At 58.2% G+C, this 230686-nt stretch carries 195 protein-coding genes and 5 pseudogenes (2 of these 200 cut by a window edge); 140 read left to right on the forward strand and 60 right to left on the reverse strand.

Going from position 1 to position 230686, the window contains the following annotated elements; all coding sequences use genetic code 11:
• The 4 genes from T3A99_RS23720 to T3A99_RS23735 all read left to right on the forward strand — a co-directional run.
• Positions 1 to 611, forward strand: the 3' portion of a protein-coding gene (locus T3A99_RS23720; protein ID WP_305378985.1) for an HAD family hydrolase. 25 nt of this gene lie to the left of the window's left edge; the window shows 611 of its 636 coding nt (coding positions 26-636); its start codon lies off the left edge, out of view; it ends in the stop codon at positions 609 to 611.
• 176 nt (positions 612 to 787) lie between these two features.
• Positions 788 to 1582, forward strand: a complete 795-nt coding sequence (locus T3A99_RS23725; protein WP_305378984.1) for a Hachiman antiphage defense system protein HamA — start codon at positions 788 to 790, stop codon at positions 1580 to 1582.
• A gap of 1 nt (position 1583) precedes the next feature.
• Entirely contained in the window at positions 1584 to 4568 is a 2985-nt protein-coding gene (locus T3A99_RS23730; protein ID WP_322834851.1) for a DEAD/DEAH box helicase, read from the forward strand.
• 201 nt (positions 4569 to 4769) lie between these two features.
• Positions 4770 to 4949, forward strand: coding sequence for a hypothetical protein (locus T3A99_RS23735; RefSeq protein WP_305378982.1), 180 nt, complete (start codon positions 4770 to 4772; stop codon positions 4947 to 4949).
• A gap of 163 nt (positions 4950 to 5112) precedes the next feature.
• On the opposite strand, the gene T3A99_RS23740 is transcribed toward T3A99_RS23735, so the two are convergent.
• Entirely contained in the window at positions 5113 to 5802 is a 690-nt protein-coding gene (locus tag T3A99_RS23740) for a hypothetical protein (protein WP_305378981.1), read from the reverse strand.
• 135 nt (positions 5803 to 5937) lie between these two features.
• Positions 5938 to 6486, reverse strand: a complete 549-nt coding sequence (locus T3A99_RS23745) for a hypothetical protein (protein WP_305378980.1) — start codon at positions 6484 to 6486, stop codon at positions 5938 to 5940.
• Between the two features lie 696 nt (positions 6487 to 7182).
• Here T3A99_RS23745 and T3A99_RS23750 point away from each other — a divergent pair.
• The 3 genes and pseudogenes from T3A99_RS23750 to T3A99_RS23760 all read left to right on the forward strand — a co-directional run.
• Positions 7183 to 7579, forward strand: a pseudogene (locus T3A99_RS23750) (transposase); the annotation flags it as partial.
• 393 nt (positions 7580 to 7972) lie between these two features.
• Entirely contained in the window at positions 7973 to 8698 is a 726-nt protein-coding gene (locus tag T3A99_RS23755) for a DUF4365 domain-containing protein (RefSeq protein WP_305378979.1), read from the forward strand.
• Positions 8699 to 9058: 360 nt separating this feature from the next.
• Complete coding sequence (locus T3A99_RS23760; protein ID WP_322834852.1) at positions 9059 to 9238, forward strand: hypothetical protein; 180 nt, start codon at positions 9059 to 9061, stop codon at positions 9236 to 9238.
• 285 nt (positions 9239 to 9523) lie between these two features.
• Here the strand turns inward: T3A99_RS23760 and T3A99_RS23765 are convergent, their stop codons facing one another.
• From T3A99_RS23765 to T3A99_RS23785, 5 genes and pseudogenes are all read right to left on the reverse strand, one after another.
• Positions 9524 to 9931, reverse strand: a complete 408-nt coding sequence (locus T3A99_RS23765) for a hypothetical protein (protein WP_305378977.1) — start codon at positions 9929 to 9931, stop codon at positions 9524 to 9526.
• A 27-nt stretch (positions 9932 to 9958) separates the two neighbouring features.
• Positions 9959 to 11926: an integrase gene (locus tag T3A99_RS23770; RefSeq protein WP_322834853.1), complete on the reverse strand. Its 1968-nt coding sequence runs from the start codon at positions 11924 to 11926 to the stop codon at positions 9959 to 9961.
• Positions 11923 to 13812, reverse strand: coding sequence for a hypothetical protein (locus T3A99_RS23775; RefSeq protein WP_322834854.1), 1890 nt, complete (start codon positions 13810 to 13812; stop codon positions 11923 to 11925). Before T3A99_RS23775 ends, T3A99_RS23770 begins: the two co-directional genes overlap by 4 nt.
• A complete protein-coding gene (locus T3A99_RS23780; RefSeq protein WP_322834855.1) occupies positions 13784 to 15235 on the reverse strand; it encodes a site-specific integrase in 1452 nt (483 codons plus the stop codon). Before T3A99_RS23780 ends, T3A99_RS23775 begins: the two co-directional genes overlap by 29 nt.
• Positions 15236 to 15314: 79 nt before the next feature.
• Positions 15315 to 16016: pseudogene (locus T3A99_RS23785) on the reverse strand (mechanosensitive ion channel domain-containing protein); the annotation flags it as partial.
• Positions 16017 to 16209: 193 nt separating this feature from the next.
• Here T3A99_RS23785 and T3A99_RS23790 point away from each other — a divergent pair.
• On the forward strand, positions 16210 to 17556 hold the full coding sequence (locus T3A99_RS23790; RefSeq protein WP_047227912.1) for a DEAD/DEAH box helicase: 1347 nt from the start codon (positions 16210 to 16212) through the stop codon (positions 17554 to 17556).
• A 234-nt stretch (positions 17557 to 17790) separates the two neighbouring features.
• Here the strand turns inward: T3A99_RS23790 and T3A99_RS23795 are convergent, their stop codons facing one another.
• Entirely contained in the window at positions 17791 to 18066 is a 276-nt protein-coding gene (locus T3A99_RS23795; RefSeq protein ID WP_160891860.1) for a hypothetical protein, read from the reverse strand.
• A 288-nt stretch (positions 18067 to 18354) separates the two neighbouring features.
• Between T3A99_RS23795 and T3A99_RS23800 the strand changes: the two genes are divergently transcribed.
• The 4 genes from T3A99_RS23800 to T3A99_RS23815 all read left to right on the forward strand — a co-directional run bounded on the left by T3A99_RS23800 (position 18355) and on the right by T3A99_RS23815 (position 21322).
• Complete coding sequence (locus T3A99_RS23800; protein ID WP_322834856.1) at positions 18355 to 20061, forward strand: ShlB/FhaC/HecB family hemolysin secretion/activation protein; 1707 nt, start codon at positions 18355 to 18357, stop codon at positions 20059 to 20061.
• A gap of 24 nt (positions 20062 to 20085) precedes the next feature.
• Entirely contained in the window at positions 20086 to 20250 is a 165-nt protein-coding gene (locus T3A99_RS23805) for a hypothetical protein (protein ID WP_155417175.1), read from the forward strand.
• A gap of 206 nt (positions 20251 to 20456) precedes the next feature.
• Positions 20457 to 20933 carry a hypothetical protein gene (locus T3A99_RS23810; RefSeq protein WP_322834857.1) on the forward strand — a complete coding sequence of 159 codons (477 nt, stop codon included), beginning with the start codon at positions 20457 to 20459 and terminating at the stop codon, positions 20931 to 20933.
• Positions 20930 to 21322: a hypothetical protein gene (locus T3A99_RS23815; protein WP_322834858.1), complete on the forward strand. Its 393-nt coding sequence runs from the start codon at positions 20930 to 20932 to the stop codon at positions 21320 to 21322. The genes T3A99_RS23810 and T3A99_RS23815 overlap by 4 nt, the downstream gene beginning before the upstream one ends.
• 466 nt (positions 21323 to 21788) lie before the next feature.
• Here T3A99_RS23815 and T3A99_RS23820 read toward each other — a convergent pair whose 3' ends face one another.
• On the reverse strand, positions 21789 to 22061 hold the full coding sequence (locus T3A99_RS23820) for a hypothetical protein (RefSeq protein ID WP_322834859.1): 273 nt from the start codon (positions 22059 to 22061) through the stop codon (positions 21789 to 21791).
• 254 nt (positions 22062 to 22315) lie between these two features.
• Positions 22316 to 23047: a thioredoxin family protein gene (locus T3A99_RS23825; protein WP_322834860.1), complete on the reverse strand. Its 732-nt coding sequence runs from the start codon at positions 23045 to 23047 to the stop codon at positions 22316 to 22318.
• Between the two features lie 187 nt (positions 23048 to 23234).
• Between T3A99_RS23825 and T3A99_RS23830 the strand changes: the two genes are divergently transcribed.
• Positions 23235 to 23627, forward strand: coding sequence for a hypothetical protein (locus T3A99_RS23830; RefSeq protein WP_047227908.1), 393 nt, complete (start codon positions 23235 to 23237; stop codon positions 23625 to 23627).
• Positions 23628 to 23763: 136 nt separating this feature from the next.
• On the opposite strand, the gene T3A99_RS23835 is transcribed toward T3A99_RS23830, so the two are convergent.
• The 3 genes from T3A99_RS23835 to T3A99_RS23845 form a co-directional block, all read right to left on the reverse strand.
• Positions 23764 to 24630: a DUF6279 family lipoprotein gene (locus T3A99_RS23835; protein WP_076385902.1), complete on the reverse strand. Its 867-nt coding sequence runs from the start codon at positions 24628 to 24630 to the stop codon at positions 23764 to 23766.
• 96 nt (positions 24631 to 24726) lie between these two features.
• Positions 24727 to 25443, reverse strand: a complete 717-nt coding sequence (locus tag T3A99_RS23840) for a TorF family putative porin (RefSeq protein ID WP_107322105.1) — start codon at positions 25441 to 25443, stop codon at positions 24727 to 24729.
• Between the two features lie 194 nt (positions 25444 to 25637).
• Positions 25638 to 25826 carry a hypothetical protein gene (locus T3A99_RS23845; RefSeq protein ID WP_018607615.1) on the reverse strand — a complete coding sequence of 63 codons (189 nt, stop codon included), beginning with the start codon at positions 25824 to 25826 and terminating at the stop codon, positions 25638 to 25640.
• A 352-nt stretch (positions 25827 to 26178) separates the two neighbouring features.
• Here T3A99_RS23845 and T3A99_RS23850 point away from each other — a divergent pair, with 352 nt between their 5' ends.
• Positions 26179 to 27015 carry a S1 RNA-binding domain-containing protein gene (locus tag T3A99_RS23850; RefSeq protein WP_047227905.1) on the forward strand — a complete coding sequence of 279 codons (837 nt, stop codon included), beginning with the start codon at positions 26179 to 26181 and terminating at the stop codon, positions 27013 to 27015.
• 440 nt (positions 27016 to 27455) lie between these two features.
• Complete coding sequence (locus tag T3A99_RS23855) at positions 27456 to 28901, forward strand: NCS1 family nucleobase:cation symporter-1 (RefSeq protein ID WP_322834861.1); 1446 nt, start codon at positions 27456 to 27458, stop codon at positions 28899 to 28901.
• On the opposite strand, the gene T3A99_RS23860 is transcribed toward T3A99_RS23855, so the two are convergent.
• On the reverse strand, positions 28902 to 30074 hold the full coding sequence (locus T3A99_RS23860) for an MFS transporter (RefSeq protein ID WP_047227903.1): 1173 nt from the start codon (positions 30072 to 30074) through the stop codon (positions 28902 to 28904).
• A gap of 103 nt (positions 30075 to 30177) precedes the next feature.
• On the opposite strand from T3A99_RS23860, the gene ptrR reads away from it, so the two are divergent.
• Entirely contained in the window at positions 30178 to 31071 is an 894-nt protein-coding gene (gene ptrR / locus T3A99_RS23865; protein ID WP_322834862.1) for a putrescine utilization regulator PtrR, read from the forward strand.
• Positions 31072 to 31211: 140 nt separating this feature from the next.
• Positions 31212 to 31340 (forward strand): PA1414 family protein, encoded by a 129-nt coding sequence (locus tag T3A99_RS23870; RefSeq protein ID WP_256222727.1) that lies wholly within the window; start codon positions 31212 to 31214, stop codon positions 31338 to 31340.
• 270 nt (positions 31341 to 31610) lie between these two features.
• Here the strand turns inward: T3A99_RS23870 and T3A99_RS23875 are convergent, their stop codons facing one another.
• From T3A99_RS23875 to speB, 4 genes are all read right to left on the reverse strand, one after another.
• On the reverse strand, positions 31611 to 32999 hold the full coding sequence (locus tag T3A99_RS23875) for a sodium:solute symporter (RefSeq protein WP_076385892.1): 1389 nt from the start codon (positions 32997 to 32999) through the stop codon (positions 31611 to 31613).
• A gap of 157 nt (positions 33000 to 33156) precedes the next feature.
• Positions 33157 to 34701: a purine-cytosine permease family protein gene (locus tag T3A99_RS23880; RefSeq protein WP_240539602.1), complete on the reverse strand. Its 1545-nt coding sequence runs from the start codon at positions 34699 to 34701 to the stop codon at positions 33157 to 33159.
• A gap of 51 nt (positions 34702 to 34752) precedes the next feature.
• Positions 34753 to 35178: a YybH family protein gene (locus tag T3A99_RS23885; protein WP_322834863.1), complete on the reverse strand. Its 426-nt coding sequence runs from the start codon at positions 35176 to 35178 to the stop codon at positions 34753 to 34755.
• A 9-nt stretch (positions 35179 to 35187) separates the two neighbouring features.
• Complete coding sequence (gene speB / locus T3A99_RS23890) at positions 35188 to 36138, reverse strand: agmatinase (RefSeq protein ID WP_003198979.1); 951 nt, start codon at positions 36136 to 36138, stop codon at positions 35188 to 35190.
• Positions 36139 to 36463: 325 nt separating this feature from the next.
• On the opposite strand from speB, the gene T3A99_RS23895 reads away from it, so the two are divergent.
• Positions 36464 to 37357 carry a LysR family transcriptional regulator gene (locus T3A99_RS23895; RefSeq protein ID WP_047227898.1) on the forward strand — a complete coding sequence of 298 codons (894 nt, stop codon included), beginning with the start codon at positions 36464 to 36466 and terminating at the stop codon, positions 37355 to 37357.
• Between the two features lie 9 nt (positions 37358 to 37366).
• A complete protein-coding gene (locus T3A99_RS23900; protein ID WP_322834864.1) occupies positions 37367 to 37963 on the forward strand; it encodes a tRNA-uridine aminocarboxypropyltransferase in 597 nt (198 codons plus the stop codon).
• A 151-nt stretch (positions 37964 to 38114) separates the two neighbouring features.
• Here the strand turns inward: T3A99_RS23900 and T3A99_RS23905 are convergent, their stop codons facing one another.
• The 3 genes from T3A99_RS23905 to T3A99_RS23915 form a co-directional block, all read right to left on the reverse strand.
• Positions 38115 to 39479 carry an HlyD family type I secretion periplasmic adaptor subunit gene (locus T3A99_RS23905; RefSeq protein WP_047227896.1) on the reverse strand — a complete coding sequence of 455 codons (1365 nt, stop codon included), beginning with the start codon at positions 39477 to 39479 and terminating at the stop codon, positions 38115 to 38117.
• Positions 39480 to 39671: 192 nt separating this feature from the next.
• The gene (locus tag T3A99_RS23910; RefSeq protein WP_139050856.1) at positions 39672 to 41831 is read right to left on the reverse strand and encodes a type I secretion system permease/ATPase; all 2160 of its coding nucleotides are present in this window, start codon (positions 41829 to 41831) and stop codon (positions 39672 to 39674) included.
• 27 nt (positions 41832 to 41858) lie between these two features.
• Positions 41859 to 43217 (reverse strand): TolC family outer membrane protein, encoded by a 1359-nt coding sequence (locus T3A99_RS23915; RefSeq protein WP_047227895.1) that lies wholly within the window; start codon positions 43215 to 43217, stop codon positions 41859 to 41861.
• A 452-nt stretch (positions 43218 to 43669) separates the two neighbouring features.
• Here T3A99_RS23915 and T3A99_RS23920 point away from each other — a divergent pair, with 452 nt between their 5' ends.
• Positions 43670 to 50785 carry a retention module-containing protein gene (locus T3A99_RS23920; protein WP_322834865.1) on the forward strand — a complete coding sequence of 2372 codons (7116 nt, stop codon included), beginning with the start codon at positions 43670 to 43672 and terminating at the stop codon, positions 50783 to 50785.
• A gap of 127 nt (positions 50786 to 50912) precedes the next feature.
• Here the strand turns inward: T3A99_RS23920 and T3A99_RS23925 are convergent, their stop codons facing one another.
• Together T3A99_RS23925 and T3A99_RS23930 are read right to left on the reverse strand one after the other, a co-directional pair.
• The gene (locus T3A99_RS23925; protein WP_047226199.1) at positions 50913 to 51308 is read right to left on the reverse strand and encodes a YbaN family protein; all 396 of its coding nucleotides are present in this window, start codon (positions 51306 to 51308) and stop codon (positions 50913 to 50915) included.
• Positions 51309 to 51316: 8 nt separating this feature from the next.
• Positions 51317 to 51904, reverse strand: a complete 588-nt coding sequence (locus T3A99_RS23930; protein ID WP_047226200.1) for a YecA family protein — start codon at positions 51902 to 51904, stop codon at positions 51317 to 51319.
• 420 nt (positions 51905 to 52324) lie between these two features.
• Here T3A99_RS23930 and recQ point away from each other — a divergent pair, with 420 nt between their 5' ends.
• The 3 genes from recQ (at position 52325) to T3A99_RS23945 (ending at position 57023) form a co-directional block, all read left to right on the forward strand.
• Positions 52325 to 54451, forward strand: a complete 2127-nt coding sequence (gene recQ, locus T3A99_RS23935; protein ID WP_107322112.1) for a DNA helicase RecQ — start codon at positions 52325 to 52327, stop codon at positions 54449 to 54451.
• A gap of 118 nt (positions 54452 to 54569) precedes the next feature.
• Complete coding sequence (locus T3A99_RS23940; protein ID WP_047226202.1) at positions 54570 to 55004, forward strand: MarR family transcriptional regulator; 435 nt, start codon at positions 54570 to 54572, stop codon at positions 55002 to 55004.
• A gap of 93 nt (positions 55005 to 55097) precedes the next feature.
• A complete protein-coding gene (locus T3A99_RS23945) occupies positions 55098 to 57023 on the forward strand; it encodes a FimV/HubP family polar landmark protein (protein ID WP_322834866.1) in 1926 nt (641 codons plus the stop codon).
• A gap of 126 nt (positions 57024 to 57149) precedes the next feature.
• On the opposite strand, the gene T3A99_RS23950 is transcribed toward T3A99_RS23945, so the two are convergent.
• Positions 57150 to 59351 carry a patatin-like phospholipase family protein gene (locus tag T3A99_RS23950; RefSeq protein ID WP_322834867.1) on the reverse strand — a complete coding sequence of 734 codons (2202 nt, stop codon included), beginning with the start codon at positions 59349 to 59351 and terminating at the stop codon, positions 57150 to 57152.
• Between the two features lie 71 nt (positions 59352 to 59422).
• On the opposite strand from T3A99_RS23950, the gene T3A99_RS23955 reads away from it, so the two are divergent.
• Positions 59423 to 59710 carry a SelT/SelW/SelH family protein gene (locus T3A99_RS23955; RefSeq protein WP_047226205.1) on the forward strand — a complete coding sequence of 96 codons (288 nt, stop codon included), beginning with the start codon at positions 59423 to 59425 and terminating at the stop codon, positions 59708 to 59710.
• On the opposite strand, the gene T3A99_RS23960 is transcribed toward T3A99_RS23955, so the two are convergent.
• Positions 59704 to 60597: a DMT family transporter gene (locus tag T3A99_RS23960; RefSeq protein WP_076385870.1), complete on the reverse strand. Its 894-nt coding sequence runs from the start codon at positions 60595 to 60597 to the stop codon at positions 59704 to 59706. The genes T3A99_RS23955 and T3A99_RS23960 overlap by 7 nt on opposite strands.
• Before the next feature lie 92 nt (positions 60598 to 60689).
• Positions 60690 to 61439 (reverse strand): helix-turn-helix transcriptional regulator, encoded by a 750-nt coding sequence (locus tag T3A99_RS23965; protein WP_076385868.1) that lies wholly within the window; start codon positions 61437 to 61439, stop codon positions 60690 to 60692.
• A gap of 134 nt (positions 61440 to 61573) precedes the next feature.
• Between T3A99_RS23965 and T3A99_RS23970 the strand changes: the two genes are divergently transcribed.
• Positions 61574 to 62392 carry a UDP-2,3-diacylglucosamine diphosphatase gene (locus T3A99_RS23970; RefSeq protein WP_047226208.1) on the forward strand — a complete coding sequence of 273 codons (819 nt, stop codon included), beginning with the start codon at positions 61574 to 61576 and terminating at the stop codon, positions 62390 to 62392.
• Between the two features lie 123 nt (positions 62393 to 62515).
• Here the strand turns inward: T3A99_RS23970 and T3A99_RS23975 are convergent, their stop codons facing one another.
• A complete protein-coding gene (locus T3A99_RS23975) occupies positions 62516 to 63106 on the reverse strand; it encodes an HD domain-containing protein (protein WP_322834868.1) in 591 nt (196 codons plus the stop codon).
• 20 nt (positions 63107 to 63126) lie between these two features.
• Entirely contained in the window at positions 63127 to 63438 is a 312-nt protein-coding gene (locus T3A99_RS23980; RefSeq protein WP_047226210.1) for a DUF962 domain-containing protein, read from the reverse strand.
• A 161-nt stretch (positions 63439 to 63599) separates the two neighbouring features.
• Here T3A99_RS23980 and T3A99_RS23985 point away from each other — a divergent pair.
• Positions 63600 to 64656, forward strand: a pseudogene (locus T3A99_RS23985) (AraC family transcriptional regulator).
• On the opposite strand, the gene T3A99_RS23990 reads toward T3A99_RS23985, so the two are convergent.
• The gene (locus T3A99_RS23990; RefSeq protein ID WP_076385864.1) at positions 64613 to 66067 is read right to left on the reverse strand and encodes a TrkH family potassium uptake protein; all 1455 of its coding nucleotides are present in this window, start codon (positions 66065 to 66067) and stop codon (positions 64613 to 64615) included. The pseudogene T3A99_RS23985 and the gene T3A99_RS23990 sit on opposite strands and share 44 nt — an antisense overlap.
• A gap of 183 nt (positions 66068 to 66250) precedes the next feature.
• Here T3A99_RS23990 and T3A99_RS23995 point away from each other — a divergent pair, with 183 nt between their 5' ends.
• Complete coding sequence (locus T3A99_RS23995) at positions 66251 to 66820, forward strand: NAD(P)H nitroreductase (protein WP_076385862.1); 570 nt, start codon at positions 66251 to 66253, stop codon at positions 66818 to 66820.
• Positions 66821 to 67019: 199 nt separating this feature from the next.
• Here T3A99_RS23995 and T3A99_RS24000 read toward each other — a convergent pair whose 3' ends face one another.
• From T3A99_RS24000 to T3A99_RS24015, 4 genes are all read right to left on the reverse strand, one after another.
• Complete coding sequence (locus tag T3A99_RS24000; RefSeq protein ID WP_076385860.1) at positions 67020 to 68213, reverse strand: amino acid aminotransferase; 1194 nt, start codon at positions 68211 to 68213, stop codon at positions 67020 to 67022.
• On the reverse strand, positions 68213 to 68569 hold the full coding sequence (locus T3A99_RS24005) for a 4a-hydroxytetrahydrobiopterin dehydratase (protein ID WP_003184087.1): 357 nt from the start codon (positions 68567 to 68569) through the stop codon (positions 68213 to 68215). The genes T3A99_RS24000 and T3A99_RS24005 overlap by 1 nt, the downstream gene beginning before the upstream one ends.
• A gap of 99 nt (positions 68570 to 68668) precedes the next feature.
• On the reverse strand, positions 68669 to 69454 hold the full coding sequence (gene phhA / locus T3A99_RS24010) for a phenylalanine 4-monooxygenase (RefSeq protein ID WP_047226214.1): 786 nt from the start codon (positions 69452 to 69454) through the stop codon (positions 68669 to 68671).
• 147 nt (positions 69455 to 69601) lie between these two features.
• On the reverse strand, positions 69602 to 69772 hold the full coding sequence (locus T3A99_RS24015) for a hypothetical protein (RefSeq protein ID WP_322834869.1): 171 nt from the start codon (positions 69770 to 69772) through the stop codon (positions 69602 to 69604).
• Between T3A99_RS24015 and T3A99_RS24020 the strand changes: the two genes are divergently transcribed.
• The 64 genes from T3A99_RS24020 (at position 69771) to T3A99_RS24335 (ending at position 138798) form a co-directional block, all read left to right on the forward strand.
• A complete protein-coding gene (locus T3A99_RS24020) occupies positions 69771 to 71330 on the forward strand; it encodes a sigma-54-dependent transcriptional regulator (RefSeq protein WP_076385858.1) in 1560 nt (519 codons plus the stop codon). The two genes, T3A99_RS24015 and T3A99_RS24020, sit on opposite strands and share 2 nt — an antisense overlap.
• 344 nt (positions 71331 to 71674) lie before the next feature.
• Complete coding sequence (locus tag T3A99_RS24025; protein ID WP_047226216.1) at positions 71675 to 72412, forward strand: flagellar basal body rod protein FlgF; 738 nt, start codon at positions 71675 to 71677, stop codon at positions 72410 to 72412.
• A gap of 49 nt (positions 72413 to 72461) precedes the next feature.
• Positions 72462 to 73247: a flagellar basal-body rod protein FlgG gene (flgG, locus tag T3A99_RS24030; RefSeq protein ID WP_322834870.1), complete on the forward strand. Its 786-nt coding sequence runs from the start codon at positions 72462 to 72464 to the stop codon at positions 73245 to 73247.
• Between the two features lie 51 nt (positions 73248 to 73298).
• On the forward strand, positions 73299 to 73994 hold the full coding sequence (gene flgH, locus T3A99_RS24035) for a flagellar basal body L-ring protein FlgH (protein ID WP_322834871.1): 696 nt from the start codon (positions 73299 to 73301) through the stop codon (positions 73992 to 73994).
• A gap of 45 nt (positions 73995 to 74039) precedes the next feature.
• Positions 74040 to 75125, forward strand: coding sequence for a flagellar basal body P-ring protein FlgI (locus tag T3A99_RS24040; protein WP_160892017.1), 1086 nt, complete (start codon positions 74040 to 74042; stop codon positions 75123 to 75125).
• A gap of 10 nt (positions 75126 to 75135) precedes the next feature.
• On the forward strand, positions 75136 to 76440 hold the full coding sequence (gene flgJ, locus T3A99_RS24045) for a flagellar assembly peptidoglycan hydrolase FlgJ (RefSeq protein ID WP_047226219.1): 1305 nt from the start codon (positions 75136 to 75138) through the stop codon (positions 76438 to 76440).
• Between the two features lie 10 nt (positions 76441 to 76450).
• A complete protein-coding gene (flgK, locus tag T3A99_RS24050; protein WP_047226220.1) occupies positions 76451 to 78517 on the forward strand; it encodes a flagellar hook-associated protein FlgK in 2067 nt (688 codons plus the stop codon).
• Between the two features lie 13 nt (positions 78518 to 78530).
• Complete coding sequence (locus T3A99_RS24055) at positions 78531 to 80096, forward strand: flagellar hook-associated protein 3 (RefSeq protein WP_047226221.1); 1566 nt, start codon at positions 78531 to 78533, stop codon at positions 80094 to 80096.
• A gap of 93 nt (positions 80097 to 80189) precedes the next feature.
• Positions 80190 to 83756, forward strand: a complete 3567-nt coding sequence (locus tag T3A99_RS24060) for a glycosyltransferase (RefSeq protein WP_288913530.1) — start codon at positions 80190 to 80192, stop codon at positions 83754 to 83756.
• Positions 83757 to 84012: 256 nt separating this feature from the next.
• On the forward strand, positions 84013 to 84786 hold the full coding sequence (gene rfbF / locus T3A99_RS24065; RefSeq protein ID WP_047226223.1) for a glucose-1-phosphate cytidylyltransferase: 774 nt from the start codon (positions 84013 to 84015) through the stop codon (positions 84784 to 84786).
• A complete protein-coding gene (gene rfbG / locus T3A99_RS24070; RefSeq protein ID WP_288913533.1) occupies positions 84768 to 85850 on the forward strand; it encodes a CDP-glucose 4,6-dehydratase in 1083 nt (360 codons plus the stop codon). Before rfbF ends, rfbG begins: the two co-directional genes overlap by 19 nt.
• Complete coding sequence (gene rfbC / locus T3A99_RS24075; RefSeq protein ID WP_047226225.1) at positions 85847 to 86407, forward strand: dTDP-4-dehydrorhamnose 3,5-epimerase; 561 nt, start codon at positions 85847 to 85849, stop codon at positions 86405 to 86407. Before rfbG ends, rfbC begins: the two co-directional genes overlap by 4 nt.
• A complete protein-coding gene (locus T3A99_RS24080; RefSeq protein WP_047226226.1) occupies positions 86407 to 87276 on the forward strand; it encodes an NAD-dependent epimerase/dehydratase family protein in 870 nt (289 codons plus the stop codon). The genes rfbC and T3A99_RS24080 overlap by 1 nt, the downstream gene beginning before the upstream one ends.
• The gene (locus T3A99_RS24085) at positions 87266 to 88336 is read left to right on the forward strand and encodes a class I SAM-dependent methyltransferase (RefSeq protein ID WP_047226227.1); all 1071 of its coding nucleotides are present in this window, start codon (positions 87266 to 87268) and stop codon (positions 88334 to 88336) included. Before T3A99_RS24080 ends, T3A99_RS24085 begins: the two co-directional genes overlap by 11 nt.
• 15 nt (positions 88337 to 88351) lie before the next feature.
• Positions 88352 to 89089: a cephalosporin hydroxylase family protein gene (locus tag T3A99_RS24090; protein ID WP_047226228.1), complete on the forward strand. Its 738-nt coding sequence runs from the start codon at positions 88352 to 88354 to the stop codon at positions 89087 to 89089.
• 50 nt (positions 89090 to 89139) lie between these two features.
• On the forward strand, positions 89140 to 92073 hold the full coding sequence (locus tag T3A99_RS24095) for a TIGR00180 family glycosyltransferase (protein WP_322834872.1): 2934 nt from the start codon (positions 89140 to 89142) through the stop codon (positions 92071 to 92073).
• A 25-nt stretch (positions 92074 to 92098) separates the two neighbouring features.
• Entirely contained in the window at positions 92099 to 93100 is a 1002-nt protein-coding gene (gene pseB / locus T3A99_RS24100) for a UDP-N-acetylglucosamine 4,6-dehydratase (inverting) (RefSeq protein ID WP_047226230.1), read from the forward strand.
• Positions 93097 to 94257, forward strand: a complete 1161-nt coding sequence (pseC, locus tag T3A99_RS24105; protein WP_274090316.1) for a UDP-4-amino-4,6-dideoxy-N-acetyl-beta-L-altrosamine transaminase — start codon at positions 93097 to 93099, stop codon at positions 94255 to 94257. Before pseB ends, pseC begins: the two co-directional genes overlap by 4 nt.
• 4 nt (positions 94258 to 94261) lie before the next feature.
• Entirely contained in the window at positions 94262 to 94963 is a 702-nt protein-coding gene (gene pseF, locus T3A99_RS24110; protein WP_274090315.1) for a pseudaminic acid cytidylyltransferase, read from the forward strand.
• On the forward strand, positions 94960 to 96465 hold the full coding sequence (gene pseG / locus T3A99_RS24115; protein WP_322834873.1) for a UDP-2,4-diacetamido-2,4,6-trideoxy-beta-L-altropyranose hydrolase: 1506 nt from the start codon (positions 94960 to 94962) through the stop codon (positions 96463 to 96465). Before pseF ends, pseG begins: the two co-directional genes overlap by 4 nt.
• Positions 96458 to 97510: a pseudaminic acid synthase gene (pseI, locus tag T3A99_RS24120; RefSeq protein ID WP_322834874.1), complete on the forward strand. Its 1053-nt coding sequence runs from the start codon at positions 96458 to 96460 to the stop codon at positions 97508 to 97510. Before pseG ends, pseI begins: the two co-directional genes overlap by 8 nt.
• 196 nt (positions 97511 to 97706) lie before the next feature.
• A complete protein-coding gene (locus T3A99_RS24125) occupies positions 97707 to 98633 on the forward strand; it encodes a ketoacyl-ACP synthase III (RefSeq protein ID WP_160891902.1) in 927 nt (308 codons plus the stop codon).
• A gap of 84 nt (positions 98634 to 98717) precedes the next feature.
• Positions 98718 to 100010 (forward strand): motility associated factor glycosyltransferase family protein, encoded by a 1293-nt coding sequence (locus T3A99_RS24130; RefSeq protein ID WP_322834875.1) that lies wholly within the window; start codon positions 98718 to 98720, stop codon positions 100008 to 100010.
• Positions 100007 to 100297, forward strand: coding sequence for a hypothetical protein (locus T3A99_RS24135; protein ID WP_288913550.1), 291 nt, complete (start codon positions 100007 to 100009; stop codon positions 100295 to 100297). Before T3A99_RS24130 ends, T3A99_RS24135 begins: the two co-directional genes overlap by 4 nt.
• A gap of 233 nt (positions 100298 to 100530) precedes the next feature.
• The gene (locus tag T3A99_RS24140) at positions 100531 to 101382 is read left to right on the forward strand and encodes a flagellin domain-containing protein (RefSeq protein ID WP_322834876.1); all 852 of its coding nucleotides are present in this window, start codon (positions 100531 to 100533) and stop codon (positions 101380 to 101382) included.
• Positions 101383 to 101454: 72 nt separating this feature from the next.
• Positions 101455 to 101820: a flagellar protein FlaG gene (locus tag T3A99_RS24145; protein WP_047226239.1), complete on the forward strand. Its 366-nt coding sequence runs from the start codon at positions 101455 to 101457 to the stop codon at positions 101818 to 101820.
• 81 nt (positions 101821 to 101901) lie between these two features.
• Complete coding sequence (gene fliD / locus T3A99_RS24150) at positions 101902 to 103338, forward strand: flagellar filament capping protein FliD (protein WP_107322129.1); 1437 nt, start codon at positions 101902 to 101904, stop codon at positions 103336 to 103338.
• A 134-nt stretch (positions 103339 to 103472) separates the two neighbouring features.
• Positions 103473 to 103868: a flagellar export chaperone FliS gene (gene fliS / locus T3A99_RS24155; RefSeq protein WP_107322130.1), complete on the forward strand. Its 396-nt coding sequence runs from the start codon at positions 103473 to 103475 to the stop codon at positions 103866 to 103868.
• A gap of 11 nt (positions 103869 to 103879) precedes the next feature.
• On the forward strand, positions 103880 to 104176 hold the full coding sequence (locus T3A99_RS24160; protein ID WP_047226242.1) for a hypothetical protein: 297 nt from the start codon (positions 103880 to 103882) through the stop codon (positions 104174 to 104176).
• Between the two features lie 169 nt (positions 104177 to 104345).
• Positions 104346 to 105821 carry a sigma-54 dependent transcriptional regulator gene (locus T3A99_RS24165; protein ID WP_322834877.1) on the forward strand — a complete coding sequence of 492 codons (1476 nt, stop codon included), beginning with the start codon at positions 104346 to 104348 and terminating at the stop codon, positions 105819 to 105821.
• 111 nt (positions 105822 to 105932) lie between these two features.
• On the forward strand, positions 105933 to 107141 hold the full coding sequence (locus T3A99_RS24170) for a sensor histidine kinase (protein WP_173407214.1): 1209 nt from the start codon (positions 105933 to 105935) through the stop codon (positions 107139 to 107141).
• Positions 107142 to 107146: 5 nt separating this feature from the next.
• The gene (locus tag T3A99_RS24175; RefSeq protein WP_047226245.1) at positions 107147 to 108535 is read left to right on the forward strand and encodes a sigma-54-dependent transcriptional regulator; all 1389 of its coding nucleotides are present in this window, start codon (positions 107147 to 107149) and stop codon (positions 108533 to 108535) included.
• 215 nt (positions 108536 to 108750) lie between these two features.
• Complete coding sequence (gene fliE, locus T3A99_RS24180; RefSeq protein ID WP_047226246.1) at positions 108751 to 109077, forward strand: flagellar hook-basal body complex protein FliE; 327 nt, start codon at positions 108751 to 108753, stop codon at positions 109075 to 109077.
• Between the two features lie 15 nt (positions 109078 to 109092).
• Positions 109093 to 110877: a flagellar basal-body MS-ring/collar protein FliF gene (gene fliF, locus T3A99_RS24185; RefSeq protein ID WP_047226247.1), complete on the forward strand. Its 1785-nt coding sequence runs from the start codon at positions 109093 to 109095 to the stop codon at positions 110875 to 110877.
• Entirely contained in the window at positions 110870 to 111889 is a 1020-nt protein-coding gene (fliG, locus tag T3A99_RS24190; protein ID WP_003199086.1) for a flagellar motor switch protein FliG, read from the forward strand. Before fliF ends, fliG begins: the two co-directional genes overlap by 8 nt.
• A 7-nt stretch (positions 111890 to 111896) precedes the next feature.
• Positions 111897 to 112742 carry a flagellar assembly protein FliH gene (gene fliH / locus T3A99_RS24195; protein ID WP_047226248.1) on the forward strand — a complete coding sequence of 282 codons (846 nt, stop codon included), beginning with the start codon at positions 111897 to 111899 and terminating at the stop codon, positions 112740 to 112742.
• Positions 112732 to 114090, forward strand: coding sequence for a flagellar protein export ATPase FliI (gene fliI / locus T3A99_RS24200; protein WP_047226249.1), 1359 nt, complete (start codon positions 112732 to 112734; stop codon positions 114088 to 114090). The genes fliH and fliI overlap by 11 nt, the downstream gene beginning before the upstream one ends.
• A gap of 6 nt (positions 114091 to 114096) precedes the next feature.
• Complete coding sequence (gene fliJ / locus T3A99_RS24205; RefSeq protein WP_047226250.1) at positions 114097 to 114546, forward strand: flagellar export protein FliJ; 450 nt, start codon at positions 114097 to 114099, stop codon at positions 114544 to 114546.
• 102 nt (positions 114547 to 114648) lie between these two features.
• Positions 114649 to 115044: an STAS domain-containing protein gene (locus T3A99_RS24210; RefSeq protein ID WP_331717220.1), complete on the forward strand. Its 396-nt coding sequence runs from the start codon at positions 114649 to 114651 to the stop codon at positions 115042 to 115044.
• Positions 115045 to 115053: 9 nt separating this feature from the next.
• Complete coding sequence (locus tag T3A99_RS24215; RefSeq protein ID WP_047226251.1) at positions 115054 to 116760, forward strand: ATP-binding SpoIIE family protein phosphatase; 1707 nt, start codon at positions 115054 to 115056, stop codon at positions 116758 to 116760.
• A gap of 31 nt (positions 116761 to 116791) precedes the next feature.
• A complete protein-coding gene (locus tag T3A99_RS24220; protein WP_047226252.1) occupies positions 116792 to 117136 on the forward strand; it encodes an Hpt domain-containing protein in 345 nt (114 codons plus the stop codon).
• Between the two features lie 88 nt (positions 117137 to 117224).
• A complete protein-coding gene (locus tag T3A99_RS24225) occupies positions 117225 to 118595 on the forward strand; it encodes a flagellar hook-length control protein FliK (RefSeq protein ID WP_322834878.1) in 1371 nt (456 codons plus the stop codon).
• A gap of 234 nt (positions 118596 to 118829) precedes the next feature.
• Positions 118830 to 119333 carry a flagellar basal body-associated protein FliL gene (gene fliL / locus T3A99_RS24230; protein ID WP_047226254.1) on the forward strand — a complete coding sequence of 168 codons (504 nt, stop codon included), beginning with the start codon at positions 118830 to 118832 and terminating at the stop codon, positions 119331 to 119333.
• Between the two features lie 9 nt (positions 119334 to 119342).
• Complete coding sequence (gene fliM, locus T3A99_RS24235) at positions 119343 to 120311, forward strand: flagellar motor switch protein FliM (protein WP_003184019.1); 969 nt, start codon at positions 119343 to 119345, stop codon at positions 120309 to 120311.
• Between the two features lie 54 nt (positions 120312 to 120365).
• Positions 120366 to 120824, forward strand: coding sequence for a flagellar motor switch protein FliN (gene fliN / locus T3A99_RS24240; RefSeq protein ID WP_047226255.1), 459 nt, complete (start codon positions 120366 to 120368; stop codon positions 120822 to 120824).
• Positions 120825 to 121262 carry a flagellar biosynthetic protein FliO gene (gene fliO / locus T3A99_RS24245; RefSeq protein ID WP_092397555.1) on the forward strand — a complete coding sequence of 146 codons (438 nt, stop codon included), beginning with the start codon at positions 120825 to 120827 and terminating at the stop codon, positions 121260 to 121262. It begins immediately after the preceding gene.
• Entirely contained in the window at positions 121262 to 122011 is a 750-nt protein-coding gene (fliP, locus tag T3A99_RS24250) for a flagellar type III secretion system pore protein FliP (RefSeq protein WP_047226257.1), read from the forward strand. Before fliO ends, fliP begins: the two co-directional genes overlap by 1 nt.
• Positions 122012 to 122035: 24 nt before the next feature.
• The gene (gene fliQ / locus T3A99_RS24255) at positions 122036 to 122305 is read left to right on the forward strand and encodes a flagellar biosynthesis protein FliQ (protein ID WP_047226258.1); all 270 of its coding nucleotides are present in this window, start codon (positions 122036 to 122038) and stop codon (positions 122303 to 122305) included.
• Positions 122306 to 122309: 4 nt separating this feature from the next.
• Positions 122310 to 123092 carry a flagellar biosynthetic protein FliR gene (fliR, locus tag T3A99_RS24260; RefSeq protein WP_047226259.1) on the forward strand — a complete coding sequence of 261 codons (783 nt, stop codon included), beginning with the start codon at positions 122310 to 122312 and terminating at the stop codon, positions 123090 to 123092.
• Positions 123093 to 123095: 3 nt separating this feature from the next.
• The gene (gene flhB / locus T3A99_RS24265; protein WP_047226260.1) at positions 123096 to 124232 is read left to right on the forward strand and encodes a flagellar biosynthesis protein FlhB; all 1137 of its coding nucleotides are present in this window, start codon (positions 123096 to 123098) and stop codon (positions 124230 to 124232) included.
• 181 nt (positions 124233 to 124413) lie between these two features.
• On the forward strand, positions 124414 to 126543 hold the full coding sequence (gene flhA, locus T3A99_RS24270) for a flagellar biosynthesis protein FlhA (protein WP_047226414.1): 2130 nt from the start codon (positions 124414 to 124416) through the stop codon (positions 126541 to 126543).
• A gap of 11 nt (positions 126544 to 126554) precedes the next feature.
• Positions 126555 to 127904, forward strand: coding sequence for a flagellar biosynthesis protein FlhF (gene flhF, locus T3A99_RS24275; protein ID WP_047226261.1), 1350 nt, complete (start codon positions 126555 to 126557; stop codon positions 127902 to 127904).
• 117 nt (positions 127905 to 128021) lie between these two features.
• Positions 128022 to 128852, forward strand: a complete 831-nt coding sequence (gene fleN, locus T3A99_RS24280; RefSeq protein WP_003184001.1) for a flagellar synthesis regulator FleN — start codon at positions 128022 to 128024, stop codon at positions 128850 to 128852.
• Positions 128849 to 129592, forward strand: a complete 744-nt coding sequence (gene fliA / locus T3A99_RS24285; protein ID WP_003184000.1) for an RNA polymerase sigma factor FliA — start codon at positions 128849 to 128851, stop codon at positions 129590 to 129592. The genes fleN and fliA overlap by 4 nt, the downstream gene beginning before the upstream one ends.
• A 166-nt stretch (positions 129593 to 129758) precedes the next feature.
• Positions 129759 to 130130 carry a chemotaxis response regulator CheY gene (locus tag T3A99_RS24290; RefSeq protein ID WP_003183998.1) on the forward strand — a complete coding sequence of 124 codons (372 nt, stop codon included), beginning with the start codon at positions 129759 to 129761 and terminating at the stop codon, positions 130128 to 130130.
• An 18-nt stretch (positions 130131 to 130148) separates the two neighbouring features.
• Positions 130149 to 130934 (forward strand): protein phosphatase CheZ, encoded by a 786-nt coding sequence (locus tag T3A99_RS24295; protein ID WP_047226262.1) that lies wholly within the window; start codon positions 130149 to 130151, stop codon positions 130932 to 130934.
• A gap of 27 nt (positions 130935 to 130961) precedes the next feature.
• On the forward strand, positions 130962 to 133226 hold the full coding sequence (locus T3A99_RS24300; protein ID WP_107322136.1) for a chemotaxis protein CheA: 2265 nt from the start codon (positions 130962 to 130964) through the stop codon (positions 133224 to 133226).
• 48 nt (positions 133227 to 133274) lie between these two features.
• Complete coding sequence (locus T3A99_RS24305; protein WP_047226264.1) at positions 133275 to 134393, forward strand: protein-glutamate methylesterase/protein-glutamine glutaminase; 1119 nt, start codon at positions 133275 to 133277, stop codon at positions 134391 to 134393.
• A complete protein-coding gene (locus tag T3A99_RS24310) occupies positions 134393 to 135133 on the forward strand; it encodes a flagellar motor protein (protein WP_018606553.1) in 741 nt (246 codons plus the stop codon). The genes T3A99_RS24305 and T3A99_RS24310 overlap by 1 nt, the downstream gene beginning before the upstream one ends.
• Before the next feature lie 15 nt (positions 135134 to 135148).
• On the forward strand, positions 135149 to 136033 hold the full coding sequence (motD, locus tag T3A99_RS24315; protein ID WP_047226265.1) for a flagellar motor protein MotD: 885 nt from the start codon (positions 135149 to 135151) through the stop codon (positions 136031 to 136033).
• Between the two features lie 49 nt (positions 136034 to 136082).
• On the forward strand, positions 136083 to 136874 hold the full coding sequence (locus T3A99_RS24320) for a ParA family protein (protein WP_047226266.1): 792 nt from the start codon (positions 136083 to 136085) through the stop codon (positions 136872 to 136874).
• Between the two features lie 96 nt (positions 136875 to 136970).
• Positions 136971 to 137843: a CheW domain-containing protein gene (locus T3A99_RS24325; protein ID WP_160891916.1), complete on the forward strand. Its 873-nt coding sequence runs from the start codon at positions 136971 to 136973 to the stop codon at positions 137841 to 137843.
• Between the two features lie 72 nt (positions 137844 to 137915).
• A complete protein-coding gene (locus T3A99_RS24330) occupies positions 137916 to 138401 on the forward strand; it encodes a chemotaxis protein CheW (RefSeq protein WP_024778681.1) in 486 nt (161 codons plus the stop codon).
• Between the two features lies 1 nt (position 138402).
• Positions 138403 to 138798: a DUF2802 domain-containing protein gene (locus tag T3A99_RS24335; protein WP_047226268.1), complete on the forward strand. Its 396-nt coding sequence runs from the start codon at positions 138403 to 138405 to the stop codon at positions 138796 to 138798.
• A 270-nt stretch (positions 138799 to 139068) separates the two neighbouring features.
• Here the strand turns inward: T3A99_RS24335 and T3A99_RS24340 are convergent, their stop codons facing one another.
• Together T3A99_RS24340 and T3A99_RS24345 are read right to left on the reverse strand one after the other, a co-directional pair.
• Positions 139069 to 139398, reverse strand: a complete 330-nt coding sequence (locus T3A99_RS24340; protein WP_047226269.1) for an EscU/YscU/HrcU family type III secretion system export apparatus switch protein — start codon at positions 139396 to 139398, stop codon at positions 139069 to 139071.
• Positions 139395 to 140981, reverse strand: a complete 1587-nt coding sequence (locus tag T3A99_RS24345; RefSeq protein WP_047226270.1) for a flagellar hook-length control protein FliK — start codon at positions 140979 to 140981, stop codon at positions 139395 to 139397. Before T3A99_RS24345 ends, T3A99_RS24340 begins: the two co-directional genes overlap by 4 nt.
• Positions 140982 to 141180: 199 nt before the next feature.
• On the opposite strand from T3A99_RS24345, the gene ccmA reads away from it, so the two are divergent.
• The 12 genes from ccmA (at position 141181) to T3A99_RS24405 (ending at position 151992) form a co-directional block, all read left to right on the forward strand.
• Complete coding sequence (gene ccmA / locus T3A99_RS24350; protein ID WP_047226271.1) at positions 141181 to 141816, forward strand: cytochrome c biogenesis heme-transporting ATPase CcmA; 636 nt, start codon at positions 141181 to 141183, stop codon at positions 141814 to 141816.
• Complete coding sequence (gene ccmB / locus T3A99_RS24355) at positions 141813 to 142481, forward strand: heme exporter protein CcmB (RefSeq protein ID WP_047226272.1); 669 nt, start codon at positions 141813 to 141815, stop codon at positions 142479 to 142481. The genes ccmA and ccmB overlap by 4 nt, the downstream gene beginning before the upstream one ends.
• Before the next feature lie 94 nt (positions 142482 to 142575).
• Positions 142576 to 143331 carry a heme ABC transporter permease gene (locus T3A99_RS24360; protein WP_047226273.1) on the forward strand — a complete coding sequence of 252 codons (756 nt, stop codon included), beginning with the start codon at positions 142576 to 142578 and terminating at the stop codon, positions 143329 to 143331.
• A complete protein-coding gene (ccmD, locus tag T3A99_RS24365) occupies positions 143328 to 143504 on the forward strand; it encodes a heme exporter protein CcmD (protein ID WP_007939192.1) in 177 nt (58 codons plus the stop codon). Before T3A99_RS24360 ends, ccmD begins: the two co-directional genes overlap by 4 nt.
• A complete protein-coding gene (gene ccmE / locus T3A99_RS24370) occupies positions 143501 to 143956 on the forward strand; it encodes a cytochrome c maturation protein CcmE (RefSeq protein ID WP_076385818.1) in 456 nt (151 codons plus the stop codon). The genes ccmD and ccmE overlap by 4 nt, the downstream gene beginning before the upstream one ends.
• A gap of 3 nt (positions 143957 to 143959) precedes the next feature.
• Positions 143960 to 145945, forward strand: coding sequence for a heme lyase CcmF/NrfE family subunit (locus tag T3A99_RS24375; protein ID WP_047226275.1), 1986 nt, complete (start codon positions 143960 to 143962; stop codon positions 145943 to 145945).
• Positions 145942 to 146478 (forward strand): DsbE family thiol:disulfide interchange protein, encoded by a 537-nt coding sequence (locus tag T3A99_RS24380; RefSeq protein ID WP_047226276.1) that lies wholly within the window; start codon positions 145942 to 145944, stop codon positions 146476 to 146478. The genes T3A99_RS24375 and T3A99_RS24380 overlap by 4 nt, the downstream gene beginning before the upstream one ends.
• Positions 146475 to 146948 (forward strand): cytochrome c-type biogenesis protein, encoded by a 474-nt coding sequence (locus T3A99_RS24385; RefSeq protein ID WP_047226277.1) that lies wholly within the window; start codon positions 146475 to 146477, stop codon positions 146946 to 146948. Before T3A99_RS24380 ends, T3A99_RS24385 begins: the two co-directional genes overlap by 4 nt.
• Positions 146941 to 148143, forward strand: a complete 1203-nt coding sequence (gene ccmI / locus T3A99_RS24390) for a c-type cytochrome biogenesis protein CcmI (protein WP_047226278.1) — start codon at positions 146941 to 146943, stop codon at positions 148141 to 148143. Before T3A99_RS24385 ends, ccmI begins: the two co-directional genes overlap by 8 nt.
• Positions 148144 to 148157: 14 nt before the next feature.
• Positions 148158 to 148565 carry a lipoprotein gene (locus tag T3A99_RS24395; RefSeq protein WP_047226279.1) on the forward strand — a complete coding sequence of 136 codons (408 nt, stop codon included), beginning with the start codon at positions 148158 to 148160 and terminating at the stop codon, positions 148563 to 148565.
• Positions 148566 to 148732: 167 nt separating this feature from the next.
• Complete coding sequence (speE, locus tag T3A99_RS24400; RefSeq protein ID WP_047226280.1) at positions 148733 to 149608, forward strand: polyamine aminopropyltransferase; 876 nt, start codon at positions 148733 to 148735, stop codon at positions 149606 to 149608.
• Between the two features lie 290 nt (positions 149609 to 149898).
• Positions 149899 to 151992 carry an LTA synthase family protein gene (locus T3A99_RS24405; RefSeq protein WP_322834879.1) on the forward strand — a complete coding sequence of 698 codons (2094 nt, stop codon included), beginning with the start codon at positions 149899 to 149901 and terminating at the stop codon, positions 151990 to 151992.
• A gap of 59 nt (positions 151993 to 152051) precedes the next feature.
• Here the strand turns inward: T3A99_RS24405 and T3A99_RS24410 are convergent, their stop codons facing one another.
• Entirely contained in the window at positions 152052 to 152204 is a 153-nt protein-coding gene (locus tag T3A99_RS24410; RefSeq protein WP_018606531.1) for a DUF3309 family protein, read from the reverse strand.
• Positions 152205 to 152571: 367 nt separating this feature from the next.
• On the opposite strand from T3A99_RS24410, the gene T3A99_RS24415 reads away from it, so the two are divergent.
• The 3 genes from T3A99_RS24415 to csrA all read left to right on the forward strand — a co-directional run bounded on the left by T3A99_RS24415 (position 152572) and on the right by csrA (position 154129).
• Positions 152572 to 153387 (forward strand): SDR family oxidoreductase, encoded by an 816-nt coding sequence (locus T3A99_RS24415; RefSeq protein WP_047226282.1) that lies wholly within the window; start codon positions 152572 to 152574, stop codon positions 153385 to 153387.
• 57 nt (positions 153388 to 153444) lie between these two features.
• Positions 153445 to 153777, forward strand: coding sequence for a YnfA family protein (locus tag T3A99_RS24420; RefSeq protein WP_047226283.1), 333 nt, complete (start codon positions 153445 to 153447; stop codon positions 153775 to 153777).
• Positions 153778 to 153928: 151 nt separating this feature from the next.
• Positions 153929 to 154129, forward strand: a complete 201-nt coding sequence (csrA, locus tag T3A99_RS24425) for a carbon storage regulator CsrA (protein ID WP_047226284.1) — start codon at positions 153929 to 153931, stop codon at positions 154127 to 154129.
• Here csrA and T3A99_RS24430 read toward each other — a convergent pair.
• The 5 genes from T3A99_RS24430 to mnmC form a co-directional block, all read right to left on the reverse strand.
• Entirely contained in the window at positions 154118 to 154345 is a 228-nt protein-coding gene (locus tag T3A99_RS24430; RefSeq protein ID WP_047226285.1) for a YheU family protein, read from the reverse strand. The genes csrA and T3A99_RS24430 overlap by 12 nt on opposite strands.
• Before the next feature lie 222 nt (positions 154346 to 154567).
• A complete protein-coding gene (locus T3A99_RS24435) occupies positions 154568 to 155758 on the reverse strand; it encodes an osmoprotectant NAGGN system M42 family peptidase (protein ID WP_076385802.1) in 1191 nt (396 codons plus the stop codon).
• Positions 155759 to 155947: 189 nt separating this feature from the next.
• Positions 155948 to 157684 carry an N-acetylglutaminylglutamine synthetase gene (ngg, locus tag T3A99_RS24440; protein ID WP_047226287.1) on the reverse strand — a complete coding sequence of 579 codons (1737 nt, stop codon included), beginning with the start codon at positions 157682 to 157684 and terminating at the stop codon, positions 155948 to 155950.
• Positions 157685 to 157687: 3 nt separating this feature from the next.
• A complete protein-coding gene (locus T3A99_RS24445) occupies positions 157688 to 159460 on the reverse strand; it encodes an N-acetylglutaminylglutamine amidotransferase (RefSeq protein ID WP_047226288.1) in 1773 nt (590 codons plus the stop codon).
• Between the two features lie 283 nt (positions 159461 to 159743).
• Positions 159744 to 161726, reverse strand: coding sequence for a bifunctional tRNA (5-methylaminomethyl-2-thiouridine)(34)-methyltransferase MnmD/FAD-dependent 5-carboxymethylaminomethyl-2-thiouridine(34) oxidoreductase MnmC (mnmC, locus tag T3A99_RS24450; RefSeq protein ID WP_322834880.1), 1983 nt, complete (start codon positions 161724 to 161726; stop codon positions 159744 to 159746).
• A 151-nt stretch (positions 161727 to 161877) separates the two neighbouring features.
• On the opposite strand from mnmC, the gene pap reads away from it, so the two are divergent.
• Together pap and T3A99_RS24460 are read left to right on the forward strand one after the other, a co-directional pair.
• Positions 161878 to 163398 (forward strand): polyphosphate:AMP phosphotransferase, encoded by a 1521-nt coding sequence (gene pap / locus T3A99_RS24455; protein ID WP_047226290.1) that lies wholly within the window; start codon positions 161878 to 161880, stop codon positions 163396 to 163398.
• A gap of 106 nt (positions 163399 to 163504) precedes the next feature.
• Positions 163505 to 164689, forward strand: coding sequence for a thiolase family protein (locus tag T3A99_RS24460; protein ID WP_139050802.1), 1185 nt, complete (start codon positions 163505 to 163507; stop codon positions 164687 to 164689).
• A gap of 185 nt (positions 164690 to 164874) precedes the next feature.
• Here T3A99_RS24460 and T3A99_RS24465 read toward each other — a convergent pair whose 3' ends face one another.
• Entirely contained in the window at positions 164875 to 165072 is a 198-nt protein-coding gene (locus T3A99_RS24465; protein ID WP_047226415.1) for a DUF6316 family protein, read from the reverse strand.
• Positions 165073 to 165260: 188 nt separating this feature from the next.
• Between T3A99_RS24465 and T3A99_RS24470 the strand changes: the two genes are divergently transcribed.
• Positions 165261 to 166223, forward strand: coding sequence for a DMT family transporter (locus T3A99_RS24470; protein ID WP_047226292.1), 963 nt, complete (start codon positions 165261 to 165263; stop codon positions 166221 to 166223).
• A gap of 165 nt (positions 166224 to 166388) precedes the next feature.
• Here the strand turns inward: T3A99_RS24470 and T3A99_RS24475 are convergent, their stop codons facing one another.
• Positions 166389 to 167783, reverse strand: a complete 1395-nt coding sequence (locus T3A99_RS24475) for a class II fumarate hydratase (RefSeq protein WP_047226293.1) — start codon at positions 167781 to 167783, stop codon at positions 166389 to 166391.
• A 190-nt stretch (positions 167784 to 167973) separates the two neighbouring features.
• Here T3A99_RS24475 and T3A99_RS24480 point away from each other — a divergent pair, with 190 nt between their 5' ends.
• The 5 genes from T3A99_RS24480 to T3A99_RS24500 all read left to right on the forward strand — a co-directional run bounded on the left by T3A99_RS24480 (position 167974) and on the right by T3A99_RS24500 (position 172346).
• A complete protein-coding gene (locus tag T3A99_RS24480; protein WP_047226294.1) occupies positions 167974 to 168492 on the forward strand; it encodes a DUF2059 domain-containing protein in 519 nt (172 codons plus the stop codon).
• 12 nt (positions 168493 to 168504) lie between these two features.
• Positions 168505 to 168804 (forward strand): BolA family protein, encoded by a 300-nt coding sequence (locus tag T3A99_RS24485; RefSeq protein WP_047226295.1) that lies wholly within the window; start codon positions 168505 to 168507, stop codon positions 168802 to 168804.
• 151 nt (positions 168805 to 168955) lie between these two features.
• Positions 168956 to 169897 (forward strand): rhodanese-related sulfurtransferase, encoded by a 942-nt coding sequence (locus T3A99_RS24490; RefSeq protein WP_092397619.1) that lies wholly within the window; start codon positions 168956 to 168958, stop codon positions 169895 to 169897.
• A 36-nt stretch (positions 169898 to 169933) separates the two neighbouring features.
• On the forward strand, positions 169934 to 170536 hold the full coding sequence (locus tag T3A99_RS24495; RefSeq protein ID WP_171061403.1) for a DsbA family protein: 603 nt from the start codon (positions 169934 to 169936) through the stop codon (positions 170534 to 170536).
• Positions 170529 to 172346 carry an ABC transporter ATP-binding protein gene (locus T3A99_RS24500; protein ID WP_047226298.1) on the forward strand — a complete coding sequence of 606 codons (1818 nt, stop codon included), beginning with the start codon at positions 170529 to 170531 and terminating at the stop codon, positions 172344 to 172346. Before T3A99_RS24495 ends, T3A99_RS24500 begins: the two co-directional genes overlap by 8 nt.
• 10 nt (positions 172347 to 172356) lie before the next feature.
• Here the strand turns inward: T3A99_RS24500 and T3A99_RS24505 are convergent, their stop codons facing one another.
• On the reverse strand, positions 172357 to 177021 hold the full coding sequence (locus tag T3A99_RS24505) for a deaminase domain-containing protein (protein WP_322834881.1): 4665 nt from the start codon (positions 177019 to 177021) through the stop codon (positions 172357 to 172359).
• Positions 177022 to 177322: 301 nt separating this feature from the next.
• Between T3A99_RS24505 and T3A99_RS24510 the strand changes: the two genes are divergently transcribed.
• Positions 177323 to 179782, forward strand: a complete 2460-nt coding sequence (locus T3A99_RS24510; RefSeq protein WP_047226416.1) for an EAL domain-containing protein — start codon at positions 177323 to 177325, stop codon at positions 179780 to 179782.
• A gap of 79 nt (positions 179783 to 179861) precedes the next feature.
• The gene (locus T3A99_RS24515) at positions 179862 to 180632 is read left to right on the forward strand and encodes a TenA family transcriptional regulator (protein ID WP_370695177.1); all 771 of its coding nucleotides are present in this window, start codon (positions 179862 to 179864) and stop codon (positions 180630 to 180632) included.
• Positions 180633 to 180779: 147 nt separating this feature from the next.
• On the opposite strand, the gene T3A99_RS24520 is transcribed toward T3A99_RS24515, so the two are convergent.
• From T3A99_RS24520 to T3A99_RS24540, 5 genes are all read right to left on the reverse strand, one after another.
• Positions 180780 to 181706: a GGDEF domain-containing protein gene (locus T3A99_RS24520; RefSeq protein WP_047226301.1), complete on the reverse strand. Its 927-nt coding sequence runs from the start codon at positions 181704 to 181706 to the stop codon at positions 180780 to 180782.
• A gap of 362 nt (positions 181707 to 182068) precedes the next feature.
• Positions 182069 to 182809 carry a YciK family oxidoreductase gene (locus tag T3A99_RS24525; RefSeq protein WP_322834882.1) on the reverse strand — a complete coding sequence of 247 codons (741 nt, stop codon included), beginning with the start codon at positions 182807 to 182809 and terminating at the stop codon, positions 182069 to 182071.
• A gap of 210 nt (positions 182810 to 183019) precedes the next feature.
• Positions 183020 to 183691: an N-acetylmuramic acid 6-phosphate phosphatase MupP gene (gene mupP, locus T3A99_RS24530; RefSeq protein ID WP_047226303.1), complete on the reverse strand. Its 672-nt coding sequence runs from the start codon at positions 183689 to 183691 to the stop codon at positions 183020 to 183022.
• 4 nt (positions 183692 to 183695) lie between these two features.
• On the reverse strand, positions 183696 to 184394 hold the full coding sequence (ubiG, locus tag T3A99_RS24535; RefSeq protein WP_047226304.1) for a bifunctional 2-polyprenyl-6-hydroxyphenol methylase/3-demethylubiquinol 3-O-methyltransferase UbiG: 699 nt from the start codon (positions 184392 to 184394) through the stop codon (positions 183696 to 183698).
• A gap of 61 nt (positions 184395 to 184455) precedes the next feature.
• Positions 184456 to 185787, reverse strand: a complete 1332-nt coding sequence (locus T3A99_RS24540; protein ID WP_322834883.1) for a TRZ/ATZ family hydrolase — start codon at positions 185785 to 185787, stop codon at positions 184456 to 184458.
• 106 nt (positions 185788 to 185893) lie between these two features.
• On the opposite strand from T3A99_RS24540, the gene mtnA reads away from it, so the two are divergent.
• The 9 genes and pseudogenes from mtnA to T3A99_RS24585 form a co-directional block, all read left to right on the forward strand.
• The gene (mtnA, locus tag T3A99_RS24545) at positions 185894 to 186970 is read left to right on the forward strand and encodes an S-methyl-5-thioribose-1-phosphate isomerase (RefSeq protein WP_076385788.1); all 1077 of its coding nucleotides are present in this window, start codon (positions 185894 to 185896) and stop codon (positions 186968 to 186970) included.
• A 447-nt stretch (positions 186971 to 187417) separates the two neighbouring features.
• On the forward strand, positions 187418 to 190081 hold the full coding sequence (gene gyrA, locus T3A99_RS24550; protein ID WP_047226307.1) for a DNA gyrase subunit A: 2664 nt from the start codon (positions 187418 to 187420) through the stop codon (positions 190079 to 190081).
• Between the two features lie 233 nt (positions 190082 to 190314).
• Positions 190315 to 191400 (forward strand): 3-phosphoserine/phosphohydroxythreonine transaminase, encoded by a 1086-nt coding sequence (serC, locus tag T3A99_RS24555; protein WP_076385786.1) that lies wholly within the window; start codon positions 190315 to 190317, stop codon positions 191398 to 191400.
• Positions 191400 to 192494, forward strand: coding sequence for a prephenate dehydratase (pheA, locus tag T3A99_RS24560; RefSeq protein WP_003199233.1), 1095 nt, complete (start codon positions 191400 to 191402; stop codon positions 192492 to 192494). Before serC ends, pheA begins: the two co-directional genes overlap by 1 nt.
• A gap of 13 nt (positions 192495 to 192507) precedes the next feature.
• Positions 192508 to 193620, forward strand: a complete 1113-nt coding sequence (gene hisC / locus T3A99_RS24565) for a histidinol-phosphate transaminase (RefSeq protein WP_107322147.1) — start codon at positions 192508 to 192510, stop codon at positions 193618 to 193620.
• Positions 193621 to 193648: 28 nt separating this feature from the next.
• Positions 193649 to 195856: a bifunctional prephenate dehydrogenase/3-phosphoshikimate 1-carboxyvinyltransferase gene (locus tag T3A99_RS24570; RefSeq protein WP_274090366.1), complete on the forward strand. Its 2208-nt coding sequence runs from the start codon at positions 193649 to 193651 to the stop codon at positions 195854 to 195856.
• The gene (cmk, locus tag T3A99_RS24575) at positions 195853 to 196542 is read left to right on the forward strand and encodes a (d)CMP kinase (RefSeq protein WP_047226311.1); all 690 of its coding nucleotides are present in this window, start codon (positions 195853 to 195855) and stop codon (positions 196540 to 196542) included. Before T3A99_RS24570 ends, cmk begins: the two co-directional genes overlap by 4 nt.
• 120 nt (positions 196543 to 196662) lie before the next feature.
• Positions 196663 to 198357 (forward strand): 30S ribosomal protein S1, encoded by a 1695-nt coding sequence (rpsA, locus tag T3A99_RS24580; RefSeq protein WP_014337228.1) that lies wholly within the window; start codon positions 196663 to 196665, stop codon positions 198355 to 198357.
• 77 nt (positions 198358 to 198434) lie between these two features.
• Positions 198435 to 199320: pseudogene (locus T3A99_RS24585) on the forward strand (IS66 family transposase); the annotation flags it as partial.
• Between the two features lie 93 nt (positions 199321 to 199413).
• Here the strand turns inward: T3A99_RS24585 and T3A99_RS24590 are convergent.
• The 4 genes from T3A99_RS24590 to T3A99_RS24605 are packed head-to-tail and all read right to left on the reverse strand — an operon-like array spanning position 199414 to position 203462.
• On the reverse strand, positions 199414 to 200988 hold the full coding sequence (locus T3A99_RS24590) for an FAD-dependent monooxygenase (RefSeq protein WP_322834884.1): 1575 nt from the start codon (positions 200986 to 200988) through the stop codon (positions 199414 to 199416).
• Entirely contained in the window at positions 200978 to 202261 is a 1284-nt protein-coding gene (locus T3A99_RS24595; RefSeq protein ID WP_322834885.1) for an NAD-dependent epimerase/dehydratase family protein, read from the reverse strand. The genes T3A99_RS24590 and T3A99_RS24595 overlap by 11 nt, the downstream gene beginning before the upstream one ends.
• 2 nt (positions 202262 to 202263) lie before the next feature.
• Positions 202264 to 202671: a GtrA family protein gene (locus T3A99_RS24600; RefSeq protein ID WP_322834886.1), complete on the reverse strand. Its 408-nt coding sequence runs from the start codon at positions 202669 to 202671 to the stop codon at positions 202264 to 202266.
• A complete protein-coding gene (locus T3A99_RS24605) occupies positions 202668 to 203462 on the reverse strand; it encodes a methyltransferase domain-containing protein (RefSeq protein ID WP_322834887.1) in 795 nt (264 codons plus the stop codon). The genes T3A99_RS24600 and T3A99_RS24605 overlap by 4 nt, the downstream gene beginning before the upstream one ends.
• A 405-nt stretch (positions 203463 to 203867) precedes the next feature.
• Between T3A99_RS24605 and T3A99_RS24610 the strand changes: the two genes are divergently transcribed.
• From T3A99_RS24610 to T3A99_RS24680, 15 genes are all read left to right on the forward strand, one after another.
• A complete protein-coding gene (locus tag T3A99_RS24610) occupies positions 203868 to 204146 on the forward strand; it encodes a hypothetical protein (protein WP_322834888.1) in 279 nt (92 codons plus the stop codon).
• A 137-nt stretch (positions 204147 to 204283) separates the two neighbouring features.
• The gene (ihfB, locus tag T3A99_RS24615; RefSeq protein WP_077047287.1) at positions 204284 to 204577 is read left to right on the forward strand and encodes an integration host factor subunit beta; all 294 of its coding nucleotides are present in this window, start codon (positions 204284 to 204286) and stop codon (positions 204575 to 204577) included.
• 27 nt (positions 204578 to 204604) lie between these two features.
• A complete protein-coding gene (locus T3A99_RS24620) occupies positions 204605 to 204844 on the forward strand; it encodes a LapA family protein (RefSeq protein WP_322834889.1) in 240 nt (79 codons plus the stop codon).
• A gap of 228 nt (positions 204845 to 205072) precedes the next feature.
• On the forward strand, positions 205073 to 206149 hold the full coding sequence (rfbB, locus tag T3A99_RS24625; protein WP_322834890.1) for a dTDP-glucose 4,6-dehydratase: 1077 nt from the start codon (positions 205073 to 205075) through the stop codon (positions 206147 to 206149).
• Positions 206146 to 207039, forward strand: coding sequence for a dTDP-4-dehydrorhamnose reductase (gene rfbD / locus T3A99_RS24630; protein WP_322834935.1), 894 nt, complete (start codon positions 206146 to 206148; stop codon positions 207037 to 207039). The genes rfbB and rfbD overlap by 4 nt, the downstream gene beginning before the upstream one ends.
• Entirely contained in the window at positions 207036 to 207926 is an 891-nt protein-coding gene (gene rfbA / locus T3A99_RS24635; RefSeq protein WP_322834891.1) for a glucose-1-phosphate thymidylyltransferase RfbA, read from the forward strand. Before rfbD ends, rfbA begins: the two co-directional genes overlap by 4 nt.
• A gap of 57 nt (positions 207927 to 207983) precedes the next feature.
• Entirely contained in the window at positions 207984 to 208907 is a 924-nt protein-coding gene (locus T3A99_RS24640) for a glycosyltransferase (protein WP_322834892.1), read from the forward strand.
• Complete coding sequence (locus T3A99_RS24645) at positions 208904 to 209866, forward strand: SDR family oxidoreductase (RefSeq protein ID WP_322834893.1); 963 nt, start codon at positions 208904 to 208906, stop codon at positions 209864 to 209866. The genes T3A99_RS24640 and T3A99_RS24645 overlap by 4 nt, the downstream gene beginning before the upstream one ends.
• Positions 209863 to 210870, forward strand: a complete 1008-nt coding sequence (locus T3A99_RS24650; RefSeq protein ID WP_322834894.1) for a glycosyltransferase family 4 protein — start codon at positions 209863 to 209865, stop codon at positions 210868 to 210870. Before T3A99_RS24645 ends, T3A99_RS24650 begins: the two co-directional genes overlap by 4 nt.
• 297 nt (positions 210871 to 211167) lie before the next feature.
• The gene (locus T3A99_RS24655; protein ID WP_322834936.1) at positions 211168 to 211986 is read left to right on the forward strand and encodes an ABC transporter permease; all 819 of its coding nucleotides are present in this window, start codon (positions 211168 to 211170) and stop codon (positions 211984 to 211986) included.
• On the forward strand, positions 211976 to 213319 hold the full coding sequence (locus tag T3A99_RS24660; RefSeq protein WP_322834895.1) for an ABC transporter ATP-binding protein: 1344 nt from the start codon (positions 211976 to 211978) through the stop codon (positions 213317 to 213319). The genes T3A99_RS24655 and T3A99_RS24660 overlap by 11 nt, the downstream gene beginning before the upstream one ends.
• On the forward strand, positions 213316 to 216693 hold the full coding sequence (locus T3A99_RS24665; protein ID WP_322834896.1) for a glycoside hydrolase family 99-like domain-containing protein: 3378 nt from the start codon (positions 213316 to 213318) through the stop codon (positions 216691 to 216693). The genes T3A99_RS24660 and T3A99_RS24665 overlap by 4 nt, the downstream gene beginning before the upstream one ends.
• Before the next feature lie 18 nt (positions 216694 to 216711).
• Positions 216712 to 217848, forward strand: coding sequence for a glycosyltransferase family 4 protein (locus tag T3A99_RS24670; protein WP_322834897.1), 1137 nt, complete (start codon positions 216712 to 216714; stop codon positions 217846 to 217848).
• An 81-nt stretch (positions 217849 to 217929) separates the two neighbouring features.
• The gene (locus tag T3A99_RS24675; protein ID WP_322834898.1) at positions 217930 to 220065 is read left to right on the forward strand and encodes a glycosyltransferase family 39 protein; all 2136 of its coding nucleotides are present in this window, start codon (positions 217930 to 217932) and stop codon (positions 220063 to 220065) included.
• A 32-nt stretch (positions 220066 to 220097) separates the two neighbouring features.
• A complete protein-coding gene (locus T3A99_RS24680) occupies positions 220098 to 221099 on the forward strand; it encodes a glycosyltransferase family 2 protein (RefSeq protein WP_322834899.1) in 1002 nt (333 codons plus the stop codon).
• A 120-nt stretch (positions 221100 to 221219) separates the two neighbouring features.
• On the opposite strand, the gene T3A99_RS24685 is transcribed toward T3A99_RS24680, so the two are convergent.
• From T3A99_RS24685 to T3A99_RS24715, 7 genes and pseudogenes are all read right to left on the reverse strand, one after another.
• Positions 221220 to 222638, reverse strand: coding sequence for a mannose-1-phosphate guanylyltransferase/mannose-6-phosphate isomerase (locus tag T3A99_RS24685; protein ID WP_322834900.1), 1419 nt, complete (start codon positions 222636 to 222638; stop codon positions 221220 to 221222).
• Between the two features lie 79 nt (positions 222639 to 222717).
• On the reverse strand, positions 222718 to 223689 hold the full coding sequence (locus T3A99_RS24690; protein WP_322834901.1) for a GDP-mannose 4,6-dehydratase: 972 nt from the start codon (positions 223687 to 223689) through the stop codon (positions 222718 to 222720).
• An 86-nt stretch (positions 223690 to 223775) separates the two neighbouring features.
• Positions 223776 to 224807 carry a GDP-mannose 4,6-dehydratase gene (gene gmd / locus T3A99_RS24695; RefSeq protein ID WP_322834902.1) on the reverse strand — a complete coding sequence of 344 codons (1032 nt, stop codon included), beginning with the start codon at positions 224805 to 224807 and terminating at the stop codon, positions 223776 to 223778.
• A gap of 171 nt (positions 224808 to 224978) precedes the next feature.
• Positions 224979 to 225747: pseudogene (locus tag T3A99_RS24700) on the reverse strand (IS5 family transposase); the annotation flags it as partial.
• 295 nt (positions 225748 to 226042) lie between these two features.
• Positions 226043 to 227116, reverse strand: coding sequence for a glycosyltransferase family 2 protein (locus tag T3A99_RS24705; RefSeq protein ID WP_322834937.1), 1074 nt, complete (start codon positions 227114 to 227116; stop codon positions 226043 to 226045).
• Between the two features lie 461 nt (positions 227117 to 227577).
• Positions 227578 to 229512, reverse strand: a complete 1935-nt coding sequence (locus tag T3A99_RS24710; protein WP_322834903.1) for an acyltransferase family protein — start codon at positions 229510 to 229512, stop codon at positions 227578 to 227580.
• Positions 229513 to 229938: 426 nt separating this feature from the next.
• A protein-coding gene (locus T3A99_RS24715) for an FAD/NAD(P)-binding protein (RefSeq protein ID WP_322834904.1) crosses the window boundary here: on the reverse strand, positions 229939 to 230686 show its 3' portion. 659 nt of this gene lie beyond the right edge of the window; only the last 748 of its 1407 coding nucleotides appear in the window; the start codon falls outside the window, past its right edge; its stop codon occupies positions 229939 to 229941.

The raw sequence follows: 230686 nt of genomic DNA on the forward strand, positions 1-230686 counted from the left end.
ATGCTTTTGGAACGGTCGTTCAAATTGGACGGAAGCGCCATCCGTATAGACAGCTCCTTCGCCTCGGCGCTCTTCAAGGCCGTAGGCCAAGTGCTGCTGACCTTCATCGTTTGATGACTGCCAACCTCAGCCTGGACGCTGCTGCCGAAACGTTTGGTATTGGCTTGAGCCCCGAGCAGATGAAGTCCTTGCAGCATGACCTTGAGGATGAGCTGGACTCCATCACTGTGTATCCCGACGCAATCGAAGCGCTTCTGTTGCTCAAGGCCGAGGGGATGGCCACGGGTATCTGCTCAAACTTGGCCGCTCCCTACGGCCCGGTTCTGCGCGAACGTCTCAGCCATGTCGATGGGTTTGCCTTGAGTTATGACGTCGGAGTGATGAAGCCACATCCAGGTATTTATCGCGAGATCTGTCACCAGCTTGGAGTTACTCCAGGCCTGGACACGCCGCATTCAGGTGAGCGTGTCGCGATGATTGGGGATTCCGTGCAGTGCGATCGGGATGGCCCAAGAGCTGTCGGGATCTCCGGCTTCCACCTCGACAGGAAGGGGAATGGTTCTATCTCCAGCTTGATGCAGTTCGCAGAGCTCGCATTGGAGACAGCCTGACAGGCATCTTGGTAAGTACGACTGAGGCTGAAAGGGGGACGTACCACCAGGCTATCGGTTGACATCTGCCCCGTTATTTGGCGTACCGTAGTGGCCATTAACCACCAATCGGTAACTGGGCGCTGAGTTGACTGCTAAGCCTGCTGCCGAGCTTTGATCTAGGACGACCATCAGCCATGGATGATCTCGGTTTTGACTTTGCCAACGCGGTGCCGTGGTTTGCTCATGAGCAGGATCTGCCCTATGTGCTGGTGAGGATGACTGCCCAGAACGTGGCACTCCTGGAGGCAGCCATGGCCGAACCGCTGCGCCGTTGCTACATCACTGACGGCGCTCTTGCGGCAGCGGTAGCACGCCATGGAGTAACGCCTGCTGATGTTCTAGCAGCCAAGCTTCCCGATGCCGGTGCAACCATGGCGGGGGATTTTGGAGAAGTGCTCGGCTACTTCTACCAGTCCACCAAGGAGCATCCTGATCCGGCCATTGGCCCCAAGAAATGGCGGCTCAAGCAGGATAGAACGAAGCCTGCGCCCAAGTCCGATGTCGTTCACTTCATCATGCCCAATCGACCTGCTGCGAGTGCGGATGATCAGGTTCTTTGCTCTGAGGTGAAGGTCAAATCTACTAGCGCTGCCTCAAATCCAATCGGCTCGGCTATCGCTGACTGCGCAAAAGATCGCACCAGTAGGCTTGCGAGCACATTGGTGTGGTTGCGCGAGCGTGCGCTGTTTGAGGATCTGGGAGATGTCGATATCCCGCTCCTAAACCGCTTCATCAATGCCGTTGATCATCCACCAACGACTCAGCGCTTCCGGGCAGTCGCTGTCATCTGTGAAAGCCTGCTCACTGCAGAGCTCCCCAATGCCCCAGTGACGGCCAGCAGTGAGTACACCCTTGTGGTGATCTCCGTGCCGAATCTTTATACCACTTACAACGCGGCCTTCGAGGCTGCGCGGGCGACGGTGCGTTGATATGAGAGCTTCCCTGCAGACTTGGATCAACGATGCAGATAAGGCCCGGCATTTGGGCCAGTTTTCCGTAGCTGCGTTGCCCATTGAGCTGGCTCAAATCAGCAATCGATCCACGGATTATTACATTTCGCTTGTCGGAGAGCTGTTCGACGGCCTTCACTCCACGACGGTCTCAGGCGATGACTGGGCGCAGTTGGGAAACGCTTTCCTCCAGTTCTCGAAAGACATGCCGACTGAGCAAATTGAAGCGATGGGCATCTCAAAGAATGAGGCGGCATTGTTTGCTGCTGCCGCGTTCTATTTTGGGGATTTCCCAGCGTCCGCCTGCTTGGCCATGAGGCAGTCGTCGCCGCCCGCCGATCCGTTGAGTCCATGGGCTGCCTGCTATGACTTCCTGGCGCGGCCAGAAACGCTGGTATCTCAAACGGCACACCAGGTGCAGGAGCACCTGCGAACAGGTGATCTCCCTGGTCTGCGACGCATTGTGGAGGCGAGCACTGGCGAGGCGGCCAACGCCTTGCAGGTTGGGCCAGATCAGTGGGTGGCGGCGGCTTTACTCAGCCGCCTTCTGGCCCGCTTCGATGCATCGAATACCCGCGCTGTGCTGCCGGATGGCGCAGATGCATTCTGGACGCCACTGATCAACGCCTTTATAGATCGCAAGCCATCAACGTGGGAGTTCTTCCCCTCTCAGATTCAGGCCATCGATGAAGGGCTACTGAGCACCTCAGAGAGCTATGCGCTGCAGATGCCAACTGGGGCTGGCAAAACCACGCTCTGCGAGACACTGCTGTACTGGCATCTGAAGCGAAACCCTGCGCACGTCGCGATCATGATCGTGCCGTACCGCTCGCTGGCTTCGGAGCTTCGACACTCACTGGTTCGTCAGATGAATGGTCTCGGCATCGCAGCGCGTTGCGCGTATGGCGGCACGATTCCGTCGGGAGACGAAGTACATGGGCTTGATCACATCAACGCGCTGATCGCGACACCTGAGTCGCTGTCCGGAATCCTAAGTGCCGATCCAGCCTTCGCTCAGCGAATATCGCTGGTCATCTGCGATGAAGGGCATCTGCTCGACAGCTCCGGCAGGGGAATTGGCCTTGAGCTGCTGTTGGCTCGGATGAAGGCCCGCCTGGTCAACCCGATCCGCTTCGTGTTCATGTCGGCGATCATCCCTAATATCGAGGAAATCAACGCCTGGCTCGGAGGGGACGATGACACGGTCATCAGAAGCACCTATCGGCCAGCAATCGCGGAATTCTCCGTGCTGCGATCATCCGGCGCCGGGGCCAACAAATCTGTACGTCTGGACATGCACCCGCACGCACTGCAGCGGCAGTACTCGATCCATGGCTTTCTGGATCGAAGCAACTTCCAGTACCGGAATCCCCAAACCCGCCGAACCAACACCTATACCTTCACGTCCACCAAGACCCTGGCCGTCAGTACAGCCCGCAAGGTGTTGTCGATGGGGACGACTGCGATTTTTGCCGCCAATAAACGAGGACATCAGGGTGCGATTGGCTTGGCAGAAGAGCTCATCAAACAGCTAGAGTGCCCACTGCCATTACCGAAGCCTATGGATTTCGCCGATCTCGATGTTCTCAGGTCGCGCATCGAGTATCTCGAAACCGAGTTCGGTGACAGCTGGATCGGCGCGAAGGCGCTGCGAAATGGCGCGGTGTTGCACCACGGAGACATCCCTCAGGAGACGCGGGAGGTCTTGGAAGAGTTATTGCGGGATCGGAAGATCCAGTTGGTGATCTGTACCAGCACGCTCGCGGAGGGGGTCAACCTGCCGATCCGCTCACTTGTTCTGTATTCGGTGCAGCGTCGCGTTGGCAGCGGGCAGCCAGAGAACATGCTTGCCCGCGACATCAAGAACCTGGTGGGTCGAGCCGGTCGTGCCGGTGCCAATACCAAGGGCCTGGTGATATGCGCTAATCCTGATCAATGGTGGATCGTTCAACCTGTAGCCACCGCAGGTGCAGGAGAGTTAGTCAGGGGTTCTCTGCGGAAGTTGATTGTCTTGCTTGAAGCGCATCTGAGAACCACCGGCATCGTGCTTAGCAATCAGTTCTTGGAAGCCCAGTCAGCCAGTCATTCGCTCATCGACGGGGTGGATGCGACGCTTATTGAGTTAATGGCAGAGGAGATTGGAGACGCCGATTTTGTGAGACTGGCTGCCGACCTGTCCGACCATACCTTTGCTGCCCAGCAATTACCTGCCGCTGCCGTCGTCACGCTCCGGACTGTTTTTGAACTGAGAGCGCAGCGTCTGATCGGGCTGAGGGCTGATGGCAAGATCGCCTGGCTGCAAGATACGGGTGCCAAGGTGCGCCTGCTGGATTTCGTCGAACAGACCCTGCTACCCAGCAGAGTTGATTGGACTGCTGCAGTCGATCCCGTAGCTGACGAGCTGCTGACTGCCATCTTGGAGTGGGCATGGCAGGACAGGGAACTGAAGTCGGACGTACGTGTGGCATTCCGACTGGAAGATAGCCAAAACACTGAGCACGCGAAGCCTAGGTTCTTCGAGATCGTTCGCCAATGGGTACAGGGCGCAACGTTCGCAGAAATTGCCGAATCCACCCGTATGGAGGTGGACGATGTCCTGGGAATTTACACGCGCGCCGTTACCTACTCGTTGCAAACATTGGTCGAGCAGGGCATCTCGCTGCTTGCCCGGCTGTTGCTCGAACGCGGTATCGAAGTGAACGATGGCGTGACGGCTTTCGTCGAGCATCTCAAATTCGGCGCACCTTCACGCATTGGGGTATTGCTGGCGAATGGCGGGGTGAGGCATCGCAAGGCGTTTGTCGAATTGGGGAACGCGATGCAGGCGCTCACCATTCCGATTACTGCAGCAAACGCCAGGACATTCGCACGACGTTCGCTTGAGGCCCATTCAGGAGCATGGCGTGACGCCCTGGGTGAGTTTGTGTTCTCTAACACGCTGACGGATGTGGGCAGAGCAGGGTAGGTCAGCTACAGACCTCTTGCTGGCTCGACGAGACATGCATCTGCTCTCCCAGTAGCACCAACATTCGATCCGAGGGATCCGAGATAAGCTTGTCACGCGGGTATGGGAGATCACTGCGGTGGGACAAGCTAAGAAGGTGTGGGCCGCCTGCCTGACCTGAGGTTCTTTGCGAAGGTGATCCTCGCAACGCTGGAGGGTACCTTGGCGAACCACACCCTGGCCTCAGCCCAACTCATCGAGTCGATCCCGCTTTTGCAGGTGATGGTGATTCTATTTGCTTCTGCCGAGCGGAAGCACTATGCCGGTCGTGTCGTGCGGCTATTGGGAAGTATCCAGGCCAGTGTCAATTTGACTGGTCTAAGCGGGGCAGCAGGGATCTGAGGGCCGCCGCTGCCTTCGGATACCCATACCAGGCGCTTCTAAGCCATCGTGATGGCATCCCTGATTGACCTTGATCTTGATCTTCCCGCGTCGAGGCGCAGTACAAGAAGGGCACTCAAACACTCATTCAAGGCGCCCAGGCAGCAGGTAGGGTGCGGGCTCATCACCAGCCCGCGTAATGAGCCAGGAGGTGTGCCCAGATCTTCAACGCCTGACCGTTATTGCGAAGAGTTGCGAGCGCCTTTGCCGCAGGGATTTGGGTCGGGCAACCCCCCGTCAGGAAAAACTTATCCGGCCCTGGGCAATAAAGATGTATCAATGTCAGTACCATAATTTGTTGAACGGGCGCCATAGATCTGTAGGCCTTGCGCATCGTTTTCAACGAGGCTGGTATCGGTGTTGATTGCTGATAGTCGTATCCCTGGGGGCGCATTGTGAAGTGACTACCTTGCGAGCCATAAGGCTCGACTTCGATAAAGCAACTCTCCAGTTGGTAGTTACGCACAATTTGCCAGGCCGTATTCCCAAAAATTTCGCCTCGCAGCGCTGCCGAAGGTAAGGTGGGAGGCTCCGCATCACAGATCAATGCTAAGGCAGTAGACTCCGTTCCGTCCATGCAAGGAATTTTATCTACCAGGGCAACGAGTGTGTAGTTTGGAATACGACCTGCTGCAAAGATGGGGTCAACCGCTGCATAAGCGGCTAGGGCCACTGGGGTGCGAGAGTGGTGGATATAGCATCCGCTTGCCACCGCTACATCAGTGAATGCCCAAGTGCCTATGGACGTCCTGTACACGCCCAACTCACTGAGTAAAGCAACTGCGTCATTCATATACTGGTTCTGGCTTTTCATCTGAATGCTCCGCTTTGCGGATCTTAGAAGAATTTCTCGAATTAAGTATCGAAATGGAGTTTGCAGCCTCAGAGGGCATGTCTGTCCATTTGGTACGAATGCCTATATTTTGCTTCCGATATATGTGTGATGGACTTACGGAAAGGGATCGTCTGATATGGTGTCGTCGAAGGCGAACATTATAAGGTCGTAATGGAATACGCCGAATCTCTCTGCGTCTAAAATTTGAAGGCCATAAAGGAGGATTGGGTTGTTGGCTTCCAAGGTGTTTAGGGTTGTTGGGTCTACCCGTACCACATCCCAGCTTTGCCATTGAGTGGTCGCGGCTTCTTGCCAACGCTCGTCGTAGATTTTTTCCAGGGCGGCGGAGTTAGCGACTGCGGGAAATGTACCGACAATTGTGATCTTATTTTCGCCAAGATGTAGCATTGAGATTGGTGAGAGTAACTCGGCAACAAGTGCCCGCTCAATCACTTCGAAAATTCTGTAATCATAGTCTCCGTCCCATATGACAGCGAACCTCTGCAGCCCGAGGGACTGGGCTTCAAGCCTCTCGTTATACCGCTGTGGTACTGCGTAAATGGTGTAGATGGGTGCGCCAGAGACCTCATCAATAGCGTCGTATTCGGGCTGGAAGAAGCGAGAGCATATGCGGAATACCGGTTCTTTCTGCTTGAAGTTCATTGGATGCTCTTGGGTGTTGAGGCTGGCGATGCCAGTATTTGCTTGTGGGTATTCAGTTCAGGGCGTTACGCAGCCACCTGTATAAGTTTATGCAGTCTGTAGCGTTCATTGATAGAGCTATCTTTTCCTATTTGCCGGATTCTTTGATGGATATTGGATGTTCTGTGGCTTGGCTGAGTGCTCACTCAATAAAGTACATGGTTGTGGTTGTGTCAAGAGGTGAAGGTGCACGGTTGAAGTTTGTCTTATGGTGGGTTAAGTGGATTATTTCAAGTATTGTATTATTTGCAGTTGCGGCATGTCCGGCTGTTTTTTAGTGCGCAGGATGGATATCGAATATATTGATTTGTCTAGGTGGTGCGGTCAGGCAGAAGCGGTGCGAGCAGAGGGTTTTGCAAATCAGGGAGTTACCTGCTGGCTCTTTCAATTAATGGATAAATGCGTTGATCAGTACTCCGGCCCGAATGCCAGGCCTAGGAGTTATCCGAAACTCTCGGGTATGCGAAAATCGGCTGGCCACCTGATCCGTGCCGGCTATGGGTCATATGAGTTTTTCCGACTTCTAGCACGCCGGTAGGCGCAAGCTAACCGCCCCGAGCGTTTCCTTGCCGAGATGGATCAGGTCGTACACTGAGCAGGCCTGCTGGGGCTGATCGAACCTTTTCCACCCCAAGGCCGGTTGTGGTAGAAGGCCATACCCAAGTCGCCGAACTGCTCAGTCGGGAAGAAAAGGCGATGTATGCGGACGCTGGATACACTGGTGTTGAGAAGCGACAAGAGCATGAGGATCATGACGTTATCTGGCAAATCGTGGCTCGGCGCAGCACATATTCCAAGCTGAACAAACGCAGCCTGTCGTACAAAGCCAAGCGCAAGATCGAGTACTGCAGAGCGCAGACACGCGCTAAGGTTGAGTATCCGTTTGGGTCATCAAGCGCCAGTTTGATTACGTGAGAGTACGCCTTCATAGGCTGATAAAAACACGGCCCATTTGACCACGCTAGCCGGAGCTACCTCAGTCCAAAGACGCGCATGTTCATCGATGCCTTGGTTGAAGAGTGGACTCCGCAACCGCCTTGGGAGTAGGGCCTAGCATCGGGCCTGTGAGCCATTTCAGCTGGCGACTTTACCTGTTGATAGCACGAGCACCCCAAGCCGTAACACGTTGCCATTGTCCATACCCATATGAATCGCCCCTGGTTTCCTAGGGACTCTCCGAGCAAGTCTCGGGTATGCGAAAATCGCATGACCACCTGATCCGAGCCGCCCGTGAACCGATGAGCTTTTCCGACTTCGAGTAGGCCGGTAAGCGCAAGCAAACCCGTCGCGGGCGCTTCCTTGCCGAGATGGATCAGGTCTGGTGCTAGACAGGCCTGCAGGGGCTGTTAGAGGTCAGCTCGAATGGGTGGTAGGGAGCATCCATGACGAGGCGAGTTGGAGTGGTATTTGACCGCTCAGGGCATATGGAAATTAAGGTGAAAAAAGTATGATGGAATATCCAAAGCGGACGACTAACGGTGATGCAGGGGAGTATCTAGTTGCGCATCGGTTTACCAGGGTGCTGGGATGGCCCTACCGGATGCTTGATGTGGATCTCGGTGTGGATGGAGAAGTCGAAATACTCGATGCGAGCGGTATTTCGACGTCGGACATCATAAAGGTGCAGGTTAAGACCTTTGAGTCAATATCCAGTGAGCAGTCGAAGGGTATTTATGTAACTGAGAAACATATTGAGTACTGGAAAAGGTTCTGCTTGCCGATCATCATGGTGTGCGTTGATCTGAGTAAGGGGAAGGTTTACTGGAAAGCTGTGACGGCAACAGAGTGCTATAAAAGTGGTGGAGCCTCGCAAGTTGTTTCAATTGACCTGCGGACTGATGAGTTGACGGCAGGATGTGCGGCCAGGCTTAAAGAGTTGGTTTCTCCCGCCGAGTCAAAGAATATCGAATTGGTGCTGGACTCTATGCGCCGCCTGTGTGGCATAATAAAAAATCAGAATGATGAATGTGTAGATGTTGATCAACTTGGCCGTGTTCAAAATCTGGTGGAGAAATTTGAGTCTCAGGCTCGGCTATTTGATGAGTTGGCTCACCATTTTCCTTGGCGTTGCGGAGTTCTTACTCGTCGGGAAGTCGAAGTTATGCGCCGCATTGTTACCCAGGTCGATAACAAAGTAGGGGTGAGCTACAACAACACTGTCGAGGGAATGTGATCTTTCTGCGTGTCTTTGTGGCTTGATGAGTGGAACTACGTCTTGGCAGCGTCTTAGGGTGTGGTACCAGTCCGGACATCAAGGTGGCTGGTAGGCTTGTACCACCTCAAGCCATGTCCTTTTGGAGGTTTTCTTCTTGGGTCTCTTTGTCCGGCAAGAAGCGGCTTTGAGGGGGGGCGGGATTTTGGTGCCAGGTTGGTGATGGTAGCCTGGAGCCTTGCCCCGGTAGAAACACATGCTGCCTCGAAGAGTGCCCACGGCAGAACCATTCCATGGCCACAACACGCTGCGATAGACATCGTAATGGCAAGTGGCTATGTTGATGGCTTGTCCATAGGATCTCGTTTCAAGGAAGACCGCATGAAGCTGAAAATACTCTCCGTAAAGGAGCAGGGCGAGGCGAGCGCTGAGCGCCTGATGCTGCAAGCACTAGAAGACTGCAACCTAAGCAACTACGCAATCGTTGACAACACGTACGACTCTAATGGTGCGCCGAGCAATAGCTTAGACATACGTATTTCTTTCCTTCGACGCAAGTGAAGAAAGGTGATTACATTTCGCTGCATACCAAAGCAGGTAGGAATGCGAAAGCAGAAACCACCAATGGCAATCCGTTGTATCGGTTCTACTGGGGGCTTGCGACCTCTGTTTGGAACGATACCGGGGATACTGTGCATCTACTGGAGATCAGCGGTATTAGCAAGCTGAGAATCCCTGCCAAAGCCTGATGACGACATGCTTGGAATACAGCTCTATTGCTTGGCATAAAAGGGCGCTTTTGCGCGCCCTTGTTTGGTTTCCCTCCCGCTCAACCTCAATGCTGGTTCATTGGCCAGGACGGTTTGCAGGGTGTATGGAAACCACATTGTCAATTTGACGTAAGCGCCGATCCGCCTTATCCCATGCTCTTAGTAGCATGAGTTCTCTTCCAAGTGCAGCTTTATACTTCTGTTCAAAGCTATCAGCCTTTTGCTTGGCGTCAGACATCTTGCGCTTGGCCTGGTCTACCTTGAAAGCTCCGGGGCTGGCGTTTTCTAACTGGGCTTTTGCCTTGAGCTCCACTTCTCTAATAAGGGGGGCGAATACAGAGCGGTTTCTCTTAATGCTGCCTGCGCTTTTCCCAGCTCCGAGAGCTACTGCTTTCAGTGTGATCTTAGCGCCAGATGCTTCAAGGCGGTTTAACGAGTCGTAGTAGGGGCGTAGCGTTAGTGGCTCTGAGGTGGACTCATTCATATGGGATACTCTAGTCGTAGATTAGAATTAACCTTTCGCGATAATTTGATCGCGCAGATCTCTAAAGTCCTCTAGGTTTTGCTGCTCGGCACGGTGCTCGATGCTGCCCGGTTTAAGTTCGGCCAGGTCAAATTCCATCACCGCAATTGTGTCCTCCATTATGGATTCGATCCCAATGAGCCAACGGCACCCTGGGCAAGTAAAAAAATTCCCATGGGCTCGTTTATCACAAGGATACGGCGAACCGCAACCGCCGAGAGGACTATCTGCCCAAGCCTGGAGGCCAAGCGCAGATTTTCTTTCGGTCTCCTCACGAGAGCTCATGATCCATACGTCTGAATCCTCAGTGGCCATGATCTCTCTACCGCGCTGGCCGTATAGTCGCTCAGAGGATTTTAACGCCATGCGGACAAACATCGCGCCATCGGCCTCTTGCTTGGCGCGTTGCATCTCGTTGGCTAATTCAGGGTTGATCAAGGCGAAATAGTAGTTTTTGGCCGAGCAGCCTTGCGTGTAGTAACGTGACATCACGATAGTTAGGTGCCCAAGCAACCGTTTAAGTGATGTGAGGGTAATCAACCCGCTCTGCGCTGCAAATACGGACATGGTGCGACGGAATTGATGCGTTGTGATTACCCAAGGTTTTCCTACCTGAAATTTTGGGTCGTCTCGCCAATTCCTTAGTGGATCTATCGACTCAAGTTCTAAGATGTCGCGCTCCGTGATAATAACGGGGTTTAGCCTCTCCTCAGCTGAGGTGTTTTTCATCAACTCGTCTACCGAATTTTTTCCAGTGCTACGAGGATGCAAGGCAGGTGAAAGGAAAAGATTCTGACTACGATTTTTGGAGTAAGGTGAGAAAATTGTATTGATGAACTTTAATGTCGTAATCGGTTTTAAAATTGCCTTGGTTGTAATCCATTTGCTTGGTTTGGGGCGTTTGTGAAGTTTGGTTGAAATGCCGAGAATATACAAGGCTTCGTTGTTCCAGCCGTTAGCCTTTTCAAGGCATTCCGTGGTGAGGGAGCGAACCTCGTGATCACGCATGAGGGTAAAAAGATGAACCAGGTTTTTGGCGCAATGGCTAGCAGTGGAGACGTAACTAAGTAAGTTTGCAAATGAGTTCCAGTCATGTTTTGTGCAAAGGTATTGAAGCCCATGTTCTTTGATCGCTGTTGCGAATGGAGTATTGCCCGCAGTTTCTCCTGATGATGCGGCTGGTTGATGGGTGTGCAGTTTGCGAGGCGTGTACAAGGAGCTGGATTTTCCATAGTTATAGTCTGCTGCGCCAGCGTCCAATATAGATTTGATGTTGTCTTTGTTTTCTAAGAATTCATCCAGGACTGCGGTATACTGAGAGTATTTCAGCAATAAAATCCGACTTGGGATGATTGGGTGCTGCTGTGACTTTCTTTTCTTGCCTGCTTTGTTTTTTGCGATGTGAAGAAGTGAGCCGTCGATCGGAAAGCCGCGCTCGCTTTCTTTGATGGACAAGAGTGTGCGTAGGATTGAGATAATGTTTCGCTTCGAGTTGCGGGGCATTATTTCGATAAGGTTCTCAAAGATTTCCGGGCGAACAAGTAAGTCCTTGAAAGATATGTTTTTGTCTCGGCAAAATTTAGTGGCTATTAGCATGGCGTAGCGATGGCTGTGAACAGTGGCAAGCCGAAGAGGCTGGTCGCTATGCGATTTGCCAAACATCTTCATTAGTAGTATTTTTTTTACTACATTGAGATCTTCGCTTCGACTCTCGCGAGAACGATAGAATGGTAAGAAATCAAATTTCGGGTTATCCGAAACGCTGTAAGCGAATGCAGGTAGGTGCCAAGTGTCATGGGACAAGATGCTGAGGATCTCTCCCTGCTCCGTTCGGGATATGACGGTGCTTTCAGAAAGGCGAGAAAAATCCATTCCCAATGCTACATCTGTGGAGAAGTATTCCGGTTTGATTGGCGCTGAGCCTGAACTCGCCGAGCTGGCTGACTTCTTTTTCATTTCAATACCCTGATGTTGATAAGGCGCTCGTACAGACGCTCCCAATAAGGATGGAGTTTGAATTCTTCTTGGATCTCATTAGTGATGGTGTTGATAGTCTCTAAGAGATCTGGGCGGAGCTCGGTGAGTCGTGAGGTGATAGCGTCCAAGCGAGTTAGGGCTGCGCCGTGGACTTTCGCAAAGTGATCGGTGTTCTCGCAGGCATCAAGGTATTCAACGATGATGTATCTCATGCTCAGCAGCTTTCGGACTCCATCTGCGTCCGCGTGTACGCGAAACTCAGAGCAAAACAGGCACCCCAGAAAGCTTTTGCAATTAGGTTTGTAGGCATCTGGTGCTGGGACTAACTCTGAGGGGGCACCTGTATTGCATTGGCCAGCTGGGCTGTTTTCGGCGTGATGCGTTTCAAAGATCTCAGACGCCAGGTTCAAGACAGCAGTGATTTCATCGATTGCGACTTTTTCCTGAGCATCCGCATAGTAAGTAAGGGTGGTTGTACCACTGTGTTGCATGACCGCAGCTACAACGGGTACTGAGAACCCGCTGTTGAGCAGATAGACCGGCTTATATTTTCGCAGCTCTCGGGCTGTTAGGCCTTCGAATTGCTCATCAAGGAATCGCGTGATTCGTTCATTCAGGCCAAATATAAGATTGCCAGTTATACGTAGCTTGTGTGGAGTGTAGTGCTTAAAGCCGATAAACAAATAGGGGCTATGAATGCCTTGGTTTATGTATGACCTGAGTTTGAGGAATTTTTTGAATTGTTTGACAAATGTAACGTGGATGTCAAACCTTTGCTGCATACCGTTCGCCCTGCATTTTACAGTTCGGAAACCTTGGTTTTCACTTTTGGTGTACTCAAAACTCTCTGAGTAAAGAAGGGCTCTGGCAGGATAAGTGTTCATTCCAGTGTTGGCAATGAACAAAGAGAAGAAGGCATCTTGGCACATTTTGGCTAGCCATAGCCTTTTAGGATGTCTCGAGTCGTGATTGGCATTCTCCAAGTTTGCTACAGCTTCACTCCATCGAATTTTCACGGAGCTTCTGGAGGTCTGAGAGTTTTTTATGCACTTTGCCAAGGAATTGATTTCCCCGGTCGTGTAGTTCCAGAATACTGAAGCTTCAATCTTATCCTTCGCGCTTGCTAAACCTGGCGTGATAATAGGATATTCTACTGGCGAAATTAGTGCGTGCGTCTCCATGTATGGGATGCGATGTGGAAAGTTTCGGTGTTCAATTAGAAAATCAGTTAAGCCATCGAATATGTATTGGCAAGGGGTTAGATGTGCCGCCATTTCTTCCTTTGATGGTGTTCGGGTGCTGTTTTTCCTGCCCCGAGAATTAGAGATGATCGGTAAGTTCGCGCGAAAGTTTAGAGGTGTGCCAGGGAAGAATATATTCCCGCACATGATCGCTTGTGCTTGCAACCTATTTGCGGCATGTGCGCCAATGGAGTTGGATTTTTGGCGGTTCTGCAGATGGGCAGTGTAGTTATCCAGCGCTGACTTGTAAGCCACCGGATCGGCTAAGAAGTTTTCATGACCATTCTCATCGCACCAAACGCACAGTCGTGCAAGCTCGGTGCCTGACTGGTAAAGGCTATACCCAGAACCCTCCTCGTGAAAGACTGCGCCGTTATAGGAGCACCATGCGCGCAGCGGCTCCATACGCTCATTTCGTAACGTGGTGAGATCTACGGGCTTGGGTGAGAACCTGCTATGATATTTCTTCTTCTCGTAGCACAGCGCCCCGATATCAAGCTTCCGATCAGACTCACAGTGAAGCATGAGACTCTGGATAGGCGCGCTATCAAGTCGGGTTTGGAATTCGTCCTGAGAGAGTTGATAGGCATGGAGGTCATGGCAAATCCGGCCTGAGTTTTTCATGGCTTAGCATTTCCGTTCGAACCAGACCTTCGAGATGGACTTCGAAGTCTGACTGAGCCTGTTGGAGTTCAGGGTTCTCGTCATAGAACCGTAGATAATTCATCGTCACGTTGATGTCCTCGTGGTTTAATCTATTTTTTAAATGATCTAAAATTTCCAGCTGGTTCATTTTGCCTTCGTCCCTTTTCTTCATGTCGTCGTTAAGTAGGTTCATCCCAAACGTAGCTCTCAGGTCATGCAGATGGTAGGTGAAGTCTTTATTCTTCATCTGCATTTGAGCTATCACTTTTCTGCAGAACTGACGTAAAGCAGAGGCCTTTTCAGTGCTGTAGTTGAAAAGCTTTTGATCTGCCTTCGCGATATAGTAGGGTTTTCCTGTTCGAGTCAGAAATACATACTGGTCATCCGGATCTTGGATGGGGGAAAGCTTTGCTCTTGTTTGATGGCGTGGAGAGTTTATGTAAATATCAAGAATGTTATGCATCCATGCAGGTAGCAATACAGTTTGCTCTTTTCCATTCTTCGCCTCGACTAAGTGGCCTTCGCCCATCTCTATTCCATATAGCGCGAACTTATATTCGTCACTTGCATGGCCCACCCCCCTTTTCACAGAGCGGTGTCTTAGGGTTGAAATCGACTGGATTCTCATTCCTGAGGTAATGCCCACCAGATGGATTAAAAGCATTTCTGGATTTTCAAGGGCTATTAACGTATCCAGCAAAAGCTGTTGATTTTCCCTAGGGATAGGTTTTAAATTCCCGCCATCTTTAATGAAGCGACCGGTCAATACGCTTTTTGAGTTCCTGAACGTGAGGTCGGTGCTGATGACTTCTTTTGTTTGAAGGAGTCCGTGTCGGTCAGTGTAATTGACGAAGCGAGATTTGCTCTCCCACATGTCTTGCTTTGGCCTGAATCCGCGCGTGTTAACAAACCAGCGGTACATGCCTTGAACTGACCCAATCTCTCGGTTGCAGTAACTTCTGCTGCGTTCGCCGGCGATGATATGTTTTTTTAGTTCCGACTTGTAGAAGTATGTGGGGCGCTTGAACTTAGGGCCCTCGAAGTCAAGGAGGTCTTTGCCGTGTGAATAAAGCTTGTTCATGAAGTCGCAGATATCGGTCGCCGCACCGGAGACGGTTTGTTCCTTGTCCCCCATTACGGTGATTCGTTCAAATAGGTAAAGACTTCCTTCTCGCCACAAAGCGCCGTCGGGCTGAAGGATTACATGGAGGTGGGGGCAGCTAGCTTCCATTAGGGGGATGGGACGTATGGGGTACGGTTCATCCAAGCTGGGTGCGTCAGGATAGGTGTCTGGGGATAACCACTCGGTGGCGTCAGCTGGGGCGCACGGCTCCCAAAGGGGCACGTTTTTCAGCGTGACCTTGCGGTACTGACCCTTTGGATTTTCATCTTGCGTCTGCATGACTGCTACCTGAATGGTTGGTACGTGTCCATTCAAGTTCAGCTCACAGGTTATGTCAAACGGGCGGAGCTCACGGGTGGTTCTGCACCTTGACCGTGTGCAGCGTGATGTCCACCACATCACCGTCGGCCCCCACCTGAGGCATCTCGATCCAGTCACCGACCCGCAGCATGTCGTTGCTGGTCAACTGCACGCTGGCGACGAACGACAGCAAGGTGTCCTTGTAGACCAACAGAATCACCGCCGACATGGCCCCCAAACCCGACAATAGCAATAGCGGCGAGCGGTCGATCAGGGTGGCAACAATGATGATCGCGCCAAACACATACAGCACCATCTTGGTCAGTTGCACGTAGCCTTTGATCGAGCGGGTGCGGGCGTGTTCGGTGCGGGCGTAGACATCCAGAAGGGCGCTGAGCAGGGCGCTGATGGCCAGCACCATGAACAGGATGGTGAAAGCCAGGGCAACATTGCCCAGGAAAATCATGCTGGTCTTGCTCAGTTCCGGCACCAGGTGCAGGCCGAACTGGATGACCAGCGAGGGCGTCATCTGCGCCAGGCGATGGAAAACCTTGTTCTGGCGCAGGTCGTTGACCCAGTGCAGGGCCGGCTGGCGACCCAGCAACTTGGCACCGTGCAGGATCAGGTAACGCGCCACGCGCCCCAGCACCAGGGCAATCACCAGCAGCAGTATCAGTGCAAGGCTGGAATGCAGGAGGGGATGCTTATCGAGAGCACCCCAAAGGTCTTGAATGTTGACCCAGAGCTGTTTGATGTCCATGGACGAAACGGTTCTTCTATAAAGACGCGACGGTGCGATTAGAGCATTTAAGCCAGGTTAAGTGACCCTTGATGACGAGTCGGCTCACAAAAAAGCCACTGATTAGCGCCGTTCGTATAAAGAAACTCGGCCTTCGCGCTCGAAACCGTTACCCTATGCAGCTGTTTTTTTGCATTTCTTCGAGGTAGCACCCGTGTTTTCCCAATTCGCCCTGCACGAACGCCTGCTCAAAGCCGTGGCCGAGCTTAAATTTGTCGAGCCAACGCCGGTGCAGGCAGCGGCTATTCCGCTCGCGCTCCAGGGGCGTGATCTGCGGGTGACGGCGCAGACCGGCAGCGGCAAGACCGCGGCGTTCGTGTTGCCGATCCTCAACCGCCTGATCGGCCCGGCCAAGGTTCGTGTCAGCATCAAGACCCTGATCCTGCTGCCGACCCGTGAACTGGCCCAGCAAACGCTCAAGGAAGTGGAACGCTTCTCGCAGTTCACCTTCATCAAGTCTGGCCTGATCACCGGTGGCGAAGACTTCAAGGTCCAGGCCGCCATGTTGCGCAAAGTACCGGACATCCTGATCGGCACGCCAGGGCGGATGATCGAGCAACTGAACGCCGGCAACCTCGACCTCAAGGAAGTCGAAGTGCTGGTGCTGGACGAAGCCGACCGCATGCTCGACATGGGTTTTGCCGAAGACGTGCAGCGCCTGGTGGACGAATGCACCAACCGCCAGCAGACCATGCTGTTCTCCGCCACCACCGGCGGTTCGGGCCTGCGGGAAATGATCGCCAAGGTGCTGAACAACCCTGAGCACTTGCAGCTCAACGCGGTCAGCCAGCTGAACTCCACGACCCGTCAGCAGATCATCACCGCTGACCACAACCAGCACAAAGAACAGATCGTGAACTGGCTGCTGGCCAACGAAACCTACGAAAAAGCCATCGTGTTCACTAACACCCGCGCCATGGCCGACCGCATCTACGGTCGCCTGGTGGCCCAGGAATACAAGGCGTTCGTGCTGCACGGCGAGAAGGACCAGAAAGACCGCAAGCTGGCCATCGACCGCCTCAAGCAGGGCGGCGTGAAAATCCTCGTCGCCACCGACGTTGCCGCCCGCGGCCTGGACGTGGAAGGCCTGGACATGGTCATCAACTTCGACATGCCCCGCAGCGGCGACGAATACGTGCACCGTATCGGTCGTACCGGACGCGCCGGCAACGATGGCCTGGCGATTTCGCTGATCTGCCATGGCGACTGGAACCTGATGTCGAGCGTCGAGCGCTACCTCAAGCAGAGCTTCGAGCGCCGCACCATCAAGGAAGTCAAAGGCACCTACGGCGGACCGAAAAAGGTCAAGGCCTCGGGCAAGGCTGTTGGCGTGAAGAAGAAAAAGGTCGACGCCAAGGGCGACAAGAAGAAAACCGGCGCCAAGGCCCCGACCAAGCGCAAGATCGCCAACCGTCCGAAGACCGACGCTTTGTCGCTGGTCAGCAAGGACGGCATGGCCCCACTCAAGCGCCGCAAGCCTGAAGCGCCAGCGGCTGAGTGAAACGGCGGTAGTGCTGCACAAAAAACCGGACCTTGGGTCCGGTTTTTTATGGATAACTGAATCTGACGCAAAACCCGTGGCGAGGGAGCTTGCTCCCGCTGGGCTGCGCAGCAGCCCCAACAAAGTGGAATTTACAATCATCTAACGAGTTGACGCTTCGATTTCAGGGGGCGCTTCGCACCCAGCGGGAGCAAGCTCCCTCGCCACAAAAGCAAGCTGTATCCGCTCCGGGCGTCACCCCGCTTTCTTCTCCGCATTCTTGAGCTCTTGAAGACGCTCATCAATCAACTGGCACTTATCCGGCACGTCCTTGCTGGCGGTCTCCAGGTCCATGGCCTGCAGTTCCTTATTCATTTCCTTAGCCTTGTCCGGGTTCTGTTCGGTGAGCCTGGTCACTTCCTTGGCCAATTGTTCACGCTTGGCGGTGGCTTGCTCGGGCGTGCAAGTGGCCCAGGCGGGCAGGGCGCAGGTGAGGGTGGCGGCGAGGGTGAGTTTGAGGAGGGTGTTCATGGCAGGGCCTCGTATTCCTTGTTGGGCTGATAAGGGGTTGAGGCCACGCGAGGGTGGAAAGTTCATTGGCTGGATGTTGCGAGGTACGCCCGCGATTGTTTCTGTCCGTCTCGCAGGAAGTCTCCGGTTCCGCATCGGACCTTTCGTACTTCCGTGGGGAAGGCGTCTTATTTCAGATGAATGGTTTCGGTAATAGTCCCGCGGATCAAACAAATAGTTGACGTCAAAATGATGGCTAATTAGTATCGCGCCACTATTTTGATATCGTTTTTGCTAGAGGGATCTAACATGTCCTCCCCCTTACTTTGGGCGAGGTTGTGCGTAGCTTTGCTGTGCCTTTCTCCGCTTCCCCTTGCTCACGCTGCCCCCACCCCCGGCGAAACCGACCTTATCCGCGAGCGTCAGAACCGCTTGCTCGAAGAGCAGCGTCAACGTCTGGAAGAGCTCAAGGACTTACCCGGCAAGGCGGAGAAACCGGCCCAGCCAACAGCGCCTGCCGATGCCCGATGTTTCCCCATCAAGACCATTGAACTCAAAGGTGCCGACAGTCTTTCGGCCAGTGAGCGTGAGCGGTTGCTCAAACCTTACATCGGCCAATGCCTGGGCGTGACGCAGCTCAATGAGCTGCTCAAAGTCATCACCGATCACTACATCGAAAAAGGCCTGGTCACCAGCCGGGCCTATTTACCGCAGCAGGATTTGTCCGGTGGGCATTTAAGCGTGCTGGTGGTGGAAGGACGGCTTGAAGGCTTGAAGGGTGCCGAGAACAGCAAGCTCTCGGACCGTGAATTGGCCATGGCCTTTCCTGGCAAGACCGGCGAGTTGGTCAACCTGCGAGAGATCGAGCAGATGGTCGATCAGCTCAATCGCCTGCCATCGAATCAGGCGAAGATGGAGCTGACCCCCGGCCAGAACGTCGGTGGCAGTGAAGTGCGCGTCACCAACGAAGTACAAAAGCCCTGGCGTGCCGGGCTGTCGCGTAGCAACGACGGCCAGCGCAGCACCGGCGAGCAGCAGTGGGGCACCAGTTTTGAGTGGGACAGCCCGCTGGGCTTGGCCGATCAGTTGATGTTGCGCGGTGGTCACGATGCGATGACCGACCACCAACACACCTCCAACAACGCCATGCTCTATTACAACTTGCCTTTTGGCTGGTGGAACGTCAGTTACACCTACAGTCGGAGCGAGTACCGCTCGCAGATCCCGGCCAACGGTTTCAACTTCAAGCAGACCGGCGACAGCCAGAACCATCAGTTGCGAGTCGAACGGGTGATTCACCGCGACGCCCTGAGCAAGACGTCTCTCAACACCGGCCTGGCCTACCTGCGCACCAATAACTTCATTGAAGACAGCAAACTGGACGTCAGCAGCAATCGCCTGAGTGAAGGGCAGTTTGGCATCAACCATGGCCGACGGGTCGGCAGTGCTTTCGTCAACCTGGACCTGGGTGTGCAGCAAGGCATCGGCGCTTTCGATGCCCAGGGCGATCACGATCCGGGTCCCGGCCAGGCCGACGCCCGTTATCGCAAATACACCGCCACCGTCAGTTACCTGCAACCGTTCAAGTTGTGGGGCGAATCGTTCAGTTTCAGCAGCCTGATGACCGGCCAGCGCAGCGAGGACGTGCTGTTCAGCCCCCAGCGCATGAGCCTGGGCGGACAATCGTCGATTCGTGGCTACAAGGACCAGTCGCTGTCCGGCGACAGCGGTGGTTATTGGCGCAACGACCTGCGCTGGAGCCGCCCGGTGACGCTGGAGTGGTTGCGCCCGGTGTTCGCTGAATACGGCACCAGCCTCGGTTACGACCAAGGCGTGATTCGTGGCGGCCGCTACAACGACGACCAGCACGGGCGCATGTCGAGCAATTCGCTGGAGTTGTTCGCCCGCGGCCAGCACCTGAGCGCCAGCGTCACCTTCGCCCATTCCCTGGAACGCCCGGATGCCCTGACCGAGCGCGAAGCGCCGATCTACTTCCGCGTGGATGTATTCCTCTAATTCCTGCTGCAACGAGACCCGATCATGGACGACCGCCAACACGCCTTTCTGGCCCGCCAGCCTTCTGCTGCCTTGCAAACCCGCGAGCATTTCTGGGGCATGCCCAAGCGCGGCCTGGCGTTCCTGTTGGCCAACGTTATGTTCTGGCAACCGCTGATGACGAACGGGGACAGACCACGTTTTCTATGATGTAGAAACGTGGTCTGTCCCGGTTTTATTTTGAGTGGATGGCCTCATCCTCCTGAAAAATGGATTGGAAGGTGTAAACCTTATTCAGTACGGGTTAAAAAGGGGACGAATTTGGGGTAATGGGGACAGCCCACGTTATCTGTGCAGTTTCTTAAATAGAAATGTGGTCTGTCCCTGAAAGAAACAACAACCTCAACCACCACGACATGAGCGACTTTGTCGGGGACATGAATGCCTGTGGTAGCAGCGAGACTTGTCAGAAGAGTGGGTTGCCTAAAGTCGGCTCCTTGAGGGGGGACGCAGAAATCCCGTCCAAAAATGCTTCTCCGGATATGGTTCGATCTATTGAACGTCAGAATGAGGCGGCCAAAAAGCTTGCTCAAGCAGGGTATGATGTTGAACAGTTAGCAAATACAGGGCGAAAGGGCCCAAATCCAGATTTGCGAATTAATGGTGACTTGGCGGATGTGTTTTCGCCGATAGCAAATACTCCTATTTCAGTATTGATGACAGTGACTGAAAAGGTCCAAAAACAGGCCAGTAGTATTGTTGTGAATTTAGCTGATACACCACTGACTTTTGGTCAGATAGAGACGGCGCTCACCTCACGACCCGTTGAAGGTTTGAAGAGATTGTATTTGATGAGGAACAATGAATTTAGAGTGGTTGAGGTGCTGAAATGACCATTATGATGAGCCTTGAAATAGAAGAGGGAGTTTCGTTTGATGAGCTTTCCTTGGTTCTCTGTAGTATGGGGGATTGCTCAGTCGATGCTAAGCATTTGGTTGGTAATTTTCGTTATTCAAATTGTTATTTTGTTTTTCGGTATGTTTTTCCGAATGATGATGTTGCTACAGATGGTGTGTTAGTGGATTGGAAGGTAGGAGTGCGAGGAGCATTTCACTGTTCCATTGAGATGCTGGCGGAGTGCTCGGAAGATATCAAAATGTTTCTTGAGAATTTTTCGAAAGAGTTTGACTTTAAGTTTGTGCTCTCATTTCAATATGAAAGTGTATATGCCTGGCGTGATGAGTTTGGTCTGAGCTTTCTGAAAAGTATGATTGAGTGCTGAGATAAAAAGAGAAAAAAGGGGGTGGATTTAAATGGCACTTACTTAACGGATAACTAGCTGATATATCTGAAAGAAATTAAAAAAGGCTAACCTTGGTCTACGGTTCTTCAGGGGTAGACCACATATCTGTGTAGATTTTAGATGTAAAATTTTGTTTGTACCCAAGAGATCCCGATCTGCGGGGTTATTCGCCAGCATGTTGATTTGTTGCAGATAGGAAAGCCCGCTTTCGTGTGATTCATCCCCTGGACAGTTCGGTCATTCCCTTGGCGCGTGCGTGGAAAAGGGGACACCCATTAGCCGGTCTCAAGTCAAGGCTAAAAGCCAACTCCGGGCATCTCTCATGAACTCCGCAATGGCCTCTGGTGTGCTGAGATATTCTGCGGGGTCAAATTCTGTAGAGGTCTCGATCATTTTGCTCTCCGCGTATGTGAAAAACGGGCGACCCAAAGGTCGCCCGTTTTCGTTATTCAGCAGCCTGCGCCCGCAACCGCCTCCCAATCACGTCCATCACATCACACCCATCACGCAACGCTATCGTCAACATCTTGCAAAAGTCTGAAAGGACCACCGTATCGGAGCTGATATCCGAACGGAACGCGATATTTTCCAGCAGTTGGGTCACGGTGCGGATGCGGTAGTCGGCGGTTTCGAAGAGGACATCGAGCGGGGCTTCGGTGTCGATGAGCAGGGTGGCCGGGGTGCAGTCAATTCCGGTGATGGACATGTATCTGGTCATAGTCAGAGCCTCGAAAGTTGATTGAGTCTCTCTGTAGGTCGGGTCGCCAAACCCGGTCGCCTTTTTTGGGTGACGAAGGACTATAGAGCGATCCACTCTTGAGCCACAAGACACCGCTTTCCGAGCTTCATGTAGGACCTTTGGCCTGGCAGTTGTCGGCTTTGGCTGAGGCAACGCAGGCGACTGCTGCGCAGTCGAGCGGGAGCAAGCTCCCTCGCCACAGGGTTCGCGCTCGACTTGCGCGGGTTGGCGCATCAGCCATGGCAGCAGCTATGGGGCTTGGCCTCTTCGTATTTATCGTGATGCCGCACCCAGTCCATGATTTCGTCTTCGTTGCGGCCCTTGGGCGTGAGATCGAGGTAGTTGTAGGTGCCGACCAGGATGTCGAGGCCGCGGGCGTAGGTGGAGTAGGTGTGGAAGATGTCGCCGGCTTCGTTGCGATAGAAGACGCTCAGGCCTGGGAGTTCGCCTTCGGTGGTGTCGGATTTTTCGTAGTTGTAGGTGGCTTTTCCGGCGGCGGTGTCTTCGGGTTTGAAGCTGACGCCGAAGTCGTAGTTGAAGTCGCAGCCTTCTGACGAGACCCAGTCGAAGGCCCAGCCCATGCGACGTTTGAACGGCTGGAACTCGGCGAACGGCGCGCGGGAGACGGCGACCACGGCGACGTCATGGTGGGCCAGGTGTTGGTTGGCGCCGTCGATGTGGTCGGACAGAAATGAGCAGCCATCACAGCCTTCTGTCCAGCCGGGGCCGAACATGAAGTGGTAGATGATCAGTTGGCTGCGGCCGCCGAACAGGTCGGCCAGGGTCAGTTCGCCGTTGGGGCCCTGGAAACGGTAGGGTTTGTCGATTTTTACCCAGGGCAGGGCGCGGCGTTCTGCGCTGAGTTTGTCGCGTTCGCGGGTGAAGGCTTTTTCGTGGATCAGGTGCTGGCGACGGGCGGCGAGCCATTCTTCCCGCGAGACGACGGCATGATTTTCTACGTTCATGGTGAATTCTCCTGCGTGGCAGAGCCGCTGATTCGGCACTTCTGTCAGTGGTCGTTTGGCCCGGGGGGAATTCGACAGGCCGTTGGTCGGCTTGGGCCATAGCCCACCGGTAAGCCCGGCTGAACGGCAGCGCAGCGCCTGGGTCACACTTTAAGTAGGCATCTCACTCTTTGGAGGATGGACCAGGATGACGACTTATAACTGGGACTTGATCGAACGGTTGTTGCACGAAGTGCAAAACGGCGCCGGCCACAGCTTTACCCCTCGGCCTTATGCGGAGCAGTACGCGGCAGAGAAGGCAGCCGCAGGCGAGCCGATCGAGAACCTCGATCATCTGAAAGCGGTCGCCGGGGAGTACGAAAAGCTGCTGTTGGAGCGTAACTATATCGAGCCTCGGCCGGAGGAAGAGGGCGGTAACGGCGAGAACTTTGTGCTGACGCCCCGTGGCTCGCGGTTGTTGAGCCTGATCGACAGCAGCATCCCGGGCAATGATCATCCGCGCCAGGTGCTGGATGAGCAGGATGATGCGCTGGATGAGTTTACTTTTGATGAGGTGGCTTCGAAGGCGCAGATTGCCTGACAGGCCTGCACTGAGCCCTGTGGGAGCGAGCTTGCTCGCGATAGCGGTCTGACATCAACAGGTGTGTTGCCTGTTCTGCCGCTATCGCGAGCAAGCTCGCTCCCACATTCGATCTCCCACATGCATCTCAGTGGTTTTATGAGCGTGCTGCCTTCAGGCACTTCAAATCACTGAAATCCTTTTTCACCCGGTCGATTTTCCTCAGCAAATGTTCGCGCTGCGTCGGGGTGCTGTCGGCCATCACGTCCACCAGCAGGCTGCGGGCCTGGGCTTCGGTTTTGTCGAAGGCCTGGCGGTAGGCGGGGGTCCAGAGGCTTTCGCGGTCGACCAGCAGTTGCTCGATGCGCTTGGGGAAATCGGGGCTGTGGCGTTGGGCCACAGCTTCGCTGAACTGGTTTTGCCAGTGCGCGCGGTTGGCGATCCATTGCTGGTTTTGATCGCCCAAGGCTCGGGACCAGGCCTGCACGCGTTGGCGCTGGGTTTCGCTTAGCGGGCCGAGCCAGTCGTTCAGGCGTTTCTCCATGCGTTCGCTGCGCTCCTGGATTTGCTGCTGCAACGTCGGCTTGAGGTATTGCTGCTGGCGTTTGCGTTGGTCTTTGACGAACGCGGCGTCCATGTCCGCGACCTGATCGTCGTTCAACCCCTGCAATAACTCGATGGCCGACGGGGTGATTTCCCGGGCGGTTTCGGCGATGGCGGCCTTGGCTTCCCGGGTACGCTGTTGCAGGGCCTGGTCGGTCACCTGGTTGGTTTGCACCATGTTCTTCAAGCGGTCCAGCCAGTCAAGGTAGCCGGGCAGTTGTGTGGTGCAATGCCAGTTCAAGTGTTCATTGAGACGGTCGTTGAACCAGTCCTTTTGCTCGCCATTGATGTCCAGATAGTCGTTGAGCGTCCAGGGGATGATCAGGTCGAGGTTGCGGTAGGCCAGGCCCACGCGGCTGCAGGCGGTGACGGTGAGCAGCAGGGCCATGAGCAGGGCGATGCGGGTGAACCAGCGCGACATGAGCGAGTCCTTGCGAAGGCATGGGTTGCGAAGGCGTAACTGTCTTGTTTGAGCATGGCAGGTGCGCGGCAGTTCAGCCGATCGAATAAGTAACGCTTAGTAAAAAGGGTGGGCCATCTTGAGGGTCAGCAGGCCGTCGCATTCGCTGTTGTGGCCGGAGTACGCCGAGCAACGGCTGCCGCTCAGGCTGGAGTCGCTGTAGATCAGGTCCAGGTCGATGCCTCTCCAGGGGCGGGAAATTTTCAACGACCAGTCACTGAAACTGCCTACATAACCGTCCTCCACCGACACCGGTGAGTTGTACTGGTGGGTGGTGTATTTGGCGCTGACGCCAATGCCAAACGGCACGTTGCCGCCCAGGTCGGCAAACAAGGTGCTGTTCTGTTTATCCGGGTCGTTGCTGAAGGCCGCGCCGAAACGGCTGCCCAGTACGGTCAGGCCACCGAAGAATTCCTGGCTGTCGAGCGTGTCGAGGGTGGGGTAGCTGTAGTGGATCAGGCCGATTTCGTAACCCAGGGTCTGGTCGAAGGGCTGTTTGAAGCCCATGTAGGAATCGACTTCAAGATTGCTCGATGGGCTCAGGCCAACGCTGGGCGACCACTGGCCCACGTACCAGCCGCTGTCGTGGCTCAGGTCCAGGCCGCCATGAAACGAGCCGGTGCTTGACGGCGTGACCAGGCCCTGGGCCATGCTGCGGCTGGGCGTGGTGCCGAGTTTGAGGTCGAAGTCGCCGAGCTCGCCCTGAAACACCTGCCCATGGGCGAGAGGGCAGGCCAGCAGGCTGAGCGTCAGGGAGACAATGGGAATGCGCATGCTTCACTCCATGGATAGCGAGGAGCAGGATCGGTCATCAAGCTGAAACACTTGAGCTAGAGAGGTGCAAGCATACCGGCGAAAGCTCGGCAGCGAAGGCCGTTCGTCGATTCTTGCAGGATGAGGGTAAGCGGGGAGGTTCCAGTCCAAGCGCTTCGAAGCTCAAAGCGCTTTGGGACCAGGTGACGCGCGGGTTACTTTTTGCCCAGGCTGATCTGCTTGGACGGGCCGAATGTCTGGCCGCTGACGCCCTTGGCAATTTGCTGGATTTCACCGCCGGACTTGAGGAATGCAGCGATCTGGTCGTTGATAGACTCGCTGGTTTCCACGGCTGGAGCGGGCTTTGCTTTGCTGTTGGATGCTTTTACGCGCATGACGGCCATTAACCTGTAAATAATTAATTGGGCCAGGTATCGTACAGGAAATACTTGACAATTGCTTGGCAAATATACTCCCTCAATTATCACGCCGGGTGCTGGAATAAGGCGTGGTGTATGCCGTCATTATTGCCCTAAGCCACTGTTTTAAATAGCAACCCTCTGGACTGTATAACTTAAAAACGGCTGGCCGAAACGGCCTGGAGGGCCGTTGTCCGCCTGACGAATGGCCGCATACGCGAGGAAAACCCAGGGAAATCAACGGCTGCACAAGGCCCTTCCGGCCGCCCGCGCCAGAGGCCACGAATCACGCCGCAAAACCGGGTAGAATGCCGCCCACGCAATGAGGGTATTGGAAATGGCTTTAGTCGGGCGCTACAACAGTTTGCAAGTGGTTAAACACACTCACTTCGGTTTATATCTGGACGGCGGTGCGGACGGCGAAATTCTGCTGCCCAATCGTTATATCCCCAAGGATATTCCCAGCGAAGATGAAGACTGGCTCAATGTTTTTATTTATCTGGACAGCGACGACAAACTGATCGCTACCACGGAAAAACCCAAGGTTCAGGTCGGAGAGTTTGCCAGCCTGAAAGTGGTTGAAGTCAACAGCATCGGTGTATTCCTGGACTGGGGCCTGCCCAAGGACTTGCTGCTGCCGTATTCCGAAGAAAAGCGCCAGATGACCGCCGGCGAATATTGCGTGGTGCACGTCTACCTCGACAAGCACACCCGCCGCATCACCGCCACGGCGCGCCTGGACCGTTATCTGGACAAGACCCCGGCCAACTACACGCCGGGGCAGGAAGTCGATTTGCTGGTCGCCGAAGCCACCGACATGGGCTTCAAGGCGATCATCAATAACAAGCACTGGGGCCTGATTCACAAGAACGAAATCTTCAAGTTCATGCGCGCCGGCAAGCAGGAAAAAGGTTTCATCAAGGAAATCCGCCCGGACGGCAAGATCAGCTTGAGTTTGCAACCGGTGGGTCAGGAAGCGGCGACCAGCCTCAATGCCAAGATCCTCGCCAAGTTGCGCGAAAACAACGGCACGCTGCCGGTCAGCGACAAGAGCGACCCGGTGCTGATCAGCAGCCTGTTTGGTGTCAGCAAGGGCAACTTCAAGAAAGCCATTGGTGCGCTCTACAAGAATGGGCAAATTGTCATTCATGCTGATCGGATTGAGTTGAGCTGACGGCCCGCTTCGAACATGCCACCTCGGTGTGTTTGATCATTCCCACGCTCTGCGTGGGAATGCATCCCGTGACGCTCTGCGTCACCTTCCAGACGCGGAACGCGGAGCGTCCCTGGCGACATTCCCACGCAGGAGCGTGGGAACGATCAAGACTCTGAAAGACCGCATTGCCTTCATCGCGGGCAAGCCTTGCTCCCACGGATTGATCTTCGCTGTATACAAAACCCTGCACCTTTAGCATGCGCCCGCGCCCTGTTCGTGGGCGCGTGCCTGCTCCTGCCCGGCTTTAGTCCCCGCCACACACCGCAGTTTGTCTCATACTCCCCACATCTGGCACGCATTCTGCGTAGCAACCCGTATACAAACCATGCCGGCTCCCGTGCGCAGTATGGTGAGCAGGTTGATACGGGGGCACGGCGGTCCTCAAAAGGAGCCTCGCAATGTCCGAGCAACTGCCCAACGGCTACAGCCCTCGTCTCTATAACGAAGACCTGGGCCCGCTGCCGCAGAAATGGAACTGGTACAACATTTTCGCGTTTTGGATGAGTGATGTGCACAGCGTCGGCGGTTATGTGTTCGCTGCCAGCCTGTTCGCGTTGGGGCTGGCGAGTTGGCAGGTGTTGATTGCGTTGCTCTGCGGCATCTGCCTCGTGCAGTTGATCGCCAATCTGGTTGCCAAACCGAGCCAGCAAGCGGCGGTGCCGTATCCGGTGATCTGTCGCCTGGCGTTTGGGGTCTTCGGCGCGAATATTCCTGCGGTGATCCGCGGCTTGATCGCAGTGGCGTGGTACGGCATTCAGACGTACCTGGCTTCCAGCGCGCTGATCATTGTGGTGCTGCGGTTTTTTCCTTCCATGGAAGTCTATGCCTCGCCGCAATTTGCCGGATTGTCCTACTTGGGCTGGTTCGGTTTCCTCAGCTTGTGGTTCGTCCAGGCGCTGGTGTTCTGGGCCGGTATGGAGTCGATCCGTCGCTTTATCGACTGGGCCGGACCGGTGGTGTACGCCGTAATGTTCCTGTTGGCGGGTTGGATCGTATGGAAAGCCGGCTGGAGCAACATCAATTTCACTCTGGCGGAGAAGTCCTTGTCCGGCTGGCAAGCGTTCGGTCAGGTGATCGTCGCGACGGCGTTGGTGGTGTCGTACTTCTCCGGCCCGACCCTCAATTTTGGTGATTTCAGTCGCTACTGCCGGAGCATGTCTGACGTGCGCCGTGGCAATTTCTGGGGGCTGCCGGTGAATTTCCTGGCGTTCTCCCTGGTGACCGTGGTGATTGTTTCCGGGACGTTGCCGGTGTTCGGCGAAATGCTCCATGACCCGATCGCCACCGTGGCGCGTATCGACAACGACGTGGCGGTGTTGCTGGGCGCCTTTGCCTTTGTGACTGCCACCATCGGCATCAATATTGTCGCCAATTTTGTATCCCCGGCGTTCGACTTCGCCAACGTCGCCCCCAGCAAGATCAGCTGGCGTGCCGGCGGCATGATTGCCGCGATTGCATCGATATTCATCACGCCGTGGAACCTGTTCAACAACCCCGAAGTGATTCACTACACCCTGGACGTGCTGGCAGCGTTCATCGGTCCGCTGTTCGGGATTCTGTTGGTGGATTACTACCTGATCAAAAAGCAGCAGATCGACGTCGATGCGCTGTTCAATGACGGGCCCAGCGGGCGCTATTACTACAGCGGCGGCATCAACTGGACGGCGGTCAAGGCGCTGGTGCCGGCGACGTTGATGGGCGTGGCGATTACCTTCACGCCGATGTTGCAACCGATGGCCAATTTCGCCTGGTTCACCGGTTGCTTCCTGGGCGGGGTGTTGTATTTCGCCTTGGCACGGCGTGACTCGACCGTGCACCTGAGCCCATCGCTCGGCCAGGCCTGATTAACGCAGGGCGGTCTGGGCGCAAGGGCTCACCGTACCCCCGCTGGCGGGCCGCAGTAACAGCCCGCCGGCCAGCAGCAGGCCACTGCCGGCAATGATCAGCGCCGGTTGCAAGCCACCGCTGAAGTGGCTGCTCGACGCCGCCAGCAATGGCCCGCTGAGCTGGCCCAAGGCAAAGCAGGCGGTCAACAGGCCCGCGTTGCGCTGGGTGGCGTGGGGTGCCAGTTCCCGGGAACGCAGCATTACCAGTTGCATGCAGGCCAGGAATGGTGCTCCACACAGGATTACGCCCAGCGCCAGCCCCGGCCCGCTGCCCAGCAGGCAGGCGAATACTCCGGCGGCTTGCAGCCAGAGTGTACCGATCAGCCAGCGACCGGTGGTGTTCGGGTTGGGACGACGCAAGCTGACCAGCAACACGCCAGTGGCGGCGGCCAGACCGAAGCAGGGCCAGAACAGGTCTGCTTGCCATTGCCCGTGGAACTGCGCCGAGGCCATCTGCGACAGGAAGGTGGCGGGAATGATGTAGCCCAAGCCGTACAGGGCATACACCACGCCAAGTCGAGCGATGCCACGGTTCGGCGAGGCGCTGACGGGCGCTGTAGCGGTCGCGGCTGCGGCGGGTTGCGGCAGAATCGGCAGAATCACCAGCAGCATCGCCAATGCCACGCCGGCATACACAAGCCACAGGGTCGCGGAGGTCTGGCCGAGCAGGTTCGAGCCCAAGGCGAGCAAACCGGTCAGAAAAATCCCCAACCCTGGGCCGGCAAACACCAGGGCGCCGAGCCGTGGCCGTCCCGCCGCCGCAGCCAAGGGTTGGCTCAGGGCGGTGATCATCACCAACACCCAGGCGCTTGCCACTCCGGTACCAAAGCGCAGTGCCAAGTGTGGCCAGAAGCCCCAGGCCCAGAACGAAGCCAGGGTCAGCAGCACGCACAGCCACAGGCCCCCGATCAAACGCCGCCGCAACTGTTCCGGACGGCGGGCGAACATGGCGTCCAGCGCGCCGAGGAAGTAACCCAGGTAGTTGGCCGCGGCAATCAGACCGGCGGCGGTCAAGTCGATCTGACCTTCGCCGATTAAATGAGGTAACTGCGGCGTTAAGGCGAAGCGACCAATGCCCATGGCCATCATCAGGGCGATGAAACTGCCGAGCAGGCGAATCAGAGGTGACATGGCGGGTCTCCAGCGTTGAGGCGAATGACCGTCAGGCTAGGACTGATTGACTTTCATTAAAAATGAATAATAGTGAGTAACTTGTTCATTTTTGGAGAATGTCGTGAAGTTCAGCCAATTGCGGATTTTCCAGGCCGTGGCCGAGGAAGGCTCCATTACCCGCGCTGCCGAGCGGTTGCATCGGGTGCCGTCGAACCTCTCGACCCGGCTCAAGCAGCTTGAGGAGCAACTGGGCGTGGATCTTTTCCTGCGCGAGCGTCAGCGTTTGCAGCTATCGCCGGCGGGAAAAGTCCTGCTGGACTATGCGATCAAGCTTTTTGCTCTGCACGACGAAGCCCATGCTGCCGTGCAGGGCGGGCAACCGGCCGGGGATTTTGTGTTGGGTACGATGTACAGCACGGCGGCGATTCATTTGCCGGACCTGCTGGCCGGTTATCACCGCACGTACCCGGCGGTGAATTTGCAGGTGCAGTCGGCGCCCAGCGGTGAACTGCTCGAAGGCTTGCTCACCGGGCGCCTTGACGCGGCGCTGGTGGACGGCCCGCTGGAGCTGGCGGGGTTGGACGGGGTGCCGTTGTGCGACGAGCGGCTGGTGCTGATCACCGAGGCCGATCACCCGCCAGTGCGCAGTGCGTTGGATGTGCAGGGCCGCTCGGTATTCACCTTTCGCCAGGGCTGTTCCTACCGCATGCGTCTGGAAGCCTGGTTTGCCCATGACCATGCGGCCATGGGCCGGGCGATGGAGATTGAGTCTTATCAGGGGATGCTGGCCTGTGTGATTGCCGGCTCCGGGGTGGCGCTGATGTCCGAGTCGATGCTCGCCAGCCTGCCGGGCCGCGAGCGTGTGAGGATGCATCCGTTGGCCGAGCCGTTTGCCAATGCCACGACTTGGCTGATGTGGCGCAAAGGGATGGTGGGGGCCAATCTCACCGCCTGGATTGAACTGCAGCAACAGGCCTGGCCGCGGGCGCCGCTGATGGTGGAACGATCAGCTTGAGCGCCTAGCGTTGGATTTTGATGGATTCAGTAACAGATCATTGCAATGTGTGACGAGCATTGCGTAGGACTTCGGACTATTATCAGTGCGAAGGGGCCACAGAATTTTGCCGCTCGTACCACCCTGAAGGGGGCACCACGATGAAAGAGAAAATCCAGAACTGGCTTCACGACTTGGGTGTCGCGCTCGGCCTGATCGAGCCGCCCATGCAACCGATCCCTATCCGCACCGATGACGAGCAGCGCCGCCGCCAGCCGCGCCGTCGGTAAAGACACCGCGAATATCGGAGAGATCGCAGTCTCAGGCTGTTTCAGTTGAAACAGCCTGAGACTGCGATCTTTTTTGTTTTTGAAGGAAAATCTCTGTGGGAGCGAGCCTGCTCGCGATAGCGGCGGATCAGCCACCATTGATATTGGCTGATACACCGCTATCGCGAGCAGGCTCGCTCCCACAGGGTTTTCATCGTCTGGAACTGAGCGATACAAGGGCAAAAAAAAGGGTGTGGCCACCGACGCCACACCGTCGAAGAAAAACTGCTTTCAGACCGCCTTGGCCATCATTTTCGACCGTGGTGACAACAGACTCACCACCACGAAACTCACCAGCGCCACGCTCAGGCTGTAGTAGATCGGCGTATTGGCGTCCAGGCCGTCCTTGATCATGAAGAACAGCGCGGTCAAAAAGCCCAGCGACATGCTGGTGATCGCGCCGGCCGTGGTTGCGCGTTTCCAGTAGATGGCGCCGATCAGCGGAATCAGCATGCCGCCCACCAACAGGTTGTAGGCCAGGGTCAGGGCACTGATCACATCGCTCACCACCAGGGCGATGCCCAACACCACCACGCCCAGCAGCAGGGTCGCGATGCGGTTTTCATGAACGTCGCCATTGCCGCTTTCACGACCCTGGCGCAGACGCGGCAGCAGGTCCTGGACCACAGTGGTGGAGGCTGCCAGCAGGCCGGCCGCGGCGGTGGACATCAAGGCCGCCAGGGCGGCGGCGATCACCAACCCGCGAATGCCGTTGGGCAGGCTGGTCTGGACGACGCTGGCAAAGGCGTTGTTGACGTTTTCCAGGTCCGGCAGCAATACCTTGGCCGCCATGCCGATCAAGGCCCCGGCCAGGCCATACAGCACGCAGTACAGGCCTGCGGCGGTACCGGCCACTTTCGCCACGCCTTCGCTACGGGCGGTGAACACCCGCTGCCAGATGTCCTGGCCAATGAAGATGCCGAAGAAGTAGATCAGGAAGTAGGTGAGGATGGTGTCCCAGCCAATCGCGGTGAAATCGAAGTAGCTGGCCGGCAAGGCCGCCACCATCGCGTCCCAGCCGCCCGCATCGCTGATGGACATCGGCATCAGCAGGAACACCAGGCCGACGGTCATGATCAAGAATTGCACGATGTCGGTGAGGGTCAGCGACCACATGCCGCCGATGGTGGAATACAGCACGACGACACCGCCGCCCACCAGGATCGACACCCAGAACGGCAGGCCGAACAACACCTGCATCACCGTGCCGATGGCGATGGTCGAGGTGGCGCCGATCATCAACGCATAAACCAGCATGATCAGTGCACTGGCGTGGCGCGCGGCGGGGTTGTAGCGGCGCTCCAGCACTTGGGTCACGGTGTAGATCTTGAGTTTGAGCAACGGTTTGGCGAGGAACAGACTCAGGCCGACGATACCCAGGCCGATGGCGCCGCACAGCCAGAACCCGGAAATCCCATGGACGTAGCCCAGCCGCACGGTGCCGATGGTGGAGGCGCCGCCCAGAACGGTGGCGGCCATGGTGCCCAGGTAAAAGCCCGGGCCGAGGTTGCGCCCGGCGACCAGGTAGTCGTCACGAGTCTTGGCGCGGCGCATGCCGTACCAACCCAGGGCAATCATGCCGGTGGCATAGATGAGAACGACGATTAAATCCAAAGCCATGATGGCGTGTCTCCGATTGTCTTTTTTATAGTTAGGTCGAGATGGCGCCATGGACAGATGGAGTCGAGCGTTGCCGTTGTGGCGAGGGGATTTATCCCCGTTGGGCTGCGCAGCCGCCCCATGGCAGTCAACTCAATCTGTCAGGCACACTGATATGTCAGGGTTTGGGAGCGCTGCGCGCTCCAGCGGGGATAAATCCCCTCGCCACAGGTTCAGCGCTCGGTGAGACCGAACCCTTGCTACGCGGATCATCCGGCCCATACACCGCCGCCGGCTCGGGAAACAACCCAAGCAGCACCAGGTAAATCACCGAGGCCAGGCCCAGGGTCACCGGCAGGCCGATGTCGATGCCACCGGCCAGTTCGCCCAGCGGTCCGACGAACTGCCCAGGCAGGTTGACGAAGCACAGCCCCACCAGCGCGCTGGGAATCCAGGCCCCCAGGCCGCGCCAGTTCCAGCCGTGGCTGAACCAGTAGCGCCCGCCGGTTTCGCCACGGGTGAACACTTGCAGATCATCCGGGCAGTAGAAGCCGCGGCGCACCAGCAGGCCGATGATCATGATCACCATCCATGGCGTAGTGCAGGTGATGATCAGCACGGCGAAGGTCGATACGCTCTGCACCAGGTTCGCGGCGAAGCGCCCGATGAAGATGAAGGCAATCGACAGCACGCCGATCAGCAGTGTTGCCTTGACCCGCGACAGAACTCGTGGGAACACGCTGGACATGTCCAGTCCGGTGCCATACAGCGACGTGGTGCCGGTGGACATGCCGCCGATCACCGCGATCAGGCACACCGGCAGGAAGAACCAGCCCGGCGAAACCGCCAGCAGGCCGCCCACATAGTTATTGGCTGCGATGTAGTCCGGTGCCTTGATCGCCACGATGGTGGCCGTGGCGAGGCCGAACAGGAACGGGATCAGCGTCGCCAGTTGAGCGGCGATCACCGCCAGCATGATGCGTCGCTTGGGCGTGTTGCGCGGGATGTAACGCGACCAGTCACCCAGGAACGCGCCGAAGGAAATCGGGTTGCTCATGGCGACCAGTGCCGCGCCGATGAACGCCGCCCAGAAGCCCGGCTGGCCTAGGCCGACGGTGCCGGCGAACTGGCTGTCGAAGGCCGGCGCGAAGGCGGCGATGCCCAGCAGAAACAGCAGGCTGGCGGCCCACACGGCGATGCGGTTGACCCACAACATGAAACGAAAGCCGTAGATGCACACCGTCAATACCAGCAAGGCGAACAGGCCGTAGGCCAGGCCCAGGCTCAAGTCGGTTTCCGGTACGCCGATCAAGCGCTTGGCGCCACCGATCAACGCATCTCCCGAACTCCACACCGACAGGGAGAAGAACGCGATGGCCGTCAGCAGCGACAGGAACGAGCCGACGATCCGCCCGTGTACGCCGAAATGCGCCCCGGAGGACACTGCGTTGTTGGTGCCGTTGAGCGGGCCGAACAGGCCCATGGGCGCGAGGATGATCGAACCGAGCACCACCCCCAGCACAATCGCCCAGACCCCGGCCTGGAACGAGAGGCCGAACAGCACCGGGAAACTGCCGAGCACGGCGGTGGCGAAGGTGTTGGCACCGCCGAAGATCAGTCGAAACAGATCCGTCGGGCCAGCGGTTCGTTCATGGTCCGGGATCTGCTCGACCCCGTTGGTTTCGATTTGCGTAAGGCTTTTGTCGTTATTGTTATGCATGATCTGCTCCGATCATAAAGGCGCGCCCATCGTGTGCGAGCGTCGTCTGTTTGGCTAAGGGGGTGGCAGCCCTTCCGGCATAGCGGACAAATGTTCATGGCAGGCCAGCCATAGGCCCTGTTGTTCTTGTGTGCGTCCTTCCTGCTTGCGGAACAGAATGGTTTCGCGCTCCTGGCTAAAGTGTCGCTCCCCTTGCATGCGCAACTCGGTGGCCACGTCATGGATGAAAATCGCCACGTCCCCTTGCAGGCTGACGAAGGCGTTGCTCGAGGTACACGACAGCACCTCGAAGCCACCCTCGGACCGCCAGCGGTCCCACAACGTCTGGTAGGCATTGCGAGACAGCAGAGGTTGTTCGAGGGTGTAGAACACGAAACTCGCGTCGGGTGTGAAGGCGCCGAAGTAGGCGTCACGGTCATTGCGGGCGAAGGCCGACACCAGTTCAGCGGCGGCCTTGAACACTTGAGCCTGATCGTTCATGACCGCGCCTCAGCGATGGACCACACCGGGCAGTACGCAGAGCATCTCGTACAGCAGGTTGGCGCCCAGCAGCGAGGTGTTGCCGGTGGTGTCGTAAGGCGGCGAGACTTCTACCAGATCGCAACCGACCAGGTCCAGGCCCTGGCAGCCACGCACGATTTCGATGGCCTGGATGGTGGTCAGGCCACCGATTTCCGGGGTGCCGGTGCCAGGGGCCCAGGCCGGGTCGATGCCGTCGATATCGAAGCTCAGGTACACCGGGCCGCCGCCGACCTTCTCGCGGACTTCGGCCATCAGTGGGGCGAGGGATTTGTGCCAGCACTCTTCGGCCTGGACTACGCGGAAACCCTGGTTGCGGCTCCAGTTGAAGTCATCGGCGGTGTAGCCCTGGGCCCGCAGGCCGATCTGCACCACGCGGTCGCAATCGAGCAAGCCTTCTTCCACCGCGCGGCGGAAGGTGGTGCCGTGGGCGATTTTCTCGCCGAACATGTGATCGTTCACATCGGCATGGGCGTCGATGTGCACCAGGCCGACCTTGCCGTGTTTCTTGTGGATCGCCCGCAGGATCGGCAGGGTGATGGTGTGATCGCCGCCCAGGGTCAGGGGAATGACGTTGTGTTCCAGAATCTTGTGGTACGACTCTTCGATGATCCGCACGGCGTCCAGCAGGTTGAAGGTGTTGATCGGCACATCACCGATATCGGCCACCGACAACGAGTCGAACGGCGCGGCACCGGTGGCCATGTTGTAGGGACGGATCATTACCGATTCAGCGCGGATCTCGCGGGGCCCGAAACGGGTGCCGGCGCGCAGGGAGGTGCCGATGTCCAGCGGCACGCCGACGAAAGCAGCGTCCAGGCCGGCAGCGGTTTGTAAATGGGGGAGTCGCATCATGGTGGCGATGCCGCCGAAGCGCGGCATTTCGTTGCCGCCCAGTGGTTGGTGAAGAATCTTGTCCACGGGTAGGGCCTCATCGTTGTTTTATTTATCAGGGGCCGATTCTGCGAAAAGCCTGGGAGTGGAAGAATCGCTGGGGGCAAATACTTAGTTCAGATTTTTCTAAACTAATTCGGGATGGGGCGATAGACTCGCGATTGATCTCTGGGGGCAACACCATGCTTGCAAGCTGTGCAAGCAAAGCTGTGGGAGCAAAGCTTGCTCGCGACATAGGCGCCTCGGTTCCAAGGGGGAAACCGCGTTGACTTCATCGCGGGCAAGCCTTGCTCCCACAGATAAACCCCCTTGCCACAAAGTGTGCAGTGACCCGCCTGTATGGAGAGACCCCATGGCCAACGCTCTACCCGACCTGAAACTGTTGCGCATTTTCGTCAGCGTCGTGCGGCACCAGGGGTTCGCCAATGCCCAGCATGAGCTCAACCTTTCCACGTCGGCCATCAGCACCTACATGAGCCAGCTCGAATCGGCCCTGGGCCTGGTGTTGTGTCATCGTGGGCGGGGTGGGTTCAGCCTGACCAGCAAGGGCGAGTTGTTCCACCAGGAGACCCTGCGTCTGTTGGGCGAGCTTGAAGGGTTCGAGCAATACGCCGCCGCGCTGAAAGGCGAGTTGCGCGGCACGCTGAACCTGGGGGTGATCGATTCCACCGTCAGCGACAAAGCCCTGCCGTTCGCCGAAGCCATCGGCGCCTACAGCCAGGAGCATCCGGCAGTCCACCTGCACCTGTCGGTCATGAGCCCGTACGAACTGCAACTGGGCGTGCAGGACAACCGCCTGGACCTGGCCATCGGCGCGTTTTCCACGCGCATGAGCGGCCTGGTCTACATGCCGCTGTACCGTGAGCAGCACTGGTTGTATTGCAGCAACCGTCACCCGCTGTTCAACGAGCGGCGTATCCCCGAGCAACTCATCACCCAGCAGCGCATGGTCGGGCGCGGTTACTGGAGCCAGGCCGAACTGGCACGCCACGGCTTCAAGCACAGCGCGGCGACGGTGGAGAGCATGGAAGCGCAGTTGATCCTGGTATTGTCCGGCGCCTACGTCGGCTATTTGCCCGAACACTATGCCCAGGCCTGGGTGGACAAGGGCGATTTGCGCGTGTTGTTGCCGGCCACTTTTGGTTATCAGGCACCGTTTTCGATGATCGTACGCCGTGGCCGCAGCCGTGAGCCGCTGATCCAGACTTTTCGCGATCTGCTCAAGGCGCAGCTCAATCAGGCCTGAGGTGCCGTCATGTCCAGAATTCATTGTCCGCGCTGCCACAGGCCGCAAAGTCATTGCCTGTGCCCGCTGATCCCCAGCCTCGACAGTCGCACCCGGGTGCTGTTGTTGCAGCATCCCAGCGAGGTGAACCATGCCCTGAACACCGCGCGGCTGGCGGCGTTGGGGCTCAATAATGCCGAGTTGATCGTGGGCGAGGTGTTCGAGGATTTGCCTGGGTTGCTCAATCAACCGGGTTATCAGGCGCGGCTTTTGTTTCCCGGCGAAGAGGCGCAGCCCATGCATGCTTATGCTCCGTCTGAGGATCCGCTGCTACTGGTCGTCCCGGACGGCACCTGGCGCAAGGCGCGCAAGCTGCTGCACCTCAACCCTCTGTTAGCGGCGCTGCCGAGGGTGACGCTGGCCGCGGGCAGTGTGTCTCGATACCGCTTGCGCAAGGCGCCAGGGCCAGGGGCATTGTCGACGGTGGAGGCGGTTGTCCAGGCGCTGCAAACCCTTGAGGCACCGGCCCGTTTTGAGCCGTTGCTGAGGCCGTTCGAAGCGTTGATCGAGGGGCAGATTGCGGCGATGGGGGAGGAGGTTTTTCGGCGTAATCATGCCGAGAAATGAGTGGTGCCTTTGCTGGCCTCATCGCGAGCAGGCTCGCTCCCACAGTTGATCTCCAGTGCATGCAAAAATCTGCTAACACCACAGATCCAATGTGGGAGCGAGCCTGCTCGCGATCGCGGCAGCACAATCAACCAAAGTCTCAGCTCAAGGCCTACCGCTCACGCATCGCCTCAGTCCGCGCCTTCAACACCGGCTTGAGCAGGTAATCCAGGACACTTTTCTCCCCGGTAATGATGTCCACCGTCGCCACCATCCCAGGAATGATCAACAACGGTTTGGCATCGCCGCCCAAGTGATTTTTATCTGTGCGCACCTGGATCAGGTAGAAGCTGTTGCCCTTGTCATCGGTGATGGTGTCGGCGCCGATCAGTTCGAGCCTGGCGCTCATCCCGCCGTAGATCGTGTAGTCATAGGCACTGAACTTGACCATGGCTTTCTGGCCCGGATGCAGGAAGGCCACGTCCTGGGGGCGGACCTTGGCTTCGATCAGTAGGTTGTCTTCCAGCGGCACGATTTCTGCCATGTCGCTGCCCGGCTGCACTACGCCGCCGATGGTGTTGACCTTTAGCTGCTTGATCACCCCATGTACCGGCGAGACCACGGTGGTGCGGGTCACGCGGTCGTCGATGGCAATGCTCGAAGCGGTGATTTTTGACAACTCCGTGCGTTTCTCATTGAGTTCCTTGGCCGCTTCGGAGCGAAAGGACTGTTCCGATTCGTCGATCTTGCTCTTGATCTCGTTGATCGCCGATTCGGCCCGAGGAATCGCCAGGGTGGTGGCGTTGAGTGAGCCACGGATTTCCACTGCGCTGCGTTTGAGCCGCAGGATTTCCACCGGCGACACCGCCCCGGTGCGCACCAGTGGTGCCGACATGTTCATCTCTTCTTGCAGCAAGGCCAGGCTGGAACTGAACTGGCCCTGCTTGGAGCGAAACTCCGCCAGCTCCTGGGTTTTCTGGCGCAGTTGTTCGGACAGCGTCCGCTGTTCGCTGGCCAGGCGCCGCTGTCGTTGTTCATACAGCGAGCGTTCGTCCTCGGCCACTTGCGGGGCCTTGCTGATGACTTCAGCGGACAGTTCGAAAGGTCGGCCTTCGGCTTCGGCCGACAAGCGTTCGACCTGGGCGGTCAGAGCATAACGGTCGGCCTCGCTTTCGCCCTTGTTCGACAGAAACCGTGTGTCGTCCAGGCGTAGCAGGGTGTCGCCCTTGTTCACCATCTGCCCTTCGCGCACGAAAATCTCGGTGACGATGCCGCCCTCCAGGTTCTGGATTACCTGAATCTTGCTCGAAGGAATGGCCTTGCCTTCACCGGTGGTGACTTCCTGCAAGACTGCCAGTTTGGCCCACACCAACGCGGTGATGATCAGTCCGGCCGCCAGCCATACCGTCACCCGCGAGCGACGGGGCGAATCCTGCAGCGCGGCACCGGCGGTTTCCGGCATGAACTCGCTTTCGGCGCTTTTGCTGAAACTGCCGAAGTAGCTTCGGGCCGCTGAATCGGGTGTTTGAGCAGACATGGGGATACCCGTCAGTTAAAAGAGCTAAGGTCGGTGCGGCTTTTGTGGCGAGGGGATTTATCCCCGCTGGGCTGCGAAGCAACCCTAAAACCAGACACCTCGGTGTGCCAGCCTGATTGAGTTGATTGCTCTTGGGGCTGCTTGGCAGCCCAGCGGGGATAAATCCCCTCACCACAGGGACTGTGTGGGCTGTTACACCGCCGCAGACCCCACCCGTCCTTTACGCAGTGCATCGATCACCGCTTCCTTCGGCCCATCGGCCACAATCCGGCCGTTGTCCAGCACCACCAGCCGATCCACCAGGCTGAGCATCGACGTGCGGTGGGTCACCAGCAGCACCGTCTTGCCCTGCACATGGGTATGGAGCTTTTGCCGCAACACGTCTTCGCTGCTGTTGTCCATGGCGCTGGTGGGTTCGTCCAGCAGCAGGATCGGCGGGTCGAGCAACAGGGCTCGGGCCAGTAGCACGGCCTGGCGTTGCCCACCGGAGAGCAACTGCCCGCGCTCGCCCACCGGGCGGTCGAAGCCCTGGGGGTGCTGGCGGGCCAGTTCGGTAACGCCGGTCAGTTCCGCCACTTCCAGCATGCGTGCATCGCTGATGTAGCGGGCGCCGAGGGTGAGGTTGTCCCGCAGGCTGCCGGCCAGCAGCGGCAGGTCATGGGCGACATAGCCGATCTGCTGGCGCAGGTCCGCCACGTCCAGTTGCCGAAGGTCGAGCCCATCAAGCAGCAACTGGCCTTCCTGGGGCTCATAAAATCCCATCACCAGGCGCGCCAGGGTGCTCTTGCCCGAGCCACTGCGACCGATGATCCCGACCCGTTCGCCGGGCTTGAGGCTGAAACTCACATTCGCCAGCGCCGGGGCGTTCTGGCCGTTGTAATGGAAGGTCACGCCGCTGACGTCCAGCGCGCCCTGCAATTGGGTGCGATCCAGCGGCCGTTGTTTGGCATCGCGCTCCTGGGGCAGCGCCATCAGCGCATCGGTGCTGCGCATGGTCAGTTGTGCCTGCTGGTAGCGGGTGATCAGCCCGGCGATCTGCCCCAGCGGCGCCAGCACCCGGCTGCCGAGCATGTAGGTCGCCACCAGCGCGCCGACGCTGAGGTTACCGGCGATGATGCTGTAGACCCCGGCGACGATGGTCGCCATGCCGGCCAGTTGTTGCAAAAACAGCGTGCCGTTGGTGGCCAGCGCCGAGAGGCTGCGGGCGTGGCTGTCCAGGCGGGTGAGGGCGCCGTGGGTGCTTTCCCATTGATGCTGGCGCTCGCTTTCGGCGCTGCAAGCCTTGAGGGTTTCCAGGCCGCCGAGGGTTTCAATCAGCAATGCCTGGCGCTGGGCGCCCAGGGCCAGGCTTTTTTGCACGGTGTCACGCAGGCGTGCCTGGATGATCATGGCGAAAATAATGGTGAGCGGAAAAGCCACCACCGGAATCACCACCAGCCAGCCACCCAGCAACCCGATCACCACCAGCATCAGCACGGCGAAGGGCAGGTCGATCAGGCTGGTGAGGGTGACAGCGGTCAGGAATTCGCGCAGACCCTGGAAGTCATGGATGCTTTGGGCGAACCCGCCGATGGTCACCGGTTTGGCCTTCATCGCCATGCCGGTGATGCGTTCGAACAGGGTCGCGGAGAGGATCACGTCGGTTTTCTTGCCGGCGGTGTCCAGCAGATGGGCGCGCACCACGCGCAAAACCAGTTCGAATCCCGTGCCGATCAACAGCCCCACGGCCAGCACCCACAACGTCGACGTGGCCTGGTTCGGCACCACGCGGTCATAGGTCTGCATGACGAACAGCGGCACCATCAGCCCCAGCAGGTTGATCAGCAAACTTGCCAGGATCGCGTCGCTGTACAGCCAGCGCGACAGTTTCAAGGTGTCACGAAACCAGGCCTCGACCCGTGGAACCAAGGGCGCGCGCAGGTCTTCGAGTTCATGGCGCGGCCGGGCGAACAAAGCCTGGCCGCTGTAGACGGCGCTCAGTTCGTCGCGGCTGACCCACTGCTCGCCGCCATCGGCTTCGCTGGGCAGGATCAGCGCCTGGCCGTCCTCACTCCAGCGCCGCAACACGGCGCAACGACCACCGGCCAGAATCAGCATCACCGGCAGGTTGAGTGGCGAAATATCGGCCAGCTCTCGGCGCAGCAAGCGCGCCTGCAGATTGGCCCGGGCCGCTGCGCGCGGCAGCAGGTCCAGGCTCAGACGTTGGTGCGCCATTGGAAGCCCGGCGCCAAGGCTGGCGCGGCTGACTGTCGCGCCATGGAGTTTGCAGAGGATCAACAGACCGTCAAGCAAGGGATCATCGACATTCAGCCGCGGATCGGTGCTGAGGGTTGCGGGTTCCATGCTGGTCACATTGATCGCTCCCATTTTTTTGGGGGGCTACTTCAGTTCTGGCAGCCGCGCTTCGTTTTTGACTTCTGTTTGAGCGACCGCGTCGGCCGGCAGCACCACGCGCTGTTTGCTCAACAGCTGGCCCATGTTCGCCAATACCCGATACATCGAGTATTCCTCGGTGTAGCGCACTTCGGTGTAGCGACGGTTGGCGTTGTACAGCTCGTTTTCGCTGTCGAGCACATCAAGCAGGGTCCGCTGGCCGAGACCGAACTGATCCTGATAGGCGGCGCGTACACGGGAAGTGGTTTCGGCATATTCCCGGGCGGTGGGGGTCTGCTTGCGGGCGTTGAGCATCGCGTTCCAGGCCAGGCGGGTGTCTTCGTTGAGCTGGCGCAGGGCGTTGTTGCGGATGTCCATGGCCTGGTTGATCTGGTGGGCATTGGACGCCAACCGCGCCTTGTCGCTGCCGCCGCGGAACAGGTTGTAGTTCATCACCACGCCGACCCGCCAGTTGTTGTCGTGGCCTTCTTCGCCGCCGAGGTTGTTATTGGCGCCCACCGCCGCCTCGGCGTCGAACCGCGGATAGAACGGCGACTTGGCCACTTCATACTGGCTTTCGGCGGACTGTACGTCGGCCTGGGCCGATTTCAGGTACGGGTTGTTGTCCACCATGCTTTGCTGGGCTTCGCGCAGGTCAGCGGGCATCTCGCCTTTGGTCGAGGGCGGTGTTTCCAGCTCATCGGGCATGCGTCCGACCACGCTGTAGAAGTTAGCCTCGGCGTCGGCCAGGTCGACCTGGGCGGTGTCGTAGTTGTTTTCCGCCAGGGCCCGGCGAGCATTGGACTGATCGGAGTCGGCCGTACTGCCCACGCCACGCTCGGTGCGCAGGCCGATCTGGTCGTTGACGCGCAGGTGAGCTTGCAGGTTGTTCTTGGCCAGGGTCACCAGCTCGCGACGCTTGAGCACTTCCAGGTAAACCTCGATGGTGCGCAGCGCCAGGTCCTGGGCGGTGCCTTGGGCGTAGTAGGCCCGGGAATTGACCACGCCTTTGGTGCGTTCCACTTCATTGGCAGTGTTGAACCCGTCAAACAGCATCTGCCGCAGGCGCAGCTCCGACTGGGTGTAAGTCAGGATATTGGTGTGGTGATTGCCCAGCGCCCGGGTGTTGGTGTTGTCGCTGTAGCCGCGCCCGTAGCCGGCATTCAAGTCCACCGACGGGAAGAACCCCCCTCTGGCGACCTTGACGTCTTCATTGGCCGACAGACGGCTATCGACCCGTTGCGCCAGTTCCGGGTGAGTAGCAATGGTGCTCTGGATCGCTTCGGTCAACGACATGGCCTGCGCTGAAGAAGAGCAGGCCATGGCCAGCAAAACCGCGCTGCAGAGGGGGGAAAGAACGCGCATGGGGTGCATCTCCTAAGGTCTGTTGTGCTTCGCTGTCGCCAAAATATTGACGTATTTAAGATCAAAACCGTTTCAAGCTTGTAACAACACAGCTAAGAACATCCTGCGCAAAACCTAAGAAGAATTTCTCATAAGACTTATGCCAAAAAAAACTTATGTGCTTGGAAAAAAGCGGCACATTGTTCAAAGCGAAAGCCTTTGAATCTGCGGGTCCTGACGGATTTTGGGCGTCAATAAAGTTCCATAATCATTTTGAAGCGATGTGAAGAGGTGCCGAAAAGGACGACCTGAAAGGCGATTTTAAGTGACGGTTTTTTGTCATTGTGGCGAATAGCTAGCGCCTTTTACGTCCCCGAAAGCTGGCAGATTTTCCAGATTCCCTGGCTGCCAATCCGAGCACCAATTCTTCACCCAGACAGGTGCCGACTGCGGTTGGCAACGGAGGAATGCACATGGCAGCGCTCATCGGTACCGTCAGCAAGGTGGTAGGACAGGTTTTCGCAGAAGCCGTCGGCGGTCTGCGGCGACCTCTGGTTGAGGGTGATCGGCTCTATGCCGGCGAGCACCTGATCACCGGGGCCGAAGGGGCGGTGGCTGTGCAGTTGCAAAACGGCAAGGAGTTGACCCTGGGCCGCGGAAGTGACCTGACGCTCAGCCCGCAATTGCTCGCCAACCAGGCCTCTGCTAGCGATACGCCTGAGGCCACCACCCCCAGTGATGCGCAACTGACCGATGTGCAAAAACTGCAACAAGCCATCGCCGCCGGCGCTGACCCGACCCAGACCGGCGAGGCGACGGCTGCAGGCGCCGAGGGCGGTAATCCGGGGGGCGTGGGTGGCGGCCACAGTTTTGTGTTGCTGGAAGAGGTCGGCGGGGAGGTCGATCCGCAGATCGGTTTTCCCACCGCCGGGTTCAACGGGATACCCGAGTTTCCAGACCTGCGTCTGGCCGGTGATCCGGATGACGGCGGCGACGATGCAATCGTGCCACCGGTAGACCCTGAAACCCCGGACAACCCCGTTACCCTTGATGGCTTGACCGTGGATGGCGGTGAATTGACCGCCAATGAGGCGAACCTGTCTGACGGTTCCGCCAGCAATCCTGGCGCGCTGGTGCAAAGCGGCAGTTTCACCATTTCCGCGCCCGATGGGCTGAGCAGCCTGAGTATCGGTGGAATCGCCGTGATCACCGGTGGCGTGCCCGCAGGTTTTCCCCAATCCATCACCTCGGCGCTGGGCAACACGTTGACCATCACCGGTTACAACCCCGCGACCGGTGTGGTCAGCTACAGCTATACCCTGACGGACAATGAAAGCCATCCCGCCGGGGGCGGGGCCAACAGCATCAGCGAGCAGTTCCCCGTCGTGGCCGTCGACAGCGATGGCGATACAGCTACGGGGACCCTGGACGTCAACATCACCGACGACGTACCCCAGGCGATTGACGACAGCCACGCCAGCACCGCATCGGAAAGTCTTGTCACGCTCACCGGCAACGTCTTGCCCAACGATCATCAAGGCGCCGACCGCATCCCCACCGGTCCTGACAGCGGGCCGATCATTGGCGGCACGTTCACCGGCACCTACGGCACCCTGGTGCTGAAGCCCAACGGCACGTACACCTACACCCTCAACACCAGCGACCCGCAATTCGTGGCGTTGCACGGCGGCGGAAGTGGCACTGAAACCTTCACCTACACCCTGACCGACGCCGATGGCGACACCAGCACCGCCAACCTGGTGCTACAGGTACACAACAACGACGACCCAGTGATCATCGAAGGTTTGGACACCGAAGGCGGTGAGCTGAACCTTCAGGAGAAAAACCTCAGCGACGGCACCAGCCCGGACGCTCCAGCGCTGACCCAAAGCGGCACCTTCACCATCACCGCGCTGGACGGTGTGCAGACCCTGAGCGTGGGCGGCATCAATGTCGTCACGGGCGGTGTTGCGGCCGGTTTCCCACAATCCATCACCACGGCCCTGGGCAACACACTGACCATCACCGGCTTCAACGCCGCCACGGGCGTGGTGAGTTACAGCTACACCTTGCTGGACAACGAAGCCCACGCAAACGCCAATGGCGCCAACAGCCTCAGCGAGCAATTTGCCGTCGTGGTCACCGACGACAACGGCACCACGGCCACCGGCAATCTGGACGTGAATATCGTTGATGATGTGCCTCAAGCCGTGGACGACAGCAACGCCGGCACCGCCTCGGAAACCAACCTGACCCTGACGGGCAGCGTGCTGACCAATGACACCGAAGGCGCGGATCGTGTGGCGTCCGGCCCGGTCACGCCCGGTACTTTCACTGGCACTTACGGCACGCTGGTCCTCAATGCTGACGGTTCCTACACCTACACGCTCAACACCGCCGACGCCGACTTCAAAGGCCTGCACGGCGGCGGCAGCGGTAGCGAAACCTTCACCTACACCCTGACCGACGCCGACGGCGACACCAGCACCGCCAATCTGGTGTTGCAGGTGCACAACAACGACGACCCGGTGATCATCGAAGGCCTGGACACCGAAGGCGGTGAGCTGAACCTTCAGGAAAAAAACCTCAGCGACGGCACCAGCCCGGACGCTCCAGCGCTGACCCAAAGCGGCACCTTCACCATCACCGCGCTGGACGGTGTGCAGACCCTGAGCGTGGGCGGCATCAATGTCGTCACGGGCGGTGTTGCGGCCGGTTTTCCCCAATCCATCACCACGGCATTGGGCAACACGCTGACCATCACCGGCTTCAACGCCGCCACGGGCGTGGTGAGTTACAGCTACACCTTGCTGGACAACGAAGCCCACGCAAACGCCAACGGCGCCAACAGCCTCAGCGAGCAATTTGCCGTCGTGGTGACCGACGACAACGGCACCACGGCCACCGGCAATCTGGACGTGAATATCGTTGATGATGTGCCTCAAGCCGTAGACGACAGCAACGCTGGCACCGCCTCGGAAACCAACTTGACCCTGACGGGCAGCGTGCTGACCAATGACACCGAAGGTGCGGATCGCGTGGCGTCCGGCCCGGTCACGCCCGGCACTTTTATCGGGACATACGGCACGCTGGTCCTCAACGCCGACGGTTCCTACACCTACACGCTCAACACCGCCGACGCCGACTTCAAAGGCCTGCACGGCGGCGGCAGCGGTAGCGAAACCTTCACCTACACCCTGACCGACGCCGACGGCGACACCAGCACCGCCAACCTGGTGTTGCAGGTACACAACAACGACGACCCGGTAATCATCGAAGGCCTGGACACCGAAGGCGGTGAGCTGAACCTTCATGAAAAAAACCTCAGCGACGGCACCAGCCCGGATGCTCTCGCGCTGACCCAAAGCGGCACCTTCACCATCACCGCGCTGGACGGTGTACAGACCCTGAGCGTGGGCGGCATCAATGTCGTCACGGGCGGTGTTGCGGCCGGTTTTCCCCAATCCATCACCACGGCATTGGGCAACACGCTGACCATCACCGGCTTCAACGCCGCCACGGGCGTGGTGAGTTACAGCTACACCTTGCTGGACAACGAAGCCCACGCAAACGCCAACGGCGCCAACAGCCTCAGCGAGCAATTTGCCGTCGTGGTGACCGACGACAACGGCACCACAGCCACCGGCAACCTGGACGTGAATATCGTTGATGATGTGCCCACCGCTCATGCTGACTCTGCCTCGGTGGACGAAGGCGGGACGGTCAGCGGCAACGTTCTGAACAACGATGTGGGCGGTGCCGACGGACCCGCCACAGGGGGCGCGGTGATCGGTGTGCGTGCCGGCAGCGACACATCGACCTCGGCGGTGGGCGGCCTCAACACCCAAATCAACGGCACCTACGGCTATCTCACGCTGGACGCCAATGGCAACGCGGTTTACCACAGCAACCCGAACACCGTCAGTGCACCCGGTGCCACTGACGTATTCACCTACACCGTGCGCGATGCCGACGGCGATGAAAGCACCACCACCATCACCATCGATGTCTACAACAGTTGCCTCGTCGCTGAAACCGATCAGGACATTACCGTCTACGAAAAAGCCCTGGACCTGAATCAGGACGGCCAGGACCTGGCCCCCGGTACCGTCACCGGCAGCGAGCCGAACGCTACCAGCGAAACCGCCAGCGGTAGTCTTGTCGGCTCGGTCACAGGTGCAATCGGCGCCGTCACCTTCGCCCTGGTAGGCAACGCCACCGGTGCCTATGGGCAACTGCTGCTCAACCCCGACGGTTCGTACACCTACACCCTGACCTCGCCAGCCACCACCGCACCTTCGGCCAACGATGGTCCGAATGTCCTGAGCGAAAGCTTTACCTATCAAGCCACCGATTCGCTGGGCAATACCGTCACCAGCACCATCGTTATCAACATCGTTGACGACGTACCCAACGCCCATGCCGATTTGGCTTCGGTAGTGGAGGGCGGCACGGTCAGCGGCAATGTGCTGGACAACGACGTACTCGGCGCCGACGGGGGTGCAGTGATTGGCGTACGTGCCGGCAACGACACCTCAAACCCTGCAATAGGCGGCCTCAATACCCAGATCAACGGCACCTACGGCTATCTCACGCTCGACGCCAATGGCAACGCGGTCTACCACAGCAACCCGGACGCCGTCGGCGCGCCGGGGGCCACCGACGTATTCACTTACACCGTGCGCGATGCCGACGGCGATGAAAGCACCACCACCATCACCATTGATGTCTACAACAGCTGCCTAGTCGCTGAAACCGATCAGGACATCACCGTCTACGAAAAAGCCCTGGACCTGAATCAGGACGGCCAGGACCTGGCCCCCGGTACCGTCACCGGCAGCGAGCCGAGCGCCACCAGCGAAACCGCCAGCGGTAGCCTGGTCGGTTCGGTGACTGGTGCCAGTGGTGCGCTGACGTTCAGTCTGGTGGGCAACGCCACCGGCGCCTACGGCCAGTTGTTGCTCAACCCCGATGGCTCGTACACCTACACGCTGACTTCGCCCGCCACGACGGCGCCCAACGCCAACGACGGCCCGAATGTATTGAGCGAAAGCTTCACCTACCAGGCCACGGACGCCTTGGGCAACAGTGTCACCGGCAACCTGGTGGTGAGCATCGTCGACGACGTGCCCACGGCCGTCGCGTCCGAGCGTTCGGTGACGGCGGTGGAGATCGACTCGAACCTGTTGATCGTGCTCGATGTGTCCGGGAGCATGGCCGACCCCTCGGGTGTACCGGGGCTCTCGCGGCTGGACCTGGCGAAACAGGCCATCAGTGCCTTGCTCGATAAATACGACGATCTGGGGGATGTGAAAGTCCAGCTCGTGACCTTCAGCAGCAGCGCCACCGACCAGACTTCCGTGTGGGTGGACGTGGCGACCGCCAAGTCGCTCCTCTCCGGCCTGTCAGCGGGCGGTGGGACCAACTACGATGCGGCGGTAGCGACGGCCAAGACCGCGTTTGTCACCTCGGGGCAACTGACCGGAGCACAGAACATTGGCTACTTCTTCTCCGACGGCAAGCCCACGACGGGCCAGGGGATTGATGCGGCGGACGAAGCGGCGTGGAAAGCATTCCTCGACGCCAACGGCATCAAGAACTACGCCATCGGCCTGGGCGGCGGGGTCAGTGACACTCACCTCGACCCGCTGGCCTACGACGGCAGCACCCACACCGACACCGACGCGGTGCTGGTCACCGACCTGAACCAGCTCAACTCGGTGCTCTCCGGCACCGTGCAGGGTGTGCCCGTCACTGGCAGCCTGCTGGGCGAGGGTGGCTCGTTCGGCGCTGACGGCGGGTTTGTCAAAAGCCTGGTGGTCGATGGCACCACCTACAGCTACGATCCGGCCGCCAACGCCGGACAGGGTGCGCTGACCGCCAGCGGCGGGGCCAACCATGGCACCTTCAACACCGCCAACAACACGCTGAGTATCGCCACCGACCACGACGGCACGCTGGTGGTGAATCTCGACACCGGCGAGTACAGCTACACCTCCCAGACCGCCACCAACACATTGATCACCGAGGCCATCGGCTACACCATCAGCGACAACGACGGCGACCTAGCCAGTTCCAGCCTGGTGGTCAAGGTTCTCCCCAACAGCCCGCCCGTGGCAGTCGACGACAACATCATCACCAACGTCCTGTCGGGCAACATCGTGATCCCGGGAGAAATGCTGCTGGGCAACGACAGCGACGCCAACGGCGACCCGCTCACGGCGTCGCCCACCGGCTTCAACACCGGCTGGGTTGCCAGGGGCGCAGACTTCACCGGCAGTACCGGCACGGTCAGCTTCACCGGTAACAACGTGCAGTCGATCAACCTCAACCGCGGCGCTTTTGTCGCCAATGCCGCGACCATGACCGCGGTGCTGGTGGTCAGCGGTGCGCTGGGGATGGTGTCCAACAACAATGCCAATGACGAAGACCGGCTTAATATCAGCCTCAAACAGGGGGAAACCCTCACCCTGGACCACAATCTGGCGGCCGGACGCATCGCCCTGGAGTACTCCCTCAACGGCGGGCCTTTCATCACGATCACCGACGGTGCCTCGTTCACCGCGGCGGCCGATGGCAACTACCAGATCCACGTCACCAACATCGCCAATGGCAGTGGTGGCAACCCCAACGGCGCGGAAAACTACCAACTGACCTTGACCGTCAACTACGCCGGCGCCCAGGACAGTACGCCGGATTACCACGGCAGCTACACCGCCAGCGACAATCACGGTGGCAGCGACAGCGCAGCGGTCGGCATCAGCTATCAGGCAGGCCACACCCTGACGGGCACGACCGGAGACGACGTGCTGATCGCCGGCGAGGGGGACAACATCCTCAACGCGGGTGACGGCAACGACATACTCAGCGCCGGTTCGGGCAACAACGTCTTGCATGGCGAGGCGGGCAACGACTTGCTCTACAGCGGCGCCGGCAACGACCTGCTCGACGGTGGCACCGGCAACGACACCGCCAGCTACGCCCACGCCAGTGCCGGGGTTACGGTGAACCTGGGTCTGTTAGCCGCGCAAAACACCGTGGGCGCCGGTATCGACACCCTGGCGGGCATCGAAAACCTGGTCGGCTCGAACTTCAACGACACCCTCACCGGCGATAGTGCCAGCAACCGCATCAACGGCGGCCTGGGCGACGACGTGCTCAATGGCGGTGGTGGCGATGACGTGTTGATCGGCGGCCTGGGCAACAACACCCTGACCGGAGGCAGCGGCGCTGATACCTTCCAATGGCAGGTGGGCAACAGCGGCCATGACCTGGTCACGGACTTCACCCCAGGCCTCGACAAACTCGACCTGTCGCAACTGTTGCTGGGGGAAAACGGCAGCAGCGCGTCCCTGGACGATTACCTGCACTTCAGCGTCACCGGCAGTGGTGCGTCGGTCATGACCAGCATCGACGTCAGCTCCACGGCCGGCGCCGCGCCGAACCAGACCATCGACCTGGCCGGCGTCAACCTCGCCAGCTACTACGGCGTCACACCGGGCGTGGACGGCATGATCGCCGGCGCGGATACGGCGACCATCATCAATGGAATGTTGAATGATCACTCGTTGAAGGTGGACACCGTGTGAGGTGAACTGAAACAACAAAACCCGTCATGTTCAAATAGGACATGGCGGGTTTGTGTTTTTGAGGGGATGCACGCTTTTCGGGTGAAGGACATCCATACTCCTGTGGCGAGGGAGCTTCGCGCCGACTTCAGGGCTTATGCAGGGTTTTTTGCTTGAGGATATAAACCGTCACCAGTACCGCACTGGTCAGCATGAATGCGCGCGCCCACGGCAGGGGCACCAGGTAGCAGGACAGGAGGATGCTCACCCACATCAGGCCGATGGCGTAGACCTTGCCCTTGAGCGGGATGCCGTTGCCGCTGAGGTAGTCAGCGATCCAGGGCCCGAGCCGCGGATGGCCCACCAGCCAGCGATAGAAGCGTGGCGAGCTGCGGGCGAAGCAGGCCGCGGCCAGTAGCAGGAAAGGGGTAGTGGGCAATACGGGAATGAAGATCCCGATGACCCCCAGCACCACGCTCAACCAGCCAATGGCCAGCAGAACGTAGCGCAGGATCAGCGAGCGGTTACCGATGGGCGCGGGCACCCGGTGGCTCAGTGGTGGCGCGGCTTGAGGATCGCCGGTTTCTCGTCCGGGGCGTTGCACAGCAGGTACAGGGCGGTGAGGGCTTCAGGGATCTGCACGATCATGTCGTCCATCAGGTTCGCGTCGGCGGCGATGTCGGAAAACTCCGGTTGCTCGTCGAACAGACCGGAACCGACCATGATCGGCAGCAGCATTTCGCTGACTTCTTCCTCGGCGGTTTCGAACCAGGCGGCTTCGCGCAGGAACACCCCTTCCATGAAACCGATGCACCAGCCACGCAGTTCCGAATCGTCCGGGTCATCGCCCAGGTCCAGCTCGCATGGCAGTTCGAATTCTTCGTCGGAAGCCAACTGACGGGCGATGTGGGCCTTGAGCAACACCAGCGTGGTTTCGATGACCTCACGCTCGGCATCGTCGGCGTAATGCGGCTCTTCGGCGAACAGCGCGTCGATCCACTCACGCTCCGGCACCTGTTCGGAACAGATGGACAGGGCGGTCAGGTAGCCGTGAGCGGCCACGTAATCCAGCGCCTCTTCGTGCAGCTCATCGGCGTCGAGGAAGACTTGCAGGCGGGTCAGTTGCTCAGCGAAGGACATTACAGGCTACCTTGGGGAATAAACAATGCGGGAATTCTAGGCCTTCTTGAGCGCCCAGGCCAGCCGCGTGGTGTATTTGCCTCTCCAATGCCCGGGGTGGACACAAATTTGCGCTCGCCCACAGATCAAATGTGGGAGCGAGCCTGCTCGCGATAGCGGTGGAGCAGCTTGCATTGATGTTGAATGGGCCGATGTCATCGCGAGCAGGCTCGCTCCCACAGGGACTGATGGCAACCGGAAGACCCCCGACACCTCTTGTCAGCATCACCCTTTACAACGAAACCCTCGGGTATACTGCCGCGTTTTGTGATGCCCTGCGGCGTCCCGGCGTTTCGAAACGCGCACTTACGATTTGCCGGTGCAGCGTTTTTGATTCTGAACCAGCCTTGCAGGGATGTTTCGGTGATTTTTGGAGTTTTTATGCTCGAACAGGCTCAACGCGTCCTCAAGGACATCTTCGGCTACGACAGTTTTCGTGGCCGCCAGGGTGCCATTATTGAGCGCGTGGCCAGCGGTGGCGATGCCCTGGTGCTGATGCCCACCGGCGGCGGCAAATCGTTGTGCTTCCAGGTGCCGGCGCTGTTGCGCAACGGCCTGGCGGTAGTGGTCTCGCCGCTGATTGCGTTGATGGACGACCAGGTCGCGACCCTTGAAGAGCTGGGGGTTGCAGCCGCTTCGCTGAACTCGACCCTCAGCGCCGAGCAGCAACGGGACCTGGCGGCGCGAATCAAGCGCGGTGAAATAAAAATGCTCTACCTGGCCCCGGAACGCCTGGTGCAGCCGCGCATGCTGGCCTTCCTGCAGAGCCTGGAAATCGCTCTGTTTGCCATCGACGAAGCCCACTGTGTGTCCCAATGGGGCCACGACTTCCGCCGTGAATACCTGCAACTGGGGCAACTGGCCGAACTGTTTCCCGACGTGCCACGCATCGCCCTGACCGCCACCGCCGACAAACGCACCCGCGAAGAAATCGTCGAACGCCTGCATTTGCAGAACGCCGAGCGCTTCCTTTCGAGCTTCGACCGACCCAACATTTTCTACCGCATCGTGCCCAAGGAGCAGCCGCGCAAGCAGTTGCTGGCGTTTATTGCCGAGCGGCGCAGCGATGCCGGCATCGTTTATTGCCTGTCGCGCAAAAAGGTCGATGAAGTGGCGGCGTTTCTCTGCGAGCAAGGCTTTCCGGCATTGCCGTATCACGCCGGCCTGCCCAATGACCTGCGGGCCTATCATCAGAAGCGCTTCCTCAATGAGGAAGGCCTGATCATGGTGGCCACCGTGGCGTTTGGCATGGGCATCGACAAGCCCAACGTGCGTTTCGTCGCGCACCTGGACCTGCCCAAATCCCTCGAGGCGTATTACCAGGAAACCGGGCGCGCCGGCCGTGATGGTTTGCCGGCGGACGCGTGGATGGCCTACGGCCTGCAAGACGTGGTGATGCTCAAGCAGATGCTGCAGAACTCCGAGGGCGACGAGCGCCACAAGCGTCTTGAGCAGCATAAGCTCGACGCCATGCTTTCGCTGTGCGAAGAGACCCGCTGCCGGCGCCAGACCTTGCTGGCTTATTTCGATGAAGACATGCCCCAGCCTTGCGGACATTGCGATAACTGCGTCGACGGCGTGGAAACCTGGGACGCCACCGAGCCGGCCCGCCAGGCGTTGTCGGCGATTTATCGCACCGGCCAGCGCTATGGCGTGGGGCATCTGGTGGACGTGCTGCTGGGCAAGGACAACGAAAAGGTGCGCAGCTTTGGCCACCAGCATCTTTCGGTGTTCGGTGTGGGCAAGGCACGCACGGAAAGTGAGTGGCGTTCATTGTTCCGCCAGCTCGTGGCCCGCGGGCTGGCCGATATCGACCTGGAAGGCTACGGCGGCCTGCGCCTGAGTGCGAGTTGCCGGCCGTTGCTCAAAGGCGAGGTCTCCCTTGAACTGCGCCGTGATCTCAAGCCGGCAACGGCGATCAAGAACAGCAAGAGCCAGGCCAGCCAACTGGTGCGCGGCGAAGAGCGCGACCAGTGGGAAGCCTTGCGCGCCTTGCGTCGCAAGCTGGCCGAAGAGCATGGCGTGCCGCCGTATGTGATCTTCCCCGACTCGACGCTGCTGGAAATGCTCCGCAGCCAACCCACCTCCCTGGCGGAAATGGCCCGGGTCAGTGGCGTGGGCGCGCGCAAGCTGGAGCGTTACGGCGAAGCCTTCCTCCAAGTGCTGGGCGGCGAGGTCGAGGCGCCGAAAGCGGTGGCCGATGTTCGTCACGAATTGATCACCCTGGCCCGCGCCGGCATGACCCCGTTGCAGATTGCCGGACAACTGCAATGCTCGGAAAAGAACGTTTATACGATGCTGGCCGAGGCCATCGGCAAGCAGCAGTTGTCTTTGGAGCAGGCGTTGGATTTACCCGAGGAGTTGATGGGCGAGGTGCAGGATGCGTTTCTGGACGGCGAAGGCGAGTTGCCAGCGGTGTCGGAAGTTGCAGCACTGTTTGTCGGTCGGGTTCCGGAAGGAGTCCTGTATTGTGTCAGGGCTGCGTTGCAGTCGGAATTTGAAGTCTGATCAGTGAGTTACCTTCCTTTAACGATTCACTACAGGGTAAACCTTGCCTGAATCCGAAGCTCATGCTTAGCTGACTAATAATTAGTTTTTCTCTATTTCAGATCTGATGAGTTTTTTTATGCCGTTAACCGATCAACACCGTTTTGGCATGCAGTTGGCGCAGATGTCTCGAGGCTGGCGCGCCGAGCTGGATCGTCGCCTGGCCGGGTTGGGTCTGTCTCAGGCCCGCTGGCTGGTGCTGTTGCACCTGGCCCGTTTCGAACAGGCGCCGACCCAGCGCGAACTGGCCCAGAGTGTCGCTGTCGAAGGCCCGACCCTGGCCCGGTTGCTCGACAGCCTGGAAGCTCAGGGCCTGGTGCAGCGTCAGGCCGTGGCCGAGGATCGTCGCGCCAAGAAAATCGTGCTTTGTGCACCGGCGCTGCCGCTGATCGAACAGATCGAAACCATTGCCACGCAACTGCGCCGCGAGTTGTTCGAGGGGGTCGATGAAGCCGACATGCGCGTGTGCATGCGGGTCCATGGCACGATTCTGGCCAATCTGGAAAAATCCTGAGGCATATCCCAGGCATCAGACTTTTGAGATTCGGCGGTTCGCGAACTATAACCAGTACTTAGGCGCTCAGTCTGGTAATCAAAAGGGATGCCCATGCTTGTAAGTTTGCAGTGCACGTTGCGCAGTTGGCTCAACGTGTTGGTAGTCGTGGCAGCCATGGGGTATTCGGCGTTGGCATCGGCGCTGGGGCTTGGGGAGATCACCCTCCATTCCGCCCTGAATCAGCCGTTGCGTGCCGATATCGCCCTGGTCGATGTGACCGGGGTAAGTGAAAGCGATTTGTCGGCCAGCCTGGCGAGCGCGGACGATTTCAGCCGTGCCGGCGTGGAGCGGGTGTTCTATCTCAATAGCTTGCGCTTCACGCCAGTGCTGCGCGGCGAGCGCGGCTACATTCGGGTGACCTCCAGCAAACCGGTGGAGGAACCCTTCCTCAATTTCCTGGTGCAGCTCAATCAACCCAACGGGCGTCTGCTGCGCGAATACACCGTGCTGATCGACCCACCGGGCACGCCGGGTATCGTACCGGCGCGGGACGAGCCAGCCGCCGCGGCCCAGGCAACGCCTGCGATCAAGCCGCCTGCGGCTACTCAAGGCAAGCGCTATACCGTCGTGCAGGGAGACAACCCCTGGTCCATCGCCAAACGCCTGCATGACGCCGGCAGCAATGCTTCGGTCAATGAGCTGATGCAGGGCATCCAGGCCCTGAACCCCGGCAGTGACCGGCTTTCCGTGGGCCAGCGTTTATTGCTGCCCGATTCTGCGGTGCTGCCATCAGCGACAGAAACGGCTGCCGCCCCGGCCTCCGCCGTGTCCGACGAGCAACTGGCCGCCAGCGTGCTGCAAAACGAGCAGCAACAAAAAACCATCGAGCAACTGCAGGCGCTGCTCCAATCCCAGGACGAAGAAATCGCGAGTCAGCGCAAGCAGATCAGCGAGTTGCAGACACAACTGGCCGAGCTCACGCCAGCCCCTGCTGAATCTGCGCAGCCGGAGTCTGTGCCTGCCGCAACCCCCGCGCCGCCAGATCAAGCACCACCCGTCACAGAACCGGTCCCGGAACCAGAGGAGGGCATTAACTGGCTGTGGATAACAGCGCTGGTGGGGCTGTTGGGGTTGCTCGGGTTATTGCTGTTCCTTCGTCGGCGGCAGCAAGAACAGGCGGAAATGGAGCCCCTGCCCGAGCGTCCTGAACCGATGCTGGAAGACGACACCCAAACCTACGCTTCGACCGCCGACACGGAACAGCCTGAGGCCGCCACGTCGTTCAGCAACGGTGATGCACCTTTGGGGGACGTGCTGGAAGGGGTCGGGATTTACCTGACCTACGGTCGTTTCACCGAAGCGGCGGGATTACTGCGCGCCGCGCTGCTGACAGAGCCCGCGCGCACCGACCTGGGCCTCAAGTTGCTGGAAGTGCTGGGCAAGCAGGGCGATACCATCGGTTTCCAGGCCCAGGAGCATCATTTGTTGGCGCAGGGCATTGACGTCAGCACACTCGAAGAAATCCGCGGGCGTTATCCGAAGGTCGCCGCGGTGGCCGCGCCCATGGTTACAGAACCTCAGCCGCCGCTGACTGACGTCGCTCCTGCGTCCAGTGACGAGTTCGAACTCGATCTGGATGCGCTGTCCATGGAAACCAGTTGGGACCTTGCCGAGCCGCAGCACAGCACCACTGAAAAAACACCTGTTGCGCCCGAAGGCTTTGGGGACTTGTCGCTTTCGAGTTTCGACGCGCCGGACCTGCAGTGGAGCGCACCTTCGGAAACCGAATCGCTGGACGATGCATTTCTCGACGGGTTTGCCGATGAAGAGCAGTCGCTGGAACTGGAGCCGATGGTCCTCGAGCCTGTCCACCAAGAGCCTCAGGTACCGGAACACTCCGACAAGCTGGAGCAGGCGCAGAACTGCATTGACGATGGCGATCTGAAAACCGCCGTCGCACTGCTGGAAGAGTTGCTCGAAGAGGGCAACGAACCTCTCAGGCAAACCGCGCGCGTGCTCCTGGCGGGGATTCGCTGAAGTCCTTTATTAGTGAGCCTGCCGGCCCCTTCGCGAGCAGGCTCGCTCCCACAGGGGATTTGCGGTGAACGCCAAGCCCGCGAACGACACGAAACCAATGTGGGGGCTGCTGCGGATACAGGGCCATCAAAACGTCTGCCCCAGATTCAGATACACCGCCCGCTCATCATCATCGTTAAACCCATAGCTGAAATTCAGTGGCCCCAACGGCGTATCAAACCCCAGGAAAATACTGGCGGCATTGATGTAGCCGCTGTCGAACTCATTGTCGTTGTTCCACGCCCGGCCGCGTTCCAGGGAGCCGCCGATGTACAGCGGGAAATCCAGCGGCAGGTAGGCTCGCGGTGTGAGCCTTCGGTAATACACAGCGCGCATCAGGCTTATGTTCTGCCCGGAGATGCCGTCTTGGCGAAAGCCCGACAGTTGCCGCGCACCACCGAGTACAAAGCTTGAAGTCACCACTTCAGCGGTGTCCAGGGTACGCCCGTAACGCCCACCGAGGATGAAGGTGTCCGGGCCGTGGCTCAGCGCCTTGTCCAGATTGAGTTCCCATTGGCGGTAACGCTGGTCGGAACCCAATCCCGGCTCATACTGGCGCCAGGTCAGGCCGATGTCTTCGCCTTCATGGGGGAAGTACACATTGTCGAAGGAGTCGAATGAATACTTCAGGTCGTAGAAGCCTTCATTGAAACTTTCGCTGGGCTGGTCGTGATCGCCAATGCGTACATCTGCCTCGCCCCAGGCTTGGCCGACACCGAAACGGATTTCGCCGCTGTTGCCAATCTGCCGGCCCAGGTTCAGGCCAAAGCCATAACGTTCGACGCGGTACTGGGCCACCGGGTCGTTGTCCAGGATGGACTCGACGTTGCGGGATTCGAATTGCCCGTAGGGTGCGATGAAGTAGCGCGAGCCGACATCCAGCGGCTGGTAGAACTCGCTGTACAGCTCCTGCTTGTCGCCAATCTGTGCCCGGGTCAGCCACTCGGCGCCGAGGCGATTGATGCCATTGACCCGATAGCTGGCGCCGAGGTTGAAAGCGCTGTCGCCGCGCATGTCGTCCGACAGGCTCAACCCCAGCCGCAGGTAATCGGTGCCGGTGCGTTTGCCCCGGGCACTGATGACCAGCGTATGGTCCGGGGCCTTGTGCACTACGCGGTATTGCACCTGCTCGAAGTAATCCAGCCCGTACAACGTGCCCATGTCGGTCTGCAAACGACCCAGGTCCAGCGGCTCGCCGACTTGCTGGCGAACGTAATAGCGAATCACGTCGTCACCGACTTTGGAGTCGTTCTCCACGCGAATGGCGGTGATGATCGGCGTGCGCTCGCTTGGGGTACGCGCCGCCATGAGCTCGGGGTCGGCCGGCTCCGTGGGGCGCAGGTGCGCCAGGCGGGCCTCGAGTATTTGGGTGGCACGGTAACCGGCGTCGATCATTTCCTGGGCGCGGCCGAAGTCTGTGGCGCCGAAGCTCGCCAGCGCCGGCTGGATCAGCACATCGTCTTCTCTGAGCGTTGCCAATTGTTCTTCTGAGTTGCGCCGGGTCATCAGGGTGGTCGACTGGTTCAGGACGTCGATCACGGTGACCAATTGCTTGCGGGTGCTCAGCGGGGTGCCGATGTCCACCACGATGGCCCTGTCCACGCCCATTTCCCGGGCCACATCCAGCGGGATGTTGTCGGTCATGCCGCCATCCACCAGCAACCGGCCGTCCAGTTCCACCGGCGCGAATACCGCCGGGATCGACATGCTGGCGCGGATGACCTTGGGCAGGTGGCCCTTGCGAAACACCACCTTCTCGCCACTGGCGATGTCGGTCGCCACGGCGCGGAAAGGGATGGGCAGTTTGTCGAAGTCCCGGGTGTCGCTGGCGTGGGCCAGCAGGCTTTCAAGCAGCAGGGCCAGGTTCTGCCCCTGGATAACGCCCAAGGGCAGGCCGAGGCTGCCGTCATCACGAAAGCTCAGTTTCTGTTTCACCAGAAAGTCCCGATCGTCCTGCTTGCGCCGGAACGGTACGTCCTTGCGCGGCGGAGCGTCGGACAGGGCCTGTTGCCAGTCGATGCCCAGGGCGAGTTTTTCCAACTCGTCGATTTTGTAACCTGAGGCATACAGTCCACCGATCACTGCGCCCATGCTGGTGCCCGCGATGGCGTCGATCTGGATGCCTTGCTCCTCCAGGGCCTTGAGCACCCCGATGTGGGCCAGGCCCCGGGCGGCGCCGCCGGACAGTACCAGGCCGATTTTCGGACGCGGCGCCTCGACGGCGGGCTCGTTGGCATGGCCGAGCAGGGGCAGCAGTAGCAGAAGCAGGCAAGGCAGCAGGCGGCGCATCGTCAATCTCGGGGCGGGCAATCAAAGGCAGGTATTATAGCGATGCCTTTGCCCCCAGGAGTTCACCCGCAATGACCGAGCACAAGCCGGAAGTCGTCATCACCTATTGCACCCAATGTCAGTGGCTGCTGCGCGCCGCCTGGCTGGCTCAGGAACTGCTCAGCACGTTTAGCGACGACTTGGGCAAGGTGTCGTTGGTGCCGGGCACCGGTGGGGTGTTTCATATCAGTTGCGACGGCACGCAGATCTGGGAACGCAAGGCCGATGGTGGTTTTCCCGAGGCCAAGGTTCTCAAGCAGCGGGTCCGCGACCGGATCGACCCGGAACGGGACCTGGGCCACAACGACCGGGTTCAGTGAGACGCGGCTTGGGCGCTTACACCCGGTTTCTTTGTGCCGCCACTGAGTTGGCTCGACATCACGATCGCGACGATGATCAGCGCGCCACCCAGCAGCATGCGCAACGTCGGGTTTTCATCGAATAGCAACCAGGCGATGGTGATGCCGTAGACCGGTTCCATGGCAAACACCACCGCCGCCGTGCGGGCCTTGATCACCGCCAGGCTGGCGACAAACAGGCTATGGGCCAGGCCGGTGCAGAACACCCCCAGCAGGGCGATCCACAGCCAGTCGACAGGGCGCACGTCAATCAGTTGCGGCGCTGCCATTGGCAACAGGCAAAAGCCGACCACCAGGTTTTGGCACAAAGCGGCCTGTACCGGCGGCACCCGTGTGGAACCGGCGCGGTTGACCAGCGAAAGCAGCGAGAACAGCAAACCCGAAAGCACGGCCCACAGCAGGCCGGTGGTGGCGCCGCTGGCCAGGTCGAAGTGCGGTGTGACCAGCACTAGGCCGATGCTTACCATTGCCACCAACAGGATTTCATTGGCACGGATCCGCTCGCGGAAAATCAACCCTTCGAGCAACACCGTGAAGGCCGGGAAGCTGGTAAAGCCCAACGTGGCGATTGCCACACCGGCGACTTTGACCGATATGAAGAAGCTCACCCAGTGTCCGGCGAGCAATAGGCCGCCCAGCAGCAGGCGTCGAAGGTCCTGTGCGTGGAGCTTGTGCCAGCGGGCGCTGCTGGCGAAACGGGCAAAAAACGCCAGGGCCAGCACGGCGAATACGGCGCGGCCGAACACAATGACCGCTGGCGAGGCGGCGGCGAGCTTGCCGAATACACCGGTCAGGCCAAACATGAGTGCGCCAATGTGCAGGGCGCCGAGGGCGGTACGGGGAGTCATTGCGATCCTTGTCCAACGGTTGAGCGTCTGGGTATTGAACCCGCTACCGGCCGTTCATGTCTGTCGCGATCCTCGCGTTTTTTAGCGCGAAGCTAGCGCTGGCGCCGCAGCTTGCCCGGTGAGGCGCCGAATTCGCGCAGCACTGCGGCGGCAAAGGCGCTTTGCGAGCTATAACCGACCCGGTGGGCGATTTCACCGATGGGCAGTTGCGAATCACGCAGCAGGTCCACCGCCTTGTGTAAACGGCGACTGCGGATGTAGTCCATCGGGGTTTGCCCGCATTCAGCGACGAACCGTGCATGCAAGCGGGCACTGGAGAGCCCGGCGACCTGGGCCAGGTCCGCCACTTGCAGCGGATAGGCGGCGTACTGGTCAATGTGGGCGTTGAGCGCCGCATAGGGCAGGCGCCGGCCGCCGACGATGTCCTGGCCAGTGCCATTGAGGCTGGCCAGGAGCAGCACGGCCCCTTGTTGGGCGATCACCGGGTCGTCCACCGGGCTGCCCGCCAGCCAACTGACCAACTGGCTTTGCCCCGCATCCAGGGGCCTGCGCGCGGCATTGTCGAGCAATCGGCGGCTGGCGTCGGCGTGATCACCCAAGGCTTGCCCGATCCAGTCATCGCTCGGCACATCCAGCACCAGGCAACGGCTGCCACGGGGGCTGCCGCAGGCGTGATGGGCACCGGCGGGTATCACCACGAAACTCTGCTGCACGACCTGACTGCCACAACCTTCGACCTCGAAATCCAACAGCCCGGACAACCCGAACACCAGTTGGGCGTGGTCGTGGCTGTGGACAATCAGGTCGTGGCTGTAATGGCGTAGCGTCAGGGTCGGTCTCATCGCGGTCTCCCGGGGCAGGCCGTCAGCATACACCGAGGCCACGCTGCTTCGCGCTGTCATGTAACGGACTTGTATTTGTCATGGGGTATTAACCGCAGGGAGGCACAGTGGCTAAAACGATCAGAGGGTTGCCCATGACCAGCGCCGAGCTCGCCAGACCCAGCCGCAAACAGCGTGTTCGCACCTTATGGATTTCCGATGTGCACCTGGGCACCCGGGACTGCCAGGCCGAGCATTTGTCGCAGTTTCTCAAGGGCTACCATACCGACAAGATCTACCTGGTGGGTGACATCATCGACGGTTGGAAGCTGCGCGGCGGCATGTACTGGCCACAGGCTCACACCAACGTCATTCGCCGCTTGCTGACCATGAGCAAGCGCGGCACCGAGGTGATCTACGTCACCGGTAACCATGACGAATTTCTGCGGCGATATTCGAAGCTGATCCTGGGCAATATCCAATTGGTGGACGAAGCGGTGCACGTCACCGCGGACGGCCGGCATTTGCTGGTGATCCATGGCGATCAGTTCGATGTCATCACCCGGTACCACCGTTGGCTGGCGTTCCTTGGCGATTCGGCCTACGAGTTCACCCTGACCCTGAACCGCTGGCTCAACCATTGGCGGGCCCGTTATGGCTACGGTTACTGGTCGTTGTCGGCGTACCTCAAGCACAAGGTCAAGACGGCGGTCAGCTTCATCAGCGACTTCGAAGAAGCCATCGCCCATGAATGTGTGAAGCGTGAACTGCACGGTGTGGTGTGCGGACACATCCACCATGCCGAGATGCGCAGGGTGGGCGAGGTGGAGTATCTCAATTGTGGCGATTGGGTCGAGTCGTGCACGGCGCTGATCGAGCATTGGGACGGGTCGATCGAGTTGTATCGGTTGGCCGATGCCCAGGCGCGGGAGGCGTTGATCCGGGCTGAGTTGAAAGTCACCGAACCGGCGTGAGCCGATCTGACGCCATCGCGGGCAAGCCTTGCTCCCACAGGTATTCACAGCCTGCGAGAGCAAGCACCAGCTGTGGGAGCAAGGCTTGCCCGCGATGGACCGCATAGCGATCCCAGCAATCAGTCAGGCTTGAGCCTGTTCAGCCATCGCCGCCTTGTAGATCGACTGCTTCGGTGCGGCAAACAGCCTTTCCAGCATCGGCTCGAAGAAACTCAACGGCAGGGTGTCGTACTCGGCATCGAACGCCGCGGCGTCGTATCGGGCGCAGAAATCAATGGTCGCCTGGTATTGGGGATGCGCTTTGAATTGCTCGCGCAGGTGCCGGTCCATGCCCAGGTGATGGAAGAAGTAATAGCCCTGGAATATCCCGTGTTTCTCCACCATCCACAGGTTTTCGGCGCTGACGAACGGCTTGAGGATGGCGGCGGCAATGTCCGGGTGGTTGTAGCTGCCCAAGGTGTCGCCGATGTCGTGAAGCAAGGCGCAGATCACATATTCCTCGTCCCGTCCGTCACGATAGGCGCGGGTGGCGGTTTGCAGGGAATGGGTCAGGCGATCCACCGGAAAACCGCCGAAGTCGCCGTCCAGCAACTTCAAATGGGTCAGGATTCGACCCGGTAATTGCCGGGCATAGGCGCTGAAGTCGGCAGCGATGATTGCCCAGTCTTCCTCAGTACCGTCCTTCATGTGGGTAAAGCGCGCTTGGGAGTTCATGGGCAGTCCTTTGAGAGTGACTAGAACGCAACCTTGCCCCGCAGCATGTCGCGATACATGACGAAATCGCCGAGCAGGCTGTAGAACGGGTGCTGGAACGTGGCGGGACGGTTCTTTTCAAAGAAGAAATGCCCGACCCAGGCAAAGCCGTAGCCGGCAATGGGCAAGACGATCAGCCACCAGCCGTTGCCGACGATCAGAGCCAGGGCAACAATCAGGATGACCAGAGAGGTGCCGATAAAGTGCAAGCGCCGGCAGGTGCTGTTGCTGTGTTCGCTGAGGTAATAGGGATAGAACTCAGCGAACGTATTGAAGCGTCTGGTGTTTTCCACGACTGCGGGCTCTGTGGTTATTGTTCTGTTGGTTCTGGGCGACCAACGGTTTGATTGAAGTCTAGAGCGATCACTTGCAACGACCAGTGACAATGGGCGCCACTTTAGTATCCTTCGCAAATCCAGCCGTACCCTGCGGCTCGTCATGCAAGTAAAACGTCATGAGCGAACGAACGACTTCTTCAAGCTGGGCGATGGGGATTGTCAAGGCACTGGAAATGGACGGCCTGGATTGTCGGATGCTGTTCAAACAGCTGGGGCTGGACTATGACGCGCTGGAAGATCCAGATGCACGTTTCCCCCAGGATTCGATGACCCGACTCTGGCAACGCGCCGTGGAGTTGTCGGGCAACCCGGCCATCGCCTTGAACATGGGTAAAGTGGTGCGCCCGGCGTCGTTTCACGTGGTCGGGTATGCCTTGATGTCCAGCCGCACGCTGGTCGAGGGTTTCCAGCGGCTCGTGCGTTATCAGCGGATCATCGCTGAAAGCGCCGACCTGAGCTTTCGTCAGATGGAGGGGGGCTACGGGTTGGTTCTGACAGTGCATGGCGACCATCTCCCGCCCACCCGCCAGAGTGCCGAGGCTTCCCTGGCCTGTGCGCTGGCCATGTGCAACTGGTTGACCGGACGCACCCTGCACCCGATGAAGGTGCTGTTCCAGGGCGCCGAACCGGTTGATCTGGCGCCTTATCAACAGGCGTTTCCCGCGCCACTGATGTTCGGCGCACCTTACGACGCGTTGATCTTCGAACGTAGTGACATGGAAGCACCGTTACCCACCGCCAACGAGGCCATGGCGCAGCTCCACGACCGGTTTGCCGGTGAATACCTGGCGCGTTTTTCCGAAAGCCGCGTGACCCACCAGACCCGGCAAGTGTTGTGCCGGCTGCTGCCACGGGGCGAGCCTAAGCGTGACGTGGTGGCGCAGACGCTGCACCTGTCCCAGCGCACCTTGCAGCGACGCTTGCAGGAAGAGGGCACCACTTTCCAGAGCCTGCTCGATGACACCCGCCGCGAACTGGCCGAACAGTATCTGGCGCAGCCGGCCCTGACCCTGCTGGAAATCGCCTATCTGCTGGGCTTCGCCGACCCGAGCAATTTTTTCCGGGCCTTTCGACGCTGGTTCGACACGACGCCCGGCGAATACCGGGCGCGGTCAAACGGCCAGGCCGGTCAGTGACGCCAGAACGCCGGGATACACAGCACGAACACGGTGATGATCTCCAGTCGGCCCAGCAGCATGCCAGCCGACAGAATCCACTTGGCCGCATCCGGCAGCGGCGCAAAGTTGCCGGCCGGGCCGATGGTCTCTCCCAGTCCCGGGCCGACGCCGGACACGGTGCTGGCCGCGCCGGTCAGGGCGGTCATCCATTCCACGCCCAATAGCGAGAGCAGCAGGGCGATCACGCAGATGGTGATGGCGAAGAAGAACGAGAAGGTGAGAATCGAGCGTACGATTTCTTCGTCGAGGCGGTGGCCGTTGTATTTCTGCTTGATCACCGCGCGCGGGTGGATCAGTTGCTTGAGGTTGGCCCTGAGCAGGATGTAGGCAACCTGGAAGCGGAAGATCTTGATCCCGCCGGCCGTCGAACCGGAACAGCCGCCGACGAAACCCAGGTAGAAGAACAACATCAGCGAGAAATTGCCCCACAGGCTGTAGTCTCCCAGCGCGAAGCCTGTGGTGGTGACGATCGACGTCACGTTCAACGCCACGTGCCGCAGGGCCTCCAGCCAGTGCAGGTCGGTTGTCGCCCAATACCAGGTGCCCAGTACCACCCAGGTCACCAGCAGCACCGCCAGCAGGCCTTGGACCTGTTGGTCCTTGATCAGCGCCCGGCGATTGCCCCGCAGTGTCGAGACGTATAAGGCAAACGGCAGGCTGCCGAGAATCATGATGACGATAGTGACCCAATGCACCGCCGGTTCGGTCCATTTGGCCAGGGATTTGTCCGACGTCGAGAACCCGCCGGTGGAGATCGCCGACATCGCATGGTTGATGGCATCGAACAGGTTCATCCCCGCCCACCACAGTGCGAGGGTGCCGAGAATGGTGATGCCTACATAGGACGCCACGATCAGCCGCGCCACCATGTGGGAGCGGGGCATGACTTTCTCCGAGCGGTCGGAGGATTCGGTCTGGAACAGACGCATGCCACCGATGCGCAACAGCGGCAGGATCGCCACCGCCATCGCAATGAAGCCGATCCCGCCGAGCCAGTGCAACAACGACCGCCACATCAGGATGCCGGGGGACATGTTATCCAGGCCGCTCAGGACCGTGGCGCCGGTGGCGGTGATCCCGGACATGCTTTCGAAGAACGAGTCGGTGTAGCTGATGTGCTGGGTCAGCAGGAAGGGCAACGCGGCAAAGATACACACCACCAGCCAACTGCTGACGGTCAGCAGGTACATGTCCCTGGGCCGCAGATGCACGTGTTCCGGGCGTCCGGGAAGGATCAGGGCCAGGCCGGCGACAAAGGTGATCATGCTCGACCAGAGGAACGATGGCAGGTCGTTGGTGCGCTCGAAGATCAGCAAGGTGGCCATGGGCACGACCATGAAGATCGCCAGGGTGATCAGGAAGATGCCGATGATGAAACCAATGATCCGTAGGGTCGGCAACGCCATGAAGTCCGCTCGGGCTGAAAGGGAAGGGCGTCATTCTACCCGCGACAAGCGGCATGTAAACCGGCACCCGGTGGCGCGTGAGGCCAGTGGCCTGCGCAATGGACTTCTGGTTGCGGAATTTGAGCTAACGAACTCGCCGTACAAGCCACTAGAATAGCTGGACATTTTTTCAGGAGGTGGCCGATGCAGGCTCTCGACGCTTTGCTCAACCGTGTTTCCGTCCCGCGCCTGGTGGACCCGGCGCCTACCGCCGAACAGCGCGAGGTCATGTTCGCCGCGGCGATGCGGGCTCCGGATCATGGCCAGTTGCGGCCATGGCGATTTCTGACGGTCGAAGGGCAGGCGCGTCATCGCATGGGCGAGCTGCTGGCCGAAGCGGCGCGGTTCAATGATCCGCTGGTAGCCGAAGCCGTCGTGGAGAAGGCGCTCAACGGCCCGCTGCGCGCACCGCTGGTCGTGGTGGTGATTGCACGGTTGCAGGACCATTTCAAGATTCCCAAGTCCGAACAAATGCTGGCGGCCGCCTGCGCAGCCCACGCAATCCTGTTGGCGGCTTACGCCCAAGGGGTGGGCGGAGTCTGGCGTACGGGTGAGCTGGCGTATTCACCTCATGTGGCCAAGGGGCTTGGTCTTGAGGACGGTGAAGAGGTGATCGGTTTTCTCTACCTGGGCACACCGCAGAAAGAAGCACGCACGGCGCCGAAGGAAGACGTCGGGCAGTTTGTCCGGGAGTGGACGGGCCCGCAGGTCTAGCGTCTGGCGCAGCTTCTGTGGTGAAAAGGACTTATCTGTGGCGAGGGGATTTATCCCCGTTGGGCTGCGTAGCAGCCCCAAAACCTTCGATATAAGGCAACCTGACTCTCCGAGGTGACGGATTTAAGGGCTGCTGCGCAGCCCCGCGGGGATGAATCCCCTCGCCACAAGGGGATGTGTTCAGCTATTCAAAGGCTGGTTACTTGCACACGTCAGCAATAGCCTCAGCCAGCAAATCCAGGCGCGTGGCGTCGATGCCTGCCACGTTGGCCCGGCCTGTGCCGACCATGTACACGCTGTGGCGTTCGCGCAGGAGCCTGACCTGTTCCGGCGTCAGGCCGGTGTAGGAAAACATTCCCCGTTGCACGCCGATATGGGCGAAGCGCTCACGCAAACCGTGGGGTTCGAGCGCTTCCAGCAGGCCGCTGCGCAACTGCGCAATGCGCAGGCGCATGGTCTGCACTTCGTCGGCCCACAGGCTTTTGAGGTCCGGGTTGCCCAGGATCGTCGCCACTACCGCCGCGCCATGATCCGGCGGCGTCGACCACAGGTTGCGAGCGATGTTCGCCAGTTGGCTGCGGATATCCACCAGTTTGTCGGCATCGCCGGCGCAGACGATCAGCGCACCGGTGCGGTCGCGGTACAGGCCGAAGTTCTTCGAACAGGAACTGGTGATCAGAACTTCAGGCAGTGCCTGGGCAAACAGCCGGACGGCCCAGGCGTCCTGCTCCAGCCCATCGCCGAAACCTTGGTAAGCGAAGTCGATCAACGGCAGCAGGTTGCGGCTGCGCATCACTTCCAGCACCTGGCGCCATTGTTCCTGGGTCAAGTCGAAGCCGGTGGGGTTATGGCAGCAGGCATGCAGCAACACCACATCGCCCTTGGGTGCCTGGCTCAGGGTCGCCAGCATCGCTTCGAAATCCAGGCGGTTGTCGGTGCCTACATAGGGGTAATGGCTGGCCTTGACCCCAGCGGCGGCGAAGATGGTTTCGTGAATCGGCCAGGTCGGGTTGCTCAACCATACGCCGCGGCCCGGCAGGCACTGGGCAATGAAGTCGGCACTCAGGCGCAGGGCGCCGGTGCCGCCCGGCGTCTGGGTCGCACCGGCGCGTTTGTCCTTGATCAGCGTCGAGTCGGCGCCCAGCACCAGTTCATTTATCAACTGGCCGAACGCGGCGTCGCCATGACCGCCGATGTAGGTCTTGGTGCTCTGGCGGTCCACCAGGCGCTGCTCGGCCTGTTTGACTGCCGCAAGAATCGGCGTCAGGCCTTGGGCGTCTTTATAGACGCCCACGCCCAGGTCGAACTTGCCCGGATTGCTGTCCGCCGCGTAAGCCTCCATCAGGCCGAGGATCGGATCGCCGGGCACCCGGCCGATGGCATCGAAATGCATTACTTGCGGCCCTCGGCGGTCTTGGCCACGTCATCGGTGCGGGCGGCCATGATGAAGTCGTTGCGGTGCAAGCCCTTGATGGAGTGGCTCCACCAGGTCACGGTGACTTTGCCCCATTCGGTGAGCAGACCCGGGTGATGACCTTCGGCCTCGGAGATTTCCCCAACGGCGTTGGTGAAGGCCAGGGCGTGCTTGAAATTCTTGAACAGGAAGACTTTTTCCAGCTGCATCACGCCGTCGCGCACTTCGATGTTCCAGTCCGGGATCTGCTTGATCAGTACCGGCAGTTCTTCGTCGCTGACTTGTGGCGCGTCGGCGCGGCAGGCTTCGCAATGGGCTTGGTTCAGAGTGTTCATGGTGTGTTCCCGGATCGAATATTTGAAAAACGTCGATGCACTCACGCTAAAGCAAAGCCGCGTTGTGCAACAGACTCAATTGAGATTAAAAGACGCGGTTCACGCAGCTTTTGGCGGAAATTTCGGAGCGTGCAGGCCCAGTTCGCGACCGCGCTTGACCATGCCCATGATGTCTTCGTGGGCCAGGTCGAACAGGCGCTTGAGCTCGGGGAGCACGAAATACACCGGCTGCAGGATGTCGATGCGATACGGCGTGCGCATGGCTTCCAGCGGATCGAAGGCTTGATGCTCCGGCTCGTCCGACAGGCAGTAAACAGTTTCCTTGGGCGAAGACAGGATGCCGCCACCGTAGATGCGTCGGCCTTGCGGGGTTTGCACCAGGCCGAACTCAATGGTCATCCAGTACAAGCGCGCCAGGTAGACGCGTTCTTCCTTGGAAGCCTGTAGGCCGAGTTTGCCGTAGGTGTGGGTAAATTCTGCAAACCAGGGGTTGGTCAGCAGCGGGCAGTGGCCAAATATCTCGTGGAAAATGTCCGGCTCTTGCAGGTAATCCAGTTCTTCGCGGGTACGAATAAACGTCGCGACGGGAAACTGCTTGCTGGCGAGCAATTCAAAAAAGGTCTGGAAGGGGATCAGTGCTGGTACTCGCGCCACTTGCCAACCGGTGGTTTCGCCCAACACCTTGTTGATTTCACCCAATTGCGGAATACGGTCGTGGGGCAGGCCCAGCTTGTCGATACCGTCCAGGTACTCCTGGCACGCACGGCCTTCGATGACTTTGAGCTGGCGGGTGATCAGCGTGTTCCACACCGCGTGTTCTTCGGCGGTGTAGTGAATAAAACCTTGCGCATCGGGCTCGCGGGCCACGTATTGCGTCTGCTTCATGCTGCTCTCCTGCTGATTTCCCTCGGGGGGACGGCTTGTTTGTTGTTATGTCCAGCGATGCATTAGAGATAACCCGAAGCAGGGATGTGTGCAGCAGGCAGGCAAGAGTTGGGATCGCGATAAAGGTTTGGTTTCGTAAAGTTTTCGTTACGGCTCCAGCTGTTCTTCGCTATTGTCGGGTTTTTCGACTGGGAAATGGCCTACAACTGTCACATAATCTTGACGTTTATTTGCGCTGCCAAGCAGAAAAACTTGTAGCGAGGGAGCTTGCTCCCGCTCTCCCATGCTTGCATACACATCGATATCGGGCCTTTTCATGCGCATCAAAGTCCATTGCCAGAACCGCATCGGCATCCTGCGGGACATCCTCAACCTGCTGGTGGAGTACGGCATCAACGTCGCCCGCGGGGAAGTGGGCGGTGAGCACGGCAATGCGATTTATCTGCACTGCCCGAATCTGATCAACATCCAGTTTCAGGCGCTTCGCCCGAAGTTCGAAGGCATTGCCGGGGTCTTCGGCGTCAAGCGGGTGGGGTTGATGCCCAGTGAACGTCGGCACATGGAGCTCAACGCGCTGCTCGGCGCCCTGGAGTTTCCGGTGCTGTCCATCGACATGGGGGGTTCCATCGTCGCCGCCAACCGGGCTGCGGCGCAGTTGCTCGGGGTGCGAGTGGACGAAGTGCCGGGGATTCCACTGTCCCGGTACGCCGAGGATTTTGACCTGCCGGAGCTGGTGCGCGCCAATCAGTCACGCATCAACGGTTTGCGGGTCAAGGTCAGGGGCGATGTGTTTCTGGCGGACATCGCGCCACTGCAATCGGAGCACGACGACAGCGAGGCCATGGCCGGTGCGGTGCTGACGTTGCATCGGGCGGACCGGGTTGGCGAGCGCATTTATAACGTGCGCAAGCAGGAACTGCGCGGCTTCGACAGCATTTTCCAGAGTTCGAAGGTGATGGCCGCTGTGGTCCGGGAAGCCCGGCGCATGGCGCCACTGGATGCGCCGCTGTTGATAGAAGGCGAAACCGGCACTGGCAAAGAGTTGCTGGCTCGCGCCTGTCACCTGGCGAGTCCGCGCGGGCAGTCACCGTTGATGGCACTCAACTGTGCGGGGTTGCCCGAGTCCATGGCCGAGACCGAACTGTTCGGCTACGGCCCCGGTGCTTTCGAGGGGGCCCGGGCCGAAGGCAAGCTCGGATTGCTCGAACTGACCGCCGGAGGCACGTTGTTCCTCGACGGGGTAGGGGAAATGAGCCCGCGCCTGCAAGTGAAATTGCTGCGCTTTTTGCAGGACGGTTGCTTCCGTCGTGTAGGCAGCGATGAAGAGGTGTACCTGGATGTCAGGGTGATCTGTGCGACCCAGGTGGATTTGTCCGAGCTCTGCGCCCGAGGGGAATTTCGTCAGGATCTGTACCACCGTTTGAACGTCCTTTCGCTGCACATCCCGCCTCTGCGCGAATGCCTCGATGGCTTGATGCCGCTGGTGGAGCATTTTCTTGACCAGGCCAGTCGGCAGATTGGCTGTGCGCTACCGAAACTGGCCCCGGCGGCGATGGACCGTCTCAGCCACTACCACTGGCCAGGCAACGTTCGGCAGCTGGAAAACGTGCTGTTCCAGGCTGTCTCCCTGTGTGATGGCGCAACGGTGAAAGCCGAGCATATCCGTCTGCCGGACTACGGCGTGCGTCAGCCCCTGGGGGACTTTTCCCTGGAGGGCGGGCTGGACGACATCGTCGGGCGATTCGAGAAAGCCGTGTTGGAGCGGCTGTATTCCGAACACCCCAGCAGCCGGCAACTGGGCAAGCGGCTGGGGGTTTCCCATACGACCATTGCCAATAAGTTGCGTGAGTATGAGGTGGGTAAGGCCGGCTCATAATAGTTGCTTACCTGTTGTGTTTGGTGGGAACTTCTATCGCGAGCAGGCTCGCTCCCACAGGGGTATCGAGTGTTCAAAATCCTGCGAGCACCCAAGATCCATGGTGGGAGCGAGCCTGCTCGCGATGACGGCAGTAGCCGTTGCCAGAAGGTCAAGCGTTGCCACCAAACGGCATGACACCGCCGGTTTTTCGTCTTCGATACATTTCCCCAAATCCCTTCAATAACCCTGAAGCCCTTTGTTTGTGCGGCTCGACGGCGCCAGAAAAAAGTTGGTCTGCAAATTGCTTAGTGCTCAGCAGTACAGCAGTGGACGGCAAACGTCCGGCATGCAGAGGAACGACAGTGGACAAGTACCTTTATGTGGCAATGACCGGCGCCAGCCAGAACGCACTGGCGCAGCGGGCCCATGCCAACAACCTGGCGAACATCTCCACCAACGGTTTTCAGAAAGACCTGGAGCAGGCTCGTTCGATGCCGGTGTTTGGCGACAGCTTTCCGGCGCGGGCATTTGCCATGTCCGAGCGTCCAGCCACTGACTTCACCCCTGGCGCGCTGGTGGAAACCGGCCGCGACCTCGACGTGGCAGTCAGCGGGCCGGGCTGGATGGCTGTGCAGAACCCTGAAGGCGGTGAAAGCTACGTGCGCACCGGCAGCCTCAACGTTGACGCCCTGGGCGTGCTGCGGGCCGGCAACGGTATGCCGGTGATGGGCAACGGTGGTCCGATCGCCGTGCCGCCAGAGCAGAAAATCGAAATCGGCCAGGACGGCACCATCAGTATCCGCGCCATGGGTGAAGGCCCGCGCGTGATGGCTGAAGTCGACCGCATCAAGCTGGTCAACCCGGATCTTCGCAACATGACCAAGGGCCTGGACGGCACCATCCGCACCAAGGACGGCCAGCCGGCTGTCATTGATGCCAACGTGCAACTGGTGTCGGGTTTCCAGGAAGCGAGCAACGTCAATGCCGTGGACGAGATGACTTCGGTGCTGGCCCTGGCCAAGCAGTTCGAGCTTCACGTCAAGATGATGAACACCGCCAAAGAAGGCGACGAAGCCATGGCTCGGGTCTTGCAGATCTAATCATTAATTACAGCGTCGCGCCGAAAAACAGGCGTACGAGGAGAATCGAATGCTTCCGGCTCTTTGGGTTGCCAAAACAGGTCTGTCCGCCCAGGACACCAACCTTTCTACTATTTCCAACAACCTGGCGAACGTGTCGACCACGGGTTTCAAGCGTGATCGCGCCGAGTTCCAGGACCTGCTGTACCAGGTCAAACGCCAGCCAGGCGCCCAATCGACCCAGGACAGCGAATTGCCGTCGGGCCTGCAAGTTGGTACCGGTGTGCGCATCGTCGGCACCCAGAAAAACTTCACCGCCGGTAGCCTGCAAACCACCGAGCAGCCGCTGGACATGGCCATCGACGGTCGCGGTTTCTTCCAGATCCTGCAGCCCGATGGCACCACGTCCTACACCCGTGACGGTACGTTCCACCTCGATTCCAACGGCCAGATCGTCAATGCCAGCGGTTTCGCCCTGGAGCCGGCCATCGTCATTCCGAACGATGCCCAGACGTTCACCGTGGGCCGCGACGGCACCGTGTCCATCACTGTGGCAGGCAACCCTGCTTCGCAGGTGATCGGCAACCTGCAGACCGCCGACTTCATCAACCCGGCCGGCCTGCAAGCGGTGGGTAACAACCTGTTCCTGGAAACCGCGGCCAGCGGCGCGCCACAAGTTGGCACGCCAGGCCTGAACGGCTTCGGTACCACGCTGCAGAACACCCTGGAAACGTCCAACGTGAGCACCGTGGAGGAGATGGTCAACATGATCACCACCCAGCGCGCCTACGAGATGAACTCCAAGGTGATCTCCACCGCCGACCAGATGCTCTCGTTCGTCACGCAGAATCTGTAATCACGTCTATAGGGCGGCCTGAGGTCGCCTGCAACACCAAGAGGTAGGGTCATGAATCGCTTCGTATCTGTTCTGGCACTGAGTGGGATTACCGCGCTCGCGGGCTGTGTCGCGCCAACGCCCAAGCCCAATGACCCGTACTACGCTCCGGTGTTGCCGCGCACGCCGTTGCCGGCCGCTGCCAACAACGGTTCGATCTACCAGGCTGGCTTCGAGCAGAACCTGTACAGCGACCGCAAGGCCTTCCGGGTCGGTGACATCATTACCATCACCCTGAATGAGCGGACCCAGGCCAGCAAGAACGCCAACTCGCAGATCGACAAGAGCAGCGAGACCAGTGTCGGCCTGACGTCGTTGTTCGGCTCCAGCCTGACCACCAACAATCCCATCGGTGGCGGTGACCTGAGCCTCAATGCCGGCTACGGTTCCGACCGATCGAGCAGCGGCGACAGCCAGTCCGGGCAGAGCAACAGCCTGACCGGTTCGATCACCGTGACCGTCGCCGATGTGTTGCCCAACGGCATCATCGCCGTGCGGGGTGAGAAGTGGCTGACCCTCAACACCGGCGACGAACTGGTGCGCATTGCCGGCATGGTCCGCGCTGATGACATCTCCACCGACAACACTGTTCCGTCGACTCGTGTGGCCGATGCGCGCATTACCTACTCGGGCACTGGCGCCTTTGCCGATGCGAGTCAGCCAGGCTGGTTCGACCGTTTCTTCCTCAGCCCGAAGTTCCCTTTCTAGGTGGCCCAGTTGAATCTTAAGCGGTTGAATCTCAAGCAGCTGTTGATGGGGGCACTGCTGATGTCGGCGGCCTTCACCGCTCAAGCCGAGCGTCTGAAGGACATCGCCAGCATTTCCGGCGTGCGCTCCAACCAGTTGATCGGCTATGGCCTGGTCGTGGGTCTCAATGGCACGGGCGACCAGACCACCCAGACCCCGTTCACCCTGCAAACCTTCAACAACATGTTGTCGCAGTTCGGCATCAAGGTGCCGGCGGGTTCGGGCAACGTGCAGTTGAAGAACGTGGCGGCGGTGTCGGTCAGTGCCGACCTGCCGGCGTTCGCCAAGCCCGGGCAGCAGGTGGATATCACTGTTTCGTCCATCGGTAACTCCAAGAGCCTGCGCGGCGGCACCCTGTTGTTGACGCCGCTCAAGGGTATCGACGGCAACGTCTACGCCGTCGCCCAGGGCAACCTGGTGGTGGGTGGCTTTGACGCCGAAGGCCGTGACGGTTCCAAGATCACCGTCAACGTTCCGTCGGCTGGCCGCATTCCTGGTGGTGCGTCGGTGGAACGTGCGGTGCCGAGCGGTTTCAACCAGGGCAACAGCCTGACTCTGAACCTCAACCGTTATGACTTCACGACCGCCAAGCGCATCGTTGACAAGATCAATGACATGCTCGGCCCTGGCGTGGCACAGGCCATCGACGGCGGCTCGGTGCGCGTCACCGCGCCTCTGGATCCGAGTCAGCGGGTCGACTATTTGTCGATCCTGGAGAACCTCGAAGTCGATCCGGGCCAGGCGGTTGCGAAAGTCATCATCAACTCGCGCACCGGCACCATTGTGATCGGCCAGAACGTCAAGGTTTCACCCGCCGCGGTGACCCACGGCAGCCTGACCGTGACCATTACCGAAGACCCGATCGTCAGCCAGCCTGGACCCTTGTCCAACGGCCAGACCGCCGTGGTGCCCCGTTCGCGGGTCAATGCCGAGCAGGAAGCCAAGCCGATGTTCAAGTTCGGCCCGGGCACTACCCTGGATGAAATTGTCCGGGCGGTGAACCAGGTCGGCGCGGCGCCGGGCGACTTGATGGCGATTCTCGAAGCCTTGAAGCAGGCCGGCGCGTTGCAAGCCGACCTGATCGTGATTTAAGGAACGAGCCATGGATATGCGCAAGGGCGCTTTGATCAGCGGGGATTCGGGTTCCTACTCGGACCTCAATCGCCTGAACCAGCTCAAGGTCGGCGACAAGAACAGTGACGGCAACCTGCGCAAAGTGGCGCAGGAATTCGAGTCGCTGTTCATCGGTGAAATGCTCAAGTCCATGCGTGCGGCGACCGAGTCGATGGGCAAGGACAATCCGCTCAATACCGCTGAAGCCAAGCAGTACCAGGAAATGTACGACCAGCAGTTGGCCGTTTCCATGTCTCGCGAGGGCGGTGGTATTGGCCTGGCTGACGTGCTGCTGCGCCAGATGTCCAAGAACAAACCCCTGGTGTCAGGCGAGGCGGCAACGCTGTCGGCCGGCAAGCAGGAGCAAGCGTTGGACGAGGCCGTCAAGGCCCCGGTGCCGACGCCCATTGCCGCCGGCACGTTGCCCGACGGGCCATTGTCGCGCTCCAACGGCCAGCGTCCGCTGTGGGCTTCGCGGGCCGTGAGTGCGCCGCAAGGGGCAGGCGAGGGCGTTCACCGCAACGACATGGAATTGCTCAACCAGCGCCGCCTGGCCTTGCCGCCCAAACTGGCCGATCGGCTGCTTGCCGGGTTGGTGCCTTCGGCTGCCGCCGCGCCTGACGTCAAGGCGCAGAATATTTTGCCGGATCGTGCCATCACCGCCGTCAAGCCTGCCACCGGCGAACTGGCCAATGGCGACTGGCTGGCCGCGCTCAAGGCGTCAGAGCCGAGCGAGTCCATGCAGGTGTACGGGCGTGCCGTGGCGCAGCCACCCCTGGCGCCAGCCCGCAAGGCCTTCCGCGATGCTGACGAGTTCGTCGATGCCATGCTGCCAATGGCCAAGGAAGCCGCGGACCGTATCGGCGTGGACCCTCGTTACCTGGTGGCCCAGGCGGCCCTGGAAACCGGCTGGGGCAAGTCGGTCATGCGTCAGCCTGATGGCAGCAGCAGCCACAACCTGTTCGGTATCAAGGCCAGCAAGAACTGGACGGGCGATTCGGCGCGGGCGATCACCAGCGAATTCCGCAATGGCGAGATGGTCAAGGAGACGGCCCAGTTCCGTTCCTACGCTTCGTATCGCGACAGCTTCCATGACCTGGTCAATCTGCTGCAAAGCAACAGTCGCTATCAAGATGTGCTGAAGTCGGCCGATAACCCGGAACAGTTTGTGCGTGAGTTGCAGAAGGCCGGTTACGCCACCGACCCGAACTACGCCAGCAAGATTTCGAATATAGCCCGGCAGATGACCAGTTACCAAAACTACGCTTCGGCTGGCGCCACTACGACTTTATAAGGTCTGAACCATGAGTTTGCTCAACATCGGGATGTCGGGTCTGTCCGCAAGTCAGACCTCATTGGTGACCACGGGTAACAACATTGCCAACGTTGATACCGCCGGTTATTCGCGTCAGCAGACCGTGCAGACCACCAAGGCGTCCAATCAATACGGCAACGTCTTCATCGGCTCCGGCACCACCCTGGCCGATGTGCGCCGGGTCTATAACGCCTACCTTGAAGCGCAGTTGAAGACCACGACCTCGCTCAACAGCGATGCGGCCGCGTATCAAGGGCAGATCACCCCGCTCGATGCCTTGCTGTCGGACAGCGGCACGGGCCTCAATGGCGCGCTGACCAAGTTCTTCGCCTCGGTGCAGAACGTCAACGCCAAGCCGGGCGATGATGCGTCCCGTCAGTTGCTGCTCAGCGATGCGCAAGCCTTGAGCAATCGTTTCAATTCGGTCGCCAGCCAATTGACGGAGCAGAATCAGAACATCAACGGCAACCTGTCGAGCATGGTCGATCAGGTCAACAAACTGGCTACCACCGTCGCTCAGTTGAACAAGAAAATCGCCGAAGTCTCCAACTCCGGCGGTGCTCCCAACGACCTGCTCGACGCCCGCAACCAGACCATTCTCCAGCTCTCGGCCTTCACCGGCACTCAGATCGTGGAGAACGGCAGCAGCCTGGACATCTACTTGGGTTCCGGCCAGCCGTTGGTGATGGGCAATACGGTCAACACCCTGGAAACCGTGCCGGACAAGAACGATCCGGGCCGCCTGGGGATCCAGCTCAATAGCGGTTCCAGTGTCATGGACCTCACCCAGGTACTTACCGGCGGCGAGATCGGCGGCCTGATGCGCTATCGCAGCACTGTGCTTGACCCGGCCATGAATGAACTGGGCCGCGTGGCCCTGGTGGTCGCCGACCAGATGAACGCGATCCAGGCCTCGGGCATCGACAAGAACGGCGCCTTCGGTTCCAACCTGTTCACCAACATCAACAGTGCCGCGCAGATGAGTCAGCGCAGTATTGCCGCGTTGAACAATAGCGCCGGTTCCGGCAACTTCAACGTGGCCATCGAAGACACCGGCGCGCTGACCACCAATGATTACAAGGTGAAGTTCACCAGCGCCACCGACTACACGGTCCAGCGCCTGCCTGACGGCACTTCGATGGGTTCGTTCAATACCGCGACGACGCCGCCGCCGGTGATCGACGGCTTTTCGATGACCTTCGCCAATGGCACCGCTGCCGCTGGCGATTCGTTCAAGATCACCCCGACCCGCAACGCGGCGACCAGTATCAAGACCGAGATGACCGACTCCAAGCGGTTGGCGATTGCCGCGCCGCTGGGCGCAGCCATCGTGCCGGGCGGCAGCGGTACGCTGACCATTCCGGCCAGCGGCCAGCCGACCATGACGTCGCAGTTGGACATCTACGACGAAGCCACCACCACCATCATCCAGAACGGCATCAAGACCTCGATGCCAGTCAAGGTGGTCTTCGGCGCGACGTCCGCCGACGGTACCAGCCAGGCTTACCAGTTGCTCGATGCCACGGGTGTCGAGATCAGCAATGGCACGATCAAGCCCGGCCAGAGCAATACCTTGAGCCTGAGCGTTCCACTCAAGGATGCCAGCGGCAACCCGATCATGGACTCCTCGGCACCGCCGGTGCAGCGTACCGTCACCTTCGACATGTCGATTGCTGGCGCACCGTCCAACGGTGCCGCGATCGATGTGAGCGTCAGCCAGGCCGGCAGCCTGGATAACCGTAACGGCACTGTCCTGGCCGGTTTGCAGACTGCCAAGACCGTGGACACCGGTTCCGCCAGCAAGGGCATTTCGTTGAACGATGCCTACGGCAAGCTGGTGGAGGGCGTAGGTTCCAAGGCCGCCCAGGGCAAGCTCGACAGCGCTGCCACCGGCGCGATCCTGGATAACGCCAAGGGCGCTCGCGATTCGCTGTCGGGCGTGGACCTGGACGAAGAAACCGGCAACCTGGTCAAGTATCAGCAGTACTACACCGCGTCTTCGCAGATCATCAAGGCTGCGCAGGAAATCTTCAGCACATTGATCAACAGTCTTTAAGGAGTCGTAGCCCATGCGAATTTCTACCGCCCAGTTTTACGAATCCACGGCTGCGAACTATCAGAAAAACTTCGCCAATGTGGTCAAGACCAGCGAAGAGGCCAGCAGCCTGGTGCGCGTCAATACCGCTGCCGATGACCCGGTAGGGGCTTCACGTCTGCTGCAACTGGGCACACAGGCCTCGATGCTGGCTCAGTACGAAACCAACGCCAACACCATCAAGGCGACGCTGGGCACCACTGAAGCGGTGATGACCAGCATTGGCAACGTGCTGCAGCGCGCCAAGGAATTGGCCGTCGGTGCCGGCAACGCTGGCTACACCGACGCCGACCGCCAGGCCAACGCCTCGGAGCTGGCGCAGATCGAAGAGCAGTTGCTCAGCCTGATGAACAGCAAGGACGAAAACGGCAAGTACATTTTTGCCGGTTCCAAGGGCGACACCATCCCGTTCACCCGCAACAACGATGGCAGCTACAGTTACAACGGTGACCAGGTGACCCTCGACCTGCCGGTCGGCGATACCATGTCGATGGCCACCAACAGCACCGGCTGGGAAGTGTTCCAGCAGGCCGTCAACACCAGCCGCAGCCAGGTCACCATGACCGCGCCGGCGGTGGACGATGGTCGCGTGGTGCTGTCCAACGGTCAGGTCTCGTCCAGTGTCAGCTACAACAGCAAATTCCGCAGCGGCGAACCCTATACCGTTGAATTCACCAGCGGCACGCAGCTGAGAATCACCGACTCCGGCGGCAACGACGTCACCGCCGAAGCCAGCCAGGGCGGCGCTTTTGATCCCAGCAGCAAAAAAGGTCAGGCGGTGCAGTTCCGTGGTCTGGAACTGACCCTGAACATCAATCTGCAAACCGGTGATGATGCCAATACCGTGTTGCCGGGCCATACCTTCACCCTGGCCGCCAAGCCGGACACCTTTGCCGCGACCCGCAGCCCGGGCAACCCGACCACCGTCCAGGTCACGGGCAGCGAGATCACCGACCCGGTGGCGTATCACGCCAGTTTCCCTACCGGTTCGGCCGTATTGAAGTTCACCAGCGCCACCGACTTCGACTTGTACGCCGCGCCGTTGACCGCCAACAGCCAGCCGGTGTCCAGCGGCACCCTGGCCGGCAACGTGGCCACCGCCTCGGGCGTGAGCTTCACCCTGGACGGTACGCCCGGTGCGGACGATCAGTTCAGCATCGCGGTCAATACTCACGAGACCCAGAACATTCTGGACACCGTGAACCAACTGAAAACCGCGTTGAGCACGCCAACCAACAACGATCCGATTGCGCTGCAAAAGCTGCAGGCTTCGCTGGCCTCCGGTATTGGCAACCTGGCCAGCGGCACCGATCAGTTGTCCAGCGCCTTGAGTTCGGTAGGTGGGCGTGGTCAGGCTCTGGAAACCCAAAGCGACACGAACCAGAGCCTGTTGTTGGCCAATAGCCAGACCCAATCGTCGATCCGCGATTCCGATCCGGCCGAAGTGATGACCCGCTTGACGTTGCAACAGACCATGCTGCAAGCCTCGCAACTGGCTTTCAGCAAGATCACCCAACTGGGCCTGTTCAACAAGATCTGAGCCGGTATCGACCGAGCCGCCAACCGTCTTTTTTAAGCGGTTCCGGGGCTCCGGCCTGAAAAGGTCGGGGCCCGCCGCTCGAGAGTTTTCGCCGTGAAACCATTGCCCCTCGTCAGTATTGTCATTCCTGCGTACAACCCCCGGTTCTTCGATCAGGCACTGCTCAGTGCCCTGGCCCAGACTTACGAGCAGATCGAAATCGTTGTTTGCGACGATTCGCCTGGCGATGAGATTCGCCGGATAGTCGATTCCTTCACTGAGCCGTCCCATCCGATCCGCTATCTGCGAAATCCGCAGCGACTGGGGCTTCAGGGCAACCTGTTGCGTTGTGTCGAAGAGGCCAGGGGCGAGTTCATCAAAGTGCTGTGCGACGATGATCGGCTGTTTGCGCCGAGCATTGCGATGCAGGCCCAGGTGCTGATCGATCACGCCGATGCCAGCGTGGTATTTGCCCTTCGCTTGTTGTGTGACGCGGGTAACTTCATCCTGCCGCCTCGCGTCGACAATTGCCGATTCTCGCCGAACGATGCCCTGCTCAAGGGCGATGACATGCTGGCGATTTTCGAGAGCACGCCGACTAATTTCGTTGGTAATTTCAGTTCCGCCCTGATGCGCCGGGCCGATGTGCTCGAGCTGCTGCCAGCGCTGGTCCAGGGCGGAGCCGGTTTCGTTGCCACCCTCGACTTTGCCTTGTTTGTCTGTCTGATGCGCCGCGGTAACCTGGCAGCGCTCAATACGGTTTTGAGTATCGAGCGCTTGTACCCTGAGCGTTTGAGCAAGACTGCTGAAATGCTCAAGGCTGCGAAAGTGGAGTGGCAATGGTTGGCGCAGATGCTCGCCGCACGCAACGGTGAAGCGGCTCCGGCCTCTGGCTGGGTGCGTTGCGTTGATCTGGACAAAGTCACCGATCAGCCTCACGCCTGGCAGGAATTATGTGTGACCCGCGTGCTGGGCAATCGCAATACGGTCGTCAATGGCCGGGTAGGTGCTCAGAGCGAGAGTTATGCCGAGTTCTACCGCGAGTGGCTGTCGATTCGTCGCTTCAGCGAGGTCGAGCAGCGTGTCATGCCTGCGCGCATCGACAGTTGGCCATTGCGTCCGAACATCGTGCCGATTGTCATCGACAGTGCCGGCGACGACGTGGCATTGGCGACCACGCTGCGCAGCATAGAGGGCCAGCTCTATCCGGCCCAGGCTGTCGTGGTGCTTTCCGACGCCCGTTGTGAGGTCAATGATCGGGTGTTGCAGTTGCCTTATCAGTCCGACTGGGCGCGGCAACTCAATGCCATCGTTGCGCAGTTGGAGGGCGCACATTGGTTCTATCTTCTGCGTGCTGGCGATACTCTCCGTGATTCAGCGTTGTTGATCCTGGCCGAACGCGTGGCGGGCAAGAGCGGAATTCTCTGCGCTTACAGCGACGAAGGCGCGCTGGTAAACGGCGAGTCCATCGAGCCGGTGTTCAAGCCTGATTTCAACCTCGACCTGATGCGCGCCTATCCCTACGTCGGTCGGGCCCTGGCCTTCGAGCGTGAACGCTTCATGACCCTGGGCGGGTTCGTCCCGGCTCGCGGTGAGCTGGCGCCTCACGATCTGCTCTGGCGGCTGGTGGAAGAGGCCGGCCCGCAAACCATCGAACACATTGCCGAGATCCAGGTTGAATCCACACTGAGCTTCGCCCAGTGGTTGTCGTGGCCCGAGGTGATCGAGGGCAACGCTCCTATGGTCGGCGCTCACCTGGAGCGTATTGGCGCACCTCACGAGATTCGCCAGGATGTGTTGCCGCTGATCAATCGCATCGACTACCGCTACGGCACCCGTCCGTTGGTGTCGATCATCCTGCGCACGGGTGATTCACTGGCAGCCTTGCAGCGCTGCTGCGAAAGCCTGATCGAGCGCACTGCCTATACGCACTATGAAATCCTGATCGTGGACAGCGGCGTCCGGGATTCGGCCATGCTTAGCTGGCTCGAGGACATGGCGCAGCTGGGCGCGAGCATGCTGCGCGTGCTTCGCTACGCCGGTGACGACAATGACGCCTCGGTGCGTAACTTTGCCGCGAGCCAGGCCCGGGGCGACTACCTGTTGCTGCTGAGCCCGCAGATTGTCATTTGCGAAAGTGACTGGTTGGACGAGATGATCAACCATGCCCTGCGTCCGGAAGTCGCGGTGGTCGGCGCAAGGATACTCAGCCCCCAGGGCACGATTGTCGGTGGTGGGCAGATTCTCGGGTTGGCCGGGCCGGTGGGATCACCATTTTACGGTGAGTCCGCGACCTCGCGTGGCTACATGCAACGTCTGCATACGACCCAGAACTGGAGTTCGGTCAGCAGCGACTGCCTGATAGTGCGCAAGCAGGTGTTCGAGGAGCTGGGTTGTCTCGATGACGCGACGTTCACCCAGGGCCTCAGTGACGTCGATTTGTGCTTGCGTGCAGGTAAAGATGGCTACCTGGTGGTCTGGACACCCTACGCCAGCGTCATGCAAACGACCGGGCAATCGTCAGCCCAGCCGGAAGAAGTGTTGCAGGAGCGCGAACGCGAAGTTTTCTATCGCAAATGGTTGCCGCAGATTGCTCGTGACCCGGCTTACAGTCCTGCCTTGAGTCTTGGGGCTTCCAGTTTCAGTCTGGAACCGTCACTGCGCAATAACTGGAATCCGTTCTGCACCCGTGCATTGCCCTTGGTACTGGGACTGCCGGTCAACTCCACCGCGGTCGGCCACTATCGGGTCACCGCCCCGCTGGCCGAACTCGAAGCCAGCGGGCGGGTGATTGCCCGGGTGGCCTACGAGTCGCCTTCGACCGTGGAAATAGAGCGGCTGTCCCCGGATACCATCGTTTTGCAGGGGCGCTACAGCGAAGGCGCTGCCGGTGACATCCTGCGGATGAAGAAGTACTCCGGCGCCTTGCGGATTTTCGAGCTCGACGACTACGTGGTCAGTGCCCCCAAGAAAAATACCCACGCCCGTAACAAACCGGTCAACACCGAGCAGATGCTGCGCGAGGGAATTGGCTTGTGTGACCGGGTGGTGGTGACGACCCAGGCGCTGGCCGATGCCTTGTCGAGCATGCATAGCGAAATTCGGGTAGTGCCCAACATGCTGCCGCCCGAACCGTGGACCCGGTTGACCAGCCGGCGCGGAACATCTTCCAAGCCGCGGGTTGGCTGGGGCGGCGGGACCAGCCACAGCGGTGACCTGGAAATCATTGCCGACGTCGTCCGCGAACTGGCCAATGAGGTGGAGTGGGTGTTCTTCGGGATGTGCCCGGACGCGTTACGCCCCTACATTCATGAGTTCCACGGCTCCGTCGGGTTGCAGACTTACCCGTTCAAACTGGCCAGCCTGAACCTTGACCTGGCGCTGGCGCCGCTGGAGTTCCACATCTTCAACGACTGCAAGAGCAACCTGCGCTTGCTGGAATACGGCGCCTGCGGCTATCCGGTTATCTGCACCGACACCAAGGCTTACGACGGCTTCCTGCCGTGTACCAAGGTACGCAGCAACAGCACCGAGGAATGGATCGCGGCGATCCGCATGCACCTGACCGACCCTGACGCCAGCTACCGCATGGGCGATGAACTGCGCGAAGCGGTGCTTCGTGATTTCATGCTCAGCGGCGACAACTTGCAGCATTGGTTGTGGGGCTGGTTGCCGGACTGAGCATGAGCTGTTTGGGCCGGAAAGCCTGTGGCGAGGGGATAAAATTCCCTCGCCACTAAGATCAGTATTCAACCCTGTTTTGATTCAAATCCCCTCCGGCGAGCTGGCGCGTTTCCTGCAAGCCCCCCTCATATCGCCATAAAACGAGCGCTTGCGGCATTCCGCGGCGCCCGGATCGGCATCGAAGGTGTAATCCCCGCGCCCGCAAAGCGAAACAACGCTTGGCCGAGCCCGGTGATGGACAAGAGGGGAGACGATGAAGGCAGTTATCTTGGCAGGTGGTCTCGGCACGCGGATCAGCGAGGAGTCGCACCTCAAGCCAAAACCGATGATCGAAATCGGTGGCAAGCCAATTCTTTGGCACATCATGAAGCAGTATTCCGCTCATGGAATCCACGACTTCGTCATTTGCCTGGGTTACAAGGGCTACGCCATCAAGGATTTCTTCGCCAACTACTTCCTGCACACCTCCGATGTCACGTTCGACATGTGCAACAACCGCATGGACGTTCACCAGAACTACAGCGAGCCGTGGCGCGTGACCCTGATCGACACGGGCGAAGAGACCATGACCGGCGGGCGGTTGCGTCGGGCGGCGCGTTATCTGGAAAACGAAGAGGCGTTTTGCTTTACCTATGGCGACGGCGTCTCGGACCTCAACATCGGTGCGCTGGTGGATTTTCACCTGGCGCACGGCAAGCTCGCCACGGTGACGGCGGTCCAACCTCCAGGACGTTACGGTGCGCTGGAGCGCAATGGTGATACGGTCCTTGGCTTTACCGAAAAACCCCGGGGCGACGGTGGCTGGATCAACGGCGGTTTCTTTGTCCTCTCGCCGAAGGTCCTGCCCTATATCGCTGACGACCAGACTTCCTGGGAGGCCGAACCGCTGGCGGCGCTGGCAACGGAACAGCAACTGCAGGCGTTCCAGCACGACGGTTTCTGGCACCCGATGGACACCCTGCGCGATAAAAACCATCTTGAGGCCCTGTGGCAAAGCGGGGAGGCCCCATGGAAACTATGGGGTTGAGCCCGGAGTTCTGGCGCGGCAAGCGGGTGCTGGTCACCGGCCACACCGGTTTCAAGGGCAGTTGGCTGGCGCTGTGGCTGCAAAGCCTGGGCGCTCGGGTCAGCGGTTTTTCCCTGGATCCGGCCACCGAGCCCAACCTGTTCGAGCTGGCAAGGGTGGGCGAGGGCATCGATGATCGGCGCGGTGATTTGCGCGACCTCGGCGCGTTGCTGGAAGTGCTCGCCGACGTGCAGCCGCAGATCGTCCTGCACCTGGCGGCTCAACCATTGGTACGCGAGGGTTATCGCGATCCGCTGGGCACTTATTCCAGTAACGTCATGGGCACCCTGAACCTGCTCGAAGCGGTCCGCCAGATCGGCGGCGTGCGAGCCTGTGTCCTGGTCACTACCGATAAGGTCTACGCCAATCAGGAATGGCTGTGGCCCTACCGAGAAAACGAAGCCCTGGGCGGCCACGATCCTTACAGCAGCAGTAAGGCCTGCTGCGAGTTGCTGGCGCAGTCTTATGCCGCCTCGTTTTTCTCCGCCGATCGTTACGCTGAACACGGCCTGGCCCTGGCCACGGCCCGGGCTGGAAACGTACTGGGTGGCGGTGATTTTGCCCCTGAACGGCTGATTCCAGACGTGCTCAAGGCTTGGTCGGCGGACGAACCGGTGACGCTGCGTTATCCCCAGGCCGTACGCCCCTGGCAGCACGCCCTGGAGCCGCTGGCCGGCTACCTGCAATTGGCCGCGCGCCTCTATGAGCAAGGCCCGGAGTTTGCCGGTGCCTGGAACTTTGGCCCCGGCGAGGCCGACATGTGCAGCGTCGGCGAAGTCGTCCAGTTGCTCGCCGAGCGCTGGCCGCTGGCGCCGGGCCTACGGATCGAACCGAGTGCTTTGCATGAAGCCGGCCTGCTGCGCCTGGACAGCAGCCGTGCCCGTCAGTTGCTGGGTTGGCAACCGCGCTGGTCGTTGCAGCAGTGTCTTGCCCAGACCCTCGATTGGCATTTGGCGTGGCAGAACGGCGATGACATGCGTGCGATAACTCTGAATCAATTGAATCTCTACAGAGGTCGGTTATGACTGATTTCACCCTTCAGGCGTTGGCGCTGGAAGGCTTGTATCTGATCCGGCAAAAAGTCTTCTGCGATGATCGGGGCCGTTTTGCCCGATTGTTCTGTCAGTCCCGCCTCACGCTTCAGGGGCGTCCATTCGCTATTCGCCAGATCAACCATTCACGTACGGTCGAAAAAGGTAGCGTTCGCGGTCTGCACTACCAAAAGCCGGGATATGCAGAGTCCAAGCTGATTACTTGCGTCCGGGGCGCGGTATGGGACGTGGTGGTCGACTTGCGGCCGCAATCCCCAACCTACCTGCAGTGGCATGCCGAGGAGCTGCAAGCCGATGACGGCCGCAGTTTGCTGATTCCTGCCGGTTTCGCTCATGGTTTCCAAGCCCTCACTGATGACGCTGAAGTGCTGTACCTGACTGATGCTGACTACGCTCCGGATCATGAAGCCGGCCTTTCGGTGATTGACCCTGCACTGTCTATACCCTGGCCGTTGCCGGTTAAAAACCTGTCGGTCAAAGACGCGAGTCATCCGTTGCTGGACAAAGACTTCAGTGGAGTTGAGCTGTAATGGGGCATTCCTCGACCGTACTGGTTACGGGAGCCACCGGTTTTGTCGGTCGGCATCTGGTCAGTGCTTTACTCGCTAAAGGCTTCAAGGTTCGAGCTTCTGGCCGAAACGTCGAAATCGCGCGTGCCATGCCATGGTTTGATGATGTGGAGTTTTGCACGGCAGACATCCACGCACCGGACCTGGACGTGGCCGCTCTGACTGACGGGGTCGAGGCCATCGCGCATCTGGCTTGGCCAGGCCTGCCGAACTATCAGGCGCTGTTCCATTTCGAGCGAACCTTGCCTTTGGACTACGCGTTTCTCAAGCGCGTGATCGAGGCTGGTGTCAGCCATGTGCTGGTCACCGGTACCTGTTTTGAATACGGGCTGCAAAGTGGCCCATTGAACGAGACGGTGATCGCACAGCCTTGCACGCCGTATGGCCTGGCGAAACATACATTGCATCAGTTTCTTGAAGCCTTGCAGCGCGAGCGCGCCTTTACGTTGCAGTGGGCACGCCTGTTTTATTTGCACGGCGAGGGACAGAACCCTAACAGTCTGTTGGCCAGTCTCGATCGGGCGATCGACGAAGGTGATGCGCAGTTCAACATGTCTGCGGGCGACCAGTTACGCGATTACCTGGAAATCGGACAAGCCGCTTCTCAATTGGCCTCGCTGATTGCGCGGCGCGATGTCGAGGGGGTGATCAACTGTTGCAGTGGTCATCCGGTGTCGGTGCGGGCTCTGGTTGAACAGCGAGTGCGTGAGCGCCAGTCGGCCATCGCCTTGAACCTGGGGCACTACGGGTACTCGGGTCATGAGCCCATGGCGTTTTGGGGTGATGCTCAGCGGATTTCTCAGCTCAGGAGAGAAGAACATGCAGCATGAACTGTATCGGGCTAGCGGACTGCCGATTCTGCAGAACCGCACATTTGCCACTGCCGAACAGGCTCAGGCGTCGGCCAGCGCGGATATCGTGCTGGTGCAGGACAGCCAGAGCGGTCTGATCTTCAATCAGGCATTCGACGCGAGCAAACTCAGTTATGACGTCGACTATCAAAACGAGCAGGCTCACTCAGTGCAGTTTCAACAGCACCTGAATGACGTCGAAGCGATCCTGGCGCGACATTTCAAAGACAAAAGCCTGATTGAAGTTGGCTGCGGAAAAGGTTATTTCCTCGAGATGCTGCGAGGCATGGGCTACGCCATCACCGGGATCGATCCTTCCTATGAAGGTGATAACCCTGATGTGATCAAGGCTCCCTTCAGTCGGGAGTTGGGGATGGCGGCTGATGCCATTGTGTTGCGCCATGTGCTGGAGCACATCAGCAATCCGGTCGGTTTTCTGACTGAAATCGCCGCTGCCAACCAGAACGGACAGATTTATATCGAAGTGCCGTGTTTCGACTGGATTGTGGAGCACAGAGCCTGGTTCGATGTGTTCTACGAGCACGTGAATTACTTCCGCCTCGCCGATTTGCGCGCAATGTTCGGGACGGTGCACGAGGCGGGTCATTTATTCGGCGGCCAATACCTTTACATCGTTGCGGATCTTTCCACTTTGCGCAGCACACCCGCCGAGGCACCACAGCCGCTGATGCTGCCTGAAAACTTCACCGCCAGCCTCGACCGTGCCGTGCAGATCATCCGGGGCGCGCCTGAGCAAGGTTCGGCGATCTGGGGCGCTTCCTCCAAAGGCGTGATCTATTCATTAGCGCTGCAACGTGCAGGCGTGGCAGTGGATCGCGTGGTGGATATCAATCCAACCAAGCAGGGGCGCTACTTGCCTCTGAGTGGTGTGCGAGTGTCCTCCCCCCAGGAGGCGATGGACACCTTGCCTGAAGGCGCCAATCTGTTTGTGATGAATTCCAATTACTTCGAAGAGATCAAGCGGATGACCGGTGGGCGATACGTCTATCACGCCGTTGACAGCGCTTCGTTCCAATAACCGCGAGATTCGAACATGACCGACAATACTCTTCATAAAACTTTCGAAGCCCAATGCCAGGCTGAAATCTCAGCTCAAGGCCAAGACGAGAAAGTCGTTGCGCTGGCCAAGGAGTTCTTCAACGAATCGGCCCGCCACAAGTACAGCTACCATTTTTCATGGATGGGCCGGCCGATCATCCAGTTGCCGCAGGACATGATGGCCATGCAGGAACTGATCTGGCAGATCAAGCCTGACCTGATCATCGAGTGCGGCATCGCCCACGGCGGTTCGATCATCTACTACGCCTCGTTGCTGGAACTGCAAGGCCACGGTGAAGTGCTGGGCATCGACCTGGATATCCGCCCGCATAACCGTGAAGCCATCGAAAACCACCCGATGAGCAAACGCATCTCGATGATCGAGGGTTCGAGCATCGATGCGGCTATCGCCGAGCAGGTCCATGCAGCGGCCAAAGGCAAGAAAGTCATCCTGGTGCTCGATTCCAACCACACCCACGACCATGTGCTCGAAGAACTGCGTCTGTACGCGCCGCTGGTTTCGGTAGGCAGCTATTGCGTGGTGATGGACACGGTGGTCGAGGACATGCCGGCGGACTTTTTCCCGGATCGTCCATGGGGCCCGGGCGACAACCCGAAAACCGCGGTGTGGAAATACCTCGAGGAAAATGGCGATTTCGAAATTGACCGGCAGTTGCAGAACAAGCTGCTGATCACCGTTGCACCGGATGGCTATCTGCGCCGGGTTCGTTAATTCATCCGTATCAAATCATTGGCGTCTGGCAGGTTGTGGGGACAGGAAATATGCAGGTTCGAAACAATGCTCAAAGCAACGTGGCACCGCTGAACGAGCGGTTCACAGTGGTGGTGATCTCCCACAACCGCAGTGCGTTCCTGCGCCGGACATTGCATTACTACAGCGGCTATCCGTGTTCGGTGCTGGTGCTTGATTCATCGGTCGAGCGCGATGAGCAAATTGCCCGGGACTTTCCCTCGGTCGATTACCGGCACTTGCCTCAGTTCACTTACAAGGGGCTGCAAGACAAGCTGGTGTACGGCGTCAATCAGGTCACGACGCCCTACATGGTGTTCGCCGCCGATGACGATTTCCTGCTGCACGATGCCTTGACCGAATCGGTGGAGTTCCTCGAAGCCAATCCTGACTATGGCCTGTGCCATGGCTACGGGATCATGTATTTGTCCTGCGCCACAGAAGTCTGCTACTTCCGTCGTGATCGCAAGGTGCATGAGGACTACAACAGCGAACTGGCCGAGGACCGTGTGATCCGTTTCATGGATCAGTTCCTTCCGCCGTTCTACGCCGTGACCCGCACCGACCTGCTGCAGCAGTGGTACGGCATGCTGCCGCCAGGCACCAGTTTCGAATGGCAGGAAATCGGTCATACCTTTTACTTGTTGGCGTGCGCCAAGGCGCGGATCTTGCCGATTCCGTTCGCCGTGCGCGAACTCAACTACGGCGGTTCCGAACACAACACCAATGTGTTGACCGTGCTCACCTTCAAGGATGCCAAAAGCGTTGCCGAGCGTGAACAGTTCGCCGAGTTTCTGGCATCCGTGCCTACCCAGCTTACCGAGCAGGCTCCGGAGCGTATCAAACAGATTGCTTTGGACAGTTTTGCGGCCATGGCTGACTGCTTGCAGCAGGGGCGCTCACTCAAAGGTACACAGATCATTCGTTCGGCCTGGCTGGAAGCAGGGGGCGAGCCGATGCGTTCGTTTGGCCCCCAGCAGTTTGTCGAAATGCCATTTTATAATCAGAGGGTTTTCGATCTGCTGACCCAGTTTGAATTCCTGCTGCATGCAATGCCGGCCGGTCGCCTTCAGCTTCAGCAACTGGAAGGCATCCTGCTGCGCCAGCACGAACTGATGCAGGTGCAACCCAACGACAACGAACGCACGATACGCAGCCGCTTGTGGGAAGCCCAAGGTCTTTATGCGTTCAGCCGTACCGTGGTCAAGCGCCTGGCCGAGTCGTTGAAGAACAGCGACGAGCCTGAAGAATCGGTGAAGTTGCAGGCCTGGCTCGAGCGTCTGGACTCGGTGCCGGGGCAGCAGGATCGCCGGTTACTCGAGAACATGCACTCCGGTCGCTTGTTGAGCTGGCTTGAAGCACGTAACCCCGATGAACAGCAACTCAAGTCCATCGCCGCCCACCTGGCCGAGCATCAGGGCGGGCCGCGGTTTGGCATCCTGTTGCTGGATCTGGACGCTGACATGTTCAAGTTGCAGGCTACCTTCGACAGCCTGGTCAACGGCCATTGCAAAGCATTCAACGTCGTGGTGTTCACCACGGGTGACTTGCCGGCGACCACCACCGCGCGTGACACCGTGCACTTCGTCAAAGTCAGCACCACCAATTACGTCGAGCGCATCAATCAGATCGTCGGGCAATCCACCGCCGACTGGCTGTTGCTGGCCGAAGCCGGTGACCAGTTCACCCAAAGCGGCCTGCTGCGCGCCAGTCTCGAACTGATCGGTGCCGAGGGCGTGCGCGCGGTGGCCATGGATGAAATCCAGCGTAAGGCCGATGGCGGCCTCACCGACGTATTCCGCCCGGGGGTCAACCTCGATCTGTTGCAATCGGTGCCTTCGTTGATGGCGCGGCACTGGCTGATTCACCGTGAGGTGCTGACCCAGGCCCGTGGCTTTACCGCGCAATACACCCAGGCCCTGGAACTGGACCTGCTGTTGCGCCTGATCGAGGACGAAGGGCTCAGCGGCCTGGCGCATCTGGCCGAGCCGTTGTTGATCTGCAACGCCCCGACGCAGGAAGAAAACCCTCAAGAGCGTCAGGTGTTGACCCGTCACTTGACTGCCCGGGGCTATCGCGCCCAGGTCACTTCGGCCCAGCCGCTGACCTACCAGATCGATTACCAGCACGCCGAACGGCCACTGGTGTCGATCATCCTTGAGAGCCGCGACAACTTCGAACACATCCAACAGGCGTTGGTCAGCGTGCTGCAGCGTACCCGCTACCATCGTCATGAAATCGTGATTGCCGACAACCACAGCCAATCCGAAGACCTGATCCAGTGGCTGGATAGCCTGGAAGGCAAGGGCGACCGGATTAGCATCCTGCGCAGCGACCGCCGCTTGAGCACTTCGGCGTTGTACAACTGGGCCAGCGGCCAGGCCAAAGGTGACTATCTGGTGCTGCTGTCGGCCCAGGTGCAAGTGGTCAACTCCAACTGGCTCGACAGTCTGCTCAACCAGGCCCAGCGGCCTGAAGTGGGGGTCGTCGGCAGCAAACAGATGGACAACCGCGGTGTCACCACCCAGGCCGGGCTGGTGCTTAAGCCCGACGGCCAGGTGGGCTCGGTGTTTGTTGGCGAACGCAAGGACGCCAAGGGCTACCTCAACGGTCATCAGGTGGAGCAGAGCTACTCGGCGGTGTCGGGCGCTTGCCTGATGATCCGCAAGGAGCTGTTCGAAGCTGTGGACGGCCTGGACGAGGGCCACTTCGCTGAGGCGTTTGCCGATGTCGATCTGTGCCTGAAAGCGTCCGATGCGGGTTATCTCACCGTCTGGACCCCTCAGGCCCAGATGCTGCACCCCGGCACATTCGCCCAAGCGCCACAGGCTGCCGGCGCTCTGCAGGACAAATGGCGGGCGCGCTTTGAACACGACCTGGCCCGTAACCCCAACCTGGCCTTGACCGGCACCGGCTTTGCGCTGGGCACCGCTACGGCTGTCGATTGGTCGCGGTTGCTCGCATAAGCCTGCCAGGCAAAAGGAATCAGGTATGTTCAACGGCAAATCGATTTTCATCTCAGGCGGCACCGGTTCGTTCGGGCGCAATTTCATCCGCCGGTTGCTGGAGCAGTACCAGCCCAAGCGGGTGGTGGTGTTTTCTCGTGACGAACTCAAGCAGTACGAGATGCAACAAACCTTCAATGCCCCGTGCATGCGTTATTTCCTGGGGGACGTGCGTGACGCCGACCGTTTGCGCCAGGCTATGCGTGGGATTGACTACGTGGTGCACGCGGCCGCCCTCAAACAGGTGCCGGCGGCGGAATACAATCCCACCGAATGCATTCGCACCAACGTCAATGGCGCCGAGAACATCATTGCGGCGGCCATCGATAACGGTGTGAAAAAAGTCGTTGCGCTGTCCACCGACAAAGCGGCCAGTCCAATCAACCTGTACGGCGCGACCAAGTTGCTGTCGGACAAACTGTTCGTGGCGGCCAACAATATCGCGGGTGAACAGCAGACCCGGTTCGCCGTGGTGCGCTATGGCAACGTTGCCGGCTCCCGGGGCTCGGTGGTGCCGTTCTTCAGCAAGCTCATTGCCGAGGGTGCGACGCAGCTGCCGATTACCGATGAACGCATGACCCGCTTCTGGATCACCCTCGACCACGGCGTGCAGTTTGTGCTCGACAGCTTTGCCCGCATGCACGGCGGTGAAGTATTCGTGCCAAAGATTCCGTCGATTCGTATCGTCGATCTGGCGTCGGGCATGGCTGGGCATTTGCCTCACAAGAACGTTGGAATTCGTCCTGGCGAAAAACTCCATGAGCTCATGGTGCCGCTCGATGACGCGCGCATGACCATCGAGTTTGCCGATCACTACACCATCCAGCCGTCGATTCGCTTCACCAGCGTGGATGTGGATTTCGCGCTGGACAATTTGGGGGAGTGCGGCAAGCCTGTGGCGGAGGACTTCGAATATCGCTCCGACACCAATCCGCACTTTTTGTCGGTTGATCAGATTGCCGACCTTCATGCCCGGTTACCGACATGATTCCCTACGGGCGGCAAAGCCTCGATCAAGCTGACATCGATGCGGTGGTCGCGGTATTGCGCTCCGATTGGCTGACCCAGGGGCCGGCGCTTGAGCGTTTCGAACAGGCCATGGCCCTTCGTTGCCAGGCCGATCACGCCGTGGCGGTGTGCAATGCGACCGCCGCGCTGCACATTGCCTGCGTGGCGGCGGGGCTGGGGCCAGGTGATTGTTTATGGACCACCCCCAATACGTTCTTGGCCTCGGCCAACTGCGGGCGTTATTGCGGTGCGCAGGTCGACTTTGTCGATATCGATCCGCTGACCTGGAATCTCGATGCCGATGCCCTTACCACAAAGCTTGAAGAGGCCGAGCGCGATGGAACGCTGCCCAAGGTGTTGGTGGCGGTGGCGTTCTCGGGGCAAAGCTGTGACATGCGTAGAATCGGCCAGCTATCGGAGCGATACGGTTTCACAGTGATCGAGGATGCTTCCCATGCAGTGGGGGCGTCTTATGCGGGCCGGCCGGTGGGCTGTGGCGAATTCGCGGACATGACGGTGTTCAGTTTCCACCCGGTGAAAATCATCACCAGCGCCGAAGGCGGCATGGTCCTGACCAATCGCCCGGACCTGGCACAGCGCCTGCAACGCCTGCGCAGCCATGGAATGACCCGCGACGCCGGACAAATGACCGAGCCCAGCCATGGACCGTGGTATTACCAGCAAGTCGAGTTGGGTTTCAATTACCGCATGACAGATCTGCAGGCCGCGCTGGGACTCTCGCAGTTGAACAAGCTGGACGGGTTCATCGCACGGCGCCGTGAGCTGGCAGCGCGATACCATCGTTTGCTGGGCGGTTTGCCATTGACCTTGCCCGGCTTACAGCCCGAGGCGGAGTCGGCCTGGCATTTGTATGTGGTGCGCCTGCAACTCGATGGCATCACCCTGAGCCACCTTCAGGTATTCGAGGGCTTGCGTGCGGCCGGGATTGGCGTAAACCTGCATTACATTCCAGTTCATTTGCAACCGTATTACCGTGACCTGGGATTCGCCACAGGTGATTTTCCCCAGGCCGAACGTTATTACAGCGAAGCCATCAGCTTGCCCATGTTTCCTTCCCTCAGTGATGAACAGCAGGACTATGTGGTCGAGCAACTGCGCCGATTGCTTGAGGAGTAACCAGGTGAACGCCATCGCGATCATTCCCGCCCGGGGCGGCAGCAAGCGGATCGCTCGCAAGAACCTGAAGCTGTTCGCTGACGTGCCCATTATTGTCCACTCGATTCGCACGGCTCTGGCCTCGGGGCTGTTCGCTGAGGTGATTGTCAGCACCGATGACGAAGAAATCGCCGAGCTGGCGCAGGTTCATGGCGCGCGGGTACCGTTCATGCGTCCGGCCGCGCTGGCTGATGATTTCACCGGGACGGCAGCGGTGATTGCCCATGCGGTGGGCGAGTTGCGCGAGCGGTCGTTCGATTTCGCCTGTTGTATTTATGCCACTGCGCCGCTGTTGCAGGCGCGGTTCCTGCGTGAGGGATTTGAGTTGTTGCGCGAGCACCCTGACAAGTCGTTCGCGTTTTCAGTGACCGGTTTTGGTTTTCCCGTCCAACGGGCCTTGACCCTGGATGAGCAGGGCGCGCTGACCCCGCTTTATCCGCAGTTTCGCGACACTCGCTCTCAGGACCTGCCGGAAGCTTTCCAGGATGCCGGCCAGTTTTATTGGGGGCGTCGGGAGGCCTGGTTGCGGGGGGACGTGCTGTTTTCCCCCAACAGCCTGCCGGTGATTCTGCCCCGCCATCTGGTGCAGGACATCGATACCCCTGAAGACTGGAAGCGGGCCGAATACCTCTACGCCGCCTTGAAAGCAGGCGGGGAACTGCAATGAGGGTGCTGATTCGCGCGGACGCCTCGCCAACCATTGGCAGCGGGCACATTGCTCGCTGTCTGACGCTGGCTCGCGTGTTGCGTGGGCAGGGAGCGCACGTCGCGTTTGCCTGTCGCTCGCTGTCAGGGCATCGATTACAGGCACTAGAAACCGAGGGCTTCGAAACATTTGCCTTGCCGGATCTTTATCCCGGCGAGGACCCGCTGCAGGCGATCGAGTCGTTGCTGCCCTGGCAGGCGGATATCACTGCGTTGGAACAGGCCTTGCGCGCTCAGCAGCGTTTCGACTGGATCATCGTCGACCATTATGGCCTGGACCATCATTGGCAAACCGCCGCACGGCGCTTTGCGCCCCGGATCATGGCCCTGGACGACCTGGCAACACGTACCTATAGCGTCGATCTACTGCTCAATCAGAACCTGTCCGGCACCCGGGCCGCGTACGCAGGGCTATTACCCGAGCACTGCCAGACACTGCTCGGGCCGCGGTACGCGTTGTTGCGTGATGAGTTTTGTGGTCGGGCGATTGAGCTAAAACCCAAGGTCAGACGGGTACTGGTTAACTTCGGCGGGTTTGATGCCGCGATGCAAACCCATCACGCCATGCAAGCGCTGGCGGATTTTGATGATCTTGACGTCGATTTTGTCGCCGGTGCCGACAACCCGGCCTGGGCTCAGATGCAGGCGATAGTGGCGACTCGGCCGCGCTGGCGGTTGCACAGTTTCGTGCGCAACTTTCATCAGCTCATGTTCGAGGCGGACCTGTTCGTCGGCGCCGGTGGAGGTACCAGTTGGGAACGCGCCGCGATGGGCCTGCCTACGATTTGCATTGCGGTGTCGAACAATCAGCAGGCCAATGGCGAGGTTATGGCGACGCTCGGCGCACACGTTTATCTCGGACCTCGGGAGACGGTCAGCGTCGAGCAGTTGCGCCAGGCCATCGGGTTCGTTGCGGACAATCACGGCATGCGCTGTAGCTTGTCCCAGCGCTCACGGCAATTGGTCGATGGCTTGGGCGCAAAAAGGGTCGCAGCGACGCTGGCCGGTGCCTTGCTGCGGATTCGCCCGGCCACGCAAGCCGACGCCCGGCTGCTTTTTGACGGACGTAACGCCGAGGCCGTGCGCCGCGTATCGCTGGATACGTCGATCATTGACTGGGACCGTCATTGTCAATGGCTGCAAGCAAGCCTGGTGAACGCACAGCGCCTGTTGCTGATCGGTGAAACCACGGACGGGCCCGTGGGCGCGTTACGTTATGACTTGCAAGGCACCGAGGCGCTGGTGTCGATTTATCTGTTCGAAAGTCGCCTGGGGCTGGGATGGGGCAGGGCGCTGCTGGCCCGAGGCGAAGCCTTTGCCAGCGCCCATTGGCCTCAACTGCGGACTCTCACCGCGCAAATACTGCCTGGTAATCAAGCATCCCTGAACCTGTTTCGGCAGGCCGGTTTTATTCAAAGTACCTGCGTGTTTACGCGTGTATTGAAGGATCACCCCCATGAGTAGTTTCAAGATCGGCCACCGCAGCATCGGGGCGCAGGTGCCACCGTTCATCATTGCCGAAATGAGCGGCAACCATAACCAGTCCCTGGACGTGGCGTTGCAGATCGTCGAGGCCGCCGCCCGGGCCGGTGCCCACGCCTTGAAGCTTCAAACCTACACCGCCGATACCATGACGCTGGATTTGAGCGAGGGTGAGTTCTTCATCAAGGACCCCAACAGCTTGTGGGCCGGGACCTCGCTTTATGACTTGTACGAAAAGGCTCATACACCGTGGGAATGGCATGCGCCGATTTTCGCCCGGGCCAAGGCGCTGGGCATGCTGGCGTTCTCGACGCCGTTTGACGAGACAGCCGTGGATTTCCTCGAGAGTCTGGACGTGCCGGCCTACAAGATCGCCAGTTTCGAAAACACGGATCTGCCGCTGATCCGTCGGGTCGCCGCCACCGGCAAGCCGTTGATCATTTCCACCGGCATGGCCAGCATCGCAGAACTCGACGAAACCGTGCGTGCCGCCCGCCAAGCCGGCTGCAAGGATCTGGTGCTGCTCAAATGCACCAGCACCTATCCGGCCACGCCGGCCAACAGCAACGTGCGCACCATTGCTCATTTGCGAGAATTGTTCGGCTGTGAGGTGGGCTTGTCGGACCATTCCATGGGCGTCGGGGTGTCTGTCGCCGCCGTGGCGTTGGGCGCGACCGTGGTGGAAAAACATTTCACTCTTGACCGCGCCGCTGGCGGAGTGGACGCCAGTTTCTCGCTGGAACCGGCGGAACTCGCGGCGCTGGTGATCGAAACCGAGCGCGCCTGGCAGGCGCTTGGGCAGGTGCACTATGGCGTGACGGAGGCTGAGCGCAAGTCGCTGGTCTATCGCCGGTCGCTGTACGTGACGCAAGACATGAACCCTGGTGATGCGTTTACACCGCAGAACCTGCGGGCCATCCGCCCGGGTCTGGGACTGGCTCCCAAGTATGCAGACGCCGTGATGGGCCGGTGCGCTCGCCAGGCGATCGCGCGGGGTACACCCCTGGCCTGGGCACTGGTTGAATAGCTTTGTGATCGAGCTAATCAGTAAAATCGCGTGACCTGTGAGTCATAACGCGCATCTTCACTGTATTGTATTGACCGGGAAGATGGCGCCTGGCCCTTATCAGGCCCAGTGATAGCCCTTTACACTTCCCGTTTGTCGGCGCCCCTCGAATCCTTGCGAGCGGTGGTATTGGGCTGTTTTTAATTGGGAAGCCGTAATGATTGGCATAAAAGGCATTGCGAGCTACGTTCCTGTAGCCGGCGTGGATAATTACGCACAAGGTGCGAAGTTCGACAAGGATGAAGAGTTCATCCTGGGCAAGATCGGTTCCGCCTTCTTGCCGCGCAAGGATGACGGGCAGGAAACCTCGGACCTGTGTGTAGAAGCGGCCAATGCGCTGTTTGCCAACAATCCCGGCCTGAAACGTGAATCTGTCGATGTACTGATCGTCGTTACCCAGAACGGCGACGAAGAAGGCTTGCCTCACACGGCGGCCATCGTTCAGGACAAGCTGGGTTTGCCGACCACTGTCGCAGCGTTTGATATCTCCCTGGGCTGCTCGGGTTATGTCTATGGCATCTACGCCATCAAGGGCTTCATGGAAGCCGCCGGCCTGAAGAATGGCCTGCTGATAACGGCGGACCCGTACTCGAAAATCGTTGATCCGGAAGATCGCAACACCACGATGTTGTTTGGTGACGCCGCTACCGCTACCTGGATGGGCGAGGATGCATCGTGGCACTTGGGCAAGGCCAAGTTCGGCACCGACGGTTCCGGTGCGCCGCACCTGAAGGTCAGCGACGGGGTGTTCTTCATGAACGGTCGCCAAGTGTTCAATTTCGCCTTGATCAAGGTTCCGGCTCATTTGCATGAGTTGCTCGCCGAGTCCGATCTGCAGGCCAGCGACATCGATGCGTTCTGCATTCACCAGGGCAGTGCGGCGATTGTCGATGCGGTGGCGCGGCGTTTCGAAGGCGAGCCGGAGAAGTTCATCAAGGATATGGTCGAGACCGGGAACACCGTGTCGTCGAGCATTCCATTGCTGCTGGAAAAGCACGTGCTCGATTCCGACTGGAAACGCGTGGCGTTAAGTGGTTTTGGCGTGGGCCTGTCCTGGGGCTCGGCGATCATTTATCGTCCTTGAGCCGTTAAAGCCCGAGCACAAAAAATAGCGTCCAAGGTGTAACCTTGAACGCTATTTTTTTGCCTGATGGAAAAGCGAGACGCCATGAGCGAGTTCTTTGAGCGCAATTTCCAGGTGATCGAGCAACGTTGGCCGGCCGTGGCCCAGCGGCTGCTGCTGGAGAATGCCGGTGAGTTGCAGGCCGATCTGGTGGAGGGCCTGGGTTCGACCCTTAGCATCAACGGCATCCAGCTGACCAGCCGGCATGACCGTCTCGCCGAAGCCGACCTGCAAGCCGGCAGCCTGCCGCCAGACGCCACTGCGGTGCATGTCTATGGCACCGGGCTGGGGGATCTGCAAAACCGGCTGCTGGAGCAGGCAGAGGTTGAACATCTGTACGTGCATATCCTCAATGGCTCAGTGTTCGCCCTTGTGTTGCAGTTGCTGGACCAGTCGTCATGGCTTGCTGACCCGCGTGTCGAAATGCTTTACGCCGGCGATCTGGCGGAACTCCAGTTGCCGTTTTTCGCCCTGCCCGCCGAACTGGTGCTGGCCGACGATTTCAACGCGAAGATACGCGACCGGCTGATCAGTGAAACGCATCTGGCCTTCAACAACCGGGAATTCGACCCACGGGCTCCGGAGATCATCGAGCGTCTGCAATCCACCTTCGGTCTCGTGCAAAGGGATCGCGATGTCGCCGAGCTGTTTGGCACCCTCAATGGACGCGAAGTTTTTGTCATCGCCACCGGGCCAAGTCTCGAACAGCACTTTGAGCGGTTGCGCGGCTTGAATAGCCAAGCCGAGCGGCCGCTATTGATCTGTGTCGATACGGCCTATCGGCCCTTGATCACCCAAGGCATCCGACCGGATATCGTGGTCAGCATTGATCAACGCATTTCGGCGCGCCACCTTCCGCCCGAAGACACCGGCGACATTGCCCTGGTTTACCTGCCAATGGCGGATCCATCGGTGATTGAAGCCTGGCAGGGTCGCCGTTATGCCGGTTATTCCGCCAGCCCTGTCTATCATCAAATGCGCCAGCAACTGCCTCGGGGCGAGCTGTACGTAGGTGGCAGCGTGATTCATCCGGCCGTGGACCTGGCCGTCAGGATGGGCGCAGCGCAGGTCACTTTGTTCGGAGCCGATTTCGCTTTTCCCCATGACAAGACCCATGCGGGTTGGGGCGACGGAGACCTGGGGCCACAGTTGGACGCATCCAGGCACTGGGTGCTTGATGGCCATGGCCAGCGGGTCAAGACTCAGCTCAACTTCCGTAGCTATTTGTGTGAGCTGGAGCGATTTGTCGCCGGGCACCCTCAGGTGCGCTTCTATAACAGCAGTCGAGACGGAGCGATGATCGTGGGCACTGCTTTTCATCCGGAGTTTGTGCGATGAGCGGCCTTGAGGTGGTCATCGAAGACGCGCGCGGGTGTGCTCGGCTGTTTCGTCTTGGCCGCGATGTCGAGGCGGGGCTGGCGATGGTTGCAATGGTCGAGGCGGCCCAGCCTTTTGTCGAGCTTATGCCAGGCGATGTCCAGTCATCGTGGGGCGGTTTGCTTGGCTTGATGTTCAACGATCAGCAGGCTCAGAACTGGCTTTCGCTGGCGGATTATCTTGAGTTCGAGTTGGTTGAGCTATTGACCTCTGGTTCAGGCGGTTTAAGTCTTTTCTCCCTCCGCTAGGGCCGCCGCCTGGACGAGTGGCGGTTCCGGCATTTCCCTGACGTCATTTTTTTACCTTCTGAGCGCTGCCAAGTCCTTGATTTACGAGGGGTGGCACCCTGATGGCAAATTATTTGAAAAAACAGCTAAAGCAAGTTCCGATTACGACGATAACTATTACGAAGGTTCTCTAGGCCACACCCGGCGGTTGCCAGGGCCGGAAGCCGCAGTACCCAACCAACGAGGAATTCGTCATGGCTTTAACAGTAAACACCAACGTCACATCGTTGAACGTTCAGAAGAACCTGAACCGGGCTTCCGATGCTCTCTCCACTTCGATGACCCGTCTGTCTTCCGGCCTGAAAATCAACAGCGCCAAAGATGACGCCGCCGGCCTGCAGATCGCTACCCGTATGACTTCGCAAATCCGCGGTCAGACTGTTGCGATCAAAAACGCCAACGACGGTATCTCCATCGCTCAGACCGCTGAAGGCGCTCTGCAGGAATCCACCAACATCCTGCAGCGTATGCGTGAACTGGCTGTCCAGGCTCGAAACGACTCCAACGGTACTGCTGACCGTGACGCTCTGAACAAAGAATTTGCTCAGATGTCGGACGAACTGACCCGTATCGCCGAGTCGACCAACCTGAACGGCAAGAACCTGATCGACGGTTCCGCTGGCACCATGACTTTCCAGGTCGGCTCCAACACTGGTGCTACCAACCAGATCACTCTGACCCTGGATAGCGGCTTCGACGCTGCAACCTTGAGCGTTGACTCTGCTGCCATCGCCATTACCGGTAACGACAGCGCCACGGCCGAAGCCAGCACCGCTGCTGCAATCGATGCAATCGACGCTGCTCTGGCAACCATCAACGCCAGCCGTGCTGACCTCGGTGCTGCACAAAACCGTCTGACCAGCACCATCTCCAACCTGCAGAACGTCAACGAAAACGCCGCCGCTGCACTGGGTCGTGTACAAGACACCGACTTCGCTGCTGAAACTGCCCAGCTGACCAAGCAGCAGACTCTGCAACAGGCTTCCACTTCGGTTCTGGCCCAGGCCAACCAACTGCCATCCGCTGTACTGAAGCTGCTTCAGTAATAGTCGGATGAGTTTTAGCGGGGGAGTGCGCTTGCGTACTCTCTCGCTTTTTCCGTTCAAGAGGTGATGGACATGGATATGAGCGTGAAGCTGAACTTGTCTTATCCAGCTGCGAAGCCGGCGACGACATTTGCCGACAAGCCAGTGGAGAAGCCTCGAGCCGATGCTGCCACCGTGGTACCGGTCAAGGATGAGCCAAAAGACGCTGAGGCCGAGCAGGAAAAGCTGAAGAGAGCGGTTCAGGAGATCGAAACCTTTGTTCAGTCGGTCAAGCGCAACCTGGAGTTCTCAATCGATGAGCCTTCAGGCAAAGTGGTCGTCAAAGTGATTGCCAGTGGTTCCGGTGAAGTGATTCGCCAGATCCCTAACGAAGAAGTGCTCAAACTGGCGAACAGTTTGAATGATGCAAGCAGCCTGTTGTTTAGCGCACAAGCCTGATAGCTGGCACGAATTTTGTTGTTTGGTTCTTTTGACGTTTTAAAGGTCAAAAGACCGGCGGCACACTGAAGGGAGTCCCACATGGCAAGTCCAATTCTACCTGGCTTGGGTTTAGGCTCTGGCCTTGATACCGGTGCTATCGTCAAGGCATTGGTGGATTCTGACAAAGCAGCCAAGCAAGGTCAGATTGACCGTGCCACCAAGACCAATACCGCCAATATTTCGGGGATCGGCACCCTGAAGTCACTGTTGGCTACCTTCCAGTCCGCGCTTGAAAGCCTGGGCAGCACCACCACGCCTCAATTCACCGGTGTTTCCGCTACTTCGGCCAATACCAGTGCGCTGACGGTGACAGCCGGGAATTCGGCGGTAAGTGGTATCTACTCGGTCAAAGTCACTCAGCTGGCAACCTCCTCAAAAGTTGCCACGGCGGCTTTTGCAGGTGGTGCTTCCAGTGCGGTGGAGACCGGTACGCTGACCATCAGCCAGGGCGGTACGGATTACACCCTTGATATCCCTGCTGATTCGACGCTGCAGTCGGTTCGGGACGCTATCAACAGCAAATACTCCTCCAGCGGTCTGACCGCCAACATCGTGACCGACAGTTTTGGTTCACGTCTTGTGGTGGGCTCGACTAAAACTGGTGCGGGTAACGATATTTCCCTCAGCGGTGTTGCCAGTCTTGCGGCTGACGGCTCTGTAGCGATGGCTACCCCCCCCACCGCGACTTCTTCAGGTTCTCTGGTGTTCGCACAGGATGCCGAGTTCAGCGTCGACGGCCTGGCGATGACCAGTCCGACCAACAAGTTGGATAACGTGGTCTCAGGCTTGAGTATGACGTTAGTCGTTGCCGATACCGGCCCGACGACCGTCACCGTTGCTGCCAATACCGACGGTCTGAAAGCTTCGATCCAGAAATTTGTCGATGCTTATAACGCGATCGCGAAGGCCGTGACTTCCCTGACCAAGCCATCGACAGATGCCGAAGGTAACTCGGTTCCGGCAGCATTGACCGGCGACTCATTGCCTCGTTCGCTTTTGGCGGCTATTCGCGCGCCTTTGTCCGAAACCGGTGCTGGCGATAAGCTGACCGTGTTGTCGCAGCTGGGAATTACCACCAATCAGACGACTGGTGCCCTGGATTTTGACAGTACAAAGTTCGCAACCGCTGTGAACGAAAAGCAATTGGGTGGGGAAATCCAGACCCTCTTCACTGGGGAGAATGGCCTGATCGAGCGCATGCAGAATGCACTCAATCCCTACACGGAGACCAGTAAGAAGGACTCCAACGGGAAGACCGTGGATAACATCCTGACGGCTCGATCCAAGAACCTGGAAGTTCTCAAGGCGAAACTGAGCGAAGATCAGTTGGCCCTTGATCGCCGAATCGAGACCCTCACCGCGGTGCTGACCAAAAAGTACAACGACATGGATACCCTGGTGGGCAGGCTGAAAGCCACTGCCAGTAACATCACCTCGATGTTCGAAGCCATGACGGCACAGCAGAAAAACAGCTGATTCTGGTCGATACACAAAAGCCCGGTAGCGTCTCAGGACGCTCCGGGCTTTCGGCTTTTTCGATCTAAAGTTTTTTGACGCGGCGTCGATACGCTGTTTATACGAACCGAAGTTTTTTTTTGATGAGGTAGAACATGAATCCGATGTTAGCCCTTCGCCAATACCAGAAGATTGGCGCCCAGGCGCAAACCTCCGAAGCAAGTCCCCATCGTCTGGTGCAGATGCTGATGGAGGGCGGGCTGGACCGCATTGCCCAGGCCAAGGGTGCGATGGAGCGCAAGGATATCGCCAATAAAGGCGTACTGATCAGTAAGGCCATCGGCATCATTGGCGGTTTGCGTGAAGGCCTGGACCTGGAAAACCAGGCCGCGTCGGTCACCGAGCTGGATAGCCTCTATACCTACATGATGAAGCGCCTTGCCGAAGCCAACGCCAAGACTGATCCGAAGATCCTCGACGAAGTCGCCGATCTGCTGAGCACGGTCAAGGAAGGTTGGGATGCCATCGCCGTACCGGGTCCGCAATTCTAAGGAGCACGCTCATGAGTCTTGTCTTGCAGCGAATCGAACAAACCCGTGATGCCCTGGTCGGTGCCCTGGCCGAGCGCAACTGGGAGGCAATCGGTCAATTGGACCTGGCTTGCCGTTCCTGCATGGAAGACGTTCTGAGCGAGCCTGAGGTAGACGAGGCGGCGTTGCGGAGCAATCTTGAGGAGTTGCTGGGGGTCTATCGGCAGCTGCTGGAGGCGGCCACTGGCGAGCGTCAGGCGATTGTCGACGAGATGTCGCAGATCCATCAAGCGCAGAACGCGGCAAAGGTTTACCATCTGTTCGGTTAACGCTCAGTTAATCCGAACAAAGTGCGCCATAAATTTGACTGTGCACGGTTTTTTGACTTAACTAGTGGCTGTTTACAGATTTCAGGCGTCTACAGGCATGACAAGTCTGCAAGCGTCTAGCTTGCCCCCAAATTCCGGGCATTGAGTTGACTAGGGAAGTTGCTATTGCATGTGGCGTGAAACCAAAATTCTCCTGATCGATGACGATAGCGTCCGCCGCCGCGATTTGGCGGTGATCCTAAATTTTCTTGGTGAAGAAAATTTACCCTGCGGAAGCCATGACTGGCAGCAGGCCGTCGGCTCTTTGTCGTCCAGTCGTGAGGTCATTTGCGTTCTGATCGGAACCGTAAATGCACCCGCAACGCTTTTGGGCTTGCTAAAGACACTCTCAACCTGGGATGAGTTCCTTCCGGTTTTGTTAATGGGCGAAAATTCTTCCGTTGACTTGCCTGAGGACCAGCGCCGCCGGGTACTTTCCACCTTGGAAATGCCTCCCAGCTACAGCAAGTTGCTCGATTCGCTGCACCGCGCCCAGGTTTATCGCGAGATGTACGACCAGGCGCGCGAGCGCGGCCGGCATCGCGAGCCCAACCTTTTCCGTAGTCTTGTTGGCACCAGTCGGGCGATCCAGCATGTGCGCCAGATGATGCAGCAGGTCGCCGATACCGACGCCAGCGTGTTGATCCTGGGTGAGTCGGGCACCGGCAAGGAAGTGGTTGCGCGTAACCTGCACTACCATTCCAAGCGTCGCGAAGCGCCGTTCGTGCCGGTCAACTGCGGTGCGATCCCGGCCGAGTTGCTCGAGAGCGAACTGTTCGGACACGAGAAGGGCGCCTTCACCGGCGCCATCACCAGCCGGGCCGGGCGGTTCGAGCTGGCCAACGGCGGCACGCTGTTTCTCGATGAAATCGGTGATATGCCGTTGCCGATGCAGGTCAAGTTGCTGCGAGTCTTGCAGGAACGCACCTTCGAGCGCGTGGGCAGCAACAAGACCCAGAGCGTCGATGTGCGAATCATCGCCGCGACCCACAAGAACCTCGAGAGCATGATCGAGGTGGGCAGTTTCCGCGAAGACCTCTATTACCGCCTCAATGTTTTCCCGATTGAAATGGCACCGCTGCGTGAGCGGGTCGAAGACATCCCGCTGCTGATGAACGAACTGATTTCGCGCATGGAGCACGAGAAGCGCGGCTCGATCCGTTTCAACTCGGCGGCAATCATGTCCCTGTGCCGCCACGGTTGGCCGGGTAACGTCCGTGAGCTGGCCAATCTGGTCGAGCGCATGGCGATCATGCATCCCTACGGTGTGATCGGCGTGGTCGAGTTGCCGAAGAAATTCCGTTATGTCGACGATGAAGACGAGCAAATGGTCGATAGCCTGCGCAGCGATCTGGAAGAGCGCGTGGCGATCAACGGCCATACGCCGGACTTCACCGCCAATGCCTTGCTGCCACCAGAAGGCATTGACCTCAAGGATTATCTGGGAGGCCTGGAACAAGGCCTTATCCAGCAGGCCCTGGACGATGCCAACGGTATCGTGGCCCGCGCCGCCGAACGCCTGCGCATCCGTCGTACCACCCTGGTGGAGAAGATGCGCAAGTACGGCATGAGCCGTCGCGAAGGAGATGAACAGGCGGATGATTGACGCCTGTTTTCCAACCGCCTGATTTTTCAGGCGGTTTTTTTTCGGCACGGGTATTGCTACATCCCTCGCAACGTTCCGTTTAACTGACGGTCAGCCAAGCGAGAGAGCACGATGACCCAAGCCGCCCAGATCTCACCTGTCCCCGAGCCGGGGATCATGCCGTCCGCCGAGCAGGCAAGCCGGGTTGGACTTGAGCAGGCCTTTTCGCTGTTCGACCAGATGTCCAGCCGGTTGACCGATTCCTACAGCCTCCTCGAAGCTCGCGTCACTGAGCTCAAGGGCGAGCTGGCAGTGGTCAGTGCCCAGCGCATGCAGGAGCTGGCGGAAAAGGAACGGCTGGCTAATCGGCTGCAAAATCTCCTCGATCTGTTGCCCGGTGGCGTTATCGTCATCGATGCCCATGGTCGCGTGCGCGAAGCCAATCCGGCGGCCTGCGAGCTGCTTGGCCTGCCATTGGAGGGCGAGTTGTGGCGGCACGTCATCGCCCGCTGCTTCGCCCCGCGTGAAGACGACGGCCATGAAGTGTCGCTCAAGGACGGTCGGCGCCTGTCCATCTCCACTCGTTCGCTGGACGCCGAGCCCGGGCAATTGGTGCTGCTCAATGACCTGACTGAAACCCGTCACCTGCAAGATCAACTGGCCCGCCACGAACGCCTGTCTTCCCTGGGGCGGATGGTGGCCTCGCTGGCTCATCAGATTCGTACGCCGCTGTCGGCCGCTTTGCTGTACGCCAGTCATCTGACCGAGCAGCAACTGCCGGTGGAAACCCAGCAACGCTTCGCCGGACGCCTGAAAGAGCGGCTGCACGAGCTGGAGCATCAGGTGCGCGACATGCTGGTGTTCGCTCGTGGCGAGTTGCCATTGACCGATCGCGTCACCCCCAAGGTCTTGCTGCAATCCTTGCAAGCCGCCGCATTGACTCACGTGCAGGACCTGCCAATTCGCTGGCAATGCGACAGCCATGCTGGCGAGGTGTTGTGTAATCGCGACACCCTGGTGGGCGCAGTGTTGAACCTGATCGAAAACGCGGTCCAGGCCAGCGGCGGCGACGTCCGGCTCAAAGTGCACTTGTTCACACGGGGCAACACCTTGCGCTTGTGTGTCAGTGACAGTGGTAGCGGCATCGAGCCAGCGGTGCTGGCGCGTTTGGGCGAACCCTTTTTTACCACCAAGACCACAGGCACGGGCTTGGGCCTGACCGTAGTCAAGGCAGTGGCGCGTGCCCATCAGGGAGAATTGCAACTGCGCTCGCGTCTGGGGCGTGGCACCTGTGCACTGGTGCTTTTGCCATTGTTTTCCAGTACGCCGGGAGTGGAGTGAAGGTCATGGCGATCAAGGTGTTACTGGTTGAGGATGACCGGGCCCTGCGTGAGGCGCTGGCCGATACCCTGGTGCTGGCCGGGCACGATTACACCGCCGTCGGTTCGGCGGAAGATGCTTTGCTGGCCGTGGCTCAAGAGACCTTCGGCCTGGTGGTCAGTGACGTCAACATGCCGGGCATGGATGGGCACCAGCTGCTTGGTTTGTTGCGCGCCCGCCAACCTCAATTGCCGGTCCTGCTGATGACTGCCCACGGTGCCGTCGAGCGTGCCGTGGATGCCATGCGCCAGGGGGCTGCGGATTATCTGGTCAAGCCGTTCGAGCCCAAGGCGCTGTTGGATCTGGTGGCCCGCCATGCCTTGGGCAGCCCTGCCGTCGAGGGTGAAGGCCCGGTCGCGATCGAACCGGCCAGTGCGCAGTTGCTGGCGTTGGCCGCGCGGGTGGCTCGCAGCGACTCCACTGTTTTGATTTCCGGCGAATCCGGCACCGGCAAGGAGGTGCTGGCGCGCTACATTCACCAGCAATCCCGGCGTGCCAGCGAACCGTTCATTGCCATTAACTGTGCGGCGATTCCCGACAATATGTTGGAGGCGACGCTGTTCGGTCACGAGAAGGGCTCGTTTACTGGCGCCATCTCGGCCCAGGCCGGCAAGTTCGAGCAGGCTGACGGTGGCACCATTCTGCTCGATGAAATTTCCGAAATGCCCCTTGGCCTGCAAGCCAAGCTGTTGCGCGTGTTGCAGGAGCGGGAAGTGGAGCGGGTGGGTGCGCGCAAGCCTATCAGCCTGGATATCCGCGTGGTGGCGACCACCAACCGCGACCTGGCTGGCGAAGTGGCGGCAGGGCGTTTTCGCGAAGACCTTTACTACCGTCTGTCAGTATTTCCGCTGGCCTGGCGACCGTTGCGCGAGCGCACCGCCGATATCCTGCCGCTGGCCGAGCGTCTGCTGACCAAACACGTCAATAAAATGAAGCATGCGGCAGCCAGGCTGTCCCCCGAGGCCCAGGCGTTTCTGATCGCCTACCCCTGGCCTGGCAACGTACGGGAGCTGGATAACGCGATTCAGCGGGCATTGATTCTGCAGCAGGGCGGTCTGATCCAGCCGGAAGATTTTTGCCTGAGCGGTCCGGTGGCCTGCGCGCCATTGCCGGCCGTGTCAGCGGTCCCGGCGTTCGCCCCTCCGGCGGAAGTGGAGGGCGAATCGGCCGGTGCTTTGGGAGACGACCTGCGTCGTCGCGAATTCCAGATGATCATCGACACCCTGCGCGCCGAGCGCGGGCGTCGCAAGGAAGCGGCCGAGCGCTTGGGGATCAGCCCGCGCACCCTGCGCTACAAGCTGGCGCAAATGCGTGACGCCGGCATGGACGTCGAGGCCTACCTGTTCGCCAGTTGAGTGATGTGCACCGAATATCCCTTGTGGGAGCGGGCTTGCTCGCGAAAGCGATTTACCAGTCGCCGTTGCATTGACTGAACCACCGCCTTCGCGAGCAAGCCCGCTCCCACATGCATTTGTTTTTTACGGTCACGGAGCTGGCACCCTTGTTGCTAATACCTGTGTACCCGCTGAGTAAGTGTCAAAAAAATGCGGGCCGCCAGAGAGAGTAGACCATGAGCCAAGGTATTGAATTTAATCGGTTGATGCTGGACATGCGGGCCATGCAAATGGACGCCATGGCACAGCCTAAGTCGGTCGCGGTCCCGGAAGTGGGCGCCAGCAGTTTTTCCGACATGCTCGGTCAGGCCGTCAATAAAGTGAACGATACCCAGCAGGCATCGAGTCAGTTGGCCAGTGCTTTCGAGATTGGCAAAAGTGGCGTCGATCTGACGGACGTGATGATCTCTTCGCAGAAAGCCAGTGTCTCGTTTCAGGCGTTGACCCAGGTTCGTAACAAGCTGGTTCAAGCCTACCAAGACATCATGCAGATGCCGGTCTAAGGAAATTATTGAGTCATGGCAGAAGCAGTCGCTGATAACGTTCCGGCCAAGGCCACTCCGCCCGACGGCAAACCGCCGCTGTTCGGTCTGTCCTTCCTGGAAAACCTCTCCGAGATGACCATGCTGCGTCAGGTGGGCCTGTTGGTCGGCCTGGCTGCCAGCGTGGCGATCGGGTTTGCCGTGGTGCTGTGGTCCCAGCAGCCAGACTACCGTCCTTTGTACGGCAGTCTGGAGGGCATGGACGCCAAGCAAGTCATGGAAACCCTGGCTGCCGCCGACATTCCTTATACCGTCGAACCCAATTCCGGCGCCTTGCTGGTCAAGGCCGACGACGTGGCGCGCGCGCGCCTCAAGCTCGCCGCTGCTGGCGTAACGCCCACCGATGGCAATATCGGTTTCGAGATCCTCGACAAGGACCAGGGCCTGGGTACCAGCCAGTTCATGGAGGCGACCCGTTATCGTCGCGGCCTTGAAGGCGAATTGGCGCGCACCATTGCCAGTCTGAACAACGTCAAGGGTGCCCGTGTGCACCTGGCGATTCCAAAAAGCTCGGTGTTTGTGCGCGATGAGCGCAAGCCAAGCGCCTCGGTACTGGTTGAACTGTATTCCGGTCGCTCTTTGGAGCCCAGCCAGGTCGTGGCCATCGTCAATCTGGTGGCTACCAGTGTTCCCGAGTTGAGCAAGTCCCAGATCACCGTGGTCGACCAGAAGGGCAACCTGTTGTCCGATCAGGCGGAGAACTCTGCTCTGACCATGGCCGGCAAACAATTCGACTACAGCCGTCGCATGGAAGGCATGCTGACTCAGCGGGTGCACAACATCCTGCAACCGATCCTGGGTAACGACCGCTACAAGGCCGAGGTGTCGGCCGATGTGGATTTCAGCTCCGTCGAATCGACGTCCGAACAGTTCAACCCTGATCAACCGGCGTTGCGCAGCGAACAGTCAGTGAACGAGCAACGCACCGCCAGCAATGGCCCGCAAGGCGTGCCTGGTGCGCTTAGCAACCAACCGCCGTCGCCGGCCAGCGCGCCCCAGACCACCGGTGGTGCCACTGCGGCCGCTGGCATGGTGCAACCGGGCCAGCCGCTGATCGACGCCAACGGCCAACAGATCATGGACCCGGCCACCGGTCAGCCGATGCTGGCGCCATACCCGGCCGACAAGCGCCAACAATCGACCAAGAACTTCGAGCTCGACCGCTCCATCAGCCACACCAAGCAGCAACAGGGCCGTTTGAATCGCCTGTCGGTCGCGGTGGTGGTGGATGATCAGGTCAAGATCAACCCGGCCAATGGCGAAACCAGCCGTGCGCCGTGGAGTGCCGACGAACTGGCGCGGTTCACTCGCCTGGTGCAGGACGCGGTCGGTTTCGACGCCAGCCGTGGCGACAGCGTGAGCGTGATCAACGTGCCGTTCTCCCAGGAGCGCGGCGAAGAAATCGCCGACATTCCATTTTATTCGCAACCCTGGTTCTGGGATGTGGTCAAGCAAGTATTGGGTGTGCTGTTCATCCTGATCCTGGTGTTCGGCGTGCTGCGTCCGGTGCTCAACAACATTACCGGTGGCGGCAAGAACAAGCAGTTGGCTGGCTTGGGTGATGTAGAGCTGGGAGGCATGGGCGGCCTGGATGGCGAGTTGGCCAATGATCGCGTCAGCCTCGGCGGGCCGCAGAGCATTCTGTTGCCAAGCCCGAGCGAAGGCTATGACGCTCAGTTGAACGCTATCAAGAGTCTGGTGGCAGAAGATCCGGGTCGTGTGGCCCAGGTCGTGAAAGAGTGGATTAACGCAGATGAGTGATAATCGAGCCGCTGTTGCCAAATTGTCCCGGGTCGACAAAGCCGCGATTTTGCTGCTGTCCCTGGGGTCGACCGACGCCGCCCAAGTGTTGCGTCACATGGGGCCCAAGGAGGTCCAGCGCGTGGGCGTGGCCATGGCGCAGATGGGCAACGTGCACCGTGAGCAGGTCGAACAGGTGATGAGCGAGTTCGTCGACATCGTCGGCGACCAGACCAGCCTGGGCGTCGGATCTGACGACTACGTGCGCAAAATGCTCACCCAGGCCCTGGGCGAGGACAAGGCTAATGGCCTGATCGACCGGATTCTGCTGGGCGGCAATACCAGCGGCCTGGACAGCCTCAAGTGGATGGAGCCGCGCGCGGTGGCTGACGTGATTCGTTACGAGCACCCGCAGATCCAGGCGATCGTGGTGGCTTACCTCGACCCGGACCAGGCCGGTGAGGTGCTGGGCAACTTCGATCATAAGGTGCGCCTGGACATCATCCTGCGGGTATCGTCGCTCAATACCGTGCAGCCGGCGGCCCTGAAAGAATTGAACCAGATTCTCGAGAAGCAGTTCTCGGGTAACTCCAATGCCTCGCGCACCACTCTGGGTGGCATCAAGCGCGCGGCGGACATCATGAACTTCCTCGACAGTTCGATCGAAGGCCAGCTCATGGACTCGATCCGCGAGTTCGACGAAGACCTGTCCGGTCAGATCGAAGACCTCATGTTCGTGTTCAACAACCTGTCCGATGTCGACGATCGCGGCATTCAGGCGCTGTTGCGCGAAGTGTCCTCCGACGTCCTGGTACTGGCCCTCAAGGGGTCGGACGAAGGCGTCAAGGAAAAGATCTTCAAGAACATGTCCAAACGGGCGGCCGAACTGTTGCGCGACGATCTCGAGGCCAAGGGCCCGGTACGTGTCAGCGACGTGGAAACCGCACAAAAGGAAATCCTCACCATCGCCCGCCGTATGGCCGAAGCCGGAGAGATCGTGCTCGGTGGCAAGGGCGGCGAAGAGATGATCTAAGGTCGTTATGTCTGCCAAGAGTGATGGTTCACCCAGCGACCTGATCCGCGCTCGGGACGTCGGTGGTTTTGACGTCTGGTCGCTGCCCAGCTTCGATCCCCACGTGCCCGAGCCTGAGCCTGAGCCCGAGGAAGAACTGCCGGAAATGGAGGAGGTGCCGCTGGAAGAAGTCCAGCCACTGACCCTCGAAGAAGTCGAAAGCATTCGTCAGGAGGCCTACAACGAAGGCTTCGCCATTGGTGAAAAAGAAGGTTTCCATAGCACCACGCTCAAGGTTCGCCAGGAAGCCGACGTAGCGCTGACAGCCAAGCTCCGCGCGCTGGAATCGCTGATGCTCAACCTGTTCGAGCCCATCGCCGAGCAGGACACTCAGATCGAGAAGTCCCTGGTCGGGCTGGTGCAGCACATCACTCGACAAGTGATCCAGCGGGAACTGGCCATTGATTCGAGCCAGATCGAACACGTCATGCGCGAAGCCCTCAAGCTTTTGCCGTTGGGCGTGGGCAATGTGCGGCTGTACATCAATCCTCAGGATTTCGAACTGGTCAAGGCACTGCGTGAGCGTCATGAAGAAACCTGGCGCATCGTCGAGGACGAATCCCTGCTGCCGGGCGGTTGCCGTGTGGAAACCGAGCACAGCCGCATTGATGCGACCATCGAAACCCGCATCAGCCAGATCATGGCCAAGCTCTTCGACCAGTTGCACGAACAGGCACTGCACCCGGCTGCTGCCGACCTGAGCCTGGAATTGCCGGACGAGCCCCAGGTTGACACCCCTATTGATCCAGACGCCGCAGAGTCGGATGCTCTTGAACTCAGTACCCCTGAACTGGACGGCCGCGATGCGCCTTGAGCGAACCAGCTTCGGCAAGCGCCTGGGCAGCTACGCCGAGGCCACCGAGCTGGCCGGGCAGCCGATCCTGGAAGGGCGCTTGCTGCGCATGGTTGGCCTGACCCTCGAAGCCGAGGGCCTGCGTGCCGCCATGGGCAGTCGTTGCATGGTGATCAACGACGACAGTTATCACCCGGTCCAGGTCGAAGCCGAAGTCATGGGCTTCTCCGGCAGCAAGGTCTTTCTGATGCCGGTGGGCAGCGTAGCCGGCATCGCACCTGGCGCGCGGGTTGTGCCTTTGGCTGACACCGGTCGGCTGCCCATGGGCATGAGCATGCTCGGACGGGTGCTGGACGGCGCCGGGCGTGCCCTGGACGGCAAGGGCGGCATGAAGGCCGAGGATTGGGTGCCGATGGACGGCCCGACGATCAACCCCCTCAAGCGCGACCCCATCAGCGTGCCGCTGGACGTGGGCATTCGTTGCATCAACGGTTTGTTGACGGTCGGGCGCGGTCAGCGTCTGGGCCTGTTTGCCGGTACGGGGGTGGGCAAGAGTGTGCTGCTGGGCATGATGACCCGATTCACCGAGGCGGACATTATCGTGGTCGGGCTGATCGGCGAACGGGGTCGCGAGGTGAAGGAGTTCATCGAGCACATCCTCGGCGAAGAGGGCCTCAAGCGATCAGTGGTCGTGGCTTCGCCAGCCGATGATGCACCGTTGATGCGCCTGCGGGCCGCCATGTACTGCACGCGGATCGCCGAGTATTTCCGCGACAAGGGCAAGAATGTCCTGCTGCTGATGGACTCGTTGACCCGTTTCGCCCAGGCCCAGCGGGAAATCGCCCTGGCCATCGGCGAACCGCCGGCCACCAAAGGCTATCCACCCTCGGTATTCGCCAAGTTGCCCAAGCTGGTTGAGCGCGCCGGTAATGCGGAAAAGGGCGGCGGTTCGATCACGGCGTTCTATACCGTGCTGTCCGAAGGCGACGATCAGCAGGATCCCATTGCCGACTCGGCCCGTGGCGTGCTCGACGGTCACATCGTGTTGTCCCGGCGTCTGGCCGAAGAAGGGCACTATCCGGCCATCGACATCGAGGCGTCCATTAGTCGGGTCATGCCGTCGGTCATCAGCGCCGAGCACCTCAAGCGTGCCCAACAGTTCAAGCAATACTGGTCGCGCTATCAGCAAAGCCGCGATCTGATCAGCGTCGGTGCCTACGTGCCCGGCGGTGATCGTGAGACCGATACCGCCATCAATCTCTATCCGGCAATGGCGGTCTATCTGCGCCAGAGCCTGAACGACAACATCGGCATGGGCGCCAGCGAGGCGCACCTGCAGAGCATCTTCACTCCGGTCGCCGGCGGATAACCGGCCATGGCCACGAGTCGTGCGGCGCGTCTGGCGCCCGTGGTGGAGATGGCGGAAAAAGCCGAAAAAACCGCCGTCCAGCGTCTGGCATATTTCCAGGGGCAGGTGGCCGTCGCCGAAAGCAAACTGGCGGACCTGGAAAACTTCCGTCTCGAATACCAGGAGCAGTGGATCGCCCGTGGCAGCCATGGGGTTTCCGGCCAATGGTTGCTGGGTTACCAGGGCTTTCTTGCGCAATTGGGCACCGCCATTGACCAGCAGCGCCAGAGTCTGGTCTGGCACCAGAACAACCTGGAAAAGGCTCGCCAGAGTTGGCAGGAGGCTTTCGCCCGTGTCGAAGGGCTGCGCAAACTCGTACAGCGTTATATCGACGAAGCGCGGCGATTGGAGGACAGGCGCGAGCAAAAACTGCTGGATGAATTGTCCCAGCGTCTGCCGCGTCAGGATCCGTATTGATCATCGGGCCGGGATTTTGAGAGGGAAGTGTTCCAAACCTTGCTCAGACTTCTACCAGGTGCTAAACCTTGTACACGTATGTCCATGACAAGGAAGCCGAACATGTCAGTCGTTACCGAAGTATCCCCCGATGGGCAAAAGCTGACGATCTCGATCAAGGGTCGTTTCGATTTTGGGCGGCATCAGGAGTTTCGCGAGTCTTACGAGCGGCTCAACAAAAAGCCCGAATCCATTGTGGTGGACTTGAAAGAAGCCACTTATCTCGACAGTTCCGCCTTGGGCATGCTCCTGCTGCTACGCGATCATGCCGGCGGCGAAGATTCGGATATCCGGATCGTGAACAGCAACAGTGACGTCAAGAAAATCCTCGCGATCTCCAACTTCGACAAGCTGTTCGATATCTATCCGAAAGAAGAAGCAGGGAAAGACAGCTCGGGAGAAAAAGACAAGCCACAGGCAGGCCATCTCCAGGACAAACTTCATCCCGGAAAAGCTTGACCGGCAGCCATGTTGTCCGACCTCGAACCGCTGACGGTCCTGATTGCCGAAGACAGTGCCGCTGACCGACTGCTGCTGTCGACTATTGTCCGTCGTCAGGGCCATCACGTGCTCACTGCGGCTGACGGTGCCGAAGCGGTGGACATCTATATCCAGCAGCGTCCGCACCTGGTGCTGATGGATGCGATGATGCCGGTGATGGATGGTTTCGAGGCGGCGCAAAAGATCAAGCAACTGGCTGGGGAGCAGTTGGTTCCGATCATCTTTCTCACCTCGTTGACCGAAAGCGAAGCCTTGGCCCGATGTCTGGAAGCCGGGGGTGACGATTTTCTGGCCAAGCCGTATAACCAGGTCATCCTGGCCGCCAAGATCAAGGCCATGGACCGCTTGCGTCGGTTGCAGGCCACTGTCGTGGAACAGCGTGACCAGATATCCCGGCACCATGACTACCTGCTCAACGAGCAGCGCGTGGCCAAGGCCGTGTTCGACAAGATCGCCCATTCCGGCTGTCTGAGCGCACCGAACATCCGTTACCTGCAATCCCCTTACGCCCTGTTCAACGGCGATCTGCTGCTGGCCGCATTCAACCCGGCGGGCGATATGCACATCCTGCTGGGGGATTTCACCGGACACGGTTTGCCGGCCGCTGTCGGCGCGATGCCGCTGGCGGAGGTGTTCTACGGCATGACCGCCAAAGGTTATGGCCTGGCGCAGATCCTGCGGGAGATGAATGCCAAGCTCAAGCGCATCCTGCCGGTGGACATGTTCTGTTGCGCGACCCTGTTATGCCTGAGTTTCCAGCGCTGCACGGTGGAAGTCTGGAACGGCGGCATGCCCGATGGTTACCTGCATGACAGCCTCAGCGGTGTGCGCACGCCATTGCCGGCGCGGCACCTGCCGCTGGGCGTGCTCACTCCCCAGTTGTTCGATGACCGCACTGAAGTACACCCCATGTCGCTGGGTGACCGGGTATTCCTGCTGTCCGATGGCGTGATCGACACCGCTGACGACAATGAGCAGCTGTTTGGCGTGGAGCGTTTGCAACAGGTCTTTTCGGCCAATCGTGAGCCCGACTGTCTTTTCGAAGACATCCAGCAAGCCTTGCGGGACTTTCGCGGCGAGCCGCGGGACGACTTCAGCATGGTCGAGGTGCGCTTGGTCGCGCCGACGCAACTCAACCCGCCACCGCCGGTCTATTCCGATAGCGGCCAGTCCAGTCCGCTGGACTGGTCGATGAGTTTCGAGTTTCGCGCGCAGACGCTCAGGCGGTTCAACCCGATGCCGTACCTGTTGCAGCTGTTGCTTGAGGTTCATGGGCTCAGGGCTCAGAGTGGCGCTCTTTACAGCGTGCTGTCGGAGCTCTACTCCAATGCGCTGGACCATGGCGTATTGGGGCTCGATTCGAGTCTCAAGCGCGACGCGTCGGGTTTCGCCCGTTACTACAGCGAGCGCAACCAGCGCCTGGATGAATTGAACAGCGGTCACGTCCGGGTTCATGTGCACGTCACGCCTCACGGTGACGGTGGTCGTCTGGTCATTGAAGTCGAAGACAGTGGCCAGGGCTTCGATGTCGCCCGGGTGTTGGCACGACCTGCGGACAGTAACCGGTTGTCGGGGCGCGGCGTGAGCCTGGTGCGTCAGTTGAGCCATCAGGCCTGCTGGTCCGACGATGGTCGTAGTGCGCGCGTGGAGTTTTTCTGGGAGGCTCTGGCATAATCGGCGCCATTCTTGATCAGGGAGCGAACAAGTGAGTGAGATTCATCTGGACCGCGACGTACTGAGTACGTTGAAGGAAGTCATGGAGGACGGGTATCTGGAGTTGCTGGATACCTTTCTTAACGATTCCGAAGCACGCCTGCGTGTGCTGCATGAGGCGCGGGATGCGGAAAAGCTCAGTGCCACGGCCCACAGTTTCAAGGGCAGCAGCAGCAACATGGGCGCCATCCGCCTGGCAGAACTGTGTGGCGAACTGGAGCAACGTGCCAAACAGCCGTCGTTGAGCGGGATTGAAAAGCTGGTCAGCGAAATCGACAGTGAATTCGCCCATGTCCGCAAGCTTTGCAGGGAAGAGCGTGAAGGGTTCCACTGCTGAGATTCGAGCATTGCCAATAGGTTGGCCCGTCCCTTGCATTGTCCTCTCTCGACTGTACCTATGATTCCAGTGCAGCGGAGACCTTTTTATGCCCGTAACGCCCAATACACTGCTTCAGGCCACCCCGCAGGCCAAGCCTCAGGCCGCCGTCAATTCACCGGCAGCGGCCCCTGAGTTCGGGAATAAAGCCTCCAGCTTCGCCCAGGTCTTCGCCCGCCAGGCCCCCGCGAAGTCGTCGACCGCCCCCGAGCCATCGGTTAAACAGATGCGCGACCAGGCTTCTGATAACACCGTCAAAAAAGACGATGGCAACGAAACGGCTGCCGCCTCCGAGACGACGGTTGCCGATAGCGGCAAATCCTTGCCCGCCGACAAGCCGTCAACGGCCGATGACAAGGTGGCCAGTGATGACGGTGCCGACACGACTGAAACCCCAGTGGCGGAAGTTGCTTCTGGCGATCCGGCTGTGGACCCCGCGCTGCTGCCGGATATGATCGCAACGGTTGTCGCAACCGAGGCAGAACCCGCCCCCGTGGTGGCCACGACGATGCCTCAAGTCGCGGCTGCGGTGGCGGCGCCGGTTGCTCCATTGGCCGCAGCAGCCCAGACTTCGGCTGTGGTCGATCCTGAATTCGATCCGGCGGCCGATCCGCTTGATGCATTGCCTGCCTTGCGCCTGGCGATGGAGCAGAGCGGCCATGTTTCCGCTGCCAGCCACGCGCAGTCCAAGACGCCTGCCCCTGCATCGGTTGACGGTGAGCCGACATCGGCCCAAACCTTTGCCGCCGGCATGGCAAGCATGCTCACCGTCCAGGCTGATCAGAGCAGTACCGGCCCCGGCAGCCAGGGCAGTGAAAAAGCATTTGGCGGTTTGATCAATGAAGGTCTCAAGGATCTGACCGCCGCCTCCAGCGATACTCGCGTGGATGACTTCGCCAACCGTCTGGCAGCGCTAACCCAGGCCGCCACGCCAAAAACCGCCAATGCGATACCGGTCAACCAGCCTATCGCCATGAATCAGAGCGGCTGGACCGAAGAAGTGGTCAACCGGGTGATGTACCTGTCGAGTGTCAACCTCAAGGCGGCCGATATCCAGTTGCAGCCGGCCGAACTCGGTCGTCTGGATATTCGGGTGAACATGGTTCCGGATCAGCAGACCCAGGTGACGTTCATGAGCGCTCATTCCGGCGTTCGCGAAGCGCTCGAAGGTCAGATGCATCGCCTGCGCGACAGTTTTGCCCAGCAGGGCATGGGCCAGGTCGACGTCAGCGTGTCCGACCAATCCCGTGGCTCCCAAGGGCAGGAACAGCAAGCGCAGCAACAGGCCCAGGCTGGGCGCACAACATCGTCCGGCGGTCGGGTGGATTCGGTAGAGGAAGACCTGCCAGCCAGCATTGCTGAAGTAGCAGCCACTGCCACCAGCGTGATCGGCACCAGCGCGGTCGATTTCTACGCCTGACCCCAAGATGTCCCCCCCTGTGGGAGCGAGCCTGCTCGCGATAGAGGTGAATCAGTCCCAAAATGGGTGACTGACACTCCGCTATCGCGAGCAGGCTCGCTCCCACATTGGTTTTATGGCGTTCTGCAGATTGCATCCCAATCGTGATCCTTGTGCCCCGACACTTCTGGCATAACACTTGCTCCTGCCTTGCCGTGCAACAGTGAAAACCCCGATTAGTGACGGATTATTGGCATGGCGAAGAGCGAAGCAGCAGCTGTAAAGGACCCGGCAACCAAGGGCAAAATCAAGCTGATCATCTTGATCGTGGTGGGCTTGCTCCTGGCCATTGGGGTCTCTGTGGGGGCGACCTGGTATTTCATGCACAACGCTCAAAGCAAGCCGGCCGTGGCGGTCGAGGCCGCGCCGGTGGGCAAGCAGCCGGCGATTTTCGAGCCGATGGCGCCCGCTTTCGTGGCCAACTACACCCAGAACGGCCGCCAACGCTACATGCAGGTCAGTATCACCCTGTTGGGCCGCAACCAGGCTGATCTGGAAGCGCTGCGGGTGCACATGCCACTGATCCGCAATAACCTGGTGATGCTCTTTTCCGGACAGAATTTCGACACCCTGGCCACGCCCGTCGGCCAGGAAATGCTGCGTCAGAAAGCCACGGCCAGCGTGCAGGAAGTGGCTCAGAAAGAGCTCGGCAAAGTGGTGATCGAACAGTTGCTCTTCACTAACTTCGTATTGCAGTAGGAACCCGACATGGCCGTGCAGGACCTGTTGTCCCAGGATGAAATCGACGCGCTGTTGCATGGTGTCGACGATGGCCTGGTGCAGACCGAAAACGCTGCTGAGCCGGGCAGCGTCAAAAGCTACGACCTGACCAGCCAGGATCGCATCGTTCGCGGACGGATGCCGACCCTGGAAATGATCAACGAGCGTTTCGCCCGATACACCCGCATCAGCATGTTCAACATGCTGCGCCGTTCGGCCGATGTGGCCGTCGGTGGCGTGCAGGTGATGAAGTTCGGTGAATACGTGCACTCGCTGTATGTACCCACCAGCCTCAACCTGGTGAAGATCAAGCCGTTGCGCGGCACAGCGCTGTTCATCCTTGACGCCAAACTGGTGTTCAAGCTGGTGGACAACTTCTTCGGCGGTGACGGTCGTCACGCCAAGATCGAAGGGCGTGAATTCACCCCGACCGAGCTGCGGGTAGTGCGCATGGTGCTGGAGCAGGCCTTTGTCGATCTGAAGGAGGCCTGGCAGGCGATCATGGAAGTGAACTTCGAGTACATCAACTCGGAAGTGAACCCGGCCATGGCCAACATCGTCGGCCCGAGCGAAGCCATTGTGGTTTCGACCTTCCACATCGAGCTCGATGGCGGTGGTGGCGATCTGCACGTGACCATGCCGTACTCGATGATCGAGCCGGTACGGGAAATGCTCGACGCCGGCTTCCAGTCGGATCTCGACGATCAGGACGAGCGCTGGATCAATGCTTTGCGTCAGGATGTGCTGGATGTCGACGTGCCGATCGGCGCGACGGTTGCCCGGCGTCAGCTGCGCCTGCGGGACATCCTGCATATGCAGCCGGGGGACATTATTCCTGTCGAGATGCCTGAAGACATGATCATGCGCGCCAACGGTGTACCGGCCTTCAAGGTCAAGATGGGCTCTCACAAAGGCAACCTGGCGTTGCAGGTGATCGAGCCGATCGAACGCCGCTGAGCGGTGTCGAATCCTTACGTTTTTAACTGAATTTTTGCCCGCCGAGGACAAATGATGGCTGACGATATGAACACCCAGGATGACCAGGCGCTGGCCGACGAGTGGGCTGCGGCCCTGGAAGAAACCGGCGACGCCGGGCAGGCCGACATTGACGCTTTGCTGGCGGCCGACACTGGCGCTCACGCCTCCAACCGCCTGCCGATGGAAGAGTTTGGCAGCGTGCCCAGAAGCAACGAACAGGTGACGCTGGACGGGCCGAACCTGGACGTGATTCTCGACATCCCGGTGTCGATTTCCATGGAAGTGGGCAGCACCGACATCAACATCCGCAATCTGCTGCAGCTTAACCAGGGCTCGGTGATCGAGCTGGATCGCCTGGCTGGCGAGCCGTTGGATGTACTGGTCAACGGCACGCTGATCGCCCATGGCGAGGTAGTGGTGGTCAACGAGAAGTTCGGCATTCGCCTGACGGACGTGATCAGCCCGAGCGAACGCATCAAGAAGCTGCGCTGAGTGAAAGGTTTTTTCGCCGCAGCCTTGATGCTGCCATTCAGCGTGCTGGCGGCCGAACCGGTAGCCACCGTAGCGGCTGCGCCGGCGGCGAGTAGCGGGATCGCCGGGCAACTGGCGCAATTGGTGCTCGGTCTGCTGCTGGTGCTGGGGTTGATCTTCTTCCTGGCCTGGTTGCTGCGGCGCGTGCAGCAGGCGGGGCCAGCCGGCAAGGGGCAGGTCATCGACATCGTCGGTTCCCGCGCGCTTGGCCCGCGGGACCGGCTGGTGCTGGTTCAGGTTGGCAACGAGCAGATTCTGCTGGGGCTGAGCCCGGGTACCATTACTGCATTGCATGTTCTCAAGGAGCCGGTGCAGGTGCCTGCCACCGACCAGGCCACCCCCGAGTTTGCCCAGCGTCTCATGGAGCTGTTGGGTAAAGATCAGAAGGATAAAAAGTAATGCCATTGCGCATTCTGTTGGCGGTGGTCCTGATGCTGGCCGCGCCGTTGGTGCTTGCCGCCGATCCACTGTCGATCCCGGCAATTACCTTGGGCACCAACGCCGAAGGAGCTCAGGAGTATTCGGTCAGCCTGCAGATCCTGCTGATCATGACCGCGCTGAGTTTCATCCCGGCGTTCGTCATGCTGATGACCAGTTTCACTCGGATCATTATCGTCTTTTCGATCCTGCGCCAGGCCCTGGGCTTGCAGCAGACGCCGTCGAATCAGATTCTTACCGGCATGGCGCTGTTCTTGACGATGTTCATCATGGCACCGGTCTTCGACCGGGTGAACCAGGATGCGCTGCAGCCCTATCTGGCGGAAACCATCACCGCCCAAGACGCGGTGGCCAAGGCTGAAGTGCCGATCAAGGATTTCATGCTGGCCCAGACCCGCACCAGCGACCTGGAACTGTTCATGCGCCTGTCCAAGCGCACTGACATTGCCAGCCCGGATCAAGCGCCGCTGACCATCCTGGTGCCGGCGTTCGTGACGTCCGAGCTCAAGACCGCGTTCCAGATTGGTTTCATGATTTTCATCCCGTTCCTGATCATCGACCTGGTGGTCGCCAGTGTGCTCATGGCCATGGGTATGATGATGCTGTCGCCATTGATCATTTCCCTGCCGTTCAAGATCATGCTGTTCGTGCTCGTGGACGGCTGGGCCCTGATCATCGGCACCCTGGCGGGCAGTTTCGGCGGTGTTTAGGCCATTTGTGCGGGTAGCAAGAATATGACGCCTGAAGTAGCGGTAGACCTGTTCCGCGAAGCGCTCTGGCTGACGACCATGATGGTCGCTGTGCTGGTGATACCCAGCCTGCTGGTGGGCTTGCTGGTGGCGATGTTCCAGGCCGCGACCCAGATCAACGAACAGACCCTCAGCTTCCTGCCGCGTCTGCTGGTAATGCTGGTGACGTTGATCGTCGCCGGTCCCTGGCTGGTGCAAACTTTCATGGAATACATCCTGCAGCTTTACGGCAGTATTCCGCAGTTGATCGGCTGACCTGATGTCGATGCTCGAACTGACGGATACCCAGATCAGTACCTGGGTGGCGTCATTTATCCTGCCGCTGTTTCGTGTCACCGCGGTGCTGATGAGCATGCCGGTGTTTGGCACTACCCTTGTGCCAACCCGCGTACGGCTGTATTTCGCTCTGGCGATTACGGTGGTCATCGCACCAGGGTTGCCACCTATGCCGCCGGTCAACGCTCTGGACCTCAGTGCATTGATGCTGGTGGCCGAGCAGATTCTGATTGGCGTCTTGATGGGCTTTTCGCTGCAGCTGTTTTTCCAGGCGTTTGTGGTGGCCGGGCAAATCATTTCGATCCAGATGGGCATGGCGTTCGCCTCCATGGTCGACCCCACCAACGGCGTGAACAGCGCTGTGATCGGGCAGTTCTTGACGATGCTGGTGACCCTGCTGTTTCTGGCCATGAACGGGCACCTGGTGGTGTTTGAGGTGCTGACCGAGAGCTTCACCACATTGCCGGTGGGCAGCGCGATGCTGGTCAATCATTTCTGGGACATCGCCGGCAAGCTTGGCTGGGTTCTAGGGGCGGCGATGGTGTTGGTATTGCCCGCGATTACCGCGTTGCTGGTGGTCAATATTGCCTTTGGCGTGATGACCCGGGCGGCGCCGCAGTTGAACATTTTCTCCATCGGTTTTCCGTTGACCCTGGTGCTGGGCCTGGTGATTTTCTGGATCAGCCTGGGGGATCTTCTCAATCAGTACCAGCCGCTGGCGACCCAGGCCCTGCAGCTGTTACGCGACATGGCACAGGCGCGCTGAACCATGGCCGAAAGCGAGAGTGGGCAGGACAAGACAGAAGACCCCACGGAGAAGCGCAAGAAGGAGTCTCGGGACAAGGGCGAGATTGCGCGCTCCAAGGAGCTCAATACCCTGGCGGTGATGTTGGCCGGGGCGGGCGGTCTGTTGATTTATGGCGGCGGGCTGGCCCTGGATCTGCTGGAAATCATGCGCCTGAATTTTTCCTTGCCCCGCGAGGTACTGCTCAGTCCCGGTGCCATGGGGCAATACCTGCTGCACTCCGGCAAGATCGCGATCCTGGCCGTGCAACCGGTCCTGATCTTTCTGCTGTTGGCGGCCATTATTGGCCCGATTTCCCTGGGGGGCTGGCTGTTTGCCGGTAAGAGCCTGGCGCCCAAGTTCAGTCGGATGAACCCGGCCAACGGCCTCAAGCGAATGTTTTCCAGCACGGCGCTGATGGAGTTGCTCAAGGCGCTTGGGAAGTTTTTCCTGATCCTGTTTGTCGCGCTGACGGTACTGCAGGCCGATATCGACGACTTGCTGCGCATCGCCCATGAACCCTTGGAGCAGGCCATTATCCACAGCGTGCAGCTGGTGGGCTGGAGTACCTTGTGGATGGCTTGCGGCTTGATTCTGATCGCCGCCATCGACGTGCCGATCCAGCTGTATCAGAGCAAGCAGAAGCTGATGATGACCAAGCAGGAGATCCGCGACGAGCATAAGGACCAGGAGGGCAAGCCGGAGGTCAAGCAACGGATTCGCCAGTTGCAGCGTGAAGTGTCCCAGCGCCGGATGATGGCGGCGATCCCGGATGCCGACGTGGTCATCACCAACCCGACTCACTACGCCGTGGCACTCAAGTACGACCCCGATAAAGGCAATGCTCCGGTGTTGCTGGCCAAGGGCAGTGATTTCCTGGCGCTGAAAATCCGCGAGATTGCCGTAGCCAACGAAGTGATGCTGCTCGAGTCCCCCGCGTTGGCGCGATCGATTTACTACTCCACCGAACTCGACCAGGAAATCCCCGGAGGCCTGTACCTGGCCGTGGCCCAGGTGTTGGCCTACGTCTATCAGATCCGTCAACACCGCGCCGGCAAGGGCAAGCGCCCCGAGCCTCTCAAGGATTTGCCGATTCCACCGGATTTGCGCCGCGACTCCTGATTCGGGCCTGCGCTGATTGCGCTCGGATGCAGAACCAGTGGGAGCGAGCCTCGATTGCATTCAGCGCCTTGGCTAGCGCCTCTATTTCAGCCTCTGACAAAAGTTGGAAGGCTTCTTGCAATACCCCGTCTGCGCCCGTTTCGGGCGTCAAAAGTTTGCTTCACAGGAACGGGGATTATTGGTGGATCGCTCTCAGTTATTCAACACCGCGCGCAACAACGTAGCCGACCTCAGCCGGGGTAATCTGGGCGTGCCGTTGTTGCTGCTGGTCATGCTCGCCATGATGATGCTGCCGGTGCCACCGTTTCTGCTGGACGTGTTCTTCACGTTCAACATCGCTTTGTCCATCGTTGTACTGCTGGTGTGTGTGTACGCATTGCGGCCACTGGATTTCGCGGTGTTCCCGACCATTCTGCTGGTGGCGACGCTGATGCGCCTGGCGCTCAACGTGGCGTCCACCCGGGTGGTGATGATCCACGGGCATGAAGGCCACGCCGCTGCCGGTAAGGTGATCCAGGCCTTCGGTGAAGTGGTGATCGGCGGAAACTACGTGGTGGGTATCGTCGTCTTCGCCATTTTGATGATCATCAACTTTGTCGTGGTGACCAAGGGTGCCGGACGGATTTCCGAGGTGAGTGCGCGTTTCACCCTCGATGCAATGCCCGGCAAGCAAATGGCAATCGACGCCGACCTCAACGCCGGCCTGATCGATCAGGGCCAGGCCAAGGCCCGTCGTCTGGAAGTGGCCCAGGAAGCCGAGTTCTATGGCTCCATGGACGGTGCCAGCAAATTCGTGCGCGGCGATGCCATCGCCGGCCTGCTGATCCTCTTCATCAACCTGATCGGCGGTATGGCTGTCGGTATCTTCCAGCACGGCATGACATTCGGCGATGCCGGCAAGGTTTACGCGCTGTTAACCATTGGTGACGGTTTGGTGGCGCAATTGCCATCACTGTTGTTATCCACAGCTGCCGCGATCATGGTGACCCGTGCGTCCGGCTCCGAAGACATGGGTAAGCAGATCGGCCGGCAGATGTTTGCATCGCCCAAGGCGTTGGCCGTTGCAGCCGGACTGATGGCCGTGATGGGCCTGGTCCCCGGGATGCCCCATTTCTCGTTTCTAAGCATGGCCGCATTGGCGGCGGGTGGCGCCTACCTGTTCTGGAAGAAACAGAACGTACAAAAGGTTCAGGCCCTGCAGGAGGTCAAGCGTCAGCAGGAACTGTTGCCGTCGCCGGCTCGTGCCATGGAAACCAAGGAGCTGGGCTGGGACGACGTGACGCCGATCGACATGATCGGCCTGGAAGTCGGTTACCGTCTGATCCCCTTGGTGGACCGCAATCAGGGTGGTCAATTGCTCGCGCGGATCAAGGGTGTGCGCAAGAAGCTGTCCCAGGACCTGGGCTTTCTGATGCCCACCGTACATATTCGTGACAACCTCGATCTGGCGCCAAGTGCCTATCGCTTGACGCTGATGGGGGTGATCCTGGCCGAAGCCGAGATTTACCCGGACCGTGAACTGGCGATCAACCCGGGACAGGTCTACGGTTCGCTCAACGGCATTACCGCCAAGGATCCGGCTTTTGGCCTGGAAGCGGTATGGATCGAAATCAGCCAGCGGGCCCAGGCCCAGTCCCTTGGCTATACCGTGGTGGACGCCAGTACCGTGGTCGCGACCCACTTGAACCAGATTCTGTACAAGCACTCCAGCGAGCTGATCGGTCACGAAGAAGTCCAGCAATTGCTGCAAGTGCTGGCCAAAGGCTCGCCGAAGCTGGCCGAAGAGCTGGTGCCTGGCGTGGTTTCGTTGTCGCAATTGCTCAAGGTGTTGCAAGCGCTGTTGGCTGAGCAGGTGCCGGTGCGCGACATTCGCAGCATTGCCGAGGCTATCGCCAACAACGCTTCCAAGAGTCAAGATACCGCCGCTCTGGTGGCTGCGGTGCGGGTTGGCGTATCCCGCGCAATCGTCCAAAGCATTGTAGGCACTGAGTCGGAGCTGCCTGTGATCACGTTGGAGCCAAGGTTGGAACAGATATTGCTCAATAGTCTGCAGAAGGCAGGACAAGGCTCGGAAGAGGGCGTTCTGCTGGAGCCAAGCATGGCCGAGAAGCTGCAGCGTTCGCTGATCGATGCAGCCCAGCGGCAGGAGATGCAAGGCCAACCGGTGATCCTGCTGGTGGCCGGTCCGATTCGCGCGATGCTTTCGCGATTCGGGCGCCTCGCGGTCCCGGGGCTGCATGTGCTGGCGTACCAGGAAATACCGGACAACAAGCAAGTGACCATCGTTGCGACAGTAGGGCCCAACGGCTGAGGTAGTGGTTTATGCAAGTGAAGCGTTTTTTCGCCGCCGATATGCGTCAGGCCATGAAGCTGGTTCGTGACGAGCTGGGCGCTGAAGCCGCCATCATCGGCAACCGTCGGATCGCCGGCGGTGTCGAGCTGACGGCGGCTCTGGATTACAAATTGTCGGCGCTGGCCCCACGTGTTCCCAACATGGAACTCGAGGATGAGCTGCGCAAGACCCAGTCGCGCATCGCCAGTGCCCAGGCCGAATTGAGCTTGCGCAGCAGTGACGGCGAAGCCAGCGCGGGCACCAATCGTCAATTGTTCGCCGGCCAGCCTCTGACCGCTGGATTGCCGTTGACCGCTGCCGAGCCACTGGTCGAGCAGGCCAAGGCCGAGCCGCGTCGTCCGGCGCCGGTTCAGGCTGCCTCAGGCGGTGGCGTCGACCCGCGCGCCCTGGACTCGATGCGCTTCGAACTCAACAGCCTGCGTGAACTGATGGAAGTTCAGCTCGGCTCCCTGGCCTGGAACCAGTTGCAAGGCAACCGTCCGGCCCAGGCTAACCTGTGGCGTCGCCTGCAACGCATCGGCCTGTCCGGTCCGTTGTCCCGCGACCTGCTGGCGCTGATCAACGATATCGAAGAACCTCGTCAGGCTTGGCGCATGTTGCTGGCGCACCTGGCGCGGATGATCGCCACACCGGAAGTCGAGCCTCTCGAAGAAGGTGGCGTCATTGCCATGGTCGGCCCGGCCGGCATGGGCAAGACCACCACCCTGGCCAAGCTCGCGGCGCGTTATGTACTCAAGTACGGCGCCCAGAGCATCGCCCTGGTGAGCATGGACAGTTTCCGTATCGGTGCCCAGGAACAACTCAAGACCTTGGGCCGGATCCTCAATGTGTCGGTGACCCATGTGGATCCGGGCCAGTCCCTGGCCCAGGCGCTGGAACCGCTGCTGCGCAAGCGCGTCGTGCTGATCGATACCGCCGGCCTGCAAGCCAGCGATCCGGCCCTGCGCATGCAGCTTGAAAGCCTGGCCGGGCGTGGGATCCGGTCAAAAAATTATCTCGTGTTGGCAACCACCAGCCAGAAACAGGTTCTAACCGCCGCATACCACAGCTACAAACGCTGCGGGCTGGCCGGCTGCATCCTGACTAAGCTGGACGAAACGGCAAGCCTGGGCGAGGTGTTGAGCCTGGCGATCGGTCATGATTTACCGGTGGCCTACCTGACCGACGGGCCGCGGATCCCGGATGATTTGCATCTGCCGCGCCGTCATCAACTGGTCAGTCGTGCCGTGAGTGTGCAAATGCAGGAAGAACCCAGCGAAGAAGCCATGGCTGATATGTTCGCTGATATCTACCACAGCCCGACCAAGCAGGTCGGCTGAGGTAATCATGAATATTTTTTGTACCTACATCGATGGTCTGCCATGCATTGTTCCTTCATGCGAGCGCGCAGCCAGTAATGTGGCCTCCGTCTAAGTAAGACAAGGTAAAGAACGAACATGGGCAGCATGCATCCCGTACAGGTGATCGCGGTGACCGGCGGCAAAGGTGGCGTCGGCAAGACTAACGTGTCAGTGAACTTGTCCCTGGCTCTGGCAGAGCTTGGCCGACGGGTCATGCTGCTGGACGCCGACCTGGGCCTGGCGAACGTCGACGTGCTGCTGGGGCTCACGCCCAAGCGCACGCTGGCGGACGTGATAGAGGGCCGCTGCGAACTGCGCGACGTGCTGCTGCAAGGGCCGGGCGGGATTCGCATCGTGCCGGCTGCCTCGGGCACCCAGAGCATGGTTCACCTGACCCCGGCTCAACACGCCGGCCTGATCCAGGCCTTCAGCGACATCGGTGACAACCTCGATGTGCTGGTGATCGACACCGCTGCCGGTATCGGTGATTCGGTCGTCAGTTTCGTACGCGCTGCCCAGGAAGTCTTGCTGGTGGTCTGCGACGAACCGACGTCCATCACCGACGCCTATGCCCTGATCAAGTTATTGAACCGTGACTACGGCATGAACCGCTTCCGCGTCCTGGCCAACATGGCCCAGAGCCCGCAGGAAGGTCGCAACCTGTTCGCCAAGTTGACAAAGGTCACGGATCGTTTCCTGGACGTCGCCCTACAATACGTCGGCGCTGTGCCCTACGACGAAAGCGTACGCAAGGCCGTCCAGAAGCAACGTGCGGTTTATGAAGCCTTTCCCCGTTCCAAATGCGCACTGGCGTTCAAGGCTATTGCCCAGAAGGTTGATACCTGGCCACTGCCAGCCAACCCTCGCGGGCATCTGGAGTTTTTCGTCGAGCGTCTCGTGCAACAAACAGCAGGGCCCGTGTTATGACAGCCAGCGGTTACAACCATCTCTACAAGAAATCGGCACGGGACGCCCAGTACGAATTGATTGAGCGATACGCGCCTCTGGTCAAGCGTATCGCCTATCACTTGCTGGCGCGGTTGCCGGCCAGTGTCCAGGTTGAAGACCTGATCCAGGCGGGCATGATCGGCCTGCTCGAAGTGTCGAACAAATACGACGCGAGCAAGGGCGCCAGTTTCGAGACCTATGCCGGTATTCGCATTCGCGGGGCGATGCTCGATGAAGTCCGCAAGGGTGATTGGGCGCCGCGTTCGGTGCATCGCAATACCCGCATGGTCAGTGACGCCATTCGCGCCATTGAAGCTAAAACCGGGCGTGACGCTAAAGATCACGAGGTTGCGGCCGAACTCCAATTGAGTCTCGATGATTATTACGGGATTTTGAACGATACCTTGGGCAGTCGCCTGTTCAGTTTCGACGACCTGCTGCAGGACGGCGAACACGAAGGGCTGCACGAGGACGGCGCGAGTGCTCACATGGAGCCATCGCGTGACCTGGAAGATGAGCGTTTCCAGAGCGCGCTGGCGGATGCGATTGCCAATTTGCCGGAGCGTGAGCGACTGGTCTTGGCGCTGTACTACGACGAAGAGCTGAACCTCAAGGAAATCGGTGAGGTCCTGGGTGTCAGCGAATCGCGGGTCAGCCAGTTACACAGCCAGTGCGCGGCCCGTTTGCGGGGGCGTTTGGGGGAGTGGCGAGCGCGCTGACAGCAGTGTGGGGACACTGCGAACGAGGCTGGCCTGGCATGTGCTGAGCCAGTCTTTCTCTGTTGTCCTCCAGACCGTTGTCGAGTGTTGTGCCGGATTGATTGAAATGGCGCGTTCAGGTGCTGGGCGCGTTTAAGACTGCTTGGAGGTCGAATTGGACAAGAACATGAAAATCCTCATCGTTGATGACTTCTCAACGATGCGGCGGATCATAAAAAACCTGTTGCGTGACCTTGGGTTCACCAACACGGTCGAGGCCGACGATGGCACCACTGCCATTCCGGTTCTCAACAGCGGAAGCATCGACTTTCTGGTGACTGACTGGAACATGCCCGGCATGACCGGTATCGACTTGCTGCGCCATGTGCGCGCCGACGAAAAACTCAAGCACCTTCCGGTGCTGATGGTCACTGCCGAAGCCAAGCGCGAGCAGATCATCGAAGCGGCCCAGGCCGGTGTGAACGGCTACGTGGTCAAACCCTTCACGGCCCAGGCGTTGAAAGAGAAGATCGAAAAAATCTTCGAACGCATCGGTTAACGGCGCCACGGGGGAGCTATGGATAACGAATCTTCAATGGGTGATTTCGAATCGACCCTGAAAAAACATGCCCGCGAACTGGTCGACAGCCTTGAGAAAGGCCGCTTTGGCGATGCGGTTCAAATGATCCATGAGCTCAACCAGACCCGTGACCGCGGTCTGTATCAGGAAGTGGGCAAGCTCACGCGTGAACTGCACAGCGCGATTGTCAATTTTCAGATCGATCCGAACATGCCGCAGGCCGAGGAGGTCTCGCAGATCACCGACGCGACCGAGCGTCTGGGTTATGTGGTCAAGCTGACCGAGGCCGCGGCCAACCGCACCATGGACCTGGTGGAGAACGCAACGCCGCTGGTCAATGGCCTGAGCGATGAAGCCCAGGCCTTGAGCACCGACTGGGGTCGCTTCATGCGGCGCGAAGTCGGGGCTGAAGAGTTTCGCGAGCTGGCCCGTCGGGTCGACGGTTTCCTGACGCGCAGTAGCGCCGAGAACCGCGCCGTGGCGAGCAACCTCAACGACATTCTGCTGGCTCAGGACTATCAAGACCTGACCGGCCAGGTGATCAAGCGGGTGACCCAACTGGTCACCGAAGTGGAAAGCAACCTGCTCAAACTGGTGTTGATGGCCAGCCAGGTAGACCGCTTTGCAGGCATCGAACACGACCGTGAAGCGATGCTCGCTGAAAAAGATCCACAAAAACATCTCTCTCAGGGTGAAGGTCCGCAAATTCATGCCGATAAAAGAGAAGACGTTGTGTCCGGTCAGGACGATGTGGACGATTTGCTGTCCAGCCTTGGATTTTAGGTTTTAGACCTCTAGGAGCACCCATTAATGAGCTTCGGCGCCGATGAAGAGATCCTTCAGGATTTCCTGGTTGAGGCCGGCGAGATTCTAGAGCAACTGTCCGAACAGCTGGTCGAGCTGGAAAGCCGACCTGATGATGCGGATCTGCTCAATGCAATTTTTCGCGGTTTCCACACTGTAAAAGGAGGCGCCGGCTTCCTCCAGCTCAATGAGCTGGTGGAGTGCTGTCACATTGCCGAAAACGTGTTCGACATCCTGCGCAAGGGTGAGCGTCGCGTTGACTCGGAATTGATGGACGTGGTGCTCGAAGCGCTGGATGCGGTCAACAGCATGTTCAGTGAAGTGCGCGAGCGCTCGCCGATCACCGCTGCTACGCCTGAGCTGCTCGCCGCGCTGTCGCGCCTGGCCGAGCCGCAGTCGGCTGACGAAGCTGCACCGGTAGCCGCGCCAGTGGTTGAGGAACCGGTCGCCGAGGAATCAGGCGACATCACCGATAACGAATTCGAACAACTGCTGGACTCGCTGAACGCCGTCAAGGCTCAAGCCCAGGCTCCGGCAGCGCCTGCTGCCCCGGCTGCGCCGGCCGCCGATGCCGCCGCCAGCGATGAAATCACCGACGCCGAGTTCGAGTCGCTGCTCGATCAGCTTCACGGCAAGGGCCAGTTCGCCGTGGATGCCGTCGCCCCCCCGAGTGCCCCGGCCGCCCCGAAAGCGGCGGGCGACAACTCCGATATCACCGACGATGAATTCGAGGCTTTGCTCGATCAGTTGCACGGTAAGGGCAACTTCGCCGTGGACGCACTGGATTCGGCTATCGCCTCCGCGCCGACCCCAGCCAAGCCTGCCGCCGCCGCAGCGGGCAGCGACCTGATCAGCGATCACGAATTCGAATCACTGCTCGACGAACTGCACGGCAAGGGCAAGTTCAGCGAAGTCGGCACCGCCTCAACAGCCACTGCGCCTGCCGCCACTGCCACAGCGGCTGCGCCAGCGGAGAAGGCCGCGGCCAAACCCGCCGCCAAGGCACCGGAACCGAAGGCTGAGACACCCAAGCCTGCTGCCGCCGCCCCGGCGCCAGCCCGCGCACCGGCGGCCGCGCCGGCGGAAAAGCCGGCCAGCGAAGCCGAGACCACTGTACGGGTCGACACCGCTCGCCTGGACGAGATCATGAACATGGTCGGCGAACTGGTGCTGGTGCGTAACCGCCTGGTGCGCCTGGGCCTCAACAGCCAGGACGAAGCCATGGCCAAGGCCGTGTCGAACCTGGACGTGGTCACGGCTGACTTGCAGACGGCGGTCATGAAGACCCGGATGCAGCCGATCAAGAAAGTCTTCGGGCGCTTTCCGCGCCTGGTTCGCGACCTGGCGCGCCAGCTCAAGAAAGAAATCAACCTGGAACTAGTGGGCGAAGAGACCGACCTGGACAAGAACCTGGTCGAGGCTCTGGCCGATCCACTGGTCCACTTGGTGCGCAACGCGGTCGACCACGGTATCGAGTCGCCGCAAGAGCGCGAAGAGTCAGGCAAGCCCCGCAGCGGCAAGGTGGTATTGGCCGCCGAGCAGGAAGGCGACCACATCCTGCTGTCGATCTCCGACGACGGCAAAGGCATGGACCCGAACGTACTGCGCTCCATCGCGGTGAAGCGCGGTGTGATGGACAAGGATGCCGCCGACCGCCTGAGCGACACCGAGTGCTACAACCTGATCTTCGCCCCGGGGTTCTCGACCAAGACCGAGATTTCCGACGTGTCGGGCCGTGGCGTGGGCATGGACGTGGTGAAAACCAAGATTTCCCAGCTCAACGGTTCGATCAACATCTACTCGACCAAGGGCCAGGGCTCGAAAATCGTCATCAAGGTCCCGCTGACCCTGGCGATCATGCCGACCCTGATGGTGATGCTGGGCAACCAGGCATTCGCCTTCCCGCTGGTCAATGTCAACGAAATCTTCCACCTCGACCTGTCGCGCACCAACGTGGTGGACGGCCAGGAAGTGGTGATCGTGCGGGACAAGGCACTGCCGCTGTTCTACCTCAAGCGCTGGCTGGTCAGCTCCGCCGCTCATGTCGAGCAGGGTGAAGGCCATGTGGTGATCCTTTCGGTGGGCACCCAGCGGATCGGCTTCGTCGTCGATCAGTTGGTGGGCCAGGAAGAAGTGGTCATCAAGCCGCTAGGCAAGATGCTCCAGGGCACCCCGGGCATGTCCGGCGCCACCATCACCGGCGACGGTCGCATCGCGTTGATTCTCGATGTGCCAAGCATGCTCAAGCGTTACGCCGCACGGCGTATTTGATTCTGGAGGGGCGCGGCCCGCAGCCGCGTCTCGTCTAACGGAGTGTTTATGGTAGTTAAAGTCCTGGTGGTGGACGATTCGGGGTTTTTCCGCCGCCGCGTCTCGGAAATTCTCTCGGCGGACCCGAGTATTCAGGTCGTCGGTACGGCGACCAACGGCAAAGAGGCAATCGATCAGGCGCTGGCGCTCAAGCCGGACGTGATCACCATGGACTACGAGATGCCGATGATGGATGGCATCACGGCGGTGCGGCATATCATGCAGCGCTGCCCGACCCCAGTATTGATGTTCTCCTCCCTGACCCATGAAGGCGCCCGGGTGACCCTCGATGCGCTGGACGCCGGGGCGGTGGATTTCCTGCCGAAAAATTTCGAAGACATTTCGCGCAACCCCGACAAGGTTCGGCAGTTGCTGTGCGAGAAGGTCCACAGTATTTCCCGCAGCAACCGGCGTGTCGGTGCCTATAGCATACCTGCGCCAGCGCCTGCACCAGCCCCGGCTTCATCGGGCAGCTTCAATCCGGCCCCAGCGCGCAGTGCCCCGGCCCCAGCGCCAGCTCGTTCCGCGCCCGCCAGTACGTCATCGTCGCCGGCCCCCAAGCGCAAAGCCTACAAACTGGTCGCTATTGGTACGTCCACCGGCGGCCCGGTGGCGTTGCAGCGGGTCCTGACCCAGTTGCCGGCCAACTTTCCGGCGCCGATCGTGCTGATCCAGCATATGCCCGCGGCCTTCACCAAGGCGTTCGCCGAGCGTCTGGACAAGCTGTGTCGTATCAGCGTCAAGGAGGCCGAGGATGGCGACATCCTGCGTCCGGGCCTGGCGCTGTTGGCGCCAGGCGGCAAGCAGATGATGATCGATGGTCGCGGCGCGGTGAAAATCCTGCCCGGCGATGAGCGCCTCAATTACAAACCGTGCGTGGACATCACTTTCGGCTCCGCCGCTAAATCCTACGGCGACAAAGTTCTGGCGGTGGTGCTCACCGGCATGGGCGCCGACGGTCGCGAAGGCGCGCGCCTGCTCAAGCAGGGCGGCAGCGCCATTTGGGCCCAGGATGAAGCCAGTTGCGTGATCTATGGCATGCCGATGGCGATTGTCAAAGCGGATCTGGCCGACGCGGTGTACGGGCTGGACGACATCGGTAGACACCTGGTCGAGGCGTGCCTGTAATGGATGTGCTCAGCCTGATCGGCATCATCATGGCGTTCGTCGCCATTATTGGTGGCAATTACCTGGAAGGCGGTCACCTGGGGGCCTTGGCCAACGGCCCGGCGGCGTTGATCGTGATCGGCGGCACCGTGGGCGCGGCGCTGTTACAGTCGCCCATGAGCGCCTTCAAGCGCGCCATGCAGGTGCTCATCTGGATTCTGTTCCCGCCGCGCGTCGACCTGGCCGGGGGCATCGACCGCGTGGTGAACTGGAGCCTGACCGCCCGCAAGGAAGGTTTGCTGGGTCTGGAAGGGGTGGCCGACGCCGAGCCCGACAACTACTCGCGCAAAGGCCTGCAACTGTTGGTGGACGGCGCTGAGCCGGAAGCCATCCGCAGCATCCTGGAAGTGGATTTCTACACCCAGGAAAGCCGTGACATCGAAGCGGCCAAAGTCTTTGAAAGCATGGGTGGCTATGCGCCGACCATCGGCATCATCGGTGCGGTGATGGGCCTGATCCACGTGATGGGCAACCTGGCCGATCCGTCGCAACTGGGCAGTGGTATCGCCGTGGCTTTCGTCGCGACCATTTATGGTGTGGCCAGTGCCAACCTGGTGCTGCTGCCGATCGCCGCCAAGCTCAAGTCCATTGCGTTGCGCCAGTCGCGTTATCGCGAAATGTTGCTGGAAGGGATCCTGTCGATCGCCGAAGGTGAAAACCCGCGTTCCATTGAGTTGAAGCTTCAGGGCTTCATGGACTGATGGGAGACATGGAAAATGGCACGTCGCAGGCATCGTGAAGAACACGTCAACCATGAACGCTGGCTCGTCTCTTACGCCGACTTCATCACGCTGCTGTTCGCTTTTTTCGTGGTCATGTATTCGATCTCGTCGGTCAACGAAGGCAAGTACAAGGTTATTTCCGAGGCGCTGATCGGCGTGTTTACCGACTCCGACCGCGCCCTCAAGCCCATCCCCATTGGTGATGAGCGGCCCAAGACCACCACGCCGGCCAAACCGCTGGTCAGGGACTCCGAGCAGGTCGATGCCGGTATCGCTGGCGGCAGCGATCCGTTGAAAAGCATTGCCGATGACATCAGTGCGGCGTTTGGTGATCTGATCAGCTCCAATCAGATGACCGTGCGCGGCAACGAGTTGTGGGTTGAGATCGAACTCAATTCCAGCCTGTTGTTTGGCAGCGGCGATGCCATGCCCAGCGACATGGCGTTCAACATCATCGATAAAGTGGCCGCGATCCTCAGGCCTTTCGACAACCCGATCCACGTAGAAGGCTTCACTGACGACCAGCCGATTCGCACTGCGCAGTACCCGACCAACTGGGAACTGTCCTCGGCGCGTTCGGCGAGCATCGTGCGCATGCTCGCGATGCAGGGCGTAAATCCCGGTCGGCTGGCGTCGGTGGGCTATGGTGAATTCCAGCCGGTGGCCAACAATGCCACCGCCGAGGGGAGGGCGCGCAACCGGCGAGTGGTGTTGGTGGTGTCGCGCAACCTTGAGGTGCGCCGCAGCCTGACCGGGACCGGCACGGCCCATGCAACACCGGATGCGGCATTGAAGCGTGCTGGCACACAAACTGCACCGACCCAGCCCAAGTCGCCGGGAAGACAGAGCGCCGTCAATTCTCCGTCACCCGCTTTATAACCGAGCTATTTCTCGGTCGAGCCTTTATCGACCGGGAGGAACAATCCGAATGAGAGTCTGGGCAGTCGCCAATCAAAAAGGTGGTGTGGGTAAAACCACATCTTCCATCGCTTTAGCCGGATTGCTGGCCGAGGCGGGCAAGCGCGTGGTCATGGTCGATCTGGACCCCCACGGCTCGATGACCAGCTACTTTGGTTACGATCCCGACAGTCTGGAGCACAGCAACTACGACCTGTTCCTGCACAAGGGCGGTGTGCCCGAAGGCCTGCCGGGGCAGTTGCTGCTGTCCACCAGCGATGAGCGGATTTCCCTGTTGCCATCCAGCACCGCCCTGGCGACCCTGGAACGGCAGTCCCCGGGACAAAGCGGTCTGGGCTTGGTGATCGCCAAGAGTCTGGCGCAACTGTGGCAGGATTTCGATTACGCGATCATCGACAGCCCGCCGCTGCTTGGCGTGCTGATGGTCAACGCCTTGGCGGCCAGCCAGCAACTCGTTATCCCGGTGCAGACCGAGCATCTGGCAGTCAAGGGCCTGGAGCGCATGGTCAATACCCTGGCGATGATCAACCGCTCACGTAAGCAATCGTTGGCCTTCAACATCGTGCCGACCCTGTTTGATCGTCGCACCCAGGCGTCCCTGGGCACCCTGCGCGTGCTGCGGGACATGTACCCGGATGACATCTGGCAAGGCTACATTCCGGTCGACACGCGTTTGCGTGACGCCAGCCGTGCCGGTGTGACCCCTTCGCAATTCGATGGCAAGAGCCGCGGCGTGCTGGCCTACCGGGCGCTGCTCAAGCACCTGCTGGCCCAGCAGCTCGTTTCGCAGCAGGTGGCTTAAGGTGACGAGGCTTACCAAAGGCATTGCACTCGCTTGTGAGCGCTCAAGTCCTGGCGCATACATGCCGATAACCTTTTCAAGTGGCGCACTGTTCCCATGAGCCGCCCGATAAAGACAACCTCGCGTCCGCAACTGGCCCTGCAGTCTTATCTGGATGGGCTGCTGCAGGAAGCAACCGAAGAACTGCCACTGCAACCGAGCGTGATCGAGGCGTTGCCCGAGACCGTCGAAGCCGAAGGTGGACTGGATGAATTTCAGGCGGCCGTGCTCGAAGAGCAGGCCCGTGATGCACACAAAACAGTGATTGCCGCGGCAGTCGAGGCTCCGTTCATCAAGCCTCAGGTGGCAGTGATGCAAGCGCCTGCGCCGATCCTGGCGCCGGTCTCGACCGTTGCACCGTTGCTGCAGGGCCTGGTGACGCCGGTGGTGGAAGTCCATCTGCCACCAAGCAGCCCACCGCCGCCGGCGCCGACCGACGACCGTCCGGCCTGGGCCGCCGAGCCGTTCGAGTGTTTGTTGTTCGATGTGGCCGGGTTGACCCTGGCGGTGCCGCTGGTATGCCTGGGATCGATATATTCCCTGGCCGGGCAGGAACTGACGCCGTTGTTCGGTCAGCCGGAATGGTTCCTGGGGATCCTGCCGAGCCAGGCCGGCAACCTGAAGGTGCTGGATACCGCGCGCTGGGTGATGCCGGACCGTTATCGCGATGATTTTCGCCAGGGCCTGCAATACGTGATTTCGGTGCAAGGGTATGAATGGGGTTTGGCGGTGCATCAGGTCAGTCGCTCGCTGCGCCTGGACCCGAACGAGATCAAGTGGCGCAGCCATCGAGGCCAACGGCCATGGCTGGCCGGTACGGTGATCGAGCACATGTGCGCCTTGCTGGACGTTTCCGAGCTGGCCGAATTGATCGCCAGTGGCGGGGCAAAACACCTGGGCGGCGCCAAGCCGGTTCAGAAACCGAAATAAGACAACCCGTGGCGCACCACGTCACGGGGCAGAACACACACCGCCACAGGCGGTTTTTCGAGGGGTCAGGGTATGAATGATAAGGCGTCGTCTCTCAAGGGTTCCGAAGATCCGATTTTGCAATGGGTGACCTTCAAGCTCGATAACGAAACCTACGGCATCAACGTGATGCGCGTTCAGGAAGTGCTGCGCTATACCGAGATCGCCCCGGTACCCGGTGCGCCAAGCTACGTGCTGGGCATCATCAACCTGCGCGGTAACGTGGTCACGGTGATCGACACTCGCCAGCGGTTTGGCCTGAACTCCACCGAGGTCAACGACAACACCCGTATCGTGATCATCGAGGCCGACAAGCAAGTGGTCGGCATCCTCGTCGACAGCGTCGCTGAAGTGGTTTACTTGCGTCAGTCGGAAATCGAAACCGCGCCTAACGTCGGTAACGAAGAGTCGGCCAAGTTCATCCAGGGCGTGTGCAACAAGAACAACGAGTTGCTGATCCTGGTCGAGCTGGAGAAGATGATGAGCGAAGAGGAATGGTCGGAACTGGAGAGTATCTGATTTGATTCTTGAGGTAGCAGTCATTGTCCTGTTCCTTTTCTGGGCAGGCACGCTGGCGATGTTTGTCGCGTACATACGCGGCCAGCGGCAGATCGCCGCTCAGCAGGCCCAGGGCGATGCGTTGCGTGATCAACGCATCCGCGACCTGGCCAAACGCGTCGACGATTACCAGAACGGCACCGTGCGCATGGGCGAAGCCCTGCACGAGCTACGCGCCGTGGTCGCTCCGTTGCCGGACAAACTGGCCCAGTTGGAGCAGCGCGACCCCTCCAGCCTGTCCTTCGCCCAGGCCGCTCGCCTGGTGGGCATGGGCGCCAGCGTCGACGAACTGACCCAAGCCTGCGGCCTGACCCAGGCCGAGGCGGAGTTGATGAGCAAGTTGCATAAGGGCGGCTGATAGTTTCAAGCGGCAAGCTGCAAGAAAGATCAAGAGATCGCAGCCTTTGGCAGCGCCTACAGGGTTCACATTCCCCTGTAGGCGTTGCTGAAGGCTGCGATTTTTTTTGGGGTGCGCTTTTGTGGCGAGGGGATTTATCCCCGCTGGATCGCGAAGCGGTCCTGAATCTGGGCGATCCGGCGAGTCAGAGAAAATGAGTCGCTTTTTTTGGGGTTGCTACGCAACCCAGCGGGGATAAATCCCCTCGCCACAGGAACAGCATCGCAGTGATCAATAATCGTCGCCGCGATCGGTCACATCCTTCTCGACACTTGGCGCGTTCGGGTCATAGCCCTGGGGGAATTTGCCTTTCAAGTTCCAGGCAAAGGCAATGATTTCGGCAATGGTGCGATACAACTCTTCCGGGATGCTGTCGCCCAGTTCCATCCGCGCCAACAGCTTCACCAATTCAGCGTTTTCATAGATCGGCACTTCGCTTTCGCGGGCGATCCGCAGGATTTCCTCGGCCAGGGCTTCGTCGCCCTTGGCGGTGAGGGTCGGGGCGTGGAGGCCGTCGTACTTGAGGGCGATGGCCTGGCGTGGTGCGGTGTCGGTTGTCATGCGGTTTCGTCCACCCAGCGTTGTTCCAGTCGCGTCTTGGGGCCTTGGGGCGGGGTGCCGAGGTGGCAATCCAGGTCGCCAACGTTCAGGCCGCAGGTCACCAGGCGTTCACGCAGCGCGGTCAGATTGTTTTCGATCAGGTTGGCGGTATACGGCCGCTCTGCCCATAGCTGGCTCGACAGGCTGCCGCTGAGCAACTGGGCCTGAATCTGCAGCGGCCCCAGTGGCTCCATGTCGAACGCCAGCTCGACCCGCCAGAGCTGCTGTTTCGGCTCGCGTTCTTCACGGCGTTCCGGTGACTCCTCCCGGGGCGGGGTTTCCTCGCGCTGGAACTTGACCTGCAGCGGCACGATGTCCTGCAGGTTGCGCATGGGGATTTCCAACTGCCAGGTGCTCATCAATCGACCGTCGTCGGTCAGGCCCGTCTGTTCCAGGCTCGACAATTGATGGCTTTGCAGGCGCGACACGGCGGCGGCGGCCAGGCGCAACAAATGTTCCAGGTCGCCTTCATCGTCCTGGCCTTTCAACAGGCGCGAAGGCAGGGGGAAACTGGTGGGTTGCGGCTTGACGCTGACCTGGCCGAGGGTGCCGAGGGCGTTACGCACGAAGCTGGGTAGCGCCTGGGCCAAGGTGTTGGCGGCGATGATGGCGGCGAGGTTGGTTGAGGCGGGCAGGGCCGGGGTCAGTTGGGCGATCAGTTTCAGCAGATCGCCCTTCATGTCTGGCGCCAGGCTCGGTACTTGCCCGGCCAGCAGTTTGCTTTCCAGGAACGCGCCGCTGGCGGCCATGGCCTGGGCCAGGCCCTTGGGTGTGCTCAGTTGCTGGATGTCGGGCAGGCCCGCCAACAGGCGTGTCACCGCAGCGCGCAACTCGGCGCCAGTGTCGTCGCTGGCCGGAAGCTTTTGCAGCGCGGTGTTTTGCAGCGCGGTGACCAGGCTGTCCAACGAGCCCTGGCGGCTCATCTGCGTGACCAGTTGCTGGCTCACCGCCAGTTGTTCCTGGCGGTTGCTCAAGGGGACAAATTTCAAGGTTTGGGCGTCTTGTACCTGAGCGCTCAATAGCGTGCCGATGCGCAGCGGTTGCGGGCTGTCGATGTCCAGGGTACTTCCGGCCTGGGCGGTGTTGAGCAGGCTCACCAGCGACCGGTACACCGCGGGTTGCCCCGGCAACTGCGGCAACGCCTGGCTGGTCAGTACCTTGCCTTGCAGCAGCGTGCCGACCGGCATCTGTGCCGTGTCGATACGGGTCAGGGTGGCGACGCTCGAGGCGATGGCCTGCTGCACGGTAATCGCCAGGTTGCTGGCGGACGGCTGAGTCACGGCCAGGCTGGTGCCTTGGGGCAATGGCTGGGTGCTGGTGGCTTGCACGGTGGTTTGGCGACCGCTCTCCAGGGTGACCTTGAGCAACAGCTGGAAGGTCTGTTCCGCCTGCTTGAGCGACAACACCTCGGCCTTGGCGGTCTGGCCCGCACCGATCAGGCCTTCGACCGGCGTCAGCAATTTGAGCAGCTCGCCCGTGACCGCCGGCATACGGGTTGTTGCCGAGGCCTGAGGCAACGGCGGGATGTTCATGTCGCCTGTCATCTGCGGTCTTACCTTGGGAAACTAATTGAGCACGCCCCCTGGGGCATGACATGTATAATGCCGCCGGTCTTTCAGGGAGTGGCGAAAACCTTGCAATTGTTTGACGCAGCTCTGTGGAACCGGCCGCCAAAGCATCTATGCTGCACCTCTTTAACGGCCGCTGCATTGCCGACTTGAACCGTATAAGGCCCGCTATCCCTTGACCAGTCCTCTCCTGCAAACCGTTGGCCTCGCCTGTGAGCGAGATTTGCGGCTGCTTTTCGAGAATCTCCAATTGAGACTCTCGCCTGGCGATATGGTGCAGATCAGCGGTCCCAACGGCAGTGGCAAGACCAGCCTGTTGCGCCTGTTGGCCGGGTTGATGCAGCCGACTGCCGGCCAAGTGCTGCTCAATGGCCAGCCGTTGCACAGCCAGCGCAGCGAACTGGCCCGCAATCTGCTCTGGATCGGCCATGCCGCTGGCATCAAGGATTTGCTGACGCCTGAAGAAAACCTCAGTTGGCTCTGCGCGCTGCATCGACCGGCCGGGCGCGAGGCGATCTGGCAGGCGCTGGCGACGGTGGGCCTGCGCGGCTTCGAAGACGTGCCGTGCCACACCCTGTCCGCCGGCCAGCAGCGCCGCGTGGCCCTGGCCCGGTTATATCTCGACAGCCCGCCGCTGTGGATTCTCGACGAGCCGTTCACCGCCCTGGACAAGCAGGGCGTGGCGCAGCTCGAGGAGCACCTGGCCGGGCACTGCGAGCGTGGCGGCATGGTGCTGTTGACCACTCACCACACATTGGCGCGGATGCCATCCGGTTATCGCAACATCGATCTTGGGAACTGGGCTGTATGAGTGTGTTTGGCCTGCTGCTTGCCCGCGAGGCGCGCCTGTTGTTCCGCCGTCCGGCCGAACTGGCCAATCCGCTGGTGTTCTTCGCGATTGTCATCGCACTGTTCCCGCTGGCGGTCGGTCCCGGGACTCAATTGTTGCAAACCTTGTCGCCGGGGCTGGTCTGGGTGGCGGCCCTTTTATCGGTCCTGCTCTCGCTGGACGGGCTTTTCCGCAGTGATTTCGAGGACGGATCCCTGGAACAGTGGGTCCTTTCGTCGCACCCCCTGGCCCTTCTGGTTTTGGCCAAGGTACTGGCACACTGGGTTTTTTCCGGCCTGGCACTGGTGCTGCTCTCGCCGCTGCTGGCAATGATGCTGGGCTTGCCCGCTGCCTGCATGCCGGTATTGTTGGTATCGCTGTTGCTGGGCACGCCGGTGTTGAGCCTACTCGGCGCAGTCGGCGCGGCATTGACGGTGGGGTTGAAGCGCGGCGGCCTGTTGCTGGCGCTGCTGATCCTGCCGCTGTATATCCCGGTGTTGATCCTCGGCAGTGGCGCCTTGCAAGCCGCGCTGCAAGGCATGCCGGCAACCGGTTATCTGCTGTGGCTTGGGAGCCTGACCGCCCTGGCGATAACCCTGACACCCTTTGCAATAGCCGCTGGCCTGAAAATCAGCGTCGGCGAATAATAATGAGGCCTGGTCAAGAACTGACCACTTCTTTTGAAGTAAAGGCAGACCTGGCGACTCGTAATGACGAGTCGCAACCGTGATGGAAACAGCAATGAACTGGACCTGGTTTCATAAGCTCGGCTCACCCAAGTGGTTCTACGGCATCAGCGGCAAACTGCTGCCCTGGTTGAGCATCGCCGCACTGCTGCTGATAGGCATCGGCGTGGTCTGGGGCCTGGCCTTCGCACCGCCGGACTACCAGCAGGGCAACAGCTTTCGCATCATCTACATTCACGTTCCCACGGCGCTGTTGGCCCAGTCCATCTACGTGATGCTGGCGGTGTGTGGCGTGGTCGGGCTGGTGTGGAAGATGAAACTGGCGGACGTGGCCCTGCAATGCGCCGCGCCGATCGGTGCCTGGATGACCGCCGTAGCGCTGGTCACCGGGGCGATCTGGGGCAAGCCGACCTGGGGCTCATGGTGGGTCTGGGATGCCCGACTGACGTCGATGCTGATCCTGCTGTTTCTGTACTTCGGTCTTATTGCGCTGGGCAACGCCATCAGCAATCGTGACAGCGCCGCCAAGGCCTGCGCGGTACTGGCGATTGTCGGCGTGATCAACATCCCGATCATCAAGTACTCGGTGGACTGGTGGAACACCCTGCACCAGGGCGCGACCTTCACCCTCACCGAAAAACCGGCGATGCCTGTGCAAATGTGGCTGCCGCTGTTGCTCACCGTGCTGGGTTTCTACTGTTTCTTCGGCGCGGTGCTGCTGCTGCGCATGCGCCTGGAAGTGCTCAAGCGCGAGTCCCGGGCCAGTTGGGTGAAGGCCGAAGTACAGAACAGCCTGGAGGCCGCTCGATGAGTTTTGCATCATTCGGCGATTTTCTCGCCATGGGCCATCACGGCCTGTATGTCTGGTCCGCCTATGGCATCTGCCTGGCGGTGCTGGCCCTCAACGTGGCGGCGCCGATCCTGGCCCGCAAGCGGTATCTGCAACAAGAGGCGCGTCGTCTGCGCCGGGAGAATGGTCAGTGAATCCGCTGCGCAAAAAACGTCTTGTCATCATTCTTGCCATCCTGGTGGGGGTCGGCGCCGCAGTCGGCCTGGCCCTGAGCGCCTTGCAACAGAACATCAACCTGTTTTACACCCCGACCCAGATTGCCAACGGCGAAGCACCCAAGGACACGCGCATTCGTGCCGGCGGCATGGTGGAGGAGGGGTCCCTGGAGCGTTCCGGGGACTCGCTGGACGTGAAATTCAACGTCACTGATTTCAACAAGACCGTGACCATCACCTATCGTGGCATCCTGCCGGACCTGTTTCGCGAAGGGCAGGGCATCGTCGCCCTGGGCAAGCTCAATGCCGAAGGCGTGGTGGTGGCCGATGAAGTCCTGGCCAAGCACGACGAAAAATACATGCCGCCGGAAGTGACCAAGGCTTTGAAAGACAGCGGCCAGTCGGCGCCCGCTCCCGTGAAGGAGGGTTGATCGATGACCGGTCTGTTTATTCCCGAGCTGGGTCACCTGGCGATGATCCTGGCCTTGTGTTTCTCCATCGTTCAGGCGGTGGTGCCTTTACTCGGTGCCTGGCGTGGCGATCGTTTGTGGATGAGCCTGGCCCAGCCGGCGGCTTGGGGGCAGTTCGCCTTCATGTTGTTCGCCTTTGGTTGCCTGACCTACGCGTTCATGGCTGATGATTTCTCCGTGGCCTACGTTGCCGGTAACTCCAACAGTGCCTTGCCTTGGTACTACAAGTTCAGCGCGGTGTGGGGCGCCCATGAAGGGTCTCTGTTGCTCTGGGCGTTGATCCTCGCCGGCTGGACCTTCGCGGTCTCGGTGTTCTCCCGGCAGTTGCCCCAGGTAATGCTGGCCCGGGTGCTGGCGGTGATGGGGATGATCAGCATCGGTTTCCTGTTATTCCTGATCGTTACCTCCAATCCGTTCGAGCGCATCCTGCCCCAGGTGCCGATGGACGGTCGCGACCTCAACCCGTTGCTGCAGGACATCGGCCTGATCGTTCACCCGCCGATGCTCTACATGGGCTACGTTGGATTCTCCGTGGCCTTCGCCTTCGCCATTGCCGCGTTGCTGGGCGGTCGTCTCGATGCCGCCTGGGCGCGCTGGTCGCGTCCCTGGACCATTGTCGCCTGGGCCTTCCTGGGCATTGGCATCACCCTGGGTTCGTGGTGGGCCTACTACGAACTGGGCTGGGGTGGCTGGTGGTTCTGGGACCCGGTGGAAAACGCCTCCTTCATGCCCTGGCTGGTGGGCACCGCGCTGATCCACTCCCTGGCCGTCACGGAAAAACGTGGCGTGTTCAAGAGCTGGACCGTGCTGCTGGCCATCGCCGCATTCTCCCTGAGTCTGCTGGGAACCTTCCTGGTGCGGTCCGGCGTACTGACTTCGGTGCATGCCTTTGCCTCTGACCCTGAGCGTGGCGTGTTCATCCTGATGTTCCTGCTGTTCGTGGTCGGCGGCTCGCTGACGCTGTTCGCTGTGCGCGCGCCGGTGGTGAAAAGCCAGGTCGGCTTCAACCTCTGGTCCCGGGAAACCCTGCTGCTGGGCAACAACCTGGTACTGGTGGTTGCCGCGTCGATGATCCTGCTGGGCACGTTGTACCCGTTGGTGCTCGACGCGCTGACCGGCGCCAAGCTGTCGGTCGGCCCGCCGTACTTCAATGCCTTGTTCATTCCGCTGATGGCGATCCTGATGGTGGTGATGGCTGTCGGCATGCTGGTGCGCTGGAAAGACACACCGGTCAAATGGCTGATGGGCATGCTGACGCCCGTGCTGCTGGGCACTGCTGCCCTGGCCGTCATCGCCGGGATCGCGTATGGCGATTTCAACTGGGCGGTGCTGGCGACCTTCGTGCTGGCGGCCTGGGTATTGCTGGCCGGGGTCAGGGATATCTTCGACAAGACCCGCCACAAGGGCTTGATCAAGGGCCTGCCAACCCTGACCCGCAGCTACTGGGGCATGCAGCTCGCCCACCTGGGTATCGCGGTCTGCGCCTTGGGCGTGGTGCTGTCCAGCCAGAACAGCGCCGAGCGCGACCTGCGCCTGGCGCCCGGAGAGTCCATGGATCTGGGTGGCTATCAGTTTGTCTTCGAGGGTGCCAAACATTACGAAGGCCCGAACTTCACTTCCGACAAAGGCACCGTGCGGGTGCTCCGCGACGGCCAGGAAGTGACCGTGCTGCATCCGGAAAAGCGCCTCTACACCGTGCAGAATTCGGTGATGACCGAAGCCGGGATCGATGCCGGTTTCACCCGCGACCTCTATGTAGCGTTGGGTGAGTCCCTGGGCGATGGCGCGTGGGCTGTGCGGGTCCACGTCAAGCCGTTCGTGCGCTGGATCTGGTTCGGCGGCTTGCTGACCGGCCTGGGTGGCGTGCTGGCGGCCTTGGATCGTCGTTATCGGGTCAAGGTAAAAACCCGGGTGCGTGAAACCCTGGGCATGACGGGAGCCCCTGCATGAAACGTTGGTTGATGCTGTTGCCGCTGGCGCTGTTTTTGTTGATGGCGGTGTTTTTGTACCGGGGGCTCTACCTGAACCCGGCCGAATTGCCCTCGGCGATGATCGGCAAGCCGTTCCCTGAGTTTTCCCTGCCGTCGGTGCAGGGCGACAAGACACTGACGCGGGCGGACCTGCTGGGTAAACCGGCACTGGTCAATGTCTGGGGCACCTGGTGCATTTCCTGCCGGGTTGAACATCCGGTATTGAACAAACTGGCCCAGAACGGCGTGGTGATCTACGGCGTCAATTACAAGGACGTCAACGCCGATGCTTTGAAGTGGCTGGCCGAATTCCATAACCCGTATCAACTGGATATCCGCGATGAAGAGGGCTCCCTGGGCCTGAACCTGGGCGTCTACGGGGCGCCGGAAACCTTCTTCATCGACGCCAAGGGTGTCATCCGCGACAAGTTCGTCGGCGTGATCGACGAACAGGTCTGGCGCGAGAAGCTGGCCGCCAAGTATCAGGCGCTGGTCGACGAGGCCAAGCCATGAAGCGCTGGTTAGCAGCCCTCATCCTCGGGGTGAGCCTGGCTGGCGTGGCCCACGCCGCCATCGATACCTATGAATTCGCCAACGAGGGCGAGCGCGAGCGGTTTCGTGAATTGACCAAGGAGCTGCGCTGCCCCAAGTGTCAGAACCAGGACATCGCCGATTCCAACGCACCGATTGCCGCCGACCTGCGCAAGGAAATTTTCCGCATGCTCGGCGAAGGCAAGGACAACCAGCAGATCATCGATTTCATGGTGGACCGCTATGGGGAGTTCGTGCGCTACAACCCGGCCTTGACCTCCAAGACCGCGCTGCTCTGGTTTGGCCCCGCCGGGCTGTTGTTCGGTGGTTTCGTTGTCATCGCGGTGATTGTGCGCCGCCGCCGGGTCCAGCGCACGGCTGCCCCGGACACGCTTTCTGTCGAAGAGCGCCAGCGCCTCGACCAACTGTTGGATAAAACCAAGCATGATTGATTTCTGGCTCGCCGCAGGTCTGCTTCTCCTGGTTGCCCTGAGTTTTCTGTTGATCCCTGTATTGCGCGGTCGCCGCGCCCAGCGCGAAGAGGACCGCACCGCGCTCAACGTGGCGCTGTACCAGGAGCGCGTCGCCGAGTTGCAGGCCGAGCAGGAAGAGGGCGTGCTGAACGCCGCGCAACTGGACACCGGCCGCGCCGAAGCCGCGCGTGAACTGCTCGCCGACACCGAAGGCGCCGATGCGCCGCGCGAGTCTCGCTTGGGGAAACCGTTGCCGTTACTCGCCGCCGTGCTGGTGCCGGTGTTGGGCCTGGGGCTGTATCTGCATTTCGGCGCCAGCGACAAGGTCGAGCTGACCCGTGAGTTCGCCCAGGCACCGCAGTCGATGGAAGAAATGACCCTGCGCCTGGAGCGCGCGGTGGCCGCGCAACCGGATAACGCCGAGGGCTTGTATTTCCTCGGTCGCACCTACATGGCCCAGGACCGACCGGCGGATGCGGCGAAGATCTTCGAGCGCACCGTGGTGGTGGCCGGCCGGCAACCCGAGCTGCTCGGGCAATGGGCTCAGGCGCAGTATTTCGCCGATGGCAAGAAATGGTCGGACAAGGTCCAGGCCCTGACCGACGAAGCGCTCAAGCTCGATCCCAAGGAAGTCACCAGCCTGGGCCTGCTGGGAATCGCCGCGTTCGAAGGCGAGCGCTATCAGCAAGCCATTGATTATTGGGGCCGCCTGCTCGCGCAACTGCCGGAAGGCGACAAGTCCCGTGAGGCGCTGCAGGGCGGTATCAACCGCGCCACCGAGAAGCTTGAGGCCAGCGGCGGCAAGGTCGCCCAAGCGCCAGTGAGCAAGGCTGCGGCATTGCTCAAGGTGCGCGTCGAGCTGGCGCCAGCGCTCAAGGCCAAGGTGCAGCCGGGCGACAGCGTGTTCATCTTTGCCCGCGCCGCTTCCGGCCCGCCGGCGCCGCTGGCGGCCAAGCGCCTGACCGTCGCTGATCTGCCTGTTACCGTGGAACTGGGCGACGCGGACGCCATGATGCCGCAACTGAAACTGTCGAACTTCCCTGAAGTCCAACTGGTGGCGCGCATTTCCCGGGCCGGTCAACCGACCGCCGGTGAATGGATCGGCCGCAGCAAGCCTCTGGCGAGCAGCACCACGGCGCAGCAACAACTGACTATCGACAGCCCGGATAAATAACAGGAATTCGCACCATGACCGCCATCGCTCGTATCACCCTGCTCACGCTCGTCCTGGGCCTGAGTGCTTGTGCGGTCCAGCGTCCGCCGCAGCCGTCGGCGCCGCTGCCTCCCATCCCGTCTTCAGGCCCGGCCACCAAGCCGGGGCCGTCGACCGCCCCAAGCAAGCCCGTCACGCCGAACACACCGGCCAAGCCGTTGCCTCGTACTTCCGCCAGCTTCGCCCCACCACCCGGCGGCAATAGCCACTGGGACGCCAAACTTGGGGTCTATGTGCTGGACAACCACACCAACACCTTCTATCGCCAGCGCACCTATTACCGCTGGAGCAACGGCTGGAGCCGCTCCATCAGCCCGAACGGGCCGTGGGAAGAAACCACCATCGAAGGCGTTCCGGCGGGGTTGGGGCGTCAATTCCACTAAGAGAGACCAGCCTGTGGCGAACCGGCTCGCCCCGGCTGGGCTCGACAGCTGCTACGCAGTTTGGCCGGTGATGAGTTCAAGGTTCGACCTGTCATGCCCGGCGTCGTAGAATGCGCGCCTTTGCGAGCCTTCACCGGCCAACCGCGTATTTATCGGAGCACCTGACCATGACGACTACCCCGACCGGCGACTACCTGGAAACCCTCTACGAAGGCTACGGCCAGCGTTTTCGGATGGACAAGCTGCTGCACGAAGTGCGCACCGAGCACCAGCACCTGGTGATTTTCGAGAACCCGCGCATGGGCCGGGTGATGGCGCTGGATGGCGTGATCCAGACCACCGAAGCCGATGAATTCATCTACCACGAAATGCTGACCCACGTACCGATCCTCGCCCACGGCGCGGCCAAACGCGTGTTGATCATCGGCGGTGGCGACGGCGGCATGTTGCGTGAAGTGACCAAGCACCTGGGCGTTGAGCACATCACCATGGTGGAAATCGACGGCACGGTGGTGGACATGTGCAAGGCGTTCCTGCCCAACCACTCCAAGGGCGCCTACGACGACCCGCGCCTGAACCTGGTGATCGACGACGGCATGCGTTTCGTCTCCACCACCCAGGAGAAGTTCGACGTCATCATCTCCGACTCCACCGACCCGATCGGCCCGGGTGAAGTGCTGTTTTCGGAAAACTTCTACCAGGCCTGTCATCGCTGCCTGAACGAAGGCGGCATTCTGGTGACCCAGAACGGCACACCGTTCATGCAACTGGGCGAAGTACAAACCACTGCCGGGCGTCTGCGTGGCCTGTTTGCCGACTGGCATTTCTACCAGGCCGCCGTGCCGACCTACATTGGTGGCGCCATGACTTTCGCCTGGGGCTCGACGGATACTGCCTATCGCAAGCTGACCCGCGAGACCCTGCGTGAGCGCTTCATTGGCAGCGGCATTGTTACCCGCTACTACAACCCTGAAGTTCACATCGGCGCGTTCGCCATGCCGCAGTACGTCTTGCGGGCGATCAACAAGCCAAGCAACGACTGATCAGGACTCCCAAGCTGTGGCGGGGGTTATATCCCCTGACCACAGAGAGGTTCGACACAGACTCATCGGGCAATCCGGAGTTTTTTGTGTTTGCTAATAGTTATTGAACAAAATTTTCACAGGACCTTGCGGACAATCCCGGCGCCTGTTGCCGTCGGTGAATGAATTGCGATGCTCAGCCATTCATTCAACGCTCGCGCACTCGCGCAGACCCAGGGACCCGGGTGATGGTCGGCATAGGACGCGCCGTTGTTCTATTCGCCCTCAACCCCATTAGGTCCTTACACGACATGGCAATCCCGGACGCCCTGAGTCAGCAACGCACCACGCATCGCCTGCTGCAACCGACCGTCAAATCTCACCTGGCCTACACGTTGCTCTGTGCCTTGGTGATGATGATCATGTTCAGCCTGTTGCGCGTTGCGCTACTGGTCTACAACCGCGAAATGATCCTCGACACCCCGGCCTCGACCTTCGTCGAGGCGTTCGTCAACGGTCTGCGTTTTGACCTGCGTCTGGTGGTCTATCTGTGTATTCCGCTGCTGCTGGCCTTGTTCAGCGCGCGGGCCATGGCGGCTCGTGGTTTTTTTCGTTTCTGGCTGACCGTGACCGCCAGCATCGCGCTGTTCCTCGGTCTGATGGAGATGGACTTCTACCGCGAGTTTCACCAGCGTCTCAACGGCCTGGTCTTCCAGTATGTGCAGGAAGACCCGAAAACCGTGATGAGCATGCTCTGGTATGGGTTCCCGGTGGTGCGCTACCTGTTGGCGTGGGCCGTGGGCACGCTGATCCTCACGATGGCGTTCAAGGGCGCCGACCGCGCGACTCGACCGCGCGGGCCGTTCAGTGGCGGCACCATTGGCACACGCCAGGTGGCTCCGTGGTACGGGCGTGTCGCGGTGTTCATGGTCTGCTTGGTCGTGGCCGTGGGCGCCGCCCGGGGTACCTTGCGCCAGGGGCCGCCGCTGCGCTGGGGTGACGTCTACACCACCGATTCGAACTTTGCCAATCAGTTGGGCCTTAATGGCACGTTGTCACTGGTGGCCGCGGCCAAGAGCCGGATGTCCGAACACCGCGACAACATCTGGAAAGCCACCCTCGAGCAACCGCTGGCCCAGCAGACGGTGCGGGACATGCTGGTGATGCCCGACGACAAACTGGTCGATGCAGACACCGCCGCCGTACGTCGCGACTACACGCCACCGGCCGACAAGACTTTGCCGATCAAGAACGTGGTAGTGATTCTCATGGAAAGCATGGCGGGGCACTCGGTAGGTGCCTTGGGCGCGCCGGGCAATATCACGCCTTATCTGGACAAACTGTCCAAGGAAGGTCTGCTGTTTGACCGCTTCTTCTCCAATGGTACCCACACCCATCAGGGCATGTTCGCCACCATGGCCTGCTTCCCGAACCTGCCGGGCTTCGAGTACCTGATGCAGACACCTGAAGGCAGCCACAAGTTTTCGGGGCTGCCGCAACTGCTCAGTGCCCGCAACTACGACGACGTGTATGTCTACAACGGTGATTTCGCCTGGGACAACCAGTCGGGTTTCTTCAGCGGCCAGGGTATGACCACGTTCATCGGGCGCAATGATTATGTGAACCCGGTGTTCTCCGACCCCACCTGGGGCGTGTCCGACCAGGATATGTTCGACCGCAGCCTGATCGAACTCAAGGCACGGGAAAACGGCAAACCGTTCTATGCGTTGCTGCAGACCCTGTCCAACCACACGCCGTATGCGCTGCCGACACCGTTGCCGGTGGAACCGGTCACTGACCGTGGCAGCCTGAATGCGCACCTGACTGCCATGCGCTATTCCGATTGGGCCCTGGGTCAGTTCTTCGAAAAGGCCCGCAAGGAGCCTTATTTCAAGGAGACGCTGTTTGTCATCGTCGGAGACCACGGCTTTGGTAACGAGCGCCAGATTACCGAAATGGACTTGGGCCGTTTCAACGTACCGATGCTGTTGATCGGCCCGGGTATCCAGGAAAAGTTCGGCCAGCGCAACCACACCGTGGGCACACAGGTCGATATCGTCCCGACCATCATGGGCCGGATCGGCGGGCAAGTGCGTAACCAGTGCTGGGGCCGCGATCTGTTGAACCTGCCGCCAGGCGACAGCGGATTTGGCGTGATCAAACCGTCGGGCAGTGATCAGACCACGGCGATCATCCGCGACGACAAGATTCTGGTACTGCCAAGGGAAAAGGAAATGGCGCCGAAGCTGTACCGCTACCAACTGGGTGCCCAGCCACGCGCGGATGTCATCTCCGACGCGCCGCAGGCTCTCGAAATGAAACTCAAGCTGGAGGCGTTTCTGCAAACCGCCACCAAGAGCCTGCTGGATAACACCGCCGGCGTGACACGGGGTGTTCCAGACTGAGAAGTTCCGCCCATAAAAAAGAGGCCTTAACGGGCCTCTTTTTTTTGTCACTTAGTGGTTCATATCTTGCCCAGTAATAGCAGGATCAACAGCACTACCAGTACGACACCGATGATTCCGGACGGACCGTAACCCCAACTTCTAGAGTGCGGGAAGACCGGCAGGCCACCGATCAGCAGGAGGATCAGGATAATGATGAGTATTGTGCCCATTGTTGATTTCCTTATTGGTCAGTTCTGGAGTGATGCAACTTTCAACTACCAGCACGCATGCGTTAAATCCGGGCGGCTTAATAAGTACGACCGTAACGTCCTGTAAAAAATTCAAAGTCTTTTTGAGGCGTGAAAGAACCCGTCTTCGGGAGCAAAGCGGGCTCGCGCTGCAAACGACACCATCTTCCAGAACTGCGTCGCGCCGATCGTGAGCAAGCTTTGCTCCCGCAGGCGGTTCCACTGGGTTGTTCCCCTCAAAACCTATTAAGGTTTGCCCTCGCCATTCAGCACTCTGATGGAGCGTGGGTGCGGCGGGGTCCTTCGCTACACTCGGCGCATCTCTCCCGGAACAACAAGGCTGTTTCCTATGCAAAATCGCATGATGATTACCGGTGCCGGTTCTGGCCTGGGTCGCGAAATCGCGCTGCGCTGGGCCCGCGAAGGCTGGCGCCTGGCCTTGTCGGATGTCAGTGAGCCGGGCCTTCAGGAAACCCTCAGGTTGGTGCGTGACGCTGGCGGCGACGGTTTTGTCCAGCGCTGCGACGTGCGCGACTACAGCCAACTGACGGCGTTTGCCCAGGCCTGCGAAGAGAAGCTCGGTGGCATCGACATCATCGTCAACAATGCCGGTGTGGCCTCGGGTGGGTTCTTCAGTGAACTGTCCTTGGAGGATTGGGACTGGCAGATCGCAATCAACCTGATGGGCGTGGTCAAGGGTTGCAAGGCGTTCTTGCCGTTGCTGGAAAAAAGCCACGGCAAGATCATCAACATCGCCTCCATGGCCGCCCTGATGCAAGGCCCGGCCATGAGCAACTACAACGTGGCCAAGGCTGGTGTGGTGGCGCTGTCGGAAAGCCTGTTGATCGAGCTGGCACAGCAGGAAATCGGTGTGCATGTGGTGTGCCCGTCGTTTTTCCAGACCAACCTGCTGGACTCCTTCCGCGGCCCGACGCCGGCAATGAAAGCCCAGGTTGGCAAGCTGCTGGAAAGCTCGCCGATCAGCGCTGCCGAGATTGCCGATTACATCTATGAACAGGTCGCCCAGGGCCAGTTCATGATCCTGCCCCACGAGCAAGGGCGCATGGCCTGGGCCATCAAGCAGAAGAATCCGCAATTGCTGTACGACGAAATGACCGTCATGGCCGACAAGATGCGCGCCAAGGCTCGACAGAACCCGAGTTGACCTGAGTGTCCGGCGTCCTCAGGATGGCCGCATTCGGCCCTCCTGATGGACGCTCACATGCTCAACTATTTTTGGTTCTTTCTCGCCGCGCTGTTTGAAATCGCCGGCTGTTACGCGTTCTGGATGTGGCTACGCCAGGGCAAGAGCGCCTGGTGGATTGTGCCGGCCCTGTTGAGTCTTACGCTGTTCGCCCTGTTGCTGACCCGCATCGAAGCGACCTACGCCGGTCGTGCCTACGCCGCTTATGGCGGTATCTATATCATCGCCTCGATCGGCTGGCTGGCCGTGGTGGAGCGAGCGCGGCCGCTGACTTCCGACTGGGTGGGGGTGGCGCTCTGCGTGTTGGGGGCGAGTGTGATTCTGTTCGGTCCGCGGATTTCCGCCTCTTGAATAAGTCCGCTAGCTGACAGGGTTTTGCAGGACGTTTCCTTCAGTTGCCAGAGTGTTGCTTGTAGGGCGTTACTGAATTCTTGAAGGTGTCTTGAGAACCTCAGGCGGGGCGGGCATGGTCAAGTTCCAGATATTCTTAAGGACAAGAACCATGCTCGTACTTAGCCGCGCTGTGGGTGAACTGATTTCCATCGGTGATGATATTTCCGTCCGAGTGCTCTCGGTCAACGGCACCACTGTTCGTTTTGGCGTGGAAGCGCCACGGCACATCGACGTTCATCGCTCCGAGATATACGAAAAGATTCAGAAAAAAAGGGCCCTGGCCAGTCGCAAGGTCTGCTCAGTCGAATAGATGCTTGGGCACGTCGTGCTTGAGCATCAACTGGCACTGTTCGCTTTCCGGGTCGAAGACGATCATCGCCTGGCCTTTGGTCAAGGCTTGCCGGACCCGCAATACGCGGGTCTCCAGCGGCGTGTCATCGCCATTGTCGGTGCCGTCGCGGGTCACGAAATCTTCGATCAGGCGAGTGAGCGTGTCGACTTCGAGTTGGTCGTAAGGGATCAGCATGGGGTACCTCGGCTAGACAATGTCGCGATGCTACGACCAAAGGGCTTTTGCGGCTAGCCTGGCTTGGGGATTGCGGTGTCTGCTGCGGCGCTATCGCGAGCAGGCTCGCTCCCACAGTGGGCCTGCGTCGGGCACGAACTTTATGCTCAACGAAGGTCTCCTTGTGGGAGCGAGCCTGCTCGCGATGGCGTCATGACGGGCACTGAGATTCTGGAACTGTGCTCAGTTATCCGACCGCTGCCCAATCAAACTATCCACCGACGGCACCCGGGTATCGCTTTCCATCTGCGCATCGTGTTCGAGTTGATGGCTGAAGCGGTCCAGCGAACCCTGGGCCGGTTGGGCGTCGCTGGCGAATACCGGTGGGCTGAGGATGTAGGCGCCCAGCAGACGGCTCAGGGCGGCCAGGCTGTCGATGTGGGTGCGTTCGTAGCCATGGGTGGCGTCGCAGCCGAAGGCCAGCAGGGCGGTGCGGATATCGTGGCCGGCGGTGACGGCGGAATGGGCATCGCTGAAGTAATAACGGAACAGGTCGCGGCGCGCCGGCAGTTCGTTTTCCCTGGCCAGCTTCAGCAAGTGCCGTGACAGGTGATAGTCATAGGGTCCCCCGGAATCCTGCATCGCCACGCTCACTGCGTGTTCGCTCGAGTGCTGGCCCGGTGCGACCGGCGCGATGTCGATGCCGACGAACTCGCTGACATCCCAAGGCAGTGCAGCCGCCGCGCCGCTGCCGGTTTCTTCGGTAATCGTGAACAGCGGGTGGCAGTCGATCAGCAGTTCTTCGCCACTGTCGACAATCGCCTTGAGCGCCGCCAGCAGCGCCGCGACCCCGGCTTTATCGTCCAGGTGCCGAGCACTGATATGGCCACTCTCGGTGAACTCCGGCAAAGGATCGAACGCCACATAGTCGCCAATGCCCACCCCCAGTGTTTCGCAATCGGCGCGGGTGGTGCAGTAGGCGTCCAGGCGCAGTTCGACGTGATCCCAACTGATGGGCATTTCGTCCACGGCGGTGTTGAATGCATGCCCGGACGCCATCAGCGGCAGTACGCTGCCTCGGATCACCCCCGTGTCCGTAAACAGGCTGACGCGACTGCCCTCGGCAAAGCGGCTGGACCAGCAACCCACCGGAGCCAGGGTCAGGCGCCCGTTGTCCTTGATGGCGCGCACCGAGGCGCCGATGGTGTCCAGGTGAGCCGACACGGCCCGATCGGGGCTGCTCTTGCGGCCCTTGAGGGTGGCGCGGATCGTGCCGCGCCGGGTCATTTCAAACTCGATACCCAACTCTTCGAGCCGCTCAGCGACATAGCGCACGATGGTGTCGGTGAAGCCGGTGGGGCTGGGAATGGCGAGCATTTCCAGCAGGACTTTTTGCAGGTATTCGAGATCCGGTTCGGGAATTTTGCTGATCATGGAAACTCCTGATGAGTTGAGCGCATCGATGGTTTCGATGAGGAAGGGAATGTGTCTGACCTATGAAATGTTGGTGTCCTTCAAGCCGCCATCGCGAACAGGTTCGCTCCCACAAGGTTTCTGCGGCGGTGCATACCACCGGGTGGGAGCGAGCCTGCGCGCGATGAGGCCCGCCCAGGCACTACACCTCTATTGGGCCACCGCCTGACTATGGGGAAACAATAAATCCACAAAGCGTTCGGCAGTGGGTTGCGGTTCGTGGTTGGCCAGGCCGGCGCGTTCGTTGGCTTCAATGAACACGTATTCGGGCTGATCGGCCGCCGGCACTAACAGGTCGAGGCCAACCATGGGAATATCCAAGGCCCGCGCGGCGCGTATCGCAGCTTCAGTCAGGGTCGGATGGAGGATGCCCGTGACATCTTCCAGCACGCCGCCCGTATGAAGGTTCGCCGTACGCCGTACGAACAGGTGTTTGCCGGCGGGCAGCACACTGTCGTAGTCATAACCTGCCGCGCTCAATGTGCGTTGGGTCTCGGCGTCCATGGGAATCTTGCTTTCACCTCCCGTGGCCGCTTGTCGGCGGCGGCTTTGGGCTTCGATCAGCGCGCCGATGGTGTGCCGACCGTCGCCGATCACCTCCGCCGGCCGCCGGATCGCCGCTGCCACCACTTCAAAGCCAATCACCAGTACGCGCAGGTCCAGGCCCTCGTGGAAGCTCTCCAGCAGCACCCGGCTGTCAAACTGGCGGGCCGTTTCAATCGCGCTCTGCACCTCTTCAATCGTGCGTAGATCCACCGCGACACCCTGGCCCTGTTCACCGTCCAGTGGCTTGACCACTACCCGTTCATGCTCATCGAGAAAGGCCAGGTTGTCATCGGCGTTGCCAGCCAACTGTTGGGCCGGCAAGTTCAAGCCGGCGTTTTTCAGCACCTTGTGGGTCAGGCTTTTGTTCTGGCACAGGGTCATGCTGATAGCGCTGGTCAGGTCGCTGAGGGATTCACGGCACCTGATCCGGCGGCTGCCGTGGACCAGGGTAAACAATCCACCTTCGGCGTCGTCCACCTGGACTTCGATGCCCCGGCGGTGAGCCTCTTCGACAATGATGCGCGCATAAGGATTGAACTGCGCCTCGGGGCCCGGCCCCAGGAACAACGGCTGATTGATGCAGTTCTTGCGTTTGATGGCGAACGTCGAAAGATTACGGAACCCGAGCTTGGCGTAGAGACTTTTTGCCAGGCGATTGTCGTGCAGCACCGAAAGGTCCAGGTAACTCAGGCCCCGGCTCATGAAGTGCTCGATGAGGTGGCGCACCAGGACCTCACCGACACCGGGCCGCGAACACTGCGGATCCACGGCCAGGCACCAGAGGCTGCTGCCGTTTTCCGGGTCGTTGAAGGCTTTCTGGTGATTCAGGCCCATGACGCTGCCGATCACCGCGCCGGTGTCATCATCTTCGGCCAGCCAGTAGACCGGCCCGCCTTCATGGCGCGGTGTGAGTCGTTGCGGATCGATGGGCAACATGCCCCGGGCCTGATACAGCAGGTTGATCGCCTGCCAGTCGGCGTCGCTCTGGGCCCGGCGTATCCGGAAACCGCGAAATACCCGGGTGGCCTGGCGATAGTCGCTGAACCACAGGCGCAAGGTGTCGGATGGGTCGAGAAACAGCTGCGCCGGCTCCAGCCCGAGTATTTGCTGGGGGGCGGCGACGTACAAGGCAATGTCGCGCTCACCCGATTGCTCATTGAGCAGCTCTTGGGCCAGGCTTGCCGGGTCCGGGAAGGTGTGGCCGATCAGCAATCGGCCCCAGCCGCAGTGCACCGCGATCGGGTCGGCGCCCAGTTCGCTGCCGTCTTCGGCCAGTCGCGCCTGCAGGCGTTCGTAGGAGGGCGCCTGGCCCCGCAGCAGGCGTTGATTGTGGGGTTTCATCGATCAGATTCCTTGCTCGCTGAGCCACAGGTTCAGCGCCGCCAGTTGCCACAGCCTTGAGCCGCGCAACGGAGTGAGCTGGCCGTTGGGGTCGGTCAGCAGTCGATCAAGCATCGCCGGGTTGAACAGGCCGCGATCCTGGCTCGGATCCAGCAGCAGTTCGCGGACCCAGGCCAAAGTGTTGCCTTCCAGATGCTTGAGACCGGGTACAGGGAAATAGCCTTTTTTACGGTCGATGACCTCGCCAGGGATCACCCGTCGAGCGGCTTCCTTCAGGACCTGTTTGCCGCCGTCGGGCAGCTTGAATTTCGCCGGGACCCGTGCCGAGAGTTCCACCAGTCGGTAATCCAGGAATGGCGTGCGCGCTTCCAGGCCCCAGGCCATGGTCATGTTGTCGACGCGCTTGACCGGGTCGTCCACCAACATCACCGTGCTGTCCAGACGCAGGGCCTTGTCCACCGCTGCGTCGGCGCCCGGTTGGGCGAAGTGTTCCTTGACGAAATCACCGGCCGCGTCATTGGCCGTCAGCCATTTGGGCTGCACGGTAGCGGCATATTCTTCGTAGCTGCGATCAAAGAATGCGGCGCGATAGGCCGCGTATGGGTCACTGGCGCCGTCCACTTGTGGATACCAGTGGTAACCGGCGAACAGTTCATCGGCGCCCTGGCCGCTTTGCACCACTTTGCAATGCTTGGACACTTCCCGCGACAGCAGGTAGAAGGCGATGCAGTCGTGACTGACCATCGGCTCGCTCATGGCCCGAAACGCCGCCGGCAGTTGCTCGATGATTTCTTTTTCGTCGATGCGTAACTGGTGGTGATGAGTGCCGTAGTGCTTGGCGATCAGGTCCGAATACTGGAACTCGTCACCGCGCTCGCCACCGGCATCCTGGAAGCCGATGGAGAATGTGGAAAGGTTTTCCACACCGACCTCCCGCAGCAGGCCCACCAGCATGCTGGAGTCCACGCCGCCGGAAAGCAGCACGCCGACATCCACGGCGGCACGCTGACGAATGGCGACCGCTTCACGGGTGCTGTCGAGCACGCGGTCGATCCAGTCTTGCAGATTCAGGTGCTGTTCGTCGGCCCGTGGACCGTAGGGCAGGGTCCACCAGGTTTTCTGCTCGGTGGTGCCGTCGGCTTCGACCCGCATCCAGGTGGCAGGCGGCAGCTTTTCGACGCCGGCCAGCAGGGTGCGGGGCGCCGGGACCACGGCATGGAAGTTCAGGTAATGGTTCAGCGCCACCGGGTCGAGCATCGGGCTGATGTCGCCGCCCTTGAGCAGCGCCGGCAACGCCGAGGCAAAGCGCAGGCGCTGGCCGGTGCGCGACAGGTACAGCGGTTTGACACCGAGGCGGTCGCGGGCGATGAACAGCCGCTTGGCGTCGCGTTCCCAGATGGCGAAGGCGAACATGCCGTTGAGCTTGGGCAACAGTGCTTCGCCCCAGGCGTGGTAGCCCTTGAGCAGTACTTCGGTGTCGCCACCGGAATAGAAGGCGTAGCCCAGGCCTTCCAGCTCGGCGCGCAATTCAGGGTAGTTGTAGATCGCGCCGTTGAAGGCCAGGGACAGGCCCAGTTGATTGTCGATCATCGGCTGGGCCGAACCGTCGGACAAGTCCATGATTTTCAGGCGCCGATGGCCCAGGGCAATGGGGCCCTGACTGTGGAAACCCCACGCGTCGGGGCCGCGAGGAGCCAGGTGATGGGTGATTCGCTCTACGGCCGCAAGGTCCGCAGGTTGTTGATCGAAACGTAACTCTCCAGCTAATCCGCACATAAGTCCTTACCGGTTTTTCCGTTGGGGAGGGTCAAACACCATACGCCAAAATGGCGGGTACTTTGAAACTGACCGGTGGGATTGGTGTGAGTTTTAGATCAATGCGTTATAAGCAGCTGAAGTAGGGACGCTCGGGCGACTGAAAAACCACGGCAAAACATCAGCCTGTGGGAGCGAGCCTGCTCGCGATCGCGGTGTGCCAGTCACTTGGATGCCAGATGATCTGGCGCAATCGCGAGCAGGCTCGCTCCCACAGGTTTTTGTGGCATACCGGCAATCTGCATCAGGCCTTGCCCCGAACCAGCGCCCGCAACGCAAACCGGTTCGGATGGCAGGCCTCGGCCACGCTTCGGGGCAGAGGCAAAGGTTCGTTGTCCAGCCAGGCGGCAATCAACTCGCCCGACAATGGCGCGGTGATCAGGCCCCGGGAGCCGTGGCCGCTGTTGATGTACAAGCCATCGAGCCAGGGGCATGGGCAGTCCGGCACTTGGCGGGCGTCCTTGCTCAGCGCCGAGTATGCCTGGGTGAAGGCCTGACTCTCGGCCAAGGGGCCGACAATCGGCAGATAGTCCGGACTGGTGCAACGGAACGCCGCGCGGCCCTGGAGGTGTGCCGGGTCCAGGGTGCTGGCGTCCAGGCGTTCCACCAGATCAGCGGAGATTTGCTCCAGCATCTGCAGGTTGCCGGCGTGCTCGGCGGCGGTAGGGGTCAGGTCGTCGTTCTTGAAATCGAAACTGGCCCCCAGGGTGTGCTCGCCCAACCGTGCCGGAGCCACGTAGCCTTCGGCGCAGACCACCGTGCGCAGTGCCTGGCTGTGGGCGGTTTGCGACAGGCGGGTGATTTGCCCGCGAATGCGCTTGAGGGGCAAGTCGGCGGCCGCATCGAAGCGTTTGATCTCGGCGGCGCTGGCGAGGACCACTACCGGCGCGCTGGCCAGGCAACGTTCACCGTCCCAGGCCTGCCACTGACCGTCGATGCGGCGCAGCTCGAGGACTTCATGGTGGTTTTGCACCTCAATCTTGGGGGCGGATGCCTGCCAGCGGCACAGCGCGGGCGGATGCACCCAACCGCCTTGCGGGTAAAACAGACCGCCACAGGCCAGGCCGATACCGGACTGCGCCTCGGCCTGGGACTGATCCAGGACGTGCAGCAAATCTTCGGCAAAGGCCTCGGCCAATTGCGTCTGGCGCTCGGCTTCCTTGGCGCTGAACGCCAGTTGCAAGACACCGCAGCCGTCCCAGTCCACACCTCGCTGCAGATGTTCGAGCTGGCGCCGGGTGTAACCGAAACCGCTGAGGATCATCTGCGACAGCGCCGTGCCATGGGCCGAAAGCTTGAGATACAACACGCCCTGCGGGTTACCGGACGCCTCTTCGGCCAACCCGGCATGCCGTTCCAGCAGCGTCACCTGCCAGCCACGGGCCGCGAGGCTGGACGCGCTGGCGCAACCGGCCAGGCCGCCACCGATCACCAGGGCTCGACGCTCGCCGCTGTGCGCCGTGGGGCGGGCGTACCAGGGTTTTACCGGGGGCGGTGCGGGTGCCAGCTGCGGCCAGCCGAGAAACACCCCGCGAAGGATTTCCCATTTATGGCCAATGCCCGGCGTACGCTTCATCTTGAAGCCTGCCGCGTTCAACAACCGTCGCACCCAGCCGGTGCTGGTGAAGGTGCTGAGGGTCGCGCCGGGGGCAGCCAAGCGCGCCAGTTCGGCAAACAGCTCGGCGGTCCACATCTCGGGATTTTTCGCCGGCGCGAAACCGTCCAGGAACCAGGCATCGATTTGCGCATCCAGCTGTGGCAATTGCTCCAGGGCGTCGCCGATCAACAAGGTCAGGGTCACCCGGCCGTCTCCCAGCGTCAGGCGCTGGAAGCCCTGATGGATGGCGACGTACTGCGCAAGCAATTGATCCGCCTGAAGCTTGAGTTGCGGCCACAAATCCAGCGCCCGGCGCAGGTCGGGGGGGCTCAAGGGGAATTTCTCGACACTGACAAAATGCAGCCGCGCCCCGGCCGGTGCGCACTGCTCGAACAACTGCCAGGCGCAGAGAAAATTCAGCCCGGTGCCAAACCCGGTCTCGCCGATCACCAGCCGCCCGTCGTCCGGCAGCGCGGCAAAACGCTCGGTCAGGTTGTTCTGTTCAAGGAACACATAGCGGGTTTCTTCCAGGCCCGACTGATCGGAAAAATACACATCGTCGAACACCCGCGAGCGCGGGCGACCCTGATCGTCCCAGTCGAGTTGGGCGTGGTGCTGTACGGGTGTCATGGCAGGCTCGGTCAAAACTGGGAGGCCATTCTAGCCGATCGGTATGGGCTTGCTTGACCCATCGCAATACAGCGTTCGTCTGGATGGAATCTGCTGCACCGGCCCGCGTCCAATCCGCTAGTCTTGCCCCATTCCCTGGAAGGAGCTGTCCATGTTCGAATCCGCTGAAATCGGTCACGCCGTCGATAAAGACACCTATGACGCCGAAGTCCCGGCACTGCGTGAAGCGTTGCTCGAAGCCCAGTACGAGCTACACCAGCAGAGCCGTTTTCCGGTCATCGTGCTGATCAACGGCATCGAAGGCGCCGGCAAGGGCGAAACGGTGAAATTGCTCAATGAGTGGATGGACCCGCGGCTGATCGAAGTGCGTACCTTCGACCAGCAGACCGACGAGGAGCTGGCGCGGCCACCGGCCTGGCGTTATTGGCGGATGCTGCCGGCCAAGGGACGCATGGGGATTTTTTTTGGCAACTGGTACAGCCAGATGCTGCAGGGGCGCGTTCATGGCCAGATCAAGGATCCACGGCTCGACCAGGCCATCAATGGCGCTGAACGGTTGGAGAAAATGCTCTGCGATGAAGGCGCACTGATCTTCAAGTTCTGGTTTCACCTGTCCAAGAAACAGATGAAAGCCCGGCTCAAGGGGCTCAAGGACGACCCGCTGCACAGCTGGCGCATCAGCCCGCTGGACTGGCAGCAGTCCCAGACCTACGACAAGTTCGTCAAATACGGTGAGCGGGTCCTGCGCCGCACCAGTCGAGACTACGCCCCGTGGCATGTGATCGAAGGCATGGACAGTTATTATCGAAGCCTTACGGTCGGACGGATCCTGCTTGACGGGATGCGCCAAGCCTTGCACCGCTCGAGGATCAAAGCGGAAAAGGTCAATGTGGCGCCACTGCCGCCGCTGGACGACCAGGTCACGCTGCTGGACAGCCTGGACATGACCCTGCGTCTGGACAAGGCCGATTACGAAGAGCAACTGATCGCCGAGCAGGCGCGTTTTTCCGGCCTGTTGCGCGATAAACGCATGCGCCGCCATGCCCTGGTGGCCGTGTTTGAAGGCAACGATGCGGCGGGCAAGGGGGGGGCGATCCGGAGGGTCGCGGCAGCACTCGACCCGCGCCAGTACAGCATCGTACCGATTGCCGCACCCACCGAGGAAGAGCGCGCCCATCCCTACATGTGGCGGTTCTGGCGGCATATCCCGGCGCGGGGCAAGTTCACCGTGTTCGATCGCTCCTGGTACGGCCGGGTGCTGGTGGAGCGGGTCGAAGGTTTTTGCAGCAAGGCCGACTGGCTGCGGGCTTACGGCGAGATCAACGATTTCGAGGAGCAGATTGCCGACGCCGGAGTCGTGGTCGTCAAGTTCTGGCTGGCCATCGACAAGGAGACTCAACTGGAGCGCTTCCAGGAACGCGAGGAAATTCCTTTCAAGCGCTTCAAGATCACCGAGGACGACTGGCGCAACCGTGACAAATGGGATGCCTACCGGGCAGCGGTGTGCGACATGGTCGACCGCACCAGCACCGAGATTTCTCCTTGGACCCTGGTGGAGGCCAACGACAAGCGCTGGGCGCGGGTCAAGGTGTTGCGCACGCTTAATGAAGCGTTGGAGGAGGCCTTCGAGCGCTCAGCAAAGCAGGCTCGCAAGGCGAGCAAGGGCAAATAGTGGGCGATGGGAACGCATACGCGGGGTGAATGATCGTCGCGGTCGGTTATGCAGTGGATCTATGCTCAATTGACTCCTAACCGACAATAACAATTGAGGTACAGCCATGCGTGAAGTGGTGATCGTCGACAGCGTGCGGACCGGCCTGGCCAAGTCTTTTCGCGGCAAGTTCAACATGACCCGTCCGGACGACATGGCGGCCCATTGTGTCGATGCATTGTTGGCGCGCAACGGGATCGATCCGGCCAGCGTCGAGGACTGCATCGTCGGCGCCGGTTCGAACGAGGGCGCCCAGGGCTATAACATCGGTCGGAACGTGGCGGTGCTCTCGCAATTGGGCATCGGCACCGCCGGCATGACCCTCAACCGCTTCTGCTCCTCGGGCCTGCAAGCCATCGCCATCGCCGCCAACCAGATCGCCTCCGGTTGCAGCGAGATCATTGTTGCCGGTGGCGTGGAATCCATCAGCCTGACAATGAAAAGCGTCAATACCGATCACCTGATCAACCCGCTGCTCAAGGAGCAAGTGCCGGGGATTTATTTCCCCATGGGCCAGACCGCCGAGATCGTCGCCCGCCGTTATCAGGTCAGCCGTGAAGAACAGGACCGCTACGCTTTGCAGAGCCAGCAGCGCACTGCCCAGGCCCAGGCGGCCGGGCTGTTCGACGACGAGATCGTGCCGATGGCGGTCAAGTACAAGGTCGAGGACAAGAACACCGGTGCGGTGCAGATTCTCGACGGCGTGGTTGATCGCGACGATTGCAACCGCCCCGACACCACCTATGAAAGTCTGGCGGGCTTGAAGCCGGTGTTCGCCGAAGACGGCTCGGTGACGGCAGGCAACTCGTCACAGTTGTCCGACGGGGCTTCGATGACCCTGGTGATGAGCCTGGAAAAAGCCCTGGCCCTGGGGCTCAAGCCCAAGGCGTTTTTCCGTGGCTTTACCGTGGCCGGTTGCGCGCCGGACGAAATGGGTATCGGTCCGGTGTTTTCGGTGCCCAAACTGCTCAAGGCCAAGGGCTTGCATATCGATGATATCGACTTGTGGGAACTCAACGAAGCCTTCGCATCCCAGTGTCTCTACAGTCGTAACCGGCTGGAAATCGATAACGAGAAGTACAACGTCAACGGCGGTTCGATTTCCATTGGCCACCCGTTCGGCATGACCGGTTCGCGCCAGGTCGGCCATCTGGTGCGCGAGCTGCAACGGCGCAGCCTGCGCTACGGCATCGTGACGATGTGCGTGGGCGGCGGGATGGGGGCGACGGGGTTGTTTGAGGCGGTGAGATAACCGGGCGCTGACAGTTAGCGAGATGATTATTTGTGGCGAGGGGATTTATCCCCGCTGGGTTGCGCAGCAACCCTAAAATCTACAACCGAGGTATATCAGGCTGACAGAGTGGTTTGCTTTGGGGCTGCTTTGCAGCCCAGCGGGGATAAATCCCCTCGCCACAAGGGGGGGCTGCGTCAGCTGCGCTAGCTGGCAACCTGGGTCAGTTGCTGCATCCGCGCGATATACGCTTTTATCTCCCGTTCTGCCGCCTCGCGGCTGGCGAACGGGCCTTCCTGCGTGCCTTCTCGGGTATTGAAATAAAACTCGCCGTTTACCCGGCAGATCCGGTCGCTGCGAAAAATCGTCGTAGGGGCGGGATCCTGGGCGCGTTTGCCAAACATGGCGGTCTCCAAAGGCAGCGGGGGCAATGTCATTTGAGCTTATGCGCAGTCCTTGGTTTGCGCCTGGCCAGGCGATCGACGGCAACGACCCGTACAGTCCCATGGACGTCCACGGCCTAACTGTCCCTGTGTCCTGAAGCGATCCGCGCCTAGAATGGGGACTCTTTGTCTTGAGCTGCGAGGATTGCATGCACATATCGTCCGGTCGCTGGGTCTACGGCCTGTTCCTTGCCCTGCTGACCGCCCTGCTGTGGGGCATCCTGCCGATCAAGCTCAAGCAAGTGCTGCAGGTGATGGATCCGGTCACCGTGACCTGGTTTCGCTTGCTGGTGTCCGGTGGCTTGCTGTTCATCTACCTGACGGCCACTGGCCGTTTGCCCAGTCGCAAGGTGTTGGGCCCCCGGGGTGGCTGGCTGGTGGCGATGGCGGTGTTGGGGCTGGTCGGCAACTACGTGCTGTACCTGATGGGCCTCAATCGCTTGAGCCCCGGCACCGCGCAACTGGTGGTGCAGATGGGGCCGATCATGTTGCTGGTGGCCAGCCTGTTTGTGTTCAAGGAGCGTTTCAGCGTGGGGCAGGGCATCGGCCTGCTGGTGTTGTTGATCGGCTTCACGCTGTTTTTCAACCAGCGCCTCGGCGAGCTGCTGACGTCCCTGAGCGACTACACCGCCGGGGTCTTGATGGTGTTGCTGGCGTCGACGGTCTGGACCTTCTATGCCCTGGGCCAGAAGCAACTGCTGACGGTGTGGAATTCGTTGCAGGTGATGATGGTGATCTACCTGTTCTGCGCGCTGCTGCTCACGCCCTGGGTACATCCGCTGGAGGCGCTGCAACTGAGTCCGCTGCAAGGCTGGCTACTGCTTGCTTGCTGCCTCAATACCCTGATTGCCTACGGCGCCTTTGCCGAGGCCCTGGCTCACTGGGAAGCGTCGCGGGTCAGCGCAACCCTGGCGATCACGCCGTTGGTGACCTTCGCCGCGGTGGCGTTGGCAGCTTGGTGGTGGCCTGACTACGTGCATGCCGAGCAGATCAATCTGTTGGGGTATGGCGGGGCGGTGCTGGTGGTGTTGGGATCGGCATTGGTTGCCCTGGGGCCGTCGCTGATTGCCGGGCTCAGGGCCCGGCGTGAGCGACTGGCTGTCGGGCGATAGACCGCGACTGCAAGAAGAACCGCTTTTTTGTGGGAGCGAGCCTGCGCGCGATAGCGGTCTGGTCGTCGATAATGATGTCGAGCCGACCGGCCTCATCGCGAGCAGGCTCGCTCCCACAGGTGGGTTGTGTTGAGCGCACGCTTTGCGTCCAACCAAGCACACATCTCAGCCCTGGCTTCCGGCCTCCAGCATATTCTCCGGCCGCACCCAGGCATCGAACTCTTCGTCGGTCAGATACCCCAACTGCAAGGCCGCTTCGCGCAGGGTCAGCCCTTCGCCGTAGGCTTTCTTGGCGATTTCGGCGGATTTGTCATAGCCGATGTGTGTGTTCAGGGCGGTGACCAGCATCAAGCCACGTTCCAGATGCGCCGCCATCTGCTCGGCATCCGGTTCGAGCCCGGCGATGCAGTGCTGCTGGAAATTGCTGCAGCCATCGGCCAGCAGACGGATCGACTGCAACAGGTTGTGAATGATCACCGGCTTGAACACGTTCAATTGCAAATGACCCTGGCTGGCGGCGAAACCGATGGTCACGTCGTTGCCCATGACCTGGCAGGCCAGCATCGACAAGGCCTCGCACTGGGTCGGGTTGACCTTGCCGGGCATGATGGAGCTGCCCGGTTCATTGGCTGGCAACTTCACTTCGGCGAACCCGGCCCGTGGCCCGGAGCCCAGCAGGCGCAGGTCATTGGCAATCTTCATCAGGGTCACGGCCAGGGTTTTCAGCGCGCCGGACAACGTGGTCAGGGGCTCATGGCCGGCCAACGCCGCGAACTTGTTTGGCGCGGTGACGAAGGGCAGACCGGACAGCGCCGCCAGTTCAGCGGCGATCGCCTCGCCGAAGCCGTGGGGCGAGTTGAGTCCGGTGCCCACTGCCGTGCCGCCCTGGGCAAGTTCGCAAACCGCCGGCAGTGCCGCACGGATCGCCCGTTCGGCGTAATCGAGTTGAGCGATGAAGGCTGACAGTTCTTGGCCGAAGGTGATCGGCGTGGCGTCCATCATGTGGGTGCGGCCGGTCTTGACCAGTTTCATGTGGCGCGCCGCCAGTTCCGCCAGTGCGCCGGACAACTCGGCGATCGCCGGCAGCAATTGCTGATGGACCGCCTGGATGGCGGCGATGTGCATGGCGGTGGGGAAGCAGTCGTTGGAGCTCTGGGAGCGGTTGACGTGATCGTTCGGGTGCACCGGGCTCTTGCCGCCGCGGGGATTGCCCGCCAGCTCGTTGGCGCGCCCGGCGATCACTTCGTTGACGTTCATGTTGCTTTGGGTTCCGCTGCCGGTCTGCCAGACCACCAGGGGGAATTGGTCGTCATGCTGGCCGGCCAGGACTTCGTCGGCGGCCTGTTCGATCAGGCGCGCGATGTCGGCAGGCAAGTCGCCATTGCGGTCATTGACCCGCGCGGCGGCTTTCTTGATCAGCGCCAGGGCGTGCAGCACCGACAGCGGCATGCGTTCGTTGCCAATGGCAAAGTTGATCATGGAGCGCTGCGTCTGGGCGCCCCAGTAGGCTTCATCCGGGACTTCAACCTGGCCAAGGCTGTCGGTTTCGATACGGCTCATCGGGTCAAACTCCTGTAGGTCTGAATGCGCAGTTTAGGCCCTGAAGGGCGACACGGGTTCCCTCAATCATTTTTCGATCGTTTCGGCCCGTCAATCGGACGCGTAGAGCAATGGGGTTGAGGCTCGGTGTTTATTAGGCGCAGAATGATCGCCCTTGGGGTTTTACCTCGCCTGTAGAAAAGGAAACTCGATGACCCGTCTTCGTGCCATCTGTACCGCAGTTGCTCTGGTGTGTGCCAGCAGTCCTGTTTTTGCCGATACCGCCAGCCACAACGCCAGTGCCGAAGAGTTCCTGACCCTGGCGCACGCCGACAAACTGGGTACCCCGGTGTACATGCAAGTGCAGCAGATGTTTGCCCAGCGCTTTGAACAGACCAAGGCTCCCGAGTCGAAAAAAGCCACCCTCGAAACCTACCAGGCCAAGGCCAACGCCGCGCTGGATCAGGCCATCGGCTGGAAGAAGCTCAAGCCGGACATGGTCAAGCTTTACACCTCCAACTTCAGCGAGCCGGAGCTCAAGGAACTGGTGTCCTTCTACCGTTCGCCTCTGGGCAAGAAAGTCCTGGAAAAAATGCCCCAGCTGACCCAGCAATCGGCCCAGTTGACCCAAGCCAAGCTGGAAAGCGCGGTGCCGGTGGTCAACAAGCTGCTGGCAGACATGACCGCCGAGCTTGAGCCCAAAGCCGCCCCTGCCAAGAAAAAGCCGTAAGCGGAGCCCGGTATGAGCATGCAACAACGCATCGAATCGACGCTCGGGCTGTTGCAGCCCGAGCACCTGCAAGTGCTGGATGAAAGCCACATGCACAGCCGTGGGTTACAGACCCACTTCAAGGCCGTGGTGGTCAGCCACCAGTTCGAGGGGCTCAATCGCGTCAAGCGTCATCAGAAGGTCTACGGCACGCTGGGCGAGCTGATGGGTGAGTTCCATGCGTTGGCGCTGCACACCTATACCCCCGAGGAATGGGCGCAGATCGATACAGCCCCGGCTTCGCCGACTTGTGCCGGTGGCAGCAAGCACTGATCTGCAGAGAATGGCTGCTGTTGTGGCTGTTGTCGCTGCACTCCTGCAACCCCTCTGTTTTTTGTTAGAATCCGCAACGCGCCTCACGGGGCGCGTTTTTTTTTCGCATCCGGTTCACCCTTTGCGAGGGTAGCCACCTGGAGAAATACCCATGACACCATCCATTGTCGTGGCGGCACTGTATAAGTTCGTCACCCTTGAAGATTACGTCGAGCTGCGTGAGCCATTGCTCAAGGCCATGCTCGACAACGGCATCAAAGGCACGCTGCTGATCGCCGAAGAAGGCATCAACGGCACCGTTTCCGGCACTCGCGAAGGCATCGACGGATTGCTGGCCTGGCTCAAGAACGACCCGCGCATGATCGACATCGACCACAAGGAGTCGTACTGCGATGAGCAGCCGTTCTATCGCACCAAGGTCAAGCTCAAGAAGGAAATCGTCACCCTCGGCGTCGAAGGCGTGGATCCCAACAAACAGGTTGGCACTTATGTCGAACCGCAGGACTGGAACGCACTGATCAGCGATCCGGAAGTCTTGCTGATCGACACGCGCAACGACTACGAAGTGTCCATCGGCACCTTTGAAGGCGCGATCGACCCCAAGACCACCAGCTTTCGCGAGTTCCCCGAGTACATCAAAGCCAACTTCGACCCGGCCAGGCACAAGAAAGTCGCGATGTTCTGCACCGGTGGCATTCGCTGCGAAAAAGCTTCCAGCTACATGCTCGGCCAGGGTTTCGACGAGGTCTATCACCTCAAGGGCGGCATCCTGAAGTACCTCGAAGAGGTGCCTCAGGAAGAAACCAAATGGCGCGGCGACTGCTTCGTGTTCGATAACCGCGTGACCGTCCGCCATGACCTTAGCGAAGGCGACTACGATCAATGCCATGCCTGTCGTACACCGGTGAGCGTAGAAGACCGCGCTTCGGAGCACTACGTGCCAGGCATCAGTTGCCCGCATTGCTGGGACAAGCTGAGCGAGAAGACCCGGCGCAGCGCCATCGACCGGCAAAAGCAGATCGAACTGGCCAAGGCCCGCAACATGCCGCATCCGATCGGCTACAACTATAAGCAATCACCTTCCGAGGCTTGAACCATGGCGCCACGCCTGCTCTATGTGATGGACCCGATGTGTTCCTGGTGCTGGGGTTTTGCGCCGGTTGCCGAGGCACTGGTCGAGCAGGCGCAGGCCGCCGGGGTAGAACTGCACCTGGTGGTGGGCGGTTTGCGCACCGGCAGCGGTTCGGCCCTGGAGCCGACCACCCGACGCTACATCCTCGAGCATTGGCAGGCCGTCACCCAGGCCACCGGCCAGACGTTCAAGCTTGAAGGGGCGCTGCCGGACGGTTTTGTCTATGACACCGAACCGGCCTGCCGGGCACTGGTGACGGCCCGTGGCCTGGCGCCGGACCTGGCCTGGAAGCTGTTGAAGCTGATCCAGCAGGCGTTTTATGTCGAGGGTCGTGATGTGACCCACGCCAGCGTCCTGGTGGAACTGGCCGAACAGGCTGGACTGCCACGCATCGAGTTCGCCGCAGCCTTTGACCGCGCCGAGCAACATGCGGCCACTGCTGCGGATTTCACCTGGGTGCAGGATCTTGGCATCGCGGGTTTTCCTACGCTGCTGGCCGAGCGTGACGGTCAATTGGCCTTGCTTACCAACGGCTACCAGCCCCTGAGCCAGTTGTCTCCGCTGTTGGGCCGCTGGCTGGAGCGCGCGGCCTGTGCCTGACCGGGCGGATGACGCATCCCCTGGGCAGCGCGTCGACCGCTTGAGCTGGGCAGAAATCCGCCGTCTGGCCCTTAAACACAAGAAAGCCCTGTGGATCGCCAACGGCGTGGCCGTGCTGGCGACGCTGTGCAGCGTACCGATCCCGCTGCTACTGCCGCTTTTAGTGGACGAAGTGCTGCTGGGCCAGGGCGACGCGGCATTGAAGGTCATGAACCATGCGTTGCCCAGCGGCTGGCAAAGCGCGGCCGGTTATATTGGCCTGATGCTGGTGGTGACCCTGGTCCTGCGATGCGGCGCTTTGCTGTTCAACGTGCTGCAGGCGCGATTGTTCGCCAGGCTGGCCAAGGACATCGTCTATCGCATTCGCGTCCGATTGATCGAACGGCTCAAACGTATTTCCCTGGGCGAGTACGAAAGCCTGGGCAGCGGTACCGTGACCACACACCTGGTCACCGACCTGGACACCCTGGACAAATTCGTCGGCGAAACCCTCAGTCGTTTCCTGGTGGCGATGCTGACACTGGTGGGCACTGCCGGCATTCTGGTGTGGATGCACTGGCAACTGGCGCTGCTGATCCTGTTGTTCAACCCGTTAGTGATCTACGCCACGGTCCAGTTGGGCAAACGGGTCAAGCACCTCAAGAAGCTGGAGAATGACAGCACCTCGCGCTTCACCCAGGCCCTGACCGAAACCCTGGATGCCATCCAGGAGGTGCGTGCCGGTAACCGCCAGGGTTATTTCCTGGGTCGATTGGGGACACGGGCCAGGGAGGTCCGTGATTACGCAGTGAGTTCACAGTGGAAAACCGATGCCTCGAACCGCGCCAGCGGTTTGCTGTTTCAGTTTGGTATCGATATTTTCCGCGCAGCGGCGATGCTCACCGTACTGTTCTCCGACCTCTCCATCGGCCAGATGCTGGCGGTGTTCAGCTACCTGTGGTTCATGATCGGACCGGTGGAGCAACTGCTCAATCTGCAGTACGCGTTTTATGCCGCCGGGGGCGCATTGTCGCGGATCAACGAGTTGTTGGCCCGTGCCGACGAACCGCAATACACCGGCAGTGTTAACCCGTTCCAGGGGCGTGCCACCGTGGGTATCGAAGTTCAGGGGCTGAGTTTCGGCTACGGCGACGAACTGGTGCTGAACCAGATGAACCTGTCGATTGCCCCCGGTGAGAAAGTCGCGATTGTCGGGGCCAGCGGGGGTGGCAAAAGTACCTTGGTCCAGTTGCTGTTGGGGCTGTACACGCCGCTGGCCGGGACTATCCGTTTCGGTGGTTCGACTCAGCAGGAAATCGGCCTGGAAACCGTGCGCGACAATGTTGCCGTGGTCCTGCAGCATCCCGCGCTGTTCAACGACACGGTACGGGCCAACCTGACCATGGGCCGCGAGCGCACGGATGAGGCCTGCTGGCAGGCACTGGAAATCGCCCAACTGCACCAGACGATCATAAGTTTGCCCAACGGTCTGGACAGCATCGTCGGCCGTTCCGGCGTGCGTCTGTCCGGCGGCCAGCGCCAGCGCCTGGCCATTGCCCGGATGGTGCTGGCCGAGCCCAAGGTGGTGATCCTCGACGAGGCGACGTCGGCGCTGGACGCCGCCACCGAGTACAACCTGCATCAGGCGCTGGCGCGGTTCTTGAGCAACCGGACCACCTTGATCATCGCGCACCGGTTGTCGGCCGTGAAGCAGGCCGACCGCGTGCTGGTGTTCGACGGCGGACAAATCGCCGAGGATGGCGACCATCAGCAACTGATTGCTGACGGTGGTTTATACGCCAAGCTCTACGGGCATCTGCAGCAGCATTGATCGCCAGGGATCAATCGGATTCGGTTGAAGAGCTCATTTCAGTTGCCGGACGCTTACGGCGCTGTCCCCAGATGACGTTCAACGCAGCGGCTCCGCGCTCATGACCGAACTCCTTCATGACAATCGCGCAGGATTCGCAAGGAGGCAGGGTGGTGGCAAGCGTGATCGACTTGATGTCTTCAGGGTTTGGATACTTTTCGCTGATGTAGGCAATCAGTTTGCTTTCGCTGTCCGCAGAGGTCACTCGACTGAGCCTGTCCGAGGTGCCCGGAGCATCCATCAGATGGGGGATAGCGAGCAATTTTCCATCGGCGCTCAGAGTGAGGGAGGCAGGGTCAATCGCGTTCCTGATGCCATCAACATTGAAGTAAGTGGCCTCTTTGACGTTGACTTGCGTATAGCCACTGTGGGATTTGAACAGCGGCAGGTGCCGGGTGTAGTCCTCGATTCCGGAAACACTGACATATATTTCGTTGTTTCCGGATGCCGTGATGACGTGGGCAAAAGCTATGTTCTTTTGATTTTTAGTCGGAAGGGTTTTTTGCAGTTCTCGCATGGCGTCATTGATGGTCACCGCTCGGGTGGTGGATTGAGACGGGCCGGCAATGGCCGGCGATGTAAAAAGCGCGTTGAAGATGCTTGCGGTTGATTTTTGTATGGCTTCGGGCGCTTGCGTGGTGGGTTGCCACACGGCTGCTCCGTTAGGCAAATCAGAGACAATCATTCTGGTGCGACGATCGAATAACACCGCCTCGGCGGGGTAGGTACTGACTTTCAACCACTTCATATTGGAGGGTGGATGGCTCGGTGCGCCAATGGGTATCGAAATTTCATCGATCTTGTCCAGTGCCCGTTCGACCTGGTCTCTGCCGTAGATTCGCGCGGCGTTGTTGGCGTTCAACGAACCGATATAAACCCGTTGCAGCTCTTCTCCCAAAGAGCCGGGCGTCAGGTCGCTTGGGCCAAGCCTTTTCAGGCTCAGAGCAGACTCGACACTCTCAGTGGAGAGCAATCTGGTCATGTAATAATCATCCGTGTTCAAGCGGGTGAATATGTACGTGAACTGCTCATCGATCGAGGGAATGATGAGCGCGCCGGTTTGATGGATATCGTCAATTTTTTCTGCCGAACCGGTTACTTTGATGCCACCGTACAGACCGGTTTGAAATTCCAGGGTCGCCGTAATGGTTTCTCTGGGGATGGGGACTCTGCTGGAGAGACCGATCCATTGCGGTTTGCCTTTGTAGGTGTTGAGCTTGCCGTCCTTGAGTTCATAGATTTTCCCTTCGAAGGCGAGCAGGGCGCGATCGTTGGGATGCTTGGGCGTGGAGGGATAGAACGTTGCGTCACCAAACCAGGGCGCCCAGCTTAACTCAGTGCTGAATTCTCCGGCGGGTGGGCGCTCGGCAGGTTTGTCTTGCACTACATACCTGGTTTTGCACACCTCATCCGGCGCACGACGAACACGGCACGCCAGTTTCCTGAAGGGTGGACTGTCATCCGGGTGGCTGATGCGACGCAGGGTTCCGGCCTTCAAACGATAGGGCACGCCATCCACATAGAAGAGGCGGCTGCCATCGGCTTCAAGCACTTCTAGTACCCGGGCATTTTCCGGTAACTCAACGAGGGTCTCGGTGTCGGTTTGCGCCCGTGTGTTGAAGTGGGAGCGGCCCGGTGACACGTCAGCACCCAGCCCAGGGCCGTAAGGCCTGGACGATAAAGGGTCAATCAAACGGTAATCGGCGCTGCCTGTGGCTGTGGTGTTGCGCACAGGAACATCGTCAACTCCGCGCACAGTGCTCAACTGGTCATTCATTGTCAGTGGACGCCAGCGGCCCGGGTCCGTGGCTTGGGCCATGCCTTGGACGAAATCGTATTGGCCGGCGCGCCCGGACAACGTCTTGAGACTCAGATAGCCCTTTTTACTGAACCTGTACACGCTCTGGCTGCCTGCCCGTAGCAAGGACGCAATGCCGTCGAGCGGGTTCAGGGTGGCGTTGAGCAAACTACCTGTCAGCGTTGCAAAGGCGGGCAGTGCTTTGCCAATGCTCAACTTGCCCGCGGCGCTGACCAACTTCAGCGAGCCTGACGCAAACTTGCCCATGGGTCGGGCGAATGCAACAAAATCTGTGAACAGGCCAAAGGCTCCACTCACCAGGCGATCACGGTCCCCCGAAGCCAAGTCTTCGATACTGCCCCAGAAGGGCACAAACATTTTGAGGATTTCCAGGTTTTTTTCACGCCTGGCCTTTTGACGGTCGAATTCGGTTTCGCCATAACAACTGTCGTAGAGCTGTTTTTCGTCAACGAAAAGCAGCTTCTCGCAAATGTACCGGGCCAGGTCCAGGGTGACTTTCGACTCCAATGTCCGCGGTAGAGTGTGGTTGGCGTCGCTATTGTTCGATTCGCCGAACGTGCCGCCAAGTGGGTCCAGGATGGCTTGGCATTCTTTGTGAGCGCCGGGGAGGGTGCCTTTTACGTGGGCATCCCAATCGAACGGAAGGGTTTTATGGCGAAGAACATCCACACTCACTGCCGAGCCGCGGCTGATTCTCCACTTTTCGATTTTGCGCTCTGCGCCAATATGGTGTGGCTGAATATCCGGTCGTGGGCGGATCACCCCAGCCCGCGGGAGCAGTTCGTAGTACGAGGTTTTGCGCTGGCTCGTCGTTTCCAGAATGAAGCCATTACGCGCGCGCAGGGGCAGCGTCTTATCTTCGGATTCATTGTTTGCTTCAATGCCCGTGGTTTCTTTTCTGAGGGTGTAGACCTTTGTCACGCCGTACTCCAGGGCTTGGCGATCAGCCAGGGGTAGGGATGCGAGCAGGTGGGTGATCAACGTGCGATAGGAACTTCTGATGAAGCTGAGGTAGATGTCGAAATGGGTTTTGAACGTTTGCTCGATATCGGGGAGCTTCCTGTCCTGCTGGGCAATAGCGCTAAAGCCGGGCCCGGCAAAGTTAGTCTGTAGGGTCGTATCGTGGTCGATCTTGAACCAGACATCGGTGATGACTTTTCCATCGGGCCGGGTGACGAACCATTTATGCTCAGTGAGTTGGCCGGCTGCATACACATCCACGAATGTGTAGGTTTGGGGGGCGAGTCTTGCGAGGGGGCCGCTGAGCCGAGTCACGGGGGCGGCGTAAGTGCTGGCCTCCTTCACCAGCTTCCTGCCATCCGTCACGAACCGGCCGTCTGCGAAGAGCTTCGCCATTTTAAGCCTGGCGATGTTCAGCCTCTCGGGGGGGCGGCTATCCAGCCAGTTGACCGCCCGGGTCATGCTATCGATGGTGAAGTCGAGCTTTTCTGCAGCAGTCTGTATGTCCTGCAGGGTGTAGTGCCCGTCGGCCTTATGGGCAACCAGGCCGTTTGTCACGGCCCATTCCAGCATGGGTTTCAATCTGGTCAGGGTGACCAGTTTCAGGTCATCAGCCGTGGCTTCACTGGCGTATTGGCCAGGGAAGTCGACCAGTTGCTGGAAACTCAGTCTTTGCAGCAACGTCGGGTCGATCGCGTCAGCAAGACCCACACCATGAGCAAAATTTACCCAGACGGTGGAGCTTCGGTAAGGCAGTTGCGACGGTATATCGTGAATCTGGAAGTGCGGCGGGAACAAGGATTGATAAAGACGCGCGAGCAGAATGGATTCGTTCACTGACGCGGCGCGTTTTGAAGACAGCAGATGCGCCTCGAACTCGGCCCGAATCTGCCCATAGCTTTTCCCCCAGTTGGACGAACGTTGCCACGGGTAACCGGCGATACTGTCCGGGCTCTCGTTTTGCTCGTTTTCAAGCCAAAGACGAATGGCGTGGGCGAGCAGCTTGGTGCATATCCCTGCAGCCGTGTCCTCACCGGGTCTGCCGCCAAACCAGCCCAGCACTTGCAATAACCTGGTTGCCAGTTTCCGGGCGTTCGTCGATTGCAGAATAGCCTCCAGATACGCCGAAGGCTTCGCCCGGATTTGCGTCGTCGTCAATGTGTCGATATCCGAAGCGCCCAGGTAGGCCAGCAATGGGGTGTGCGGCGTAGGCAGGAATTGACGCACTGTGTCAGTGATCAGGTTCTCAGTGTGGGGGCTCAGGGCGTCGATGTTTATTCCATGTCCAAGCCCCAGCGTGTGGTGAGCGCGTTTCTCTTCCAGCGCATTCATCGTGGCGTTGCGTTGCTCGGTGTTTTGCCGATTGCATGGGGTAATACCGTAAAACCAGGTCATTCGTGCAAATGTTACTTGGCCGTCGAAACGAATTTGCCCGCCTAATAGTCGAGCAGTTTTTTCAATCTTTGCACGCAGCCCGTTCCAAGAGGGGGCGTTGTTCAGTGGAATCTGAATGGTGGTTTCTCTGTTCCTTGACAGTGTCTCGTAGAGGGCTTTGCCGTCTTTTAAAGTGACTATCAAGTGGTAATGAGGGGCGCTCAGCGTTTTGCACAGCGCCTGATAGTTTTTATCCTGGATGAGCGTGTGCAGTGCTCGTTGTCCGGTTTCATTTTCCAACGCCATGGGTGAACAAAGCCTGGGCTTGACCAGGCTGTCGGCCAACGTCTGCAGCGGTATCTGATGGTTTCGAACGAGCGATAGCATGGCCTCGTAATCGCCCAGCAAACCCTGATGTTTCTCGGCATAAGAGGGTGTCGGGCTCAGACTCGTTGAAAGGCCGGAGGCGGCGGTAGATTGCATATGGAGGTTTCCTGGTGATTAACGAACGTTTCTCTACGCGCCTCGATAAAGTGCAAGGTCTAGAGAAGTTCCGTATCAAAACAGTCCAGGCAAACCCGGGGTGGTAGATATGTATGGGGTGCAGGAAAGTTGTAACGGCGTTTGGCAATTACCAGGGCTTTATCACCGCTGTTGTCTCAGGCATCCAGGGGCATGGGGTGTCAAATAGTGTCCGGCCTCTTGCGGGGAGCTGCTACGCCTCCTAGTCTTGCGGGAATGAGCGGTCTGAATGCTGATCGCCTACGCCTATGCAAGGGATCTCATGACTCAAGCGCGGACTCTCGGAACCCCCCGGTTGTTGGGCATCGTCTGGCCTTTTATCGCCGTCGTCCTGTTTCAGGCATTGTTGGGGGGTGTCAGTCTTTACGTGTTGTCTGCGGTGCGCGGCTACGTGGCGGGAGAAAGCCTTTGGTCCAAGGGTCAGAAAGACGCCATTTACTACCTCAATCTTTATGCCGACAGTCGCGACGAAACAATCTTTCAAAAGTACCAGCGGGCCATCGCCGTACCTGAGGGCGGGCATGAGCTGCGGGTGGCCTTGGACCGTCAGCCGCCGGATCTGGAGGCTGCACGGGCGGGAATCCTCAAGGGCGGCAACCACCCGGACGACGTGTCCAGTCTGATCTGGCTCTACCTGAATTTTCGACACTTCAGTTACCTGGAAGAGGCTATCGATCTCTGGACGGTGGGCGACGGCTACCTGATTGAACTGGATGACGTCGCCCGCCAGATGCACAGCCGGATTACCGCAGGTCAGGCTTCTGAGGCAGATATTCGCGGCTGGAAGGCGAAAATCTTTGCCATCAACGATTCCGTCACCCCGGCAGCCAAAGCTTTCAGCGATGCGCTGGGGGAGGGGTCGCGCTTCATCCTGCGCCTGTTGCTGGTGACCAACTTCGCCACCGCACTGGGGTTGATCGTGCTGGCGCTGTTGCGCACGCATAAACTGCTGGCCCAGCGGCAGGTCTTCGCCAATGCCCTGCAACTGGAAAAGGAGCGGGCGCAGATCACCTTGCAGTCCATTGGCGATGGCGTGATCACCACCGATGTGGAAGGGGCAATTGCCTACATGAATCCCGCCGCCGAAGCGATGACTCACTGGAAGGCCGAGCACGCCACGGGACTGCCTCTGGCCGCCCTGTTCAATTTGCTCGATGACAACGCCCAGAGTGAAGGCCTGACCCTGATCGAACATATTCTCAGCGGCCGGCTCGGTGGCGGCAGCGAGCATTCCAAACTGATCCAGCGCCTGGATGGCAGCACTGTGTCCGTCACGCTCGTAGGCGCGCCGATCCGCCATGCCGGCAAGGTCAGCGGAGCGGTGCTGGTGTTGCACGACATGACCCAGGAACGCCAATACATCGCCAACCTGTCGTGGCAAGCCACCCATGATGCGCTGACCGGCCTGGCCAATCGCCGGGAATTTGAATATCGCCTTGAGCAAGCCCTGCACAATCTGACGCGCCAGGTGGGGCGCCATGCATTGATGTTCCTCGACCTGGACCAATTCAAGCTGGTCAATGACACCTGTGGTCATGCGGCGGGTGACGAACTGTTGCGGCATATATGCGCACTGTTGCAATCGGGGCTGCGGGAAAACGACACCCTGGCCCGACTGGGGGGCGATGAGTTCGGTATCTTGCTGGAGAACTGCTCGCCGGAGGCCGCGGAAAAGATCGCCGAAGGGCTGCGCCAGACCGTACAGAACCTGCATTTTGTCTGGAAGGGCCGGCCATTCGTGACCACCGTGAGCATCGGTCTGGTGCATATCGCTCAAAGCCCGACGACGCTGGAGGCGTCCCTGCGTGCCGCCGATATGGCCTGTTACATGGCCAAGGAAAAGGGCCGCAACCGCGTCCAGGTCTATCACGCCGACGACTCGGAGCTGTCCCTGCGCTTTGGCGAGATGGCTTGGGTCCAGCGCTTGCACATGGCCCTGGAGGAGAATCGCTTCTGTCTTTATGCCCAGGAAATCGCCGCGCTGGGTCCGGGCGACCATGGCGGCGGGCATATCGAGATCCTGTTGCGCCTGCATGATGAAGCCGGAAGGATGATTCTGCCGGACAGTTTCATTCCCGCAGCAGAACGCTATGGCTTGATGACTTCCCTGGATCGCTGGGTGGTGGAAAACGTCTTCAAGATCATCCGCCAGTGCCTGAACGATTCGCGACAGGGACCGATGGCCATGTGTGCGATTAATCTGTCAGGCACAACTATCGGAGATCAGGCATTCCTTGATTTCCTGCGTAAACAGTTCGCGGCCTACTCGATTCCACCAGAAATGATTTGTTTTGAAATAACCGAGACCAGTGCTATTTCGAATTTGGGCAGCGCCATCCGCTTTATCAATGAACTCAAGAGCTTGGGTTGTTACTTTTCGCTCGATGACTTTTGTGCCGGAATGTCTTCATTCGCTTACCTGAAACATTTACCTGTAGACTTCCTGAAGATCGACGGGAGTTTCGTAAAGGATATGCTGGACGACCCGATTAACCGTGCAATGGTCGAGGTGATCAATCACATCGGCCACGTCATGGGTAAGCGCACGATTGCCGAGTTTGTTGAAACTACCCAGATCGAGCAGGCGTTGCTGGAGATTGGGGTGGACTACGCTCAAGGGTATGTGATTGAACGCCCGCAGTTGTTTACCTGTGATACGTTGCAATGCAGGCCGGCCCGGCCGCAGCCGCTGTTATTCAAGGCCCCCGGCACGTTCCGCTGAACCTCTTGTTGATCCGGAAAAAATCACAATCAAAAGGAGCCCGACAGTGATCGACACATTCAACCGAACAGGCCCGCTCATGGACGCCACAAGCTATCCGAAATGGGCACAACAGCTCATTACCGATTGCAGCGAGAGCAAGCGCCGGGTTGTCGAACACGAGCTGTATCAACGCATGCGCGATAACAAGCTCAGTGCCAAGACCATGCGCCACTACCTTATTGGTGGTTGGCCGGTCGTTGAACAGTTCGCCTTATACATGGCACAGAACCTCACCAAGACACGCTTTGCCCGCCATCCCGGCGAGGACATGGCGCGTCGCTGGCTGATGCGCAACATTCGTGTCGAACTCAACCATGCCGATTACTGGGTCAACTGGAGCGCCGCCCATGGCGTGACCCTGGAAGATCTGCAAGCGCAGCAAGTGCCACCCGAACTCCATGCGCTGAGCCACTGGTGCTGGCATACGAGTTCTTCTGACTCGCTGATCGTGGCCATCGCCGCGACCAACTATGCCATCGAGGGGGCAACCGGGGAGTGGTCGGCACTGGTGTGTTCCAGTGGTATCTACGCGGCGGCTTTCGCCGAGGAAGACCGCAAGCGAGCCATGAAGTGGCTGAAGATGCACGCCCAGTACGATGATGCCCATCCCTGGGAAGCCCTGGAAATCATCTGCACCCTGGCGGGCATGAACCCCAGCAAGGCCTTGCAGATCGAACTGCGCCAGGCTGTCTGCAAGAGCTACGACTACATGTACCTCTTCCTGGAGCGCTGCATGCAACTGGAGCAATCGGAATCGGTGGGGAAAACCTCATCGACCCGTGAGCGCCTGGCGTTGGCCGGGAGCTGATACCCGATAGCCAACCCAGGTGGGAGCGAGCGTGCTCGCGAAGGGGTCAGGACAGTCAACGGGGAGGTTGATTGCCTGATCGCCATCGCGAGCAGGCTCGCTCCCACATTTTTCGACGGTGTTCACAGAATCTGTCATTGCTGGTTTTCAACCCGCCATCGCCAGCCGGTTGCGGCCCTCGCGCTTGGCCACGTACAACGCGTTGTCGGCCCTGCGCAGCAGGCTTTCGACTGACTCACCCGGCAGCAACGTCGCGCAACCCAGGCTCACCGTCAGTTCGATCCGCGTACCTGCGGCAAAATAATCCTGCGCCTGGGCGGCATGACGCAGTCGTTCTCCGACCAAGGCCGCGGCGTCCCGGCTGGTGTTCGAGAGCAGAATCAGGAATTCTTCGCCGCCGAACCTGAACACCATGTCCACATTGCGCAGCTGATTCTTGATGGCCTCGGCTACGCCCTTCAACACCTCATCGCCGATACCGTGCCCATGACTGTCGTTGACGCGCTTGAAATGATCGATGTCCAGCATCAACAGTGACAGCGGTTGCAAATGACGCTTGGCCATATCAATTTCACGGATCAGCGTCTGGTCCATGGCGATGCGGTTGCCGGTGCCGGTCAGTGGGTCACGCAGGGCGCTTTGGGTCGCGGCGCGGTAGAGCAGAGCATTGCGCAACGGAAACAGCAGCGTCGACAACACAGACTCAAGGTCGGCTTGTTCGGTCTCGGTGAAGCGTTGATTGCGGCGAAACACCAGCTCGCCCAAGTACTCGCTTTCATGGCTGAGGTTGTAGGTGAGGGTGTGATGCCCGCGTTGCCCCAGCTCCAGGCGCAGATCGCTGGGGCTGTGGCGGTAGATCAGCGCGTCCAGCGGCACCAGCCGCTGAACCTCACGAAAAAACAGCCCCAGGATCCGTTGCGGCTCCAGGCTGGTCTGCAATTGCTGGCTCAGCTGCTGACGCAACTGCGAAAGATTGACAGAGCGTGCCACCAGCGGTGACGGCTGGCCAAAGCCCAGGCGCTGCAGTTTGGCGCTGTCGAAATCAATCGCGTTGATCTGGGTTGGCGTTTTCATATGGCGTGAGCCCCTAAGCAAATCTGTCCTGACAGGTTGGGTGAGGCGGCTTTGGGCGGCGCGTCGTACTGGTCCTTCAGTCCCGTAGGACATCTGATTTGAGTTTAGTCCGCTTTACCTGGCAGGCATAAGTCTCATCTCAACATCCATTACCCGCCGAACATGGCGTGTTTGAGGATCTTTAGAGCGAAAGTCGTGCCATTCGGTTCAGTAGAATAAAAACCGATTGTAAATCAATGTATTGACTACAAACGGCGAGCGCGTCGTCGGCATGGGGCGACATGGACTTGGCGGTTCGCCTGGCTACGTATCGGGCGCAGGGACGTCGCGACGGTAAACCGACGCGACGCGAAGGTGAACAATTATTGGGCGTTGAACGCCTGACCGTTGACGCCTGTGCTATCCGGCCCCATGAGGTACAGGTAGACCGGCATGATTTCTTCAGGCGTAGGGTTGTTGAGCGGGTTTTCCCCCGGATAGGCCTGGGCGCGCATGCTGGTGCGGGTGGCGCCGGGGTTGATGCTGTTGGCGCGCATGGGTGCGACGGTCTCGACTTCGTCGGCCAGGGTTTGCATCAGCCCCTCGGTGGCAAACTTGGAGACACCATAAGCCCCCCAGTAAGCCCGTCCCTTACGCCCGACGCTGCTGGAGGTGAACACCACGGACGCGTCCTTGGACAGCTTGAGCAGCGGCAGCAAGGTGCTGGTGAGCATGAACATGGCGTTGACGTTCACCTGCATCACCCGCATGAAGTTCTCGCCGGACAACTGCTCCAGCGGCGTACGCGGGCCGATGATCGAGGCGTTGTGCAGCAGGCCGTCCAGATGGCCGAATTCGGTTTCAATCATCGCCGCCAGTTCATCGTACTGATGGGGCAGGGCGGTTTCGAGGTTGAACGGGATTACCACCGGCTGTGGATGCCCGGTCGCTTCGATTTCATCGTAGACCTGGGTCAGGTTGGCTTCGGTCTTGCCCAGCAGCAATACCGTAGCGCCGTGGGCGGCATAGGCCTTGGCGGCTGCGGCGCCGATGCCGCGACCAGCGCCGGTGACCAGGATGACCCGGCCATTGAGCAGGTCGGGGCGGGCGGAATACTCAAACATAAAAAAACCTCACGAAACAGAACAAATGCGTGGTGATGCGCACGTGTGGCGAAGGGATTGATCTGTGGCGAGGGGATTTATCCCCGCTGGGCTGCGAAGCAGCCCCAAGTTTTTGCAGCTTGGCCTGATGCTGTAGGAGAGGCGCTTCGCGCCTCAGCGGGGATAAATCCCCTCGCCACAAAAGCATCGACAACAGTGAGTACGGTCAGCTCAGCAACTGCACAGCGCGTTATCCAGCACTTCACGCAGCGCCGAGGGGTGATCGATCACCACATCCGCGCCCCAATGGTTCGGGTTGTCGTCCGGGTGAATGTAGCCGTAGGTCACCGCGCAGGTCCTGGTGCCGGCGCTGCGGCCAGACTCGATGTCCCGCAGGTCGTCGCCCACGAACAATACGCTGGCCGGATCCAGGTCGAGCATCTTGCACGCCAGAGTCAGCGGTTCGGGGTCCGGCTTGCTGTTCTTTACATGGTCGGGGCAGATCAGCACTTTCGAGCGTTCGGCCAGGCCTAGCTGCTGCATGATCGGCTCGGCAAAGCGCACCGGTTTGTTGGTGACCACCCCCCAGATCAGGTTGGCGGCCTCAATGTCGGCCAGCACCTGGGCCATGCCGTCAAACAGGTGGCTGTGCACCGCGCAGCCCTTGAGGTAGCGGTCGAGGAATTCCTGGCGCAGTTCCTCGAAACCCGGCGACTCCGGGTCCATGGAGAAGGTCACCGCGACCATCGCCCGGGCGCCGCCGGAAATTTCGTCGCGAATATGCTGCGTGTTCATCGGTGGCAGGCCACGGTCGGCACGCATGGCCTGGCAGATGGCGATGAAGTCCGGCGCGGTGTCGAGCAGCGTGCCGTCCATGTCGAAGAGAACCGCTTTGAGACGCATCGACTTACTCCTCGCGCAAGGTCTGGATCATGTAGTTGACATCAACGTCGGCGGCCAGCTTGTAGTGCTTGGTCAGCGGGTTGTACGTCAGGCCGATGATGTCCTTGACGGTCAGCCCGGCCATGCGGCTCCAGGCCCCCAGCTCCGAAGGCCGGATGAATTTCTTGAAGTCGTGAGTGCCACGTGGCAACAGCTTCATGATGTATTCGGCGCCGATGATGGCGAACAGGTAGGCCTTCGGATTGCGGTTGATGGTGGAGAAGAACACCTGGCCACCGGGCTTGACCATGCGAAAGCACGCGCGGATGACTGATGATGGATCCGGTACGTGTTCAAGCATTTCCAGGCAAGTGACCACATCGAACTGCTCGGGCATTTCCTCGGCCAGGGCTTCGGCGGTGGTCTGCCGGTATTCCACGCTGACGCCGGATTCCAGTTGATGCAGTTGCGCAACCGCCAGCGGTGCTTCGCCCATGTCGATGCCCATCACCGTCGCTCCGCGCTGGGCCATGGCTTCGCTGAGGATGCCGCCGCCGCAGCCGACATCGAGCACCTTCTTGCCAGCCAGGCTGACTCGCTCGTCAATCCAGTTGACCCGCAGCGGGTTGATATCGTGCAGCGGTTTGAATTCGCTTTCACGGTCCCACCAGCGATGGGCCAGGGCTTCGAATTTGGCGATTTCAGCGTGGTCGACGTTGCTCATGTGCAGATCCTCGAAAAACTTGAAAAATCGTAGGGCCCGAGCCGTGGCTCAAGGGGCCTGGTTATTCGTTGTGGCCGCTGATGCGACGACCCCATGCCTGTGCCGTGGCACTGAGCTGCGATTCGTCCAGGCGGGTCAGGCGGCCGTCCTCAAGCAAGGGCTTGCCGGCCACCCACAGATGTTTCACGCAGTCGCGACCGGTGGCGTAGATCAGTTGCGACACCGGGTCATAGACCGGCTGCTGGGCCAGTCCCGACAAGTCAAAGGCCACCAGGTCGGCGGCCTTGCCGACTTCCAGCGAGCCGACCGTCGCTTCGATGCCCAGCGCCCGGGCGCCATTGAGCGTGGCCATGCGCAACGCCCGGTGGGCGTCCAGGGCCGTGGCCGAACTGGCGACGGCCTTGGCCAGCAATGCGGCGGTACGCGTCTCGCCCAACAGGTCCAGATCGTTGTTGCTCGCCGCCCCGTCAGTGCCGACCGCGACATTGACCCCGGCCTGCCACAAGCGCTCCACCGGGCAGAACCCGCTGGCCAGCTTCATGTTCGATTCCGGGCAGTGGATCACGCTACAGTTGCTTTCTACCAGCAACGCCTGATCTTCATCGCTGACCTGAGTCATGTGCACCGCCTGAAAGCGTGGCCCCAGCAGGCCCAGTCGCCCAAGCCGGGCCATGGGTCGCTCACCGGTGTTATCCACAGCCTGCTGTACTTCGAAGGCGGTTTCGTGAACATGCATATGAATGGCCGCGTCCAGTTCTTCGGCGATCACCCGGATTTTTTCCAGGTTCTCGTCGCCGACGGTGTAGGGCGCATGGGGGCCGAATGCCACTTTGATCCGTGGATGATGCTTGAGGTCGCCAAACAATTCGATGCCCTGACGAATGGCATCGTCGGCGCTGGCGGCACCGGGGATCGGAAAATCGAGGATCGGAATGGCGATTTGTGCGCGGATACCGCTGTTGTGCACACGCTCGCTGGCAACCTTGGGGTAGAAATACATGTCCGAGAAACACGTGATGCCGCCCTTGAGCTGCTCGGCGATCGCCAGGTCAGTGCCGTCGCGAACAAAATCTTCGTCGACCCATTTGCCCTCGGCCGGCCAGATGTGTTGTTCAAGCCAGGTCATCAAGGGCAGGTCGTCGGCCAGCCCGCGGAACAGGGTCATCGCCGCATGGCCGTGGGCGTTGATCAATCCGGGGCTCAGGAGCATGCCCGGCAGTTCGCGGACCTGGGCTGAGTCACACTTCAGGGCTTCTGCCCTTGGACCGATGAACACAATGCAGCCGTCGCGGATGCCCAGGCCATGATCCTTGAGCACGACACCGGCGGGTTCGACAGGCACCAACCAGGTCGGCAGCAGTAATAAGTCGAGCGCAACGGCAGGCTTGGGCATCGTGGAACGGTTCCATGGCGTATAAAGGATGGCGAAGTATACCCGAGCGTCTTCGCGGAGGGATCGCTATAATCGGCGGCTTTTGTTCATGAGTGCGGGGTGTGGGATGCGCGATCGACTGTTGGCTGCGGAGAAGGTGAAGGCCATCGATTGGCGTGATGGCGCCCTCTATCTGTTGGATCAGCGTATTTTGCCGTTCGAGGAAACCTGGATCGCCTATACCTCGGCGGCCGGCGTGGCCGAGGCCATTCGCTCGATGGTGGTGCGGGGCGCGCCGGCCATCGGCATCAGTGCGGCCTATGGCGTGGTGTTGGCAGCGCGGGCGCGGGTGGCCGAGGGCGGGGACTGGCAGACGGCGCTGGAAGCTGATTTTGCCCTGCTGGCCGACTCGCGGCCGACGGCGGTGAACCTGTTTTGGGCGCTTGACCGGATGCGCGACCGGCTGGGGCGCTTGAAAGAGCATGCCGAACCGCTGGCGGCCCTTGAGGCCGAAGCCATCGCAATCCATGAAAGCGACCGCGAAGCCAACCTGACCATGGCTCAGTTGGGTGTCGACCTGATCCGCAAGCATCAGGGCAACGCCCAGGCCATCCTGACCCATTGCAATACCGGCGCCCTGGCCACCGGCGGTTTTGGCACGGCCCTGGGCGTGATCCGGGGCGCGTTCATCGAAGGCATGGTCGAGCGCGTCTACGCCGACGAAACCCGTCCGTGGCTGCAAGGCTCGCGCCTCACCGCGTGGGAGTTGGCCAATGAAGGCATCCCGGTGACCCTCAATGCCGATTCCGCCGCCGCCCACATCATGAAGACCAAGGGCGTGACCTGGGTCATCGTCGGCGCCGACCGCATCACGGCCAATGGCGACGTGGCGAACAAGATCGGCACCTATCAACTGGCGGTCTGCGCCATGCACCATGGCGTGCGCTTCATGGTGGTGGCGCCGAGTTCGACCATCGACATGAACCTGGCCAGCGGCGAAGACATTCCGATTGAAGAGCGCGACGGGCGCGAACTGCTCGAGGTTGGCGGCAAGCGGGTCGGGGCGGAGGTGGATGCCTTCAACCCGGTGTTCGACGTTACCCCGGCGGACCTGATCGACGCCATTGTCACCGAGAAAGGTATCGTCGAGCGCCCTGATACGGCGAAGATGGCGCAGTTGATGTGTCGCAAGCGGTTGCACTGAAGGCTTTGAGTGTCGGATCGGCCCCTATCGCGAGCGGGCTCGCTCCCACATTGGATCGGTGTTGTGGCCGGAATCTTCGGCATACACAGATCCCCCGTGGGAGCGAGCCCGCTCGCGATGAGGCCTTGAAAGTCAGCAAATGAGCCTGAATTGAACCTCAAATCTGCTTTCGGCAAGCCTCTAAGCCCCTCTCGTCCCATATCAGCCTGTCACCGGTCAACTAACTATGCTCCATGCGCATCAGGGGGATAGGTGCGTGGCGGCTCTTGTGATAACATCCGGCGGTTTCCAGGGCTGCCTCACGAGGTGGCCTTTACTGCGCAGATCCATGGCATAACTCGTTGATTTGTCGTAAGTCGCTGCATGGCACTTGTTCTGCAGCGGCGAGCTTCGTTCGTCCCATCTGGATGTGACGAGGTTTCACCAGAAAAAGGAATCAGGCTTCTCATGGGCGAACTGGCCAAAGAAATCCTCCCGGTCAATATCGAAGACGAGCTGAAACAGTCCTACCTCGACTACGCAATGAGCGTAATCGTCGGGCGGGCGCTGCCGGATGCGCGCGATGGCTTGAAGCCCGTGCACCGGCGCGTGCTGTTCGCGATGAGCGAGCTGGGCAACGACTTCAACAAGCCGTACAAGAAATCAGCCCGTGTCGTCGGTGACGTGATCGGTAAGTATCACCCCCACGGTGACACCGCCGTGTACGACACCATCGTCCGGATGGCCCAGCCATTCTCCCTGCGCTACTTGCTGGTAGACGGCCAGGGCAACTTTGGTTCCGTGGACGGCGACAACGCCGCGGCCATGCGATATACCGAAGTGCGCATGACCAAGCTGGCCCACGAACTGCTGGCCGACCTGCATAAGGAAACCGTGGACTGGGTGCCGAACTACGACGGCACCGAAATGATCCCGGCGGTCATGCCGACCCGTATCCCGAACCTGCTGGTCAACGGCTCCAGCGGTATCGCCGTGGGCATGGCGACCAACATCCCGCCGCACAACCTCGGTGAAGTCATCGACGGTTGCCTGGCCCTCATCGACAATCCCGAGCTGACGGTCGATGAGTTGATGCAGTACATCCCTGGTCCTGACTTCCCGACCGCTGCGATCATCAACGGTCGCGCCGGTATCATCGAAGCCTACCGCACCGGTCGCGGCCGCATTTACATGCGCGCCCGCTCGACCATCGAAGACATCGACAAGGTCGGTGGTCGCCAGCAGATCGTCATCACCGAACTCCCGTACCAGCTGAACAAGGCCCGTCTGATCGAGAAGATCGCCGAGCTGGTGAAAGAGAAGAAGCTTGAAGGCATCACCGAGCTGCGGGACGAGTCCGACAAGGACGGCATGCGCGTCGTGATCGAACTGCGTCGCGGCGAAGTGCCCGAGGTGATCCTCAACAACCTCTATGCCCAGACCCAGCTGCAAGCGGTGTTCGGCATCAACATCGTGGCGCTGATCGACGGCCGTCCGAGGATCCTGAACCTCAAGGATCTGCTGGAAGCCTTCGTGCGTCACCGTCGCGAAGTGGTCACCCGCCGCACCGTGTTCGAGCTGCGCAAGGCCCGCGAGCGTGGTCATATCCTCGAAGGCCAGGCCGTTGCCCTGTCGAACATCGACCCGGTCATCGCTCTGATCAAGGCCTCGCCAACCCCGTCGGAAGCCAAGGAAGCGCTGATCAGTACGCCTTGGGAATCCACCGCGGTAGTGGCGATGGTCGAGCGTGCCGGCGCCGACTCGTGCCGTCCGGAAAACCTCGACCCGCAATACGGCCTGCGCGACGGCAAGTACTTCCTGTCCCCGGAACAGGCGCAAGCCATCCTGGAACTGCGTCTGCACCGCCTGACCGGCCTGGAACACGAGAAGCTGCTGGCTGAATACCAGGAAATCCTCAACCAGATCGGCGAGCTGATCCGCATCCTCAACAGCGCCACGCGCCTGATGGAAGTGATCCGCGAAGAATTGGAAGTGATCCGCGCCGAATACGGCGACGTGCGCCGCACCGAGATTCTCGATGCGCGCCTGGACCTGACCCTGGGTGACATGATCCCGGAAGAAGAGCGCGTGGTGACCATTTCCCACGGCGGCTACGCCAAGACCCAGCCGTTGGCCGCCTACCAGGCCCAGCGTCGCGGCGGCAAAGGCAAGTCGGCCACAGGCGTCAAGGACGAGGACTACATCGCTCACCTGCTGGTTGCCAACAGCCACACCACGCTGTTGCTGTTCTCCAGCAAGGGCAAGGTGTACTGGCTCAAGACCTACGAAATCCCCGAAGCGTCCCGTGCCGCCCGTGGTCGTCCGCTGGTCAACCTGCTGCCGCTCGATAGCGATGAGTACATCACTACCATGCTGCCGGTGGAGGAATACACCGAAGGTCACTACATCTTCATGGCCACCGCCAAGGGCACCGTGAAGAAGACTCCGCTGGAATCCTTCAGTCGTCAGCGCAGTGTCGGCCTGATCGCCCTGGAGTTGGACGAGGGCGACGTGCTGATTTCCGCTGCCATCACCGACGGTGAGCGTGAGGTCATGCTGTTCTCCGACGGCGGCAAGGTTACCCGTTTCAAGGAATCCGACGTTCGCGCCATGGGCCGTACCGCCCGCGGTGTGCGCGGCATGCGCCTGCCGGAAGGTCAGAAGCTGATTTCCATGCTGATCCCCGAAGAAGGCAGCCAGATCCTCACCGCTTCGGCGCGTGGTTATGGCAAGCGCACGGCCATCAGCGAATTCCCTGAGTACAAGCGTGGCGGCCAGGGCGTGATCGCCATGGTCAGCAACGACCGTAACGGTCGTCTGGTCGGCGCTGTCCAGGTGCTCGATGGCGAGGAGATCATGTTGATCTCCGACCAGGGCACCTTGGTGCGCACGCGGGTGGCCGAAGTGTCGAGCCTGGGTCGTAACACCCAGGGTGTGACGCTGATCAAGCTGGCCAGCGACGAAACGCTGGTCGGGCTTGAGCGCGTGCAGGAGCCATCGGAAGTCGAAGGCGAGGAGCTGGAAGGCGAGGAGGGCGTGGCGTTCGACGGCACTCTTGCTACCGACGTTGACGACATGACCGGCGACCAACCGCTCGACGCTGCTGCAGACGAAGAAGAACCGCAGGACTAAGCGGACATGCAGGGGGCGGATGAAGATTCGCCCCCTTGTTGTTTGTCCCGTTTGAAAATTTGCGACACTGCACATGACGCGCAACTGTGGGAGCGAGCCTGCTCGCGATGACGGACTGACATTCAACATGGATGCTGACTGTTACATCGCTATCGCGAGCAGGCTCGCTCCCACATTTGGGTCATGTGTTGATTGAAGATTGATGTGACCACCAGATCAGAGCGAGATTGGATGTGAGCAAGAGAGCCTATAACTTCTGTGCCGGCCCGGCGGCGCTTCCTGAAGCGGTCCTGAAGCGTGCCCAAGGTGAACTTCTCGACTGGCATGGCAAGGGCCTGTCCGTCATGGAAATGAGCCATCGCAGCGATGAGTTCGTGTCCATTGCCACCAAGGCCGAGCAGGACTTGCGTGATCTGCTGAACATCCCCTCCAACTACAAGGTGCTGTTCCTGCAGGGCGGCGCCAGCCAGCAGTTTGCGCAGATCCCGCTGAACCTGCTGCCCGAAAGCGGTAAGGCCGACTACATCGACACCGGGATCTGGTCGCAGAAAGCCATCGAAGAAGCCTCGCGCTACGGCCACGTCAATGTCGCGGCCACGGCCAAGCCCTACGACTATTTCGCCATTCCCGGCCAGAACGAGTGGAACCTGTCCAAGGATGCGGCCTACGTTCATTACGCGCCGAACGAAACCATCGGCGGCCTGGAATTCAACTGGATTCCGGAAACCGGCGACGTGCCATTGGTGGCTGACATGTCTTCGGACATCCTGTCGCGCCCTGTGGATATCTCCCGTTTCGGCATGATCTACGCCGGCGCCCAGAAGAACATCGGTCCCAGCGGCATCCTGGTCAGCATCATTCGCGAAGACCTGCTGGGACGCGCCCGTTCCTTGTGCCCGACCATGCTCAACTACAAGGTCGCCGCCGACAATGGCTCGATGTACAACACCCCGCCGACCCTGGCCTGGTACCTGTCCGGCCTGGTATTCGAGTGGCTGAAAGAACAGGGCGGTGTCGAGGCCATCGGCAAGCTCAACGAAGTGAAGCAGCGCACGCTCTATGACTTCATTGACGCCAGCGGCCTCTACAGCAACCCGATCAACAAGACCGATCGTTCGTGGATGAACGTACCGTTCCGCCTGGCCGACGATCGTCTCGATAAGCCGTTCCTGGCCGGTGCTGACGAGCGCGGGCTGCTGAACCTCAAGGGTCACCGTTCGGTCGGCGGCATGCGCGCTTCCATCTACAACGCCGTCGATATCAACGCGGTCAATGCGTTGATTTCCTACATGGCAGAGTTCGAGAAGGAACATGGTTGATGTCTGAGCAAGAACTCAAGGCGCTGCGCCTGCGCATCGATGCCCTGGACGAAAAGGTCCTGGAGCTGATCAGCGAGCGCGCGCGCTGCGCCCAGGAAGTGGCGCGGGTGAAAATGGCCTCCCTGGCCGAAGGCGAAGTGCCGGTGTTCTATCGCCCGGAGCGTGAAGCGCAGGTACTCAAGCGTGTCATGGAGCGCAACAAGGGGCCTCTGGGCAACGAAGAAATGGCGCGGTTGTTCCGCGAGATCATGTCTTCGTGCCTGGCCCTCGAGCAGCCTCTGAAAGTCGCTTACCTGGGTCCTGAAGGCACCTTCACCCAGGCGGCCGCCATGAAGCATTTCGGCCACGCCGTGATCAGCAAGCCGATGGCGGCCATCGACGAAGTCTTCCGTGAAGTGGCGGCGGGCGCGGTGAACTTCGGCGTGGTGCCGGTGGAAAACTCCACCGAAGGCGCGGTCAACCACACGCTGGACAGTTTCCTTGAGCACGACATGGTGATCTGCGGCGAAGTCGAGCTGCGCATCCACCATCACCTGCTGGTGGGGGAGAACACCAAGACCGACAGTATCAGCCGGATCTACTCCCACGCCCAGTCACTGGCCCAGTGCCGCAAGTGGCTGGACGCCCACTACCCGAATGTCGAGCGCGTGGCGGTCTCCAGCAACGCCGAGGCGGCCAAGCGGGTCAAGGGTGAATGGAACTCGGCGGCGATTGCCGGCGACATGGCGGCCGGCCTCTACGGCCTGACCCGCCTGGCGGAAAAAATCGAGGATCGCCCGGACAACTCCACGCGATTCCTGATGATTGGCAGCCAGGAAGTGCCGCCGACCGGCGACGACAAGACGTCGATCATCGTCTCCATGAGCAACAAGCCCGGCGCGCTCCATGAGCTGCTGGTGCCGTTCCATGACAATGGCATCGATCTGACACGGATCGAGACCCGTCCGTCGCGCAGCGGTAAATGGACCTACGTGTTTTTCATCGATTTTGTCGGCCACCACCGCGATCCACTGGTAAAAGGTGTGCTGGAAAAAATCAGTCAGGAAGCAGTGGCACTCAAGGTGCTGGGTTCCTACCCCAAAGCAGTTCTTTAAGGGCGGATAGCTAATGAGTGGCAACTTCCTCGCTCTGGCTCAGCCAGGCGTGCAACAACTCTCGCCTTACGTTCCAGGCAAGCCGGTGGACGAATTGGCCCGTGAGCTGGATCTGGACCCGGCCAGCATCGTCAAGCTGGCAAGCAACGAAAACCCTTTGGGGGCGAGCCCCAAGGCGCTGGAAGCGATCCGTGACGAGCTGGCCGAGCTGACCCGTTATCCCGACGGCAACGGTTTCGCCCTCAAAAGCCTGCTGGCCGAGCGCTGTGGCGTGGAGTTGAGCCAGGTCACCCTGGGCAACGGTTCCAATGACATTCTCGAGCTGGTGGCGCGTGCCTACCTGGCGCCGGGCCTCAACGCGGTGTTCAGCGAGCATGCGTTTGCGGTCTACCCGATCGCCACCCAGGCCGTCGGTGCCGACGCCCATGTGGTGCCGGCCAAGGATTGGGGGCACGACCTGCCCGCCATGCTGGCGGCCATCGACGCCAACACGCGGGTCGTCTTCATCGCCAACCCAAACAACCCGACCGGCACCTGGTTCGACGCCCAGGCGTTGGACGACTTCCTGCAGGACGTGCCCGAGCACGTGCTAGTGGTGCTGGATGAGGCCTACATCGAATACGCCGAAGGCAGCGATTTGCCCGATGGCCTGGATTTTCTCGCCGCCTACCCGAACCTGCTGGTCTCGCGCACGTTCTCCAAGGCCTATGGCCTGGCGTCTTTGCGGGTTGGCTATGGCTTGTCCACCGCCGTGGTGGCCGATGTGCTCAACCGCGTGCGTCAGCCGTTCAACGTCAACAGCTTTGCCCTGGCCGCTGCCTGTGCTGCGCTCGGGGACGACGCCTACCTGGCCGAAAGTCGCCGCCTGAACGAGGCTGGCATGCAGCAGTTGGAAGCCGGGTTCCGTGAGTTGGGCCTGAGCTGGATTCCATCCAAAGGCAACTTCATCTGCGTCGACCTGGGCCGTGTCGCAGCCCCGGTGTTCCAGGGCTTGCTGCGCGAGGGTGTGATCGTGCGTCCGGTGGCTAACTACGGCATGCCGAACCACCTGCGCGTCACCATTGGCCTGCCAGCGGAAAACAGCCGCTTTCTCGAGGCGTTGAGCAAGGTTCTGGCTCGTGGTTGATGTCACTTCACTGCAACCTGCTGCACCTATGATCGGTCGCCTGGTGGTGGTCGGTCTGGGGTTGATCGGCGGCTCGTTCGCCAAAGGCCTGCGCGAAAGCGGTCTGTGTCGTGAAGTGGTGGGTGTCGATCTGGACCCGCAGTCGCGCAAGCTGGCGGTGGAGCTGGGGGTGGTGGGTCGCTGTGAGGATGACCTGGCGATTGCTTGCCAGGGAGCGGACGTGATCCAGTTGGCCGTGCCGATCCTGGCCATGGAGAAGCTGCTGGCACGCCTGGCGACGATGGACCTGGGGCAGGCGATTCTCACGGACGTCGGCAGTGCCAAGGGCAATGTCGTGCGGGCGGCCACCGAAGCCTTCGGCGGGATGCCGGCGCGCTTTGTGCCTGGTCATCCGATTGCCGGTTCCGAGCAGAGCGGGGTGGAAGCCTCCAACGCCGAACTGTTTCGTCGCCACAAAGTGATATTGACGCCACTGGAGCAGACCGATCCGGCTGCACTGGCGGTGGTGGATCGCCTGTGGCGCGAGCTGGGTGCGGACGTCGAGCACATGCAGGTCGAGCGCCACGATGAAGTATTGGCCGCCACCAGCCATTTGCCGCACCTGTTGGCGTTCGGTCTGGTGGATTCATTGGCCAAACGCAATGAAAATCTTGAGATCTTCCGTTACGCTGCCGGCGGTTTCCGCGATTTCACGAGAATCGCCGGTAGCGACCCGGTCATGTGGCACGACATCTTCCTCGCCAACCGCGAAGCTGTCCTGCGTACACTCGATACATTTCGCAGCGACCTCGACGCCTTGCGCGACGCGGTCGATGCAGGGGACGGGCACCAATTGCTGGGCGTTTTCACACGCGCCAGGGTGGCCCGCGAGCATTTCAGTAAAATCCTGGCCCGTCGGGCCTATGTGGACGCTATGAACTCCAACGATCTGATTTTCCTGGCACAACCTGGTGGCTCCCTGAGTGGGCGTATTCGTGTACCGGGCGATAAATCGATTTCCCACCGTTCGATCATGCTCGGCTCCCTGGCCGAAGGCGTGACTGAAGTGGAAGGCTTTCTCGAAGGTGAAGACGCCCTGGCGACGCTGCAAGCGTTCCGCGACATGGGCGTGGTCATCGAAGGCCCGCATCACGGTCGCGTGACCATCCATGGTGTCGGTCTGCACGGCCTCAAGCCTGCCCCGGGCCCGATCTACCTGGGCAACTCCGGCACGTCGATGCGCCTGCTGTCCGGCCTGCTGGCCGCCCAGGATTTCGACAGCACCCTGACCGGTGACGCTTCGCTGTCCAAGCGGCCGATGAATCGCGTGGCCAACCCCCTGCGGGAAATGGGTGCGGTGATCGAGACGGCGGCCGAAGGTCGTCCGCCAATGACCATTCGCGGTGGCAACAAGCTCAAGGGCCTGACCTACACCATGCCGATGGCCAGCGCCCAGGTGAAATCCTGCCTGCTGTTGGCCGGTCTCTATGCCGAAGGCAAGACCACTGTCACCGAGCCGGCCCCGACCCGCGACCACACCGAGCGCATGCTGCGTGGCTTCGGCTACCCGGTCACGGTCAACGGTGCCACGGCCTCCGTCGAGTCCGGCAGCAAACTGACCGCGACCCACATTGAAGTGCCGGGCGATATCTCGTCCTCGGCGTTCTTCCTGGTAGCCGCCTCGATTGCCGAAGGTTCCGAGCTGGTGCTCGAGCATGTGGGCATCAACCCGACCCGTACCGGCGTGATCGACATCCTGCGCCTGATGGGCGCTGACATCACCCTGGAAAACCAGCGTGAAGTGGGCGGCGAGCCGGTTGCAGACCTGCGCGTACGAGCAGCTAAACTCAAAGGTATCGAGATTCCCGAAGCGCTGGTGCCACTGGCCATCGACGAATTCCCGGTGCTGTTCGTGGCGGCGGCCTGTGCCGAAGGGCGCACCGTACTGACCGGCGCTGAAGAGCTTCGGGTCAAGGAATCGGATCGTATCCAGGTGATGGCTGATGGCCTGATCGCGTTGGGCGTGAAATGCCAGCCGACGCCGGACGGCATCATCATCGACGGCGGCCAGATCGGCGGCGGCGAAGTCCATGGTCACGGTGATCACCGTATCGCCATGGCCTTCAGTGTTGCGTCTTTGCGCGCCAGTGCGCCGATCCGCATCCATGATTGCGCCAACGTCGCGACGTCGTTCCCGAACTTCCTGGCGCTGTGTGCCCAGGTCGGTATTCGAGTAGCACAAGAGGCACAGTCGTGAACATCAAGGCACCGGTCATCACCATCGATGGCCCAAGCGGTTCAGGCAAGGGCACCATCGCCGGAATACTGGCCAAACAATTGGGCTGGAACCTGCTCGATTCGGGTGCCCTGTATCGTCTGCTGGCGTTCGCCGCGGCCAATCATGGCGTCGATCTGACCAACGAAGAACTGCTCAAGGCCTTGGCTGCGCATCTGGATGTGCAGTTCATCGCGGCGACCGACGGTCAGCTGCAGCGCATCATTCTGGAGGGTGACGAAGTCAGCAATGTCATTCGTACCGAAAGCGTAGGGGCCGGGGCCTCCCAGGTCGCCGCGCTGCCGGCGGTGCGCGAGGCGTTGCTACAGCGCCAGCGCGCTTTCCAGGAGCCGCCCGGATTGGTGGCCGATGGGCGCGACATGGGGACCGTGGTGTTTCCCGACGCCCCGCTGAAGATTTTCCTCACCGCCAGTGCAGAGGAGAGGGCTCGTCGCCGATATTTGCAGTTGAAGGGCAAAGGCGAGGATGTTAGTCTGTCGAGTCTGCTAGATGAGATCCGTGCACGCGACGAGCGTGACACCCAGCGCGCAGTAGCCCCGCTCAAGCCGGCGGCTGACGCGATACAGCTGGATTCCACGGAGTTGTCCATCGATCAGGTGTTGCAACGCATCATGAGCGAAATCGCCATCCGCGATATCGCCGGGTGACCAGGAAGCTCCGCAGGGGACCAGTCATAGTCCTGCGGTGCTTCTTTTATATGAAACTAACCCACACCGTCTGGGGTGTGGAGGCGGGCGTATTCTTCGCCCTAATCAACAGGAATTAAAATGAGCGAAAGCTTTGCGGAACTCTTTGAAGAAAGCCTGAAAACCCTGAACCTTCAGGCAGGCTCCATCATCACCGGTGTTATCGTTGATATCGATTACCAAGCTCGCTGGGTAACCGTTCACGCTGGTCTGAAGTCTGAAGCACTCATCCCGCTTGAGCAGTTCTACAACGACGCTGGCGAACTGAACATCAACGTCGGTGACGAAGTTCACGTTGCGCTGGACTCGGTTGAAGATGGCTTCGGTGAAACCAAGCTGTCCCGTGAAAAAGCCAAGCGCGCTGAATGCTGGATCGTTCTGGAAGCGGCTTTCGCAGCTGAGGAAGTGGTCAAGGGCGTTATCAACGGTAAGGTTAAAGGCGGCTTCACTGTCGACGTTAACGGCATCCGTGCGTTCCTGCCAGGTTCCCTGGTTGACGTCCGTCCAGTGCGCGACACCACGCACTTGGAAGGCAAAGAGCTGGAATTCAAGGTCATCAAGCTGGACCAGAAGCGCAACAACGTTGTCGTTTCCCGTCGCAGTGTCCTGGAAGCCGAGAACTCCGCTGAGCGTGAAGCTCTGCTGGAATCGCTGCAGGAAGGCCAGCAGGTCAAGGGTATCGTCAAGAACCTCACCGATTACGGCGCATTCGTCGATCTGGGTGGCGTCGATGGCCTGCTGCACATCACCGACATGGCCTGGAAGCGTATCAAGCATCCTTCGGAAATCGTCAACGTTGGCGACGAGATCGATGTCAAGGTTCTGAAGTACGATCGCGAGCGCAATCGTGTTTCCCTGGGCCTCAAGCAACTGGGTGAAGATCCATGGGTTGCTATCAAAGCCCGTTACCCAGAAAGCACCCGCGTCACCGCTCGTGTTACCAACCTCACCGACTACGGCTGCTTCGCTGAGCTGGAAGAAGGCGTTGAAGGTCTGGTACACGTTTCGGAAATGGACTGGACCAACAAGAACATCCATCCTTCGAAAGTCGTACAAGTCGGCGACGAAGTGGAAGTCATGGTTCTGGACATCGACGAAGAGCGTCGTCGTATCTCCCTGGGCATCAAGCAGTGCAAATCTAACCCATGGGAAGATTTCTCTGGCCAGTTCAACAAGGGCGATAAAATCTCCGGCACCATCAAGTCGATCACCGATTTCGGTATCTTCATTGGTCTGGACGGCGGCATCGACGGTCTGGTTCACCTGTCCGACATCTCCTGGAACGAAGTGGGCGAAGAAGCCGTACGCCGCTTCAAGAAGGGCGACGAGCTGGACACCGTTATCCTGTCGGTTGACCCAGAGCGCGAGCGCATCTCCCTGGGCATCAAGCAACTGGAAAGCGATCCGTTCTCCGAGTACGTTCAAGAGAACGATAAAGGCGCAATCGTTAAGGGCATCGTGAAAGAAGTTGACGCTAAAGGCGCCATCATCACCCTGGCCGACGATATCGAAGCGACTCTGAAAGCCTCCGAAATCAGCCGTGACCGCGTTGAAGACGCGCGCAACGTTCTGAAAGAAGGCGAAGAAGTAGAAGCCAAGATCATCAGCGTTGACCGCAAGAGCCGCGTAATCCAGCTCTCCATCAAGTCGAAAGACGATGCTGAAGAGAAAGAAGCAATCCAGAGCCTGCGCGACAAGCCAGCTACCTCTGACATTGCTGCTGGTCCTACCACTCTGGGCGACCTGCTGCGTGCACAGATGGAAAAGCAGAACTGAGTTCTGTCAGACCATAAAAAAAGGGCGACTTAGGTCGCCCTTTTTTGTGGGCACTGGTGCAGATCTGGGGCATCTAACACATCCGAAAGGTCTATGGTTGCCGGGACTGTGAAACCCTACCGGTCACCCGACAAACCGGGACCTAGTTAATTGAAAAGAGCTTGGCCAGTCCAAACGTGCTGGCGATGCTGCTGACGACCAATTATGTCGATGGCTAGCCGTTGCACTGGTTTGAAAGCATGCTGAGTTGATATGGCATGGATATCCCGCGGCAGACTTTGGCGCGGTGGGTGATCCAGCGCAGCGACCACTTCCCGCTGCTACTGAATCTGATGCGCACTGGTTATCTTGGTTGTGTCATGACCGATGATTGCGCCGTTATAACGCCTTGGCATTGCAATCAGTGGTGGAGCGTCTAACCTACATGGCCCATACGCGGCGCAAGTTCGTCGACACTCAGAACGTGCGGCCCAAGGGTAAGGCCGGACGTGCCGATATTGCGCTGGAGATGATCAACAAGCTGTATGGTATTGAGCGTGAACTCACAGCGGTTCATCGGTCGTCAGGAAAAGGGCCTGTCGATGCTGGCGCAAATGAAAAGGTGGCTGGATAAACCCAATCCCAGGTTCCGCCGCAAAGTGGGCCGGGAAGACTGTGCATTATCTGGCAAGTAACTGGAGCCACCTAGAGTTCTATGTCGAAGCGGGTTATTTACTCATCGAAACAACGCCGCTAAAAGAGCGATCAAGCCGTTTGTCGTCGGACGTAAGGGGCTATTCAGCGATACCACCCATGGCGACAGTGCTGGCGCGCAGATCTACAGTCTGATCGAAACCGTCAAGGTCAACGGCCAGGGGCCCCTACTCATGGCTTCGCCCCATACTGGAACGGCTGCGGCACGCTTCGTCGGTTGAAGACTACGAAGGCTTGCTGCCGTGGAACTGCTCGTCGGAGATGCGCTAATCCACCTTTGAGGGCGGAGGATGGATGTGAATTCGCCTCCTACTCGATCCTTGAATATGAGCTTTACTATGATGCGCAAGCTTGTTGGGGCTGTCACTCTAACGGTGGTGTAGCAAGGGCTCTTGAGATGCGGTCCGCGTTTGCCATGATGGTCAATGTATGTGATTTTTCTGTCAGTTTGGGTAAGCAGGCGCCGTCCACGATGTGTAGTCCTTTTAGGCCGCTTACTTCGCCAAGTCGGTTTGTAGTAACGGGTTCGGGGGTTGATCGCATGGGTAGGGTAGCAGCGTAGTGAATGTCGGCGCCTGGTTTGCCAACAGTAAAGCTCATGGGCATTAGAATTGCCCCCATTCTCCAATAAGCCTTGCGAAGCAGGGTCTCTGTCTGCTTCATCAACATGTGAGTATCGGGATGCTCGGCACCCTTAATTTGGAGCACCTCGTTGCCGACCATGGAGACGCTATGTTTCGATAAATGTCCGGGTAAAAACACATTACCTACCACGCAAGAGCTCAGCAAATTTGCCATGATGTCTACGCTATATCGTTTGCTAAGTGGTACGCGGCTGACAAATTCGGACATCGGCAAGCCGGTGGTACTGAATGTTGAGCCGAAGGCGGTCACGTTGGATGCAAGTTTCAGTGCGAACGACAGCTGCCCTAGGCCAAGAGAAGGGACTCGTTTCGCTCCCAGCATTCGTGGCAGCCACAATAGAAACGCCGCAGTAGGTGACGCTTGTAGTGCTACGGGTGCGGTATGTTGGAGGTATTTTAACGTTAGTTTGGTTGAGGCTAGTGTTCCTGCTGCAAGTAATAGTCGTTTGGCCGAGAACCTTCTTGCGCTTTGACTGCTGGAAATGGTCCATGTGTCAGCGTATTTGCTAATAGCGTCGACTAAAATACCCGATACATGGGAGAAGCCAGGATAAAGTTTTAGCTTCGATATTTCCTGTTCGGACGAGTAAAGTGCCTGATTGTGGCAGCCCCAAAGGCAGTTGCCCGAAAGATCGCAGGCCTTTCGTTCATCCATGTCTTGGCTCAACGCAGCAATACGCGAGCGACCCATCTGGAATCCCAGTTGAGGGAGGGATGCCCGATGTTTGTTGTACTTGGTCAATAACTGTTGGTGTAGCTGATCGATAGGGAGTGAGGGTTGTGACCATTTATCTACGCCAAAGTAGTTGGATAGATCGTCAGGCTCATTGCCGCTGATGCCGATGCGTCGGGATACGATTTCGTATGATTTTTCAAGATCGACATAGATATCTAGTTCTGCAAAATCTTCTGCGGGGAAGCGCGCAACCCCGCACCCCCATGCGTTGGACAGTCCACCTGTTGCCAGCGAGCCAACGGAAATAAAATTTTCCGTTTCCAGTCCATTGGCTTTGTTGAAGTTTTCAAATGTTTGTCGGTGCGTGGGCGTTTTTAGCTTTGGGGAGACTGCATCCATGTTGTTGAGGGCATGGAACATGTCACCAATCATCCATTTCCATTGTTGATGATCATTGGCTCTGTTAGAGAGGTAATCGCCTTGCGGTGGGCTCAGGGGCGCCGCGGTCGATGCCGCATCAACCATAAGCACTCTCAGTCCGGCCTGAACCAGCGGGTATGCCGCAGATGTGCCCGCTGGGCCGCTGCCCACGATGATTACATCAAATTCAGGCGTCACGTGGGCTCTTCCTTTTAATAAGCATATTTGAAAGCAAGGGTTTAGTCAGAAGTGCCAATGTACGCCAGCACACTTCTTTGAGGACGCTCATTCCCAAGGCAATGAAGGTCCTCAAGAAACCACCGGATCGTTTCAGACCCAAAAAAACAACCGCGCCCTGTGGGCTTGCCTCAGCAAGAGTCATTGCTAGGTGGAGTCTCCACGATAGTGCTTTACCTTGCTCATTACATAGGAATGAGGGGTTGTCTATCAATGCGAGTAGGCTGGGAAAGAGGGATAGTAGCTTGGAGTCCAATATTGCTTGTCCGTTCCCAAGAGCTTCGATCGCTCTGGCATAACGCCGAAGTAGGGATTGGCCGGGGGGGCTCTTTAATAGATAGCTCAGCAGAATGTTGCCTTCGACGAGCAAGTGTCTGCGTCGCCCGTTTCCGGATCGATGCATGCCATATGCGAGTGGTCTGAGTGTGATTCCTAGTCGTTGCAATGAGGTCTGTGTCGACATTGACTTCAGTGTCAATAAGGAAAGCAGGCGATCCAAGCCCAGTTGTGCTGTCCTGCGTTTTCCTAGCATTGCTCTGGCAAGTGTGATGAGCGGAACAGGAAGGGGGGCAGCTATGCGCAACACATTCAGCCTGTTTGTGGCAATGGACTCCAGGAATGCACTAAAGGAAATTGGGCGCACTGATCCAAGGCAGAAAATCTCACCCCGGATATCCTCTCTCGCGGCCACCGTCAATATTGCTACGGCAAGATCATCAACATGTATCGGCTGGATGAGGGGCGTGGGTATAAGCGCAGGTATGAGTGGAAAGCGCCGTACCAAGGATGACAATACCCCAAACAGACCGCGCTCATAGCCTCCATAAACTTGCCCGGGTCTGATAACAACGCCGCCGGTGGCAATGACGTCCTGCTCGATGCGCCATTTCGTTTGTCCATACGATGTCGGGGCGTCAGGGGATGCGGTCTGGCTGGAGATAAATATTAGCTTTGTGTTGGTAAGTGCCGAGTTGCGGATTAGCTCTCGAGCTGCCTGTACTTCGGTTTCTGATGAGATGTTTTTATTGTGGGTAGTGTCGGCAGCAAGATGAACGAGTGCACGGGTTTCATCTGGAATATCGAGGGTCGGTTTTTTTAAATCGAACGGTAGCCAGTAATAGTGGGTATCAGTCTGCTTGCGGCTTGCTGAATAAACTGTATGCCCCTCTCTAAATGCGAGTCTCGCCAGTCGTTCGCCAATATAACCCGTAGCGCCGGTAATAAGCAGTTTCATAATTATTGGCCTTTCGAATCGGCAGGCTTTACGGTGTGGTCGGGTTTCCTGTGGAAAATGGCTACTTTGCTGATCCAATATGTAATCGCGGTGCAGGCGGTGTCAGATAAGAACTTGGCGAGTGCGGGAGGTGCGATGAACGCGAGTGCCAAGCTAAGCAGCCCCGAAGAGATCGGAATGTTGATTGTGAGCAGGGCAAAGTAGCGAACTGCTTGGGTTTTTCGGCTGGTTTCTGTTGATTCGAACGTGAAATGACGATGCAGAAAGAATGCGAGAACCCCAGAAAACAGTTTACTGAAAATGTTGGCCAGAACATGCTGGCCGTCTAGCAGGAATGCGAACAGGAGAAAAGAGCTCATGTCCAGGGCGTAGGCCAGGAGCTGAACGCCAATATATTTTGCAAATGTCAAACTGCTTTCTTCCTTATGACCAATATGTGATGTAAACCAAACAGTCGATTGAAGGGTTTGAGGATTACCTCGCAGGCTTTGATGAGCGGAATACATGCATTGGGCAGCAGCTGGCGAAAGTTCAGCCCTCCGGAAATCAAATATCTAAGGTAATTGTTACACACTTCTTGGTGGACGATTTCCAAAGTGGGGTGCTTGCGTGTGAACTCCTCTCTATCACGAATGAATATCAGATAGCTCAGTGCCTGGTTTGCGCCGTTCATGGGGCCAGTTGCTGGCGTATTCCAAGATGCGTAATGCTTGTCGAAACCTTCAGATTTGAAAAGTCGTTTGTAAAGAGCGCTCGCAAAAAAGCCATAGTAGGGTTCGATGAGAATTGCCCCCCCGCCAACCTTGAGGGTGCGGTTGATTTCTTTGAAAAACAGGTCAGGCTCCGGAAAGTGATGGAAGCAGTTCTGACCATAGAAGGCTCTTATGGACTCATCATCCAGTGCCATATTCTGAGCATTCAGCTCTCGGTCTAGATGAGGGCCGTAAACAATGTCCGTCGCCAGCACCGTGGGATAAGTCTCGCGCATAGGTGCAACGCCTGCACCGAGTTCTATCTCAAGGCCATCAGTCCTGAGGAATCGGGTGGCCAACTGATGAAATGAGTGATGAAATTCAACGAATACTTCCTTGAGCATTTGCTTGCTCTCAAGAACTTTTCCGTGAAGTTCGAGGCGCTCAATGCCATCAACATCGAATTTCTTAAGGGAAGGTTCTGACAGGTACTCCATAAATCCTTTCATTACATAATCCTACGCCATTTGTTTTTTAGATAATTTTTGGAAAAAGCTGATGTCCGTTTTCTACGGGTGGTTCTTGCTTCACTGCTGGATTTTGGTTGATCTCCTGTCTCGTTGTGGGCTTGTCCACCGATTTTTCTCGATGGTCGGCTGCCTGGTTCGAGGTGGTCGAGTATATCCGATCCGGAAGGTTGGCCGAGACTCTCGAGCGACAATTGGATTTGCCTGCCAAGGCGAGTCTGTGGGCGTTTCACAGAGGGAGTCGGGTAGGCGGGTCACCGGCTTGAGGTGAAACCATGCGGATCGCCGATGGTCTGCTTCTTTTAGTGAAACTATTACCTATTTGAGGCTAGTCTTCAGCTAAATGCTGGCGGCGGTCGGGCAATAAATCCCGGTATAAGGAAGCAAATGAATAGGCTCATCGTTACGTTGGTTGTACTGACTTTGGCGGGTTGTACCTCCAGCGCCAAAACCCATACCTTGCGAGGAGTGAGCGGTTTCAAAGTCGATTGTTCGGGTCTTGGATCCGGTTGGGATAAATGTCGGAAGCGTGCGGCGAAGGAGTGCAAAGCGGCGGGTTATAAGGTGGTGGCAAGGTCTGATGATGCCAAAGAGGAAGATGAGTTTCCTTTTGGCTTCAATCCTGCAGGCTACCTAACGCGGACAATGCTCGTGATCTGTCGCTGAGTCTAGTTTCTTACGATTGAAAATAGCACCCATTGCTTGGTGTAGATATGTCAATGCTTGGGCTGTTCAAATTCCTCCGGGCATGCTAAAACCTTTTCAAGCGATTTTCCTAGCTGCTTGAAAAAGAAGGGAAAAATATGACGAAGTCGGAGTTGATCGAACGAATTGTCACCCATCAAGGGCTACTCTCATCCAAGGATGTGGAGCTGGCCATCAAGACCATGCTTGAGCAAATGTCCCAGTGCCTTGCCACGGGTGATCGAATTGAGATCCGTGGGTTTGGCAGCTTCTCTCTCCATTACCGTGCGCCGCGAGTAGGCCGTAACCCTAAAACTGGTCAGTCCGTGAGCCTTGATGGGAAGTTTGTTCCGCATTTTAAGCCGGGCAAGGAGCTGCGTGATCGGGTTAACGAAGAGGAGGAGGGGCTTTGACAACTGTTGCACTTCAAGGAAACGCTGATGCGTAACCTCAAGCGCGTACTTCTCGCTATATTTGTCCTGTTGCTCGTTCTGGCAGTCCTAGCGTTCGTTCTGGAGAATCAGCAACGCGTGTCGCTGCTATTCCTGGGCTGGGCGGCGCCACAGTTGCCAGTGTCGCTGATCATGGTGATCGCGCTGCTGATCGGCATGGTGATCGGGCCGGTTCTCGGCTGGTTTCTGGGACGCACGTCCAGAGCTTCACGCAAGCGCCTTGTCTGATTGCGACAAACCCGTTACGCGCGTCGAATTTGCGTCATGGCGTGTCCATATCCGTTAGTAAAACCCTCATTAAGCTGTAAAATGCTGTGCTTGGCTGATAGGGGGTAATCCCGCATCGGTTCAGGCTGACTCTGCCAGAGGCCACGGCTGACTTGATGGCTTTTGCATTCATGGATTAGACAGTGCGCGGTTGGCGGCCCTGTCAGCAACTTAAGGGTATGGTTTCGCGTGAAAATTCTAGTAACCGGCGGCGCTGGGTTTATCGGCTCGGCAGTCATTCGTCATATCATTTCCAACACCAACGATTCTGTCGTTAACGTCGATAAGCTGACTTATGCCGGTAACCTTGAGTCGCTGGCCGAAGTCAGCCAGAACTCGCGTTACGTGTTTGAACGCGTCGACATCTGCGACCGTGACCAAGTGGACCGAGTTCTGCGTGAACACCAACCAGATGCCATCATGCACCTGGCCGCAGAGTCCCACGTTGACCGCTCAATCTCCGGTCCGTCTGAATTCATCCAGACCAACATTATAGGCACGTACATTTTGCTGGAAGCTGCACGCCATTATTGGGCAGCACTGGATGATGCGCGTAAAGCCGGCTTCCGCTTCCACCATATTTCCACCGATGAAGTCTACGGAGACCTCGAACGTCCGGAAGACCTCTTCACCGAAACCACGCCGTACCAGCCAAGTTCGCCGTACTCGGCCAGCAAGGCCAGTTCCGATCATCTGGTTCGCGCCTGGGCGCGTACCTATGGCCTGCCGACGCTGGTTACCAACTGCTCGAACAACTATGGGCCATGCCACTTCCCTGAGAAGTTGATCCCGCTGATCATTCTCAACGCGCTGGAAGGCAAGCCGTTGCCGGTCTACGGCAAAGGCAATCAGGTCCGTGATTGGCTGTATGTCGAAGATCACGCCCGCGCACTTTACAAAGTCGTGACCGAAGGCGTGATCGGCGAGACGTACAACATCGGCGGCCATAACGAGAAGCAAAACATCGAAGTGGTGCACACCCTATGCACACTGCTCGATGAACTGCGTCCAGATTCCGCTCATCGCCCACATGCCAGTCTGATCACTTACGTTCAGGATCGCCCGGGTCACGATCAGCGCTACGCGATCGACGCCAGCAAAATCCAACGCGAGCTGGGTTGGACGCCCCAAGAAACTTTTGAAACCGGCATCCGCAAGACCGTCGAGTGGTACCTCAGCAACACTGAGTGGGTGGCTCACGTGAAGAGCGGCAGCTACCAGCAATGGATCGACCAGAACTACACGGATCGTTCGGACAAGGCATGAAAATCCTCCTGTTGGGAAAAAACGGCCAGGTCGGCTGGGAGCTACAACGCTCCCTTGCGCCGCTTGGCGAGTTGATTGCCCTGGACCGTCACCCGGTGGAGGGGTTGAGCGGCGACCTGTCTGACCTCAATGCACTGCGTGCGACGATCCGTCAGGTAAAACCCGACGTTATCGTCAACGCAGCGGCGTACACCGCCGTCGATAAAGCTGAATCAGAGGTCGAGCTGGCCGACCGTGTGAACGGTCAAGCCAGTCGGGTTATGGCTGAAGAGGCTGTATCCCTGGGCGCCTGGTTGATTCACTATTCGACCGATTACGTGTTCAGCGGTGAAGGCCTGACGCCATGGCAAGAGACCGATGCCGTCGCCCCGGTGAACCACTACGGCGCCAGCAAACTGGCCGGCGAGCAAGCGATTACGGCCTCGGGCTGCAAGCACCTGATCTTCCGCACCAGCTGGGTCTATGGGGCGCGCGGCAACAACTTTGCCAAGACCATGCTGCGTCTGGCCAAGGACCGCGACACCCTGAGCGTCATCGCCGACCAGATCGGTGCCCCCACCGGCGCAGATTTGATTGCCGATGTGACGGCTTTGGCCATTCAGCAAATCTTGCAGCGTCCTGAACTGGCGGGCCTGTATCATTTAGCGGCCGCTGGCGAAGTCTCCTGGCACGGCTATGCCAGCCATGTGATCGGTTTTGCCAAGGCCAACGGTGAAGAGCTCGCCGTTACGGTGATCAATCCGATAGACACAACTGCTTACCCGACACCGGCGCGCCGCCCTCTGAACTCAAGGTTGAATACTCAGAAGCTGCGCGACAATTTTTCTCTACACTTGCCGGATTGGCAAAGTGGTGTCACTCGAATGCTGATGGAAGTCTTGAATAAATGACCACGACAAATCGTAAAGGCATCATTCTCGCTGGCGGCTCGGGCACTCGTCTGCACCCGCTGACCCTCGGCGTGTCCAAGCAGATGCTGCCGATCTACGACAAGCCAATGATCTTCTATCCGCTATCCGTGCTGATGCTCGCCGGCATGCGCGAAATCCTGATTATTTCCACCCCTGAAGACCTGCCGTGCTTCCGCAAGTTGCTGGGTGACGGCAGCCTGTACGGCATCAAGCTGACCTACGCCGAGCAACCTAGCCCGGACGGCCTGGCACAAGCCTTCATCATCGGCGAAGAATTCATCGGCAAAGACCCTTGCTGCCTGATCCTGGGCGACAACATTTTCTATGGTCAGCACTTCTCGGATAACTTGCGTTCCGCCAGCATTCAAGAGCACGGCGCGACTGTATTTGGTTACCACGTGTCCGATCCTGAGCGTTTCGGTGTTGTCGAGTTCGACGCCGCCGGCCGTGCCTTGAGCATCGAAGAAAAGCCGCTGAAGCCAAAATCCAGCTACGCGGTGACAGGCCTTTATTTCTACGACAATCAGGTTGTCGAGATCGCCAAGAGCATCAAGCCATCCCCACGTGGCGAGTTGGAAATCACCGACGTTAACCGCGCATACCTTGAGCAAAAGACCCTCAACGTCGAAATGCTCGGCCGCGGCTTCGCCTGGCTGGACACCGGTACCCACGATTCCCTGCTGGAAGCCAGTCACTTCGTGCATACCATTGAACAGCGCCAAGGCCTGAAAGTGGCGTGCCTGGAAGAGATCGCTTACCACAATGGCTGGATTACTGCCGAGCAGTTGGGTACTCAGGCTGATGCTCTGAAGAAGACTGGCTACGGTCAGTACCTGCAGAAACTCCTGGACTCGCCTTCCCACTGATTCGAAAGCTCAATCCTTTTCGACCAGTAGCGTCTAACCGGTGCAAGCAGGAATAGCATGTCAGTACAGCGTCCCAAGGTTGCAGTTCTATTAGCTGCCTATAACGGTATGCAGTGGGTTGAAGAGCAGTTGGCTTCAATCCTGGCCCAGACGGGCGTTGATGTAACCGTTTATATTAGTGTCGACCCATCAACCGACTGTACCGAAGCCTGGTGTAGAGCTTATGCCGATCGGCATGATAATGTCATTGTGCTTCCTCCCGCTGGAACCTTTGGTGGGGCATCGCGCAATTTCTTCAGGTTGATCCGTGATGTCGACCTTCGGGGCTACGACCTAGTCGCCTTTGCTGATCAGGATGATATCTGGAATCCGGACAAACTATTGCGTGCGGCCAATATCATTCGAGTGCGCAGCCTCGACGCCTATTCCAGCAATGTAGTAGCTTTTTGGCCTGATGGAACAACCCGTTTATTGGACAAAGCGCAGCCTCAGGTTGCCTGGGATTTTCTGTTTGAGGCCGCCGGACCAGGTTGCACTTATGTTATGTGCAAGAGTCTTGTCGATTCGCTAAAGAGTTCTATGTTAAATAACTGGCAGCCATTGCAAGAAGTCAGCTTGCACGACTGGTATTGCTATGCTTTTGCTCGAAGTCATGGGTACCGGTGGTATATCGATCCGAAACCGTCTATGAGCTACCGGCAGCATGAGCAGAACCAAGTAGGTGCTAACATAGGTTTGAATCCGCTTATTGCCCGTTATAAAACCATTCACGACGGTTGGTGGTTCAATCAGGTGCAACTGATTACGCATTTAGTGGGGCTGAGCACAGATCCATTTGTAAGCACCTGGTTGAAATTACGACGCAGGCAACTTATCCAGCTTTCCTTCAATGCTTGGCGTTGCCGGCGGCGTGTGAGAGATAAAGTTTTTTTCTTCTGTATCTGCTGGGCGACTGCGTTGATAGGAAGCAAAACGAAATGACAGTTGTTAACGTCTTGGTGACAGGGGCAAGCGGATTTGTTGGGGAGGCATTGGTGTCAAGGCTTCTGGTTGATAAGGTGTTTACCCCGATCGCTTCTGTTCGTGATGCAACGCGCCTGCACGGTTTATGCCGCGTGATGACATTTGACCTGTTGGATAAAAATTCTCTACCTAGGTTGAAGGGAGTACAGGTAGTTGTTCATGCCGCCGCCAGAGTGCATGTGATGAACGAAACCACTCAAGATGTCCTTGCAGAATTTCGCAAAGTTAATGTGGCAGGCACCCTCCGTCTGGCCCGACGGGCTGCAGAGGATGGCGTAAAACGGTTCATCTTCATCAGTTCGATAAAGGTAAATGGTGAAAGTACTCGCCCGGGAAAACCATTCAAGGCCGATGATCGTCCTGCACCTGTCGATCCCTACGGGGTATCCAAGTACGAAGCTGAAGAGGCGTTAAAGCAACTAGGTCGTGACACAGGTATGGAAATAGTAATCATCCGACCCCCGTTGGTGTATGGCCCTGGGGTAAAGGCCAACTTTCTGACCATGCTGAACTGGCTGAGGAAAGGCATTCCTCTACCTTTAGGCGCGATACATAATCAAAGAAGTTTAGTGGCAATAGATAATCTGATAGACCTTATTATCGTGTGTATCAATCATCCAGCTGCGCGGAATCAAGTGTTCTTGGTCAGCGATGGAGAGGATTTATCTACGTCCCGGTTGCTTCGTCAACTGGCTACCGCATTGGGCAGGACAGCTAGACTGGTGCCACTGCCCGAGAGGTTGTTGCAGTTAGTGGGGTCATTGTTGCGAAAAAGAGAAATTATTCAACGTGTTTGCGGTTCACTTCAAGTTGATATTGAAAAAAATCGCGAAGTATTAGGGTGGACTCCGCCTGTTGATTGGCAGGTCGCCATGCGTCAGACCGCAGATCATCACATGGAAAAAAAAGTTAAATGACAGTTTGGTGGTTGTTACTACCCGTACTAGCTATTTCTTGGGGATTGACGCTTGTCTTGCGTCGTTACGCCTTATCTAAAAGTCTTATGGATGTGCCGAATGAACGTAGCTCTCACAAAGTAGCCACTCCACGAGGGGGAGGGTTGGCTATCGTCGTGTCCTTTCTGCTGTCGCTTCCCGTCCTTGAAAGCCTGAGTCTGATGCCCGCTCCAGCGCTGTACAGCCTGTTGGGTTCGGGAGGGCTCGTTGCGGTGATCGGGTTCGCCGATGATCACGGACACATAGCTGCCCGCTGGCGGCTGCTCGGACATTTTGTTGCTGCACTCTGGGCTCTTTACTGGCTGAATGGTCTCCCACCCGTTGTTTTATTCGGTATCACCGTCGATATGGGATGGTTTGGTACCATCCTGGCACTGATATACTTGGTCTGGATGCTAAATTTATATAATTTTATGGACGGCATCGACGGTATTGCCAGTGTAGAGGCCATTACTGTTTGCCTTGGGATGTGTGTCGTTTACTGGGCGATAGGCAATTTAGATCTTGTTGCTGCACCTCTAATGTTGTCAGTTGCTGTTGCGGGGTTCTTTTTTTGGAATTTTCCTCCAGCAAAAATTTTTATGGGAGATGTTGGCAGCGGCTTTCTCGGTATGATTTTTGGCGGGCTAGCGATTCAGGCATCATGGAGTGACCCGAAGCTTATGTGGAGTTGGATTATCTTGCTCGGTGTTTTCATAGTCGACTCGACATGGGCGTTGTTAAGTCGATTAATAAATGGAAAAAAAATATACGAAGCGCATTGCACTCATGGTTATCAGCATGCGTCCAAAATATCCGGATCTCATTTAAAAGTTACGCTGTGTGTAATGTTGATAAATCTGCTGTGGCTATTACCAATTTCTATTGGGGTGGGCACTGGCGGGCTCGATGGCGCCTCGGGGTTGCTCTTATCCTGGATTCCGCTTTTCTTTCTTGCTTTTAGATTTAGATCGGGAAAGGATTAATGGCAGGTTATTCCACTTTCTCTAAGTTAAGTGTCAAGAGATTTTTACGATAAGTTTTCCTGCCAGTAGCGGCAAATGCGTAGATTTTGGTCTTGACATTTTGGTTTCTGCGATGATAGCTGGATATTGCTTGTTTTCTGAAGAGCGGAATCGGGCTTAAAGTGGCGAATTTTATACAAATATGCGACCCTAAACCCACATTCTGGACGGGCGTAAACTCTTTAAACGTTGCCCACAGGGCTAGTGTCTAATGGTTAAAGCTATAAGAGAGCACAAAATGATAGAGGTCGGTACTTGATGCGTGCATTTTCATCTACACCTAAAGAGATGATTCTGAGTCTGTATCGTCATCATGGCTTGATCGGGGTGCTGATTGAGCGAGAAGTAGTCGGACGATACCGTGGATCATTTATGGGGATACTTTGGTCTTTCTTCAATCCCATTTTCATGTTGGCGGTTTATACGTTTGTATTCAGTGTGGTGTTTAAAGCGCGGTGGAACTCGGGGAGTGATTCAAAAACCGAATTTGCATTGATATTGTTCGCTGGTCTTATCATGTTCAATCTATTTTCGGAGTGTGTTGGGAAAGCCCCAAGCCTGATTCTGGCGAATATTAACTACGTGAAAAAAGTCGTTTTTCCCTTGGAGATACTTCCGTGGGTGGTGCTGGGGTCTGCGTTGTTTCATACATTCATTAGTGTTTTTGTATGGTTAATAGTTTATTTGGCACTTTTCGGGTTGCCCCATATTTCGGTTTTATTGCTGCCACTGATCATTTTGCCACTGTTATTTTTTATTCTTGGGTTGACATGGGCGCTTTCGTCGCTGGGCGTTTATTTGCGTGATGTTTCGCAGTTTATCGGAATTATTCTCACCGTTTTGATGTTCCTATCACCCATTTTTTATCCGGTAGAAGCATTGCCAGAAGAGTATCGTTCTCTACTGAATCTAAATCCGTTAACACCCGCTATCGAAATGGCTCGATCTGTAATGTTCTGGGGCAAAGTACCCAACGCTTTCAGTTGGGGATTTTATTTGCTGGGCTCTCTGGTTGTCGCTTGGGTAGGGTTTGCTTGGTTTCAAAAAACAAGGAGGGGGTTTGGCGATGTGCTCTGATATCGCAATAAGAATAAGTGAAGTCAGTAAATGTTTTCATATTTACGACAAACCCCGTGATCGCTTGCTGCAAATGTTAACGCCAGAGAGCAAAAAATATTATCGAGAGTTTTGGGCGCTAAAGTCCGTCTCGTTCAACGTTAAGCGAGGCTCCACGGTTGGCATCGTTGGTAAAAATGGATCCGGCAAATCTACGCTTTTGCAGTTGATATGTGGCACATTAAGTCAGAGCAACGGAGAAGTTGAAACCAATGGCAGAATAGCGGCATTGTTAGAGCTTGGGTCAGGATTCAATCCGGAGTTCACTGGGCGCGAAAACGTCTATATGAATTCCGCAGTATTGGGGCTTACTAAAGATGAGGTGGATAGCCGATTCCAGGATATTGTTGATTTTGCGGATATTGGGCTTTTCATAGAACAACCCGTTAAAACATATTCCAGCGGGATGTTGGTGAGATTGGCATTCGCAGTCGCTATCAATGTTGATCCTGAAATTTTGATAGTAGACGAGGCGCTTTCTGTAGGAGATGAGCTCTTCCAGCGTAAGTGCTTTGCCCGAATCGAGGCAATCAAGAACAAGGGGGCGACAATCCTTTTCGTGTCTCATTCGGGAAGTACGATAGTCGAACTCTGTGATAGTGCGATACTGCTTGATTCAGGTGAGGTATTGGCATCAGGAGCACCCAAGGATATAGTTGCTAAGTATCAAAAATTGCTATATGCGCCTCCCGATAAGCGTGAGGTAATCTGTAACGAAATTCGATTGTCTGGCAGCTCGAAGTGTGAAGGCCAAACATTAAGCGCGACGGAAAACTCTGATGAAAAAATCGAAGAATCGTACTTAGAGTATTACGATCCTCATCTCAAACCCACGTCAACCATTGAGTTTGAGTCACATGGTGCCTATATTTCTAACCCTGAAATAAGGAATAGCGATGCGAAAATGGTCAATAACCTGCATCGAGCCGGGGTGTATAGATATTCATTTGATGTCAGATTTGAAGTTCCGGCATTCGGTGTACGTTTCGGAATGGTGGTAAGAACGACGACCGGTTTTTCATTGGGCGGTGCTCATAGCTCCTCTTTGAAAGATGCGGTTTCCTATGTTGAATCAGGCACTACCCTAAACGTCAAATTTGATTTCAATTGTGCTCTGAATCCCGGCACTTACTTCATAAATGCAGGTGTTTTCGGCGCTATGAGTGCCGGTGGCGAAGAGACTGTACTTCATCGACTGGTAGATGCTTTTGTCTTTAGAGTGTCTCCAGTACAAGAAAATCTGGCTACCGAAATAATAGATTTCGGCTGTGTTTCCGGTGTAACAAAAATATGAACGATTTATTTTCTAACCTCTTTGTGTCCTCGCCCAATGGCGGTGGATTGTTCTTTTTGGATTCGGGTGTTGTGTTTAGGTTAGATGGCTTAAGCACGGTAGGTTTGAACCTAGCATCTAATTCGTTTTTACGTGCAATTCAACCCGATGCACTATGGGTTTGTGATGAACAGACGCTCGTGTTAGATAAGACAGCGGTGGACCTTGCCGACATACATGACGTGCTCGAATATGACGATCATTACTATGTTGTAGGGACAAAATATAATGAGGTGATAAAGTTTAAAAAAGATGGTAGTGAGGTTGAGCGGTGGCGCGCCCCTGGAGAGGATGACTCTAAGCATCTAAACTGCTTGGCCATTTGGAATAATAGAGTGGTTTATTCTGCTTTCGGCGAGTTTACCGAACATCGTGGCTATAAAGGAAAGTCAGCCGGCCAAGGAGTCGTCAAGGATCTCGAGACAGGGGAGACGCTGATTACAGGGTTGTCTCAGCCTCATAGCCTAGTACAGTATCGCGACAATCTTCTTGTCGCGAACTCGGAAATGAAAGAAATTTGTGAATATTCCGAGTCGGGCGTACTAATACGATCTAAATATTTGAAAGGTTATACAAGAGGCATTTGCCTTTCGGGGAATGTCATTTATGTAGGCCTAAGTCGGTCTAGAAATATTGACAATATATCTGTCAATACAGCAACAGTTCTTGCATTGGATGCGGAAACTTGGGAGGAACTCGACAGAGTTGCTATCCCAGCAGATGAGATTTACTCAGTTGTCTCAATAAATAATCATAAACGACTGATTTCAACGCTCGTTTCGTTATTTAGCCAGACAGCCTCGTCCCTTGAGAATATTTCTGAAAGTAAACTGCAGGCGCAGGCTATTGCCCATGAGGCAGAACATCTCTCACATGTCAGAGATGTTGAAGAGCAACGTCAGCAGCTAGCTAAAGAAATAACGAATCATAAAGCGAGCATTCGTCAGTCGCTCGATGAGAGGGCAGAGTTAAACAAAAAAATAGACGAACTTTCACAAGAGCGTGCTCTATATCAAAGCATGGTCGAAGAAATTAGGGCGTCGACGAGCTGGCGTTTGACATCTCCGCTTAGAGCAATAGCTATTTTTAAAAGGAAAGTCTTCGTGGCATTAGGAAAAATTGTGCTGAGGTGTTATCGCATCCTACCAGTTAGTCAGCATATGAAGCAGAAACTCAAAAACGTCGCCTTCACCTACCTAGGTTTCCTTTTTCGAAAATCCAGTGCCTACACAACCTGGAAAGAGTTTAGAAGTATCGATAGACGTTGGCATGGCAGCCCGGCTGTAAAGAAGTCTGACCTGACAGGCAAAGGCGCAACTGCTAATGTTGAACTGCCTAATGCAGATGGAGTCTGGGAGTGGGAGGACTATCTTTCTGTCAAGGACCGGATTAGGAGCACGAAAAGGGCACTACTGGAGAAGGTCCGAGTAGATCCTTTAAATTTGCTTAAACTGCCTTCCCAAGACTATTTAAAAATAGCCTCAAATTTCCAGTTTCCACAGCTTTCAGAAAATCCGAAAGTAACTATCGTAATTCCTGTTTATAATAATGTGAAGCTGAGCTTAGAGTGTCTAAGCTCTATAGAAAAATTCATTGATTTTGATATATCTTTTGAAATTATTGTAGCGGATGATGCATCTACTGACGAAACCTCCGCGGTTTTTAGTCGGATAAACAATATTCGCTATGTAAGAAATGAACACAATCTTGGATTTCTTCAGAACTGTAATGGCGCGCTAAAACTCGTTAAGGGGGAATACACGCTCTTCCTTAATAACGACGTGCAGGTGACACAAAACTGGTTGAAGGTGATGTTGGCCACCTTTGTGGAGTTTCCGAAGGTTGGAGTTGTTGGGCCAAAGTTTGTCTATCCTACGGGGCATTTACAGGAGGCTGGTGCAGCGCTTATGCCTGACGGCGGTGCGGTAATGGTGGGATTGAATCAAGACGCTAATCAACCAAAGTATAATTATGTTCGTCGTGTCGATTACGTCTCGGGTGCTTGTCTTTTGTTACCTACTCACGTGGTTAAAGATATAGGAGGATTTTCGGAGGAGTTTTTGCCATGTTATTGTGAGGACAGTGATCTTTGTTTGAGTGTGAGAGCTAAAGGTTACGATGTTTATTATAATCCTGGTGCGACCATCATTCATCATTTGTCCAAGACCACGGTTGATGTCAATGAAGATTTCAAACTTTCTTGTATTGCTAAGAACGTTGGTACGTTGCAACAAAAGTGGAAGGCGACGTTAGCAAGCGGTTCGTCACCGAGAATTATTAGCTTCTACCTTCCCCAATTTCATCCCGTGCCTGAAAATGATCAGTGGTGGGGTAAGGGGTTTACCGAGTGGACCAATGTAAGTAAAGCTCGTCCTAATTTTGTCGGGCATTATCAGCCAAGACTTCCTGCCGATATCGGATACTATGATCTTCGTTTGCTGGAGGTAATGGAGCAGCAGGCGGAGCTGGCACGTAAATACGGAGTGCATGGTTTTTGTTTCTACTATTACTGGTTTGGCGGTAAGCGCTTGTTAGAGCGTCCGGTTGAACAATTGCTTGCTAGTAATACCCCAGATATACCATTTTGCCTTTGCTGGGCGAATGAAAACTGGACACGTCGCTGGGACGGGCAGGAGAATGAAGTTCTTATAGCGCAAGCTCATTCGGTTGAGGATGACATAGCAGTCATTTCTGACCTGATTCGTTTCTTCCGTGACGAGCGATATATCAAGATCGATGGGCGTCCATTGATTCTGGTGTATCGAGTGACGCTTTTTCCCAACTTCGCTGAAACGGCTGCGCGCTGGAGAGAAGTTTGTCGGGAGCAGGGCTTAGGCGAAATTTATATAGCGATGGTCGAGTCATTCGAGCTGGCTAATGCGGGTACCCCACCGTCTACCTTCGGCTGCGATTCTGCTGTGGAATTTCCACCCCAAGGCTTGGCCGAGCAAAAAGAGCCTTCCGGTAAATTGCTGAACCCCGGATTTAAAGGAAGCACAGCAGACTATCGAGATCTTGCTGTGAGATATGCCACCCGGCAGGGGCCCGCCTACACCCGATTTAAAGGGGTCATGCCTGGGTGGGACAATACCGCTCGTCGGCAGGACAATAGTTTTTGTTTCGAAAATGCCAGTCCAGGCGCGTTTCAGGCATGGCTGGAGGAAGCAATCGATGAAACCAGGCAGCAGAATTTCGGTGATGAGCAAATCGTTTTTGTCAATGCCTGGAACGAGTGGGCTGAAGGTGCCTATCTTGAACCTGACCGTCGCTATGGGCACACGTACCTAGAAGCTGTTAAAAACGCTACTGACGCATCGCGTTTGTTAAAAAAATAACGTACTGGTAAATAAATTATGTCGCGTACTGGTGTGGTAAAAAAAGATGTATGTCTAGTGGGACACCCCTATGCTCCGATAGGGATGGGAGAGCATATTCGCGCATCGTTTCGTTCACTTAAGCGCATTCATCAAACGCCTGGTGTGATCGATATCTATCAGATCGAGACACCTGCGGCCGTTGAGTTGGAAGAGTTCTCCGGCGTCGTAGCTGGGCGTTTAGCGGCTATTAATATCTTTCATATAAACGGAAATGAGATTGAGCAGGCATTGCAGCACCTGAGTAATGTTCATAAGATGGGCGGCTATAACATAATTTATCCGCTGTGGGAATTACCTATTTATCCAAAAGTTTGGGCAGATCTTCTCGATCAATTTGATGAAGTTTGGGCACCTTCCAACTTTATTATGGATGGATTAGTGAAGGCGTGTAAAAAAGATGTTTACCACATGCCTTTGGCTTGTGAGATTAGTTTAGATCACTTCCTTGGCCGACGATATTTTGGCATCCCTGAATCGGACTATACATTCCTGTTTTTCTATGACTTGCGGTCATACTCCGCTCGTAAGAATCCTGAAGGAGTCGTAGCGGCTTTCCGCAGACTTTTGGAGGCGCGTCCCTATTCCAAGGCGCATTTGGTTGTGAAGGTAAATGGCGTTGAAACCAATCCTGCGGCCTTCGAAGAGTTGCGTGAGCAGGTCCAAGATTTACATCAGCAGGTCACCCTTATCCATCAAGGTATGACCAGTAACGAAGTTAAAAATCTGGCTCGGTGCTGTGATTGCTTTGTTTCCTTGCATCGATCCGAAGGTTATGGCTTTGGTATAGCTGAAGCCATGGTGCTTGGCAAACCGGTCATTGCAACTTCATATTCAGGCAACCTCGACTTCATGAGTGAGGAGGTTTCATTGCCTGTCAGATATGAATTGATTCCGGTGCTTGTTGGGGAGTATCCACATCATGAAGGGCAGTTTTGGGCGGATCCAGACAATCAGCAAGCGGCAGAATACATGATACAGCTTGTTGACGATCCCGGCTTTGGTCGAGAAGTAGGGCGCAAAGCAAATATTCATATGCAAACAAATTTTAGTTTTCGTCAAACTGGTCTTCGATACTCAAATCGACTGGATCGAATTCGGGAAATAATATCCTGAGGTCGATGATTGTGATCTTCTACGTGATGTGACATGTTTGAAAGCGTGTGACGAAAGCAGAACTGAGCTGAGTAATAGTTGATGATTAAAGTACCGCTTAATGAGAGATTGAGAATTTCTGTTCCAGTTCTGCTGTTAATAGTCGCGATGCTTTTTTTTGGCTTTTCAGTTATAGCAGGTGCGCCTATATTTGCATCTGATGAATATGTGTATTTTATCAGTGGGAAGTTTAACAGTGATTTAGCATTGATTCATGAGAGAGATCCGTTTCTACAGACACTTTCCAATTTGCTGTACTTTTCGATAGTCCGTTTTTTTTATGACTTATTTGGTTCTCAGTTTGTCGTTGGCTATAGGCTTGTCCATGTGATCGAGTATCTAGCCTCGGCCCTGCTTTTATTCAAGACTGTAACACCGACCATAGGGCAGAAATTCAGTGTATTGGGTGTTGCAGCGTTTTTGATGCTGCCGTCTCAAATTTATATTTATTCCGTTATGCCGGAAATCGAGTTGGTTTTTATTTCGGCTCTTCTTGCGTATGTTATGGTACGTGCTTACCCACGGGCTCCATATATCGCAAGTGCTCTTTCGGGTATTTTGATCGCGATTGCCATCCTTATTAAACCTCATGCGCTAGCAATGTTGTTGGCTACTATTGGGGCTATGTTCGTTTTTCAAGTTATTGCTGATAGACGTAACTGCTTGAAGAAGAGTGGCGTACATATGCTGGGCATGATTATATTTGTATATATCACTGTCATGCTTATTTGGGGCGCTATGAGTAACAACTGGAGTCTTGACCCTTCTAGCGCCTTAGGTCTGTCTTTCTACGGGCAGTACATTGAAACTACTATCGGACAAATCACTTTTCTCAAAAAAATCTCTACCTTTCTCTTGTACTTTTCTATACATGTGGTTGTGCTTTGTTTGATCTTTGGGCCTGTGATTATATGGTCGCTATCTCACATATGGCGTAGAGTTTTTCGGCGTGGTGTCTCACTAGCTCCGGAAAGTTTTGACAAAAGCATGTTGGCAGTCATGGCCTTGGCGCTTATTGGTGTACATGTTGCAATGACCGCTTGGTTCACGGCAGGCGCAGCGTTGCTGCGCGAAGGGGAGGCTTTCCGCCTACACGGACGCTATCTAGGGCCAGCATTACTATTACTGCCAGGGCTATATTTTTACGCAGTGGCAAATCTCGCCCAGCGCTGTCAAAGAATCACACTTGCAGTATCTTTATTTGCCGCTGTGTTCTCCTTCGTTGTTATTAATCGCTTTTTCAAGATATATCCTTGGGACAATCCACTGCTGTTCGCATTCTTTAATAGCAAAAATTGGTATCAGTGGAATTATAATTCTCAGTTGGCTTATTGGGGCGCGGGAGTTTATCTGGTCTTGTGCCTTGGCCTTGTTTTTTGTTTTTTACAGCGAAAATTCTTTTCCCAAGGATACGCTGTGTTTTTGTTTATGATATTGTCGGCCGGATTGACGCAGACCTATAGTTGGCTCGAAATACACTTAATAAATAATGAAGATGTTTCTGCTAAAAGTCGGGTTCTAGGGCAGTTAATAGAAACGGGAGAATTCGGAGATGGAGTTCTGGTTTCCCAAGAAAGATTTGGTAGAGAATCATACATCCTGTTTAATTTAGGCCAAGCTGTTCGCCCTCTGGATCGTATCCCAGGATCCAGTATCACGCCTCAAGACGTAGTCGGGGCAAGCTGGCTGATAGTTGATGGCGATTATGATCTTAAAATTAAAAATACGTTGATAGCCGATTTACAGCCACTACGTCTGTACAAGATCGAGAGCGAACGTGTTCTTTCTGTCGGCGAAACGCTATTTGTTTCTCTGGCAAATAATAATAATAGAATTATTTTTAAGGGATTTAATCAGTCTGAGGAGTGGGGGGCGTGGACGTCTAGTAGAGAAGCTTCAATAGAATTACCATATAAAGTGGCGGGACGACTGAAAATCAAGCTGTCTGGATGGACGCTTAAAGAAAATGCTTTCGATCCGGTCTATATTAAAGTTGGGCCGATCATAACGCCTGTCTTTATGCGAGATGTTAGGGGAGAGTATGAGTTTAACATTGATGTCCAAGAGCCTACCCAACAGCTCATTGTCATGTCTAAAATGTTTAGAGCGCAGGGGGCGGGCAGAACATTAGGTGTAGCACTCTCCTCGCTTTCAATAGAAGTGATTCCGGTACATTGATTCACTTGCATATTAATCTGGTTGAGAGTGTTATGAATAAAGAATGTTTAAGCGGTGAAAAAATTGCCGTAGTAATTCCGTGCTATAAAGTGCTCACTCATATTGAAAGTGTCATAGCCGGTTTTGGAACTGAGGTCTGGCGAATATATGTGGTTGATGATAAATGCCCGGAAGGTTCTGGGGACTACGTAAAAAAAGCCTGCGTCGATCCCAGGGTTGTCGTTTTATATAATGAAGTGAATTTAGGAGTAGGCGGCGCTGTAATGGCGGGTTACAAACGAGCCATTGCTGATGGTGCTTCAATAATTGTCAAGGTGGACGGTGATGGACAAATGGATCCATCACTTGTTTCTGTGTTTGCCGCTCCAATTTTACGCGGCGAAGCTGATTATACAAAAGGTAATCGATTTTTTGACTTGGAAGAACTTCGGGCAATGCCGGGTCTCAGAATTTTTGGGAACGCAGTACTATCATTTATGACGAAATTTTCCTCAGGATACTGGGATCTATTTGATCCCACAAACGGGTACACTGCAATTCATGCTGATGTCGCGAGACATCTGCCTTTCAATAAAATTAGCAACCGTTATTTCTTTGAGACAGATATCCTTTTTCGCTTAAATATTCTTCGCGCGGTAGTACATGATGTTCCGATGGATGCGACTTATGGTGACGAGGTTAGCAATCTTAAAATATCAAAGATTGTAGGAGAGTTTCTGATAAAGCATTGTCGAAACTTCTTCAAGCGTATCTTCTATAATTATTATTTGCGCGATTTGTCCATTGCTTCGCTTGAATTGCCAATAGGTGTAGCGTTGATGGCATTTGGCATCCTCTTCGGTTTAGGGGAGTGGTTGTCTTCGTCCAGCAAGGGAGCCATAACACCTGCTGGGACCGTTATGCTTTCCGCCCTTCCTATTCTGATGGGGTTGCAATTGATACTAGCGTTTATTGCTTACGACATTGCGGCAGTTCCAAAACAGCCATGGCATAGAAGGCTGGTGGACAAATGTAAAACTATCACTAACGTCTAAGGTGTTTTTTGATTCTAGCAACATATGGATGCTTTTGGGGGGCGTGTCACAGAGTGCTCTGTGGCACGCCTATCAATGAATCCTGAACTTTATTTATCCAAACCATTGCGCAATTATGTGCTATTTTCGTCCGTAGATATCATCAAATCTGATGATGTCATCTTCCCCAAGATAGCTTCCCGACTGAACCTCAATAAGTTCAAGCGGAAGCTTTCCAGGGTTATGAAGACGGTGGACGCAACCTAGCGGTAAATAGGTGCTTTGATTCTCAGAGAGCAAAATGACATTATCATCGCAGGTAACTTCTGCGGTGCCCGAGACGACTATCCAATGTTCAGCTCGATGAAAGTGTTTTTGCGAGCTCAAAGACGCACCAGGCTTAACGATTATTCGTTTAACTTGAAATCGATCGCCGGAGTCAATGGAGTTATAACATCCCCAAGGGCGATATACAATTCTATGCGAGAGATGTTCGGTTCGTTTGGACGCTTTCAGTTGGTCGACGATAGATTTGACATGCTGGACTTTGTCTTTCGCTGCAATCAGTGTCGCATCTGGCGTAGAGATAACTATTAGATCATTCAGTCCTATTGTTGCGATGACATGACGCTCATGACTCATGATCATACTTGATGTTGTATCAATCGCAATAACATCACCCTTGAGATGGTTTTTATTATCATCCTTTGGTGATACTTCCCAGAGGGAAGACCATGAGCCAATATCATTCCAACCGCAATCTACGGGTACGACTGCTGCCTTTTTAGTCTGCTCCATTATGGCATAGTCGATGGAAACGTCAGGTGAACTCTTAAACGCAGCTTCGTCAAGGCGAATGAAGTCCATGTCCTTGTCGGCATTCAAAACGGCTGTACCGACATGCTTTAATATGTCTGGAGCGTAGAGCGACAGTTCACTTATAAATTCAGACGCTTTGAACATGAATATTCCGGAGTTCCATTCGTAGTCTCCGGACTCCAAATATTCAATAGCGGTCGGCAGACTAGGCTTCTCTACGAATTTTTCAACCTTGAAAGCCGATTCATCTATCTTCTCACCACGACGGATGTAGCCAAAACCTGTTTCAGGCGCCCGCGGGCGTATGCCGAAAGTAACTAGATAGCCTGCTTCAACCAATGGGCATGCTGCTGTAACAGCATTTATGAAGCTGTCATTGTCATAAATAATATGGTCTGCAGGGAATACGATAATATTTGCATTGCTATCAATTTCTTGGGCCAGTAATGCAGCGGCAGCGATGGCTGGTGCGGTGTTTCTAGCCATCGGTTCAAGGACTATGGCAGCAGGCTTATCTTCCAGTTGAGCGCGTGCTTGCTCAGCAGCAACAAAACGATGATCTTCGCTGCAAACAATAATAGGCACATGCGCGTCCGGGAGGCGCGAGGCTCTGTCCAGTGTTTGTTGGAACAGTGTTAACTCTTCATCGACCAAGGCAAGAAATTGCTTTGGTAAATTTTTGCGCGAAAGTGGCCAAAGACGTGTTCCGCTACCACCACTTAAAATTACTGGAATTAACATCTTATTTATTCCTGAGATGTATATTTGACTTTTTATTTGTTCTGTCTAGTCAGGCTCTCCGGAAAACCAGCAGGGCCTTCTAGCTCTTAAAGTCATGGAGGTTCGTATTTGTTGAGTGCCTCCAATAGTTTAATAGTAACGTTAAGGTGTCTTCTATGGGGCGCGCGATATGCCATCCTATGTCGTCAATAATTCTTGTATTGTTGCCAACGGCGAAAGGTATGTCAGAAGGACGGAGTCTAAGGGGGTCTAATTCTACTACAATGCTTTCGCTGCTTTGATTCAACATGATTTCGAGAAGATTACTTATTTTATAAGCCTTTCCCGAGCATATGTTATATGTGGTATGTCGAAGGGAGGAATTTTCTTCTAAGAGTTTAATGTAAGCAAGACATACATCATGCACATCCAGGAAGTCTCTGCTTGCTTCGAGATTTCCGACTTTAATTACTGGTTCCTGTTTGTTAGCTTCAATCATGGCAATTTGTTTAGCAAAAGAGGCGGTAACGAAACTCGGAGATTGACCTGGTCCAATATGGTTAAAAGGACGCGCGATAACGCCTTGCACCGATTGGCTATCCAGGTATTGATTTATCGCAACTTCTGCGGCCAGTTTGCTGGCAGCATAGGGGTTGAGAGGATGGCATTTACTTTCCTCATCCAAAGGAAGTCCACTTTTGAATGCTGAGCCATATACTTCTGAGGAACTGGCGAATAGTGAGAAGCAGTCGGGGGCGTGGTGTTTTGTCGCTTCTAAAATATTAACAGTCCCGAATACATTAGTTTCCCAGGTCAATAAGGGATCGCTAAAGCTGCTGGCAACGTCGGAGATTGCGGCGAGATGCACCAAGTGTGTTGGCTTGACCTTTTTGATTAGATTTCCAACAGCATCTTTATTCCGAATGTCGAGATGAACGCTGTTAAAGCTCAGGGGCTTATTTTTTACAGGAGACGCCGTAACACACGTCACTTGGTAACCGGCGGTTAATATATATTCAAGTAACACTTTACCAACGAAACCGTTGGATCCTGTTAATAACAAACGCTTCATTGATGTCACCTCTGAGGTATAGCCGACTGACTCACCCGCCATGTCTGCTGGCTGATGAGTCAGGAGAGGGGCATTGTTTTAGAAAATCAGAATGAAAATCCGAGTTCATTCCTTTTTATATCTGCTTCAACCATCATCCGGCACAAGGTTTCTAATGAAGTTGTTGCTTCCCAGCCAAGTATTTTTTTTGCTTTTGTTGCATCTCCGAGTAGAAGATCTACTTCTGTAGGGCGGTAGAATTTTGGATTGACCGAAACAATGATCTTTCCGGTTGCATTGTCAATGCCTAGTTCTTTTTCGCCTGTACCTTGCCAGGCAAGATCGATATCGACCGCCTTGCAAGCTAATGATACAAAATCTCTGACTGTCTCAGCACGATTGGTCGCAAGTACAAATGTATCGGCTTCCTTCGCCTGGAGCATTCTCCACATACCTTCGACGTATTCTTTGGCGTATCCCCAATCTCGTTTGGCATCCATGTTGCCAAGTTCAAAAGACTGTTGTTTACCCAGCTTTATTTTAGCAATGGAGTCTGTAATTTTCCGGGTGACAAATTCTCTACCGCGAAGTGGAGATTCATGATTAAACAATATTCCGCTGGTCGCGAAAATATCATATGACTCTCTGTAGTTTATGGTCATCCAATGTGCATACAGTTTTGCAATCCCATAGGGACTTCGGGGGTAGAACGGTGTGTCTTCTTTTTGTGGTATTGCTTGAACTTTACCAAACATCTCTGACGTAGAAGCTTGATAATACCGGATCTTTGGATTTACGATTCGGATAGCTTCTAGCAGATTTACAGCCCCTAAACCTGTGATTTCTGCTGTGGTTAAAGGTTGATCAAAGGATACTCCGACAAAACTTTGTGCCGCTAAATTATAAACTTCTGTCGCTTCTGTTTTTTCTAGCAGGCGAATACTCGAAGAAAGATCTGTTAAGTCGTACTCAACTAAATGAAAATTCGCGTGATGTTCAATGCCCAACTCCTCAATTCGCCAGAAATTAACAGAGCTGGTCCTGCGATAGGTGCCATATACAATATAGCCCTTTTCCAGCAGAAGTTGCGCCAAGTAGGCGCCGTCTTGACCAGTGATTCCTGTGATGATGGCTTTCATGCATGGTCTCCAAGAGGATACTTTACAAAACTTCTCTATAAAAATTGTCGCGATAGCTGCAAAATCTATCATATTTGACTTGGTATTTTACGGTATGCGAGTGTCTATTGCACTAATGGGGTGTTTTTTTTCCGGATTGGCTATTTTTCAGCGTGTGAAGTGCGGTTGGTCCTAGGCACTGTACGAAAAGCAATGTCGCAAACACCGCATAGTACAAGCTAACGCGACCTTCGCTGCGTAACTTTTCGCGAGCTTGTCGAGGTGCGTGACGATGCGGCGGTTCTCTTTCAACCAGCCGAACATGCGTTCGAGGATGTTTCGCTCAGGTATATCTGCCGATCAAACAAACGAGGTAAGCCCCGGCTTGGGTTTGCGTTTCATGGATCGCAGAGGGATTACCGGCTGCATCCGGTAACGGTCACAGTAGCGCCTCAGGGCTTCAGCATCGTAGCCCTTGTCAGCCAAAAGCCAGCGACAGCGTTTGCGAGGACGACCGCGTAAACTGGGGATATAGGCCTCGTCAAGCAGTGGCTGGGCATACGGAATTTCGCCGGCCTGTCCGCCCGAAAGCAAAAAACGCAGATGTATACCGTTGGTGTCATAAAGCTTATGAATCTTGGTCGTCAGGCCTCCGCGACTACGGCCTAGCGCGTGATCTGAGGGGTCATCAGGCCCTCTTTTCCCCGGCGCCTGATGAGACTCGGGTTACGCGTACAGCAGTGGAGTCGATCATCCATGTTTCCAAGTCAATCAATCCCTGTTCGTTCAGCTTAATGTGTAGCCGCCTGAGCATCAGGTTGCACGCTCTTTGGTTACGCCAATCGCGGAACCTATGGTAGAGCATTGACCAAGACCCGAAGCCCCGGGCATACCGCGTCATGCGGCGCCTGAGAAAAGCCCAGAGCACACCATTGAGCATCAAACGATCATCGGTTCTGGGGCACCACTGCCCCGGACTGTCCAAAGAGGCTGCCATGAAAGCTGCCGCTAGCATGAGGAACTGGGTTTACGAATATGGTTCGGTTGGCACGCCTCCTATATCTATTTTTGTGAGTGTCGTACTGCATTGATGCTCCGGTCCGCAGCTCACCGCAACTCACAGTTTGAAGTGAGGCGAGAAAATCGACAGGAGGTTACTTGGAAGGCTACCGTAGTACCTGATTAGCGCTATCTTTCGTGCGGGTTTGCTTGTCGGGTCGCTAGAGGCTTTCCGGAATTGGGTGCGTGCCTATACCTTAGATTTTTTTTAAGATAGTGGCTATGAGGAGACTGATATTTCCGGCAACAGTCTGGCGATACACCCCGCTGCTTTTAATGAGAAAAACTCTCTTCAATAAATTGCTATGTCGTGCTTCTTCAAACTGTTTTAGTGTCAGTCTGTTTTTTTCGGTTAGCTGATTTTTTAACGAGTTTATGATCAGCAAATTGTAATCGTTCCACTCAATAAAACTGCCCTTTAAAGCGTTTTGCAAACGTGTTAGTCGATCTCCAAAGCCCATGTTTCCGCCAATCAAATTTGCTTCGTGTTGCCGATAAAGTAGAGTCGGTTCTGGATCATATATAACGGTTCCACCGCAACCACTAACAATTAAGTAGGCTATCCAGTCGTGCGAGATTATCTTGTGCTTATCATCGATTTTTTTTAATAGTTCTCGGCTTCTGTTGTTTATCATCATGGTGTTACCTCCGGCCAGGCTTTGTACCAATGAATTTTCGAAGCTAGGTGGAAATTTAAAGAGTGGTGACTTCGTCGAGATTTTTCTAGAGTCGCTAAATATTAGAGTGCGAGAGCAATAAAGGATTGGCGTATTGGAGGGAAATATTTTTATTTGCACAACGCTTCTTTCTAGCTTGTCTTTTAGCCAAATATCGTCTTGATCACTAAAGGCAAAGTAGGCCGCTTCGATTTCCTTGCGCTTAATCAGCGACAAAAAGTTTTTGGCAAAACCCTCCTTGGGGCCTTCGAAGATATGCAGTCTGTGCTTTCCTATTTCTGCTCTGTAGCGTTCGAGGATCTGTAATGTGTTGTCATTGGATCCGTCATCTGAAACATATATAGTCCAGTTTTTATAGGTTTGATTGGCTATAGAATCCAATTGTTCGGAAAGATATTTCTCTCCGTTATAGGTGCAAAGAAGAATGGCAACAGCTTCCCCAATGCACTGCTGGTTTGGCGAGACGGCAAAGGATTGGAGGGGGGGCTGCTTTCTGAGCGGTAGATGCTTTTTCAAGTGCTTATCTCTATCGTTTACTAGCATGTGATCTGCCAATCCCACCTTAAAGAAGTGGGCATTATGTTGCTTTGCCATCACTGGTGTGCGGTTCCATGATAGCAAGACTTCGAAGTCTTCTCCTGTGACAGTTCGGATGGTGATCTTCGCTTGGGTTTCTCCGCCAGTTTAATTATCAGGGCTGACAGGCCGTGCTGCTGCCCCCTCGGCTAGTGCTGATTATTGTGACTGTTTTTACATCGCGTTGGATTTCGCATAGTTATGAGTGGGTTAAGCGTGACATCGGACCGTCCAACTCGTTTTTTCGGTTCGCTTTCCGAATATCCTAAAACTTAGGTAGTGCTCGCGTCCAGCAATTTATTCACTCGATTCGCGGTAGCGTTTTCGTTGCGGTATAACTTCCGCATACTCCAAGTAATCTAGTGCAACGTGCACATGCAACCATTAGTTAACCGTTGATTTATTTAATTTGGGGCGGCTGGTTGAAGTCTGAGTTGCGCACTCAGACTCAGCCGAAGGGTGTTATTAAGTTTATCTCGCTATTTCTGAAGTTTTCCAGAGTTCACTAGCTTGTAAGCTAGGTATTTCGAACCGGCAATATTTAAATGGTTTGTATCACGGTAAAGCAGTTTTCCGTCTGCTGTCATTGCGCAGGATTTTGTGTCGCATAATAATTCGTGCACTCCGATAAATTTCACATCGGGATTTTGTTTTAGTGCAGATAGCAGTATGGTCGAATAGTATGTTTTTTGTTTTTGGTAGTCGGATAAGCTCATTTCACATTTGCTGGAGCTACTGAAGCGACGTCCGTATTTGCACTTTTCTGGGGTAAATGAAAAGACAGGGATGTCGTCCATTACATATATATTCTTGCTTGCGTTGGAGAGTGTTTTCAAAGTTCGACTTATCTGCTTTTCAGGCTCAATGAGCCCTGGAGCTATTTTGTCTATCCACATCGCACTTATTATAATGGTTTCTATGTTGTTGTCTTTTGATATAAGGTCAAGAGGCTGCTTGAAGGCTGGGCTATCTAACGATGGAAGCTGTGGCTGAATAAATGAGCCAACGTTTACGTCACTAAACTGTTCGGCAATGCCTGGGAGCCAGTGCTCGGCGTGACTATCGCCAACCAGAAGAATTTTGATAGGCATATCTGGCTTGGACTGGAAGCATCTGTATCCATAGCTGGCATCTAATGATGAGAGTTCTCGAAGTTCAATATCTGAACATCTGCTAAAATTTGAGCTTATATAGGATAGGTAGGGGTCGCGACCAAGGTCGTTGGGGTATCTTGCTATAGGGTTAGCACCTACCCTGTCAGTTAATCCGTCTTTTGCAAAAATAAACATAGCCATTATCGCAGTTGCCAGCATGGCGCAGGATAAAAATTTAACAGATTTTGCTCTGGATATTGCGCCTGTTCTTACTGGTGTTTCAATAAATTTATAAGTTAGCCATGAAAGTACTATTGTAATGAGTATTGCTGCAACCCTAGTATTTATAGAAGGAGTTGCACTTTCTATGATTCGAGGAAAGGATAGAAGCGGCCAATGCCACAGGTACAGTGGGAAACTGATAAGCCCTGTACCAACCATCAGTCGATTCGAAAGTACGATACGGTTAATCAGGCTTTTAGGACCTGCTGCAATAAGCAACACTGCACCGGTAACCGGGACTAAGGCAAGTGTGCCAGGGAACACGCTGGTACTGTTGATCATAACAAGACCGGTGACGATCAGCGCTGCGCCGAGGCAGGACAGGATATTGGCGATATGGACAGAAGGCTTCCAGTGACTTGGTGCACATGCCACTAGCGCGCCGGCAAGCAGCTCCCAAGCACGCGTCTGTGGTGAATAGAAGTCGGCTGTAGGGTTGTTCGCTGCTTGGAACAGATTCAGTCCGAACGATATCGCGACAGTCACAGTGATTGCTAATGGGATGTGAGTGCGAAAGCGATAGAACAGAAAAAGAGCTAGTGGCCATATCATATAGAACTGCTCTTCAATGCCTAAGCTCCACAAGTGAAGTAGGGGCTTAGCCTCGGAAGCTACATCGAAATAACTGGTCTCACTCCAAAATACTAAGTTGGATACAAAGCCGGCGCCTGCCAGTGCATGCTTCCCCAAGGACTTGTATTCGACAGCAAACAATGCAAGCCAACCAAAGGCGAGACAGGCAATAAGCACGGTGATAAGCGCAGGGAATATTCGTGCTACACGCCTTGTGTAGAACCTTGCTATTGAAAATGACTCGCTATTCAGTTCTCTGAGTAAAATCGACGAGATCAGAAAGCCAGAGATAACGAAAAATATATCGACGCCAATGAATCCTCCTTTGAGGAAAGTGGGGAAGGCGTGGAATAAAACCACAGCGATAACAGCTACTGCGCGAAGCCCGTCTATGTCTCGGCGATACGTAATATGTGTATGGTTTGCAGTCGCTTTTAATTGCTGCTCAAGTTTTAGTGACGTCATTGACTCGAAAATCTCCAGTGAGCTTCGCTGCGAAGCAGGCGTAGCCTAACCGCAGAGGATCCTCTGCAAAAGTCTAATTCTCATTCCCCGCGAAATCGAGGAGAGATGACGTCTATCACCGAGCAGCAGAAGCTCTGTTGGTGAGATGAGTGGTGACGTTGATCTGCTATTGATCGGAAGGTGGGGATTATAGATCGCATAGGCTTATGTTCTCCTAGGGAAAGGCATTCCCATCAGCGGCAGTTCATCAAAACCGTGACTTCCAATACCGAGGTTCCATCAGTGTGATGCGTTTTAGGTGCCTCTATATACCAAGATCTAGAAGCACTCACCTTTACCTCTGGAGCGCTTCGCGTCAGGCACCTGCGGCAGGAACTGTGCTGTGGTTGCAGGTAGGGATCGGTACTGGGGCATGTAACTGGCATTCTATCGGGACCTATATTTTCCATTTTTTGACATGTTATTTGAAAATAAAGCAGAGACTTTGGCAGCAGCCAATGACGCATAAACTCGTAATTCAGGAACAGCAGTAGCTTCCCAAAAATTTGCCTTCAGCATTGGGCCAACGTAGGTCAGCCAGGTAGAAGCCTTTCCCGTGCTATCGATAACCGCTAAGTCATCGGTTACATTTATTCCCAGGCCGTGTTTGTCGATACTTATTAGGTCTTCGCTTATAAGTGACTTTATCAAGTCTTCATCTATGAGTTTCGGGTTTGAATTGGGGTCAGTGCAATTGATTATGTGCTTTACGTTTAGAATGGTTTCTTGAGGTTTTCCGCGCAAGCTGATTGTTAGTTTTATATCGTCAGTTCTTTCTTCGACTGATTTTATTCTTCCTGCGATTGTAGAGATTTTGTTTTTTTTAAGTGCTTCTTCAAACATCACATATGTGCTCGGTGCAACTCGATGACGATGCACGTCCCAGTATGGTTGCACGTGACGGAGAAATCTATCGCGTTCTTTTTTTGGAAGGTGTATCCAAAGTTGCGATGTGATGGGGCGAAGTGCAGCGACTACGTCGCGCCAATTAGAATCCGTGCAGGTGTTGATGTATCTCCTGATAAGGCGAAAATAATTTAGGGTCGAAGGTGCTTGTAGAAGTAATTTTTCGCAAAATGAGTTGTGAGATACGATGGTGCCTCTACTGCTTCTATGGGGTAAAGGTAAAAGACCG

Source organism: Pseudomonas sp. N-137 (assembly GCF_034555295.1).
In the GTDB taxonomy this organism is placed as follows: domain Bacteria; phylum Pseudomonadota; class Gammaproteobacteria; order Pseudomonadales; family Pseudomonadaceae; genus Aquipseudomonas; species Aquipseudomonas rhizophila.

What these genes read in the sequence shown, in the direction of transcription:
- T3A99_RS23725 (WP_305378984.1), top strand. Translation starts at nt 788, where the DNA reads ATGGATGATCTCGGTTTTGACTTTGCCAACGCGGTGCCGTGGTTTGCT.
- T3A99_RS23730 (WP_322834851.1), top strand. Translation starts at nt 1,584, where the DNA reads ATGAGAGCTTCCCTGCAGACTTGGATCAACGATGCAGATAAGGCCCGG.
- T3A99_RS23740 (WP_305378981.1), bottom strand. Translation starts at nt 5,802, where the DNA reads ATGAAAAGCCAGAACCAGTATATGAATGACGCAGTTGCTTTACTCAGT.
- T3A99_RS23745 (WP_305378980.1), bottom strand. Translation starts at nt 6,486, where the DNA reads ATGAACTTCAAGCAGAAAGAACCGGTATTCCGCATATGCTCTCGCTTC.
- T3A99_RS23755 (WP_305378979.1), top strand. Translation starts at nt 7,973, where the DNA reads ATGATGGAATATCCAAAGCGGACGACTAACGGTGATGCAGGGGAGTAT.
- T3A99_RS23760 (WP_322834852.1), top strand. Translation starts at nt 9,059, where the DNA reads ATGAAGCTGAAAATACTCTCCGTAAAGGAGCAGGGCGAGGCGAGCGCT.
- T3A99_RS23765 (WP_305378977.1), bottom strand. Translation starts at nt 9,931, where the DNA reads ATGAATGAGTCCACCTCAGAGCCACTAACGCTACGCCCCTACTACGAC.
- T3A99_RS23770 (WP_322834853.1), bottom strand. Translation starts at nt 11,926, where the DNA reads ATGAAAAAGAAGTCAGCCAGCTCGGCGAGTTCAGGCTCAGCGCCAATC.
- T3A99_RS23775 (WP_322834854.1), bottom strand. Translation starts at nt 13,812, where the DNA reads ATGAAAAACTCAGGCCGGATTTGCCATGACCTCCATGCCTATCAACTC.
- T3A99_RS23780 (WP_322834855.1), bottom strand. Translation starts at nt 15,235, where the DNA reads ATGCAGACGCAAGATGAAAATCCAAAGGGTCAGTACCGCAAGGTCACG.
- T3A99_RS23795 (WP_160891860.1), bottom strand. Translation starts at nt 18,066, where the DNA reads ATGAACACCCTCCTCAAACTCACCCTCGCCGCCACCCTCACCTGCGCC.
- T3A99_RS23800 (WP_322834856.1), top strand. Translation starts at nt 18,355, where the DNA reads ATGTCCTCCCCCTTACTTTGGGCGAGGTTGTGCGTAGCTTTGCTGTGC.
- T3A99_RS23805 (WP_155417175.1), top strand. Translation starts at nt 20,086, where the DNA reads ATGGACGACCGCCAACACGCCTTTCTGGCCCGCCAGCCTTCTGCTGCC.
- T3A99_RS23810 (WP_322834857.1), top strand. Translation starts at nt 20,457, where the DNA reads ATGAGCGACTTTGTCGGGGACATGAATGCCTGTGGTAGCAGCGAGACT.
- T3A99_RS23815 (WP_322834858.1), top strand. Translation starts at nt 20,930, where the DNA reads ATGACCATTATGATGAGCCTTGAAATAGAAGAGGGAGTTTCGTTTGAT.
- T3A99_RS23820 (WP_322834859.1), bottom strand. Translation starts at nt 22,061, where the DNA reads ATGACCAGATACATGTCCATCACCGGAATTGACTGCACCCCGGCCACC.
- T3A99_RS23825 (WP_322834860.1), bottom strand. Translation starts at nt 23,047, where the DNA reads ATGAACGTAGAAAATCATGCCGTCGTCTCGCGGGAAGAATGGCTCGCC.
- T3A99_RS23830 (WP_047227908.1), top strand. Translation starts at nt 23,235, where the DNA reads ATGACGACTTATAACTGGGACTTGATCGAACGGTTGTTGCACGAAGTG.
- T3A99_RS23835 (WP_076385902.1), bottom strand. Translation starts at nt 24,630, where the DNA reads ATGTCGCGCTGGTTCACCCGCATCGCCCTGCTCATGGCCCTGCTGCTC.
- T3A99_RS23840 (WP_107322105.1), bottom strand. Translation starts at nt 25,443, where the DNA reads ATGCGCATTCCCATTGTCTCCCTGACGCTCAGCCTGCTGGCCTGCCCT.
- T3A99_RS23845 (WP_018607615.1), bottom strand. Translation starts at nt 25,826, where the DNA reads ATGGCCGTCATGCGCGTAAAAGCATCCAACAGCAAAGCAAAGCCCGCT.
- T3A99_RS23850 (WP_047227905.1), top strand. Translation starts at nt 26,179, where the DNA reads ATGGCTTTAGTCGGGCGCTACAACAGTTTGCAAGTGGTTAAACACACT.
- T3A99_RS23855 (WP_322834861.1), top strand. Translation starts at nt 27,456, where the DNA reads ATGTCCGAGCAACTGCCCAACGGCTACAGCCCTCGTCTCTATAACGAA.
- T3A99_RS23860 (WP_047227903.1), bottom strand. Translation starts at nt 30,074, where the DNA reads ATGTCACCTCTGATTCGCCTGCTCGGCAGTTTCATCGCCCTGATGATG.
- T3A99_RS23870 (WP_256222727.1), top strand. Translation starts at nt 31,212, where the DNA reads ATGAAAGAGAAAATCCAGAACTGGCTTCACGACTTGGGTGTCGCGCTC.
- T3A99_RS23875 (WP_076385892.1), bottom strand. Translation starts at nt 32,999, where the DNA reads ATGGCTTTGGATTTAATCGTCGTTCTCATCTATGCCACCGGCATGATT.
- T3A99_RS23885 (WP_322834863.1), bottom strand. Translation starts at nt 35,178, where the DNA reads ATGAACGATCAGGCTCAAGTGTTCAAGGCCGCCGCTGAACTGGTGTCG.
- T3A99_RS23895 (WP_047227898.1), top strand. Translation starts at nt 36,464, where the DNA reads ATGGCCAACGCTCTACCCGACCTGAAACTGTTGCGCATTTTCGTCAGC.
- T3A99_RS23900 (WP_322834864.1), top strand. Translation starts at nt 37,367, where the DNA reads ATGTCCAGAATTCATTGTCCGCGCTGCCACAGGCCGCAAAGTCATTGC.
- T3A99_RS23905 (WP_047227896.1), bottom strand. Translation starts at nt 39,479, where the DNA reads ATGTCTGCTCAAACACCCGATTCAGCGGCCCGAAGCTACTTCGGCAGT.
- T3A99_RS23915 (WP_047227895.1), bottom strand. Translation starts at nt 43,217, where the DNA reads ATGCGCGTTCTTTCCCCCCTCTGCAGCGCGGTTTTGCTGGCCATGGCC.
- T3A99_RS23920 (WP_322834865.1), top strand. Translation starts at nt 43,670, where the DNA reads ATGGCAGCGCTCATCGGTACCGTCAGCAAGGTGGTAGGACAGGTTTTC.
- T3A99_RS23930 (WP_047226200.1), bottom strand. Translation starts at nt 51,904, where the DNA reads ATGTCCTTCGCTGAGCAACTGACCCGCCTGCAAGTCTTCCTCGACGCC.
- recQ (WP_107322112.1), top strand. Translation starts at nt 52,325, where the DNA reads ATGCTCGAACAGGCTCAACGCGTCCTCAAGGACATCTTCGGCTACGAC.
- T3A99_RS23940 (WP_047226202.1), top strand. Translation starts at nt 54,570, where the DNA reads ATGCCGTTAACCGATCAACACCGTTTTGGCATGCAGTTGGCGCAGATG.
- T3A99_RS23945 (WP_322834866.1), top strand. Translation starts at nt 55,098, where the DNA reads ATGCTTGTAAGTTTGCAGTGCACGTTGCGCAGTTGGCTCAACGTGTTG.
- T3A99_RS23950 (WP_322834867.1), bottom strand. Translation starts at nt 59,351, where the DNA reads ATGCGCCGCCTGCTGCCTTGCCTGCTTCTGCTACTGCTGCCCCTGCTC.
- T3A99_RS23955 (WP_047226205.1), top strand. Translation starts at nt 59,423, where the DNA reads ATGACCGAGCACAAGCCGGAAGTCGTCATCACCTATTGCACCCAATGT.
- T3A99_RS23960 (WP_076385870.1), bottom strand. Translation starts at nt 60,597, where the DNA reads ATGACTCCCCGTACCGCCCTCGGCGCCCTGCACATTGGCGCACTCATG.
- T3A99_RS23965 (WP_076385868.1), bottom strand. Translation starts at nt 61,439, where the DNA reads ATGAGACCGACCCTGACGCTACGCCATTACAGCCACGACCTGATTGTC.
- T3A99_RS23970 (WP_047226208.1), top strand. Translation starts at nt 61,574, where the DNA reads ATGACCAGCGCCGAGCTCGCCAGACCCAGCCGCAAACAGCGTGTTCGC.
- T3A99_RS23975 (WP_322834868.1), bottom strand. Translation starts at nt 63,106, where the DNA reads ATGAACTCCCAAGCGCGCTTTACCCACATGAAGGACGGTACTGAGGAA.
- T3A99_RS23990 (WP_076385864.1), bottom strand. Translation starts at nt 66,067, where the DNA reads ATGGCGTTGCCGACCCTACGGATCATTGGTTTCATCATCGGCATCTTC.
- T3A99_RS23995 (WP_076385862.1), top strand. Translation starts at nt 66,251, where the DNA reads ATGCAGGCTCTCGACGCTTTGCTCAACCGTGTTTCCGTCCCGCGCCTG.
- T3A99_RS24000 (WP_076385860.1), bottom strand. Translation starts at nt 68,213, where the DNA reads ATGCATTTCGATGCCATCGGCCGGGTGCCCGGCGATCCGATCCTCGGC.
- T3A99_RS24005 (WP_003184087.1), bottom strand. Translation starts at nt 68,569, where the DNA reads ATGAACACTCTGAACCAAGCCCATTGCGAAGCCTGCCGCGCCGACGCG.
- phhA (WP_047226214.1), bottom strand. Translation starts at nt 69,454, where the DNA reads ATGAAGCAGACGCAATACGTGGCCCGCGAGCCCGATGCGCAAGGTTTT.
- T3A99_RS24020 (WP_076385858.1), top strand. Translation starts at nt 69,771, where the DNA reads ATGCGCATCAAAGTCCATTGCCAGAACCGCATCGGCATCCTGCGGGAC.
- T3A99_RS24015 (WP_322834869.1), bottom strand. Translation starts at nt 69,772, where the DNA reads ATGAAAAGGCCCGATATCGATGTGTATGCAAGCATGGGAGAGCGGGAG.
- flgG (WP_322834870.1), top strand. Translation starts at nt 72,462, where the DNA reads ATGCTTCCGGCTCTTTGGGTTGCCAAAACAGGTCTGTCCGCCCAGGAC.
- flgH (WP_322834871.1), top strand. Translation starts at nt 73,299, where the DNA reads ATGAATCGCTTCGTATCTGTTCTGGCACTGAGTGGGATTACCGCGCTC.
- T3A99_RS24040 (WP_160892017.1), top strand. Translation starts at nt 74,040, where the DNA reads ATGGGGGCACTGCTGATGTCGGCGGCCTTCACCGCTCAAGCCGAGCGT.
- flgJ (WP_047226219.1), top strand. Translation starts at nt 75,136, where the DNA reads ATGGATATGCGCAAGGGCGCTTTGATCAGCGGGGATTCGGGTTCCTAC.
- flgK (WP_047226220.1), top strand. Translation starts at nt 76,451, where the DNA reads ATGAGTTTGCTCAACATCGGGATGTCGGGTCTGTCCGCAAGTCAGACC.
- T3A99_RS24055 (WP_047226221.1), top strand. Translation starts at nt 78,531, where the DNA reads ATGCGAATTTCTACCGCCCAGTTTTACGAATCCACGGCTGCGAACTAT.
- rfbF (WP_047226223.1), top strand. Translation starts at nt 84,013, where the DNA reads ATGAAGGCAGTTATCTTGGCAGGTGGTCTCGGCACGCGGATCAGCGAG.
- rfbG (WP_288913533.1), top strand. Translation starts at nt 84,768, where the DNA reads ATGGAAACTATGGGGTTGAGCCCGGAGTTCTGGCGCGGCAAGCGGGTG.
- rfbC (WP_047226225.1), top strand. Translation starts at nt 85,847, where the DNA reads ATGACTGATTTCACCCTTCAGGCGTTGGCGCTGGAAGGCTTGTATCTG.
- T3A99_RS24080 (WP_047226226.1), top strand. Translation starts at nt 86,407, where the DNA reads ATGGGGCATTCCTCGACCGTACTGGTTACGGGAGCCACCGGTTTTGTC.
- T3A99_RS24085 (WP_047226227.1), top strand. Translation starts at nt 87,266, where the DNA reads ATGCAGCATGAACTGTATCGGGCTAGCGGACTGCCGATTCTGCAGAAC.
- T3A99_RS24090 (WP_047226228.1), top strand. Translation starts at nt 88,352, where the DNA reads ATGACCGACAATACTCTTCATAAAACTTTCGAAGCCCAATGCCAGGCT.
- T3A99_RS24095 (WP_322834872.1), top strand. Translation starts at nt 89,140, where the DNA reads ATGCAGGTTCGAAACAATGCTCAAAGCAACGTGGCACCGCTGAACGAG.
- pseB (WP_047226230.1), top strand. Translation starts at nt 92,099, where the DNA reads ATGTTCAACGGCAAATCGATTTTCATCTCAGGCGGCACCGGTTCGTTC.
- pseC (WP_274090316.1), top strand. Translation starts at nt 93,097, where the DNA reads ATGATTCCCTACGGGCGGCAAAGCCTCGATCAAGCTGACATCGATGCG.
- pseG (WP_322834873.1), top strand. Translation starts at nt 94,960, where the DNA reads ATGAGGGTGCTGATTCGCGCGGACGCCTCGCCAACCATTGGCAGCGGG.
- pseI (WP_322834874.1), top strand. Translation starts at nt 96,458, where the DNA reads ATGAGTAGTTTCAAGATCGGCCACCGCAGCATCGGGGCGCAGGTGCCA.
- T3A99_RS24125 (WP_160891902.1), top strand. Translation starts at nt 97,707, where the DNA reads ATGATTGGCATAAAAGGCATTGCGAGCTACGTTCCTGTAGCCGGCGTG.
- T3A99_RS24130 (WP_322834875.1), top strand. Translation starts at nt 98,718, where the DNA reads ATGAGCGAGTTCTTTGAGCGCAATTTCCAGGTGATCGAGCAACGTTGG.
- T3A99_RS24135 (WP_288913550.1), top strand. Translation starts at nt 100,007, where the DNA reads ATGAGCGGCCTTGAGGTGGTCATCGAAGACGCGCGCGGGTGTGCTCGG.
- T3A99_RS24140 (WP_322834876.1), top strand. Translation starts at nt 100,531, where the DNA reads ATGGCTTTAACAGTAAACACCAACGTCACATCGTTGAACGTTCAGAAG.
- T3A99_RS24145 (WP_047226239.1), top strand. Translation starts at nt 101,455, where the DNA reads ATGGATATGAGCGTGAAGCTGAACTTGTCTTATCCAGCTGCGAAGCCG.
- fliD (WP_107322129.1), top strand. Translation starts at nt 101,902, where the DNA reads ATGGCAAGTCCAATTCTACCTGGCTTGGGTTTAGGCTCTGGCCTTGAT.
- fliS (WP_107322130.1), top strand. Translation starts at nt 103,473, where the DNA reads ATGAATCCGATGTTAGCCCTTCGCCAATACCAGAAGATTGGCGCCCAG.
- T3A99_RS24160 (WP_047226242.1), top strand. Translation starts at nt 103,880, where the DNA reads ATGAGTCTTGTCTTGCAGCGAATCGAACAAACCCGTGATGCCCTGGTC.
- T3A99_RS24165 (WP_322834877.1), top strand. Translation starts at nt 104,346, where the DNA reads ATGTGGCGTGAAACCAAAATTCTCCTGATCGATGACGATAGCGTCCGC.
- T3A99_RS24170 (WP_173407214.1), top strand. Translation starts at nt 105,933, where the DNA reads ATGACCCAAGCCGCCCAGATCTCACCTGTCCCCGAGCCGGGGATCATG.
- T3A99_RS24175 (WP_047226245.1), top strand. Translation starts at nt 107,147, where the DNA reads ATGGCGATCAAGGTGTTACTGGTTGAGGATGACCGGGCCCTGCGTGAG.
- fliE (WP_047226246.1), top strand. Translation starts at nt 108,751, where the DNA reads ATGAGCCAAGGTATTGAATTTAATCGGTTGATGCTGGACATGCGGGCC.
- fliF (WP_047226247.1), top strand. Translation starts at nt 109,093, where the DNA reads ATGGCAGAAGCAGTCGCTGATAACGTTCCGGCCAAGGCCACTCCGCCC.
- fliG (WP_003199086.1), top strand. Translation starts at nt 110,870, where the DNA reads ATGAGTGATAATCGAGCCGCTGTTGCCAAATTGTCCCGGGTCGACAAA.
- fliH (WP_047226248.1), top strand. Translation starts at nt 111,897, where the DNA reads ATGTCTGCCAAGAGTGATGGTTCACCCAGCGACCTGATCCGCGCTCGG.
- fliI (WP_047226249.1), top strand. Translation starts at nt 112,732, where the DNA reads ATGCGCCTTGAGCGAACCAGCTTCGGCAAGCGCCTGGGCAGCTACGCC.
- fliJ (WP_047226250.1), top strand. Translation starts at nt 114,097, where the DNA reads ATGGCCACGAGTCGTGCGGCGCGTCTGGCGCCCGTGGTGGAGATGGCG.
- T3A99_RS24210 (WP_331717220.1), top strand. Translation starts at nt 114,649, where the DNA reads ATGTCAGTCGTTACCGAAGTATCCCCCGATGGGCAAAAGCTGACGATC.
- T3A99_RS24215 (WP_047226251.1), top strand. Translation starts at nt 115,054, where the DNA reads ATGTTGTCCGACCTCGAACCGCTGACGGTCCTGATTGCCGAAGACAGT.
- T3A99_RS24225 (WP_322834878.1), top strand. Translation starts at nt 117,225, where the DNA reads ATGCCCGTAACGCCCAATACACTGCTTCAGGCCACCCCGCAGGCCAAG.
- fliL (WP_047226254.1), top strand. Translation starts at nt 118,830, where the DNA reads ATGGCGAAGAGCGAAGCAGCAGCTGTAAAGGACCCGGCAACCAAGGGC.
- fliM (WP_003184019.1), top strand. Translation starts at nt 119,343, where the DNA reads ATGGCCGTGCAGGACCTGTTGTCCCAGGATGAAATCGACGCGCTGTTG.
- fliN (WP_047226255.1), top strand. Translation starts at nt 120,366, where the DNA reads ATGGCTGACGATATGAACACCCAGGATGACCAGGCGCTGGCCGACGAG.
- fliP (WP_047226257.1), top strand. Translation starts at nt 121,262, where the DNA reads ATGCCATTGCGCATTCTGTTGGCGGTGGTCCTGATGCTGGCCGCGCCG.
- fliQ (WP_047226258.1), top strand. Translation starts at nt 122,036, where the DNA reads ATGACGCCTGAAGTAGCGGTAGACCTGTTCCGCGAAGCGCTCTGGCTG.
- fliR (WP_047226259.1), top strand. Translation starts at nt 122,310, where the DNA reads ATGTCGATGCTCGAACTGACGGATACCCAGATCAGTACCTGGGTGGCG.
- flhB (WP_047226260.1), top strand. Translation starts at nt 123,096, where the DNA reads ATGGCCGAAAGCGAGAGTGGGCAGGACAAGACAGAAGACCCCACGGAG.
- flhF (WP_047226261.1), top strand. Translation starts at nt 126,555, where the DNA reads ATGCAAGTGAAGCGTTTTTTCGCCGCCGATATGCGTCAGGCCATGAAG.
- fleN (WP_003184001.1), top strand. Translation starts at nt 128,022, where the DNA reads ATGGGCAGCATGCATCCCGTACAGGTGATCGCGGTGACCGGCGGCAAA.
- fliA (WP_003184000.1), top strand. Translation starts at nt 128,849, where the DNA reads ATGACAGCCAGCGGTTACAACCATCTCTACAAGAAATCGGCACGGGAC.
- T3A99_RS24290 (WP_003183998.1), top strand. Translation starts at nt 129,759, where the DNA reads ATGAAAATCCTCATCGTTGATGACTTCTCAACGATGCGGCGGATCATA.
- T3A99_RS24295 (WP_047226262.1), top strand. Translation starts at nt 130,149, where the DNA reads ATGGATAACGAATCTTCAATGGGTGATTTCGAATCGACCCTGAAAAAA.
- T3A99_RS24300 (WP_107322136.1), top strand. Translation starts at nt 130,962, where the DNA reads ATGAGCTTCGGCGCCGATGAAGAGATCCTTCAGGATTTCCTGGTTGAG.
- T3A99_RS24305 (WP_047226264.1), top strand. Translation starts at nt 133,275, where the DNA reads ATGGTAGTTAAAGTCCTGGTGGTGGACGATTCGGGGTTTTTCCGCCGC.
- T3A99_RS24310 (WP_018606553.1), top strand. Translation starts at nt 134,393, where the DNA reads ATGGATGTGCTCAGCCTGATCGGCATCATCATGGCGTTCGTCGCCATT.
- motD (WP_047226265.1), top strand. Translation starts at nt 135,149, where the DNA reads ATGGCACGTCGCAGGCATCGTGAAGAACACGTCAACCATGAACGCTGG.
- T3A99_RS24320 (WP_047226266.1), top strand. Translation starts at nt 136,083, where the DNA reads ATGAGAGTCTGGGCAGTCGCCAATCAAAAAGGTGGTGTGGGTAAAACC.
- T3A99_RS24325 (WP_160891916.1), top strand. Translation starts at nt 136,971, where the DNA reads ATGAGCCGCCCGATAAAGACAACCTCGCGTCCGCAACTGGCCCTGCAG.
- T3A99_RS24330 (WP_024778681.1), top strand. Translation starts at nt 137,916, where the DNA reads ATGAATGATAAGGCGTCGTCTCTCAAGGGTTCCGAAGATCCGATTTTG.
- T3A99_RS24340 (WP_047226269.1), bottom strand. Translation starts at nt 139,398, where the DNA reads ATGACAACCGACACCGCACCACGCCAGGCCATCGCCCTCAAGTACGAC.
- T3A99_RS24345 (WP_047226270.1), bottom strand. Translation starts at nt 140,981, where the DNA reads ATGACAGGCGACATGAACATCCCGCCGTTGCCTCAGGCCTCGGCAACA.
- ccmB (WP_047226272.1), top strand. Translation starts at nt 141,813, where the DNA reads ATGAGTGTGTTTGGCCTGCTGCTTGCCCGCGAGGCGCGCCTGTTGTTC.
- T3A99_RS24360 (WP_047226273.1), top strand. Translation starts at nt 142,576, where the DNA reads ATGAACTGGACCTGGTTTCATAAGCTCGGCTCACCCAAGTGGTTCTAC.
- ccmD (WP_007939192.1), top strand. Translation starts at nt 143,328, where the DNA reads ATGAGTTTTGCATCATTCGGCGATTTTCTCGCCATGGGCCATCACGGC.
- T3A99_RS24375 (WP_047226275.1), top strand. Translation starts at nt 143,960, where the DNA reads ATGACCGGTCTGTTTATTCCCGAGCTGGGTCACCTGGCGATGATCCTG.
- T3A99_RS24380 (WP_047226276.1), top strand. Translation starts at nt 145,942, where the DNA reads ATGAAACGTTGGTTGATGCTGTTGCCGCTGGCGCTGTTTTTGTTGATG.
- T3A99_RS24385 (WP_047226277.1), top strand. Translation starts at nt 146,475, where the DNA reads ATGAAGCGCTGGTTAGCAGCCCTCATCCTCGGGGTGAGCCTGGCTGGC.
- ccmI (WP_047226278.1), top strand. Translation starts at nt 146,941, where the DNA reads ATGATTGATTTCTGGCTCGCCGCAGGTCTGCTTCTCCTGGTTGCCCTG.
- T3A99_RS24395 (WP_047226279.1), top strand. Translation starts at nt 148,158, where the DNA reads ATGACCGCCATCGCTCGTATCACCCTGCTCACGCTCGTCCTGGGCCTG.
- speE (WP_047226280.1), top strand. Translation starts at nt 148,733, where the DNA reads ATGACGACTACCCCGACCGGCGACTACCTGGAAACCCTCTACGAAGGC.
- T3A99_RS24405 (WP_322834879.1), top strand. Translation starts at nt 149,899, where the DNA reads ATGGCAATCCCGGACGCCCTGAGTCAGCAACGCACCACGCATCGCCTG.
- T3A99_RS24410 (WP_018606531.1), bottom strand. Translation starts at nt 152,204, where the DNA reads ATGGGCACAATACTCATCATTATCCTGATCCTCCTGCTGATCGGTGGC.
- T3A99_RS24415 (WP_047226282.1), top strand. Translation starts at nt 152,572, where the DNA reads ATGCAAAATCGCATGATGATTACCGGTGCCGGTTCTGGCCTGGGTCGC.
- T3A99_RS24420 (WP_047226283.1), top strand. Translation starts at nt 153,445, where the DNA reads ATGCTCAACTATTTTTGGTTCTTTCTCGCCGCGCTGTTTGAAATCGCC.
- csrA (WP_047226284.1), top strand. Translation starts at nt 153,929, where the DNA reads ATGCTCGTACTTAGCCGCGCTGTGGGTGAACTGATTTCCATCGGTGAT.
- T3A99_RS24430 (WP_047226285.1), bottom strand. Translation starts at nt 154,345, where the DNA reads ATGCTGATCCCTTACGACCAACTCGAAGTCGACACGCTCACTCGCCTG.
- T3A99_RS24435 (WP_076385802.1), bottom strand. Translation starts at nt 155,758, where the DNA reads ATGATCAGCAAAATTCCCGAACCGGATCTCGAATACCTGCAAAAAGTC.
- ngg (WP_047226287.1), bottom strand. Translation starts at nt 157,684, where the DNA reads ATGAAACCCCACAATCAACGCCTGCTGCGGGGCCAGGCGCCCTCCTAC.
- T3A99_RS24445 (WP_047226288.1), bottom strand. Translation starts at nt 159,460, where the DNA reads ATGTGCGGATTAGCTGGAGAGTTACGTTTCGATCAACAACCTGCGGAC.
- mnmC (WP_322834880.1), bottom strand. Translation starts at nt 161,726, where the DNA reads ATGACACCCGTACAGCACCACGCCCAACTCGACTGGGACGATCAGGGT.
- pap (WP_047226290.1), top strand. Translation starts at nt 161,878, where the DNA reads ATGTTCGAATCCGCTGAAATCGGTCACGCCGTCGATAAAGACACCTAT.
- T3A99_RS24460 (WP_139050802.1), top strand. Translation starts at nt 163,505, where the DNA reads ATGCGTGAAGTGGTGATCGTCGACAGCGTGCGGACCGGCCTGGCCAAG.
- T3A99_RS24465 (WP_047226415.1), bottom strand. Translation starts at nt 165,072, where the DNA reads ATGTTTGGCAAACGCGCCCAGGATCCCGCCCCTACGACGATTTTTCGC.
- T3A99_RS24470 (WP_047226292.1), top strand. Translation starts at nt 165,261, where the DNA reads ATGCACATATCGTCCGGTCGCTGGGTCTACGGCCTGTTCCTTGCCCTG.
- T3A99_RS24475 (WP_047226293.1), bottom strand. Translation starts at nt 167,783, where the DNA reads ATGAGCCGTATCGAAACCGACAGCCTTGGCCAGGTTGAAGTCCCGGAT.
- T3A99_RS24480 (WP_047226294.1), top strand. Translation starts at nt 167,974, where the DNA reads ATGACCCGTCTTCGTGCCATCTGTACCGCAGTTGCTCTGGTGTGTGCC.
- T3A99_RS24485 (WP_047226295.1), top strand. Translation starts at nt 168,505, where the DNA reads ATGAGCATGCAACAACGCATCGAATCGACGCTCGGGCTGTTGCAGCCC.
- T3A99_RS24490 (WP_092397619.1), top strand. Translation starts at nt 168,956, where the DNA reads ATGACACCATCCATTGTCGTGGCGGCACTGTATAAGTTCGTCACCCTT.
- T3A99_RS24495 (WP_171061403.1), top strand. Translation starts at nt 169,934, where the DNA reads ATGTGTTCCTGGTGCTGGGGTTTTGCGCCGGTTGCCGAGGCACTGGTC.
- T3A99_RS24505 (WP_322834881.1), bottom strand. Translation starts at nt 177,021, where the DNA reads ATGCAATCTACCGCCGCCTCCGGCCTTTCAACGAGTCTGAGCCCGACA.
- T3A99_RS24510 (WP_047226416.1), top strand. Translation starts at nt 177,323, where the DNA reads ATGACTCAAGCGCGGACTCTCGGAACCCCCCGGTTGTTGGGCATCGTC.
- T3A99_RS24515 (WP_370695177.1), top strand. Translation starts at nt 179,862, where the DNA reads ATGGACGCCACAAGCTATCCGAAATGGGCACAACAGCTCATTACCGAT.
- T3A99_RS24520 (WP_047226301.1), bottom strand. Translation starts at nt 181,706, where the DNA reads ATGAAAACGCCAACCCAGATCAACGCGATTGATTTCGACAGCGCCAAA.
- T3A99_RS24525 (WP_322834882.1), bottom strand. Translation starts at nt 182,809, where the DNA reads ATGTTTGAGTATTCCGCCCGCCCCGACCTGCTCAATGGCCGGGTCATC.
- mupP (WP_047226303.1), bottom strand. Translation starts at nt 183,691, where the DNA reads ATGCGTCTCAAAGCGGTTCTCTTCGACATGGACGGCACGCTGCTCGAC.
- ubiG (WP_047226304.1), bottom strand. Translation starts at nt 184,394, where the DNA reads ATGAGCAACGTCGACCACGCTGAAATCGCCAAATTCGAAGCCCTGGCC.
- T3A99_RS24540 (WP_322834883.1), bottom strand. Translation starts at nt 185,787, where the DNA reads ATGCCCAAGCCTGCCGTTGCGCTCGACTTATTACTGCTGCCGACCTGG.
- mtnA (WP_076385788.1), top strand. Translation starts at nt 185,894, where the DNA reads ATGCGCGATCGACTGTTGGCTGCGGAGAAGGTGAAGGCCATCGATTGG.
- gyrA (WP_047226307.1), top strand. Translation starts at nt 187,418, where the DNA reads ATGGGCGAACTGGCCAAAGAAATCCTCCCGGTCAATATCGAAGACGAG.
- pheA (WP_003199233.1), top strand. Translation starts at nt 191,400, where the DNA reads ATGTCTGAGCAAGAACTCAAGGCGCTGCGCCTGCGCATCGATGCCCTG.
- hisC (WP_107322147.1), top strand. Translation starts at nt 192,508, where the DNA reads ATGAGTGGCAACTTCCTCGCTCTGGCTCAGCCAGGCGTGCAACAACTC.
- T3A99_RS24570 (WP_274090366.1), top strand. Translation starts at nt 193,649, where the DNA reads ATGATCGGTCGCCTGGTGGTGGTCGGTCTGGGGTTGATCGGCGGCTCG.
- rpsA (WP_014337228.1), top strand. Translation starts at nt 196,663, where the DNA reads ATGAGCGAAAGCTTTGCGGAACTCTTTGAAGAAAGCCTGAAAACCCTG.
- T3A99_RS24595 (WP_322834885.1), bottom strand. Translation starts at nt 202,261, where the DNA reads ATGAAACTGCTTATTACCGGCGCTACGGGTTATATTGGCGAACGACTG.
- T3A99_RS24605 (WP_322834887.1), bottom strand. Translation starts at nt 203,462, where the DNA reads ATGAAAGGATTTATGGAGTACCTGTCAGAACCTTCCCTTAAGAAATTC.
- T3A99_RS24610 (WP_322834888.1), top strand. Translation starts at nt 203,868, where the DNA reads ATGAATAGGCTCATCGTTACGTTGGTTGTACTGACTTTGGCGGGTTGT.
- ihfB (WP_077047287.1), top strand. Translation starts at nt 204,284, where the DNA reads ATGACGAAGTCGGAGTTGATCGAACGAATTGTCACCCATCAAGGGCTA.
- T3A99_RS24620 (WP_322834889.1), top strand. Translation starts at nt 204,605, where the DNA reads ATGCGTAACCTCAAGCGCGTACTTCTCGCTATATTTGTCCTGTTGCTC.
- rfbD (WP_322834935.1), top strand. Translation starts at nt 206,146, where the DNA reads ATGAAAATCCTCCTGTTGGGAAAAAACGGCCAGGTCGGCTGGGAGCTA.
- rfbA (WP_322834891.1), top strand. Translation starts at nt 207,036, where the DNA reads ATGACCACGACAAATCGTAAAGGCATCATTCTCGCTGGCGGCTCGGGC.
- T3A99_RS24640 (WP_322834892.1), top strand. Translation starts at nt 207,984, where the DNA reads ATGTCAGTACAGCGTCCCAAGGTTGCAGTTCTATTAGCTGCCTATAAC.
- T3A99_RS24645 (WP_322834893.1), top strand. Translation starts at nt 208,904, where the DNA reads ATGACAGTTGTTAACGTCTTGGTGACAGGGGCAAGCGGATTTGTTGGG.
- T3A99_RS24650 (WP_322834894.1), top strand. Translation starts at nt 209,863, where the DNA reads ATGACAGTTTGGTGGTTGTTACTACCCGTACTAGCTATTTCTTGGGGA.
- T3A99_RS24655 (WP_322834936.1), top strand. Translation starts at nt 211,168, where the DNA reads ATGCGTGCATTTTCATCTACACCTAAAGAGATGATTCTGAGTCTGTAT.
- T3A99_RS24660 (WP_322834895.1), top strand. Translation starts at nt 211,976, where the DNA reads ATGTGCTCTGATATCGCAATAAGAATAAGTGAAGTCAGTAAATGTTTT.
- T3A99_RS24665 (WP_322834896.1), top strand. Translation starts at nt 213,316, where the DNA reads ATGAACGATTTATTTTCTAACCTCTTTGTGTCCTCGCCCAATGGCGGT.
- T3A99_RS24670 (WP_322834897.1), top strand. Translation starts at nt 216,712, where the DNA reads ATGTCGCGTACTGGTGTGGTAAAAAAAGATGTATGTCTAGTGGGACAC.
- T3A99_RS24675 (WP_322834898.1), top strand. Translation starts at nt 217,930, where the DNA reads ATGATTAAAGTACCGCTTAATGAGAGATTGAGAATTTCTGTTCCAGTT.
- T3A99_RS24680 (WP_322834899.1), top strand. Translation starts at nt 220,098, where the DNA reads ATGAATAAAGAATGTTTAAGCGGTGAAAAAATTGCCGTAGTAATTCCG.
- T3A99_RS24685 (WP_322834900.1), bottom strand. Translation starts at nt 222,638, where the DNA reads ATGTTAATTCCAGTAATTTTAAGTGGTGGTAGCGGAACACGTCTTTGG.
- T3A99_RS24690 (WP_322834901.1), bottom strand. Translation starts at nt 223,689, where the DNA reads ATGAAGCGTTTGTTATTAACAGGATCCAACGGTTTCGTTGGTAAAGTG.
- gmd (WP_322834902.1), bottom strand. Translation starts at nt 224,807, where the DNA reads ATGAAAGCCATCATCACAGGAATCACTGGTCAAGACGGCGCCTACTTG.
- T3A99_RS24705 (WP_322834937.1), bottom strand. Translation starts at nt 227,116, where the DNA reads ATGGCAAAGCAACATAATGCCCACTTCTTTAAGGTGGGATTGGCAGAT.
- T3A99_RS24710 (WP_322834903.1), bottom strand. Translation starts at nt 229,512, where the DNA reads ATGACGTCACTAAAACTTGAGCAGCAATTAAAAGCGACTGCAAACCAT.